This window comes from Lactobacillus acidophilus, assembly GCF_034298135.1.
Taxonomy (GTDB): domain Bacteria; phylum Bacillota; class Bacilli; order Lactobacillales; family Lactobacillaceae; genus Lactobacillus; species Lactobacillus acidophilus.
The window spans coordinates 1498572-1729257 of the sequence record NZ_CP139575.1 but is presented as its reverse complement, the minus strand read 5'-3'; the positions used below and the strand labels follow the sequence as shown (position 1 = coordinate 1729257).

General features: G+C 35.4%; 232 protein-coding genes, 6 tRNA genes, 3 pseudogenes and 3 riboswitches (1 of these 244 running past the window's edge). Of the genes and pseudogenes, 187 read left to right on the top strand and 54 right to left on the bottom strand.

All coding sequences use genetic code 11. The annotated features are described in order from the left end of the window. Nucleotides 1-17: 17 nt before the first annotated feature. From SO785_RS08340 to SO785_RS08325, 3 genes and pseudogenes are all read left to right on the top strand, one after another. Nucleotides 18-401, top strand: a pseudogene (locus SO785_RS08340) (hypothetical protein); the annotation flags it as partial. Nucleotides 402-838: 437 nt separating this feature from the next. Next, on the top strand, nucleotides 839-2431 hold the full coding sequence (locus tag SO785_RS08330) for an ATP-binding cassette domain-containing protein (RefSeq protein ID WP_003548575.1): 1593 nt from the start codon (nucleotides 839-841) through the stop codon (nucleotides 2429-2431). Between the two features lies 1 nt (nucleotide 2432). Beyond that, the gene (locus SO785_RS08325) at nucleotides 2433-4025 is read left to right on the top strand and encodes an ATP-binding cassette domain-containing protein (protein ID WP_011254025.1); all 1593 of its coding nucleotides are present in this window, start codon (nucleotides 2433-2435) and stop codon (nucleotides 4023-4025) included. A 91-nt stretch (nucleotides 4026-4116) separates the two neighbouring features. Here the strand turns inward: SO785_RS08325 and SO785_RS08320 are convergent. Beyond that, nucleotides 4117-4189: transfer RNA gene (locus SO785_RS08320), tRNA-Lys, on the bottom strand. A gap of 136 nt (nucleotides 4190-4325) precedes the next feature. Between SO785_RS08320 and yycF the strand changes: the two genes are divergently transcribed. From yycF to SO785_RS08260, 12 genes are all read left to right on the top strand, one after another. Beyond that, entirely contained in the window at nucleotides 4326-5042 is a 717-nt protein-coding gene (yycF, locus tag SO785_RS08315) for a response regulator YycF (RefSeq protein WP_003548578.1), read from the top strand. Between the two features lie 68 nt (nucleotides 5043-5110). Further along, on the top strand, nucleotides 5111-6967 hold the full coding sequence (gene walK / locus SO785_RS08310) for a cell wall metabolism sensor histidine kinase WalK (RefSeq protein ID WP_035654217.1): 1857 nt from the start codon (nucleotides 5111-5113) through the stop codon (nucleotides 6965-6967). After that, complete coding sequence (locus tag SO785_RS08305; RefSeq protein WP_003548582.1) at nucleotides 6957-8306, top strand: YycH family regulatory protein; 1350 nt, start codon at nucleotides 6957-6959, stop codon at nucleotides 8304-8306. The genes walK and SO785_RS08305 overlap by 11 nt, the downstream gene beginning before the upstream one ends. Beyond that, a complete protein-coding gene (locus tag SO785_RS08300) occupies nucleotides 8307-9131 on the top strand; it encodes a two-component system regulatory protein YycI (protein ID WP_003548584.1) in 825 nt (274 codons plus the stop codon). A gap of 8 nt (nucleotides 9132-9139) precedes the next feature. Beyond that, nucleotides 9140-9937 (top strand): MBL fold metallo-hydrolase, encoded by a 798-nt coding sequence (locus SO785_RS08295; protein ID WP_011254029.1) that lies wholly within the window; start codon nucleotides 9140-9142, stop codon nucleotides 9935-9937. Between the two features lie 78 nt (nucleotides 9938-10015). Beyond that, nucleotides 10016-11254, top strand: coding sequence for a S1C family serine protease (locus SO785_RS08290; protein WP_015613276.1), 1239 nt, complete (start codon nucleotides 10016-10018; stop codon nucleotides 11252-11254). Between the two features lie 470 nt (nucleotides 11255-11724). Continuing rightward, nucleotides 11725-12204, top strand: a complete 480-nt coding sequence (gene rlmH, locus SO785_RS08285) for a 23S rRNA (pseudouridine(1915)-N(3))-methyltransferase RlmH (protein ID WP_003548590.1) — start codon at nucleotides 11725-11727, stop codon at nucleotides 12202-12204. 51 nt (nucleotides 12205-12255) lie between these two features. After that, nucleotides 12256-13071 (top strand): helix-turn-helix domain-containing protein, encoded by an 816-nt coding sequence (locus tag SO785_RS08280; protein WP_003548592.1) that lies wholly within the window; start codon nucleotides 12256-12258, stop codon nucleotides 13069-13071. A gap of 181 nt (nucleotides 13072-13252) precedes the next feature. Beyond that, nucleotides 13253-13528, top strand: coding sequence for a hypothetical protein (locus SO785_RS08275; protein ID WP_011254031.1), 276 nt, complete (start codon nucleotides 13253-13255; stop codon nucleotides 13526-13528). Between the two features lie 42 nt (nucleotides 13529-13570). Beyond that, nucleotides 13571-15028 (top strand): CPBP family intramembrane glutamic endopeptidase, encoded by a 1458-nt coding sequence (locus SO785_RS08270; protein ID WP_003548597.1) that lies wholly within the window; start codon nucleotides 13571-13573, stop codon nucleotides 15026-15028. A 414-nt stretch (nucleotides 15029-15442) separates the two neighbouring features. Next, nucleotides 15443-15598, top strand: coding sequence for a hypothetical protein (locus tag SO785_RS08265; protein WP_015613277.1), 156 nt, complete (start codon nucleotides 15443-15445; stop codon nucleotides 15596-15598). Between the two features lie 65 nt (nucleotides 15599-15663). Further along, entirely contained in the window at nucleotides 15664-16353 is a 690-nt protein-coding gene (locus SO785_RS08260; protein WP_003548602.1) for a hypothetical protein, read from the top strand. 46 nt (nucleotides 16354-16399) lie between these two features. Here the strand turns inward: SO785_RS08260 and pepI are convergent, their stop codons facing one another. From pepI to SO785_RS08245, 3 genes are read right to left on the bottom strand one after another with little or no spacing between them, the layout of a single operon-like run. Continuing rightward, nucleotides 16400-17281, bottom strand: coding sequence for a proline iminopeptidase (pepI, locus tag SO785_RS08255; RefSeq protein WP_003548604.1), 882 nt, complete (start codon nucleotides 17279-17281; stop codon nucleotides 16400-16402). Between the two features lie 8 nt (nucleotides 17282-17289). Beyond that, nucleotides 17290-17943, bottom strand: coding sequence for an energy-coupling factor transporter transmembrane component T family protein (locus tag SO785_RS08250; RefSeq protein WP_003548607.1), 654 nt, complete (start codon nucleotides 17941-17943; stop codon nucleotides 17290-17292). Between the two features lie 2 nt (nucleotides 17944-17945). Then, nucleotides 17946-19295, bottom strand: coding sequence for an ATP-binding cassette domain-containing protein (locus tag SO785_RS08245; protein WP_003548609.1), 1350 nt, complete (start codon nucleotides 19293-19295; stop codon nucleotides 17946-17948). 145 nt (nucleotides 19296-19440) lie between these two features. Between SO785_RS08245 and SO785_RS08240 the strand changes: the two genes are divergently transcribed. Further along, nucleotides 19441-20382, top strand: a complete 942-nt coding sequence (locus SO785_RS08240; protein WP_003548611.1) for a helix-turn-helix domain-containing protein — start codon at nucleotides 19441-19443, stop codon at nucleotides 20380-20382. Between the two features lie 37 nt (nucleotides 20383-20419). Here the strand turns inward: SO785_RS08240 and htpX are convergent, their stop codons facing one another. The 3 genes from htpX to SO785_RS08225 form a co-directional block, all read right to left on the bottom strand. After that, nucleotides 20420-21316, bottom strand: coding sequence for a zinc metalloprotease HtpX (gene htpX / locus SO785_RS08235; RefSeq protein ID WP_011254032.1), 897 nt, complete (start codon nucleotides 21314-21316; stop codon nucleotides 20420-20422). Between the two features lie 16 nt (nucleotides 21317-21332). Continuing rightward, nucleotides 21333-21893 carry a LemA family protein gene (locus SO785_RS08230; RefSeq protein WP_011254033.1) on the bottom strand — a complete coding sequence of 187 codons (561 nt, stop codon included), beginning with the start codon at nucleotides 21891-21893 and terminating at the stop codon, nucleotides 21333-21335. A gap of 98 nt (nucleotides 21894-21991) precedes the next feature. Next, nucleotides 21992-23098, bottom strand: coding sequence for an SLC13 family permease (locus SO785_RS08225; RefSeq protein ID WP_011254034.1), 1107 nt, complete (start codon nucleotides 23096-23098; stop codon nucleotides 21992-21994). 189 nt (nucleotides 23099-23287) lie between these two features. Here SO785_RS08225 and SO785_RS08220 point away from each other — a divergent pair, with 189 nt between their 5' ends. The 10 genes from SO785_RS08220 (at nucleotide 23288) to SO785_RS08175 (ending at nucleotide 30838) form a co-directional block, all read left to right on the top strand. Beyond that, a complete protein-coding gene (locus tag SO785_RS08220; protein ID WP_003548621.1) occupies nucleotides 23288-23689 on the top strand; it encodes an iron-sulfur cluster biosynthesis family protein in 402 nt (133 codons plus the stop codon). A gap of 9 nt (nucleotides 23690-23698) precedes the next feature. Then, nucleotides 23699-25456 (top strand): glycerophosphoryl diester phosphodiesterase membrane domain-containing protein, encoded by a 1758-nt coding sequence (locus SO785_RS08215; RefSeq protein ID WP_003548622.1) that lies wholly within the window; start codon nucleotides 23699-23701, stop codon nucleotides 25454-25456. Between the two features lie 60 nt (nucleotides 25457-25516). Further along, entirely contained in the window at nucleotides 25517-25657 is a 141-nt protein-coding gene (locus SO785_RS08210) for a hypothetical protein (protein WP_003548644.1), read from the top strand. Between the two features lie 101 nt (nucleotides 25658-25758). Then, on the top strand, nucleotides 25759-26352 hold the full coding sequence (locus tag SO785_RS08205; RefSeq protein ID WP_021874002.1) for a hypothetical protein: 594 nt from the start codon (nucleotides 25759-25761) through the stop codon (nucleotides 26350-26352). Between the two features lie 25 nt (nucleotides 26353-26377). Beyond that, nucleotides 26378-26620, top strand: coding sequence for a hypothetical protein (locus SO785_RS08200; RefSeq protein WP_021874003.1), 243 nt, complete (start codon nucleotides 26378-26380; stop codon nucleotides 26618-26620). Then, nucleotides 26613-26762: a hypothetical protein gene (locus tag SO785_RS08195; RefSeq protein ID WP_015613278.1), complete on the top strand. Its 150-nt coding sequence runs from the start codon at nucleotides 26613-26615 to the stop codon at nucleotides 26760-26762. Before SO785_RS08200 ends, SO785_RS08195 begins: the two co-directional genes overlap by 8 nt. Beyond that, nucleotides 26759-28066: a glycosyltransferase family 2 protein gene (locus tag SO785_RS08190; protein ID WP_003548663.1), complete on the top strand. Its 1308-nt coding sequence runs from the start codon at nucleotides 26759-26761 to the stop codon at nucleotides 28064-28066. Before SO785_RS08195 ends, SO785_RS08190 begins: the two co-directional genes overlap by 4 nt. Before the next feature lie 14 nt (nucleotides 28067-28080). After that, entirely contained in the window at nucleotides 28081-29205 is a 1125-nt protein-coding gene (locus tag SO785_RS08185; RefSeq protein ID WP_003548666.1) for a glycosyl hydrolase family 8, read from the top strand. 67 nt (nucleotides 29206-29272) lie between these two features. After that, entirely contained in the window at nucleotides 29273-29920 is a 648-nt protein-coding gene (locus SO785_RS08180; protein WP_011254040.1) for a YfbR-like 5'-deoxynucleotidase, read from the top strand. Continuing rightward, nucleotides 29921-30838: an HNH endonuclease signature motif containing protein gene (locus SO785_RS08175; RefSeq protein WP_011254041.1), complete on the top strand. Its 918-nt coding sequence runs from the start codon at nucleotides 29921-29923 to the stop codon at nucleotides 30836-30838. It abuts the gene before it with no gap. A gap of 93 nt (nucleotides 30839-30931) precedes the next feature. Here the strand turns inward: SO785_RS08175 and SO785_RS08170 are convergent, their stop codons facing one another. From SO785_RS08170 to SO785_RS08155, 4 genes are all read right to left on the bottom strand, one after another. Further along, complete coding sequence (locus SO785_RS08170) at nucleotides 30932-31861, bottom strand: DUF805 domain-containing protein (protein WP_003548672.1); 930 nt, start codon at nucleotides 31859-31861, stop codon at nucleotides 30932-30934. A 76-nt stretch (nucleotides 31862-31937) separates the two neighbouring features. Continuing rightward, entirely contained in the window at nucleotides 31938-32693 is a 756-nt protein-coding gene (locus SO785_RS08165) for an amino acid ABC transporter ATP-binding protein (protein WP_003548674.1), read from the bottom strand. Next, the gene (locus tag SO785_RS08160) at nucleotides 32693-34306 is read right to left on the bottom strand and encodes an ABC transporter substrate-binding protein/permease (RefSeq protein ID WP_011254042.1); all 1614 of its coding nucleotides are present in this window, start codon (nucleotides 34304-34306) and stop codon (nucleotides 32693-32695) included. Before SO785_RS08160 ends, SO785_RS08165 begins: the two co-directional genes overlap by 1 nt. A 110-nt stretch (nucleotides 34307-34416) precedes the next feature. Beyond that, nucleotides 34417-34590, bottom strand: a riboswitch (Lysine riboswitch). Between the two features lie 47 nt (nucleotides 34591-34637). Beyond that, nucleotides 34638-35270, bottom strand: a complete 633-nt coding sequence (locus SO785_RS08155; RefSeq protein WP_011254043.1) for a DNA-3-methyladenine glycosylase — start codon at nucleotides 35268-35270, stop codon at nucleotides 34638-34640. Between the two features lie 67 nt (nucleotides 35271-35337). Here SO785_RS08155 and SO785_RS08150 point away from each other — a divergent pair, with 67 nt between their 5' ends. Beyond that, nucleotides 35338-35697: a DUF488 domain-containing protein gene (locus SO785_RS08150; RefSeq protein ID WP_003548679.1), complete on the top strand. Its 360-nt coding sequence runs from the start codon at nucleotides 35338-35340 to the stop codon at nucleotides 35695-35697. A gap of 46 nt (nucleotides 35698-35743) precedes the next feature. Here the strand turns inward: SO785_RS08150 and SO785_RS08145 are convergent, their stop codons facing one another. The 3 genes from SO785_RS08145 to SO785_RS08135 form a co-directional block, all read right to left on the bottom strand. Beyond that, the gene (locus SO785_RS08145; RefSeq protein ID WP_003548681.1) at nucleotides 35744-36532 is read right to left on the bottom strand and encodes a TerC family protein; all 789 of its coding nucleotides are present in this window, start codon (nucleotides 36530-36532) and stop codon (nucleotides 35744-35746) included. Further along, nucleotides 36519-37004: a methylated-DNA--[protein]-cysteine S-methyltransferase gene (locus tag SO785_RS08140; RefSeq protein WP_035654222.1), complete on the bottom strand. Its 486-nt coding sequence runs from the start codon at nucleotides 37002-37004 to the stop codon at nucleotides 36519-36521. The genes SO785_RS08145 and SO785_RS08140 overlap by 14 nt, the downstream gene beginning before the upstream one ends. A 92-nt stretch (nucleotides 37005-37096) precedes the next feature. Next, the gene (locus SO785_RS08135) at nucleotides 37097-37801 is read right to left on the bottom strand and encodes an NAD-dependent protein deacylase (protein WP_015613281.1); all 705 of its coding nucleotides are present in this window, start codon (nucleotides 37799-37801) and stop codon (nucleotides 37097-37099) included. Between the two features lie 89 nt (nucleotides 37802-37890). Between SO785_RS08135 and SO785_RS08130 the strand changes: the two genes are divergently transcribed. Then, on the top strand, nucleotides 37891-38370 hold the full coding sequence (locus SO785_RS08130) for a hypothetical protein (protein WP_011254045.1): 480 nt from the start codon (nucleotides 37891-37893) through the stop codon (nucleotides 38368-38370). Between the two features lie 3 nt (nucleotides 38371-38373). Here SO785_RS08130 and cls read toward each other — a convergent pair whose 3' ends face one another. After that, nucleotides 38374-39831 (bottom strand): cardiolipin synthase, encoded by a 1458-nt coding sequence (gene cls, locus SO785_RS08125; protein WP_003548687.1) that lies wholly within the window; start codon nucleotides 39829-39831, stop codon nucleotides 38374-38376. 21 nt (nucleotides 39832-39852) lie between these two features. Beyond that, a complete protein-coding gene (locus SO785_RS08120; protein ID WP_003548688.1) occupies nucleotides 39853-40779 on the bottom strand; it encodes an alpha/beta hydrolase in 927 nt (308 codons plus the stop codon). Between the two features lie 93 nt (nucleotides 40780-40872). On the opposite strand from SO785_RS08120, the gene SO785_RS08115 reads away from it, so the two are divergent. Next, a complete protein-coding gene (locus SO785_RS08115) occupies nucleotides 40873-41619 on the top strand; it encodes a ribonuclease H family protein (RefSeq protein ID WP_021874005.1) in 747 nt (248 codons plus the stop codon). Nucleotides 41620-41662: 43 nt separating this feature from the next. Here SO785_RS08115 and SO785_RS08110 read toward each other — a convergent pair whose 3' ends face one another. Next, the gene (locus SO785_RS08110) at nucleotides 41663-42604 is read right to left on the bottom strand and encodes a DUF1002 domain-containing protein (RefSeq protein WP_003548693.1); all 942 of its coding nucleotides are present in this window, start codon (nucleotides 42602-42604) and stop codon (nucleotides 41663-41665) included. A gap of 189 nt (nucleotides 42605-42793) precedes the next feature. Here SO785_RS08110 and SO785_RS08105 point away from each other — a divergent pair, with 189 nt between their 5' ends. The 4 genes from SO785_RS08105 to SO785_RS08090 all read left to right on the top strand — a co-directional run bounded on the left by SO785_RS08105 (nucleotide 42794) and on the right by SO785_RS08090 (nucleotide 45721). Continuing rightward, nucleotides 42794-43609, top strand: a complete 816-nt coding sequence (locus SO785_RS08105) for a glycosyltransferase family 2 protein (protein WP_011254046.1) — start codon at nucleotides 42794-42796, stop codon at nucleotides 43607-43609. A gap of 12 nt (nucleotides 43610-43621) precedes the next feature. After that, nucleotides 43622-44278, top strand: coding sequence for an alpha/beta fold hydrolase (locus SO785_RS08100; protein ID WP_015613282.1), 657 nt, complete (start codon nucleotides 43622-43624; stop codon nucleotides 44276-44278). 117 nt (nucleotides 44279-44395) lie between these two features. Further along, nucleotides 44396-45205 carry a helix-turn-helix domain-containing protein gene (locus tag SO785_RS08095; RefSeq protein WP_003548701.1) on the top strand — a complete coding sequence of 270 codons (810 nt, stop codon included), beginning with the start codon at nucleotides 44396-44398 and terminating at the stop codon, nucleotides 45203-45205. A 99-nt stretch (nucleotides 45206-45304) separates the two neighbouring features. Next, a complete protein-coding gene (locus SO785_RS08090; RefSeq protein ID WP_003548704.1) occupies nucleotides 45305-45721 on the top strand; it encodes a hypothetical protein in 417 nt (138 codons plus the stop codon). Between the two features lie 88 nt (nucleotides 45722-45809). On the opposite strand, the gene SO785_RS08085 is transcribed toward SO785_RS08090, so the two are convergent. Further along, a complete protein-coding gene (locus SO785_RS08085; RefSeq protein WP_003550148.1) occupies nucleotides 45810-47192 on the bottom strand; it encodes an IS3 family transposase in 1383 nt (460 codons plus the stop codon). A gap of 144 nt (nucleotides 47193-47336) precedes the next feature. Here SO785_RS08085 and SO785_RS08080 point away from each other — a divergent pair, with 144 nt between their 5' ends. The 8 genes from SO785_RS08080 (at nucleotide 47337) to SO785_RS08045 (ending at nucleotide 53627) form a co-directional block, all read left to right on the top strand. Further along, nucleotides 47337-47615, top strand: a complete 279-nt coding sequence (locus tag SO785_RS08080) for an AlbA family DNA-binding domain-containing protein (RefSeq protein ID WP_003548706.1) — start codon at nucleotides 47337-47339, stop codon at nucleotides 47613-47615. 142 nt (nucleotides 47616-47757) lie between these two features. After that, complete coding sequence (locus SO785_RS08075; RefSeq protein WP_021874006.1) at nucleotides 47758-47949, top strand: hypothetical protein; 192 nt, start codon at nucleotides 47758-47760, stop codon at nucleotides 47947-47949. 141 nt (nucleotides 47950-48090) lie between these two features. After that, nucleotides 48091-48543 carry an ATP-binding protein gene (locus tag SO785_RS08070; protein ID WP_003548709.1) on the top strand — a complete coding sequence of 151 codons (453 nt, stop codon included), beginning with the start codon at nucleotides 48091-48093 and terminating at the stop codon, nucleotides 48541-48543. Between the two features lie 86 nt (nucleotides 48544-48629). After that, nucleotides 48630-49616 (top strand): ribose-phosphate diphosphokinase, encoded by a 987-nt coding sequence (locus SO785_RS08065; protein WP_003548712.1) that lies wholly within the window; start codon nucleotides 48630-48632, stop codon nucleotides 49614-49616. 158 nt (nucleotides 49617-49774) lie between these two features. After that, the gene (locus SO785_RS08060) at nucleotides 49775-50458 is read left to right on the top strand and encodes a TetR/AcrR family transcriptional regulator (protein WP_021874007.1); all 684 of its coding nucleotides are present in this window, start codon (nucleotides 49775-49777) and stop codon (nucleotides 50456-50458) included. A 12-nt stretch (nucleotides 50459-50470) separates the two neighbouring features. Beyond that, nucleotides 50471-51295 carry a hypothetical protein gene (locus SO785_RS08055; RefSeq protein WP_003548717.1) on the top strand — a complete coding sequence of 275 codons (825 nt, stop codon included), beginning with the start codon at nucleotides 50471-50473 and terminating at the stop codon, nucleotides 51293-51295. A gap of 126 nt (nucleotides 51296-51421) precedes the next feature. After that, on the top strand, nucleotides 51422-52897 hold the full coding sequence (locus SO785_RS08050; RefSeq protein ID WP_003548719.1) for an ABC transporter substrate-binding protein/permease: 1476 nt from the start codon (nucleotides 51422-51424) through the stop codon (nucleotides 52895-52897). Continuing rightward, complete coding sequence (locus SO785_RS08045; protein ID WP_011254050.1) at nucleotides 52890-53627, top strand: amino acid ABC transporter ATP-binding protein; 738 nt, start codon at nucleotides 52890-52892, stop codon at nucleotides 53625-53627. The genes SO785_RS08050 and SO785_RS08045 overlap by 8 nt, the downstream gene beginning before the upstream one ends. Before the next feature lie 45 nt (nucleotides 53628-53672). On the opposite strand, the gene SO785_RS08040 is transcribed toward SO785_RS08045, so the two are convergent. Further along, nucleotides 53673-54911 (bottom strand): CAP domain-containing protein, encoded by a 1239-nt coding sequence (locus SO785_RS08040; protein WP_011254051.1) that lies wholly within the window; start codon nucleotides 54909-54911, stop codon nucleotides 53673-53675. Between the two features lie 152 nt (nucleotides 54912-55063). On the opposite strand from SO785_RS08040, the gene SO785_RS08035 reads away from it, so the two are divergent. The 5 genes from SO785_RS08035 (at nucleotide 55064) to SO785_RS08015 (ending at nucleotide 59715) form a co-directional block, all read left to right on the top strand. Further along, the gene (locus SO785_RS08035; protein ID WP_003548727.1) at nucleotides 55064-56146 is read left to right on the top strand and encodes a D-alanine--D-alanine ligase family protein; all 1083 of its coding nucleotides are present in this window, start codon (nucleotides 55064-55066) and stop codon (nucleotides 56144-56146) included. A gap of 29 nt (nucleotides 56147-56175) precedes the next feature. Then, nucleotides 56176-56916 carry a MerR family transcriptional regulator gene (locus SO785_RS08030; protein WP_003548728.1) on the top strand — a complete coding sequence of 247 codons (741 nt, stop codon included), beginning with the start codon at nucleotides 56176-56178 and terminating at the stop codon, nucleotides 56914-56916. Nucleotides 56917-57006: 90 nt separating this feature from the next. Beyond that, nucleotides 57007-58140 (top strand): YibE/F family protein, encoded by a 1134-nt coding sequence (locus tag SO785_RS08025; protein WP_021874008.1) that lies wholly within the window; start codon nucleotides 57007-57009, stop codon nucleotides 58138-58140. Next, a complete protein-coding gene (locus tag SO785_RS08020; protein WP_003548732.1) occupies nucleotides 58137-58922 on the top strand; it encodes a YibE/F family protein in 786 nt (261 codons plus the stop codon). The genes SO785_RS08025 and SO785_RS08020 overlap by 4 nt, the downstream gene beginning before the upstream one ends. Continuing rightward, nucleotides 58894-59715, top strand: coding sequence for an alpha/beta hydrolase (locus tag SO785_RS08015; protein ID WP_011254053.1), 822 nt, complete (start codon nucleotides 58894-58896; stop codon nucleotides 59713-59715). The genes SO785_RS08020 and SO785_RS08015 overlap by 29 nt, the downstream gene beginning before the upstream one ends. A 424-nt stretch (nucleotides 59716-60139) precedes the next feature. On the opposite strand, the gene SO785_RS08010 is transcribed toward SO785_RS08015, so the two are convergent. After that, entirely contained in the window at nucleotides 60140-63154 is a 3015-nt protein-coding gene (locus SO785_RS08010; RefSeq protein WP_003548741.1) for a TIM-barrel domain-containing protein, read from the bottom strand. A gap of 155 nt (nucleotides 63155-63309) precedes the next feature. Between SO785_RS08010 and nagA the strand changes: the two genes are divergently transcribed. Continuing rightward, nucleotides 63310-64464, top strand: coding sequence for an N-acetylglucosamine-6-phosphate deacetylase (gene nagA, locus SO785_RS08005; protein WP_011254054.1), 1155 nt, complete (start codon nucleotides 63310-63312; stop codon nucleotides 64462-64464). 369 nt (nucleotides 64465-64833) lie between these two features. Here the strand turns inward: nagA and SO785_RS08000 are convergent, their stop codons facing one another. Further along, a complete protein-coding gene (locus SO785_RS08000) occupies nucleotides 64834-65310 on the bottom strand; it encodes a nucleoside 2-deoxyribosyltransferase (RefSeq protein WP_015613286.1) in 477 nt (158 codons plus the stop codon). Between the two features lie 115 nt (nucleotides 65311-65425). Here SO785_RS08000 and SO785_RS07995 point away from each other — a divergent pair, with 115 nt between their 5' ends. Next, the gene (locus SO785_RS07995; RefSeq protein ID WP_003548750.1) at nucleotides 65426-65914 is read left to right on the top strand and encodes a PTS sugar transporter subunit IIA; all 489 of its coding nucleotides are present in this window, start codon (nucleotides 65426-65428) and stop codon (nucleotides 65912-65914) included. Nucleotides 65915-65934: 20 nt separating this feature from the next. Here the strand turns inward: SO785_RS07995 and SO785_RS07990 are convergent, their stop codons facing one another. Continuing rightward, the gene (locus tag SO785_RS07990; RefSeq protein WP_003548752.1) at nucleotides 65935-66738 is read right to left on the bottom strand and encodes a tyrosine-protein phosphatase; all 804 of its coding nucleotides are present in this window, start codon (nucleotides 66736-66738) and stop codon (nucleotides 65935-65937) included. Between the two features lie 149 nt (nucleotides 66739-66887). On the opposite strand from SO785_RS07990, the gene SO785_RS07985 reads away from it, so the two are divergent. The 5 genes from SO785_RS07985 to phnE (SO785_RS07965) all read left to right on the top strand — a co-directional run bounded on the left by SO785_RS07985 (nucleotide 66888) and on the right by phnE (SO785_RS07965) (nucleotide 71055). Then, nucleotides 66888-67373 carry a universal stress protein gene (locus SO785_RS07985; protein WP_021874009.1) on the top strand — a complete coding sequence of 162 codons (486 nt, stop codon included), beginning with the start codon at nucleotides 66888-66890 and terminating at the stop codon, nucleotides 67371-67373. Between the two features lie 344 nt (nucleotides 67374-67717). Then, entirely contained in the window at nucleotides 67718-68647 is a 930-nt protein-coding gene (locus tag SO785_RS07980; RefSeq protein ID WP_011254057.1) for a phosphate/phosphite/phosphonate ABC transporter substrate-binding protein, read from the top strand. A 25-nt stretch (nucleotides 68648-68672) separates the two neighbouring features. Next, nucleotides 68673-69446 carry a phosphonate ABC transporter ATP-binding protein gene (phnC, locus tag SO785_RS07975; RefSeq protein WP_003548759.1) on the top strand — a complete coding sequence of 258 codons (774 nt, stop codon included), beginning with the start codon at nucleotides 68673-68675 and terminating at the stop codon, nucleotides 69444-69446. Further along, the gene (gene phnE / locus SO785_RS07970; protein WP_011254058.1) at nucleotides 69446-70243 is read left to right on the top strand and encodes a phosphonate ABC transporter, permease protein PhnE; all 798 of its coding nucleotides are present in this window, start codon (nucleotides 69446-69448) and stop codon (nucleotides 70241-70243) included. The genes phnC and phnE (SO785_RS07970) overlap by 1 nt, the downstream gene beginning before the upstream one ends. Next, nucleotides 70243-71055: a phosphonate ABC transporter, permease protein PhnE gene (gene phnE / locus SO785_RS07965; RefSeq protein ID WP_003548762.1), complete on the top strand. Its 813-nt coding sequence runs from the start codon at nucleotides 70243-70245 to the stop codon at nucleotides 71053-71055. The genes phnE (SO785_RS07970) and phnE (SO785_RS07965) overlap by 1 nt, the downstream gene beginning before the upstream one ends. Nucleotides 71056-71102: 47 nt before the next feature. Here phnE (SO785_RS07965) and SO785_RS07960 read toward each other — a convergent pair whose 3' ends face one another. Next, complete coding sequence (locus SO785_RS07960; RefSeq protein WP_011254059.1) at nucleotides 71103-71675, bottom strand: DNA-3-methyladenine glycosylase I; 573 nt, start codon at nucleotides 71673-71675, stop codon at nucleotides 71103-71105. A gap of 150 nt (nucleotides 71676-71825) precedes the next feature. Between SO785_RS07960 and SO785_RS07955 the strand changes: the two genes are divergently transcribed. From SO785_RS07955 to SO785_RS07910, 10 genes are all read left to right on the top strand, one after another. Then, nucleotides 71826-72311 carry a hypothetical protein gene (locus SO785_RS07955; RefSeq protein WP_003548767.1) on the top strand — a complete coding sequence of 162 codons (486 nt, stop codon included), beginning with the start codon at nucleotides 71826-71828 and terminating at the stop codon, nucleotides 72309-72311. A 55-nt stretch (nucleotides 72312-72366) separates the two neighbouring features. Next, a complete protein-coding gene (locus SO785_RS07950) occupies nucleotides 72367-73764 on the top strand; it encodes a metallophosphoesterase family protein (protein ID WP_011254060.1) in 1398 nt (465 codons plus the stop codon). 115 nt (nucleotides 73765-73879) lie between these two features. Continuing rightward, on the top strand, nucleotides 73880-75829 hold the full coding sequence (gene asnB / locus SO785_RS07945) for an asparagine synthase (glutamine-hydrolyzing) (protein ID WP_003548773.1): 1950 nt from the start codon (nucleotides 73880-73882) through the stop codon (nucleotides 75827-75829). A 21-nt stretch (nucleotides 75830-75850) separates the two neighbouring features. Further along, complete coding sequence (locus tag SO785_RS07940) at nucleotides 75851-77119, top strand: carboxylate--amine ligase (protein WP_003548775.1); 1269 nt, start codon at nucleotides 75851-75853, stop codon at nucleotides 77117-77119. 178 nt (nucleotides 77120-77297) lie between these two features. Then, complete coding sequence (gene nrdD / locus SO785_RS07935) at nucleotides 77298-79493, top strand: anaerobic ribonucleoside-triphosphate reductase (RefSeq protein WP_011254061.1); 2196 nt, start codon at nucleotides 77298-77300, stop codon at nucleotides 79491-79493. Continuing rightward, complete coding sequence (gene nrdG / locus SO785_RS07930; protein ID WP_003548777.1) at nucleotides 79477-80190, top strand: anaerobic ribonucleoside-triphosphate reductase activating protein; 714 nt, start codon at nucleotides 79477-79479, stop codon at nucleotides 80188-80190. Before nrdD ends, nrdG begins: the two co-directional genes overlap by 17 nt. 56 nt (nucleotides 80191-80246) lie before the next feature. Further along, nucleotides 80247-80810, top strand: a complete 564-nt coding sequence (locus SO785_RS07925; RefSeq protein ID WP_011254062.1) for an iron-sulfur cluster assembly protein — start codon at nucleotides 80247-80249, stop codon at nucleotides 80808-80810. Further along, nucleotides 80810-82021: a DUF438 domain-containing protein gene (locus SO785_RS07920; protein ID WP_003548779.1), complete on the top strand. Its 1212-nt coding sequence runs from the start codon at nucleotides 80810-80812 to the stop codon at nucleotides 82019-82021. The genes SO785_RS07925 and SO785_RS07920 overlap by 1 nt, the downstream gene beginning before the upstream one ends. A gap of 106 nt (nucleotides 82022-82127) precedes the next feature. Beyond that, complete coding sequence (locus SO785_RS07915) at nucleotides 82128-83345, top strand: MDR family MFS transporter (protein ID WP_003548780.1); 1218 nt, start codon at nucleotides 82128-82130, stop codon at nucleotides 83343-83345. Nucleotides 83346-83418: 73 nt separating this feature from the next. Next, nucleotides 83419-85371: a M13 family metallopeptidase gene (locus tag SO785_RS07910; protein ID WP_021874010.1), complete on the top strand. Its 1953-nt coding sequence runs from the start codon at nucleotides 83419-83421 to the stop codon at nucleotides 85369-85371. A 178-nt stretch (nucleotides 85372-85549) separates the two neighbouring features. On the opposite strand, the pseudogene SO785_RS07905 reads toward SO785_RS07910, so the two are convergent. From SO785_RS07905 to SO785_RS07895, 3 genes and pseudogenes are all read right to left on the bottom strand, one after another. After that, nucleotides 85550-87567 (bottom strand): annotated as a pseudogene (locus tag SO785_RS07905) (KUP/HAK/KT family potassium transporter). 487 nt (nucleotides 87568-88054) lie between these two features. Further along, complete coding sequence (locus tag SO785_RS07900; RefSeq protein ID WP_003548785.1) at nucleotides 88055-88489, bottom strand: hypothetical protein; 435 nt, start codon at nucleotides 88487-88489, stop codon at nucleotides 88055-88057. A 102-nt stretch (nucleotides 88490-88591) separates the two neighbouring features. Then, nucleotides 88592-89041: a hypothetical protein gene (locus SO785_RS07895; protein ID WP_003548787.1), complete on the bottom strand. Its 450-nt coding sequence runs from the start codon at nucleotides 89039-89041 to the stop codon at nucleotides 88592-88594. Nucleotides 89042-89684: 643 nt separating this feature from the next. Here SO785_RS07895 and slpA point away from each other — a divergent pair. Then, on the top strand, nucleotides 89685-91019 hold the full coding sequence (gene slpA, locus SO785_RS07890) for a pore-forming S-layer protein SlpA (RefSeq protein ID WP_011254065.1): 1335 nt from the start codon (nucleotides 89685-89687) through the stop codon (nucleotides 91017-91019). Nucleotides 91020-91093: 74 nt separating this feature from the next. Here the strand turns inward: slpA and SO785_RS07885 are convergent, their stop codons facing one another. From SO785_RS07885 to SO785_RS07870, 4 genes are all read right to left on the bottom strand, one after another. Continuing rightward, nucleotides 91094-91459: a 6-carboxytetrahydropterin synthase gene (locus SO785_RS07885; RefSeq protein ID WP_003548789.1), complete on the bottom strand. Its 366-nt coding sequence runs from the start codon at nucleotides 91457-91459 to the stop codon at nucleotides 91094-91096. After that, on the bottom strand, nucleotides 91425-92786 hold the full coding sequence (locus SO785_RS07880) for a TIGR03111 family XrtG-associated glycosyltransferase (RefSeq protein ID WP_003548791.1): 1362 nt from the start codon (nucleotides 92784-92786) through the stop codon (nucleotides 91425-91427). Before SO785_RS07880 ends, SO785_RS07885 begins: the two co-directional genes overlap by 35 nt. After that, a complete protein-coding gene (gene xrtG / locus SO785_RS07875; protein ID WP_021721263.1) occupies nucleotides 92786-93823 on the bottom strand; it encodes an exosortase family protein XrtG in 1038 nt (345 codons plus the stop codon). The genes SO785_RS07880 and xrtG overlap by 1 nt, the downstream gene beginning before the upstream one ends. A gap of 167 nt (nucleotides 93824-93990) precedes the next feature. Continuing rightward, nucleotides 93991-95361 (bottom strand): SLAP domain-containing protein, encoded by a 1371-nt coding sequence (locus SO785_RS07870; protein ID WP_025079780.1) that lies wholly within the window; start codon nucleotides 95359-95361, stop codon nucleotides 93991-93993. Nucleotides 95362-95723: 362 nt separating this feature from the next. Between SO785_RS07870 and acmB the strand changes: the two genes are divergently transcribed. From acmB to SO785_RS07855, 3 genes are all read left to right on the top strand, one after another. Further along, nucleotides 95724-96953, top strand: coding sequence for a beta-N-acetylglucosaminidase AcmB (gene acmB, locus SO785_RS07865; RefSeq protein WP_003548795.1), 1230 nt, complete (start codon nucleotides 95724-95726; stop codon nucleotides 96951-96953). Nucleotides 96954-96971: 18 nt separating this feature from the next. Then, nucleotides 96972-98066 (top strand): SLAP domain-containing protein, encoded by a 1095-nt coding sequence (locus tag SO785_RS07860; RefSeq protein ID WP_003548796.1) that lies wholly within the window; start codon nucleotides 96972-96974, stop codon nucleotides 98064-98066. A 123-nt stretch (nucleotides 98067-98189) separates the two neighbouring features. Beyond that, nucleotides 98190-100025, top strand: coding sequence for a monovalent cation:proton antiporter family protein (locus tag SO785_RS07855; protein WP_011254067.1), 1836 nt, complete (start codon nucleotides 98190-98192; stop codon nucleotides 100023-100025). Nucleotides 100026-100114: 89 nt separating this feature from the next. On the opposite strand, the gene SO785_RS07850 is transcribed toward SO785_RS07855, so the two are convergent. From SO785_RS07850 to SO785_RS07840, 3 genes are all read right to left on the bottom strand, one after another. Next, complete coding sequence (locus tag SO785_RS07850) at nucleotides 100115-101080, bottom strand: Gfo/Idh/MocA family protein (protein ID WP_003548798.1); 966 nt, start codon at nucleotides 101078-101080, stop codon at nucleotides 100115-100117. Nucleotides 101081-101091: 11 nt separating this feature from the next. Then, nucleotides 101092-101886, bottom strand: coding sequence for a hypothetical protein (locus tag SO785_RS07845; protein ID WP_003548799.1), 795 nt, complete (start codon nucleotides 101884-101886; stop codon nucleotides 101092-101094). A 74-nt stretch (nucleotides 101887-101960) separates the two neighbouring features. Then, nucleotides 101961-102722, bottom strand: coding sequence for a DUF6612 family protein (locus SO785_RS07840; protein ID WP_003548800.1), 762 nt, complete (start codon nucleotides 102720-102722; stop codon nucleotides 101961-101963). A 165-nt stretch (nucleotides 102723-102887) separates the two neighbouring features. On the opposite strand from SO785_RS07840, the gene SO785_RS07835 reads away from it, so the two are divergent. The 19 genes from SO785_RS07835 to SO785_RS07745 all read left to right on the top strand — a co-directional run bounded on the left by SO785_RS07835 (nucleotide 102888) and on the right by SO785_RS07745 (nucleotide 124478). After that, the gene (locus SO785_RS07835; protein ID WP_003548802.1) at nucleotides 102888-103580 is read left to right on the top strand and encodes a 2,3-diphosphoglycerate-dependent phosphoglycerate mutase; all 693 of its coding nucleotides are present in this window, start codon (nucleotides 102888-102890) and stop codon (nucleotides 103578-103580) included. Between the two features lie 214 nt (nucleotides 103581-103794). Continuing rightward, on the top strand, nucleotides 103795-104397 hold the full coding sequence (gene pcp, locus SO785_RS07830; RefSeq protein ID WP_003548812.1) for a pyroglutamyl-peptidase I: 603 nt from the start codon (nucleotides 103795-103797) through the stop codon (nucleotides 104395-104397). 63 nt (nucleotides 104398-104460) lie between these two features. After that, nucleotides 104461-105021 carry an aldose epimerase family protein gene (locus SO785_RS07825; RefSeq protein ID WP_003548814.1) on the top strand — a complete coding sequence of 187 codons (561 nt, stop codon included), beginning with the start codon at nucleotides 104461-104463 and terminating at the stop codon, nucleotides 105019-105021. A 100-nt stretch (nucleotides 105022-105121) separates the two neighbouring features. Next, entirely contained in the window at nucleotides 105122-106225 is a 1104-nt protein-coding gene (locus SO785_RS07820; RefSeq protein ID WP_003548816.1) for an LCP family glycopolymer transferase, read from the top strand. After that, nucleotides 106225-106842: a glycerol-3-phosphate acyltransferase gene (locus tag SO785_RS07815; RefSeq protein ID WP_003548818.1), complete on the top strand. Its 618-nt coding sequence runs from the start codon at nucleotides 106225-106227 to the stop codon at nucleotides 106840-106842. Before SO785_RS07820 ends, SO785_RS07815 begins: the two co-directional genes overlap by 1 nt. Nucleotides 106843-106884: 42 nt before the next feature. Continuing rightward, nucleotides 106885-109875 carry an LTA synthase family protein gene (locus SO785_RS07810; RefSeq protein ID WP_003548819.1) on the top strand — a complete coding sequence of 997 codons (2991 nt, stop codon included), beginning with the start codon at nucleotides 106885-106887 and terminating at the stop codon, nucleotides 109873-109875. A 100-nt stretch (nucleotides 109876-109975) separates the two neighbouring features. Beyond that, the gene (locus SO785_RS07805; protein ID WP_011254068.1) at nucleotides 109976-111367 is read left to right on the top strand and encodes a fibronectin type III domain-containing protein; all 1392 of its coding nucleotides are present in this window, start codon (nucleotides 109976-109978) and stop codon (nucleotides 111365-111367) included. 253 nt (nucleotides 111368-111620) lie between these two features. Continuing rightward, nucleotides 111621-112883, top strand: coding sequence for a tyrosine--tRNA ligase (gene tyrS / locus SO785_RS07800; protein ID WP_003548823.1), 1263 nt, complete (start codon nucleotides 111621-111623; stop codon nucleotides 112881-112883). 107 nt (nucleotides 112884-112990) lie between these two features. Beyond that, nucleotides 112991-113347, top strand: coding sequence for a hypothetical protein (locus tag SO785_RS07795; protein WP_021874011.1), 357 nt, complete (start codon nucleotides 112991-112993; stop codon nucleotides 113345-113347). Between the two features lie 57 nt (nucleotides 113348-113404). Further along, nucleotides 113405-113477, top strand: a tRNA-Thr gene (locus SO785_RS07790). A gap of 73 nt (nucleotides 113478-113550) precedes the next feature. Beyond that, on the top strand, nucleotides 113551-114864 hold the full coding sequence (locus SO785_RS07785) for a C1 family peptidase (protein WP_011254069.1): 1314 nt from the start codon (nucleotides 113551-113553) through the stop codon (nucleotides 114862-114864). Beyond that, nucleotides 114864-115517: a hydrolase gene (locus SO785_RS07780; RefSeq protein ID WP_011254070.1), complete on the top strand. Its 654-nt coding sequence runs from the start codon at nucleotides 114864-114866 to the stop codon at nucleotides 115515-115517. Before SO785_RS07785 ends, SO785_RS07780 begins: the two co-directional genes overlap by 1 nt. Before the next feature lie 168 nt (nucleotides 115518-115685). Further along, a complete protein-coding gene (locus SO785_RS07775; RefSeq protein ID WP_003548835.1) occupies nucleotides 115686-117311 on the top strand; it encodes a peptide ABC transporter substrate-binding protein in 1626 nt (541 codons plus the stop codon). A gap of 79 nt (nucleotides 117312-117390) precedes the next feature. Then, nucleotides 117391-119019, top strand: a complete 1629-nt coding sequence (locus SO785_RS07770) for a peptide ABC transporter substrate-binding protein (RefSeq protein WP_011254071.1) — start codon at nucleotides 117391-117393, stop codon at nucleotides 119017-119019. Nucleotides 119020-119166: 147 nt separating this feature from the next. Then, nucleotides 119167-120309 (top strand): IMP dehydrogenase, encoded by a 1143-nt coding sequence (gene guaB / locus SO785_RS07765; RefSeq protein ID WP_011254072.1) that lies wholly within the window; start codon nucleotides 119167-119169, stop codon nucleotides 120307-120309. A gap of 161 nt (nucleotides 120310-120470) precedes the next feature. Continuing rightward, the gene (gene opp3b, locus SO785_RS07760; protein ID WP_011254073.1) at nucleotides 120471-121400 is read left to right on the top strand and encodes an oligopeptide ABC transporter permease; all 930 of its coding nucleotides are present in this window, start codon (nucleotides 120471-120473) and stop codon (nucleotides 121398-121400) included. A 7-nt stretch (nucleotides 121401-121407) separates the two neighbouring features. Beyond that, entirely contained in the window at nucleotides 121408-122439 is a 1032-nt protein-coding gene (locus tag SO785_RS07755) for an ABC transporter permease (protein WP_011254074.1), read from the top strand. 15 nt (nucleotides 122440-122454) lie between these two features. Next, the gene (locus SO785_RS07750; RefSeq protein WP_003548860.1) at nucleotides 122455-123513 is read left to right on the top strand and encodes an ABC transporter ATP-binding protein; all 1059 of its coding nucleotides are present in this window, start codon (nucleotides 122455-122457) and stop codon (nucleotides 123511-123513) included. A 20-nt stretch (nucleotides 123514-123533) separates the two neighbouring features. Then, a complete protein-coding gene (locus tag SO785_RS07745; RefSeq protein ID WP_021874012.1) occupies nucleotides 123534-124478 on the top strand; it encodes an ABC transporter ATP-binding protein in 945 nt (314 codons plus the stop codon). Nucleotides 124479-124530: 52 nt separating this feature from the next. On the opposite strand, the gene SO785_RS07740 is transcribed toward SO785_RS07745, so the two are convergent. Together SO785_RS07740 and SO785_RS07735 are read right to left on the bottom strand one after the other, a co-directional pair. After that, the gene (locus SO785_RS07740) at nucleotides 124531-125847 is read right to left on the bottom strand and encodes a C1 family peptidase (protein ID WP_011254075.1); all 1317 of its coding nucleotides are present in this window, start codon (nucleotides 125845-125847) and stop codon (nucleotides 124531-124533) included. Nucleotides 125848-125990: 143 nt separating this feature from the next. After that, nucleotides 125991-126416 (bottom strand): Hsp20/alpha crystallin family protein, encoded by a 426-nt coding sequence (locus SO785_RS07735; RefSeq protein ID WP_011254076.1) that lies wholly within the window; start codon nucleotides 126414-126416, stop codon nucleotides 125991-125993. A 214-nt stretch (nucleotides 126417-126630) separates the two neighbouring features. On the opposite strand from SO785_RS07735, the gene greA reads away from it, so the two are divergent. Continuing rightward, complete coding sequence (gene greA / locus SO785_RS07730; protein WP_003548866.1) at nucleotides 126631-127092, top strand: transcription elongation factor GreA; 462 nt, start codon at nucleotides 126631-126633, stop codon at nucleotides 127090-127092. 77 nt (nucleotides 127093-127169) lie between these two features. After that, a complete protein-coding gene (locus SO785_RS07725; protein ID WP_011254077.1) occupies nucleotides 127170-127832 on the top strand; it encodes a CPBP family intramembrane glutamic endopeptidase in 663 nt (220 codons plus the stop codon). A 54-nt stretch (nucleotides 127833-127886) separates the two neighbouring features. Here SO785_RS07725 and SO785_RS07720 read toward each other — a convergent pair. Continuing rightward, nucleotides 127887-127957: transfer RNA gene (locus tag SO785_RS07720), tRNA-Gly, on the bottom strand. Between the two features lie 41 nt (nucleotides 127958-127998). Then, nucleotides 127999-128598, bottom strand: a complete 600-nt coding sequence (locus tag SO785_RS07715; protein ID WP_003548869.1) for an SOS response-associated peptidase family protein — start codon at nucleotides 128596-128598, stop codon at nucleotides 127999-128001. Nucleotides 128599-128703: 105 nt separating this feature from the next. Between SO785_RS07715 and trpS the strand changes: the two genes are divergently transcribed. The 16 genes from trpS to SO785_RS07635 all read left to right on the top strand — a co-directional run bounded on the left by trpS (nucleotide 128704) and on the right by SO785_RS07635 (nucleotide 146079). Further along, nucleotides 128704-129726 carry a tryptophan--tRNA ligase gene (gene trpS, locus SO785_RS07710; RefSeq protein ID WP_003548870.1) on the top strand — a complete coding sequence of 341 codons (1023 nt, stop codon included), beginning with the start codon at nucleotides 128704-128706 and terminating at the stop codon, nucleotides 129724-129726. 23 nt (nucleotides 129727-129749) lie between these two features. After that, nucleotides 129750-130229, top strand: coding sequence for a ComE operon protein 2 (locus SO785_RS07705; RefSeq protein WP_003548871.1), 480 nt, complete (start codon nucleotides 129750-129752; stop codon nucleotides 130227-130229). Between the two features lie 13 nt (nucleotides 130230-130242). Next, nucleotides 130243-130827, top strand: coding sequence for a TPM domain-containing protein (locus tag SO785_RS07700; protein ID WP_225852594.1), 585 nt, complete (start codon nucleotides 130243-130245; stop codon nucleotides 130825-130827). A 43-nt stretch (nucleotides 130828-130870) separates the two neighbouring features. Further along, nucleotides 130871-131034, top strand: a riboswitch (M-box (ykoK) riboswitch). An 82-nt stretch (nucleotides 131035-131116) separates the two neighbouring features. Beyond that, nucleotides 131117-133780, top strand: a complete 2664-nt coding sequence (gene mgtA / locus SO785_RS07695; protein ID WP_003548873.1) for a magnesium-translocating P-type ATPase — start codon at nucleotides 131117-131119, stop codon at nucleotides 133778-133780. A 96-nt stretch (nucleotides 133781-133876) separates the two neighbouring features. Then, entirely contained in the window at nucleotides 133877-135853 is a 1977-nt protein-coding gene (metG, locus tag SO785_RS07690) for a methionine--tRNA ligase (protein ID WP_011254078.1), read from the top strand. Then, nucleotides 135853-136620: a TatD family hydrolase gene (locus SO785_RS07685; RefSeq protein ID WP_003548876.1), complete on the top strand. Its 768-nt coding sequence runs from the start codon at nucleotides 135853-135855 to the stop codon at nucleotides 136618-136620. Before metG ends, SO785_RS07685 begins: the two co-directional genes overlap by 1 nt. Then, entirely contained in the window at nucleotides 136607-137194 is a 588-nt protein-coding gene (gene rnmV / locus SO785_RS07680) for a ribonuclease M5 (protein WP_003548877.1), read from the top strand. Before SO785_RS07685 ends, rnmV begins: the two co-directional genes overlap by 14 nt. Next, complete coding sequence (gene rsmA, locus SO785_RS07675; RefSeq protein WP_003548878.1) at nucleotides 137184-138068, top strand: 16S rRNA (adenine(1518)-N(6)/adenine(1519)-N(6))-dimethyltransferase RsmA; 885 nt, start codon at nucleotides 137184-137186, stop codon at nucleotides 138066-138068. Before rnmV ends, rsmA begins: the two co-directional genes overlap by 11 nt. Before the next feature lie 61 nt (nucleotides 138069-138129). Further along, nucleotides 138130-138387 (top strand): Veg family protein, encoded by a 258-nt coding sequence (locus SO785_RS07670; protein WP_003548879.1) that lies wholly within the window; start codon nucleotides 138130-138132, stop codon nucleotides 138385-138387. 103 nt (nucleotides 138388-138490) lie between these two features. After that, complete coding sequence (purR, locus tag SO785_RS07665) at nucleotides 138491-139321, top strand: pur operon repressor (RefSeq protein ID WP_003548880.1); 831 nt, start codon at nucleotides 138491-138493, stop codon at nucleotides 139319-139321. A 47-nt stretch (nucleotides 139322-139368) separates the two neighbouring features. Continuing rightward, nucleotides 139369-140748 (top strand): bifunctional UDP-N-acetylglucosamine diphosphorylase/glucosamine-1-phosphate N-acetyltransferase GlmU, encoded by a 1380-nt coding sequence (gene glmU, locus SO785_RS07660; RefSeq protein ID WP_003548882.1) that lies wholly within the window; start codon nucleotides 139369-139371, stop codon nucleotides 140746-140748. Nucleotides 140749-140967: 219 nt separating this feature from the next. After that, nucleotides 140968-141486 (top strand): SLAP domain-containing protein, encoded by a 519-nt coding sequence (locus tag SO785_RS07655; protein WP_003548883.1) that lies wholly within the window; start codon nucleotides 140968-140970, stop codon nucleotides 141484-141486. Further along, nucleotides 141487-142053, top strand: a complete 567-nt coding sequence (locus tag SO785_RS07650) for an SLAP domain-containing protein (protein ID WP_172636171.1) — start codon at nucleotides 141487-141489, stop codon at nucleotides 142051-142053. It abuts the gene before it with no gap. A 110-nt stretch (nucleotides 142054-142163) separates the two neighbouring features. Continuing rightward, nucleotides 142164-143012: an SLAP domain-containing protein gene (locus SO785_RS07645; protein ID WP_003548885.1), complete on the top strand. Its 849-nt coding sequence runs from the start codon at nucleotides 142164-142166 to the stop codon at nucleotides 143010-143012. Nucleotides 143013-143139: 127 nt separating this feature from the next. Continuing rightward, nucleotides 143140-144825 carry an SLAP domain-containing protein gene (locus tag SO785_RS07640; RefSeq protein WP_003548886.1) on the top strand — a complete coding sequence of 562 codons (1686 nt, stop codon included), beginning with the start codon at nucleotides 143140-143142 and terminating at the stop codon, nucleotides 144823-144825. A gap of 279 nt (nucleotides 144826-145104) precedes the next feature. Continuing rightward, nucleotides 145105-146079 carry a ribose-phosphate diphosphokinase gene (locus tag SO785_RS07635; protein WP_003548887.1) on the top strand — a complete coding sequence of 325 codons (975 nt, stop codon included), beginning with the start codon at nucleotides 145105-145107 and terminating at the stop codon, nucleotides 146077-146079. A gap of 51 nt (nucleotides 146080-146130) precedes the next feature. Here the strand turns inward: SO785_RS07635 and SO785_RS07630 are convergent, their stop codons facing one another. Beyond that, on the bottom strand, nucleotides 146131-147558 hold the full coding sequence (locus tag SO785_RS07630) for a 6-phospho-beta-glucosidase (RefSeq protein ID WP_011254081.1): 1428 nt from the start codon (nucleotides 147556-147558) through the stop codon (nucleotides 146131-146133). A gap of 129 nt (nucleotides 147559-147687) precedes the next feature. Beyond that, on the bottom strand, nucleotides 147688-148404 hold the full coding sequence (locus SO785_RS07625) for a MurR/RpiR family transcriptional regulator (protein ID WP_011254082.1): 717 nt from the start codon (nucleotides 148402-148404) through the stop codon (nucleotides 147688-147690). Nucleotides 148405-148591: 187 nt separating this feature from the next. Between SO785_RS07625 and SO785_RS07620 the strand changes: the two genes are divergently transcribed. Then, nucleotides 148592-149917, top strand: coding sequence for a PTS sugar transporter subunit IIC (locus SO785_RS07620; protein WP_011254083.1), 1326 nt, complete (start codon nucleotides 148592-148594; stop codon nucleotides 149915-149917). Between the two features lie 69 nt (nucleotides 149918-149986). Further along, nucleotides 149987-150895 carry an ROK family protein gene (locus SO785_RS07615; RefSeq protein ID WP_011254084.1) on the top strand — a complete coding sequence of 303 codons (909 nt, stop codon included), beginning with the start codon at nucleotides 149987-149989 and terminating at the stop codon, nucleotides 150893-150895. 49 nt (nucleotides 150896-150944) lie between these two features. On the opposite strand, the gene SO785_RS07610 is transcribed toward SO785_RS07615, so the two are convergent. Then, nucleotides 150945-151226, bottom strand: coding sequence for a hypothetical protein (locus SO785_RS07610; protein WP_003548898.1), 282 nt, complete (start codon nucleotides 151224-151226; stop codon nucleotides 150945-150947). A 29-nt stretch (nucleotides 151227-151255) separates the two neighbouring features. Next, entirely contained in the window at nucleotides 151256-152620 is a 1365-nt protein-coding gene (locus SO785_RS07605) for an HD domain-containing protein (protein WP_003548899.1), read from the bottom strand. Between the two features lie 115 nt (nucleotides 152621-152735). Here SO785_RS07605 and SO785_RS07600 point away from each other — a divergent pair, with 115 nt between their 5' ends. The 4 genes from SO785_RS07600 (at nucleotide 152736) to SO785_RS07585 (ending at nucleotide 156903) form a co-directional block, all read left to right on the top strand. Continuing rightward, the gene (locus SO785_RS07600; RefSeq protein WP_003548902.1) at nucleotides 152736-153140 is read left to right on the top strand and encodes a DUF1934 domain-containing protein; all 405 of its coding nucleotides are present in this window, start codon (nucleotides 152736-152738) and stop codon (nucleotides 153138-153140) included. A 46-nt stretch (nucleotides 153141-153186) separates the two neighbouring features. Then, nucleotides 153187-153741 (top strand): DNA-directed RNA polymerase subunit delta, encoded by a 555-nt coding sequence (gene rpoE, locus SO785_RS07595; RefSeq protein ID WP_003548904.1) that lies wholly within the window; start codon nucleotides 153187-153189, stop codon nucleotides 153739-153741. Nucleotides 153742-153858: 117 nt separating this feature from the next. Further along, the gene (locus SO785_RS07590) at nucleotides 153859-155478 is read left to right on the top strand and encodes a CTP synthase (RefSeq protein ID WP_011254085.1); all 1620 of its coding nucleotides are present in this window, start codon (nucleotides 153859-153861) and stop codon (nucleotides 155476-155478) included. A 129-nt stretch (nucleotides 155479-155607) separates the two neighbouring features. Next, a complete protein-coding gene (locus SO785_RS07585) occupies nucleotides 155608-156903 on the top strand; it encodes a UDP-N-acetylglucosamine 1-carboxyvinyltransferase (protein ID WP_011254086.1) in 1296 nt (431 codons plus the stop codon). Nucleotides 156904-156985: 82 nt separating this feature from the next. Here the strand turns inward: SO785_RS07585 and SO785_RS07580 are convergent, their stop codons facing one another. Further along, nucleotides 156986-158410 carry a C69 family dipeptidase gene (locus SO785_RS07580; RefSeq protein ID WP_003548910.1) on the bottom strand — a complete coding sequence of 475 codons (1425 nt, stop codon included), beginning with the start codon at nucleotides 158408-158410 and terminating at the stop codon, nucleotides 156986-156988. Nucleotides 158411-158485: 75 nt separating this feature from the next. Continuing rightward, nucleotides 158486-159307, bottom strand: a complete 822-nt coding sequence (locus SO785_RS07575; RefSeq protein WP_003548912.1) for an AraC family transcriptional regulator — start codon at nucleotides 159305-159307, stop codon at nucleotides 158486-158488. A gap of 74 nt (nucleotides 159308-159381) precedes the next feature. Here SO785_RS07575 and SO785_RS07570 point away from each other — a divergent pair, with 74 nt between their 5' ends. Next, complete coding sequence (locus tag SO785_RS07570; protein WP_021721265.1) at nucleotides 159382-159987, top strand: TMEM175 family protein; 606 nt, start codon at nucleotides 159382-159384, stop codon at nucleotides 159985-159987. Nucleotides 159988-160080: 93 nt separating this feature from the next. Here the strand turns inward: SO785_RS07570 and SO785_RS07565 are convergent, their stop codons facing one another. From SO785_RS07565 to SO785_RS07550, 4 genes are all read right to left on the bottom strand, one after another. After that, on the bottom strand, nucleotides 160081-161361 hold the full coding sequence (locus SO785_RS07565; RefSeq protein ID WP_003548915.1) for a nucleobase:cation symporter-2 family protein: 1281 nt from the start codon (nucleotides 161359-161361) through the stop codon (nucleotides 160081-160083). A gap of 7 nt (nucleotides 161362-161368) precedes the next feature. Continuing rightward, nucleotides 161369-161947, bottom strand: coding sequence for a xanthine phosphoribosyltransferase (locus tag SO785_RS07560; protein WP_003548917.1), 579 nt, complete (start codon nucleotides 161945-161947; stop codon nucleotides 161369-161371). Nucleotides 161948-162022: 75 nt separating this feature from the next. Continuing rightward, a riboswitch (purine riboswitch) is annotated at nucleotides 162023-162120 on the bottom strand. A 58-nt stretch (nucleotides 162121-162178) separates the two neighbouring features. Further along, on the bottom strand, nucleotides 162179-162949 hold the full coding sequence (locus SO785_RS07555; protein WP_011254091.1) for a hypothetical protein: 771 nt from the start codon (nucleotides 162947-162949) through the stop codon (nucleotides 162179-162181). A gap of 83 nt (nucleotides 162950-163032) precedes the next feature. Further along, a complete protein-coding gene (locus SO785_RS07550; RefSeq protein ID WP_003548923.1) occupies nucleotides 163033-163998 on the bottom strand; it encodes a helix-turn-helix domain-containing protein in 966 nt (321 codons plus the stop codon). 224 nt (nucleotides 163999-164222) lie between these two features. On the opposite strand from SO785_RS07550, the gene guaA reads away from it, so the two are divergent. Then, nucleotides 164223-165773 carry a glutamine-hydrolyzing GMP synthase gene (gene guaA / locus SO785_RS07545; RefSeq protein ID WP_003548925.1) on the top strand — a complete coding sequence of 517 codons (1551 nt, stop codon included), beginning with the start codon at nucleotides 164223-164225 and terminating at the stop codon, nucleotides 165771-165773. Nucleotides 165774-165955: 182 nt separating this feature from the next. Here guaA and SO785_RS07540 read toward each other — a convergent pair whose 3' ends face one another. After that, nucleotides 165956-166021 (bottom strand): putative holin-like toxin, encoded by a 66-nt coding sequence (locus tag SO785_RS07540; RefSeq protein WP_241234209.1) that lies wholly within the window; start codon nucleotides 166019-166021, stop codon nucleotides 165956-165958. A gap of 305 nt (nucleotides 166022-166326) precedes the next feature. On the opposite strand from SO785_RS07540, the gene SO785_RS07535 reads away from it, so the two are divergent. The 14 genes from SO785_RS07535 to SO785_RS07470 all read left to right on the top strand — a co-directional run bounded on the left by SO785_RS07535 (nucleotide 166327) and on the right by SO785_RS07470 (nucleotide 173128). Then, complete coding sequence (locus tag SO785_RS07535; RefSeq protein WP_003548928.1) at nucleotides 166327-167181, top strand: ABC transporter ATP-binding protein; 855 nt, start codon at nucleotides 166327-166329, stop codon at nucleotides 167179-167181. After that, nucleotides 167181-168047 (top strand): multidrug ABC transporter permease, encoded by an 867-nt coding sequence (locus SO785_RS07530; RefSeq protein ID WP_003548929.1) that lies wholly within the window; start codon nucleotides 167181-167183, stop codon nucleotides 168045-168047. The genes SO785_RS07535 and SO785_RS07530 overlap by 1 nt, the downstream gene beginning before the upstream one ends. Continuing rightward, nucleotides 168037-168489, top strand: a complete 453-nt coding sequence (locus tag SO785_RS07525; RefSeq protein ID WP_021874013.1) for a LytTR family DNA-binding domain-containing protein — start codon at nucleotides 168037-168039, stop codon at nucleotides 168487-168489. Before SO785_RS07530 ends, SO785_RS07525 begins: the two co-directional genes overlap by 11 nt. Before the next feature lies 1 nt (nucleotide 168490). Then, complete coding sequence (locus SO785_RS07520) at nucleotides 168491-168886, top strand: DUF3021 domain-containing protein (RefSeq protein ID WP_003548933.1); 396 nt, start codon at nucleotides 168491-168493, stop codon at nucleotides 168884-168886. A gap of 21 nt (nucleotides 168887-168907) precedes the next feature. After that, a complete protein-coding gene (locus SO785_RS07515) occupies nucleotides 168908-169411 on the top strand; it encodes a GNAT family N-acetyltransferase (protein ID WP_003548936.1) in 504 nt (167 codons plus the stop codon). Between the two features lie 56 nt (nucleotides 169412-169467). Next, on the top strand, nucleotides 169468-169608 hold the full coding sequence (locus tag SO785_RS07510; protein ID WP_003548937.1) for a hypothetical protein: 141 nt from the start codon (nucleotides 169468-169470) through the stop codon (nucleotides 169606-169608). Between the two features lie 136 nt (nucleotides 169609-169744). Next, nucleotides 169745-170449 carry a B3/B4 domain-containing protein gene (locus tag SO785_RS07505; RefSeq protein ID WP_003548940.1) on the top strand — a complete coding sequence of 235 codons (705 nt, stop codon included), beginning with the start codon at nucleotides 169745-169747 and terminating at the stop codon, nucleotides 170447-170449. A 2-nt stretch (nucleotides 170450-170451) separates the two neighbouring features. Then, nucleotides 170452-171000: an MFS transporter gene (locus SO785_RS07500; RefSeq protein WP_015613289.1), complete on the top strand. Its 549-nt coding sequence runs from the start codon at nucleotides 170452-170454 to the stop codon at nucleotides 170998-171000. A gap of 159 nt (nucleotides 171001-171159) precedes the next feature. Next, nucleotides 171160-171513: an MFS transporter gene (locus SO785_RS07495; protein WP_003548946.1), complete on the top strand. Its 354-nt coding sequence runs from the start codon at nucleotides 171160-171162 to the stop codon at nucleotides 171511-171513. Nucleotides 171514-171561: 48 nt separating this feature from the next. Next, nucleotides 171562-171822, top strand: a complete 261-nt coding sequence (locus tag SO785_RS07490) for a multidrug resistance protein (protein WP_003548949.1) — start codon at nucleotides 171562-171564, stop codon at nucleotides 171820-171822. Between the two features lie 84 nt (nucleotides 171823-171906). Then, the gene (locus tag SO785_RS07485) at nucleotides 171907-172125 is read left to right on the top strand and encodes a hypothetical protein (RefSeq protein WP_003548950.1); all 219 of its coding nucleotides are present in this window, start codon (nucleotides 171907-171909) and stop codon (nucleotides 172123-172125) included. After that, nucleotides 172125-172586, top strand: coding sequence for a methylated-DNA--[protein]-cysteine S-methyltransferase (locus SO785_RS07480; protein WP_003548951.1), 462 nt, complete (start codon nucleotides 172125-172127; stop codon nucleotides 172584-172586). Before SO785_RS07485 ends, SO785_RS07480 begins: the two co-directional genes overlap by 1 nt. A 77-nt stretch (nucleotides 172587-172663) precedes the next feature. Continuing rightward, nucleotides 172664-172864: a hypothetical protein gene (locus SO785_RS07475; RefSeq protein ID WP_003548960.1), complete on the top strand. Its 201-nt coding sequence runs from the start codon at nucleotides 172664-172666 to the stop codon at nucleotides 172862-172864. Nucleotides 172865-172933: 69 nt separating this feature from the next. After that, complete coding sequence (locus tag SO785_RS07470) at nucleotides 172934-173128, top strand: hypothetical protein (protein WP_011254093.1); 195 nt, start codon at nucleotides 172934-172936, stop codon at nucleotides 173126-173128. A 55-nt stretch (nucleotides 173129-173183) separates the two neighbouring features. Here the strand turns inward: SO785_RS07470 and SO785_RS07465 are convergent, their stop codons facing one another. Together SO785_RS07465 and SO785_RS07460 are read right to left on the bottom strand one after the other, a co-directional pair. Further along, a complete protein-coding gene (locus SO785_RS07465; protein ID WP_015613291.1) occupies nucleotides 173184-173699 on the bottom strand; it encodes a hypothetical protein in 516 nt (171 codons plus the stop codon). Between the two features lie 126 nt (nucleotides 173700-173825). Beyond that, nucleotides 173826-174143 carry a hypothetical protein gene (locus SO785_RS07460; RefSeq protein WP_003548967.1) on the bottom strand — a complete coding sequence of 106 codons (318 nt, stop codon included), beginning with the start codon at nucleotides 174141-174143 and terminating at the stop codon, nucleotides 173826-173828. A gap of 326 nt (nucleotides 174144-174469) precedes the next feature. Here SO785_RS07460 and SO785_RS07455 point away from each other — a divergent pair, with 326 nt between their 5' ends. From SO785_RS07455 to SO785_RS07445, 3 genes are all read left to right on the top strand, one after another. After that, complete coding sequence (locus tag SO785_RS07455; RefSeq protein ID WP_011254095.1) at nucleotides 174470-174751, top strand: hypothetical protein; 282 nt, start codon at nucleotides 174470-174472, stop codon at nucleotides 174749-174751. Between the two features lie 56 nt (nucleotides 174752-174807). Further along, the gene (gene glyA / locus SO785_RS07450; RefSeq protein WP_003548972.1) at nucleotides 174808-176043 is read left to right on the top strand and encodes a serine hydroxymethyltransferase; all 1236 of its coding nucleotides are present in this window, start codon (nucleotides 174808-174810) and stop codon (nucleotides 176041-176043) included. Nucleotides 176044-176134: 91 nt separating this feature from the next. Further along, the gene (locus SO785_RS07445) at nucleotides 176135-177727 is read left to right on the top strand and encodes an APC family permease (RefSeq protein WP_011254096.1); all 1593 of its coding nucleotides are present in this window, start codon (nucleotides 176135-176137) and stop codon (nucleotides 177725-177727) included. Between the two features lie 40 nt (nucleotides 177728-177767). Here the strand turns inward: SO785_RS07445 and SO785_RS07440 are convergent, their stop codons facing one another. Beyond that, a complete protein-coding gene (locus SO785_RS07440; protein WP_003548975.1) occupies nucleotides 177768-178598 on the bottom strand; it encodes a Cof-type HAD-IIB family hydrolase in 831 nt (276 codons plus the stop codon). 117 nt (nucleotides 178599-178715) lie between these two features. On the opposite strand from SO785_RS07440, the gene SO785_RS07435 reads away from it, so the two are divergent. The 6 genes from SO785_RS07435 to alr all read left to right on the top strand — a co-directional run bounded on the left by SO785_RS07435 (nucleotide 178716) and on the right by alr (nucleotide 185252). After that, the gene (locus SO785_RS07435) at nucleotides 178716-180335 is read left to right on the top strand and encodes a glycoside hydrolase family 13 protein (protein ID WP_011254098.1); all 1620 of its coding nucleotides are present in this window, start codon (nucleotides 178716-178718) and stop codon (nucleotides 180333-180335) included. 109 nt (nucleotides 180336-180444) lie between these two features. Continuing rightward, nucleotides 180445-180690 carry a type B 50S ribosomal protein L31 gene (locus SO785_RS07430; protein WP_003548978.1) on the top strand — a complete coding sequence of 82 codons (246 nt, stop codon included), beginning with the start codon at nucleotides 180445-180447 and terminating at the stop codon, nucleotides 180688-180690. Nucleotides 180691-180816: 126 nt separating this feature from the next. After that, nucleotides 180817-182184 (top strand): UDP-N-acetylmuramoyl-tripeptide--D-alanyl-D-alanine ligase, encoded by a 1368-nt coding sequence (locus SO785_RS07425; RefSeq protein ID WP_003548990.1) that lies wholly within the window; start codon nucleotides 180817-180819, stop codon nucleotides 182182-182184. A gap of 13 nt (nucleotides 182185-182197) precedes the next feature. Next, on the top strand, nucleotides 182198-183685 hold the full coding sequence (locus tag SO785_RS07420) for a DEAD/DEAH box helicase (RefSeq protein ID WP_003548992.1): 1488 nt from the start codon (nucleotides 182198-182200) through the stop codon (nucleotides 183683-183685). 80 nt (nucleotides 183686-183765) lie between these two features. Continuing rightward, nucleotides 183766-184122, top strand: coding sequence for a holo-ACP synthase (gene acpS, locus SO785_RS07415; protein WP_011254099.1), 357 nt, complete (start codon nucleotides 183766-183768; stop codon nucleotides 184120-184122). Continuing rightward, nucleotides 184122-185252 carry an alanine racemase gene (gene alr / locus SO785_RS07410; protein WP_021874015.1) on the top strand — a complete coding sequence of 377 codons (1131 nt, stop codon included), beginning with the start codon at nucleotides 184122-184124 and terminating at the stop codon, nucleotides 185250-185252. Before acpS ends, alr begins: the two co-directional genes overlap by 1 nt. Before the next feature lie 60 nt (nucleotides 185253-185312). Here alr and cbpA read toward each other — a convergent pair whose 3' ends face one another. Continuing rightward, nucleotides 185313-186020: a cyclic di-AMP binding protein CbpA gene (cbpA, locus tag SO785_RS07405; protein WP_003548998.1), complete on the bottom strand. Its 708-nt coding sequence runs from the start codon at nucleotides 186018-186020 to the stop codon at nucleotides 185313-185315. 175 nt (nucleotides 186021-186195) lie between these two features. Further along, nucleotides 186196-187167, bottom strand: a complete 972-nt coding sequence (locus SO785_RS07400) for an L-lactate dehydrogenase (RefSeq protein ID WP_003549000.1) — start codon at nucleotides 187165-187167, stop codon at nucleotides 186196-186198. A gap of 134 nt (nucleotides 187168-187301) precedes the next feature. Here SO785_RS07400 and pth point away from each other — a divergent pair, with 134 nt between their 5' ends. From pth to rpoC, 17 genes and pseudogenes are all read left to right on the top strand, one after another. After that, nucleotides 187302-187859, top strand: coding sequence for an aminoacyl-tRNA hydrolase (gene pth / locus SO785_RS07395; RefSeq protein ID WP_003549001.1), 558 nt, complete (start codon nucleotides 187302-187304; stop codon nucleotides 187857-187859). Between the two features lies 1 nt (nucleotide 187860). Continuing rightward, a pseudogene (gene mfd, locus SO785_RS07390) lies at nucleotides 187861-191357 on the top strand (transcription-repair coupling factor). A gap of 16 nt (nucleotides 191358-191373) precedes the next feature. Then, nucleotides 191374-191616 (top strand): RNA-binding S4 domain-containing protein, encoded by a 243-nt coding sequence (locus SO785_RS07385; protein ID WP_011254102.1) that lies wholly within the window; start codon nucleotides 191374-191376, stop codon nucleotides 191614-191616. Nucleotides 191617-191700: 84 nt separating this feature from the next. Continuing rightward, the gene (locus SO785_RS07380; RefSeq protein ID WP_011254103.1) at nucleotides 191701-192078 is read left to right on the top strand and encodes a septum formation initiator family protein; all 378 of its coding nucleotides are present in this window, start codon (nucleotides 191701-191703) and stop codon (nucleotides 192076-192078) included. Next, entirely contained in the window at nucleotides 192078-192440 is a 363-nt protein-coding gene (locus tag SO785_RS07375) for a S1 RNA-binding domain-containing protein (RefSeq protein WP_003549009.1), read from the top strand. Before SO785_RS07380 ends, SO785_RS07375 begins: the two co-directional genes overlap by 1 nt. 42 nt (nucleotides 192441-192482) lie before the next feature. Beyond that, complete coding sequence (tilS, locus tag SO785_RS07370; protein ID WP_003549010.1) at nucleotides 192483-193739, top strand: tRNA lysidine(34) synthetase TilS; 1257 nt, start codon at nucleotides 192483-192485, stop codon at nucleotides 193737-193739. A 95-nt stretch (nucleotides 193740-193834) separates the two neighbouring features. Beyond that, the gene (ftsH, locus tag SO785_RS07365) at nucleotides 193835-195991 is read left to right on the top strand and encodes an ATP-dependent zinc metalloprotease FtsH (RefSeq protein ID WP_011254105.1); all 2157 of its coding nucleotides are present in this window, start codon (nucleotides 193835-193837) and stop codon (nucleotides 195989-195991) included. Between the two features lie 57 nt (nucleotides 195992-196048). Then, nucleotides 196049-196939, top strand: coding sequence for an Hsp33 family molecular chaperone HslO (hslO, locus tag SO785_RS07360; RefSeq protein ID WP_003549012.1), 891 nt, complete (start codon nucleotides 196049-196051; stop codon nucleotides 196937-196939). A 79-nt stretch (nucleotides 196940-197018) separates the two neighbouring features. Next, on the top strand, nucleotides 197019-198044 hold the full coding sequence (gene dusB, locus SO785_RS07355) for a tRNA dihydrouridine synthase DusB (protein WP_003549013.1): 1026 nt from the start codon (nucleotides 197019-197021) through the stop codon (nucleotides 198042-198044). Between the two features lie 15 nt (nucleotides 198045-198059). Beyond that, nucleotides 198060-199610 carry a lysine--tRNA ligase gene (lysS, locus tag SO785_RS07350; RefSeq protein WP_011254107.1) on the top strand — a complete coding sequence of 517 codons (1551 nt, stop codon included), beginning with the start codon at nucleotides 198060-198062 and terminating at the stop codon, nucleotides 199608-199610. Nucleotides 199611-199750: 140 nt separating this feature from the next. Further along, nucleotides 199751-199825: transfer RNA gene (locus SO785_RS07345), tRNA-Gly, on the top strand. A 122-nt stretch (nucleotides 199826-199947) separates the two neighbouring features. Further along, nucleotides 199948-200022 (top strand) — tRNA-Gly (locus SO785_RS07340). Nucleotides 200023-200056: 34 nt separating this feature from the next. Next, a tRNA-Pro gene (locus SO785_RS07335) sits at nucleotides 200057-200130 on the top strand. A 73-nt stretch (nucleotides 200131-200203) separates the two neighbouring features. Further along, nucleotides 200204-200659, top strand: a complete 456-nt coding sequence (locus tag SO785_RS07330) for a GAF domain-containing protein (RefSeq protein ID WP_003549015.1) — start codon at nucleotides 200204-200206, stop codon at nucleotides 200657-200659. Between the two features lie 105 nt (nucleotides 200660-200764). Then, nucleotides 200765-203242, top strand: coding sequence for an ATP-dependent Clp protease ATP-binding subunit (locus SO785_RS07325; protein WP_021874019.1), 2478 nt, complete (start codon nucleotides 200765-200767; stop codon nucleotides 203240-203242). A gap of 220 nt (nucleotides 203243-203462) precedes the next feature. Continuing rightward, a complete protein-coding gene (gene rpoB, locus SO785_RS07320) occupies nucleotides 203463-207104 on the top strand; it encodes a DNA-directed RNA polymerase subunit beta (protein ID WP_011254108.1) in 3642 nt (1213 codons plus the stop codon). 15 nt (nucleotides 207105-207119) lie between these two features. Next, nucleotides 207120-210773, top strand: a complete 3654-nt coding sequence (rpoC, locus tag SO785_RS07315; RefSeq protein WP_021874020.1) for a DNA-directed RNA polymerase subunit beta' — start codon at nucleotides 207120-207122, stop codon at nucleotides 210771-210773. Between the two features lie 50 nt (nucleotides 210774-210823). On the opposite strand, the gene SO785_RS07310 is transcribed toward rpoC, so the two are convergent. Then, entirely contained in the window at nucleotides 210824-211513 is a 690-nt protein-coding gene (locus SO785_RS07310) for a prepilin peptidase (RefSeq protein ID WP_011254110.1), read from the bottom strand. A 172-nt stretch (nucleotides 211514-211685) separates the two neighbouring features. Between SO785_RS07310 and rpsL the strand changes: the two genes are divergently transcribed. The 35 genes from rpsL to SO785_RS07135 form a co-directional block, all read left to right on the top strand. Further along, nucleotides 211686-212093 (top strand): 30S ribosomal protein S12, encoded by a 408-nt coding sequence (gene rpsL / locus SO785_RS07305; protein ID WP_003549020.1) that lies wholly within the window; start codon nucleotides 211686-211688, stop codon nucleotides 212091-212093. 15 nt (nucleotides 212094-212108) lie between these two features. Continuing rightward, nucleotides 212109-212579 (top strand): 30S ribosomal protein S7, encoded by a 471-nt coding sequence (rpsG, locus tag SO785_RS07300; protein WP_003549021.1) that lies wholly within the window; start codon nucleotides 212109-212111, stop codon nucleotides 212577-212579. A 33-nt stretch (nucleotides 212580-212612) separates the two neighbouring features. Continuing rightward, nucleotides 212613-214706 (top strand): elongation factor G, encoded by a 2094-nt coding sequence (gene fusA / locus SO785_RS07295; RefSeq protein WP_003549022.1) that lies wholly within the window; start codon nucleotides 212613-212615, stop codon nucleotides 214704-214706. 319 nt (nucleotides 214707-215025) lie between these two features. Continuing rightward, entirely contained in the window at nucleotides 215026-215334 is a 309-nt protein-coding gene (gene rpsJ, locus SO785_RS07290) for a 30S ribosomal protein S10 (protein ID WP_003549023.1), read from the top strand. A gap of 23 nt (nucleotides 215335-215357) precedes the next feature. Then, nucleotides 215358-215996 carry a 50S ribosomal protein L3 gene (rplC, locus tag SO785_RS07285; protein ID WP_003549024.1) on the top strand — a complete coding sequence of 213 codons (639 nt, stop codon included), beginning with the start codon at nucleotides 215358-215360 and terminating at the stop codon, nucleotides 215994-215996. A gap of 14 nt (nucleotides 215997-216010) precedes the next feature. Beyond that, nucleotides 216011-216628, top strand: a complete 618-nt coding sequence (gene rplD, locus SO785_RS07280; protein ID WP_003549025.1) for a 50S ribosomal protein L4 — start codon at nucleotides 216011-216013, stop codon at nucleotides 216626-216628. Further along, the gene (rplW, locus tag SO785_RS07275) at nucleotides 216628-216930 is read left to right on the top strand and encodes a 50S ribosomal protein L23 (RefSeq protein WP_021874021.1); all 303 of its coding nucleotides are present in this window, start codon (nucleotides 216628-216630) and stop codon (nucleotides 216928-216930) included. Before rplD ends, rplW begins: the two co-directional genes overlap by 1 nt. A 15-nt stretch (nucleotides 216931-216945) precedes the next feature. Beyond that, nucleotides 216946-217782: a 50S ribosomal protein L2 gene (rplB, locus tag SO785_RS07270; protein WP_011254111.1), complete on the top strand. Its 837-nt coding sequence runs from the start codon at nucleotides 216946-216948 to the stop codon at nucleotides 217780-217782. Between the two features lie 18 nt (nucleotides 217783-217800). Then, nucleotides 217801-218085 (top strand): 30S ribosomal protein S19, encoded by a 285-nt coding sequence (rpsS, locus tag SO785_RS07265; protein ID WP_003549028.1) that lies wholly within the window; start codon nucleotides 217801-217803, stop codon nucleotides 218083-218085. Nucleotides 218086-218103: 18 nt separating this feature from the next. Continuing rightward, nucleotides 218104-218457 carry a 50S ribosomal protein L22 gene (gene rplV / locus SO785_RS07260; protein ID WP_003549029.1) on the top strand — a complete coding sequence of 118 codons (354 nt, stop codon included), beginning with the start codon at nucleotides 218104-218106 and terminating at the stop codon, nucleotides 218455-218457. Nucleotides 218458-218470: 13 nt separating this feature from the next. Further along, nucleotides 218471-219145, top strand: coding sequence for a 30S ribosomal protein S3 (gene rpsC / locus SO785_RS07255; protein WP_003549030.1), 675 nt, complete (start codon nucleotides 218471-218473; stop codon nucleotides 219143-219145). Beyond that, nucleotides 219145-219585: a 50S ribosomal protein L16 gene (gene rplP, locus SO785_RS07250; RefSeq protein WP_003549031.1), complete on the top strand. Its 441-nt coding sequence runs from the start codon at nucleotides 219145-219147 to the stop codon at nucleotides 219583-219585. Before rpsC ends, rplP begins: the two co-directional genes overlap by 1 nt. Next, complete coding sequence (rpmC, locus tag SO785_RS07245; RefSeq protein ID WP_003549032.1) at nucleotides 219575-219772, top strand: 50S ribosomal protein L29; 198 nt, start codon at nucleotides 219575-219577, stop codon at nucleotides 219770-219772. Before rplP ends, rpmC begins: the two co-directional genes overlap by 11 nt. Before the next feature lie 18 nt (nucleotides 219773-219790). Continuing rightward, complete coding sequence (rpsQ, locus tag SO785_RS07240) at nucleotides 219791-220057, top strand: 30S ribosomal protein S17 (RefSeq protein WP_011254114.1); 267 nt, start codon at nucleotides 219791-219793, stop codon at nucleotides 220055-220057. 31 nt (nucleotides 220058-220088) lie between these two features. After that, on the top strand, nucleotides 220089-220457 hold the full coding sequence (rplN, locus tag SO785_RS07235) for a 50S ribosomal protein L14 (RefSeq protein ID WP_003549034.1): 369 nt from the start codon (nucleotides 220089-220091) through the stop codon (nucleotides 220455-220457). Nucleotides 220458-220476: 19 nt separating this feature from the next. Next, a complete protein-coding gene (gene rplX / locus SO785_RS07230; RefSeq protein ID WP_003549035.1) occupies nucleotides 220477-220710 on the top strand; it encodes a 50S ribosomal protein L24 in 234 nt (77 codons plus the stop codon). Between the two features lie 14 nt (nucleotides 220711-220724). After that, on the top strand, nucleotides 220725-221267 hold the full coding sequence (gene rplE / locus SO785_RS07225) for a 50S ribosomal protein L5 (RefSeq protein WP_003549036.1): 543 nt from the start codon (nucleotides 220725-220727) through the stop codon (nucleotides 221265-221267). 12 nt (nucleotides 221268-221279) lie between these two features. Beyond that, nucleotides 221280-221465 (top strand): type Z 30S ribosomal protein S14, encoded by a 186-nt coding sequence (locus SO785_RS07220; RefSeq protein ID WP_003549037.1) that lies wholly within the window; start codon nucleotides 221280-221282, stop codon nucleotides 221463-221465. A gap of 25 nt (nucleotides 221466-221490) precedes the next feature. After that, nucleotides 221491-221889 carry a 30S ribosomal protein S8 gene (gene rpsH, locus SO785_RS07215; protein WP_003549038.1) on the top strand — a complete coding sequence of 133 codons (399 nt, stop codon included), beginning with the start codon at nucleotides 221491-221493 and terminating at the stop codon, nucleotides 221887-221889. A gap of 24 nt (nucleotides 221890-221913) precedes the next feature. After that, nucleotides 221914-222444: a 50S ribosomal protein L6 gene (rplF, locus tag SO785_RS07210; protein ID WP_003549039.1), complete on the top strand. Its 531-nt coding sequence runs from the start codon at nucleotides 221914-221916 to the stop codon at nucleotides 222442-222444. 26 nt (nucleotides 222445-222470) lie between these two features. Next, the gene (gene rplR / locus SO785_RS07205) at nucleotides 222471-222827 is read left to right on the top strand and encodes a 50S ribosomal protein L18 (RefSeq protein WP_003549040.1); all 357 of its coding nucleotides are present in this window, start codon (nucleotides 222471-222473) and stop codon (nucleotides 222825-222827) included. Nucleotides 222828-222844: 17 nt separating this feature from the next. Beyond that, a complete protein-coding gene (rpsE, locus tag SO785_RS07200; protein ID WP_003549041.1) occupies nucleotides 222845-223351 on the top strand; it encodes a 30S ribosomal protein S5 in 507 nt (168 codons plus the stop codon). 17 nt (nucleotides 223352-223368) lie between these two features. Continuing rightward, entirely contained in the window at nucleotides 223369-223554 is a 186-nt protein-coding gene (gene rpmD / locus SO785_RS07195; RefSeq protein ID WP_003549042.1) for a 50S ribosomal protein L30, read from the top strand. 23 nt (nucleotides 223555-223577) lie between these two features. Then, nucleotides 223578-224018 carry a 50S ribosomal protein L15 gene (gene rplO, locus SO785_RS07190; RefSeq protein WP_003549043.1) on the top strand — a complete coding sequence of 147 codons (441 nt, stop codon included), beginning with the start codon at nucleotides 223578-223580 and terminating at the stop codon, nucleotides 224016-224018. Continuing rightward, nucleotides 224018-225313, top strand: coding sequence for a preprotein translocase subunit SecY (gene secY, locus SO785_RS07185; RefSeq protein WP_003549044.1), 1296 nt, complete (start codon nucleotides 224018-224020; stop codon nucleotides 225311-225313). Before rplO ends, secY begins: the two co-directional genes overlap by 1 nt. 11 nt (nucleotides 225314-225324) lie before the next feature. Then, complete coding sequence (locus SO785_RS07180) at nucleotides 225325-225981, top strand: adenylate kinase (RefSeq protein WP_003549045.1); 657 nt, start codon at nucleotides 225325-225327, stop codon at nucleotides 225979-225981. Between the two features lie 71 nt (nucleotides 225982-226052). Continuing rightward, the gene (infA, locus tag SO785_RS07175) at nucleotides 226053-226274 is read left to right on the top strand and encodes a translation initiation factor IF-1 (protein ID WP_002878178.1); all 222 of its coding nucleotides are present in this window, start codon (nucleotides 226053-226055) and stop codon (nucleotides 226272-226274) included. A gap of 16 nt (nucleotides 226275-226290) precedes the next feature. Further along, nucleotides 226291-226407 carry a 50S ribosomal protein L36 gene (gene rpmJ, locus SO785_RS07170; RefSeq protein ID WP_002878160.1) on the top strand — a complete coding sequence of 39 codons (117 nt, stop codon included), beginning with the start codon at nucleotides 226291-226293 and terminating at the stop codon, nucleotides 226405-226407. 24 nt (nucleotides 226408-226431) lie between these two features. After that, the gene (rpsM, locus tag SO785_RS07165; RefSeq protein ID WP_003549046.1) at nucleotides 226432-226782 is read left to right on the top strand and encodes a 30S ribosomal protein S13; all 351 of its coding nucleotides are present in this window, start codon (nucleotides 226432-226434) and stop codon (nucleotides 226780-226782) included. A 24-nt stretch (nucleotides 226783-226806) separates the two neighbouring features. Continuing rightward, on the top strand, nucleotides 226807-227196 hold the full coding sequence (rpsK, locus tag SO785_RS07160; protein WP_015613292.1) for a 30S ribosomal protein S11: 390 nt from the start codon (nucleotides 226807-226809) through the stop codon (nucleotides 227194-227196). A gap of 48 nt (nucleotides 227197-227244) precedes the next feature. Continuing rightward, entirely contained in the window at nucleotides 227245-228183 is a 939-nt protein-coding gene (locus SO785_RS07155) for a DNA-directed RNA polymerase subunit alpha (RefSeq protein ID WP_021874022.1), read from the top strand. 24 nt (nucleotides 228184-228207) lie between these two features. Then, a complete protein-coding gene (gene rplQ, locus SO785_RS07150; protein ID WP_003549049.1) occupies nucleotides 228208-228591 on the top strand; it encodes a 50S ribosomal protein L17 in 384 nt (127 codons plus the stop codon). 190 nt (nucleotides 228592-228781) lie between these two features. Then, nucleotides 228782-229633 carry an energy-coupling factor transporter ATPase gene (locus SO785_RS07145; RefSeq protein ID WP_003549050.1) on the top strand — a complete coding sequence of 284 codons (852 nt, stop codon included), beginning with the start codon at nucleotides 228782-228784 and terminating at the stop codon, nucleotides 229631-229633. Further along, nucleotides 229609-230466 (top strand): energy-coupling factor transporter ATPase, encoded by an 858-nt coding sequence (locus SO785_RS07140; RefSeq protein ID WP_003549051.1) that lies wholly within the window; start codon nucleotides 229609-229611, stop codon nucleotides 230464-230466. Before SO785_RS07145 ends, SO785_RS07140 begins: the two co-directional genes overlap by 25 nt. Then, nucleotides 230459-230686, top strand: the 5' end (the start) of a protein-coding gene (locus SO785_RS07135; RefSeq protein ID WP_003549052.1) for an energy-coupling factor transporter transmembrane component T family protein. It continues 570 nt past the right edge of the window; 228 of the gene's 798 nt are visible here — the first part of the coding sequence; it begins with the start codon at nucleotides 230459-230461; the stop codon falls past the right edge of the window. Before SO785_RS07140 ends, SO785_RS07135 begins: the two co-directional genes overlap by 8 nt.

Here is a 230686-nt window from a genome sequence, read left to right as displayed (position 1 = left end):
GCGTTGCACCTGCTACTGTTCAAGCTGCAAAACAATTGCCAGTACATGACTATAATAGGATCACTTCTGCGTACATCACTTTCCCTAAGGATACAGATGTTTACAATGCAGATGGAACCATTCAAGATCATAATGGTCAAAAGATAAGCAGACAAAAAGGCTGGTTAAAGGTAGACAAGTTGGTTTATATTTGGGTACCAAGTGAAAATAAGGCTGAATTATTCTATCACTTGGTAGGTACGAGTTTTTACGCAAGCACAACACCAACTGCTCGTAAGAGCAGGATTGAGGTGGGTCATAATGCTTATGTAAAAGCTAACGATGTCAAAGCCATTGACGTAGGTTTGAAATTAACCCCATCAAATACAGCCGCTGAAGCAGAAGCTGCTGCGAAAAAGTAAAACTTATAAATAATAAAATCCTGTCCGTTGTGATACGTTTCCTGTCAAGTAGACAGTAGAATGCATAAAGCTTTTATTCCTCAGTTGATTAATAATCAGCTGAGGATTTTTACTTAGTTTTTTAGTTAGTAAGTAGAACCCCCTTTAAAAAAAATCATGGATATTCATGATTACGTTGAACTAATAGCTCTAGCGTTTTGGGTTATTAGTGTTGTAAGTCTTGAGTCATGTTCACTTTAAGAATAAACGGCTAGAAAGATTGCGTATCGTTACAAGCAATCTAATGAAAAGCTGCATCAAGTTGCAATTAGCTGAATTAACTTCTTGTTTAATTTATTTCCAGCACAATGATATTAAGTAGACAGTTTTATTTTTAGTTTTACTATGATACTATTAATAAAAAATTAAATGATATTTAAAATCAAGTGAGCAATTAAATGAACTTAAAAGATCTATTTAAAACTAACAAGCTTAGATTTATCGCTATTTGCCTTTTAGTAGCAATTGAAATTTTATGTGCTACCAGTGTAACTTATTTTATGACGCCAGCTTTTAATTATATTAAGCAGAATAAATTAAATATATTTTTAATTTTTATTATTTTCTCAGCTGCTTTGCAATTACTAGATACAATTTTGCAATCTATTAATATGGTTCTCTATAATCAACAAGTTCAGGACTATATTCACAATATTAGAAATAATATTAGTAGATATTTTTTTCATAAGAGCGAAGAAAAAGTCGCAGAAATTCAAAATGATTTAGATACAAATATGCAGGAGCTGACTTCTAAGTACACTACTCCTTTATTAGTTCTAGGCAGGAGAATATTAACAATCCTATTCTCTATTGGAGTATTATTTACATTCAATTGGAGTTTAGTAGTTTTAACATTATTGTTATCTTTTATTGGTTTATATCTACCCAAAATATTTGAAAAAGTTACTTCCTCAGCTACCTTTGAAGTTACTAAGAAGAATGAACAATTACTTAATACAATTGGAAAATGGGCTCAAGGTTTAAGTGAATTAAGGCGATACGCGAGTTTAAAAAGCTATAAAAAAGCTATTCAAAATTCTACTTCTGAATTAAAAAATGCTACTATCAAAGATTGTTATTGGGGTAATTGGGCAACAGCTGCAACTTCATTTGTTTCTCTTTTAGGAATAGCATTATTGCTTTTTCTTTCAATATACTTGTATGCAACAGGTCAAATCGTCTTTGGTGCGGTAATTACTTCTGGAATCTTTGCTAATCAGATCATGAATTCAGTTACTTATTTGGCAGATAGTATTAACCAGATTAAATCTTCCAAAAAGCTAAGACAAGAAATTAGTAAATTGCAACAACCAGTAGAATTTACAGTTCCAGACAATTCTGCTCAAAATATTGCTCATATTGAAGTATCAGATCTACAAGTTTCATTTAAGAATGGAGAAAATATTTCTTATCCTCATATTCAAATTAATAAAGGCGAAAAAGTACTGCTTAGTGGTGATAGTGGTGTAGGCAAAACAACGCTATTTAAAGTTTTATTAGGTCAAATTAAACCCAAAAGAGGTCAGATTATTTATAAGAATGAGCAGGGCCAATCTTTTATGCCAGATTTAGAGCGCATTGGCTATATTGCACAAGATAATACATTATTTCCTGATACTATTGAAAATAATATTACGATGTTTGATACAAAATTAACTGGAAAAGTTACAGAAGCAATTAAAAAGGTTAAATTAGATAAAGATATCAAAAAGTTTCCAGCTGGAGTAAAAACAATGGTTGATTTAGATCATGGAAACATATCGGGTGGGCAAAAGCAAAAGATAGTTTTAGCTAGAGCTGATATTCATAACAGTGATTTATTATTAATCGATGAAGGTACTAGTGCGATCGACAGTAAGGCTACTAAAGAAATATTAAAGGAAATTCTTAAATCAGATCGAACGATTATTATGATTGCACATAATCTTTCTCAAGAGATGATTGCAATGTTTGATTACAAAATTGATTTGAGAAAGATGGAGGTAAACTAGTATGTCTTTTAAGGGTTTCGTTACGACAAATAGATTGCGTTTCTTCTTCATCACTTTTTTATCTATTTTGTCTGGAGTAAGTGGGATTTTGGCTGGTTATATTCAAATGTATTGGTTAACGTACATTAAGAATAAGGCATGGCTAGAAGTGGGAATTACTACCGGTTTAATGATACTTTGTTGGTTCTTTGCCCAATCTATGATTTATTTTGTGCAATATTTGAATAATGTGCAAGAAGAAGAATATTTTAAACAGCTTCGTGATCAAATAGCTGATCATTATTTTAAAGATGGCAAATTTCATAAAGTTTCTGCGTTTCAAAATAGGTTAACCAATGATTTTTTGATTGTAAAAAATAATTTTTTTGAATGGTATGTGATTGTGCCTTTCTATGGGTCAATGCTAATAGCTTCTTTAATTGCTTTGCTAACAATTCATTGGTTAATTTTTATTTTGAGCTTAATAATTGATGCTATTTCATATTTCTTGCCTAAATTAATTGATAAAAAGCTGGAACAGGCAACAATTAATGTTTCAGATAGAAATAAGGATTATCTGAATGTAATAAGCCAATGGTTCTCTGGTTTAAGTGAACTAAAAAGATATCTAGCTGGTAATAAATTGTTGAAGGTCCAAAGTAATGCTTCACATGAATTGGAAAAAGCAAATGTGAAGCAAATTACTATGCAGCAAATATTAAGTATTTTAAACGGAATTGGTGCATTGCTTTCGACAATTATTTTATTAGGCGTAACAGGTCTTCTAGTAGAGCAAAAACTAGTTATTTTTGGTGCTATTTTGTCAGTTCAAAATTTTGCTAATAATGTCGCATTTGGGATGCAAGAAACTATTGAAGGACTAACGATGATGCGATCAGCTAAACCTTTAATGATGGATATTAGTCGAGATGCTGCTGAGATTGCAATGTTGGATAACTCAAATACAGAAGTTCCGTTTTTAATTCAAACTAAAAACTTGGCTTTAGCTTTCCCTAATGGCGAAACTTTGCAATATCCAGATATTACCGTTAAACAAGGCGAAAAAATACTAGTAACTGGTGATTCCGGCTCAGGTAAAACTACGTTGTTTAAATTACTATTGGGGATAATTAGGCCAAGTCAAGGTAAAGTCGAGTTTAAGGATAAAAATAATCATAGTATTAAACCAGATATGTCAAAGATTGGTTATATTCCGCAGGATCCAAATCTGTTTCCAGGTACTATAAAGCAAAATATTACGATGTTTAATGATAAATTGAACAATAATATAACTGCTATTTTAAAGGATGTTGATTTGGATAGTGATATCAAAAAATTTAAAAGTGGTATCGATACAGAATTGAATTTGGATAAACTAAATATTTCAGGTGGACAACGACAAAAGATAGTACTTGCTAGGGTAAAAATTCATGATTGTAAGATAATCCTAATTGATGAAGGGACAAGTGCTGTCGATAAAAAAGGGACTTTAGATATCTTACAAAATCTTGTGCAAAGTAAAGATACAATCATATTTATTGCTCACAACTTTAATGAAAAGATGTGTAGCCTGTTTGATCGAAAAATTGAACTATATAACACAAGAGGTAAATAGAAAAAGCTACTTCTCAATGAAGTAGCTTTTTGCATATCAAATTTTAAGCACAAAAAAAGCACCGACTCCTCGCAGTGCCATTTTCATATTATGGGTGGCCAGGGGATCGAACCCTGGACCCACGGATTAAGAGTCCGTTGCTCTGCCAGCTGAGCTAGCCACCCATGTATTGAATCAATCAACAGATATTATTATGCAATTAATCAAATAAAAATGCAAGACTTTTTTAAAATTTTCTTTGATTTTTTTGGCTAATGTTACAAAATTCAGTATAATGTAAGAGCAAAGGAGGCATTCTCGATGCCAAAAAAAATTCTCGTCGTCGACGATGAAAAGCCTATTTCCGATATTATCAAATTTAATTTAACTAAGGAAGGCTTTGACGTCGACACTGCCTATGATGGCGAAGAAGCTGTTAAAAAAGTTGACGAATACGACCCAGATCTAATGATCTTGGATTTAATGTTGCCAAAAAAGGATGGACTAGAGGTTGCTCGTGAAGTCCGTCAAACGCATGATATGCCAATTATTATGGTAACTGCAAAAGATACTGAAATCGATAAAGTTTTAGGACTCGAAATGGGTGCGGATGATTACGTAACTAAACCATTTTCTAACCGTGAATTAGTTGCTCGGGTTAAGGCTAACTTACGTCGCCGCGATATTGTTAAAAAAGCAGAAGCTGCAAATCAAGAAGAACCCGATAAGAATATTAAGATCGGTAATTTGGTTATCATGCCTGATGCCTATATTGTAGAAAAGAATGGTAAGAAGATTGAACTTACACATCGTGAATTTGAACTTCTTTACTATTTAGCTCAACATATGGGCCAAGTTATGACACGTGAACATTTATTACAAACTGTTTGGGGTTATGACTACTTTGGTGATGTACGTACTGTTGATGTAACTGTTCACCGTTTGAGAGAAAAGATTGAGGATAACCCAATTCAACCTCAAATTTTGGTTACTCGTCGTGGTGTCGGCTACTATGTAAAACAGCCAAGTGAAGGATAATAAAGAAAGCCACAAAACTGGAAAAGTAAGTGGCTTTCTTTTTGTATTTTTTAGATGTTGAATAAATAATGAAAAAACTCAGAATAAAACTAAACACTACATTTAATTCAATTAATACTAAATTAGCAATTGTATTTATGCTGATGTTGCTTGCAACTATTGAAGTTATTGGTGCTTATTTTACTAGACAGCTCGAACAAACTAGCATTGAAAACTTTCAATCATCTATTCAAATTCAAACTATTGTAAGTAATCAGTTAGCCAATCAATTAGCTAGTGATAATAAAAATGCTAATGATCGCTTAAACCAGATTGTTAATGATTATAACAACGATGCAATTAGTGAAATTATTGTAGTTGATAATAAGGACACGATCCGTGCTGTATCTAACTTAAATGATAAAAGTAAGATTGGGCAAAGAATTAATAATACGGATGTCAAACAAGTAATTTCAACGGGGCATCAGATCAATAAAGTGATTGATGATCATGGAAATTATATGATTCAGATTTCTCCACTAACGAGTGGAAATGGTTCTAATAATAATGTAGGGGCGATCTATGTCAAAGCAAGCATGCAGGATGTCTTTAATAACTTACGACAAATTTCTCTTACTTTCTTAATTGCTTCTTTAATTGCAGCTTTACTTGGAGCATTTTTGGCACTAGTTATTTCCCGTGCAATTACGCAACCAATTGAAGAAATGCAAAAACAAGCGTTACATATTGCTGACGGAGATTATTCAAGCCAGGTAAAAATTTACTCTAACGATGAATTAGGACAGTTAGGAAAAGCATTCAATACACTTTCAGTTCGTATTGAACGGTCGCAAGAAGAATCAGACAGTGAACGCCGTAGATTAGACAGCGTACTTTCCCATATGAGCGACGGAGTGCTAGCAACCGATCGTCATGGTAATGTTAGTGTAGTAAATCATATGGCTCTTACCTTTTTGAATGCTAAAGAAGAAGATGTAATCAATAAGCCAATTGCGGAAGTATTAGGATTAAAAGATACTTCGTCTCAGGATCTTATTTCAAGTCAGAAAGAGATTGTGATTACTCTTGATGAAGGTACGCGTGATGAAATGATTTTGCATGCTAGCTTTTCTTTAATAAAACGTGTAACAGGATTTGTTTCTGGTAGCGTATGTGTTCTGCATGATGTAACGGAACAACAAAAGAATGAAAATTCACAACGCCAATTCGTTTCTAATGTATCTCATGAACTTAGAACTCCATTAACGAGTCTGCAGGCATATATTGAAGCGTTAAATGAAGGGGCATGGAAGGATCCAGAAATTGCACCAAAATTCTTGGAAGTAACGCAACAAGAAACAGGTCGAATGATTCGCATGATTAACGATTTACTTAGTCTTTCAAGAATGGATCGTGGTGTTTCAAAGATGGATTTAGAATTTGTTAATTTAAACGATTTCGTTAACCACATTCTTAATCGTTTTGATATGATCGTTAAAACGGATAAAAATAAAGATCATAAAAAGAAATATACTATTAAACGCGAATTAGGAAATCAAGCTCTTTGGGTAGAAATTGATACTGATAAGATGATGCAGGTAATCGATAATATTATGAATAATGCGATTAAGTATTCGCCAGACGGTGGTGTAATCACTGTTAGATTAACGCAAAATCAGAATCATGTTATCTTGAGTATTTCTGACCAAGGATTGGGTATTCCAAGAAAAGACTTAGCTAAGATCTTTGATCGATTCTATCGTGTAGATAAGGCTCGTTCACGTGCACAAGGTGGTACAGGATTAGGGTTGGCAATTGCCAAAGAAATTGTAGAAGCTCACCACGGCCGTATTTGGGCTGATAGTAGCGAAGGTAAAGGTTCGACATTTTATATTTCCTTACCTTATGAACCAATGACAGAGGAGGATGACTGGGATGAGATTTAAATTCAAATTTGGTGAATTTTTCTTAGGTTTAGGAACTTTTCTTGTCATAGCTCTTTCGATAGTTCTATGGATTTTCATTATGACAAGCGATCAGCGTTTTAGTAATATTGGACAGAATCAAAACAACACATCTAAGCAAGAAGCGAGAAATCATAGTGCCAAGTCTCTTTATGATTTGTTTATTCCTACTACAGCGTATGGTTTTTCTGATGGTAAACTTTGCCAATTATATGATTCTAACAATAATTTAACTCTTGAGTTTACTAAGGAGATAAAAAAGGCAAAGGCAGATAATAAAATTAAAAAAATTGTTAACTCAAGGGATGCATATGAAAATTATTTAAATAGTCCAGAATATGTTCAACTTGTTTATCCTGATGAAATCACATTTTCTTTGTTTAATCATTTGAATAATAAAACTGGTGATAATCGTGAATTTAATCGATTTTTTGTTTCTAAATCTAATCATTGGATTTATTTAGGTAATGATCAAACCAGTGAAATTTATCGTATAAAAATTCGAGGTGCTAATTTTAATAAGCTGCGTAAATATGCCAAAGATGCTAAAAGTAAGAATCCTGTTCGTTTCGTTCGATTAAAAGAAGGATACTCACCTTTTTACAGTAGAGAAACTGAGGGGAGAGTTTATAGTTACTTAGTTAACCATCAATCATATTCATATTTTGTTTCACGGCTACTTGGTACGTCTGGCGTAACTAGTAAAACAAATAAGAATGGTCAAACGATATACTCACTTAACTATTACACTAGATTAAGAGTGCCAGACCAAAAATCAGGTGAACATAATTACTTATATACTCATTTTGAGAAAAATAAGATTCCAAATGCGACGAATCGTTTGCTTGATAGTGTTTATTATGTTCATCAACTAGGATTAACTGAGCAAGATTTGCGTTTCTTTGATGCTGATGGTACTAATGTTAGCTATTTGAACTATATTGAAGGAATTCCTGTATTTTTAAACCAGCATGACTTACAAATAAGAACTACTTTTTCAACAGATTCAATCAATGTAGCATTTAATAGTATTAACTTTCAAATTCCTATCCCATTCGATGGGCAAACTCAAGCACTTAAGCCGACTGATGATGTGGTTGAGGAATTGTCTGCTCATGGATTAAGCGAAGGTGATATTCAAAGAATCGTTGTTGGGTTCAGAATGGAAAAAGATACTAGTCATCATAGTTTAATTAACTTAATTCCAACTTATTATGTAAAAGCCTATGATGAGTGGAAGAGTGTCAGTGAATGGAAAAAGCAAGACTTAGCTACTTATCGTAAATTTAATAAATCTAATAGTAGTGAAGGGGTGAGATAATTGGATTATAAACGAATTGAATGGTTGTTTTTTATTGTTTTCTTATTAATCGATATATATTTAGGAATAGAGATTCTACGTTCACCCGTTAACCTAAGTAATGCAGATACTTCTTCAAGAAGCGTAACTAGTATTCGTTCAGAAATGAAATCTGATAATATTGATCTACCAAATAAAATTTCGAGCACACCATCTTCTGGTTATTATTTAGCTACTAAAAATAAAGATTTTATTTCAGGTAAAGTAAGCACGTTAACTAACGTAGATGCTCGTTATTCTAAGGCAGATAATGCATTATACGCTACACCTAAAGTGACTACTTTGATCAGTAAAAAGCCTGATGAGGCGTTGAAACAATTGAATAAATTTAAAAATGATCCCAAAAACGTCCCATATGGTAAAGAGTTTAAATATGAGCCAGATATGTCTAGTGATGATAATTATGTTTTCGTACAGACTTCAGATTTTGGTGAAATTTATGCTAATTCTGCTCAGCTGACCATTGCAGTTAAAGATAATCAAATCATCAACTATACTGAAACTTATATGGGAAAAGCTAGCCCAGTAAGAGAGTTACAATCAACGATTAGTGCATGGCGTGCAATTCGAGCTATGTATACTGATCGTGAATTAACTAATAATTCCAGAGTAACGCGAATCAAATTGGGATATTCAAAATTAACTGAGGTTCGAGGCAGTACTATTTTGCTTCCAACTTGGTTAGTTTGGGTAGAAAATAAGACTACTAAGAATATTACGCTAAAGAGAGTTAATGCATACACAGCACAAATGCTGCAGTCGAGTACTTATAACGTAGAAAAGTAGGGAAAACTTTGAAAATTTCTGTTTTAGCAAGTGGCTCAACTGGTAATACAAGTTTAATTATGACAGGCCAGCATAAGATCCTAATGGATGCTGGCCTTTCTGGTAAAAAGACTAAGCAATTACTAGATGAAGTTGGTATAGATATTAATGAGATTGATATGGCCTTTTTGAGTCATGATCATACAGATCATAGTGGAGGCTTAGGCGTTTTAATGCGGCGATATCCTAAAATCGATGCATTTGCTAACAGTGGAACGTGGCAATATTTACTTGATACCCATAAGATCGGAAAATTACCTGCAGAACAAATGAATGTGATTGAGCCTGGGCAAACTAAAACTTTTGGAGATTTAGATGTTACTGCATTTGCTACTAGCCATGATGCAGCTGAACCTCAGTATTATGTGTTTACTAGTGGGGGCAAAAGAGCAGCATTTTTAACTGATACTGGCTATGTTTCTGAGACAGTTGAGGGTACAATTGAGGATGCAGACGCCTATATGATGGAATTCAATTACGATACGATGATGCTTAGAGATGGCCCTTATTCTTGGTCATTAAAGCAGCGAATTTTGTCAGATGTGGGGCATTTGTCTAATGAGGATGCAGCTCAGGCATTGGTTGATGTTGTTACACCAAAAACAAAACATATTTTTTTGGCACATCGCAGTCAACATAATAATACAGAATATTTGGCTCGTGAAACGGCAAAAGAGATGCTGATTGATGGGGAGGCAAATATTAACAGTGATTTAAAAATCATTGATACAGAGCCGAATCACCCAACAAAATTAATTGAAATTTAGCAGTTTTAGCACCTTTTGTTCATATAATTTTCAAATTTTATCTGTATGATATTAGGTAATATGAGGGGAGAGTTAAGTATGGTAGAAAATCAAAATAATAATCAACGACCAAGAAAAAATAGTAATGCAAAGATCATCACTACTGCAGCTATTGTAGGTGTAGTTGGTGGTCTGATCGGCGGTGGCGTTTCATATTATGCAGCTGATCAAATGAATAACGCTACTGATACTACTACGGCACAAACTAGTGTATCTTCAAATAGTAGTAAGGTATCCGAAAAAAGTGCTAAAACCAGTGGTACGATGACTACTGCTTATAATGATGTAAAAGGGGCTGTAGTGTCCGTTATTAACTTAAAGAGACAATCATCCTCAAGTAGCGCTAACTCTCTTTACAGCAGCTTATTTGGGGATGATAGCGATAGTTCTTCAGGTAAGAGCGGCAAGCTTGAGACTTACAGTGAAGGTTCCGGTGTAGTTTATATGAAGTCAAATGGTAAAGGCTATATTGTAACTAATAATCACGTTATTTCAGGCAGTGATGCAGTTCAAGTGCAACTTGCTAATGGCAAGACTGTTAGTGCAAAGGTTGTTGGGAAAGATAGTACTACTGACTTAGCTGTTTTATCAATTGACGCTAAGTACGTAACACAAACAGCCGAATTTGGCGATTCTAAGAGTCTTCAAGCTGGTCAAACTGTAATTGCTGTAGGTTCACCACTTGGTAGTGAATATGCTTCTACGGTAACGCAAGGTATTATATCAGCACCGGCTAGAACTATCTCAACTTCATCTGGTAATCAGCAAACAGTTATTCAAACAGATGCAGCCATTAACCCAGGTAACTCAGGTGGTGCATTGGTTAACTCAGCTGGTCAAGTTATCGGTATTAATTCTATGAAGCTTGCTCAATCAAGTGATGGTACTTCTGTAGAAGGTATGGGATTTGCTATTCCTTCGAATGAAGTTGTAACTATCGTAAATGAATTGGTTAAGAAGGGTAAGATTACTCGTCCACAACTTGGTGTAAGAGTAGTTGCTCTTGAAGGTATTCCTGAAGCATACAGAAGTCGCTTAAAGATTAAGTCAAACCTTAAGAGTGGTATCTATGTTGCTTCAATTAATAAGAATAGTTCAGCTGCAAATGCAGGCATGAAGAGCGGTGATGTCATTACTAAGGTAGATGGCAAGAAGGTTGATGATGTAGCATCATTACACAGTATCCTTTACAGTCACAAGGTTGGTGACACTGTGAACATAACTATTAATAGAAATGGTAGAGATGTCAACTTAAAGGTAAAACTTGAAGGTAATTAATAAGTTTATTAGATAAAGAAAAAGGCTAGGTTACGAAATATAAACGTAATTTAGCCTTTTTTACTAACAATTGCTGTGTGTAACAAAAGATTATTCGTATTTTGAAAATGTCAAATAAGATTAAGGTTACATTTATCCTGTGGATAACTCTGTGGATTGTGTATAACTTAAGGATTATAGATATATTCTATTAAATGATATTATTGTAAAAAATCACCGGTATTTTGTGAAAATTGTTTGCTAAAACAAATGTTCAAGCAGGTATATCAAGGATGAATAGTGAAAGTTTGTGAAAAATCGCTTTCACAAATAGTCAAAATATAAAAGAAATACAAAAAAATTTTCAAAAAAGTATAAATACAATTTGTGGTAGGGAATAAATATAAATACCACAAAATATAGATTGACTCTTGAGAGATTGTGGAAAAACAATATAGAATTTTTGGGAAACAATGTTAAAATAGACCATTATGAATATAAAAATTGTTTGTGTTGGAAAATTAAAAGAAAAATATTTTAAAGATGCGATTGCGGAATATCAAAAGCGTTTAAGCCGTTTTGCTAAAGTTACAATCGTTCAAGTACCTGATGAAAAAGCACCTGAGAAGTTTAGTGAAGCTGAAGATGAAAAGGTAAAAGAGATTGAGGGACAACGAATCCTGAGTAAGATTAAAGATAAAGAATATGTCTACGTAACTGCGATTAAAGGAAAGCAAAGAAGTAGCGAAGAATTTGCAAAAGAAATTCAAGATTTGGGTACTTATGGACATTCCGACATTACTTTTGTCATCGGAGGAAGTCTGGGAACAAGCGATGCAGTTAATAAACGTGCAGATGACTTGATCAGCTTTGGTAAATTGACTATGCCACACCAATTGATGCGTGTAGTGTTGATTGAGCAGATCTATCGGGCGTTCATGATTAATTCGGGTAGTCCATATCATAAGTAGTAAAAAAGCGTCTCTGAGAAATCAGAGGCGTTTTTGTGAATAGGAGAAAAAATGAAAATTGGCGAAGCATTAAAAGAAGAGCGACTTAAATTAGGGTTATCAATTAGAAAGATGGCGGAAGGAATAATTGATCCTACCTTTTATTCACGAGTAGAACAAGAAAATCGCAACATTGGATCTGAGGCGCTGGTAAGAATCTTATTTGCCCGTGAAATCAATATTGATGAGTTTTTCGATAAAATAAAAGATACATATGCTCCAAGCGAAACAACTAAAAAAGCGTACTTGGAAGAAGAAATTCGAATTGCTTTTAATAATCATGATATTGCGACAATGCGAGATTGTTTAAAGCAAGTATCTAAGTTAGATGATCCTATTCTCAAACTACGTGTAATTGTTGGAATAGCGTACTTAGAAGATAAAATTGAAGAATTACCACATGAAATTGTGGATAAAATTTACGATGAATTGGATAAAAATGACGAACTTAGTAGCAATGTAAATGCGATTAGATTGTTCACAAATGCAATGCCTGTCTTTTCTGATGAGCAACTAACGTATTTTATGCATATGTTGTTAGTGAGGGCGAAGAATGTAGAAAATAAGTCGGAAAAATATGATGAAAGGGTAGCGATTACTTGTAACAACTATCTGTACAGCTGCTGGCAGAGAAAGATGAATTCGCCAACTGTTGAGGAAGCTTACTCTTTTATGATGGGATTAAAAGAGCCACATTTATTGATTTATAAACTTTTAGGAAAAATGGGTAAGAATTTAATTGATGGAAATAAAAAACAAGCTAAAGTAATGAAACAAGAAATAATTACCTATGGATATGAAGTAATGATAAAAAATTGGAAAATGTAGTTTATAGACTACAATTAATTTATTATTAAAAAATTGTGCTTTAATGTGAGTAATTCGAATAGAAAGAAGGGGCAAGATAATGTTATGGGAATTGCCAGTGATCTTAGGTGAATAAGTTGTAAGATTCAATAAAAAATGACAATAATTTTTGTAATATTGAAAAATATGAGGAGAAATACTTATGAAAAAATTTTTATTATTTAGTGCAGCAGTTTTAACTCTCGGTATTAGTGTAGCAGGCACTACTTCTGTTGCTTCAGCAGCCACTAATAGCGACTCAAAAGAGACTGTATCTTTTAATGTTCAAAACGTAACTAATAATGAACAGTTAGCAAATTCTATTTTTTCTATGAAAAATGCTTTACCACATACAGCAGCTCCTGGAGGTGTACCAGGTGGTTGGAGTAGAGTACCTGGTCATAGTGATACTGGTTGGAAGGTTTGGCATAGATGGTAATTTTTATTTAACCAAATTTAATCTAAAAAGGTAGGATCAGATATGGTAGAAAATAAATGGCTGCATGCTAGAAAAATGGAAGTAAGAATGCTGATTATTGAAGCAATCTATGTTTTTAGCATGTTTCTTTCCTTAGTTTTTTACTTTCCACTTTTTGTCATTGAATTTAAAATTGCAATTGCCTTTACTTTCCTGGTAATGATTGGAGAATTATTTGAAATTAAGTTCAAAAACGAAGAAAGCAAAGACAGAATAGATATTAAGGAACATGGTTTGATGAAACCATGTTTTTTTCATAAGGAGGAAAAGCGTGTGAAAGCAAAAAGTTGGAATTGGAATATGATACTGAATATTCAGTTAATCATAAATATTTTGATAGCAGGATATTTACTGGTAAGAGAAAACAAGAACTTAGATATTCAAATTATCTTTGGCATTATTCTGTTGTATATAATTATTGCTAGATTATTCATTAAAAATCAGTACATAGAAAAGTTTAATTTGGTACTAGAAATAATCTGCTTGCCGATTTTGTTAACATATTATTTGAATTGGCTAGTCATTTCATTGGTACACTTTTTACCAGCAATAAAATTAGAGATTATTACCATTTATCTAGTGGTGATTTTGCTATATTTGCTTCCGACATCTGTGGTTGCTTTTGGCAAAATTCATAATGGATATTTACGCATTGCGGCAAGTATCTATTTGTTCCTAGTTTTTTTGTCTAGTATCAACTCAAGCTTGTCCGTAAATGTTGATTTTATTGATAATTTACTGAAGGTGAATGTTGTTTCTGGCATGGCTTTTCTAATTTTGACTCCATTTTTGTTAAGACAGTGGGGATTCAAGTTTCGGATGAATGTATTTCCCAGAAAGCAGGAAAATTTTCAATTACTAGTTTTAATTTTACTGGTGCTTTTTGCTGCATGGCTTACATTTTTTAATACTTACGTATATATCGCGACTGTGCCAGAGCAATTATTCTTTAATTGGGATTTGAGTATTTTAGCTCCAACTCAATGGACGGTACTCAGAAGTGCTGGTGCTGCGATTTTTGAAGAAACTGAACGCTATTTAATTTTGATTTTACTCTTGTATATTGCACGTAATTCCAGGTTTCAAATTCAGATAGCTATTTTCTTCAGCGCTGTACAATTTGGTCTGCTTCATATGACCCACTTTCTTGATGCAGATGCGAATGTATCTAGCATTTTCTATGAAGTACTATACACTTTCGGCTATGGTTGTTTTTTAGCTGTTTTGTACTTGTATAGTGGGCAAATCTGGCTATCAATGTTGTCCCACTTTACATTGGATTTGGTCTCGTACTCGGTAGGTAATGGAGGCGTCGGATTTTTATCGCTTTATGGCAACGTTGAAGGAATCGGTGCAGCGTTAGTTTTGGCAGTTAACTTATTAGTTGTCTTTCTGATGTTGTGGGGAAAACGAAAAATAGTTATGCAAAATAATGCGAGAATATTAATTGAAAGAATCTAAAAAACGTCTCTGAAAAATCAGAGACGTTTTTGTGAATAGGAGAAAAAATGAAAATTGGCGAAGCATTAAAAGAATAGCGATTACTTGTAACAACTATTTGTACAACTGCTGGCAGAGAAAGATGAATCAGTCGACTGTTGAGGAAGCTTACTCTTTTGAAAGATGGGTAAGAATTTAATTGATGGAAATAAAAAACAAGCTAAAGTAATGAAACAAGAAATAATTACCTATGGATATGAAGTAATGATAAAAAAATGGGGAGTGTAGTTTATAGACTGCAGTTGGATTAATTCGAGAAATATGGTGCTTTAATTGTTGTAATCTCAAATAAATAGGAAAGAGGCAAAAAATGCTATGGGAGTTACCTGTAATAATTAATTGGAAGTAGACAATTATAAGAAGGAGATCTTAATTATGAAAAAAGTCATTCTTAGTTTGGTTTTGGTGTTGTCACTAGGATTAGCAAGTAATCTTACGGTTTCAAAAGCTTCTGCGACTACTTACTCTACCAATCGTTATATTCATCGCCTTCCAGGTGCTGGTGTTGGACAACATGAAATTCAAGATTAATTTATAAAAATGCTGATATTAATAAATTATCAGCATTTTTATTATTTTAATAAAGAGGCAATATAATGGAAAAATATGTTTCTCAGACTGAGTCTTCAGAAGACACTAAAACAAAAAAATTCATTCGATCTCGTAGAATTGGTGCAATTCTCCCTTGGTTTGGAATTTTAGGAATGTTAGTACTTGTTTTTTCATTGATAATGTGTGGCCTTCTTTTATTTCTAACTGAACTAGGCTTTATTGCCAATTTTTATTATTTCATTGATAGTTATAATTGGCTAGCTGATCGATTATTATACGATCCTCAGAAGAAAGTTTTTACTCATCGAAAAGATAACCTTGTTAAATTAATAATGTGGGTTGCTATTATTTTGGTATTAGTGTCAACCATTCTACTTGCTTGGATGAGAGTAAAAAGTTTTTTATGTTTTGTCGCTTGCCTTTGCTTTATCAGTATTTGTTATTTTGGTAGCAGAGTAATTGAAAATTGTTTAGTAATTTTTCATATTCAACTAAATAATTGGAAAAGATTCTACCAAATAGTAACTGCAGGAATTATTTTGCTAATTATGGTTGCGGTGGTTTTGTTGAACTGTAATGTATTAGCTTATTACATTTATTTTGGTGTAATAGGAGTAGTTTATTGTCTTACTTATTATTTTTTGATTGAGCTTTATCGCCGAGTTGAGAATGATTTAGGTGGTCACAAATATTTCATTGATTTACCCGATAATCGCTTTGCACATAAATATTAATCAAAAGAATTTAAAAACGTCTCTGAGAAATCAGAGGCGTTTTTCATTAGTCATTGGCATCAAGCCATTTCTTAAGCATAGCAATATATTCGTCAGTTTTTTGCACGAAGGACATATGACTACAATTTTCGAATAGTTTCCATTGACTGCCCGCAATATGATCATGCATTGTCTTAGCAACATATGGAGTACACAAATCATCGGTTCCACTCGTAATCAGAGTTGGAACTTTTATTTTACTCAATTGATCAGTGTATTCATAATCATGTAAATTACCTTCAGGCGTATATTCGTTAGGCCCCCAGGCAGTTTCGTAAGCAACTGTGCCACCTTTTTTCTCACGCATGACGCATTCTGGCCATTTCTTCTTCATATCAATTGCATGTTGATTCATAAAGTGTTCGTTAGCCTTCAAATAGTCAGGCTCCGTAAATGTGTCCGTTAATTCAGCACGATGAATTGCAGCTTGTTCTTCAATTGGTAAGTACTTGATCATGCGGTGCAATTCTTTTGACCATAGTGAAGCTGATGAAAGGGTACTTGATAAAATCAAACTTTGAATGCCCTCTGGGTGATAATCACACATATAAATGATAGCGAGCATCCCGCCCCAGCTTTGACCTAACAAATGAATTTTACGCAAAGCTAGATGTTCACGTAGTGTTTTTAATTCTTTCACCCAAGTTTCTTTTGTGTAAAGTTCAGGATGATCGTCGGGGATGCTACTATTGCCGCAACCTAATTGGTCATACATAATAATGCGGCGATCATCGATTTTGGCTAATTTGTCCAACACTTCAAAATAATTATGAGTTGAGCCAGGGCCACCATGAAGCAAAACTAGTGGCGATTTTTCGCTTCTTCTACCAACAATACGATAGTGAGTTTCATAGCCCATAAAAGGCATTTTTCCTTCAATGATTTCCATTTTTTTACCTACTTAAAACAAAATAATGAGATATTTACTAAAATTAATAATGTAAAAAAGACAATCCAATCTTTTGTCGTCAATGGAATTTTAACTATTGTAGATCTTTTTTGATTTTCAATATAGCCGTGTGATTCCATACCTTGAGCTAAGTTATCGGCAGAATTTAGCGCAACCAGAATTGCCTTGAAATAAAGTACCGGTGACCAAAAACTAAGGTACATCCCGCGCATCATCGCCGATGTGCGAATTTGTTTAACTGCCATCTTCATTTTAGGAATAATATTGATCGCTGCTAAAACGCCATAAGCAAATTTACTGGGTAAGTGCAGGTTTTGCTCAAGTGAGCGGGCGAATTCTGTCGCAGTGGTATTGCGTGCTACGCTGGCGATAGTAAATATATAGACATAAACACGCGTTGATAAATTCCACGCATAATATGGATCAGGTTCGGGTGAAAACCAATACAGAGTCGCAAAAATTGTAAAGGCAGCAATGAAAGGCAAGATTATCAGTAAAATTAGCTCTTTAATTTTTATTCTAGTAATCAATAAATAAGTTAAAGAGAAAGCAATAACAATTAAATTGGTAACTAAACTTGCCTTTAAAGATATTTCCAAGGAAATAATAAACGCTAGAATAAATTTTAAACTTGGATTCATATTTACCTCTCTACATATTTAAGCTGCTGTTGGTCAAAAACAAGGCGATAAGGACAAAATTTTGCTAATGTGTCTATCTGATGGCTAATGATCAAAAACGTCTGATTAAGCTGTTTTTGGCTTTCTCGCATTAATGTTAGCACTAGGTAGATTGATTGTTGATCAAGACCACTGAGTGGTTCATCGATTAAAAGAACGTTGTGCTTAGTCATTAGCATAAGTAAGATTTGTAACTTTTTTTGCTGTCCGCCTGATAGAGTGTAAACGACTTGATCTAAATGGTCGGCTAGTCCTAGTTTAGTTAACCATCCATCAATTTTTTCATCGGTAAAAAAGCTATTACGATCTTTTTTACTGAGCTCGATTTCATCTTTTACGCTAACCATTAAAAATTGATCACTGGCTTTTTGAAAAATCTGAGCAACATGCATCAGATATTTTCTAGGTCGCAGTTTGGCGATTTCTTGATCATAATATGTGAAGCTGCCACTATAAGGAATCATTTGCGTCATTGCCTTGAACAAAGAGGTTTTCCCCACGCCGTTTGGTCCAGTAATTAGAGTGGCTTTTGGATAAATAAAAAGTTCTGTTTGATTAAGTAAACGTCTATTTTGAAAAATTTGTGTATTTTTCAATTTAAAAACAGGCTCGCCCTGAGGTAATGAAAAAGAATAGTGCTGATCGTGTACTTTTTTATTTTCTGTAAATAATTTTTCTTTTTCACTAACAGATAATTCTTTGATTATTTTATTTTCAAATTTAAAGACATAGTCACAGACACTATCATACCCTTTCAATACGTGATCACTCAAAATAATTGTTTTACCAGATTTAGCAAGTAGTGCTAGTTTATCAATTAAAAAACTGCGCGTTTCAGGATCGCAGCTGGCAAAAGGCTCATCTAATAAAAGAACATCGACATCCATTGCAAGTAGTACTGCTAAGGCAACTCGTTGCTGCTGTCCGCCAGACATTGTATTGATCTTTTGATCTAATAAGTCAGCAATTTGAGTGAACTCTACTGCCTTATTTAACTTAACTTGAAACTGATCAGGAGTAGTTTGCAAATTCTCCAGGGCAAAGATAATTTCTTCACGTGGGGTAGCCATGGTGAACTGTTCTGCTGCGTTTTGAAACATCATTGCAGCCTTTTGCTGGTGTAAGTTTATGGATCCTGTCATTTTTCCTGCATATTTGGGATAGAGGCCAGCAATGATTTTTAACAGAGTAGACTTGCCGCATCCTGTTGGTCCGATTAAAAGTGAAAATCCAGCTGGAATTTCAGTATTAAGCTGATAAATAATGGGATCTTTTTCATAAGAAAAAGTAAGTGTATTAATTGTTATTGTCATAAGTTGATTTTATAAACTCCTGATAATGCTGTCTATAAGTTTTTTCAATACGAATAAGCCGTTTTATACAATAATAGTTATTGTTTTGTTTTATAATATACTTATAAAACTATTATAATTGATTTAATTTTAGGAAGGTGGACATATGGCAGCTGTTGCTTTGGATCAATATCTGGCTAGCGTATTGAAATCTAGTGCATCAGATAAGAATGAAATCAAGCTAGAAGCCGGAAATCCAGATTTTGATCTATTTACTATCTACCTTGAAAATCATAATACAGGAATTCATCGTTATCGGATGGATGTTTCTACAATACTGTATGTTGCAAAAGGTACTGTGACAATTAAGAGCGCTGAAAAAGTTATCAATATGAGAACTGGAAATGTTCTCTTACTTACCGAAGGATGTAAGTATGAAGTATCCGGACAAAATGATGATACGGTACTAGCTAAGTTGAAATTTGCTCCTGGTTTTGAATATCGTAAATATTTTAATGATTTTAGCTATAAAGGAAATCGTGAAAATAAGATAATTGAACAAATTTCGGATAGTCTTGAAAATGAACATGTTTTGTGGTTAAAAAATAATCAAATTACTAGTGCTTCTCAGGTAATGCAACACATTATTGGAGGCTATTTAGACGACGAATTATTTGCGAAGGCGTTGATTCAAGCTGAATTAACTGCAATGTTAATTATTTCAATTAGAACACAGAGAATGGCAACGCCAACTAATCTAGATAAGACTAAATTTGAAAAGAAGTCTTTGGATAATTATATTGATAATCACTTCGCGGATATCTCACTGGCTGATGCTGCAAAATATTTTGGTTTTAATCCAAATTATTTCTCTAATATGGTGAAGGCAAAGACTGGTAAAAGCTTTGTAGATCATGTTGGTGAAAGAAGAATGCAAGAAGCACGCGAATTATTAGCACAACCTGATATTTCATTAAAAGAAATTATTAGCCGAGTAGGTTATTCGAGTAAGTCGTTCTTTTATAAAAAGTTTAACCAATATTACAATATGACTCCTGCAGCAATGCGCAAAGAATTATTCAGACAAGCAAATATCAATTTGAGATAAAAAAATAAGAATCTGGAACAATCCAGATTCTTATTTTTTACATGTGTTCTAATCGTTTGATTCTATCTTCTGTCGGTGGATGTGTGTCAAATAAGTGAGATAGACCGTGATTGTGAAATGGGTTCTCAATATATAACCCGGCACTACTACGATCTGCTTGACGCATAGGCTGACTGCCTTCAATCTTTCTTAATGCGGAGATTAAGCCTTGTGGATTACGGGTTAATTCAACAGAAGAAGCATCAGCTAAATATTCTCGATTACGTGATAGGGCCATTTGTGCGAGGGATGCAGAAATAGGACCTAAAATTAATACAAAGACAATAGCGATGACTTTAAAAATTATTTCAAATGCATTGGTGTCTCGATCTTCATCGTCTCGACGATTACCACCGAAAAACCAAATATAGCGAGAAGCTATTCCAGAAATAAAGGAAATAACACCCACCAAAACTACACCGATTGTTGATAATAAAATATCGTAATTACGTACGTGTGATAATTCATGACCCAGAACGCCTTCAAGCTCTTCTCGATTCATTAATTCAAGAATTCCTTGCGTTACGGCAACAGCGCTGTGTTCAGGATCACGCCCCGTTGCAAAAGCATTCGGGCTAGGATCAGGAATAATAAAAACGCGTGGCATTGGTACACGAGCTACCATTGCCATATCTTCTACAATATGCCACAACTCAGGGTTATCAGCTTCTTGAATTTCCTGAGCATGATTGAGACTCATAATCATGTTAGCTGGGTTTTGCCACATAATTAATAGATAGATTAAGCTACCAGCTAATGCAATGATTATTCCCGTCCATGGACTATTGCTAAAAAGATAGCCCAGTCCAGCACCAACTAAGGTCAAGATTACCACAAAAAGAACCATAATTAGCGCAGTTTTACGCTTGTTACGGGCAATTTGTTGGTACAACATATCTAGCCCCTCCTAATTAAAATTTAACTTTAGGTACATTCTTTTCTTCTGCAGGAGTTTCCAAGTAGTTAACCTTAGTAAAGCCGTGAATTTTAGCAATTAAGTTTGAGGGGAAAGTTAATAATTTTTGATCGTATGTAGCAACTGATGAGTTATAAAGCTGACGAGAATAAGCAATTTTATTTTCAGTATTAGTCAATTCCTCTTGAAGTTTTAAGAAGTTTTGATTTGCTTTAAGGTCAGGGTATGCCTCTGCTAAAGCAAAGATGGACTTCAAGGAATCGGTAAGCTGATTAGATAGCTTCATTGCTTCTTCATGGTTACCTTGTGGAACTTGAGTTAATTCATCTCTAAGTTTAACTATACTCTCAAAAGTAGATTTTTCGTGTTGTGCATAACCTTTGGTAGTTTCAACTAAGTTAGGAATTAAGTCATTACGTCGTTTTAATTGAACGTCAATTTGGCTCCATGCTTCGTCTACATATACACGAGATCTTTGTAAACCGTTATAAGTAGTGATATAGATAGCTACTATTAAAACAATGATAATTAAAATTATCCAAAGTAATGGTGACATGATAGAATCCTCCATAAAAAGTATTTATATAATTTTATAATTTTTATAGGCTTTAGAGCAATAAAAAAGAATGCTATAAAAGCATTCTTGAACAAAATTTAAAGTCTAAACATTAGTAGTCCTAAACCAACTAAGGTCAAAATGATTAACCCAGCGAATTGCATGATAGTCCATTGAATAAAGAACTTTTTGCGACTTACGCTACCATGTTGATTAAATGTTTTAAGCACTAACATGTTGGCCATTGAACCAATGGCAGAACCAAATCCACCAATATTTGAACCCAAAAACAACGCTTGAGCATAATTAGTAAACTTACCAACCAAAATAGTTGATGGCACGTTGCTCATTACCTGACTTGAGATAATTGAAGCAAAGTAAGTTGATATTTCTGAGTGTACAGTCATATGAATTAAGTTGACTATGGCAGGAATTTGTTGGATATCACTGATAAAAATGAAGAATCCAGTGAAAGTTAATAAAAGTGCGTAGTCAATTTTAAGCATAATTCGTGGATTAATTGCAAGAGCTAATACAACAGATGCAAGCATTGGCCAGATAATATCAATCGCTCTGAAAACACCAAAGAAGAAGAAAACAAATACTGCAGTTGTAATAATAGTTGGACGCCAGCTGATTCTAATTGGTTCAGTTTTTTGAGTAGGAATTTCCTTTTTAGGAATAAGTAGGAAAACCATCCCCATAATAATTAATGATGTTACCAAGTAAGGTACAGACCAACGGAAAAAGACCAGTGGACTAACATCAAAACGGCTAACTAAGAAAATATTGTGCGGATTTCCCCATGGTGTAAATGCGGCACCAATATTTGCTCCCATACCAATCAACGTGACTGGTAATATTTGTGGTAACTTATAACGTTTAGCAATATTTAAATAAAGTGGAATTAAAGTTAATACAGTAATGTCATTACCCAAGAACATTCCGGCAATAACTGCAAGAAGCGAGAATAGCATATTCAGCTTACGAGTATTATCTGCAATACTTGTAAGTTTGTACGCTAAAACATCCAGAACGTGCAAATAAGCATAAATCTGGATAAGTGTTAGCATCGCAGCAACAGACCATAATGTATGAAAGTTAATGTCCGCTAACCGCGGTCTAGCAAAAAAAAGACTAACTACTGTAATTAAAACTGTAATCTGTAAAATTCTATCTTTAGCAATATTCTTTAAGACGGTCATAAAAGGTCCCCCTTACGTATTACAATCGCCTAAAAACCCTATGTACCATTTTGAGCCTTTTTAATGTTGCTTGCAATGATTAATTTTAAAAAATTAAAGATAGACAATGTTTTTGAGCATATTTTTAGTGAAAAGCAGGTTATGATGCTATATTAAAGTAAATGTATAGATCGAAATGAGGGATTGAATATGACAGAAAAAACAATTTCAATCAATATTAAACCAGACGCAAAAGAAGTTATTGAAAAAAATAATCCGGATAATAAAATTTTATTGCTTGCCTTGAATGATGGATCAAATAAGTATTCAAAGCTAGGCGGAACATGTACAATTGGTGCGAATTTTCAATTTGTCGTTCTTGATGAAAAAGATCCAAAATATGATATTAAAGTAGATAATAATGTTGGTTTTGACTTATGGACATCATCTGATGAATTAAGCTTTTTTGAAGATGGATTAGTAGTTAATGCTAGAAATTCCACATTGAGTTTATCTGACAATAGTGGCACCCTTGATGGTGCGGTATCGGTTGAACAGTATGTACCGCAAAAATTGACCAAAAAGGAAATGCAAGAAGGCAAGACTTGCTAATCGGTATTAATGAACATATTTAAAAAAATAAAAAATCTTTCAGCGGAATTTAAACAAAATTGGTTTCAATATTTAATCTTGTTTACGAGTATTAGTATTTTAAACCAATTTGTCTTTATTCCGCTGTTTCGCTATATTACTACGTTTGTATTGCAAGCAGGTGCGATTCCATTTATATCGTATTCTAATTTAGTGATTATATTGTCTGAGCATCCATTTGTAGTTTTCTTTTTACTAATAGAATTGGCGTTGCTTTTATTCGTTATTTATAGTCAATTTGCTTTAATTATTTTATTTATAAAAAATAATTTTGCGTTGAAAGCTAGTATTAGTGAGTTTGGGCAATGTTTACGACATTTTAGACTAGGATCACTACTGCTGCTGGCAATATATTTCTTATTGGTGATTCCTTTTGCTAATGTTGTTTTTAGAACGCCACTTTTAGCTAAAATAAAAATTCCCCAATTTATTATTGACTACATGACTAGGAGTGGGATTTTATTAGCTATCTTAATTATTTTTTATCTTGTAATTTTTGTGCTTGCATTTCGCTTTTTATTGACTTTACCGATTATGGTGATTTATAAAACTACAACTAGAGAAGCGATGAAGAAAAGTGCTTTTTTGATGAAAAAGAATTGGCGTAAAGTAATAGGATTTTTTGTTCCTTTAGGCATACTGGCAATAGTTATTATGGCAATTAATGTTGGTGGAGCGTACCTATTGCAACTAATTTGGGATACATTCCCTGGGAAATTTGCCTTAATAATGGCTACTATTAATCTGACACTTTTTCAGATAATTAGTGAGGTTTTCTTAATTTGGGTTAGTGCAGTTTCTTTATACTTTTTGGTTAAGTTAGTGACTAAAAATAATAATGAAATAAAAGAGAAAGTCACGAATAATAAAATAATCTTGATTACAATTATTTCTATATGGAGTTTGGCAATAACTGGAAATATTATTGAGAATGTCTTTTATTTAGCTGGCTTGGATGATCATGTGCCTGTCACTATTTCTCATAGAGGTGTAAATGATAAAAATGGTGTACAAAATACGATAGAATCATTGAAAAAAACTGCCAAATTAAAACCGGATTATGTAGAAATTGATGTTCATGAAACTAAAGATAATCAGTTTGTAATCATGCATGATGAGAATTTAAAAAAATTAACTGGGAAGGATAAAAGACCTAAAGAATTAACTTTGAACCAGTTAACTAAATTAATTGCAAAAGAAGATGGGTACAAAGGAAAAGTAGTAAGTCTAGATCAATACATGCAAGCTGCACAAAAACTAAAGCAAAAATTGTTAATTGAAATAAAGACCACACCCAATGATTCGAATGAATTTTTGGTAAAGTTTAATAAAAAATATGGTCATGAAATTTTGAAAAATCATTATCAATTACAGTCGCTTGATTATCGAGTAGTTACTAAAATGCAGCAACTTAATCCTAAAATTGAGACTTTGTATATCCAACCATATAATTTGATTTATCCGCAGAGTGTGGCTGATGGTTATTCAATGGAGTATTCAACTTTAAGTTCTGATTTTATTTGGCAAGCGCATCTGCAAAACCATGTTGTTTATGCATGGACCGTCAACAATAAATCAGAAATGAAAAAGATGATGTATGAACACGTTGATGGGATTATTACGGATAATATTTCTATGCTTAATACGGCAATTAAGGAGTTTCAGTCTCGTCAAAGTTATGCTAATCGTATCTTAAATTATATGATGGCTTTTCCTATACTTGATTAAAAAAATTGATCATGGTAAACTATACTAGATTTTCGAAAATCTGAAAGGAAGTATAGTACTATGCGTAAAGGTGAAAATTACAACACTGGTTGTGAACCAAACCAAAGACCTAAAAACAAGAGAAATGCTAAGAAGCGTGTTGCTCACGTAGCAGCAGTTGTTGCATTTCTTAACAAGGCCGCAAAAGACGAAAACAAGTAAAATTGTTTTTCAAAAATAGAAACAGAGAGACTACTAAGAGATCAGTAAAGTTTTCTTAGTAGTCTTTTTTCATGCATAGGGATTTGAGAGGACTGAAAACAATGACTAAAAAATATATTCGACTAGTATATTTTGCATTACTATTGGCATTGATTTTTCCAGTAATTGTATTGGGGATAGCAGATGATTTTTCATCCAATGTAGTTAATGGCATATCTATGATTTTCATACTGGCAATAGTTGTAGGATTATTTTCAGCTAGATATACAGTTAGCTGGTTAATAATTATTCTTACTACAATTGCTATTGGATTTCTTTTATTAGGATATGTAGTAATGCCTATAGATGAAAAAATATTACTGATAATAATTTTTCCAATTGAAGCTAGTTTATTAGGAATAGTAAGGCATCATATTCTGCATTGGAGTATCGCTAAAAAACGAGAAAATGATATTCAAAGATATATATCGCACTACAATCTAAATGTAAAATTACAGACCTACTATAATGCTAATAAGTTTTATAAACGCGAATTGCATCAAATTGAAGCATATACAGATCTAGATTTGTGGACTAATGTTGAATTAATTAGTTGGGATAGACATCAACAGATTGAAGAATATCATCCAGAATATCATGCTGAAGTTTTACGAAGTATTTCTATGATTTTGAAAAAAAACACGTTTAAAGAGTGAATTTATTTATTATGTAGGCGATGGTATGTTTATGATTATTTCCCCACAAATAAGTTTACAAACATATAAAGAAATAAATAAAAAAACAAAGGAAAACTTGCGGCGTATGGATATAGATATACCATTAGAACTTAAGATGGCATCTGAAAAAATCGATATAAATAATTGTAAAAAGTTTTCTGATCTGAACAAAATAAAAAAATATCTCCAACGAGGGTTAGAAACGGATATTATCGTTGAATATTTAAAGGATGATCAAAATGATTAATTGGTTTTATTCATTAGCAATTATTATTACCGCCATTTTTTTAATTAGTTTTGTAATTATTTTCTTCTGTGCATTAAAAATTTACGGCAATGTTGAAGAAGCACTAATTAAAGCAAAAAGGAAAAAGGAAAAAGAAAAATGAATGATGTAATGCAAATAATCACTCTTATTTCAATTTGGCTGTCGTTACTGATGTCTATTATTACTTTAAGTGGAGCAATTGCATTTTGGCTTAAACATAGTAAGGTTTTGGTTAAAATAGTGCCACTAAAGCGGTATCCCAAAGTAACGATTGTTGTTCCAGCTCATAATGAAGAATTGGTAATTGAGAAAACAGCTACAGCGATTTTAAATTTAAATTATCCTAAGGATAAATTGGAAGTATTATTTTATGCTGATAATTGTGAAGATAAAACAGCTGATGTTTTAGATGAAGTTTTAAAAAATAAGCAGTATTACAAATGTAACGCACGAGTTATTAGACGAACTGGTTCTGGTGGTAAAGCTGGTGTGTTGAATGATGCTTTGAAGATTGCTCATGGTGAATATTTAGGTGTTTATGATGCAGATGCGATGCCAGAAGAGAATGCATTATACTTTCTAGTTAAAAAAGTACAAGAAAATCCGCAACGTTATATGGCAGCCTTTGGACGTAATAAAACGCGTAATGCTAAACAGAATTTTTTAACTAGATGTATTAACCAAGAAATCGTTGTAACACAGAGAATTCAACATTGTGGCATTTGGCAATTATTTAAAATAGGTCGTATTCCAGGAACAAATTTTATTATTAATAAAAAATACGTTGAATCAATTGGTGGTTGGCGTAACGGCGCTTTAACAGAAGATACTGATATCTCTTTTAAAATTATGGGATCTGGCAAATTGATTGCTTTAGCTTATAATTCTGAAGCTTTTCAGCAGGAACCAGAGCGTTTAAAAGATTATTACTTCCAACGATTACGCTGGGCTAAAGGAAATTATGAAGTAGTTATTAATAATTTTAAGCATATCTTTGATAAGAGTAACTGGCGTGTGAAGCTCGAAACTTTTTATTATTCTTGTACTTTCTTTTGGTTCAATGCGGCGATCGTTTTATCCGATTTCATTTTTTTAGCGAATTTATTTACAATGATTGCACATGTTTGGAATCCAAATATTCAACTGCCATTTACGATTACTTCTAATAATATATTGTTAGCTCAAATTCTTTTGTTAAATTGGTTATTAATGATTTTATTATATGTTTTGCAAATCAATGTTGCTATGTGTACACAATATGGCCAAGCAACTACCGAACAAATTTGGCTTGCTATAGCATCATATTTTACTTATTCTCAGTTATTCATTATTGTTTCAATTCATGCCGTATGTTCAGTATTTTGTGACAGAATTTTTCATCGTGATGGTACTAAGTGGGTTAAAACTAAGAGATTTGCTGATTAATTTAGGAAGAGAAAATGAAGAGACTAAAATTAGTGCCCCTAACATTTATATTGATAATTGTAATTTTTACAGCGATTATGGCTTATGTACGACTGGATAATAGTCATCAATTAAAACAGGATTTTTATAGACAATGGCAAAAATATTACGTTGTTAAAATTAATGAAAAAGAAAGTTATATTAATACTACGCCTAATTCAAATAAGTATACTGCTTTGTCTGAAGGGCAAGGATATGGGATGTATATTTCTGCTTTAGCAGCTCAGAATGGTTTTGGTGATAAAGCCACGTTTGAACGTCTAAATAATTTTTATTTAAAACACCGTGAAACAATTAATAAAAGAAAAACTGCTTTAATGTCTTGGCGTGAAGTTGAAGAAAATGGTAAGTGGCAGGTAGATAAAAATAGTGCAACTGACGGTGATTTATTTATTGCCGAGGCGTTGTTGCTAGCAAGTAAGGTATATAAAGATATTTATTATCAAGATGAAGCTGTTAAGATATTGCAAGACATTTTACGTTATGAATATAATGCTAAAACTAGAACGCTAACGGTAGGAAATTGGGCTAATAAGAATTCTAAATATTATGATTTAATGCGTACATCAGATGTAATGCCGGAATTCTTTGATAGTTTTTATAAAGCTACGGGTGATGATCGCTGGTTGACGATAAAACGAACTATGCTTGAGCGTCTTTATCAGCTTAGTCGCCAGCATAAAACAGGCTTAGTACCAGATTTTGCGTGGGTTAGTGCAACAAATGCTCAGCCAGTCAAAGCTAATACAGTTGCTACCAAAGATGATGGTAATTTTTCCGCAAATGCTTGTCGTGTTCCAATGATGTTAGCTAATAGTAATAATAAAGTGGCTAAAAAAATTGAAAATCGAATGCTTAAATTCTTCAGTAAGCAGAATGTAGTAACAGCTGGCTATACTTTAAGTGGCAAAGCAATTAATAATTATGTGTCTGCAAGCTTTAGTGCACCGATTTTTTGTGCTGTGAGTTTTAATAGAAAAGAAGGCTATGATAATTTATTTATGTCACAGCAATATATTTTTGCTAAACGTTTACCACAAAATAATTATTATGATGCAGCTCTAACTACTATTGCAGCTTTAGATGCTGCTAAAATGTAGTTGAAGTATTATTTATTTTTTGGTAACATAGTAAAAATTTTTAACTTATTTATTGAGGAGGATAAAAATGGGATTAAATGCATACATTCAAGGTTTTAACAGTTTAGAGTCGATTGATCGTGCACCAGGATATTTTAAGTATCATCATCATTCAGTTGCTGATCACTGCTTTAGAACAGCAGAACTTGCACAAATGATGGGTGATATTGAAGAAGTGCATGGTAATAAAAAAATTAATTGGAAGGCTCTTTATGAAAAGAGTTTAAATCATGATTATACTGAACGATTTATCGGTGACATTAAAACACCAGTTAAATATGCTACTCCTCAACTTAGAAAGATGATTGGTGATGTTGAAGAGACAATGACTACCAAATTCATCAAAGAAGAGATACCAAAAGAATTTCAAGAAATTTATACTAGACGTCTTTCAGAAGGAAAAGATGACACCTTAGAAGGAAAGATTTTGTCAGTTTGTGACAAGTTAGATCTGTTGTATGAAGCTTATGGGGAAATTGAATTAGGTAATCCTAATCCAGTTTATATGCAAATGTTTAAAGAAAGTCTTGAAACAATCAAGAAGTTTGATGATTTAGTTTGTGTACAATATTTTATTAAGAAGATTTTGCCAGATCTTTTTAAAGGTGATTTTGCAGGAAAAGATAAGATGCAACGGATAGCTTTTAGCATTTTATTGTTAGGGGATGATGAATAGGTGAAATTTCAATGTAGTTCATGCGGGCTCCGCATGGACTCCTTGCATTTTAAGCAAGAAGGATTAATGAATCCTAAATTAACCAGTATTTGTGATATTTGCAGAACGCGTAATTTAAATCCAGAAGAGTATTCCAATAATGCAGTATCTACATTTGCTCAAAGTTTGCTATATACATTTGTTGGTGCAGATAAAAAGCAAGATCAATTAAATTTTATTGTAAAAAATAAAAAAGCTCGTAAAAAATACGAAGCTTTTTTGCAAGATTATGATGGTAATGAAATTGCACGCCAACAGATTAAACGGTCTGATTTTAATCTAGCGGTAATCAAAAGTGAAGATGGACAAAATGATTATGTACCTAACCAAGATATAACCTTTGAGCAGAATCTGAAAAAAATGGGTTTGGAAATCAATTTTCAATTAAATGAAGTGGATTTTATTGACCGTGAACGCATTAGAGCTAAATATAAGTATCGCTGCCAGTATTGTGGTAGACGCGGTCATAGTGTAGATCATAAAGACCCCGTTTCATTAAGTCATAATAATAGTTTGGATAATTTGACTTTAGCTTGTGCAGAATGTAATCGAATTAAGTCGGATATGCCATATAAGCTATTTATTCAACTAAATGATCAAATTTCTGATATTAATAAAAAACTTGTTAAGTATGAAAATGCATTAGGCACTTTAAGAGAAGAATTTGAGCATCGTCGTCGTTATTTAGCTGCGCAAGTGCATCTTAAGGGTATAATTAATGATCCTGAGTTGAATGAAATCAGAAAGCAAAATAAAAGTTTACAGGATGCAATTGATAGTTTGCAGAGTGATTATGACGATTTACGTCAAATTCGTAAGACATACTTTGATACAGGTTGGAAACTAGCACGAATTAAAGAAAATAATGATATTATTTAAGCCGCTGGATAGCTATTTTAGAATTAATTCTAAAATAGTTGAACGAAAATAATAAAAAGATCATTCCCAATAATTGAGAATGATCTTTTTTGCTTATCTAATTCGATCTTCAGGATCAAATAAATATTTGTTCCACTTAACTTCATTTTTAACGGTAGGGTGGAATAGCAAGAATGCTAAAAGTAATTGTCCAACGTAAGGAATTACGCTTAACCACCACCAGCCACCATTAAAACCAGCATCGTGCAAACGACGAACAGTGTGACCTAATTGTGCTAAGAATGCCCAAATGGTTACAGCAGCGAAGAAAATAAGGAAAATGATGAAGAATACAGCAATGACTTTTGAATCGTCAGAGTTTAAGCCAGTGACCCTGAATGGAAGAAAAAGCAAGAAAGCAATCAAGTAGCATGCAAGCACACCGATTACCATAACCACTTGATTAATAGCAGTACCTACCCAAAATGATGTTCTAGTAGATCTGGCATCCCAATTAAAGCAGTCAAAGAAATGTTCCTTCAAAATTTGTCCGATTGTTGGCACGGGAACTTTTTCTTTTTTTCCTTCGGGATAATCTTGATCGCTAAATAAGTATTTACCCCACTTTACTTTGCGCTGAGCTGAAGGCTGCAGTGCTAAATAAAATAGAAACATTGTGCCGTAGCCAGTAAATGTAGACCAATACCAGTAGCCGCTATAGCCAACATCGTGCAAACGACGGACCATTTGACCAAGACCTGCTAGAAATACCCAGAGATAGACTACAATGGCGACAACGGCATCAATTACTCTAATACCGGGATTGATGTTTTTATTAAAAGCATAGAAACCAAGCACAATACATAAAATGGAAAGAATGAAGTTGATTAAAACACTCCACCAGTAGGATTTACGTGTTGTTCTAGCACTCCAATCAAAGGGATGTAAGTAAGTTTCATTTAGAATTTGACCAAAACTTTCTGCGGGTGGCATGGGTAAACTATCATCATAAGACTTGATGAAGTAATATACTTTTTCATTCATATTTTTCCTCCAAATAATTTTTCTTAATTATAAACTAAACAAACGAGAAGTTTGCTTACTTCTCGTTTGTTAATATCTAAAAATCCATTTTTCTAAAGTTACTTAAGAACTTTTGAGTCTTTTCATTTTGCGGATTATCAAAGATTTGAGCGGGTGAACCTTGTTCAGTAATTACACCGTCACTAATAAATAATACACGGTCTGAGATACTCTTAGCAAAGCCCATTTCGTGAGTAACGATTGCCATTGTTAAACCGGTTGTAGCTAGTTTTTGCATAACATCTAGCACTTCACCAACCATTTCAGGGTCAAGGGCACTAGTTGGTTCATCAAAGAGTAAAACTTCTGGATTCATTGAAATCGCACGAGCAATAGCTACACGTTGCTGTTGTCCACCTGATAATTGTTGTGGCTTGGCCTTGATAAATGGCCCCATACCAACTTTTTCTAAGTTTTCCATAGCAATCTTACGTGCCTCGTCTTTGGAACGCTTAAGAACTAATTCTTGACCGATCATGCAGTTTTCTAACACATTCTTATTTTCAAATAAATCGAATTGTTGGAAAACCATACCCACCTTTGATCTGAAAGCATTGCGATTATAACCAGGTTTTAAAATATTTTCGCCGTGGAAATCAATTTCTCCGCCGGTAGGTTCTTCAAGTAAGTTGATGCAACGAAGAGTAGTTGACTTACCACCACCGGAAGGACCAATAATAGTTACAATCTCGCCTTTTTTGATATCAACAGAGATATCTTTTAAGACTTGGTGACTGCCATAGGCCTTTTGCATATGTTTTAAAGAAATAATTGTTTCGTTTGATTCAGTCATTAGTTATTTGCCTCCGCATCTTTTGGAGTACCAACTTGAACTTGGTTGGCCATCAAGTTGTAATTCTTATTACCTTCAAGTCGCTTTTCAATAAAGTTAAAGATTCTAGTAATAGTAAATGTCAAAATTAAGTAGATTGCTGAAATCATCAAATAAGTTGGGAAGAACTTGAATGATTGACTGGCAATTGTTGTACCAACGAAGAATAATTCTGAAACTGAGATAATACTCAATACTGAAGTATCCTTAATATTAACGATAAATTCGTTAGTAATTGAAGGTAAACAATTCTTAATAGCTTGAGGTAAGATAATATGCCACATTCTTTGGTTGTGAGTCATACCGAGAGCACTAGCTGCTTCGAATTGTCCTTCTGGAGTTGAAATAATACCACCACGAATAACTTCGGCAAGGTAAGCACCAGTGTTAATAGAAACGATAATTAAAGCGGCAACAGTTCTGTTCAAGTTTAAGTGCCAGAATTGAGCAATACCATAATAAATTACTGCAGCTTGAACCATCATTGGAGTACCACGGAAGATTTCAACATAAACTGACAATAACCATTTAACAAAGTTTAAAGCCCAGCGCTTACCACGAGTAGTTGGAGTAGGGATAGTACGAACAATACCTACAAGTAAGCCGATGAAGAAACCGACGATGGTACCAACTAGAGCCAAAAGTAATGTCATGCCAATACCTGACATAATCATGCCACCGTATTGCTTCCAAGTAGTAACAAGCCAATTTTCATTCTTGGTTTCGTTACCAGCCTTAGGTTGTTCTCTAATAGCTTGTGACATCAATTGATCACGCTTTTTGTTAGAAATGGTTCTTAAAGTGGCGTTAACTTCGTTTAAAAGTTTAGTGTTGCCTTTCTTTACACCAATACTTGTAACAGAGTCATCATGATCAACCTTAAAACCAGCCATCTTATTTAAGTTAATGGCAATAATATTAGGGTTAACATTGTGGTAACTTTCAAATTCAATATCTTCAGCAACGTAGCCATCAATTGTACCTGATGAAAGACTTTGACGCATGGCTGAAAAATCACGCATAGCTGGTTCTCTCTTAGAACCCTTTAACTGCTTGATCAAGTCGTAGTGCAAAGTACCTTGTTGTGCAGTTAATTTAGCACCTTTGAAGTCAGATAGCTTCTTGGCGTTTGAATATTTACTTGCCTTGTTAGTAATTACAACAAATGTGCTCTTACGGTAAGGTTCTGAGAAGTTAATTGCTTTACGTCTTTCAGCAGTAGGTGACATACCGGCAATGATCAAATCGATCTTACCTGAAGTTAAAGCAGGAAGAAGACCATCCCATTGAGTCTTTTCAACTACAACTTTTTTATGAAGTCTTTTACCAATAATTTTGGCAATTTGAACATCATAACCATTTGCATATGAATTAGAGCCATCAATTGGAACTGCACCATTTGTTTTAGTTGGTTGAGTCCAGTTGTAAGGTGGGTAATTGGCTTCCATACCAATCTTTAATGTACCAGAATCTTTTTTAGCAGCTTGAGTTGAATGGCTGTTAAAGTTGAATCCGATAAAAATACTAAGGAGTACTGTCATTAATGCAGCAATCCATCTAAATCTTGACTTCAATTGTAAAAACCTCCAAAAATAGTTTTTAATCCAAAGCCAATACAATAAAGCGTAAATAAAAACCTCGCTTGCCAAAACAAACGAGGATAATAATCATTAGTGTTCAAACCAAATCTTATAGCGCTCCTCGGGGACTAACCGAGACAGTCTGCAGGATATGCTCCTGTAGCCCAACAGATTAATACGCGAATATTGAATCCATTTCGGCGGCAACCCTGAGATATTCTTCTTCATCTTCGCGGACTCCAAAATACCTTGTGATTGTCGCAACCTCTATTGCATTGGAAAATTATTTAACTGACAAACAGATTAAAGGAAAAATATATATTTGTCAAGTCCAACCATTATTGGAAGCGTAATCTCTTTTCTTCATATCTGAAACGTAAGGATTTCCAGCAACATAATAACGCAGTTTTTTGTTTGCCCAAATAGGATCAGATTGGTTGATACCGACGCGTTTATCTGCAATTATTTCCTGGGCAATGCGCTTATGATTGTCGGCTAAATCAATGGTAAACGGAGAATCAGAAAGAAAATGTAGATTCCAATTTTTATCATGAATCCCAAAAGCCTGCATCATTTTAGCAGGACCATTAGTAATAAGTACACCGCTTTTTCCATTTCTATTTTTGATCATAGAATCAATACCCCAAGCAGGATCGATGGCACGAACCAACACACCTTGTGGTTCATTTTCTTCTTGGCAAGCAACATCGAAGAAAAAATACTGGCGTTGGGCATAAATATAAATAGTACCACCGGTGCGGTAAAGACCTTCATTGGCCGGGCTGCGATGGCCGCCATATGAATGAGCAGCACGATCAAGTTTGCCCATGTAAGCTTCTGCTTCTACGATATAGCCGCCGAGTTTTTCTTGTCCATCATTAAAAGTAAGTGGCCGTCCGATTAAGTCACGAGTAATTTCATCGGTAGATCGATTAGTAAAATATTCTGCGTAATTCATAAAGTGCCTCGTTGTTTCTAAATTCATCTTTTAGTAATACACTAAAAGAAGAAACGAGGAATTTCAAATGACGGAAATTAAATTAGTACGAATTTATGATCATGAACAACCAGGAGGCTACCGAATTTTGGTTGATCGGATGTGGCCACGTGGAATAAGTAAAGTCAAAGCAAACTTGGATGAATGGGCTAAGCAAATTGGTCCAACAAATGAATTAAGAAAATGGTTTAATCATGAAGACGAAAAATTCCCTGAGTTCAAAGCAAAATATATTAATGAACTAGATGATAATAATTTCACAACTGAATTTATTAAAATAGTGCGGAATAAGTTGAAATCTGACGATGTGTTGTTTCTCTACGGTGCGAAAAATAGAGAACATAATCAAGCTGTGGTGCTGAAAAAATATGTAGAAAATCACCTATAAGCAAATAAGCAAAAACCTAATCTCATTATCAAGATTAGGTTTTTGCTTATAAATGTTTATGTCCATGTTTTTTAACACGCCAGAAGTGGAAAATAATAGTTAAACCCAATATTGCAAATACGATAATTGCAAATGCCGTATTTGGCATTTCCCATTTAAGTGGTGGCAGAGCTAATAATAATTTTAATGCAATAATTCCAATTAAAACGTAAGCCATAGGTTCTAATTCTGGAATTATATCCATTAATTTAATTATAATTTCGGCTACACCTCTCATGCAGAGGATACCGATCATTCCACCAATCAAAACAACTACGGGATTATCCGAAATAGCTAATGCTGCAAGAACAGAGTCAATTGAGAAAACAATATCCATTGATTCAATCGAAATAACCGTTCGCCAAAAAAGTGAAAGAACGTGTTTTTTCTTCTTTTTATTTTTATAGTGTGCTTTTTCACGGGCTTCTTTTTCTTTTTCGTGTTCAACAACTTCTTTAGGGTGGCGTTGATCATAGAAGAATTTAATTGATAAATAGAATAGATATATACTACCGGCTAATTTGATTTCCCAGAAGTTAATTAAATAAGTACCTATTCCAATTACAATGAATCTAAAAAGATATGCTCCCCAAAGTCCGTATAATAAGGATTTTTCTTTCTCACTTTTTGTGGGTAGTACCTGTGTTTGAGCTGCTAAAACTACAGCATTATCAACTGAAAGAAGACATTCCATAATAATTAAAGTCAGAATGATCATCCAGTCCTTGCCGCTTGTTAAAACATGCAACCAATTGTTACCATCAAAAAATGGAGCATACATTTTAAGAATTGCCATGTAAATGACTCTTTTCTAATTCTATTAACTTAAGTTTTTCTTTTTGACCTAGACGGTATGTTCCTACCTTGTTATTAGATAAAATAACTCGATGGTCTGGAATAAAAATTAATACAGGATTTAGAGCTACTGCATGGGCTACCGATCGTGAAGAAGTAGCATCTGGTAATCCAGCTGCTACTGTGCCGTAACTTACAGTAAGACCATAAGGAATTTTTTTGACAACTTCTAGTACTTTTCTTTGAAATTCGGTTCCGAATTTAGAAATATCGATTGGAACATCAAATTCTTTTCTAGTGCCTGCGAAGTATTCCTTTAATTGTGTAGTATAAGGTTCTAATCGCTTAGGATCGTGAATTAGCATTCTATGAGGATAAAAGCTAAAAATAGGAGAGACAGTTTCGTCTCCTTTAAGGCCAACATAAGTTAAGCCGAACTCAGATGCAGTTAAGAAATACGTCCAAGAATCAATCGTAACATAATCATAATAAAAAAATCTGTCATGTTTTCACCACCCATATACATGAAAAAAGCTGGTATTCTTAGAATAACAAACCAGTCATTTTAATTCAATTGCTTAAATACATCAAGAGCATCCCCGATAATTTGTGTAACTTGTGGAGCAGGGATGGCAGTTTTATTAATAGAGTAGATTTTGGCAGATCCTTTTTTATATGCTAATAATTGGGCAAAAGGATAGACGACAAAACTTGTTCCGCTAATAATGATTAAATCAGATTTTTGCATATTGTTAATCGAAACGTTTAATACTTCAGGATTAATTGCTTCTCCATAAAGTACTATACCAGGACGAATAATTCCGCCGCAATTTTTATGAAGATAGCCATTGGCATACTCTGAGTATGAAACTTGTTGGTGGCACTTAGTACAATAAATATTATATAAATTGCCATGAAATTCTGTGACGTGAGTATTTCCTGCTTTTGTATCTAAACCATCAATATTTTGCGTAATTAAATCTCCTTTTTGACTACACAATTGGGCAATTTTTTTATGGATTAAATTGGGCTGAGCACTTGGAAAATACATGTTTTCCATCACAAAATTGTAGAAAAGTTCTGGACGATGAAAAAGTGTGGCTTCACTTAAAATAGTTTCAGGACTTTCTTTAATACCATTATAGATACCATTTTTAGAACGATAATCTGGGATGCCCGAATGGGTAGATACTCCAGCACCAGTTAAAAATGTAATATGTTTTGCTTGATCAATATCTTTTTGTAATTCAGTTATATCATTTGGCTTCATAATATTTACTCTCATAGGTCTGTTTAATTTAATTATAAATCAGTGCTTTGTTATAATGGAAAGAAATATAACAATTGAGGAGAAGTTTTATGACATACATGTCTTATTTTTACATTATAGTTAATATATTAATGTTGGCTTATGCTTGCTATAGCTGGTATTGGCAAGCAAAGATAGAATTTAGCGGGCGTTACCGTATCTCCTCAATTATTTGGGCAATTATTTTTATTTGGCTAGGATTTACATGGAATTACATTGAAAAAGGTGATCCAGGCTTGAACGTATTTTTAGCCTTATTCTTATTAATTAGTATTGTAGATGGATTTTCTGGTTTTAGTACAAAAAGAATGGTTGTCTCAGGCTATTTTAAAAGAACAGTTAAATATGAGGAAATCGCTAATATCACGATAATTAATGTTCCTAATCAAAATAAGCCCTTAGTAATGGCACTTTTCAGAACCAATAACAATAGGGCTTATATGATGCGTTTTCGTGTTCAAATTAATGAAGTATTGCCAGCACTTCAAAAATATATTGACAAAAATATTCCAGTTGAAATTCAAGCTTAATTGCTACAGAATTGGTGAAAGCATACGAGAGAAACTTTGTAAGGTTCGCAGCCAGCGACCTTGCTTTTTTATTTCTTCAGGAGTAAGCAGGTGACTTTTTTTCATGTCTTCTTCAAAAGCCTCAGCCATTTTTTTATTGAAATTTTTATCATAAAAAATAGCATTATCCTCAAAATTAAGACTGTATGATCGATAGTCCTGGTTCATTGAACCCACTGAGGAGAAGTTATCATCAATAATAGTAGTTTTAGCGTGTAAAAATCCATCTTCATAAATATAAATTTTTACGCCGAAACGTGTTAATTCATTGGCATACCATTGAGTTGCACGATAGATGAATGGATGGTCTGGCTTGCATGGAATCATAATTCTGACGTCAACTCCAGACATGGCGATAGTTTGCCAAGTTGCAAAAACTGCATCATCAGGAATTAAGTAAGGCGTTTGTACCCACAAGCGGTTCCTAGCAAGTAGCATTAGACGCATCATGCCGTTACGCATATAAGATGTATAACGATCCGGTCCATCTGAAATAATCTGTGTGGCAACGTCATCTTGATGAATATTCTTTTCGTCAAGATCAGGAAATAAAGTGGAATTAAAGCGAATAATCTCATCATCATTATTTATAGAAGCGTTCCAATCCATGACAAATCGTTCTTGTAATAAAAGTGAGGCGGAACCAACAATACGTACCTGACTATCACGCCAATGACCAAATTTCTTTTTTCTTCCTAAGTATTGATCCCCGATGTTGAAACCACCAGTCCAAGAAATCTTACCATCGATAACAACAATTTTTCGGTGTAGGTGGTAATTGATCCGATATCTCGTAATCATATTTCTTGATGTGATAAAGGGGAGAACTTTACCACCGGCTTTGCGTAATTGGTCAAACCAAGCTTTAGTAGCTCCCATTGATCCCCATGCATCATAGACAACGCGAACTTTAACACCTTGTTGTGCTTTTTTTATCAATAGCTGCAGGACACGATTACCGATGTCATCATTATAAAAAGTATAAAATTCAATATTGATAGTTTCTTTTGCCCTAACAATATCTTTTAACATATCATGAAAAAAAGTATTGCCTTCTGTATATAGTTTTACATTATTATTTTTGGTTACAGGAGCTTCATCATCTTGATTAAAAAAGTTGATGGCAATTTGTCCTATATTTGATGTATCTGAAGGACTTGTTTTTTTAGGAGCTTTTGCAATGGATTTTTGTACATTACGTAAGCCAATGTGGTGCTGTTTGTTAATTGCAAAAATGTTTTCCTGGGAAATACCACGACCAAAAAATGCGTAAAGTGTAATTCCAACGATAGGGAAAATGAGCAAAATAATTAACCAAGCCCAGGTTGTTGATACTGAACGTCTACGATGGAAAACAATGTAAAAAGCTAAGATCGTGTTAGTAATAAAGATAATTCTGATAAAGTCGTGCCACCAGACCATAGTTCTCCTCCAAAATAAAAATTACTTTTTTAAATTAAGAAATTTATCAACAATATCAATTACAAACGGATTATCATGCATCCAACTATGCTCAGCGTCGTTTTTACCACGAACTTCAACTTCTTGATAAAAGTGAGCTTTAGGAGCCAAAATATAGCGAATACTTTTGGCAGAAACAACTGAAATAAATTTGTCAGTATTTGTATTATCCAATACATTACCATAGATATTTAAAACTGAGATATTAGGATTGAATTTTCTTCTATTAAATAAGAGATATAGATAATGTGGGTTCATCATATTAGGGCGTCCATTTTCGTTTAAAAGATTAACATTAGGAACATCGCCCAAATAAGTAACTCCATTGAAGGGCCCCGCAATTAAAGCACATTTTGTTAAATGCGGAAACGATTTACTTAAGTAGTGCTTCATTTCTGTTCTAATAATGCAAGGACAGGCTAATGAGTGAGCAACGGCAATATAGTTTTTAAATCCATATCTTTTAGATAAAAATGGTAAAACAAAGCTTAAATAGTAATCAATACCATAAATTCCGACAATTCTTTGTCTAAAGGCTACTTGAACGATGGGGTGCTTATCGCCAGTCCAAGTACCTTCTAGTTTGAAATTGCCTAGTAAATCTACAGTTACTTTTAGAAATTTTTTGTTTCCCTTGTCTGAAGTGGCATGTTGAATCATGACATTGGTGGTATAGTCACCGCCACGAAAACCGTGAAAATAGATAATTGGAACTTGTTTTTCCGTACTTTTTTCAATTATGGCCTTATTTTCAATATGACGTTTATGTAATTTTAAGAATATTCTTGTAGGTGCAAAGGTGGCAATTAACCCTAAAGAAATCATGTTAAACATGCTGGGTTCTTGCTCGAGATCGTGTCGATTATTTTTTTCGGCTTCTTCTGCATATTTTTTTGTATTAAAGAACATCTTTTGCCACCTTCTTGTCAAAATCTTTTATAATTAATTAGAATAAATACATTTTACCATTGTGGTGTAATTTTTTTCTTGGGGTAGATATCGATGAAATTTTTTGCAGTAAAAAAAGGACGTAAACCAGGTATGTATCGCACTTGGGATGAAGCAAAAGCACAAGTTGATGGCTTTTCCGGTGCAGAATATAAATCTTTTAAAAATATTACTGATGCAATTGAATTTGCAGATGTCCATGAAGATTTAATTGAACCTGATAATGATACATTAGAAAATGCAGTAGAGAAAATAAAGCAAAAAAGTAAAGCGGTTGATGCAACTAATCCAATAAATACTAAAGCTAAAAGTAGTTCTACTAAATATTTTGCGACAATTTATACAGATGGTGGTACGCGTAATACTGGTGTATTTAAAGGTGGTCATGTTAAAAAGACTGACAAGGCTGCTTGGGCATATTTAATTGAATGGGATAGCCAATCCGTTCACGATGCTGGTGGGGAATATGGAGCAACTAATAATCAAATGGAACAAACTGCTTTGATCAATGCATTGAAGAAGTTGATAGAGTTAGGTTTTAACGAAAAACATTTATTATTTGTGCTTGATTCTCAGTATGTTTTAAATGCTATTAATAATCACTGGTTAGAAGGTTGGAAGAAGCGCGGTTGGAAACGATCATCTGGCCCACTTAAGAATGTATCTGAATGGAAAGAATTAGATGAATTATTAAAACATTTCCCAGATAGCACGTTTAAATGGACTAAGGGGCATGCGAATAATCGTGGTAATGAATTTGTAGATCATGAGTTAAATCGCTATATGGATAAGAAAATGTAAAAGCAAAGGCATGACTATCATTTTGATAATCATGCCTTAATTATTAACCGAAAATATGACTGAAGAAGTTTACAACATTGTCCCACAATTGTTGTAACCAACTACGATTTTCTTGTGTATTAAATTTGTTAAAGATGTTCTTAGCACCATTTTGAATTTGACTTGAAAGTTTAGAAGCTTGTGATTTAAAGCTACCATTTTTTAAAGCGCCGGAATCACGAATTTCAATTAACAAATTAACTATTTGATTTTTTTGATTATTGTTAATCGTATTACCTAGGTGGTTAATGTTAATTTGGTTATTCACGATATCGCGAATTTGACTGTCAGAAATATTTTGTCCTTGTTTAGCCATTTCTGATTTTGCACCGGCAACCGCATTATTTAATTGAGCATCGGAGTAGCCTTCTTTATTTTTGTTATCTTGTGTAATACCACTCAAAGTGTTCATTTCATCTTGAGCTGCATTAACTTGTTTTTGATTCAATGCGTTACCGTTTTTGGCATAGGCAGCATAAACACCGGCTAAGGCTCCAGAACCATCGATTGGTACAGCACTTGTAACGTAAATATTGGCATCAGTAATACCGGCGGTTAAAGCTGCATTTTTATATTGGTTGGCAGTAATCGTAGTGATATTATTTTTGCCATTGTAGTCTAAAATTTTTACGTTAATACCTGAACCACTGCTTGTTTTTTGAATCATTGCGCTGGACCACACTCCAGAAGAAGTGGTGAAGTTGTCGCCTGATGGATTTAAGTATTTAACTAAATCAGAACCAGTAACGGTGATTGTTTGGTAATTGCCACCGTTTAAAGGAGCAGTTAAAGTTTTTAAAGTACCATTTCTTTGAGAATCAGTTAATGAAGTACCTAGTGTAACCACTGGTGTGTCATCATCTGCTAAAACTGTATGGTGTGTAAAGGTAAATGCCGCGACCATACTTAGTAAAATTGCCGTTAGAAATGTAAATATTTTTTTCATTGATATACTTCTTTCTTTGTTGTTTATATTTTTTGATTCAGTAGAGCTATTATACTAAAAAATGAATAAAAGGTAATAAAGCATAATCTAAAAATTCCTAAAATATTAGAAAATGAAAATGTCCCTCTTCCATAATTTCGATCTAATTCTTTAAGATGGTATAATAAATAACAATAAAAGGGGGACATTATGTTACAAGTGCCTAAGTTAACTATCATTATGCCGGTTTACAACACGGCACAATATCTGCCACGCGCTTTTGATGCTTTACTTAAGCAAATCGACAAAAGCTTTAAGTTGATCGTGGTTGATGATGGCTCAACTGATAATTCAGTTGAGGTAGCCCAAAACTATGCCTATCGCTTTCCATATTTTAAATTAATTAAAAAGAAAAATGGCGGCCCATCTGATGCACGTAATGTTGGTATGCAGTATATTGACACGCCATATGTCACCTTTCATGATGGTGATGACTGGGTGGATCCAGGCTATACGTCTTTTTTTATTCGCGCTTTTGAAGAACATCCTGATGTAAATCTTGTTTCTTGTGGATATTGGATGGACTATCCAGATAAAAAGTCACGTGTTGTTGGACGACCTGAAGGCGGTTTTTTAACGCGGGGTGAAACTTATCTAAAATTAACCAATGTTTTTGGTTCGCCAATGAAAGGCTATAGTTGGAATAAAGCTTATAAGACAGCAATTATTAAAAAATTCCATTTACAATTTGATCGCGATATTTCACTACTTGAGGATCAAATTTTTAATGTGAAATATATTTCTGTAGCTAAAGGAGTTTATTATACTCAGCGTCCTTACTACCATTATTGGCAAAGAAAAGGAAGTATTATTCATCAACCTAATGTTAAAAAGGTAGCCGATAATTTCCGTGGTAATTATCGAGTATGGCGCAGAATTATTAAGACGATGCTTAAAGATCATGAAGATGAGAAGATGCGTAAAAAATTAGATCGTTCACCTCTTCGTGATAGCGATGTTCAATAAAGAGGAAGTTGTATGAAAGAAAAAGTTAATGGTGTCGAATTTTATTATCATAAATTAGGTAAGGGAGCACCTTTACTACTGCTTCATGGACACCATTTAGACGGCGGAATGTTTGATAAAATTGTGGCTCCACTTTCTCTTTACTACACGGTATACGTTTTAGATATGCGTGGTCACGGCCTTAGTGAAGGTGACATTGCGGAACACTACAAGACTGAAGTGGAAGATGTTTATTCTTTTATTAAGCAAGTAGGAATTGAGGGATGCTACTGTTTCGGCTTTGATGCTGGCGGTTTAGTTGCAATGATGCTGGCTAGAAAGCATCCTGATATTTTTAAGAAAATGATTGTGGCAGGCGTTTTTGTAAATGGTGCAGGTATTCGTCCATACCACTATTTGACTGAGGGCTTTCACCGCTTTTTAAAGCTTGACCGCGATAGCCGAGTAGAATTAACTGAATCATTTATTTCAGAAGATGATTTAAGAAAAATTACGACACCAACTTTGTGTGTGGTTGGTGAAAAAGATTGGGTTAAGGTTGAACATGTACGTTGGTACAGTCAATTGATGCCTAATGCGCGTTTGGTAATTATGCCGCGTCAAACGCATGATAGTTATGCGGTTAGAAGTTTAAAATTGCTTGATTTGATTAAGGGCTTTTGCAAATGAAATGATTTGTTTATTGATTTAGAGTAAAAAAAGTAATATTAAAATCAAATTTTGGATGCATTAACTAGTTTTTTAGTAGTTAATGCTTTTTTAGTAATGTTATATAGGAAAATATGAATGACAATAGGTGAAGCACTAAAAGAAGAACGAGAAAAATTGGGTATGTCCAAATATCAATTTTCTAAAGGTATTATTGATAGAAAATTTTATGGTGAAGTTGAAAATAAAGGAAGAAATATTGGATCAGAAGCATTAGTAAAAATACTATTTAAGCATGATATTGATATTGAAGATTTTTTTAACAGAATAGAAAATACATATGTTTCTGCTTTTAATGAGTTAAAAAGAAAGCTAAATTTTAGGATAGATGACGCAGTTAAAAAACATGATATTTTAACGATTGAAGAATGTGCGAACGAGATTTATAAAAGCGAAGGAAAAAGTATCACCTGGTTAAGACTAAAAGTATTAATAGCGTATTTAAAAGGAGAATTGGACAAAATAGATTCAGAAATTATGAAAAGTATAGATTACGAGCTCGATAAACATGAAAATCTTTCGAGTGATGTCGAGGCTATACGTCTTTTTAGTAATATAATGGTGGCAATGGATATTAATCGCGTGGACTACTTTATGGGAACTATTTTGAACAAGATTGAAAAAAATAGCATTGCTTTTTTGCAGGAAGAGCAAATGGCAAGATTATGTGATAATTATTTGCATATGTGCTATGAAGAAAATTTTAATTCAAGTAATGTTAAAAGAACAATGAATTACTTAATTAATATGCAAGATATACATTTAATGATTTATAAAATCATTGGGCAGATGGACTATGAATTGATTAATCAGAATAAGGATGTAGCAAATAAATTAAAAGAGGTATTGAACAATTTAGGGTATGCAGATTTAATAAAAAATAAATAGCAGTTTATAGACCGCAGATGATAAGAGCTTTAAGTTTAGTAATTATAATATTGGATATAAATCATAAAGAGGAGGAAAATCTTGTTTAGATAAACAGAAATGTGGACAGTATTAATAATAAATTTACTGATTGCAATTGTTCTTACTTATTTTGGGCTTAAAGAAAGAAATGAAAATTTTAGTTGGTTTACTGCTAGCGGTGCTTTTATAGTATTTGGATTAATATTATTAATAAGCACGATTCCTGTGTTTAACGATTTCAATGAATCATCGCTATTAATGTTTATTGGCGGAATTTTAAGTATTTTAGGTATTATTACACTGATTATTGGGTTAGTAACTAGAGCAGTCAAAATTGTTAGTTTGCGAGATGTAGCAATTGCAATGGAAATTGCGGCAGTTTGTGTAATTTATTTAATTCATAATTTGGATCTAAGTTTCATAAATTTATTTGTACCAGAACTTTCAGTTATTATTGGCTTTTTATTGTTTGTATTTTCAAGAAAGAAAAATTAACTAAATTTACGTTTTATTTTAAACATAAAAAGGGACGCAAAAAATTGCGTCCTTGTACTGAGACGTAAAAATTAGACAAATATTTGTTCTAGCTGACTAAGGCTTGATCTCGATATTCAATCGGGGTTAAGCCTTTTAGTCTGCTCTTTATCCTTTCGTTGTTATAGTATTTGATATATTCTTCGATTGCTTGTGTTAATTCTTCAAGATTGTGATACTTGTACTCCTGATCATAGAACATTTCTGTTTTGAGCAGGCCAAAGAAGTTTTCCATTAGACCATCATCCATGGAATTACCTTTACGAGACATGCTTTGCGTGATGCCATGAAGCTTTAAGGCTCGCTGATAAACTCTGCTCTGATATTGACAGCCCTGATCTGTGTGAAAAATACAGGCATTAAGTGCCTTATGCTTGGCAAAAGCCTTATTGAGCATGGACATAACTAAATTCATATCCGGATGACGTGAGATTGAATAAGAAACTATATCACCACCACAGCCGTCAAGAATTGGCGATAAGTAAAGTTTCTGACCATTTAAGTGAAATTCAGTGATGTCTGTATACCACTTCATATTTGGTCGTATGGCAAAGAAGCCTCGATGAATCAGATTTGGAGCTATCTTACCAATCGTACCTTTATAACTGGAATACTTACGCTTGTTGCGTCTTCGACCTTTGAGCTTAAGTTTGTGCATCCAGTATCGAACTGCTCGATCTGTAACGGCATAGCCTTCTTTTCGCAATTGCATAGCTACACGACGATAGCCATAACGTCTTTGATGATAATCGAAGATTTCTTTCATTCTGGATAAGAAACCTGGTTTCTTTCTCTTAGGCTTATCTTTAGGCTTGATAATGTTGTAGTAAGTACTGCGAGCTATTAAAGGCAGATCTTTATTTTGAGCCAAGACTGTAAATATATAGTCCAAGCTAACCTTGAATTCTTGCCTTAGTTCAGTGACTGCCTGAGCTATTTCTTGTGATGTTTCTGATCCAAGGCGTTTAGTTTTTTTACGTAGGCATTGACGATACGCAATTTCAAGTTTTCTTCTTTGAGTTGCTGGATCTGCTTCTCTAAATCTTTGCGCGATGTTTGGGATTGCTTCTTCTGACTCATGAACGGAATGCCGTCCTTTCTTCTTGATAACGACATTATACCCATTTTTCTTATATTCGCGAATCCAATTATACAAGATACCGTTGCTTCTTAGTCCCAGATCTAAAGACAACTGATTAATTGAATTATTACCAGTTAATGATCTAACAATGGCTTTTTCCTTAAATTCTTTGGTAAACAATTCCTTAGATTTATCATAGATTTCGATCCCATGACGATCTATTAAATTAACCATATATTGTAGGGTAGAACGATTTAATTTTATTTCAGAAGCGATTACAGATAAGGATTTATTTCCATTTCTCCAATCATTATAAATTTTAAGTCTTTGTTTTTTGTTTAATTTGGACATAGTAAAAGCCGTAAAAGTGTCTAACTTTTACGGCCCACTTCACCTTTTTACGTCCTTTTTGAAACGTAAAATTGTAAATTTGCGTCCTTTTTTGGACGCAAATGCTATAATTTAGAATTTAAAGAAACGATAACTAATACTTTTTTGAAAACAGTCAGTACATTTGCAAATTATGGTGATGGAGAAATTAAATTCGGTATTAAAGATGACGGAACAGTAGTTGGAGTGAAAGATCCAGTTCAAACATGCTTAAATATTCAAAATAAGATTAATGATGCAATTAGACCGCAAGTCGATTATCGTTTACATATTGATGAACAGACTAATGTAATTACGTTAAAAGTTTATCAGGGACTATATCCCCCCCATATTTTTACAAAGAAAAAGCTTATAAAAGGAATGATAGTGCGTCTGTACCAGTAGATTTTTTAGAATTATCTCGTCTCATCTTAGAGGCACAGAATCGTTCATACGATAGTTTGCTATCTCATGCAACCGATCTGCACTTTTCTATTCTAGAAAAAGCCTTGCAAAAAAGATTGGTATCAAAAAACTTACATCGGATTTGTTAATTACATTAGGTTTGCGAGAAAAAGACGGTGGATATACCAATGCTGGTGCACTTTTTGCAGACGAGAATGATTACCGAGGCATCGATTTAGTTAAATTTGACGATAATATTAATGTCATGCTTGATCGCACTCAGGTGGAAAATGTTTCTATACTAAAGCTTTATCAGGATGCACTACAAAAATAGCGTCAATATTATCAAAATAAAGTAATCGATGGTGCATATCGTAGAAAAATTGAGCAGATACCTGAAGAGGCATTCAGAGAAGCAATTGCTAATACGATCGTTCATCGAACCTGGGATGTAAATGCACAGATTAAAGTAGCAATGTTTGATGATCGAGTTGAAGTGACATCCCCAGGTGGATTGCCTAAAGGTTTAAGTAAAGAAGAATATTTAGCTGGCCAGCTTTCTATTTTGCGTAATCTAATTATTGCTAATATTTTCTTTAGATTAGGATTAATTGAGCAATTTGGTACAGGAATTCAAAGGATACTCGCTGCTTACGCTGATAGTAAAAGTCAACCTCAATTTTTAATTTACGAAAATTCCATTAAGATCATTTTGCCGGTAGTTAAGACAGAACTTCAAGGTGTCTCAAAAGATGGCAATGAGGTGTATACAATTTTACAAAATATGCCACTATCAAGCTCTAACATCAGTCAAGAGACTTCTTTTAGTAAAAATCAGGTTTTAAAACTTTTGGATGAATTAATTCAAAAAGGTTATGTAGTAAAGATAGGAAATGGTCGTGGCACAAGATATCGTCGATCAAAATAGAAAGAAACGTCTCTTTTATTTATAAGAGGCGCTTTTTCGTATATAATGGACCTGTATATGATTTTTAAAATTCAGAAGAGGTAGCTATGAACAAGGAAGAACTCCATCAATTATTGCACCCAATGAAGGTGATCGGGTTAGGTGGTAATCCCGCATTAAATGAAAAGATTGCTTCAATTTTGCATCAACCACTTATTGAAACTGCAGTTCATCACTTTAGCGATGGTGAAATTCAAGTTAATATTGGCGAAACTGTCAGAGGTTGCGATGTTTTCGTTATCCAATCTATCCAAGATCCAGTTAACGAAAACTTCATGGAACTTGAAATTGTTTTGGACGCACTTCACCGTGCTTCAGCTCACAGAATTAACGTAGTAGTTCCATACTTGGCATATTCACGTTCAGATACAAAGACTCGTTCACGTGAACCAATTACTGCTAAGCTTATTGCTAACTTGCTTCAATTAACTGGTATGGATCGTTTGATCACTGTTGATTTGCACGCTTCACAAATTCAAGGCTTCTACAATACTCCAGTAGATCACTTACACGCTATTCCACTTCTTGCACAATACTTCTTAGACAATGGTATTGCTACTAAGGAAGACGATGATATTGTTGTTGTTTCACCTGATCACTCAGGTGCTAAGCTTGCACGTAACTTCGGTCAATACTTCAATGCTCCTATTGCTATTGTTGACCAACGTGGTGCACGCTATGATACAGAAGTTCACGATATTATTGGGGATGTAAAGGATAAGAAGTGTATTATAGTTGATGATTTAATCGACACAGGTTCTCGTATTTCATCTTCAACTAAGTCAGTTTTAGCATCAGGTGCCAAGAAGGTTTATGTTGCTGCAACTCATGCACTTCTTTCTAAGAACGCAACTGAAGTAATTAACGAATTGCCAATTGAACAAATTGTTGTAACTGATACTATCAAGCATAATCGTTATCCAGATAGAATGGTTCGTATTTCTGTTGATCAACTTCTTGCACGCGGTATCGACTATGTTTACAACGATCGTTCAATTCACCAAATTTTTGATGAGCAAAATCGTTTAAAATAAAATATAATAATTAAGTTGATAAAAATAATCCTCATTGTTATAGTGAGGGTTATTTTTTGTTAATCAACCACAAAACATATAACTATTTATAAATAGCAATGATTGATATAATTGATTTGTGTTGTATAGATAGAACAGAGAAAGTTTGAGGAATAGAAATGGCACGACGGAAAAACATGAAGAGACGAAGAGTAATTCTTGGAAATACTTTTCATCTGATCAGAGAAAATGGAATGGATAATGTTTCTTTGCAAATGATTGCGGGAAAATCAGGCATTTCCAAATCCCTGTTGCAATCATATTATCCGCATAAAGCCAAATTAACTAATGATATTATTCGTAATTTATTTAATACATCAGGGGAACAAGTAAATAATTACGATATGGCTAATAGCAATGCACCATATGCTAGAACCAAGGCTTTTATTTATACAATTGCCATTTTGGGAATGCATGATGAAGGTTTGGATCGAATTATTTCTGAAGCCTTCATCAGTAATGCTTCCTTAGATAATTGGGGCATCATGCTTAATGATTGGATCAAGGAAAATCATTTGTTTGATGATATTGATGTTGATGAAGCTGAACTAGAAACAGGAATTGCATTTGTAACAAATGGGATTGGCCGCTTGTATCATGATCGCAAAAAGCATCATTTATCAGCAGAAGAACTTGCTGATTATGCGACTAGTGCGTTAATGTATAGTTTCTTACGTTGTTCTTCTAGTGAAATTGAACAAGCACTAAAAGATGGACACGATATTATTGAAACAGCTGATATGGAAGCAGTTCACCGAGCAATTGATACAATGTTTGATGAAGGTAAAGAAATTTTCAGCTAAAGGGGAATCGTCATGGTTGAAGGCAAAAGAGCTGATTTGCGACGAATAGGACAGGAGCAAAACACGCAATATAAGAGAACGTTAGCATTTGTAATCTTTTTAATTGCTTCACTGTCTCTAATAACAGCTACTTTTCTAAATCCATTTTTTATGAAAAAGCAAATTAGAACTAGTTATAATGAAGCGGTAGTTGTAAGACAGGTGAATAAAGGCTTTAATTCATTAGCTGATCTTGTTGGTGCAAGCAGTGTAGATAACTCAAATTTGCTTGCTAGTGCGCAAACCCAACCCATTGCTGACCATGTAATTGATTATTCTCTAGGAATTCACTGGATTAAGGTTAATAATTCTAAACTCGCTAATCAAATCTTAACGGATATTGATAAAGGAATAGATAAAGGCTCTTCAAGTGGTGCACAAGAAGTTAACAGTAAGTTGAAAAAGCAAAAATCGAATGCACTATATGTGATTATTAGAGCATTTAATCTGAATATAGTTACCTTAGGAGCCAATATTGCAGGATTATTGTTTATAGTGAACATTATTATTATCATTGTGACGATAATTTCGATGATTTCATTATTAAATGATATGAAAACTAAATCTACTGTTCGTATGCTTATCCATGATATCGCCGCAGCAGGAATGTGGGCCGGTTTTTGGTTAATTCTTATTTTTGGATTAATGGCCATAGTGCCCGTTATTTTTGATGTTGACAATATTGAATTTGGCTTTTTATTGGAGATAGGCAGCAGCGTATTTTTAGATTATGTAATTACTGGTGTAATCATTTATGTTATTTGTGCTATTCCATGGCAAGCAACAGCAGCTAAATAAAATTTCAGAAAACGTAATCATTCAAGGATGGTTACGTTTTCTCTTGCAAAAAAATTAATTTTTACGTACAATTAAAAAATAATTAATAAATTTTTATATATTTAACGAAAGAGCTAGGCGAGTTACATGAAAAAAGCAAAGATTATTTTTCTTGCTTTCATAACACTGATTTCAACTCTTTTTTTGTTTAATCAGTCAGTTTCTGCAGCCAAAAAAGTAGAAGATGGCACAGTAATGAAGAAGATTAAACAATCTAAAGAATTAGTGGTGGGTACTTCAGCTGATTATCCCCCACTTGAATTTACAACCAGTGTGGGTGGCAATACAAAATACGTAGGGGTCGATATAGAATTGGCTAAGGATATTGCAAAAGATCTACATGCAAAGCTAGTCATTAAGAATATGAGTTTTGATTCTCTACTTGTAGCACTTGAAACAGGAAAGGTAGACATGGTTATTTCAGCTATGACACCTAATCCTGAAAGAAAAAAGAGTGTGGATTTCTCAAAGATTTACTACAAGCCGAGTGGTGAATATTTCTTAATCAATAAACGTGATCAAGCTAAATATAAGAAAATTAAAGACTTTGCTGGTCAAACCGTTGGTGCACAGACGGGTAGTATTCAATATCAATTAATTCAATCACAAATGAAAAAGTCCAAGGCAAAAGGACTGGGTAAAATTAATAACTTAGTTTTGGCATTAAAATCAGGCAAGATGTCTGGTGTTGTTATGGAAGAGTTGACTGCTAAAGCTTATGCCAAAAATGATAATAGTTTGATGGCAGTTAGAAGTGATTTGCGTGAAGAACAAGCAGGTAACGCCGTGGCTGTTGCTAAAGGTCAACCTGGCTTAATTAGAGCAGTTAACAAGACTATAAATCGGGTTGAAAAGAAAAACTTAATTAATAAAGAATATTTACCTGAAGCTGCTAAGTATATGAAAACTGCGCAAAAGAGTAACACAATGGCCAAATATGCCCCATACTTTGTTAAAGGTATTGGCTACACAATTGTAATTACTATCTTTTCAGTTTTAATCGGTATTATCTTAGGGATGCTTCTTGCACTTATGCGTTTATCTAAGAATAAATTATTACATGGTATAGCAGTTTGCTACATTGAATTTATTCGTGGTACTCCGCAAATGGTTCAAATTTTATTCGTTTACTTCGGTGTTGGGACTCTTATTTCTAATTTATCCGCACTTGTTGCTGGTATTATTGCTATTGGACTTAATTCAGGTGCGTATGTTGCTGAAGATATTAGATCAGGTATTGCATCTGTTGCTAAAGGTCAAACAGAAGCTGCTAGATCATTAGGTTTGAGTCAAGCTAAGGCATATCGCTATGTTGTTATTCCCCAAGCATTGAAGAATATTTGGCCGGCCCTTGGTAACGAGTTTATTACTTTATTAAAGGACAGTTCCTTGGTTTCAGTAATCGGAGTAACGGAGTTAATGTACCAAACTGAATTGATCCAAACTTCAACTTACCGTGGTGTTTTACCATTATTCATTGCGATGATTATTTACTTCATCATGACGTTTACTTTAACTAGATTACTTAATTATTTCGAAAGACGGATGAAACATAATGACTAAAATGCTAGATATTCAACATCTGAAGAAGAATTTTGGAAAAAACGAAGTTTTAAAGGATATTTCAGCTTCAGTAGACAAAGGACAGGTAATTTGTATTATTGGTCCATCAGGATCAGGGAAGAGTACATTGTTGCGTTGTCTTAACGTGCTTGAACATCCAAAGGCTGGAAAAATTGTTTTTGATGGCACTGATTTAGCTAGTTTAAAGGATGGTAAGGAGCTTGATCAATTACGAGAAAAGATGGGAATGGTTTTCCAAAACTTTAATCTTTTCCCTAATATGAATGTGATCGAGAACATTAAACTTGCACCTATGAAAGTAAAGGGTGTAGATGAAGCGTCTGCTGAAGAAAAAGGAATGGCATTACTTGAAAAGGTAGGATTAGTTGATCGAGCTAAACAATTTCCAAGTAGTTTGTCAGGGGGGCAACAACAACGTGTAGCTATTGCTAGAGCTTTAGCAATGGATCCAGAAGTAATGCTTTTTGATGAACCAACGAGTGCTCTTGATCCTGAAATGGTAGGCGAAGTTTTGAAAACTATGCAAGATTTGGCTAATTCTGGAATGACAATGGTTATTGTGACCCATGAAATGGGGTTTGCTAGAGAAGTAGCCGATGAAGTTTGGTTTATGGCAGATGGCTATTTACAAGAAAAAGGCACACCTGAACAAATTTTTGAACATCCAAAAAGTGATAGAGCAAAAGACTTTTTATCCAAAGTTTTATAAAAGTAAAAGCAACTATTGTGAATTTGACAATAGTTGCTTTTTATTTCAATTTATTGTGGCGATGTTTTGCAATGCGTACTGTTTTATAAAAAAATTTTGATTCCATCCCTTTTTAGTGAGGGTATTAATTATGATGTTAGTGTTAGAAGCAGTAGTGGATTTTGGAATAATTACAGCACGCAAAATTTTATTTTGTAGTAAGAGCGGTGATTGGACATTCGTCATATTACTCAAAGATGCAGTTGGTTTATTGGCAATATTTTTAGTAGCAGTTGCATAATTAGTTGTATCATTGGTGGCATCTTGTTTGAATAATTTAAATGTATATTTATACACTCCTTGAATATTTATTTCATATTCATGACCTGGAATAATTTGAGTTTTACCGGGTGAGTAAGTAAGGAGTGTCTTAAAATTACCATAACCACTTGAACTATAATTTTTTACGTTTACACCAGAAGTAACTGTATTAGTATCTAAATCAGTAATTGTAATTGAAGGAATAGACTTAATGGTTTTATCTGATAAGTAAATTGACCAGACAATGTTTTTTCCTTTAGCAAGCTCAAAAGGAAAAAGACGGATACTTGGGTAAGTTACGATTGGTTGACTGGCTACATGAAACATGTCATTAGCGTTTAAAACTTTTTGAACAGAATATCGATATCCATTATTACCATAAGCAGCGCCAATTCCAGTGTTAGTTAATCTAGTTGAAAGAATCCATGCGCGGTGTCCAGTATCTGAGCCAGTTAAATTATAATGATCTGTGATTAAATCAGTAATTACATCACCTGCAGATTGCGGAGATACGTTAAAATTTAAATTGGAAGTTTCAGAAGTATCTTTAGCCAATTTCCAGATAGATTTTGAAATATAATTTGGTTTTTTTTCGCTAGGCAGACCATGTTGATTTATAAAAGGATTTGCATTAACAGCTGCCATGACCGCTGCAGTTTTTTGTGCATTACTATTTAAAACTTTAGTAGTGGCAACTGCGGGCAAGTTAAAAATAGAGCGGTAATAATTGATATAATCAATCTGCGTTTGAATGTATTTAGAATTCAAACTACCAGCATTAAATTTTTTACTTAAATGTGGTTTTTTAGCGTAAATATTTGAATTGTCATAATTAGTTTTGTCTAGAGCTGCATATTCTTTTTGAAAATTGTGTATTTCGTTAATTTCTTGTGTAGTAAAAGTTGCTGCAGAAGTAGTTTGACTGGCAAAAGATGTAAGAAATATTGCAATGGCAGTCGCAATGGAGAATTTTTTGGTAAACATATTTAACTCCCTTCTAGTGCTACATTAATCCATTTAATTAATTATAAAACATAATGAAAAGGCTTTAGTTAAAAATATTCTACTATTTTGAGTTTTTCTGGTATTCTTTGCGTATAATTAAGGATTGGAACATTTAAAAGAGGTATAAAACAATGACTAAAAAAATACAAGTCGGATTAATTTTTGGTGGTAACTCATCAGAATATGAAGTATCAATCGTTTCAGGTCATAATATTTATAAGGCAATTGATAAAGATAAATTTGATGTACATCCAATTTGGATTACTAATGAAGGATACTTTGCAAGTGAAGAAGAAAGCTTCAAAGTCTTAGAAGATCCTTCGTATCAAGTGGAAAATCCACATAAGGTAAATAATATTTCAAATATTATTGAATTGAAGAATTTACCAGAGATTGATGTATTCTTCCCAATTGTTCACGGTAATTTAGGTGAAGATGGGGTCTTACAGGGATTGTTTCGCTTGATGAACAAGCCATTTGTAGGTGACGATGTCTTAGCTGCAGCTGCAACTATGGATAAGGAATTTACCAAGATTTTAGCTCAAAGAGTTGGTGTTCCAGTAGCTGATTGGATTTCAATCAAGCGTTTTGAATACGATGATAAGAATAATGATAAACTTAATTATGAAAAAGTAGCTGAAAAGCTTGGTCATGATATGTTTGTAAAACCATCTAACCAAGGTTCATCAGTTGGCGTTAACCATGTAACTAATGCTGAAGAATATGCTGCAGCATTAGAAGAAGCATTCAAGTACGATGATAAGGTTTTAGTTGAAGAAACTGTTCCTGGCACCGAAGTTGAAACTGCTGTCCTTGGCAACGATAAGCCAATTGTAGCAGGTGTTGGACAAATCACCAATGCAAAAGGCTCATTCTATACTTACGAAAATAAGTATGATGATAATTCAACTTCTAAGTTGCAAATTCCTGCAGATTTACCACAAGATATTGTTGATACTGTCAGAGAAAATGCTCGGAAGGTTTACGAAATTACTGAATGTAGTGGTATGGCAAGAATTGATTCTATGCTTACTCCAGATGGTAAAGTAGTATTAACTGAAGTGAATGCACTTCCTGGTTTTACTAATATCAGTATGTATCCTAAGTTATTCGAAGAAGCTGGTATTCCTTACACTGAATTGATTACTCGCTTAATCCAAGCAGGTATGGATCGTTTTGACCACAAGAAGACATTGCTTCACAAGCATGATTAAACGCCGAATTTTTGTAGAGGTAGATTTTAATGACAACTAACAAGCATGATTTTGAAGAATTAGCTGCACCTAAGGCAGCTGCACAAGAATTAGGTATTAGTGTTGCCACATTGAGAAAGTATTCTCTAATCGTGGAAAAAGTAACAGGCAATGCGGATTACTTTGCCCGTACTAAGCAAAAGGCACGTTTATATCATCAAAAGGATATTGATGACTTAAAGGCATTTCACCGATTATCTAAAAATAGTGGTTTAACTTTGCAAGAAGCAGCTCGTCAAATTTATGCAGTTAGTGAGAAAAAAGTAGATAATACTGAAGAAAATAAAAATAAAACCACGTACACGAGTACTGATATGATGGATACTCAAGAAGTGGTTAAACTTCTCAATACTTTGCAACAAACTATCTCAAAACAAAATGACGCAATTAGTTCTTTGCAAAAACAATTAAATGTAATTCAAAAACAAAATCAAGATTTAATTGAAGCACAAAAGCAATTATCTGCTCCAGATAATACTGATAAGATAGCTGCTTTACCTGATATTTCAGGTATCGTTAGTGCAGATGAAAAAGAGAAGAATGTTGAAGAAAAACGTGAAGAAGTAAAAAAGGACATGCATAAGAGTCAAGATGAAATGCGTGACGAAATTATTTCTAAAGCAAAAGAAAATGCTAAAAAGCGTGCAACTGCAAACGTTCATCGCACTTTGGAAGATATGCAGCTTTCAACTCCAAAAGAGCATTGGTGGCAAAGAATTTTTAAATTTTAAACAAAAAAGTTAAGAATTGAAAGGTGACCTAACATTGGGTCACCTTTTGTTTTACAGTAAAGCTATATATAAATTTAGGAAGTTGTTGTAATGAATTTTAAATGGAAAAAGAAATACACTGCAGCAATTATCGTTGCGATAGTTGGCGCCGTGTTAACAGTATTAACGTATTTTGCAACAGACATTTATCAAAAGGACGAGGTTGCACTAATTACCGATGATAAGATCAAAGATACGTTAATTGAGAAGAATGAAGATGTCTATAAAAATCAAGATCAAACTAGACAGCAGATATTACATTTGAAGATTTTATCTGGTAAACATAAGGGGGAGACGTATACTACTAAAAATGTATATTATCCTTCACAATTAACTACGCAGAAGTACCATGTTCACCAGAGAATTTTTGTTAATATCAAAAAGGGAGATCCAGCAATTGTTAATCCTAAACGTGATTGGGTATTAGTGTTAGTGGTTACGATCACATTAGCTTTAATGGTGACAATTTCTGGTAAACATTCGATTGCGTTAGTAATTTCGATGGCAATTAGTTGGGTGCTTTTTTACTTGATAATAGTTTGGGACGTTCATTTAAATGAGTCACACATTATTTTGTTATTCGGTCTTGCAGATATTATTTTTTCATTCTTTAGTCTATTAATTGTGCAAGGATTTAATAAAAAGATGCTAGTAACTTGGCTAGCAACCCTTTTAGGAGTATTTGTTTCATTTGCGCTTTGCTATGTAATTATGAAGTTAACTGGTGAGTCTGAAATGAAATATGAAACCGGTGATTATGCAACGCAAGATCCACGTGGTTTATTTTTGGCGCAAACCCTAATTGGAATTTTAGGTGCTGTAATGGATGAAGCTACAGATATTGTTTCTAGTTTGTATGAATTGATCCAAACTAAGAAAGATATCACGATGAAGCAGTTAGTCCAAAGTGGTCGTACAATGGGACAAGAAATTATGGGACCACTTATTAATGTATTAGTCTTAATCTTTATTGCGGGTGCTTTACCAGAAACAATTTTATATTTACGCGATAATAATACTCTAGCTTCAACGTTTGGTTTCACATTATCACTTGGAGCTACTCAAAGTGTAATTTCGGCCATCGGAATAGTTCTAACGGTAATTTTTGCAACGGGATGTAGCTTATTCTTTATAAAGGATAGAGATTGGAAGAGCTTATTTAAAAAAGAAGGTGAGAATAAATGAGTACCTTAATGGCCTTAATTATTGTTTTGGCAATATTAATGACAATCGTAGGTGGTGAGACTGGAATTCGAAGTTTCTTTAGTGTTTTGATTAATACTTTGCTATTAATTTTGGTAGCGATGTTAATTTCATGGGGCATAAATATTGCTGTCTTAACTTTAATTTTTATTCCATTGAAATTAGTGACGATCATTTTCTTGGGAACGCATGATTATACGGTAGCTAAGAACTCATTTTATTCTAGTTTTTTGGTGTGTTTGATAGTTAGTTTATTTATTTGGGGATGCCAATATTTAGCACAAGCTGCAGGCCTGGGACCAGAAGCTGGAGAATTGTTAGTTGGTTTATCACAAATGCCCGGATTAAGTTATCCGATGATTGCAGTAACAGTAGCCATCTTTTCAACTTTAGGTGCAATTGCAGAAGCAGCGGTTGCGATGAGTTCAGGTTTGCTTGAAATAAAAAAGCATAATCCTAATATTAGTGAAGAAGAATTAATGGCTAGTGGAACGACAATTGGTAATGATGTTTTGGGTACTGCAATGAACACTATCTTATTTGGGATGTTTGGCAGCTTTTTGTCATTATTTCTATGGTATTTCCGTTTGGGATATACTCCAGGTGAAGTAGTTAATGAAAAACTTTTTGTTAATGAAGCATTAATTATCATGTATTCGTTAATTGGCGTTATATTAACAGTACCGTTATCTTCATTTATGTTATCTAGAGGAATGAGCAAGAAGGGAGTAAAAAATGAAAATAGAAAATCTGACACTAACTAACTTTAATGATCGCCAATATAAGGTACATACTTATATTTTGGAGCAAAATCCAGAGTTGGTAGAACAAAAAAGGCCTTTGGCTATCGTAGTTCCTGGTGGCAGTTTTGAGCATTTATCTAAAAGAGAAGGCGAACCAGTTGCATTAGCTTTTAATAATCAAGGATTTAACAGTGTTGTCATGGAATATAACTTAGTACATGATGAAGGAAAAATTTATCCAGATGCGGGTCTTGATGTTTTAACTACAGTAAAATATTTTAGAGATCGTGCAGATGAGTATCATTTGGATCCTGAACGCATTTTAACGATTGGCTTCTCGGCTGGTGGACATGTAGTTAGTGTGGCTAACAATATGGCGATTGATCCAGAATATCAAGAAAAGTATGGCTTAAAAAAAGATGAAGTATTACCTAATAAATCAATTTTGGGCTATCCACTGATTAATATTGAGAAGATTGGATTTCCTATTCCAAAAGATCAAATGGATAAGATGCCTAGTGAGAAGAAAATTCTTGATAGTGCATTAGGAGTTACACGTGAAACACCAGACACATTTGTTTTTCAAGCTTGGGATGACCCTGTTGTCCTGATTGGCAATTCAATTGAATATCTGGCAGCGTTAAATAAGAATAAGGTGTCAGCTGAGGCACACTTATTTAATCACGGTTATCATGGCTTTTCTTTAGCACGCCACAATGTACAAACTAAGGAACGCGAATGGCAAGAAAATCCGCATGTAGCTCATTGGTTTAATTTAGCAATGGAATGGTTGAAGAGTGAATGGGGCGAATAATAAAAAGGGTCCGTTCCTTTCAAAGGGTTTATTCCCAAGCCAAATGGATTTTGAAGCTAACTATAATCAAGTTAATCTTAAGAGTAAGCTTGATCGTAGCTGGCTTTTTTATTTTCCAAAGGCTCATGGAGGTCCACCTTCCTCCTTCTTGGTATAGCAATATGATATCCAAAAAAAGTTCTCACGTATGAGAACTTTTTTCGCCTATACTATTAAATTTTATTATCATGCGTATATTCTTTTAACTTGAGCATAATTGTGCGTCTACGTCGTACAGCCACAGAATGTGAGGTTGTTTTATTAAAATAAACAATTCCATTTATATGCTGTATCAAAGCTAGAACTGTTTCAACTCTCTTCCATTGTATCTGAAACAAAAACCAGGCTAATTTTAAGCCTGGTTTCATCATTGTATAGCTTTTATCTAATCTTTCTTCTCTCTAAAGAAGATAACTTCCTTAGCTGCCACAAATGGGCCAGATGACTTATAAACCTTTAATCTGATTGCCTTAGCTTCTACATCCCTCAAGCCGACAACTTTATTCTTGCTGTCAGACTTCCAAGTAAGTCGTTCGTCGTATGGCTTAAAGTTAGTACCATCCATTGAGGTTTCAACGCTGACCTCAACTGGATCGCCTTGATGATCAATCTTTCTAGGTACCAAAACCATTCTACTTAAGTGTTCCAAATGGTCGAACTTGAAGTTTAATTCAAGTGGTTTGTCTTCACTTACGCCGTTAATAGTTTCCCATTCGCTGGCAAGCTTTAGATCAGTCAAATATTCAATTGGATGATCTTTTTGACTGGTTAAACTACTGGTGACATGGATATTACTGATAGCGTAATTCATTGGATCCGGTTTGGTAATTGCACCAAATGGTTCTGACCATTCAGAAACTTTATTACCAGCAACATATCTCAAGCGTAAAGTGTAGCGAGTATTTGGCACTAATTCGTGGAAGGTAAATGAGCTACCATCAATGCCATCATGCAAAATGCCGTTAACTTCAATTTGGACCTTATCGGTTAATTGTGGCCAAACAACAGTCAATGAATGTGAACTAATTTTATCAGGATCGACCATTGGCTGCTTTGGTGAGTGAAGCAATGAATCAGTAATTGCGTGAACCAAAGTTTCATTACCATATCTGAAGTTACGGATAGTGATTTCAATCTTTGAATCAGTAATATCCCGTTTAGCCAATTTAATTTGTAAAGCTGTTTGCTTCTTTTCTTGATATTGATCAAATTCAGGCATCCAGCTGTAGTTGGTATTAAAGAAGAAACCTTCTTTTGCATGTGCGAATGTATCAACAGTGCCATATTCTTGCATATTGACAACTTGATCATTAATCTTAACGGTTAAACCGTCTGGATAACCATCACACATAATATTTAGATTAGTGGTGTTTTCCGTTTGGAAAGTACTGAAATCACCTTGAGTTGGATCAATGGTAATAGTTAACTTGCTTGCTTCAAGATCACTAGTAATCTGCGTTGCTACATGATTTCTAGAATAATCATTGTAGCCATTATCATCGTAAGTAACCATTTTGCTACGTCCTTGTGGGTAAAGAACGTAATTACGATCACCCAAGTCAAAGATTGATCCGCCACGTACAAAGACAGGTAAATGCCAAGATGGATAAGACTGTTTGTTATAAACGCGGCCACCTAAGAACTTTTTACCATCGAATAAATCGATCCACATGGTACGGTGATTTGGTAAGTAAAGATTGTCTTTTCTTGAATTCCCATTACCATCTTCTCGGCCGTTTACAATTGGTGAAATAAGCAAGTTAGGACCAAGCATGAATTCGTGACCAACTTGTGATGTGTAATTGATTTGCTCATGAGGAAATTCTAAAAATAATGGTCTCATGATAGGTTCACCAACTTGCGCACGATAGATGAGCGTATACATGTAAGTTTGAAGTTGTTCACGGAGCTTTAGATATGCGCGGTTAATCTTGGTCATCTTGCTGTTATAAGCAAATGGCGTTTTACTAAAATTGCCTTGATCGTCAAGATTGAAAAGAATAGGCGTGAATGCCTTCCATTCAAAATCACGGATACTGATTTGAGCATTACCTCCACCAACAGTTCCGTCAACTGCACTACCAACTAATGGTTGACCAGATAAACTTGCACCTAAAAAGCCGGCAACTTGAGTTGGAATATTTTCCCAATTACCGCCAATATCGCCAAAGGCCAACATTATTCTGTTTTGACTACCGGCAATACCTGTATTTGAAAAAATAAGTGGACGTTTACGCTTTAAATTATCACGTAAGATCAGTGAGTCATTTTTAAGTGTTTTAGGATCACTAGTATCAGTTTGAATAAAAGTAGTGTCGGGAGCAGTCTTTGGTGTTTCGTCACCGCTCCAAACGCCAGCATTAACTTCTCTTGACGCAGCATAATCGCTAAAACTGGTCATTTGCTCGGCATCAACATCTTGGATATTGTAGTTGGGTACAATCCAGCTTAGTTTGAAATGTTGCTTTTGATAACGATCAATCATTGCACGAGCGGAGAATTGATATTCTTCCTCACCATTTAATGATGCCTTACCATTAGCATTTTCCGGATTAGTAGTTCTGGTGTAATAGTTACCATCTTCAAACATAGTGGCGTTGCGTTCTTTAGCTTCACCAGGTTGCCATAGGGTAGTCAAAAAGTTGCCGACATGTCCCAAGCCCAATGCATATTTAGGTGGCATTAATGGCTTACCGGTTAGAACATAATATTTTTCCAAAATATCTGTAGGAGAGTTACCCAAAAGATAGAATGTATCAAATATTTGAGAGTCATGACGTAAGATTACGGCATCTTCATCTTTTTTGCCAAAATCATATTGACCAGGGGCAGTAGTATTTCTTAATTCACCAAAGCCGGAATTTGCCCAGAAAAATGGAACCTGTGTTAATACGCCACCTTTACCAGTAATTTTGTCACGTTTAATATCAATGATTTGACCCTTGTGGCTGAAGTAGCCATTTTGCATCCCACCACCGAAATAAAATTCATTTTTATGTTGCTTTAAAATTTCGGTAGTTTGATTTTGATCTAGTTCAAGCGGACTAAGCTGAACAACGCGGTTACGGTGTAAAGTCTCATCAAAAATATTCATTACTGCTGGTTTTTGCCAAAAGATTAATTGGTAATTACCAGATTGAATAATCAAAGAATCGCTTGTAGCTTTAGGCTTGGATTTTTCAAAATAACTATTATCAAATTGTGTTAGGTCAACAAAAGAGGAGTGATTTTCGTCGAATTCCTTAGCCGGATCAAGAAAATAACGGAATATTCCTTCAGCTAAAATATAAAGACGAGCAACTTCTCCGGTGGAATAGTGGAGTTCATAATAATGATCGCGTTTATTGGCACCGATAAGCTGACCTAATTGGTGTCTTTCTATTTGCGTATTTTGTGTCATATTGCTTTCTTCCTAATTAAACTTGTTAACATCTATTATAGCGAAAAAATGAAAACTTTTTGAGCAAATATATTTAAACTGGTATTGACCAATTTTATTAGCTATAATGATAATATTGAAAGTGAATTTTTATTAAAAAAGAGAGAAGAAAAATTATGACTTATTACATTCATGCAGATAAATTTTTCCTAGAAAATAGAACTGAAAATGGGGGCTATCTTGAAGTTCAAGATGATGGTAAATTTGGCTTTTTCTATCCTGAAACTAAAAAGCCAGAAGGAAAAATCCTCGACTACAAAGGTAAGTGGGTTGCACCAGGCTTAGTTGATACGCATATTCATGGCTCTCTTCGTGAAGATGTAATGAAGAGTGACTGGGAAGGAATCGATAAAATTTCTCAAGGTTTGCTTAGTGCAGGTGTAACTTCATGGCTTCCAACTACAATTACGGCTGATAGTGATACTTTAACTAGAATTTGTAAGATGTTTGCAGATCACCAAGGTCAAGAAACTGGGGCAAAAATTCAAGGAATTCACTTTGAAGGCCCATTCTTTACTGAAGAGCATGCCGGTGCTGAAAATCCTAAATATATGATGGATCCGGATATTAATGTCTTTAACAAATGGCGTGATGTTTCGAATGGCATGCTTTGCAAGATTTCTATGGCACCTGAAAGAAAAGGTTCTAAAGAATTTATTCGTGAAGCTGTAAAAGAAGGCGTAGTTATTGCATTGGGTCACTCAAGTGCCACTTTTGAAGAAGCTGTCGAAGGTGTTGAAGCAGGTGCAACGATGTTTACGCATACTTTTAACGGGATGCCAGATCCAAGTCATCATACGCCATCAATTTCAAATGCTGCAATGGCCTTGAATAATGTAACTGATGAATTAATTTGTGACGGCCACCACGTTCAACCATCAATGGCTAAAGCATTAATTAATGCAGTTGGTCCAGAGCACATTGCTTTGATTACTGACTGTATGGAAGCCGGGATGATGCCAGACGGCGACTACATGTTAGGGGAACTTCCAGTTTATGTAAAAGATGGTATGGCTCGCCTTAAGGATGGCGATAATTTAGCAGGTTCAATTTTGCAATTAAAACAAGCAATTAAGAATGTTGTTGATTGGAATATTGTAACTCCAGAAAAAGCTGTGCTGATGGCTAGTTACGTTCCTGCTAAGAGTGCTCATATTTTGAATAAGTGCGGTACTATTGCACCTGACAAGGATGCTGATTTCTTAATCTTGAATCCAGATATGACGCTTAGTGAGACTTACATGAATGGTGAATCAAGATACAAAGCTTAATGATGATAAAAAATACCGTTAAAAAAGTAACGGTATTTTTTATTATAATTTTATGTAAGCGCTTTTACTTTTAGCAAAATTGTGGTATATTATTTGTGTAAAGAAAAATATTACTAGATGAAAGGTTTGTGATACCAATGGGCATCGTAAATTGAACCAGTAATATGGTTTCACCAAATGACTAAATATTTAATATAAGTGGCCCGGACCTTGTGAAGTGGGTATGAAATAAGAATACATGATAGTCATTTGAAGAAAATATTATCAATAGTATGTATATAGAAAGATATTTATACATGATAAATTCTATTAAAAAATGACCCTTCGCAATTTATATACTGCGAAGGGTCATTTTTTTGGTTCTATTTTTTAATATACAGCGCCATCATAGAAGTTAAAGCGTGGCTTATTGAAGTCGAAGTCCTTCAATTCGCTGATCTTAATAGCGTTATCACATACACCCCAACTCATCAAGTTGATAGGCTTACCGTAATCTTCATCAGGAATAACGAGTAAGATATATTTGCCTTGTGATAATGCGTAGCCAAGTTCCATACCAAGACCAACATCTTCTTCTTCAGGTAAGTAAACCCCTAACATAATATCTGAAGATTTGATACCAATTAAGTCGTTGTGATAAGTAGCAGATGCCCATTCAATATCGTGTAAGTATTCAGGATGTTCATCAACACGAATATCTTTATATTGATTTTCAAGTGGAACATAACTATTTTCCAAATCAACAGTAGGGTTTTGTTTTAAAGCTTCCATAGCTGCTTTATAAGCCTTATTTTGCTTTTCATTAAACCAACCAGCGCCAAAATATAAAGTTTTTGTTTTTGCCATCATTTTTCTCCCTTTAAAAAATCATTTAGTTTAACTTTAACATCTTTTGGGTTGAAAAAAACGTCTTGTTAACTTATGGTGAAAATGTTAATTCCACATTAGAGAGGAAAATCCAATGACTAATTCAAAAAAATTTTTTGTGCCTGATGCTGTGTTTGTAGTAGATCAATTTGACCAAGATCAAGTTCTTAAAGTGATTTATGATAAATTGCTTGAACTAGGATATGTAAAAGGTGATTTCTTATCCCACATTATTGAAAGAGAGCATAACTTTCCAACAGGATTAGATACTGATACCTTAGGTAAAGATATCCCTAATATTGCGATTCCTCATACAGAAGGTGAATTTGTGAATACTCGTCTTATTGTTCCGGTTGCATTAAAAAATCCGGTTATTTTTCATAATATGATCAAACCAGATGAAATACTAGAAGTGAAATTTTTATTTATGCTTTTGGGCAATAATCCAGATGGGCAGGCTAGTTTATTGGCTAGTGTAATGCGCTTTTTAGCTAACACGCCAGCAAATGAATTACGAGAAGTATTTAACTTTACGAATTCCGAAGCAATATATGAATTTTTAGAACAAAAATTTGTTAAATAAAATAAAAAAGAAGACTATTATTAGTCTTCAAGGTAAATATTACGTAATTTCATGATATCGGCACTTGAAAGCTTCATCATATCACGTAAATAATTATGGATACTGCCGTAATCATCATTGATAATCTTTACTGCGTGGTCAATGTATTCAGCGCGAACGCTTTGAATATCACGGATTGATTGAAGCACATTTTCGTTACGGCCATTTTGACGTGCATGTTCAACCATGCTTTCGACAAATTCTTTAGTAGTAATATTAGTTAAAAGATAATCTTTTTTAATTGTGTTAAATGGAACACCCAATGCGCTAAGGATGAGAAGTGCACCGAATCCGGTTCTGTCTTTACCAGCGGTGCAGTGGAAAATTACGCTTTCACCTTCGACATCATTTTTAAGCAATACATCGAAGAACTTGCGGTATGCTTTTTGTGCAGATTCACTTTCGATCATGTCTTCGTAAGCGTAATGCATATGGTTAAAGCCGAAGTCCGCATCATCGCTAGCTTGTGTATTTAAATCATTGATACTTTTTGATGAATTAGTTAAGTCTTCACTGAAGACAGGATCATAAATATATTCAACGCCATCTGGAACACGATCAGGTTGTCTTTCGACTTCTTCTTTACTTCTGAAGTCAACGTCGTATTTTACACCGTAATCAGTTAAAAATTGTTTATCAAAAGGTGAAAGATCAGCTAAATTACCGGTTCTAAGTAATTTGTGCATTTTGATCTTTTTGCCAGAGTTGGTTTCATATCCTCCAAGTTCGCGGAAGTTACGTCCACTAGTTACGTCAATTAATTGGTTGGTTAATTTTTTAGTCAAAAAATTCTCCCCTTTCTTTATTTATTACTATCAAAAATATTCTAACAACAAAAACCAAAGCAAACAATTATTTAAGGAAGTAACGGCTTACAAAATTATGTTAAAATAAGAATTAAGTATTAGTGCAATTTAATAGGAGATGATAAAACGTGGTAAAAGAAAGTATTTTAGTTCCAGTAGATGGTTCAGAATCAGCTGAAAGAGCTTTTGATAAAGCTGTTCGTGTAGGTTTAAGAGATGGCGCACATGTTGATGTATTGAATGTTGTTGATACTCGTCAATTTATGGGTGAAATGCAAGATACATTAATTTCTGGTGATACCATTTATCAAATGACTCAAGACTCTGAGGAATATTTGAAGAGCTTAAAGAAATGGGCACACGATAATTTTAACTTTGATGATATTGATTATCACATTCGTTACGGTAGCCCTAAGCGAATTATTTCTTATGACTTCATCAAAGATCACCATAACAACTTAATCGTTATGGGAGCAACAGGTCTTAATGCCGTTGAAAGAATGCTTATGGGTTCAGTTACTGAATATGTAAATCAACATGCTTTAGCTGATGTTTTAATTGTTAAAACAGATATGGATAATAGCCCTGTTAAGCCAAGTGTGAAAAAAGGTTAATCATATGTTAATCACCAAGTGATTTTGCTTCACTTGGTGATTTTTTATGAAAAAATTACAAAATCCCTTGATAGAATACGAATGCTTTTGGTATTATTTTATAAAATGAACGTAAAGCGTGAAGGGAAGTGGGAGAAGTGCTTAAGCAATTTAAAGGTTTTAATGAAAAATTTATTGTTTTGGGCAAGTCTTCCACTCGTGAGGACGTTTTTTCTGTTCGTTTGATTAATAATATCGTTAACAAGCAGGCTTAATTACTGATCGTTTTTGACGACCCGTAATTAAGCCTTTTTTGTGGGCGAATAGTTTGTTTTATCACTATTTTATGTTTTATGGAGGACATAATGAAAAGATTTAGAAAAATCTTGGTAGCAGTAGTTGCACTTCTTGTAGCAGTAGTTGCAACAGCTTGTTCAAATAAGAGTAGTAGTTCAAAGGAAAACTACACTCCAAAGTCATTGAATATTCAATTTGTACCAAGTCAGGCTGCAACTAAGTTGCAAGCCCGTGCTAAGCCTCTTGAAAAGATGCTTTCAAAGAGACTGGGTATCCCAGTTCACGTATCTATGTCAACTGACTACAACACTGTTGTAGAAGCTATGAAGTCAAAGAAAGTTGATGTAGGTTTCCTTCCACCAGATGGTTACGTTTTAGCTCACAAGCAAGGTGCAGCTGATTTGCTTTTACAAGCTGAACGTTACGGTGTTAAGCAACCAGGTGGTAAAGCAACTAATCAATTAGTTAAGAACTATCGTGCAGAAATCCTTGTTAAGAAGGGTTCAAAGATCAAGAACTGGAAAGATTTAAAGGGTAAGTCAATTTCAGTTCAAAACCCAACTTCAACTGCTGGATACGTATTCCCAGTTGCTGAACTTAAGGAAAAAGGTTTGGACGTAACTAAGGATTGTAAGTTGGTTACTGTAACTGGTCACGATCAAGCTGTATTGAATGTTTTAAATGGTGATACTGATGCTGCATTTGTATTTGAAGATGCTCGTAACACTGTTTTAAAGGACAACCCAAAGATCATGAGTCAAGTTGTTCCTATTTACTTTACTAAGCCAATTCCTAACGATACTATCTCAGTAATTCCAAGCATGTCTAAGTCATTCCGTAAGAAGCTTGCTAAGGCATTCATTTCTGTAGGTAAGTCAAAGGAAGGTAAGAAGATTATCGAAAGCGTATATAGTCACGAAGGTTATGACTACGCAAAGGATAGTGACTTCAACATTATCCGTAAGTATGACAAGATTGTTGAATCAAACAAAAAATAATTTTATCAAGGGAGTTAACGATTAAATGGCAGATAAGCCAATGATCCAATTAAAAGATGTTTCTAAGATTTATGACAATGGAACTGTCGGCTTAAAAGACATCAACTTAAAAATTAATAAAGGCGAATTCGTAGTAGTAGTTGGTTTGTCTGGTGCGGGGAAGTCAACTTTACTTCGTTCAATTAATCGTCTACATGATATTTCTTCAGGCGATATTTTAATTGATGGTAAGTCAATTACAAACGCTAAGGGTAAAAATTTGCGCGAATTACGTCGTGATATTGGAATGATTTTCCAAAACTTTAACTTAGTTAAGCGCTCTAGCGTATTACGTAACGTTTTAGTAGGTAGAGTTGCTTATTACCCAACTTGGAAGACTACTTTTAACTTGTTTACCAAAGAAGATAAGCAAAAAGCTTATGAAGCACTTCAAAAAGTTGATTTGGCAGATAAGGTATACGCACGTGCAGATGAATTATCAGGAGGTCAACAACAACGTGTGGCCATTGCTCGTGTGTTAATGCAAAATCCTAAGATCATTTTGGCTGATGAACCAACAGCTTCACTTGATCCTCAGACTTCAGTTAGAGTTATGAATGACTTGAAGATGCTTAATGAAAAATATGGCATGACTGTAGTTGCTAACTTGCACAGTATCGAACTTGCTCAACAATTTGGTAAGCGAGTAATCGGTATTCGTGCAGGACAAGTAGTTTACGATGGTAAGATGGAAGACACTCCTAAGTCAGTATTTACCGATATTTATAACGGTGGCGACGGTAATGAGGGGGCAGAATAATGCCTGAAAATCAAGATTTAATGCATTTGCCTAAGCGTAAATTCAAAGTTATGAACTTAGTTTGGACAATCATTATGGTTGCAGGATTATTCATTTCAATTAATGTCACTAATACTCATATCAGTGTTTTATTTGAAAACTGGGATCAGTTTGCGGACATCTTTGTTCAAATGTCACATCCAGACTGGAGCTACATGAGTGTTATCTGGCCCAAATTAATTGAAACGATTAAGATGGCTGTATTAGGTACAGTAATCGGTTCTGCAGTTGCCTTTGTTTATTCATTATTGATTGCTCGTAATATTGTTAAGAATAAGGCTGTAACTGGTGTGCTCAGATTTATAATGAACATCATCAGAACAATTCCTGACCTTTTACTTGGTGCTATCTTTGTTGCCATTGTGGGTATTGGTCCTGTTGCCGGTATTATGGTCTTGGCTGTATTTACTTTTGGTGTGGTTGTAAAGCTTTTCTATGAAGCAATTGAAACTATTGATCCAGGTCCAATTGAAGCATTAACTGCTGTAGGTGCAAATAAATTCCAAATTATTCACTATGCAGTTATGCCTCAGATTATGACTTACTTCATTTCCTATGTTTTATATGCATTTGAAATCAATGTAAGAGCATCAACAGTTCTTGGTTATATCGGTGCCGGTGGTATTGGTCTTAACTTGCAACAAACTTTGCAAGTCTTCAATTACGCCCAAACCGGTACAATTATCATCGTTATCATCGTAGTCGTTGTATTGATTGACTATGTATCATCTAAGTCACGGGAGGCATTAATGAAATAATGAATACAACTATGAAAAAATTACCTGCTAAACCCGTTGACCGTAAGAAGCAAGTCACTCATTGGTTAGTTGCAATTTGTACCATCGTTATTATTATTTGGTCATTTACCGGTATTAATTTTGGTGGTATTAAGGCAACTGCTGGTCAAATTGCTGGAGCAATTTTCGCTGGTATTTTCCATCCAGATTGGAGTTATATTTATAACGGCTCTGGTGAAGATCTTATTTCACAGTTGTGGCAAACTATTTGTATCGCATTCTTAGGTACATTTATTTCTGCAATTATTTCATTGCCATTTGCTTTCTGGGCAGCTCATACTAAGCATAAGCATTGGTATACTTCTAGAATCGGTAAAATTGTTTTGGCAATTATTAGATCATTCCCAGAAATTGTTTTAGCTTTGATGTTTATTAAAGCTGTAGGACCTGGTTCTGCTGCCGGTGTATTGGCATTAGGTTTCCACTCAGTGGGGATGCTTGCTAAGCTATTCTCAGAAGCAATTGAAAACTTGGAAGAAGGACCAAATGAAGCAGTTGTTGCTGCAGGTGGCTCTAAGTTCCACGTAATTATGTTTTCAACTATGCCTAACTTAATGCCAGCACTTATTTCAAATACTTTGTATCGTTTTGATGTTTCAATCCGTTCTGCATCTATCCTTGGTTTGGTAGGTGCCGGTGGTATTGGTTACCCATTGATCATTGCACTTCAATATCGTCAATGGGATCGAGTAGGTATTATCTTACTTGGTATCATCATTATGGTAGTAATTATTGACTGGATTTCTGGTTGGATCCGTAAGAAGTTAGTTTAATTTTTAAATTCCCAATAAATAAGCAAGGACATTGTCCTTGCTTATTTTTATGCTCTGTATTTGAAATCGCAGTCTTCTAAATGATCATTAATTAAGCCAATAGCTTGCAAATAAGAATAGATTATCACTGGTCCTACAAAGAAAAAGCCATCTTTCTTCATTTGTTTAGATATTTTTTGAGAAAGCTCATTTGAAACAGGAACGTCACTAACGGTTTCTGGATGGTGCATGATCGGTGAGGGAATAAAGTTTTGTAAATATTTAGCAAAACTGCCGTATTCTTCTTTCATTTTTAAAATAGCTCGTGCGTTTTTTATTGCGGCATTTATTTTCAATTTATTTCGAATAATTCCCTTATCGAGTAATAATTCATCAATATTATGTTCGTCCATCTGTGCAACTTTTTCTATCTCAAAGTTTTTAAGTGCATGTCTAAAATTCTCTCGTTTGTGTAAAATTGTACTCCAGCTGAGTCCAGATTGGAAAAGTTCGAGGACTAACATTTCGTATAAGTATTGATCGTCTAAATTGAGCTTCCCCCATTCGTGGTCATGGTAGTTTTGCATCTCTGTGTCTTCGACACTGCCCCATGGGCAGCGGTGCGCTGTTTGATTAGTCATTTTGTACTTCCTTTTATTTTCTTATCTTTTCTAATTATTATTACGTCAAAAATTACAATTTTTTTCAAAATAAATACATTTTTATGCGTGAAATAAGAGCTTTACTGCCTTTTTTTGCTATAATTAGGGGTGAATTTCGAGGAGGCCTTTATGGAAAAGTTAGATACCATGATGTTGGCTGATGATTTAGCCTTATCACAAGACAAAATTTTAAATGGTGAACAAGACTTTGATGCAGAAGCTGTTTACAAAGTAATTGATAACTTGGGAGTTTTAAATAACCCTATTAAAGATTACTTCAATATGACCGAAGAACAATACTACGAAGCAGAAAGCGACCACAAGTTAACTTTGATTAAGTTGTCAGACAAATTAACTAGTTTGCATGATCGTATTTTGACTAATCACGTTGATGGTTATGTTGATAAAGATGAAATCAATTTAACTTATAACCATGAAGATCCATATGAAGATGATATGTACGATCCTGCTACTGACTATCGAGTAATTGTCTACAGTTTGAAAGTTATTGGAGCAGTTCAAGCTATTGCTGCTAGAGACTTACAAGAAGTATTGTCTAAGGATGCTGTATTATCAATTGGTCTTGCTGCTTACGCTTTAGCACACAACGCATAAATTATTTTAGTCGGTTCGTGTTGGGCCGGCTTTTTTTGTCTTTGAGGCGAAAAGAATGAATCTTTTTAAGCAAACAAAAGGAATAGTCGATAAAATTGTGGGAGTAAGAAAACGTTCATCAATGGATAAAAATGGTGAAATGTTTGATCCCATGCAAAAATATACCACAATTGGTGAATATCATGTTGGTGCAGAAGATGGTACACCGGATGGAAAGAATTTTGTCTTAACAGTTTATCAAGACAAAGACGGTGTATTACATCAAGCTTTAAGTTCAGAAAACACTACTGAACTAGCACCAGAATATGTGCGTAAATATAATGAAAAATTAGGTCGTTTTCGTGCTTTTCATAGTAAAAAAACGGGGCGTCGCTATCAAGTTGAGACTTATTTAGATAGTTATGTTGATGAAGTTAAAAAGCATATTCGTGAAGGAAAAAATTCTGTTAATATCGGAGTAATCACTGACACACATTTTAAGGATAAAGATAGTGTCGATTTTTATGGTTGGAATGGGTTACAACATGTACAAGAATTTTCCTATCTTGATCAATTAAACATATTAAATTTAAAGGCACATTTAGGTGATTGGATTGACGGTTCAGATGCTGGTTTGGTTAGTGAAAGTGAACTCATAAAGTTAGAAAGATCATTTAAATCAAATACAGTGCCATATCTAAGCATCAAAGGTAATCATGATGAAAATGACAAGTTCGACGAACATCATGACCTAAAGGCCTCTTTTCCTCAAAATGAATTTGAGAATATTATGTGGCCTGACATGTATCACCAGAAGAATATTAAGTACATTTCACGCCAGCACGGTGTTGCTTACTTTGATTTTGATGATGTGCGTGTGATTTCGGTTAATACTTCTGATTTGCCATATGTCTTGAATAATAGAGGACAAAAAAAGTATGATGCTAAAATTACGTTAGCCGTTCGTGAAGATCAAATTGAAGAAATTATTGAAATTTTGGCTAGATCTTCGAATAAGCGTATCGTTTTCATGAGCCATGCCAACCCGATAAATCGTAAGGGTAGTAATGCCCTTAAATATAATGGTAGATCTTTACACGAATTGCTGGTGGCGTTCAATCAACGTGAAAAGGGAAGAATGCACGCCAGCAATGGTGAACCAGCAGAATTTCGTTTATCTAACGATTTCGATTTTACTGGTATTAAAAATGCGCGAATTGTGGCATATTTATGCGGTCACCGTCATCGTGAAGATCAATACCGTATTAATGGCATCCAATATATTTTATTTAATTGTTCAGCGTTAATGGGCCCTAATCATTCATTAACTACTAAATATAATAAGAATTTGAATCGGCAAATCGATCATAATAATGAATTTGCCGGCTATATTGTTAATATCGATTTAAAGCGTCATCGAATCCAAGCATTTGGTTATGGAGCAGCTTCGAGACGCCGAGTTTATTTCATTTAATTAAATAAAAGTAAAGCCGTTTGGCTATTACAAGTCTTTAGCTTATAATAAAAAAGTTAAAGTGAAAAATTGTATATTTTTAATTTAGAGAGTTTAACTTAGGGGAAGTTTAATTATGTGCGGAATTGTCGCATTTTATGATCCAAAAATAAATGACAAACAAGCCGTTATTGGTAAAATGATGGCTACGATCAAGCACCGTGGACCTAGTTCCGACGGTTACTACACTAATGATGAGGTTGCCCTTGGTTTCAGAAGATTGTCAATTATTGACCTTCGCGGGGGAAGCCAACCGATTTATAACGAAGATAAAACTAGAGCGATTATCTTTAATGGGGAAATTTATAATTTTAAGCCATTAAGAGAAGAATTGATTAAAGCAGGTCACACATTCACTACAAAGGCTGATACTGAAGTATTGCTCCATGGTTATGAGGAATGGGGAATGGATGGCCTTCTTAAGCGTGTACGTGGAATGTTCGCCTTCCTTATTTGGGATGACAACAACAAGACTCTTTATGGTGCTCGCGACTTCTTTGGTATTAAACCAATGTATTATAGCAATCAAGATGGTCACCTTCTTGTAGGTTCAGAACTTAAGAGTTTCTTGGAATATCCTAAATTTAAGCGTGAATTGAACGTAGAAGCAGTTAAGCCATATTTAATGAATCAATATAATGATCTTGAAGAAACTTTCTTTAAGGGTGTTTATCGATTCCCAGCAGGCCACTGGTTTGAATATAAAGATGGCGAAATGAAGACCCATCAATACTGGGATGCTGAATATAAGGAAAACAGTTTAAGCTTTGAGGAAACTTTAAAGCGTATCAATGATGATTTAAAGGAAACTGTTGATTTATATAGAAATGCTGATGTTAAGGTTGGTGCATTCTTGTCAGAAGGTATCGATTCATCATACTTAACCAGTTTGCTTAACCCAGATGACGTATTCTCAGTAAGTTTTGATGATTCAACTTATGATGAAGCATCAAAGGCAAAGGCTTTAGCTGACATCAATCACTGGAAATTCTTCTCAGAAAAGGTTGACGCTGATGAAGCAATGAGAGATTTCCCAGAAATGCAATATCACATGGATGAGCCTGATGCTAACCCATCAATTATTCCATTATGGTACTTGTGTAAGTTAGCACGTAAGCACGTTACTGTTGCGCTTTCTGGTGAAGGTGCGGACGAATTGTTTGCTGGCTATGTTAACTATGGTATGCATACTCATAACGACGTTATTAAGGTCTTCACTAGCGAACTTAAGAAATTGCCTAAGAACAAGCAAGTTAAGTTGGCTCACAAGATTAAGAAAATGCCTAATTTCCCAGGTAAAGTTCATATGTATACTAACTTGGCTGAACCAAGTGAATTCTACGTTGGTCAATCAGTAATTTATGATATGGATTATCCAACTATTTTCACTTCCAAGGATGCTAACAGCATCTTACAACCAACTTACCGTAATAAGTTGACTGTTAATGGTATTTACCAAAAGGACTTTAAGAAGGTTAAGGGTATTGATAATGTTAAGCAAATGCAATATATCGATTTGCACCACTTTATGCTTAACGATATTGAACAAAAAGCTGACAAGATTTCAATGGCTCATTCACTTGAAGTACGTGTTCCATACCTTGATAAGAAGATTGCAGAACTTGCTAACTCAATTCCAACTAAGTACTTAGTTAACCGTCATGATACCAAGTATGCACTTCGTAAGGCTTCAGAAAAGGTTTTACCAGATGAATGGGCAAAGCGTCCAAAACTTGGTTTCCCAACTCCAATTAAGCAATGGCTTAAAGAACCACGCTTTTACAAGCAAGTACGTAGTTTGTTTGAAGAAGAATTTGTTAATGATATCTTCGATCAAAAGAAGATCATCAAGCTTCTTGATGATAACTACGAAGGTGACGGCTCACACAGAAGACAAATCTGGGCTATCTACACCTTCCTTGTTTGGTACAAGTTGTTCTTCGTTGATTACGAAAATACTGTTAAGAAGTACCAACATGTTCAACCTGAAGTTGCTAATTTAATTAGCCAGGGAAAGTTACTTTAAGTTAGGGGATTATTGAGGATAATGACTAAAGAATTTACGCCAATTTTACTTGGTAGTGATATTAATGTTTATGGTATGGCTCGTTCATTTAATGAAGCCTATGGTATTCGTGTTAAGGCGCTTGCTGATGTACAGCTTGCTGCAACTCGTTATTCCAAAATTGTTGATGTAGAACTTCATCATGGTTTTAGCGCAGATCCAACATTTATGGACGTTATGCGCAAGAAGATGGAAATCTACAAGGATCACAAGGAACCAGTCATTTTGATTGCTTGTGGTGATGGTTATGCAGAGCTTCTTTCCAAGCATAAGGATGAATTGAGCAAGGTATTTATCGTACCTTACATTGAATATGACTTGCTTGAAAAATTGATCTCTAAGGAAGGCTTCTATGAAGTAGCTGAAGAATATGGTTTGCCATATCCTAAGACTAAGATCATTACTATGGATGATTACAAGTCAGGAAAATATAAGGATGTACCTTTCCAATTCCCAGTAGAACTTAAACCAGAAGACCCAGTTTCATGGCTTAACTGCCAATTTGAAGGCCGTAAGAAGACTTTTACTCTTCATGATGAAAACGAATTTGAGGACATTGTAACTAAAATTTATACTCACGGTTATACTGAAGATCTTATTTTACAAGACTTTATCCCTGGCGATGATTCAAACATGAGAACTTTGAATGCTTATGTTGATAAGAATCACCAAGTTAAAATGATGTGCTTGGGTCACCCACTTTTGGAAGATCCAACTCCACAATCAATCGGTAACTACATGACTATCTTGCCAGCATACGATGAAAAATTGTATGAACAAGTTCAATCATTCCTTGAAAAGTTAAACTACACTGGTATGGCTAACTTTGATATCAAGTACGATGAACGTGATGGCCAATACAAGTTCTTCGAAATCAATTTACGTCAAGGTCGTTCAAGTTTTTACGTAACTTTGAATGGTTACAACTTAGCTAAGTGGTACATTGATGATTATGTTGAAGATAACTTGAGTGACAAAAAGACAGTTTACGGTAATAAATTGAAGTCTAAGCATGTTTTATGGATGGGTGTTCCAGTTAAAATCTTCAAGGAATATGCATTCGAAAATGAAGCAAAAGACACTGCAGAAGAATTAATTCATGAAGGCCGCTATGGTACAACTGTTTTTTATGATAAAGATCGCAGCCTTAAACGTTGGCTTTTGATGAAGTATATGTTCCATAATTACTTCGCAAGATACAAGAAGTACTATGAAGTAAATAAGGGTCAATACTTTAAGAAGAACAAATAATAGTAAAAATATTTCAAAAAGTTTGGGAAAAATTTCTTTCCAAACTTTTTTTGTGCTTCAAAAGCTTTTAATACCGGTCATTTGCTTTATACAAGGTATAGATGCCTCTATATGTATAGAATACAAGATGTTGTGCTTTATGGTAATATTGAAGCATAAGTTTTGAGGAGTGGTCTTTATGTTAAAGCAAGAAGTCGATCAAGAATTAGATACACCGGTTAAATTCGTTAAACGTGATGGAGCCAAGTATCCTTTTGAATTATTTAAATTAGAAATGGTTATTCACGCACTTGGCTTAGATGATGTTAAGGCTGTAATTCTAAGTAAAATTGTCAATAAACTTGATGAAAAAATTGTCTCAGCACAAGATGTTGCGGATGCATTTAGAGTAAGTTTAAACGAATTAGGCTATATTGAAGCTGCTAAGAAATATGTTTCTTATCGTAAAGCAGATGAAAAAAAGTGGTTGAGTCAAACTGATACCAAGAATCGTTTGGAAAGATTAGTTCACAAAGATCCAACGATTGTTAATGAAAATGCTAATAAAGATAGTGATGTCTTCAGCACACAGCGTGATTTAACTGCTGGTACAGTTGGTAAAACCGTAGGTTTAACTATGATGCCGGAACATATTGCTAAAGCCCATCTTCGCGGCGATATTCACTGGCATGACTTAGACTACACACCTCTTTCACCTATGTCTAATTGCTGTTTAATCGACTTTAAAGAAATGCTTACTAATGGCTTTAAGATTGGTAATGCCTACATGGAAAGTCCTAATTCTATTGGTGTAGCCACTAGTCAAGTAGCTCAAATTATTACTAACGTAGCTTCTAGTCAATATGGAGGTTGTTCATTTGACCGTGCCGACCAAGTTTTAGCTCCTTTTGCTCAAAAGAATTATGAGAAGCATTTAAAGGATGCTAGAGACTTAATCGATGATGAAGAAAAGGCAGAGGCTTTTGCTAAGAAGCGTACTAAAAAAGATATTTATGATGCAATGCAAAGTCTTGAATACGAGATTAACACTATGTTTTCAAGCCAAGGTCAAACTCCATTTACTAGTTTAGGTTTCGGTCTTGGTACATCATGGATTGAAAAAGAAATTCAGAAAGATATTTTAAGAATTAGAATTGCTGGATTAGGTAAGGAACACAGAACCGCTATTTTCCCTAAGTTATTATTTACTATTAAAAAAGGCTTGAATTTGCACCCTGGCGATCCTAATTATGATGTTAAGCAGCTGGCTATTGAATGTTCAACTAAGAGAATGTACCCAGATGTATTAAACTACGATATGATCAAGAAGATCACTGGTTCATTTAAATGTCCAATGGGTTGCCGTTCATTTTTACAAGGCTGGAAAGATGAAAACGGTCAAGAAGTAAATTCAGGGAGAATGAACTTAGGTGTAGTTACCGTGAACTTACCGAGAATTGCTATGGAAAGTCATGGCGATATGGATCTTTTCTGGAAGATCTTCAATGTTAGAATGCAAACTTGTCATGAAGCATTAAAATTTAAGGCACATCGTGTAACTGAAGCTAAACCAGTTAATGCACCAATTCTTTACCAATACGGTGCTTTTGGTAAACGTTTGGCAGAAGATGGTAATGTTAATGATCTATTTAAGAACGGTCGTGCAACTATTTCTCTTGGCTATATAGGTCTTTATGAAGTAGGAACTGTCTTTTATGGTTCTAACTGGGAACACAACAGGGAAGCTCATGATTTTACTGTAGAGATTGTTAAGAAGATGCATGATTTATGTGCTAAATGGGAAAAAGATGATCCTAACCACTATCACTACAGCTTGTACTCAACTCCAAGTGAAAGTTTGACTGATCGCTTCTGCCGTCTTGATACTGCAAAATTTGGTAAAGTAAAGGATATTACGGATAAGGAATACTATACTAATTCATTCCACTATGATGTTCGTAAGCACCCAACTCCATTTGAAAAATTAAACTTTGAAAAAGATTATCCAAAATACGCTGCCGGTGGTTTTATCCACTATTGTGAATACCCAAACTTGAAACAAAATCCTGCTGCTCTTGAGGCTGTATGGGACTGGTCATATGATAAGGTTGGTTATCTTGGCACTAACACACCAATTGATAAGTGTTATAAGTGTGGTTTTGCTGGTGAATTTAAAGCAACTGCTAAGGGATTTCAATGTCCGGTTTGTGGGAATCATGATCCTAAGACTTGTGATTGTGTAAAACGTACGTGTGGTTATCTTGGTAATCCATTGAAGAGACCAATGGTTCATGGTCGTCACGAAGAAATTGCTCACCGTGAAAAACACATGGGTATGGGATTAGTTCGCGAAGAAGCGGAAAAGGAAATCGAAGAAAATGCCAAAGAAAGATAAAAATGATCAAGAAGGCCCTGATATTCGAAGTAGTTTGATCAAGGTTAATATTGATGGTGATACGGTATTTGTGGATTCGAATCAATATAAGCCGCAAGTGGATCATGCTAAGAAACTACTTAAGCAAAAGGCAATGCCCAAAAATCCTAAGCCACAAGAATGGAAAACTGAAGATTATAGTTTGCACAAGATAGCGGATTATAAGCCATTTAACTTTGTTGATGGTGAAGGAGTAAGATGTAGTCTTTATGTTTCAGGATGTTTGTTTGACTGCCCGGGATGCTACAACTTAGTAGCGCAGAATTTTAACTATGGTCGACCATATACTCAGGAGCTTGAAGACAGAATCATTGAAGATATGTCTCAGTCTTACGTTCAAGGTTTAACTTTGCTTGGCGGCGAACCATTTTTAAATACTTGGGTTTGTCTAAAATTGATTAACCGGGTTAGAAAAGAATTTGGGCATAGTAAGGATATTTGGTCTTGGTCTGGTTATACTTGGGATGAACTACAAAAAGAAACACCAGATAAAAAAGAAATGTTGTCAAAGATTGATATCTTAGTTGATGGGCGTTTTCTTGAAGCCGAAAAAGATTTAACTTTGCAATTTAGAGGTTCAAGCAATCAACGAATTATTGATGTGCCTAAATCACTAAAAGCTAATAAAGTAGTTATTTGGGATAAATTAGAAAGATAAAAATTGAGGGTAATTGTAAAATAAAACTACAATTACCCTTTTTTATGGGGAAAATTATGAAAGAGGAAAAGATTAAATTAGTTGATCAGATCATGACGGCATTGCAAAAGGTGATTGATCCGGAATTACAAGTAGATATTGTGAATTTGGGCTTGATTTATGGAATTGATATTGATGGAGATAAGGCAACTATTCAAATGACTTTGACTATCAGCGGTTGTCCTTTATCTGATTATTTACAAAAAGAAATTCAAAAAGCAGTTCTATCAGTTCCAGAAATTAAAACTTGTATAGTACAATTGGTCTGGTATCCTGTGTGGTCGCCAGATCGGATGACGCAAGCAGCTAAAGCACAATTGGGGATGCAAGAAAGAATAGAGGATAAAGAAGAGAATGAAAAGGTAATTGATTTTTCAGTTCCGATTAAAAAGCTTGCTGAAAAATATCCTGATTTTGTGCAAATTATGTATGATTGTGGCTTTACTAGAATTAAGATTCCCGGCTTACTCCAAACAGTAGGGCGTGTAATGACGATTCCGCTTGGTGCACAAGCAATGAAGATAGACCTAAATAAGGTCAAAATGGCTTTTGAAGAAAAAGGTTATAAGGTGGTTGAATAATGGCAAATTTAAGTAAAGAAAGACAACAAGCACTTCTCAAAATTTTACATTATATTCAAGATGGTGGCGATTTTACTGAAGCAAAGAAAATGTTTCAAGAAAGCTTTGATAAAGTAGATGTATCTGAAATCACCGCAGCTGAACGTGAATTAATTGCCCAGGGTCTTGATCCGCGTAAGATTCAATATTTATGTAACGTGCATGCCGATGTTTTTAAGGGAAATATTAAAGAAAATGCAGCTAATCCGGATTTTGCTACGCCTGGCCATCCAGTTAACACACTCAAGCAAGAAAATGTGGTTATTAAGTCTTTAGTGAATGACTATCTTTTGCCTAATTTGAAAAAATGGGAAAAGGATCATTCTGAACAAACTTTGTCTAAAATCAAGCAGGCCTTATCAGATTTGGCTACGATTGGTAAACACTATGCTAGAAAAGAAACATCATTTTTCCCATTGATGACAAAATATGGAATTACTGCACCACCGCAAGTTATGTGGGGCGTAGATGACAAGATTAGACGACTGATTAAGGAAGCTAATAATGTCGTAAATGAAAATGATGTTGATCCTGCAAAATTGCGTAAAATAATTGATGAAGTTAGTCATGAGGTGCTTGAAATGATCTTCAAAGAAGAAGAGATTATGGTGCCAATGATTGACGAGGTGGCTTCTCCTGCTGATTGGGGAAACGTTAAAGATGAAGAGAAACAAATTGGTTATACTTTAATCAATCCACCAATGAATTGGAAGCCAAAAGAAGAACCTAAAACTGCTGGTCCGCTGTCAGTTGATCATCTTTCCAGTCTATTCATCAACTTTAAAGAAGGAGCACTTAACCTAGAACAATTGTCAGCAATTTTAGACTTATTGCCATTTGCTTTAACTTTTGTTGATGAAAATGATAAGGTGGCTTATTTTGGGGGAGGAGCAGCGATCTTTCCTCATTCTAAAAATGCAATTGGTAATTCAGTCTTTTCCTGTCATACACCTGAGAGTAAGCCAATTGTTGAAAAAATCTTTCAAGATCTTCATTCTGGTGAAAAGAAGGTTGTTACATATTGGTTCAAGCCTAAGATGCTGGGAAGAATGCTCTATTTGCGTTATTATGCAGTGCATAATAAGGATGGTAAGTATCTGGGATGCCTTGAAGTAGCAGAAGACATTACTGACATTCAAAAATTATCTGGTCAAAAGAAGACGGAAGAATAAGAAATAACAGTGCGTTTAATGGCACTGTTATTTTTGTTTACTTCTTGATAAGCTATGGATAGTAGAAAAAATAAGGAAATTACTAGAGATAATACAGGAAGGTAATATGAAAAAAGCACATGGAGAAATTCAAAATGATGAAATTAAGTTAATCTGGCTAGTTGTAGGAGAATTAGCTACTTGGATTGGTGCTAGTTTTATTTGGCCATTAACTTCAGTTTATTTAAATAAGCAATTGCACATTAGCTTGTCGCTTATCGGTGTAGTTCTATTCTGCAATTGTGCCGGTAATATTCTCGGCTCAATTATTGCAGGTCGTCTTTATGATAAGCATGACCCGTATCCTTTAATGCTCTGGGGCCTTGGCCTTGATGCGGGCGTTTTATTTCTAATGGCTGCTTTTCATGGCTGGCCAGAATACTGGATTTGGTTAACTTTGACAGGTTTTCTTGGCGGCTGGAATGGTACTTTGATTAATTCTGTTGCCACTAGTTTAAAAAAGCATCCGGGCAGATACGTCTTTAATGTTTTATACTTTTCACAAAATTTGGGTGTGGTAACTGGTACTTTGATTGTGGGTTACCTTTATGACTATTCCATCACACTCTTATTTGTAATTGCGGCACTTTTATTCGTGATTGCCTTTATCAATGCGGTCTTTAATTACCGCCCAATTATTATGTTTCATAAGGAAAGAATTGCTAAAGGTCAAAGCGGTAAGAGTCAAAAGATCGAACCAATGCCCAAGCGCAACTTTATTATGACAATGGTCTTCTTTGCCATACTTGGTGTTACCTGGCTTATGTATATGAACTGGGAATCAAACCTATCAGTTTACATGGTTTCATTAGGCATTCCGTTCCACTTATACAGTCTTCTTTGGACTTTGAATGCTGGAATTATTGTAGTTATGCAGGGAATTTTAGCGAAATTTCCCAATATCTTTAAAAATTTATTCCATCAGATTATCTTCGGGATTTGCATGTTTTCACTATCATTTATTACTTTAGTATTTGCAAAAGATTTTGCTCATTTTGCCTTATCAATGATAATTTTGACTCTCGGTGAATCAACTGCATTTCCTGCTATTCCTGCTTATGTTAATGACTTGTCACCACTAACTAGTAAAGGTAAATATCAAGGATCAATCATGGTGGCTTCTGGGATTGGACGTGCTTTTGGACCATTATTTGGTGGTTTAATTATTGATCAAGCTGGTTATATTTCGTTCTTTTGGGTAGCTGCAATTATTATTGCTATGATGATTATTGTGATGATCCCAACTTATCTAAAATTATATAAGGATTTAAAAATCTACAAATAAAGCGAAAATTAAAATAAAATGATATAATTGACATGATTTAATTTTATTTTTGAATAAAGGGGGATTTTCCTTAATGAGTAATAAAGTGACTGTTCGTGGTGGTGCTGGTAATATCCTCGAACCTAAAGTTGGTACTCGTCCACAAGATAATTTATATTTAGCTGTTAACTCAGACTGGCTTGAGAAGGCTAAGATTCCTTCAGATCGTTCAAGAATTGCTAGTTTTGATAGTATTGATCTTAACGTAGAAAAGAGCTTAATGAAGGATTTCGCAGATTTTGCGGATGGCAAAAAAGAAGTAGCCGATGTACCGAACTTGAAGAAGGCAGTTGAACTATATAAGCTTGCTCGTGACTTTAAGCGTCGTGATGAAGATGGCGCTAAGCCTATTCAAGCTGATTTGTTCTTACTTGAAAGTATCAGTGACTTTGCTGATTTCAACTTGAAGGCTGCTGATTTATTTAAGGCTTCATTTTCATTGCCATTTGGTTTAGATATTGATGCTGATATGAAGAATACTAAGATTAATGTTCTTCAATTTATTGGACCATCAACATTCTTGCCAGATACTACTACTTACAAGACAGAAGCTGCTGGAAAGCTTTTGGAAGTTTTGAAGAAGCAATCAATTAACTTGCTTAAGATGGCTGGCGTTTCTGAAGGTCAAGCTAAGGAATACGTGGAAGATGCCTTAAAATTTGATAAAAAGCTTTCTGAAGTAGTTAAATCATCAGAAGAATGGGCAGATTATCCAGCAATGTATAATCCAACTTCAATGGAAGATTTTGAAGGCAAGATTAAGAACTTCAAGATTGATTACTTCTTGAAGGAAGCTTTAGGTGAAGTTCCTGATAGAATTATTGTTACTGAACCACGTTTCTTGAAACACTTTGATGAATTAATGAATGAAGAAAACTTTGATGAAATTAAGGGTTGGATGATCGTTAAGTTTATTAATAATGTTGCAAGTTACTTGTCACAAGATTTCCGTGAAGCATCATTCCAATTTAGTCAAGCATTGACAGGCCAACCGGAATTACAAAGCCAAGAAAAGCAAGCATATCATTTAGCTAATGGTCTATTCAGCGAAGTAGTCGGTGTTTACTATGGTCAAACATACTTTGGTGAAGAAGCTAAAAAAGATGTTTTAACTATGATTCGCCAAATGATTGATGTTTACGAAAAGCGTATTAAGGAAAATTCATGGCTTTCTGAAGAAACTAAGGAAAAGGCTATTGTTAAGCTTCGTGCATTGATCTTAAAGATTGGTTACCCTGATAAGATTGAAGAAATCTATAATCGCTACAATATAACTCCTGCTAGTGAAGGCGGTAGTCTTTACTCAAACGTAAGAGCAGCTGATATTGAACAAGTTAAATATAACGTTGAAAAGTTACATAAACCAGTTGATCGTAGCGTATGGCTCATGCCAGCCAACTTGGTAAATGCTTGCTATGATCCACAAAGAAATGACTTAACTTTCCCAGCAGCAATTTTGCAAGCACCATTTTATGACTTAAAGCAAGATCGTGCTGAAAACTTTGGTGGAATTGGTACTGTTATTGCTCATGAAATTTCTCATGCCTTTGATAACAATGGTGCACAATTCGATGAATTCGGTAATATGAAGAATTGGTGGACTGAAGAAGACTTCGCTGAATTTAAGAAGCGTACTCAAGCAGAAATCGACTTGTTCGATGGTATTAAATACGGCCCTGTTACTTTGAACGGTAAGCAAATCGTTTCAGAAAATATTGCCGACCAAGGTGGTCTTACTGCAGCTATTAAGGCAGCTAAGGACGAAGGCGATGATTTGAAGAAATTGTTTGAAAACTTTGCTCGTATTTGGGCTAACAAGCAACTTACTGAATCTATTAAGACACAAGTTTCTTTTAATGTTCACGCACCAGGTCCAGAACGTGCAAATGTTCAATCACAATGTCAAGAAGACTTCTATGAAGTATTTGATGTTAAGGAAACTGATGGTATGTGGTTAGATCCAGAAAAACGTGTAGTTATTTGGTAATTTATACACTTTATTAGTGCTTTTATATACAAATAGTAGCTTTTTTACATTTCTATATTTATAATAAACAGGTGACAACGATGCTGCTACTACACCGCTGTCTGAATAATAAGTTTGTTGTACTAAAAAAGATCGAAATTTTCAATTAAGAAAGTTTCGATCTTTTTTCAATGTGTAATTATTTTTTAGTTTTGACATATTTCTTAGGTTTAACCCGTTTAATATATGATGGATTTGGTTTACCTAAGATAAGTGGTACACGTTCGATAACCGTATCTGCGTATTCCAAACCGAACCATGAGGCAGGGTTAGATGATAGGTTTTGCAAACGAACACGTGCTTCAACTAACCATTTTTCATAACCAATTAGTTGTGTTTGTGGACTGATTACATCGTTGACGATAACGAATGAAAAGTCCCCAACGTCACGACCTGGTGTGGTGGTATATTCTTGTGGTTGAGGCTCAATTGTACCGTCAGCAATCAAGTCATGCACAATTTGACGAATATAGACATTCACACTAGTTTGCTTCTTGAAACCTAAGTAAAGCTGAATGTTGATTACGTTCTTAGTACCGTAAGTGTTAACAGCATATTCAGCGGTGAATGGTTCGTTAGTGACGTTAACGGTTACAAACCAATAAGCCTTAGCTCTTTTTGGACGTTTATCCAAAATGGAGTATAAGATTTCACGTTTGATAAACTTATTGTATTTAACGTTAGCCATGTAGACTAAGTTAGTAGCATAAGTTGGATAATTCTCATCGTGACTCAAGTTAGTCAACATATCAGTATATTCATCTAAACGAACATAGGCATTTCTAGCTTCGCGCTTGTCACGAATCTTGTTACCGTAGTACCAAACATACATGATAAATCCGATTGCGCCAGCGATAAATAATGATACGTAACCACCGTGGGTGAACTTGGTCAAACTTGAAATCATGAACATGATGTCAAGAACACCGAAGAAGATAAGGAAGATCCAGTTCCAAACTGGGTTAACCTTCTTCATTGCTAACCATTCATAAAGAAGAATGGTGGTCATCAACATTGAAATGGTAATTGACAAACCATAGGCTGCTTCCATGTGAGCTGAAGTTTGGAAGTACAAAACAATAGCGATGGTAGCAACACAGATACCTTTGTTGATAGAAGGGATGTAGATTTGTCCCTTTTCAGTTGATGGGTAGTCGATCTTCATTCTTGGTAAGAACTTCAAACCACTTGCTTCAGCAACTAAAGTAAATGATCCGGTAATCAATGCTTGTGAAGCAATAACTGCAGCGATAGTAGCTAAGATAATAGCTGCTAATCTGAAATCAGATGGGATCATTTCGTAGAATGGGTTAAGTACACCACCATCAGCTGGACGGTAGGTAGGATTGTTTAAAATCCAAACCCCTTGACCAAAGTAGTTAAGTGACAAGCAGACGAATACGAATGGCCAAGAACCAATAATGTTCTTCTTACCAACGTGTCCTACGTCTGAATACAAGGCTTCGGCACCAGTAGTTGCCAGGAAGATTGATCCTAAGATGAAAATTCCTGCTTTGTTATATGGACTAAACAGCAACTTGATTGCATAAACTGGGTTAATAGCTTGTAAAATTGACCAGTCGCCTGACATATTAATTAGGCCAATAACACCTAAGAAAGTGAACCAGACGAACATAATTGGACCAAAGGCTTTACCGATAATGCTGGTACCCATCTTTTGGATGGAGAATAAAACCAGCAGGATCAGCACAGTAATTGCAATAACCATGCTTTGTGACGAAACTGGGACGCCGCCGCCTAATTGCAATCCTTTTAACCCTTCAATGGCTGTCGTAACAGTAACAGCTGGAGTCAATGTACCATCGGCTAGGATAGCGGCCCACCAATTAAAGCCGGCAGAACCAGCCACTTGGCACGCTTTCTTACCAGTGTGTATAGGGCAAAAATACCACCTTCGCCGTGGTTAGTTGCCTTCAAAGCAATAATCACGGTCTGAAGGGTGGTAAGCAGTGTCACGGTCCAAAGAACCAGAGAAATAGAACCGATGATGAATTCACGGTTCACATTTCCGATACCGCCATTGCCTTCGACAATTGACTTCATAACATAAAGTGGACTAGTACCAATATCACCATAAACAATACCGATGGCGATAAGAAGGCCAGCCGCACTCATACGTTTGGACTTATTATTCATTATCAAAAATCTCCCACAAAATAAATTGTAGCTAGTATAAAAAATATAAAAAAAGAAAATGCCATGTTGACATTTTCTTGATACACCCATTTTCTTCCATTTGCGGATACAATGCAAGCAAAATAATTATGTTTTAATGTTAGTGAACGTTTTTGAAAAAAAGTGGGTAGAAAAAGTAGGGTGTTCGATGTATCTGACAGAAAGTAGGGTAAAGTGTTCAGTATATCGAACACCTTAGAGTCTGATTGGAACTCTCTAGGCTATGTTGCTAGCGCGTATATTTATTTTGCCATTTTTCAAAAGATGCTATAATATAATAGCAACTAAAGTATGTTGAGCGGGCGCGCAACAAAGGTGAGCTGATTACTTACCGAAAGACGTATTGTGGGTGGTCATTGAACCACCTTTTTTTGTGCAAAATAGTGAAAAAAGAAGTAACAAAAAAGCTCGAATCACATCGATTCGAGCCTCTTTTAAAAAGAAAATATTATGAAAGTGATGAAGGAATGTTACTACGTTGTTCTTCATCCCACTTTTCCCATGCTTCGTAAGTGAGCATTTCTTCTGGCTTAGCACCAGTCTTTTCAGCAATTACGTTAAGAATGTTCTTAAAGTTGTAGTCGTGGTATTGCAATACGTGATCTACAAGCTTCTTACGTGGGAAGTGAATATTGTTCAAAAGATAACCGTTAATATCAACCATGTTGTGATTGTCATCGTAAAGGTTGATTACTTCAAGGTTGTCTCCATCAAATTCTGAAATGTAGAAGTTAGCAAAAACTTTTAAGTAGTCAGGTTGGTCCTTGACTTCTTCAGCTGGCATAGTAACCTTGTTAGCTTCTGGAACAACGACTTTAAGTTCATCGTTTTCTTCGTTTTCTTTATCTGCTTGCGCTTGAGCGTTCTTTTCTTCTTCAGTCAAAGTTGTTACCCCTTTATTTAGAAATAAATAGATACAAAGTCAATAATAATTCTACAGACTTCTTCAAATAAAAGCAAATTAAACTACCCTTCATATAGGTAATTATTCATTTGAAGTTGAGGCTGCAGAACTAGATTGTTCTTGTTCAGTAGAAGATTGAGTTGATTGCTCGTGGCTGGTAGAAGTGCTACTTGATTGATCTTCACTTGATTGATCATCTTGAGACTTGTCTGATGAAGATTGATCGTCGGAAGAATTCTTATCCTTGTCGTCACTGCTTGAGCTAGCGTTTTTAGCATCTTTGTCTGATGAGCTGGAACTTGATGACTTGTCCGAGCTGGAATTATCAGATTGATTATCTTCCTTATTACTACTACTGTTTTTGTCATCAGATTGGCCAGACTTAACTGGCTTACCATTATTATTGTTTGACTTATTATAGGTAGAATTATTGTGAGAAACTGCGTTGGTGTGGCTAATATAAGCGCCAGCGCCACCTCCACCTAGAATAAACATAGCTGCAATTACACCCCAAAAGACTAATTTCTTCATATAAAGTACTCACCCTCTAATTTGGAAATATTTAGACGAATAAAACTCTAATGAGTTTTGAATTGTCAGTACATAGTTTAAGGCATCTGAGGATAAAGTTGTTTGATAAATGCTCAACTTTAAGTAATTTTAAGGAGCTAACTAACTGTGGGGGATGAAATAAAGCCAATAGAAAAAGCGAACCTAATAAGATTAATCTTTAGGAAAATCGAATAAAAATATTACTTTTTTGATATGTTTTGTCATAGTTTCGTAAAATTTAGTAAAGATTACGAGCGATAAATAGAGAACTTAATCTTGTCTTTTTCTTGCTATAGCTAGGTTTAGCACATTTTACAATTTTAAAGTGCTTGTAATGCTTGTGGGGGTAAGCGGTAGGTGAAATATTACAAATAGTATTTTTCGGTCATTTTAACTTGCTATTTCTTGAAGAGGTTAGTACAATATGAATCGTGGTAAGTAATAGGACGTGCTTCAGGCGTGTTGCCTGTACGCATGCTGATTCTTCAGCAAGACTACTACCTCATGAGAGTTATAGACTCATGGATCTTGCTTTGAAGGGTTTTGTACATTATAGGCTCCTATCACATGCTGAACCTATGGCCTATTACATTTTTTTATATTTCAAGGAGGAAAAGACCACATGAAGAAAAATTTAAGAATCGTTAGCGCTGCTGCTGCTGCTTTACTTGCTGTTGCTCCAGTTGCTGCTTCTGCTGTATCTACTGTTAGCGCTGCTACTACTATTAACGCAAGTTCATCAGCAATCAATACCAACACTAATGCTAAGTACGATGTTGATGTAACTCCTAGTGTTTCTGCAGTTGCTGCAAATACTGCTAACAACACTCCAGCTATTGCCGGTAACCTTACTGGTACTATTTCAGCAAGTTACAATGGTAAGACTTATACTGCTAACTTAAAGGCAGATACTGAAAATGCCACTATTACTGCTGCTGGTAGCACTACTGCCGTTAAACCTGCTGAATTAGCTGCAGGTGTGGCTTACACTGTAACTGTTAACGATGTTTCATTTAACTTCGGTTCAGAAAATGCAGGTAAGACTGTTACCCTTGGTTCAGCTAACTCAAATGTAAAATTCACCGGTACAAACAGTGATAATCAAACTGAAACTAATGTTTCTACTTTGAAAGTTAAGTTAGACCAAAACGGTGTTGCTTCACTTACTAATGTTTCAATTGCAAACGTATACGCAATTAACACTACTGATAACAGTAACGTAAACTTCTACGACGTAACTAGTGGTGCTACTGTAACTAACGGTGCCGTTTCAGTTAATGCTGATAACCAAGGTCAAGTTAATGTTGCAAACGTAGTTGCAGCAATTAATTCAAAATACTTTGCAGCACAATACGCAGATAAGAAGTTAAATACTCGTACTGCTAATACTGAAGATGCTATTAAGGCAGCCTTAAAGGACCAAAAGATTGATGTAAACTCAGTAGGTTACTTCAAAGCACCTCATACTTTCACTGTTAACGTTAAAGCAACTTCAAATACTAATGGTAAGTCAGCTACTTTGCCAGTAGTTGTTACTGTTCCTAATGTTGCTGAGCCAACTGTAGCCAGCGTAAGCAAGAGAATTATGCACAACGCATACTACTACGACAAGGACGCTAAGCGTGTTGGTACTGACAGCGTTAAGCGTTACAACTCAGTAAGCGTATTGCCAAACACTACTACTATCAACGGTAAGACTTACTACCAAGTAGTTGAAAACGGTAAGGCTGTTGACAAGTACATCAACGCTGCAAACATCGATGGTACTAAGCGTACTTTGAAGCACAACGCTTACGTTTACGCATCATCAAAGAAGCGTGCTAACAAGGTTGTATTGAAGAAGGGTGAAGTTGTAACTACTTACGGTGCTTCATACACATTCAAGAACGGCCAAAAGTACTACAAGATCGGTGACAACACTGACAAGACTTACGTTAAGGTTGCAAACTTTAGATAATAAGTCGTAGCACTAACGCTAACAAAATGAAAAAGGCAGAGCGAAAGCTCTGTCTTTTTTTGTGTTTTAAATTTTTATTTCACTTCTAAACATACAGTTCTAATAGGATCTTCTGATACTTCGATTCTATGCAATTTACTCTTAATTATCTTCAATTCTTTACTGATTTCAGTAGCTAAATATTCTGATAACATCTCCGTTGAAAAGAATTTAGACTCAAACTGTGGTAAATCATTTAAATACTTATTACTCAGTGGTTTGATTACTTTCTCAATCGCATTTTCAAAATCACTAAAAGGAATAAATTTCTCATTCGTAGAAATAAAGCATACTATTTCAAATGTATTCGCCCGTTTATGGTCAGTTTCTCGTTTGTAATTTATAGTAAATGAAGCGTTTAAAAAACTAGTGATCTTGTAATTCTTCTTTATTTTTACCATAGTGAAAAATCCTCGTGAAATCTCGTTTTACTATATTATTGAAAGCCTTAACTTCGCCAGTCATATTTCTGGTAGTCCATTCAGCCGGTGTAGTCATTGCATTGATAATCCCAATTACTTGAATAAAACTGCATACAAAGTAATAAATTGGGAGTGAAAAAATAATGTAAAACTTCGATAAATAGTACCGTCGGTCTGACTTAAAGTTCTTTAAGAATGACTGAATATTAATAAAATTTAATGCAGAGATCAGAATATATAAGAAATACAGTAATACAAATGACAAGCCTATAACCTTAACTGAATATCCTAAAGGGATAAGGAATAAATATGCAAACATCCAAATTACTCTCAATAATAGTATTGTATGATCCATGATTAATCGTCTAACAATAAAATTACTGAAAATATTAGATATTCCAATTGATCTACTTTCGAAGAACATGTGAAGAGTCTCTAACTCCCCGCGCTGCCAGCGTTGACGTTGAGTATATAGCTTATTCAAATTATCCAAGGGATAAACATAGAAAATTGCTTGGGGGCAAAGAATTACTTTACCATGTAATTGATATCTAATTTGGAAAGTCATATCAATGTCCTCACCCACGGTTTCAATGTTGTACAAATTGGTATGCAATAACTTATCACGTCTAAACGCTGAAAAAGCCCCTGACATCGTGAATAAATGATTATCTTGTGATTCTACTGCTCGACCTGCTAAAAAAGACTGACTATATTCTAGATATTCATTTTCTCTAACAAACTTTAAAAATCGATTCTTTGTTTTTTTGATCAAATCTTTTCTAGTAAGAATGGTTCCAGTCAACGCATCAATTGAAGGATCGTTTTCAAAGTCTGTAACCATATTTTTCAAAGCATCATGTTGCAAAATACCATCACTATCAATATGAATTACATATTTTCCAATTGATTTATAAATTGCTGCATTCAGAGCTTTAGCTTTTCCTTGATCAGTATTAATCCAGTTCATATAAAGATCAGGGAAAATATTTCTTGCATGTAAATATACTTGATAACTTTCATCCGTACTTTGATTATCTGCAATAATAATTTTAATCAAGTGTTCTGGATAGCTTGAATCTTTAATAGACTTAATACAATTAAATAAAGTATCAGCAGAATTATACACTGGAATAATCAGAGTAATATAAGGATACTCTTTTAAAGGTTTAATATTCTTCAAGTGTCGTTTAGCCATTAGTAGACTAAAAAATCCTACGACAGCTGGAATAAATTCGTAAATAATAGGCACTAAAAGCCAAGATATCCAGAAACCAAGTTGAATAATCAAGTTAGCAATATACATTATCTATTCCTCCAACCTCTGATAATCTGACTTTTAGTAAACACGTTGTAATACAAAATGATAGTCAGCATATAAAAGATAATACGACTAACAACTAAGTTAGTAACAGAAATACTATCCGTACTAATATATTTCACGCTTAAAACAACTAACATAATTCGCAGAATATTAGCTCCCGTTATCCATAAAAAACCTTCAATTGTGCGTAAGATTTTTTCTAACGGTGAAAAAATAGGATAAAAGATTAACAAGCATTCAAATACCAGGAATTCTAACATTCCTGAACATTCATAATCGATACTAATCTGAACCAGATTATGTTGACTGGATAAATACATTAAATTTTGATCCACAAGTGTTGTAAATAAATGTGTAGTATTGCCGATAACAGACATAACCCAGGAAATACATACAGACATCCAATAAGACAACTGTTGATGGAATAAAAAAGTCAATATTACGAACGTACTGATACTAGCCACCCAGAAGTAAAGACCAAATATTTTTGCTCTTTTTAAAACAGATAATACATAAATCCAAGCCATTATTAATAAGCAAATTAGTACAGGTATGATAGGAAAGGTGCTCAATCCTATATTAGTTATACTTGCTTTCCTAGATTGTGAAATAATTGGTTCTATTTGCATAATTGCAGATTGTGATAAATTAGAATCTAAGCTTTTAAGGGGAACACTTAACAAAAAAATATACACATATTTTTTATTTTTGGATTTAGTTTTGAAAAATTCACCTTTGTACAAAGTGGATTTTCTTTTGAACTCAGTTGATGTAATTTTTACATCTACCTGATGTTTAGTTTTTTTCTTAAAACTATATTTATCAAGCTGAGCGTTTACTATATATTTACGTGAGCCTGCAGTCAACTGAAATTTAAGATTTTCTTTTTTCTTCGTTCTAACAATGATGTTTAGATCTTTAGGTGTAGTTTTAAATACTAAATTTAAATTTTTATATTGTTTTGAAGGTATAGTTTCGCTTGTTTCGCTTATTGCTGAAACTGTTTGCGTTGATTTCAAGGAGAATAATGTTAAAAAACATAGAAAAAATGCTATAAATAATTGAATTGTTTTTTCATTAATATTTGTAAATGTAATTTCATGAACTATACTTATAAATATTTTTACCCAAAAGAAAAGCGAGACCGAAGTCTCGCCTTTTTTGTTAGCGTTAGTGCTACGACTTATTATCTAAAGTTTGCAACCTTAACGTAAGTCTTGTCAGTGTTGTCACCGATCTTGTAGTACTTTTGGCCGTTCTTGAATGTGTATGAAGCACCGTAAGTAGTTACAACTTCACCCTTCTTCAATACAACCTTGTTAGCACGTTTCTTTGATGATGCGTAAACGTAAGCGTTGTGCTTCAAAGTACGCTTAGTACCATCGATGTTTGCAGCGTTGATGTACTTGTCAACTGCCTTGCCGTTTTCAACTACTTGGTAGTAAGCCTTACCGTTGATAGTAGTAGTGTTTGGCAATACGCTTACTGAGTTGTAACGCTTAACGCTGTCAGTACCAACACGCTTAGCGTCCTTGTCGTAGTAGTATGCATTGTGCATAATTCTCTTGCTTACGCTGTCTACAGTTGAAGGAGTAACTTCCTTACCGTTAGTTACTGAAACAGTTACTGGTAATTGTGCAGTTTCATTGTTTTGAGTTGATTCTGCGTGGAAAGTTAAGCTCAATGAAGCTGGTGCAGTGAAGTAACCTTGTGCATCAACATCAATGTTTTGAGCTCTTAACATAGTAGCAACAGCTTGAGCGTTGTTGTCAGTCAAACGAACGTTAGCATTGCTGTTAGCGTTGTTCAATTGAGAAGCTTGGTACTTAGCGTTAAATGCGTTAACGATTTCTTGTACGTTAGCACGTGCGTTAGAACCAGCAACGATTGAAAGAGTACCGTTTTCTACAGTCTTACCAGTTTGGATGTCGTAGAATGAAACAGCTCTAACGTCGCTAGTTTCAACAACCTTAACGTTAAGAACTTGTGCTGAACCGAAGCTTACAACACCGTTCTTGTCAGTCTTAACTTGGATAGTCTTGCCTGCATCAACTGAAGTTTCTGAAGTAGCTGAAACCTTGTTAGCATCAGCTAAACCAGCAGCTGATACGTTCTTTGGAAATGCTAAAGTAATAGTCTTGTTAGCATTAGTTGAACCAAAGTTAAATGAAACACCATCTCTTAAAGTAACAGTTACAGCACTACCTGGTTCAAGACCGTTAATTTGTTCACCACTAAGTTCAGTATGGCCTGGAGTTGAAACAACAACACCTGCATTTGATGAACTAAAGTTTGCTGAATAGCTTGTACCGTTGTAAGAAGCGTTGATAGAACCAGAAATTCTACCGTTAGTGTAGCTTGAGCCATTCTTAGTAGTTACACCAGCAACTGATGAACTAATTTGTACATCTGAGTTGTTTGGTAATGGGGTAGCTGAACCGCCAACAGCAATAGCATTAACAGCGGCAGCGTTAACAGTAGATACAGCAGAAGCAGCAACTGGAGCAACAGCAAGTAAAGCAGCAGCAGCGCTAACGATTCTTAAATTTTTCTTCATGTGGTCTTTTCCTCCTTGAAATATAAAAAATGTAATAGGCCATAGGTTCAGCATGTGATAGGAGCCTATAATGTACAAAACCCTTCAAAGCAAGATCCATGAGTCTATAACTCTCATGAGGTAGTAGTCTTGCTGAAGAATCAGCATGCGTACAGGCAACACGCCTGAAGCGCGTCCTATTAATTGTCTTGGGTGGGAGGTGGGGGGTTATATTGTGCAAATTTTCAAAATTTAAAATAAACGTGGTTAGATGTAAAAATTGTAACTTATATTACTTTTTCTCTACAAATGGTATGAATGGCTTGTTTGACGAATGCTTGATGGATAAAATAAAGGTGTCGTTATAATTAGGAGGACATTATATGAAGAAGAGACTTTTGACCAGCATTGCTAGTGCAGCTATGCTGACAACAGTAGCTACCCCAGTAGTGAATAATGTAATGATGACTACCGCTCATAGCCAAAAGGTTTCTGCTGCCACCACTGATGAACAAGCTGCTTTTTTGAACAAGGCTGCCAAGCAAGCAGTTAAAGCCGCTAAGAAATACGGAACTTATCCATCAGTTATGATTGCACAAGCCATCTTAGAATCTGGCTGGGGACAATCAGCCCTTGCAACTGAAGCTAACAACCTTTTTGGTATGAAGGCTGATGATAGCTGGCCAGGTGAGACTTATTCTGCTAAGACTAGAGAAGAAGGCACCAACGGTAAGAGTTACTATATTGTAGCTAAATTTAGAAAATATAACTCATTTGAAGAATCATTTGAAGATAATGGCAAGAAACTTCGTGAAGGTGTGTCTTGGCAACCGCTTCGCTATAAGGGAACTTGGCTTGAAAATGCCAATACTTATGCTGATGCAACGAAGTCTTTAACTGGTACTTACGCCACTGATAGTAAGTATGACAGTTCACTTAACTCAAGAATTACCGATCATAATTTGAACCAATATGATCCAATTGTTTCGAAAACTGCTAAGGTTTACACCGTATCTAAGTCAGGCTCAGTTTATAATTGGCCAACTGACCACTCAGTAGCTAGCCCTGTTGGAACTGTTAAGAAGGGCGAGAGGGTTGTTGCAACTAAGACTATTACCTATAATGACGGTTCAACTCGTATGTACCTTGAAGGTAAAGGCTGGATTAACGGTACTTCACTTGGTAAGGGTAATTCTAAGAGTAGCGAACCAATCACTCAAGCACCTAAGGGCGCAACTAAGGTAGACAAGACCTTAATGCACAATGCCTACGTTTACGATAACAAGGGTACAAAGATTAAGGGTAAGATGTTCAAGCTTAACGAAGAAGAAGATGTTAAGATGATCAGTACCTATGGCACAAAGACTATTAAGGGTAAGACTTACTACCGTGTAGGCGAGAATGAATACATTGCAGCCGGCAACATTGACGGTACGCTTAAATTCTTAAAGCGTAATTCTTACGTCTATAACCAATACGGCAATCGCGATAACAGTTTGAAGCGCAAGAAGAACGAACAAGTTGCTACCTACGGTGCAGCAGTTACTATTAACGGTAAGAAGTATTACAGAATCGGTATTCGCCAATACATTAAAAAAGCTAACTTCATGTAGCTAGAACGGGGGCCGGATGTGAAGTTAAGGAAGAAGTTAATAACCTTAATTGCGGCAATAAGTTTAACAGGTGTTGCGACAAATACAGGCGTTAACATTGTTCAAGCCGACTCAATTAATGTACAAGCTAAAAAATATCAATATAGCGGTGTTACCTATTTATATAAGATGCTCAAGCTTGAAGGGATTAAGTATAATAAATTCCCAGGTGTTGAATATAAAACTGGTAAACCGGAAGGAATTGTAATTCACGAAACTGATGATCCTGGTGCAACAGCCCACGATGAAGCAATTTATTTTAATCGTGAATGGCCTAAAGTAAAGGCTTATGTTCATGCCTTTGTTGATGATGACCATGTCATCCAGATGAGATCACCTGAGATGGGTACTTGGGGCGCTGGACCTAATGCTAACGATCGTTTCATTCAGATTGAGCTTTGTGAAGAGAACACTCGTGATGCTTTTATTAAATCAATTAACAATGATGCGATTTATGTAGCTAAGTTGCTTCATCGCTATGATCTCAAGCCTGATAATGCTTGTGATGATGGTGAAGGAACGATTTGGTCACACCATGCCGTAAGTACTTATCTTGGAGGAACCGATCACGTTGATCCTGATGGTTACTTCGAAAAGTGGGGCTACAGTATGGATCAATTCTTTGACTTGATTCAGTATTACTATGATTTGCAAGCTAAGGATACTGATGCTAAGGAAAAGGATCCAGCTAAGAGTAAGAAAGATGTCGAAGCAATTCAAGGTGCAGTAACTTTAGGTCATGATGCTTATATTTATGATGCTAAAGGCAAGAACACCAAGAAACTTAAGAAGGCTGGTGGTCCTGTTGTTGTCATGGGTTACAAGGCTATGAATAATAAGAAGTACTACCAAATTGGTAAGAATCAATATGTAGTTGCCTCTAACATTGACGCTACAGATAGAGTAGTTAAGAAAAATACTTACTTACGAACTAATACTGGGCGAATCGAACCGGAAAACAAAGTCAAGAAGGGGAGCCGAGTATTAACTTATGGTAGTCGTGTCACAATTAAAGGCCAAAAGTACTATGCACTTAACGCCACACAATTTATTTTGGCAAGTGATATAGAATAATAGATAAACGTTACTTCAGAATTGAAGTAACGTTTTTTGTTTCGGAAGTAATTCATCTAAAGTAGGCATTATACCTATTTTTTTGTATAATTTTTATGTTGAATGAAAGAAAAGGGGAAAATAATGGCACAATTATCGCTATTTCTTGTCGTCTTATTGGCATTAGTAATACCAATATTCATGGCGCGTTTTCAGATTAGCACTGTTCCAACCGCAGTTGCCGAAATCATTGTCGGCATTATCATGGGCTCAAGTGGATTTAATTTAATTATTTCAACACATGATCTAACTTTTTTATCCAACCTTGGTGTAACTTTACTTATGTTTTTGTCAGGGATGGAAATTGACTTTGATATTTTACAACGAAAAGATAGTTCAAAAAGTAAATCTCATGCAGGTAAAACTGTAAATCCAATAAAGATTGCAGTTACTGCTTTCGGTGGAATTATGGTGATGGCTGTAGTTTTGGCCTTTGCTCTGAGAGCAATGGGATTATTCAGTGAAGTAATGCTTGCTGCAATTATTTTAATGACCGTTGCCTTAGGTGTAGTAATTGCCACTTTAAAGGAAAAGGATATTTTGAATCGTCCAATTGGTCAGACTGTTTTATTGACGGCTGTACTTGGGGAAGTTATTCCACTTCTTCTTTTAACGATTTATGCATCAATCAATGGTGGTAACGCTGAACAATTATGGTTGATTATCCTGCTGTTTTTGGCTGCGATTTTCTTATTACGCCGTTTCAAGCAGCCGTATGTCTGGTTTGCAAACGTAACTAAGGCGACGACACAGCTAGATATTCGTTTAGCATTTTTCTTAATTTTCGCATTAGTTACTGTTGCTCAAACTGTTGGTGCAGAAAACATTTTGGGTGCCTTCTTAGCCGGAATGGTTATGAAGCTACTAGAACCAAGTGAGGCAACTAAGGATAAGTTGACTTCAATCGGTTATGGATTTTTTATTCCAATCTTTTTCATTATGACTGGTGTGGGGCTTAACTTACGCTCACTCTTTGGAAAACCTTCATCATTAATGTTATTACCGGTATTGGTGATTTTCTTATTAATTGCCAAATTGCCAGTTGTATTGACCTATATGCGTTATTTCCAAAAGCGTAATGCATTTGCCGGTGGATTCTTAACAGCAACTACGATTACGATTGTTTTACCAACCTTGCAAGTTGCTAGAAAATTGCATGCGATTACTTCAACACAATCAGATGCATTTATTTTGGCAGCAGTAATCGTATGTATCTTGAGTCCGATTGTCTTTAATTCTAATTTTGTTTTATTACCAGAAGATAAGATTAAGAAGACTGTTTCGATTGTGGGTGCCAATGCAATGACTGTACCAGTTGCTCATGACTTGCATGATAATTGGTACTCGGTAAAGATGTTCACTGGCGATCAGGATCGCTATGAGACTTATGATAGTCGAGTAGAGAATTTGACATTTTTATCAGATCTTAACCAGAAGACGCTGGAAAAAGATGGCGTATTCGACTGTGACATCTTCGTAGCCTCGACTCATATCGATGAGGTTAATATTAAGTTAGCTAGAATGGCGCAAGAAGTTGGCGTAGAGCGGGTGATTGCGCGGTTAGGGCAAGTTAATAGTAACACGGTTGATGAATTTAGACAGAAGAATATTGAAATCTTCAACTTTACCAATGTCCGTGCTGCGTTGATGCGTGCACTTATTGAGACACCAACAGTTTACAAAATTATCACTGATACTAAGAATGTATTGTACTCAGTTAAAGTTGAGAATACTCATTATACTGGTAAACCTTTGGCAGATCTTGATTTCATTGATAAGATTACTGTCAGCCGAATTCGTCGTGGAGATGAGTGGTTAATTCCACATGGTTGGACTGTAATTGAGCCAGGAGATATTTTGGTCTTCTCAGGTGAATTTAAAGTAGCTGATCACGTACGTGATTTGCTTAGTCATGAATAAGTTAAAGACGGTTATTAACCGTCTTTTTTGATATAAAAAAGGCACGATGTCAATAATCACTGACATTGTGCCTTTTCAATTTAGATAAATTATTCTTCGGAATTCTTAGCTGTAGTTAAAATTTGCATGGATTCTAAAGTATTCACGAATGCTTCATCAGCCTTAACCTTATCGTGATTATCAATCATTTCAACAAAAGCGTTGAACTCACTGGCCATGCGATGTGAGTATTTATTCAAGTTATAACGCTTAGGTTTTTGATCACGCATTTCAATAGTGAAATTATTAAGCTCACCAGTTGAGCCATCGATATAAATACTACCTTTTTCACCTTCAATAAATGATCTAGGAGTTACATAACTATCTTTAGCGGCGATAAGCGCAGCTTGTTTATCAGGGTAAGACAAGTGCAAAATACCTGAAGTATCAACGCCTTTTTGCATATTAGCATAGTATTTAACTTTATCTGGCAAGCCGAATAATGCGCTAACTAAGTGAATATTATAAATATTCAAGTCCATTAATGTACCACCATCTTTGGCAGGATCAAATACTGGTGCGATTTTTCCTTTAAGGAAGTCATCATAGCGACTTGAATATTGAGTGTAGTTTAAGCTAACAATATGAATTGGAGCAATATTTTCAATTTCTCTTTGAATTCTCTTGAAGTTTTCTAAGTATATGTTGGTAATTGCTTCAACGATGATCAAATTCTTTTCATCAGCTAATTGCTTCAATTTTTTGGCTTCGTTAGTACTATCAACGAATGGCTTTTCACAGATTACATTTTTGCCATGTTCTAGTGCAGCTTTAGCCACCTGGTAATGAAGAAAATTAGGTACAGCTACATAAACAGTATCTACGTCAGGATCTGACATCAATTCGTCGTTGTCAGTGTAAGTCTTGTTAATCGAATATTTCTTAGCTAATTCCTGGGCAATATTTTCACTACGTTTAGTTGAGGAGATTGCCACTACATCCAAATTATTAATTTGATCAATTGCTGTTAAAAAATCGTGGACAATTTTACCACTACCGATAATTCCTAATTTCATAATATGCCTCGTTATTTCTTCTTATTATTTGTAGCAGGTAAAGGCTTAGCATTAGTTGCTGAAGTTGGTACCTTTAAGAAGTCGTGGCTACCAAAGTTGCCATAACTTTGACCAACTTTAACGGTCATTAACTTACCTAACTTCATATTAACAAAAATATTGAAGGTTGAAAGGCGATTATTTTTAACTACTGCCTTCACGGTCATATCTTTGTATTTACCGTATTTCTGAATTTGCTTAAAAGTCTTAGCTTGGTTTGCACTTTGAGCAACTGTATTGAAAATAGGGGATGCAGCTTTTTTCATTAAAGCTTTGTCGGTTATTTTAGCGTTTAAAGTGTAGGTTTGTTTATTACGCTTCATCTTGTATGCCTTAACTAATTTGTCACTTGGATTAAGAATGAAGTGATTATTCATAATTGCATCAGTTAATTCTGCATAAGAGTGACCGGTTAATTTTTCTAGATCAGCCTTATACCAAGTGTCGCGACCATTGATATATACATTATTTAAGTTGACCCATTCTTCACTAGAGGAGGTCTTACCCTTACTAGTAGTCTGGTTAGTAATGTGGTAAACAGTTGATTCACCGCCAAAAGTGGTATTGGCAATTGCTGATTGACTAGAAGTATCAGTGGCTAAGGTAACAGATTGAATTACTTGTCCACTCTTAAAACTTTTTCTTGCTTTTTGAACAACTTGATCTTTATTTAAAACAGGATCTGCCTTTTTTTGTTGGCTGCTGCATCCGCTCAGTAAAAATACTGCCGCAAATGAAATACCGATAATTGCTTTTTTAAGTTTCATATTTTTTCTCCTATACTCTTTAGCTTCTATTATAACGAAAAGCCCGAATCTGGTTCTAGATTCGGGTTTGTTTATTAATTATTTTTATTAATAGTTCCCAAATCAACAGCTGATTTCTTTACACTAGCAGGAACTGTTAAATTTTTAATTTGATCAATTTGGTCTACTTTCATAGTGAAAGTTTTTTGTTTGCCATCATCTTTATAGGTTGAAGCGATTTTTACATCATTAACGCTATAGTTTTTATCAACATCAATTTGGATATTATTGTTAATTGGCTTAACGTCATCTAGATCGATCCCAATTAGTGAGGTAACAGCAGAATCAGAAATAATTGCATTCCAAATTTGCTTACTATTGCCATTGTATTTTAGAGCATAACTATTACCGGTTTGCTGCACTTTGAATAATTTGCTAGTACCGATAAATGGAGTAAGGATAGTACCAAGGCTATCTGTTAAAGTTGAATATGAACTTGCTTTAGATAATTTAGTTTTGAACCAATGGTTAGAATTAGTTCCTTTCATTTGAATGTAATTATTTTTTCCTTCAATCCACATTTGATAATGGTTAGAATTAGTTGAAACATTGGCAAAAATAACTGTAGGATCTTTTACATATTGCGCTTCCGCTTTTTGCACTACTTCGTTTTTACTATTTTCACTCCATGTAGCATGCATTGACTGAAACTTGGTCTTTTGTGCATTGGTTAGGATTGTTTTAGCAGAAGGGAGGGTATTTTCCTTTTTACTATTAGAATTAGAAGAACAGCCGGTTAATGCGACAAGTAATAAACTAAACAAAACAACTACAAAATATTTCTTTTTGTTTTTCATGATTTTTACACTTCTCTTAGTATGCTTTTGTTATAAGTTAGCACAAAAAAGCAGAAAATAAAAAGTAGAAATAAAAAAAGATGTTTTTTTGCCCATATCTCTATGAAAAAAACTGTGAAATGTGTAAAATATGGATGAAACATTGAATTTAAAAGGAGATATTTCATGTCAAAATTAGTTTTAATCCGTCACGGTCAAAGTGAATGGAACCTTTCAAACCAATTTACTGGTTGGGTTGACGTTAACCTTTCAGAAAAAGGTGTTGAAGAAGCTAAGAAGGCTGGTCGTTTAATCAAGGAACACGGTCTTGAATTTGATCAAGCTTACACTTCATTATTAACTCGTGCTATCAAGACTTTGCACTACGCATTGGAAGAAAGTGACCAACTTTGGATTCCAGAAACTAAGACTTGGAGACTTAACGAACGTCACTACGGTGCTCTTCAAGGCTTGAACAAGAAGGCTACTGCTGAAAAGTACGGTGATGAACAAGTTCACATTTGGCGTCGTTCATACGATGTTTTGCCACCAGCTATTGACGATGACAACGAATTTAGTCAAGCACATGACCGTCGTTACGCAAACTTGGATCCACACATCGTTCCTAAGGCAGAAAACTTACACGTAACTTTGGATCGTGTAATGCCATTCTGGGAAGATAACATTGCTCCAGACTTACTTGACGGTAAGAACGTAATTATTGCTGCACACGGTAACTCACTTCGTGCTTTGACTAAGTACATTGAAAACATTTCTGACGATGACATCATGGACCTCGAAATGAAGACTGGTGAACCAGTTGTTTACACTTTCGACGAAAACTTGGATGTTGTTAACAAGGAAAAGTTGGACGACTAATTTAATATAGTAGTTATTCACACAAAAAGAACTTCGATTTATTCGAAGTTCTTTTATTTTTAGTCAAAAAAAGACACCCCGAAAGGGATGTCCTTTTTATCAACTTGCTCCAAAAACTATAATTTCATAATTTAATTTCATAATTTTCTGGAACAAGTATATTATATTATAAATAAAGAAAAACTGCCATTTTTTTTAAGAAAAGAGGCCTATTATGAAAATCTTAATAACTGGATTTGATCCTTTTGGTGGGGAAAAAATTAATCCTGCAATTGAAGCTGTAAAAAAGTTACCTGACGAAATAGATGGTCATCAAATTATTAAATTAGAGGTGCCGACTATTTTTTATGAAAGTGCCAGAGTAGTCAAAAATGCAATAGAAAAATATCAGCCAGATATGGTTATTAACGTGGGGCAAGCGGGAGGCCGTGCAGCAATTACTCCAGAACGAATCGCTATTAATTTTCAATCTGGTTCAACTCCTGATAATTCGGGTAAAGGACCAAAAGAAGGCAAAATTGAAGCAGATGGTGCTGATGGTTATTTCACTCAGTTGCCAATCAAAAAAATGGTGACAGCCACAAGAAAAGCGGGGGTTCCTAGTGAAATTTCCAATTCTGCAGGTAATTATGTGTGCAATCATCTTTTTTATGAATTACAATACATGCGAGTTCATGAATTTCCTAATTTGAAAACGGGATTTATTCATATTCCATTTTTGCCAAGCCAGGTTAAAAATGGACGGCATCCTTCGATGAGTTTATCCTATATGGTTAAAGGGTTAACCGCTTCCATTAAGGCGGCAGTAGACGCCTAAAAATTGACAGTTGCCCCTTGTAAGTGCTATTTTGGTCAGTGGAAATAAAGTTGGGAGATATATATGCAAACAATTGATAATTCTCTCTTTCAAGTCTCTGTAGATGAGAATGGGGCCAGGATGGCCCATCTAGTATCTGAAGCTGATAATTATGATTATCTTGGCGAAAAAGAGACTGAAGAGGGTATGGCAATTGCTTTTCCAGTGATTGATCAAGACAACAACTGGGCCAGCAAGCTGCCTTGGACTGTCGTTGATAAAGGCGATACTCGAGTGAGTTTAACTTTGATTGATACCCCTGAAAGCTATAAAAGTTTTCCATATCATTTTGAGGTCATGACTACTTATGCTTTGGAGGGTAACCAAGTTAAGGTATCCTTTTATTTAAAGAATTCTTCACATAAAGAACTGCCATTTTCATTAGGGTTTGTTTTGCCAACTCCTTGGCAAGGCGAAAGCAGTATTAATAAAATTAGTTTAAATGGCGAAGATCACGGTATTGATGTTGCTTCAACTGATTTTAAATTAAGTGAAGAAAATGGAAAGGTTACTGCTTTTACTGATGAGCTCAATTTAGAAGCGGGACAAAGTCGCAATTTTGAATTGACCTTGACTTTGAAGTAAAAATAAGTAACGATTTTAATAAGATGTAAAAAGCAAGTCAGCGATGATTTGCTTTTTTGTTATAATACACTCAATGTGAATTAATGCATAGGTATGGTTTATGAAGGATAACAGAGAAAGAGAAAATCACCCGAGCGGTACTCGAGTGCAAAGTCATAAATATAAAAATCGACATATTTGGGCGTGGGCTACAGGGATAATTTTATTAGTTGCAGTCATTGCGGCAGTAACATACTTTGCATCTGTTTATTTTAAGGCGAAGAATGCAGTTGATAAAACCTATGATCCAGCTACAGCAGTGAAAACTACAGGTGAATTTAATGGCAAAAAGCGTTTTGCGGTTCTATTAATGGGAACAGACACAGGGGCTTTAAATAGAACTGAGAAACGCGGTAGAACTGATACCATGATTTTAGCTGTAGTTAACCCTGCTAAAAAGCGTTATACGTTGGTATCTATTCCGCGTGATACAATGGCGCAGATGGTTGGCTCCAGTAGTTTTACTACTGAAAAGATCAATGCTGCTTATGAAATTGGCGGAGCTCGAATGTCAATGGACAGCGTTTCTGCTTTGATTAATGTGCCGATTAAGTATTATGCCGTTGTCAACATGGGTGGAATTATGAAGATGATTCGCTATGTTGGCGGGATCAATATTCGACCAACGCTTAGCTTTGAGTATGGCGGCTATGTCTTTAAAAAGGGTAAGTTAACCCATATGGGTGGTGCCGGTGCACTGGCTTACTCAAGAATGCGTTATGATGATCCGCGCGGTGACTATGGTAGACAAGAGCGGCAAAGACAAGTTATTACAACGCTAATTAAAAAAGCTGTTTCAGTAAGTTCTTTAACTAATTTAGATTCAATTCTGACTTCAGTATCAAGTAACGTTAGAACTAATTTGCCATTTAGTGCTTTGCAACAAATTGCGCTTAATTACCGTGGTTGTGCTAATAGTTCATCAAGCGATTATCTTCATGGCTATAATGCGATGATCGATGATGCCGCTTATCAAGTTCAACCAACAGAAGAATTGCAGCGGATTTCTGATTTAGTACGTACTGAGTTAGGCTTAGAGAAAGAAACCATTAATAACAATGAAACTTATCAAAATAAGCGAAATGAAGAAAATGGTTTTAGTTTTAAGAGTACTAAGAATCAAACCTACCATATTTATGATTACACCGAAGAAGGTGATAATTAATGGCGCGAATTTATGCTACGCTAATTGGATATGTTTTTGGTAATTTTTTAACTGCGATGATTGTTGGTAAGTTATTTTTAAAAATAAATCCTACTGAATATGGTTCACATAATCCAGGAACAGCCAATATGGGTGCTGTTTTTGGTAAAAAATGGGGTATTTTAACCTGTTTAGGCGATTTGCTTAAAAGTTTGATTGCTCTATTTATTGTCTATTTTGTCTTTCCAGGGCATATTAATATTGCATATGCCGGGCTAGGATTAATTTTGGGACACTGTTTTCCAATCTGGAATCACTTTAAAGGTGGTAAAGGCGTCGCAGTTTCTGCACAGGTGGCAGTTTTTTATGATTGGAGAGCTGGTTTAGCTACTTTGCTAATTGCTTTAATATTAACTGCAATTATGCAAAATTTGACGATTCCTCCCTTAGTGTTTATGCTTTTATTCAGTGTTTATGAATTTTGGCAAAACCAAGAAGCAGGAATTGTTTTTATGGTGATTACTTTGATTATGGTCTATAAATTCTGGCAAGATATCATTGATTTCTTTACCGGACACGGAAAGAGAGTCGATATTTTGTATTCAATTAAGAAGAAGTTAGGGATTAAATCTGAGTAATTGCAAAAAATGAAATTTTTAGTAAGGACATAGACTAGGAAAATGAGTGAGATTAAGAAGAAAAAATCACTAAATGTTGCTCAAATTATTTGTTTAGTTTTAGCAGCATTCTTCATGCTAGTGCAAATGTTCTCATGGGGTAAAACTTTTGGTAGATTACCATTAAGTACTCTGATGAGATACATTCCAGGATTGTTGGGTCGAAGCACGATGGTGCTTGTTCCAATGGTTTTTGGTGCCGTATACAGCAAGAAGAAGGTTCATCCAACTGAAGCCTTCCGCTTCTGGATTATGGCGGTAGTTACGCTAGTGCTTTTATACTTGGCTTACTTCTTTAAGGTGCCAGGTGGCTTTAATATGTGGAAGCTCTGGGGAGTATTTTTCCCAGTATTAACTAGTACATCAGTATTACTAGCTGGTTTAATTTTCAGTATGCTGGCTCAGCCATACTTGTATGAGTTACAATACCGCATAACGACCAAGCAGAACTTGTTATTGCTTAGTGCATTAACTTTAATTGGATTTGCTACAAACGCTGGTACGATGATCTTCAACTACTCCATTTATGGGGTATACCTTATTTTGTATTTTGCATGGGGTATGTTTTTAGCCAATGTTAAAATTCCTAAAAAGGTCTTTAGTTGGTCAATTGCAGCTGGGATTGTATCATTCTTTGTAATGTTTATCGGGGTTCCTGGTTTTAACGGGGTATATTGGTACCAACGTTTATCAGGTAGAAGTGGCGTTTATTCTTGGAATCCAAGATTTTTAAGCAACGTTACATCACCATTTTTATTCTTAATGGTTCTCGCTGCATTTTTAATTTTTAGAAAAGTCATTGTTAGCTTTAGTGCTAAAGAAATGCGCTTCTTCATCCCAGTAGTTATATTTATGGAGGCACCGGTTATTGGCGGTTTTGTAAAGTCATTCCGCTTTACCAATAGTGCTGGTTTGAATAAGTTTTTGATGATCATCATTATGATGGTTGTTGCCTTTATCTTGAATTATTTATATGAACGGTATTTGTTTAAGATAAAGCCAATTAAAAGGACAATTGCTTTCTTTGATAAGCATAATAACCTTGCAGAGATTGTGGAAGATAGCTGGGCTAAGTTCACTGCCTGGGTTGTTGAAAACAGAGTAAGACTTCTTACTTGGGGCTGGTTCTACATTTTGAGTTTTGCCTCATTCTTGATTGAATCAGACAATTTACGTATTCAAATTACTACAGCAACTGATATTAATGCAGTTATCTTCTTGCTTGGGACTAGATTCTTTGCCATTATTTTGACAGCGATCTTCCTTGATGCAATGTTTGCAATTTTCTATTTCATTACAACACGCTACTGGACTTCAACAATTCTGGTCAGTGTAATTGCAATTGGTTGGGCTATTGCCAACAAGATCAAACTTGATCTTCGTGGTGAACCAATTTACCCAACTGAAATTGATGAAATTGTTAACTGGAAGACTTTGCTTCCAATGGTTGGACAACAAAAGATCATTATGATTGCCATTGCATTAGTAATTGTTATTGCTTTGACAGTCTTTCTTGAAATTAAGTTTCCAATTAAGAAGAAAGGTTCATGGAAGCGTCGTGGAATTTGGGCATTACTCAGTTTGCTCTTATTCATGACTCCGATTCGCTTTAACCATGATGGTGGTATGATTTACCACATTAACCGTGGTTTTGATAATAAGCAATCATTTAGAAACCCTGAACGTGATATTCAGATCAATGGTCCGCTTTTGAATTTCTTGAACTACTTTGATTTACAGATTATGAATAAGCCATCTAACTATTCAGAATCTACAATCAAGCATCTAGATCAAAAGTATAGTAAGCTTGCTGATCAAATTAACAAGACTAGAAAGAATACTTTAAAGGATCAAACCATTGTTTATAACTTGAGTGAAAGTTTTGTTGATCCATATACTTTCCCAACAGTTAAGATTGATCCAAAGGCACCAAACCCAGTTAAGTTTATCCAATCAATGCAAAAACGTGCCACATACGGCAGCATGCTTAGTGCTGGTTATGGTGGTGGTACTGCCAACATGGAATGGGAAACTTTAACCGGATTTAATATGGGTATGTTCAAGTCTACTTTGACACCATATGTTCAAATCGTGCCAAATTACGACTTCTACCCAACTATTGGTATGGACTTCAGCTACAAATCAGCTGTTCACCCATTCATCGGTACTTACTACTCAAGAGTAGAAGACTACAAGAGATTTAAGTTTAATAAATTTGTTTACCTTGGTTCTAAATACAAGATCATTGATCAAAAGAAGTTAGGTAAGAGTACTTATAACTCTGATTTCACTACTTATGCTAATGGTTTGAAGCAAATTAATAGCATGAAGGGTGGTCAATTCATTAACTTGATCTCAATTCAAAACCACATGCCATATAACAACTGGTATCCAAATAATGAATACATGGGTAAGATCTCTGGTGAACTCTTTAACACTGCTGCTGTTCGTGAACAAATGGCAACTTACGTAAAGGGTACCCAATATACTGACAAGGCTGTTAAGAAGTTTATCGGTCAAATCGATAAGATTAAGAAACCTATTACAGTAGTATTTTATGGTGATCACTATCCAAGTATTTTGTCACAAAACTATACTGCTAAGTATCCTGTTCAAATGCACTCAACTCGTTACTTCATTTACTCAAACAAGTATGCAAGAGAACATGGTGCTAAGAGTAAGTTGACTGACAACACTAACTACGTCAACACAAGTGACTTCACTGCTATGATGCTTGAACAAACTAATAGTAAGGTAACTCCTTACCAAGCACTTTTGACTGAAGTACACAAGAAGCTTCCTGCAATTACTATTAACTTTAATGGTGATAAAGGCTTCCAATTAGTTGACCAAAAGGGTCACTTTGTAGATCCTAAGAAGTTGACTTCAGAACAACAAGCACTTTTGAACGATTACGAAATGGTTCAATACGATATGACCGCTGGTCAAGCTTATGGTTTGAAGGCTAAAGGCTTCTATAAGTTAAACAACTAAAATTAAAAGGGATTAAAGCAATTTTGCTTTAGTCCCTTTTTGTTTGAGTAAATGATAAAATAAGCATAAGTAAAAAATGATTTTAATGTAGGTGAACAAAATGAAAAAAATAATGACAATGGCACTTGCTGGTGCTGCAATGTTGGGCATTTCTGCCACAACTGTGCAAGCTGGGACGTACAATCCAAAAAATACAACTAGTTTTAATATCAATAAAAGCAACTATGTAGCTAAAGGCAGAATTTATAAATTACGTTTGCCTGCAGCTGGTAGAGTGGTTACTAATAGTGATATTACATTAAAAAATAGTATGGAATGGACATGTATTCCTTATGGTAAAGATAAAAATACATATTACTTGCGTAAGGGTACATACTATTTGACTAGTTCAAAGAATACTAATGTGAAAACTGCTTATACTCGTTTGACTAAGATACGTAAGAACTTAGAAACTTATGTTGAAACTAAGAAGAATAACGACAACAGTAGTCTTAGAGCAAGAGAGATTAAAGTGGGTCAAAAGATTAAAGCGATGGGTGCAATGTATGATTACGACGGCATTGACTACTATCGCTTTACTATTGACTCACCACAAATGGTGACAATGAAGATGACTAATGCCCCGATTTATCAACTAGGAAATGGTAATATTTTCAGTAAGATGGGCATAACCATGTTTAGTGATAATAATCCTGTTGGTGATAATACTATACTTTATCCAGAGACTTTCAGTAGTAAAGGCAATAAATCTGCTAGTCAAAGCTGGTATTTAGCTAAAGGTACTTATTACTTTAGTGTAAGCACACGTGGGCTTTATAACTTCCAATTAACTGCAGTTCCTGATACTCGCATGGTGCCAGCAGATACTGAAATTGAATCTTTGAAAGATACTAAAGATGGAGTAGTTGCTAGCTTGAGGGATGCACTTCACGCTAAAACTTACGAACTTGCATGGCGCGAAAAAGGATCAAAATTTGCACCATTCAGCTCAAGTAGTAATACTACAAAAGTAAGTACGGCTTCTGCTACGCGTTATCTGAAAGTGAATGGTCATGAAATTCCAGTCCAAATTGGTAGAAAATTGGTTAATGGTCAAACTTATGAATTTGTTGCACGTGGTGTAAGTAATCCAAACTACATCAGATATGGTAATCCAGAAACAGATAATTACTTTGGTGCATGGACTAAGATTGTAGAACACACTTATTATGCTCCTGCTAATGGAGTTCCAGGCGCAGTTGAATTAAATGCTCAAGCTGATAATACTTATCACAATATTCACGTTTCTTGGACTAAGATTGATACTGCTCAAAGTTATCGTGTAGCATATCGTCAAAAAGGAACGAACAAGTGGTATTATGAAGTTACTGATCAAGATTCTAACGCAGTTACTGGCATTACTAGAAATAAAACTTATGAATTAAAGTTGCAAGCCTTAAACGGTAAAGAAGAAGGTCCATGGTCAACTGTAAAGGAAGTTTTCTTGAAATAGCAGTTGACTAAATACGTTTTTCTAGTTAAGATCATTATTAACACAAGTAGTAAATCGATTCAGTGTTCAGAGAACTAGCGGTTAGGTGTGAGCTAGGCAGGTCGATTTTGACGAAATACTGATAGGGTAGTTTCTTTATCAACTATTTTGAGATGCCAAATAGGCATGAACGTGGGTGGTACCACGGCTAAAGAAGATAATTAGTCGTCCCTTGAGATTTTTTCTCAAGGGACGTTTTTTATTGGGGGAAAATATGGCAAAATTTGATATTTTAGAAGACTTAAAATGGCGCGGCGCTATTAATCAAGAAACTGATGAAGAAGGTTTGAGAAAGTACTTAGCTGAACATGATGATTTAGCTCTTTACTGTGGTACTGACCCAACTGGTGATTCACTTCATATCGGTCACCTTATTCCATTCATGATTTTGAAGAGATTCCAAATGGCTGGTTACCATCCAGTAATCTTGATCGGTGGTGGTACTGGTGCTATTGGTGACCCATCAGGTCGTACAACTGAACGTGTTCTTCAAACTGCTGAACAAGTTAAGCATAACGAAGAAAGTTTAACTAACCAAATGAAGAAGTTATTTGGTACTGAAAACTTCGAAATTAGAAACAACGCAGAGTGGCTTGGTAAGATCAATTTGATCGACTTCTTACGTGATTACGGTAAGTACTTCCAAGTTAACAACATGATTAATAAGGATGTTGTTGCTAGTCGTCTTGAAAATGGTATTTCATTTACAGAATTTACTTACCAAATTTTACAAGCTATCGACTTCTACCATTTGAACAAGGATGATGGTGTTCAATTACAAATCGGTGGTGGTGACCAATGGGGTAACATTACTGCGGGTATCGACTTGATCCACAAGCTTGAAGGTTCAGATCGTCCTGCATTTGGATTAACTATCCCATTGATGCTTAAGGCAGATGGTACTAAGTTTGGTAAATCAGCTGGTGGTGCCGTATGGCTTGATCCAGAAAAGACTAGTCCTTACGAATTCTACCAATTCTGGATTAATCAAGATGACCGTGATGTTGTTAAGTATCTTAAGTACTTCACTTTCCTTAGTCACGAAGAAATTGAAGATTTGGCTGAAAAGACTGAAAAGGAACCTTGGAAGCGTGCAGCACAAAAGAAGCTTGCTGAAGAAGTTACTAAGTTTGTTCACGGCGAAGAAGGCTTGAAGGAAGCTCAAATGATTACTGATGCTTTATTCTCAGGTGATATTAAGAATTTGTCAGTAACACAGATCGAACAAGGTTTGAAGAATGCTCCAAGTGCTGAAGCAGGTAGTGAAAAGAAAAATATCGTTGATTTCTTGGTTGATACTAAGATCGAACCATCTAAGCGTCAAGCTCGTGAAGATGTAAAGAATGGTGCCATTTACGTTAATGGGGATCGTGAACAAAGCGTAGACTTTGAAGTTGATCCATCAAGTGCATTTGACGGTAAGTATGTAATTATCCGTAAGGGTAAGAGAAAGTACACACTTGTTACAATTAAATAATTGACTTAATGATTAAGAGACTGAAGTAATTCAGTCTCTTTTTATATTAAGTTAAACATGCTATAGTTGAATTGAGAAGGGAATGAGCATAGGAAGAGGTTAGTAAAATGCAGAATTCTAAAACCCCATTAAAGGTCATTTCGCTTTTAATAATTAGCTTAAGTGCAGTGTGTATTAATGTAGGCATAGTCCATGCTACCTCAGGTCGTGCACCTAATTTAGGTATGTCTCAAACTGCTCCAACTAATCCCGTCATTAAAAAAGGCGACAAAATTTTTGTAGTCATAAAAGATACTCAAAAGCAAACGGTACCTGTTTATAATCAATATGCTAAAAAAACAAAGCATAAGGTTAAAATGGGCTCAACGTTTATCGTTAAAGCTGTTAAAAAAATTAATAAGAAGAAAATAATCCTTATTAGTAAAAATAGATGGCTTAACGCAAAGGATATTGTTAAAAACTAATAGTAAGGCAAAGATTTTCGTAATGAATGTCTTCGCCTTTTTTGATACAATATATTCGCCGCTTTAGCTCAATAGGTAGAGCACCGCCGTGGTAAGGAGGAGGTTCCCAGTTCAAACCTGGGAAGCGGCTTTTTTTCATGCTTAAAATAGGCTAAAATGATGACAATTAGTACAGAATGATTTTTGACGAGAAAGGAAAATCAATGAAACACAAGCTGACAATGGCAGAAATTGCCAAATTTCAACAAGAATATGAGAAGCAACCTAGAAATCGTGTTGCTGAACTTGCAGTAGTGAATAATGGTGTACAAAAGGCCAGCTTTAATAATGAGGGGGTTAGAAAGCTAAATCGTACATTTTCTATTGAAATTCCCACAGATAATGTAACTGATCAAAAACAATCGGGTCGCTGCTGGTTATTTGCAGCATTGAATACGCTTCGCCATGGCTTTGCTAAAAAGCAAAATGCTAAGAATTTTACTTTTTCACAAAATTATCTATTCTTCTGGGATAGAGTAGAAAGAGCCAATATCTTCTTTGATAATATTTTAAATACTGCGGATAAGCCACTGGATGACAGAACGGTTCATACCTATATGCAAGGTCCTGATACTGATGGTGGTCAATGGGCTATGGCTGTTTCTTTAATTAGAAAGTATGGTTTAGTTCCAACATATGCACAAGATGAAAGCTTTACTGCTAACAATACAGCTGCGTTTAATAGCGCCTTAAATATGAAACTGCGTGAAGATGGTTTAGTATTGCGTAAACTTTATCAAGAAAAGAAAATGGATGAAATCGAAACTAAACGTCAAGAATTTTTGAGTGAAGTTTATAGAATGGCTGTTATTGCATTTGGTGAACCAGTTCAAAAATTTGATCTTGAATTTAAAGATGATAATGGCAATTATCATTTTGATGGGAATTTAACTCCATTAGACTTCTTCCACAATTATTTCACTGATGATCTAGATGATTACATTGTTTTGTTTAATGCACCTGATCATGAATTTGATAAGCTTTATGCTCTTCCATTTGAAGATAATGTTGAAGGCGGCACACCAGTACAATTTTTGAATACAGAAATTGATAATTTAAAAGAAGCGGCTATTAAGCAGCTTGAAGCTGGTGAAACTATTTGGTTTGGTTGTGATGTTGGTAAAGAGAGTGATCGTCAAAAAGGTATCTTGTCTAAGGGTCTTTACCAAACAGATTTAATTTTTGATATTGAAACTAAGTTAAATAAAAAAGAAAGATTACAAACTGGTGCTTCAGGCTCAACGCATGCCATGACTTTAGTGGGAGTTGACGTTGTAGACGGACAGCCTCAACAATGGAAGGTTGAAAATTCATGGGGCAGTAAGGTCGGTGAAAAGGGCTACTTTGTCATGAATGATGAGTGGTTTAATGAATACTTATTCAAGGTGGTTGTAAAAAAGCAATATGTACCAGAAAAATTAATTAAGATCTGGGAAGGCGAAGCAACACCAGTAGAAGCATGGGACTCAATGGCATAATGAATATTGATGCAGTTGTTGAATTTACCAAAAAACATTTAAAAGATGAAAAAACTGGTCATGACTTTTATCATGGTCAGCGTGTCGCAAATCTGGCTAGCAAGATGTATCTCGAAGATCATCCAGATGCACATGCAGATAGTCGGATGGTTGCAATTATTAAAAGTGGTGGATATTTACACGACACAATTGATGAAAAAGTCTGTGACAATCCAGATAAAGTAATTGCTGAAATAAAGGAATTACTTCCTGAAGTTGGATTTACTGATTTAGAAGTTTGGGATATTTTGTTTACTATTCAGCACATGTCTTTTTCGGCTAATATTGAGCATCATTATCATTTGCCTCTTTCAGGACAATATGTGCAAGATGCCGATCGGTTAGAAAGCTTAGGTGCTATGGGAATTGCCCGTGCGTTTACTTATGGCGGCAAGCATGGCAATAAGATTTATGATCCAGAAATTAAACCGGAGAAGTTGGTTAGTCATGATCAATATCGTAATCATGTTGAGACAACGATTAATCACTTTTATGAGAAGCTTTTTCATTTAGCTGATACAATGAATACGCCTGCAATGAAAAAAGAAGCTAATCGTCGAACAGAATATATGCATAATTTCGTTCAAGAGTTCATGAATGAATGGAATGTATGAAAAAAGTTTAATAAGTATAAGCCTTGATATAACTGTATCAAGGCTTATTTTTTACTAATATATTTACCCAAATATTAGAAAAACTTGCAAATTAAAAAATCGTAATATATACTTATAAACAACTTAAGAAATTTTATTAATTTTCTCATAAATGAGAGGGGCAATAATATGAAGCTTAAAAAAGTATTTGCTGCAGGAGCAACAATTCTTGTTGCTGGTTCAGCCTTAGCAGCATGTAGTAGTAATAATTCATCAAGTTCATCAGGTTCAGCTAAGAAGTCAATTAGCTGGATGGACGCTGCTGAAATTCCAACAATGGATATTTCTAAGGCTACTGATGCTACTAGTTTTAATCAATTAAACAACGTAGAAGAAGGACTTTACCGTTTGGGTAAGAACTCTAAAGTTGAAAATGCCTTAGCTACAAATACCAAGGTATCTAAAGATGGTAAGACTTGGACTTTTACCTTACGTGATTCTAAGTGGTCAAATGGTGATAAATTAACCGCTAAAGACTTTGTCTATTCTTGGCGTAGAACCGTTGATCCAAAGACAGCTTCACAATATGCCTACTTATTTGAAGGAATTCATAATGCAACTCAAATTTCAGCTGGTAAAGCCCCAGTTAACAGCTTAGGTATTAAAGCCGAAGGCGACAACAAATTGGTTGTTACTTTAGACAAGCGTATTCCATATTTCAAGCTTTTGATGGGATTCCCACTATTCTTCCCACAAAATCAAAAGGTAGTTGAAGCAAATGGTTCCAAGTATGGTACTTCATCTAAGACTACTGCCTTCAATGGCCCATTCGTTCAAAAAGGTTGGACAGGTTCTAATCTTTCATGGAAACTTCAAAAGAACAAGAACTATTGGGATAAGAAGAACGTTAAGCTTGATACTATTAACTACAGTGTTCAAAAGACACCTTCAACTGCATACAACTTGTACCAATCAAACAAGCTTGATGCAACTATCTTAGATGCACAACAAACTAAGAACTTAAAACACAATGCTGGTTACACATTACGTGATTCTGCTGCAACCTTCTACATGCAATTTAACCAAAAGCAAAAGATTTTCAAGAATGAAAACTTGCGTAAAGCTATCTCAATGTCAATTAACAGAAAAGCTTTGGCAAATGCTTTAGGTGGTTCAAACACTCCAGCTACTAGTTTGACTGCAAAGGGTGTAGTAAATCACGATGGTAAAGACTGGTCTAGCGTTGTTGGTGATAAGAAGGATACTTCATACAACCCAACTGAAGCTAAGAAGCTTTATAAGCAAGCTTTGAAAGAATTGGGTGTAAAGAGCGTATCATTCTCAATTCTCTCAGATGATACTGATTCAGGTCAAAAGACAACTGAAACTCTTCAAAGTCAATTAGAAGAAAACTTGAAGGGAATTAAGGTATCAGTATCAAACGTACCATTCAAGACTCGTTTGAGTCGTTCAACTAGTGGTAACTTTGATACAGTTGTTTCAGCTTGGTCAGCAGACTTTGCAGATCCAATTTCATTTGTTGACTTGTTCACTAGCAAGAATGCAAACAACAATGGTAAGTGGAGTAACTCACAATACGATAAGTTAATCGCAGATTCTAAGACTACTCCAGATACTACTAAGCGTTGGGATGACCTTGAAAAGGCAGAAAAGATCTTGCTTAACGAACAAGGTATTTCACCACTTTACTACAGAACTGAAGCTTGGCTTGTACGTCCAGACATCAAGGGTATTGTTTACAACGGTGCTGGCGTAAACTACAACTTCAAGAATGCCTACGTATCAGGTAACTAAAATTTAAATTGTCCTTTGAAAAGAAGAGTAGCTACTAAAAAATTAGCTGCTCTTTTTTGCACTTTAGGGGGTAAGAAAAATGAATAAATTTCGAAAAATGATGGCTGCAGGCGTTGTAACTTTGGCTGCTGGTACATTAGCAGCTTGTAGTAATAGCAGCAATTCATCAAGCGGTAATAAAAAAACTTTGAATTGGATGGATAAAACTGAAATTGAAGGCATGGACTTATCCAAAGTTACGGATGCGACTAGTTTTACTCAACTTAATAACACAATGGAAGGACTTTATCGTTTAGGTAAAAATTCCAAAATTGAACCGGGCTTGGCTACTAAAACAAGTACTAGTAAAGATGGTAAAACTTGGACATTTACTTTACGTAAAAATGATAAATGGTCAAATGGTGACCCTGTAACGGCTAAAGACTTCGTATATTCTTGGCGTCGTACTGTAGATCCAAGTACTGGTTCTCAATATTCATATCTATTTTCTGGTGTGAAAAATGCTGATGATATTGTTGCTGGTAAGAAGAAACCAACTGCTTTAGGTATTAAAGCGGTTGGTGATGATAAGTTGGTAGTTACCTTAGATAAACGTATTCCATATTTCAAGTTGTTAATGGGTTTCCCATTGTTTTTCCCACAAAACCAAAAAACTGTTGAAAAATATGGTAAAAGTTATGGAACTTCATCCAAGACTACAGTTTATAATGGCCCATTTGTTCAAAAAGGCTGGACAGGTTCAAATCTTTCTTGGAAGCTAGAAAAGAACAAAAACTATTGGGATAAGAAAAATGTTAAATTAGACACTATTAACTACAGTGTTCAAAAAACTCCTTCAACAGATTACAATTTATATCAATCTGGAAAACTTGATGCAGCTTTGCTTGGACCACAGGCTTCAAAAGAATTGAAGAATCAAAAAGGTTACACTTTGAGAAAAACTGCTTCAACAATTTACTTAGAAATGAATCAAAAGAAGAAGCCATTTAGTAATGAAAACTTCAGAAAAGCTGTTTCTTTATCAGTTAATAGAAAAGAGTTAGCTAACTCGGTTGGTGGTGCTGCAGAACCTGCAGATACTCTTTCTCCAGAAAACATGACTGAAGTGAATGGTAAAGACTATACGGACCTAGTACGAGGTGATGCTACTAAGAAATTCAATACTTACAATCGAAAAGAAGCACAAGCATACTGGAAGAAAGCACAAAAAGAATTAGGCAAATCTAGTGTAAGCTTAACTATTTTGACTTATGACGACGATGCATCTAAGAAGGGTGGCGAATACTTACAAAGTGCTATTGAATCAGCACTTAAAGGCGTAAATGCTAGAGTACAAAGTATTCCTAAGAAGACTGCCTTAGATCATGCAGGAAATGGTGATTATGATGTCTTCTTGATGGGCTGGACTGCTGACTTCTCAGATCCAATTTCCTTCTTAGATTTGAACACGACTAACAATTCCCAAAACTGGGAAAAATACTCAGATTCTACTTATGATAAACTTATTGCAGAATCTAAAGTAACTCCTAGCGAAACTACACGTTGGAATTCATTGGTTAAAGCTGAACAAAGAATTATTGATACACAAGGTGTAACTCCTTTGTATCACCCAGAAGAAGCCTGGATGGTTCGCCCAACTGTTAAAGGTGTAATCTATAATGGTGCGGGTGCTCCTTACAACTTTAAGAATGCTTACGTAGAAAATTAATTTTGATAATCATAACAATAAAGTCTCTCTCTTAAGTTAAAAGCAAACTGATAATTTCAGTTTGCTTTTATTTTTTGCTTGAAAAATGATAGATCAGCTAGTAAAGTAAAGCTAATAATTTTTTTGAATGAGAAAAGGAGAGCATCTATGTCAAATTGGGATACAAAATTCGCTAAAAAAGGTTTAACTTTCGATGATGTTTTATTAATTCCGGCAGAAAGTCATGTTTTACCAAACGAAGTTAATTTAAGTACTAAACTTGCTGATAACATTAAATTAAATATTCCATTGATCAGTGCAGGTATGGATACCGTTACTGAAGGAGCAATGGCAATTGCAATGGCTCTCCAAGGTGGGCTCGGTGTTGTACATAAGAATATGTCTATTCAGGCACAAGCTGGCGAAGTAGCTAACGTTAAGAGTGTAATTGTACCAAGCGGCGCATCTAAAGCAGCAGTAGACGATCAACATAGATTGCTTTGTGCTGCAGCAGTTGGTGTAACTAGCGATACATTTGAAAGAGCAGAAGCACTTCTTGAAGCAGGTGCAGATGCAATTATAATTGATACTGCTCATGGTCATTCCGCAGGAGTATTACGTAAAATTAAAGAAATTCGTGAACATTTTCCAAAGCAAACTTTAATTGCAGGAAATGTGGCAACTGGGGATGCAACTCGTGCATTATTTGATGCTGGTGTTGATGTAGTTAAAGTCGGTATCGGACCTGGTTCAATTTGTACTACCAGAATTGTGGCTGGTGTTGGTGTTCCTCAAATTACTGCAATTTATGACGCTGCAACGGCAGCACGCGAATACAACAAGCCAATTATTGCCGATGGTGGTATTAAATATTCTGGTGATGTAGTTAAAGCATTAGCAGCTGGTGGTAACGCTGTAATGCTTGGTAGTATGCTTAGTGGAACTACTGAAGCACCTGGTGACATTTTTGAAGACAATGGTAAGAAGTTCAAGCGTTACCGTGGTATGGGGTCTGTTGGTGCGATGGCTCAAGCACATGGTTCAAGTGATCGTTATTTCCAAGGTGGAGTTAATGAAGCAAATAAGCTTGTTCCAGAAGGTGTTGAAGCTCGTGTTGAATACAAAGGCGATGTTTCTGATGTAGTTTTCCAAATTGATGGTGGACTTCGTTCAGGTATGGGATATTGTGGTGCAGCTAATATTCCAGAGTTGATTGAAAAGGCCCAATTTGTTCAAATTACTAATGCTGGTCTTCGTGAATCTCATCCGCATGATGTTCAAATGACTAAAGAAGCACCTAATTATAAATAAAGTAATTACTAAGTATACAAATAATAGATAAAAATAAGAGGAAACCACCGTTTTCTCTTATTTTTTTAATTTTATTAATCTTTTTTATAGATATTTTAAGATGTTTTGGTATAATTAAAACAACATTAAAATAATAACACGAAAATGAGGGAGCAAATAATATGGCTAGATACCTATTGAAACGTATTTTTTATATGGTCCTCACTTTGTTTATCGTAGCCACGGTAACCTTCTTCTTAATGAAGTTAATGCCTGGTTCACCTTATGCTAACGAGGCAAAGATGACATTGACTCAACGTCAAATTATGGACCAACAATATGGTTTGAATAAGCCTGTATGGCAACAATATTTAATTTATATTGGTGGAATGCTACATGGCGATTTTGGAACTTCTTTCCAATACAGTAATCAACCTGTCTCTGCATTGATCGGCGCTCGTTTAGGCGCATCAATGCAATTAGGACTTCAGGCTTTAGTTCTTGGCGTTATTCTCGGGGTAATTGTTGGCGCAATTGCTGCTGTTAACCAAGGTACTTGGGTTGACTCAACTGCAACTGTAATCTCTATTATTGGTAAATCAGTTCCTAACTTCGTTTTGGCTGTGCTTCTTCAATACTACATTGGGTTAAAATTGGGCTGGTTCCCAATAGCCGGCTGGGGGCAATTCTCGCAAACAATCATGCCAACGATTGCTTTAGCAGTAGGGCCTTTTGCCGAGACCGCCAGGTTTATTAGAACAAGTATGGTTGATACTTTAAGTAGTGACTACATCGAATTAGGTAAAGCTAAAGGTTTAAGCAGAATGGAAGTTATTAGAAAGCACGCAATGCGTAACTCAATGATTCCGCTTGTTACTTTAATTGGGCCTTATGCAGTTGCCTTAATGACTGGTTCAATGGTTATTGAAAACATCTTCAATATTCCAGGAATTGGTGAACAATTTGTTAAGTCTATTTTGACTAACGACTATCCAACTATTATGGGAATTACAATGGTCTACTGTATTGGCCTTGTAGTAATCTTGTTAATCACTGATATTATCTATGGATTGATTGATCCGAGAATTAGATTAGATGAAAGCGAGGCTTAAAAGACAAATGGCTGAAGAAAAATTAAACCTTCCTGCAGATGCCTTTGAACCTTTATCAAAAGATGAGGCACAAGATAATGAAAATATAGCTGGTCCATCACTTTCATTTGCACAAAACGTTTGGATCCGTTTTAAGCAAAGAAAGGCAGCTGTGATTTCAGCAATTATCGTTATTGTTATGATTGTCGTTTCTTTTGGTTCAACGCCATTTATTAACAAATCTACTTTGGTTAAATCACATCCGCAATATGCTAACTTACCTGCAAAAGTTCCAGGAATGGATGCAATTAATGGCTTAAACGGTAAGATTAAGCAAAATGGTAAATGGGTTGATGCCTATGCTCAAAATGGAGTACCCAAGAATAAGTACTTTATTGCTGGTACCGACTACTTAGGCCGTTCTTTAGGTCAAAGAATTATCTATGGTACAAAAATTTCATTGATTGTTGCATTGGTTGCAGCCTTCTTTGACTTAACAATTGGTGTTGCGTACGGAATAGTGTCCGGATGGAAAGGCGGGGGAGTCGATAACGTGATGCAGCGGATAATCGAAATTATCTCCTCCGTACCTAACTTAATTATTGTTGTTTTGATGTTGGTTGTGTTAAAGCCAGGTATTACTTCAATTATCTTGGCTATTGCCATTTCGAGTTGGACAACGATGGCTCGACAGGTCCGAGCCGAGACGCTGAGTTTAAAGAATGAAGAATATGTTTTAGCAGCTCGTTCACTTGGTGAATCACCTTGGAAGATTGCTTGGAAACACTTAGTTCCTAACCTTTCAAGTATCATTATTATTCAAACAATGTACACCATTCCAACTGCTATTTTCTTCGAAGCATTCTTGAGTTTCATCGGTATTGGGATTTCAGCACCAGAAACTTCACTTGGTGTACTTCTAAATGAAGGTCAAAAGAACTTCCAATTCTTACCATACCAAATGTGGTACCCAGCAATTATTTTGTGTATCTTGATGATTGCATTTAACTTACTTGGTGATGGTTTGCGTGATGCATTTGATCCAAGAGGACAAAGATAGAAAGGATTAACCTAAATGCCAGAAGAAAGAGTTTTAGATGTTAAAAATTTAAAAATTGATTTCCACACTTATGCTGGTGAGGTTAAGGCTATTCGTGATGTTTCTTTTCACTTAAATAAGGGTGAGACTTTAGCAATCGTAGGTGAATCAGGTTCAGGAAAATCTGTTACTACACGTAGTATTATCGGCTTGTTAGCACGTAATGCTAAAATTCAGGGCGGTGAAATTAATTTCCACGGTAAGAATCTTTTAGAATTACCAGAAAAAGAAATGCAAAAGATTCGTGGTAATGAAATTTCAATGATTTTCCAGGATCCAATGACTTCACTTGATCCAACAATGAAGATTGGTCAACAAATTGCAGAGCCTTTGATTAAGCATAAGGGTGCATCTAAAAAAGAAGCTTGGGCTAAAGCACTTGAAATGATGAGGGCAGTTGGTATTCCTAATGCGGAAGAAAGAATTAATGAATACCCACACCAATTTTCAGGTGGTATGAGACAAAGAATTGTTATCGCAATTGCCCTTATTTGTGAGCCGGAAATTTTGCTTGCGGATGAACCAACTACTGCGCTTGATGTAACGGTACAAGCTGAAATTTTGGATTTGATGAAGGATTTACAAAAGAGAGTAAAAACTTCGATTATTTTCATTACTCACGACTTGGGTGTAGTAGCTGGAATGGCAGATCGTGTAGCTGTAATGTATGCTGGTGAATTCTTAGAATTCGGTGGTGTAGATGAAATTTTCTATGATCCACAACATCCATACACTTGGGGTTTGATTAATTCAATGCCTACGCTTGATAGTGATACACTTGAATCTATCCCAGGTACGCCACCTAACTTACTTGATCCTCCTAAGGGTGATCCATTTGCCCCAAGAAATAAGTATGCAATGAAAATTGATATTGAGCGTAAACCGCCATTTTTTAAGGTGACCGATACTCACTATGCTGCAACTTGGTTACTTGCACCAGGTGCACCTAAAGTTGATCCACCAGCAGAAATTCAAAGGCGCTGGAAGAAATATGATTTTATGAAACAAGAAGATAAATTACCAAAGGTTAAGTAATAACAGCAAAGGAGAATTTTATGCCAGAAAAAAAGAAAATTTTGGAAGTAAAACATCTAAAACAATACTTTAAAAATGGCCGTAATGTAACCAAAGCTGTTGATGACGTAAGTTTTGATATTTATGAAGGTGAAACCTTTGGTTTAGTTGGTGAATCTGGTTCAGGTAAGACAACTACTGGTCGTTCAATTTTACAATTGTATAATCCAACTAGTGGTGAGGTCATTTTTGAAGGTAAAAATGTGGCTGGTGTTAAGTCACGCGCTGACAAGTTAGCTTTTACTAGGGATGCACAAATGATTTTCCAAGATCCGTATGCTTCTCTTAACCCAAGAATGACTGTTGAAGATATTATTGCAGAAGGTCTTGATATTCACCATTTAGTTAAGAGCAAAGAGGAGAGAATTAAAAGAGTAGAAGAACTTCTTGAAACTGTTGGATTGAATGAAAGTCACGCCAGCCGTTTTCCTCACGAATTCTCAGGTGGTCAGCGTCAAAGAATTGGGATAGCCCGTGCATTAGCAGTAGAACCTAAATTTATTGTCGCTGATGAACCGATTTCCGCTTTGGATGTGTCAATTCAAGCTCAGGTTGTTAATTTGATGATTGAATTGCAGAAAAAGCGCGGCTTAACGTACTTATTTATTGCACACGATTTATCAATGGTTAAATTTATTTCAGATCGTATTGGAGTTATGCACTATGGTAAGTTGCTTGAAGTTGGTCCAGCTGATGATGTTTATGATCGTCCGCTTCATGACTATACTAAGAGTTTGATTTCTGCTGTGCCAATTCCAGATCCAGATGTAGAACGCAGTCGTAAACGTATCCCTTATGACGCACAAAAAGAAGAAATGGATGGTAAAGAACGCAGTATGCACGAAATTCGTCCAGGTCATTTTGTACGTTGTACAGATGATGAAGTTAAGCATTATCAACAAGTTGCGGCAAGTTACGAAGATTAAAATAAGCAATAAAAAAAGCCTCATTACAATTTGAGGCTTTTTTTATTGCTTATTAAGCTAATGAATCCCATGCAGGCAAGTCGGTAATAGGACCTTCTGCAAGTTCTTTTTGCTTATCGGTTAAATACTTCTTGTGAACAACAACTTCATATACATAGTCGTTGAACCAGTCATTACTCATAACAAAGAATCCTTTAGAACCAGATTTTTCGCCCCATGAGTTTTCGACCTTCCATTGACGGATTTCGCCATTATCTTCATCAACACCAACCAAGGTCATTGCGTGTGAAACTTCACCAACACCAGTCCTTAATCTGTCAGCTTTAGACATCTTAAGATCAACGCCGAATAAATCGTCAAGTTTGTAAAGGTTAGTATCAAGATAACCAGTCTTGCGGTCCATTTGACGAAGAACATCGTTACCAAACCATACTGCTTCACCATCTTTTAATTGAGCAATAGCAGCTGATGATAAGTATTCCATAGGTACATTTAAAAGCTTGATTCTAAGTGAGCCTTCAATGTTATCTTCTGCTGGAAGACCGTATAACTTGTTGTATTCATGATCAGGTGCATTAGTTAAAACAACATAGTCATCAAAATCAACCTCACCCATATACTTATGTAAGAATTCAAGTGGTGTAAGATTCTTGTCTAAATGATATTTCTTATCATCATCACGATATTCAAGATCAAACGTCTTAGGTGGTTCACCGACAGCGATAGCAGTCATTTGGTAAACTTCACTCAAGAATTTTTCACGAGTCTTAGCGATTTCGTCATCTTTACCATATTGCTTTAATTCACGAAGAACTAATGCGTCTTTTTTAAGCTTGTCACCAAGAGCTGTCGCAAAGCTAGTTGTATTATTAGTGTTGAAAGTTTCAGGCATTGCGTATGAAGGAACAACGCCATATTTTTCTACTAATGCGGCAGCCATTTGGAATTGTCCACCGTCTGCACCAGCAAAGTCGAGATCAGCTTTCACTTGACGAGAATCAAGAGGCATGTCAGCACTATCTAAGATACGATTGTAGAACATATTAGCACGTTCAATCTTATCCCAGAAGAAGTTGTAGGCTTGTGAGAAGGTAAAGTTCTTTGCTTTGTACTTCTTGCCAAATGCATGACGCAAAACATTTAAGGTTGAAAACTCCCAGCAACGACCTGAGTGAAGTTGGTTAGTAACGTTGTCAGTATCTAATTCCGTTGAAAAAACGCGAGTTAATTCACCTTCTACGCGATCGTTGTAAGATGCTTCGAGCACACCGCTACGTTGAGCCGCACGAGCAATAATTTTATTCTTTGGATTCTTGTTAAAATCAGCAGAGAACTTTTCTAGTTCTTGCACAGTGAGTTCATGAGCCATTAAAAAATCTCCTTTTCTCATTTTTAATCTTTTCTTAAATTAACTACTATTTTAAGCCAAAACAAAAACGGGTTCAATCATTGAACCCGTTTTAGAGAATTATCCATTTAAATTAATCAGACTTCTTGCAATAATCTAATAATTTAATCAATCTGGATAGAATTATCATCATCCCCAGCAGTTTGCTTTGGTAGGGTGATGGTTAATACACCATTATCATACTTTGCATGAATCTCATTTGCAACTACATTTGGCAATCTATAGCTTCTTGAGATACTACCTTCGCTTCTTTCTTTGTGGATGATATTTCTTTCCTTATCGTTAGTATCTTTAAAGGCTTTTCTAGTACCGGCCACGCTTAAAACGCCATCTTTGTAATTAAGTTTGATGTCGTCTTTATTCATGCCGGGCATATCAATCTTAACTACATAGTCCTTATCAGTTTCTGCAACATCTGATTGCATGATATTTTCAATTTCGCTGTCATCAAAGAAGTTTCTTGGAAAACCAAACCAATCGTTCATTGCATCCATCATATCATTGCGACGATTCATCATATCGTTTGCCATAATAAAACTTCCTTTCATTTTGTTTAGTTTCTAATTTGTAAGGATTCATTTTTTTCTTACACTGATTATTTTAGTCGTTTATTAAAAAAATTAAACTATTTAGCACTCTTTAATATTTAGTGCTAATTTCGCTTAAAAAGATGATTAAATCAATGATTAACACTTGTGGATAACTTTTGTATAATTAAAAGACAAAGGAGCAAGCATTTTATTTATGGTATATTTTCAAAAAATGACGCCAGAAGGCTATAAACAAATTGAAGATGAAATTGCACGTTTAAAGAAAGATCGTCCACGTAGAATTAAGATTTTACAGGACGCTCGTGCATTGGGAGACTTATCAGAAAATACTGAATATACTGAAGCTAAGCGCGATTTAGGACATTTACAAAGTCGGCTACGTTATTTAGATAAACAATTAAAATATGCGGAAATCGTTGAAACTAAAGATGACGGTAAAGTAGATCTAGGTAAGACTGTTGTATTAAAGTTTGACGATGACGATGAAACCGAAGAATATAAGATTGTCGGCCGGATGGAAGCAAATTTAGAGGATGGTAAAATCTCTTTTGACTCACCACTTGGGCAAGCAATTATGAAAAAAGAAGCAGGGGTAACTTCAATTGTTGAAGCACCTGCTGGAGAATATAAAGTAACAATTGTAGAAGTAAAATAACAATTATTCAATAAACTGTACTTTTTTGGTATAATATTGGATTTGTAGGACACTATCCAGATTAGGAGTGAGACGCTTTGAATACGCCAGAGTCAAGAGAAGGCAATATTATTCGCTATGCGGTATATTTAATAGGTTATGTGCTGGTTTTTGCTGTAATAAAGCTAGTTACTAGAAAGTCGCCGTTGCATATTTGGGACTTGATTTTGTTCGGTCTAATTGCAGCAATGGTTTTACTATTTTATATTTATCGCTTTAATCGAGAGCAGCGCTTTTTTGCCCGTGATTTTAAATTACCTTGGCTCGGAAATTTTTCAGTAGTTGTCTTATTAACTTTGATAATTACGGCAACAAGAATTACTATTTCGTATTTACAAGCGTATGGCAAAATTAATTATTATGATTTTCAGGCGATCTACTTAAAGAATCAGTCTAATGATATGTTTTGGTTCTTGATTGTAGTAGAAGGAATTATATTACCGATTTTGCAGGAATTTTTGGCAACAGGTTTTTTATTTAATTATGCGTTTCGTAATAATGCTAAAAGAGCGGCAGTAACGGGAATTATTATTTCAGGCTTGATTTTTAGCTTATTGAATTATCAAAGTTCAATCGAAACTTTCGCAATTGAAGCAGCCTATGGAATGTTGTTTGCCTGGAGTTACTTATATTCTCAAACGCTTTTTCTTCCAATGTATCTGGCAATAGTAAGTGGCGTTTTAACTGTGATTATGGTTTAAGAGCAAAAAATAAAGGATGAGACAAAGTCTAATGTCTCATCCTTTATTCTTTTAAGCGGATAGCGTGAATCGAACCCGCATCTACAGCTTGGGAAGCTGTCGTTCTACCATTTAACTATACCCGCAATCTGCTTTTATTTTATCATTCTTTTTCTGAATAAAGCAATTATTTTTTTCTGGGTATTTTTTCTACTTGAAGAGTAATATTTTCCCGATTTATTAAACTGGTAAAATTTTGAAAAAGCCAACGCCGAAGTTCTTGAGGTTCAATTACTAAAGGCATTCGATTATGAATCGGCTGCATTGTTGAATTGGGTTTGGTCGTGACCATTGCAAAATTATTTTGATCATAAATTCCAGCAATCATTGTAATTGGCTGCTTACTTTTGAAACTATAACGTTCATAATAACTTTTGCCGTTTGATGCGTGATAAGTATTTTTGGAATATTCGAAAAATTCATTAGTTAAAATTAAACAACGTTGTTTAGCAAATGATTCGTCCCACATTGAAGGCTTCGTTTCATAAAAGCGCTCAATTCTAGCATTGAATAAAGGTTTACTATCTACTGGACTGGGGTAGCCCCAATTTTTATTGATGAGTTGTAGTTTTTGGTCTTGATAAAGCAAAACTGGCGCAATTTGATTAGGAAAAATGTCTTTTTCTTCGAAAATATCTATTTGAGGTTCGACTAAAGGTAAGTTTAAATCTGCATTTAAGTATTTTTTTATTTGGGCCAATTTGGGTAGACGAAATTGATTACACATGCTTATATCCTTTCACTAGTGATAGTTTAATCATAGCTTAATTTTTGTTAAAATTAGGTAATTAAGCAATAAATACAAAAAATAAATTTAGAAAAGAGCAAGATTATGGCAAAAGAGATTTTATTAACCGGTGACCGTCCAACTGGTAAGCTTCATATCGGTCACTATATTGGTTCATTAAAAAACAGAGTAAAATTACAAAATTCTGGTAAATATGATCCATATATTATGATTGCAGATACTCAAGCTTTAACTGATAATGCTCGTAATCCTGAAAAAATTCGTAATAGCTTGATTCAGGTGGCATTAGACTATTTAGCTGTAGGTATTGATCCTACTAAGTCAACTATCTACGTTCAATCTCAAATCCCAGCACTATTTGAATTGACTTCATATTACATGGATCTTGTATCAGTAGCGCGTCTTGAAAGAAACCCTACTGTAAAAACTGAAATTAAGCAAAAAGACTTTAAGGATTCTATTCCTGTCGGATTTTTAAATTATCCGGTTTCTCAAGCTGCAGATATTACTGCATTTAAGGCGACTTTGATCCCTGTTGGTGATGATCAAGAACCAATGCTTGAACAAACACGTGAAATTGTAAGAACTTTTAACCGTGTTTACAATACTGATATTTTAGTTGAACCAAAGGGGTACTTCCCACCTAAGGGCCAAGGTCGTCTTCCAGGTCTTGATGGTAATGCTAAAATGTCTAAGTCTCTTGGCAATGCTATTTATCTTGCAGATGATGCTAAGACTGTTCAAAAGAAAGTTATGTCAATGTACACTGATCCAAACCACATTCATGTTGAAGATCCAGGTAAAGTTGAAGGTAACACTGTATTTACTTATCTTGATGTATTTGATCCAGATAAGGATAAGGTAGCAGAACTTAAAGCAGAATACCAAAAGGGTGGCTTGGGTGACGTCAAGATTAAGCGTTACTTAAACAAAGTGCTTGAAAATGAACTTGCACCAATTCGTGAACGCCGTGAAAAATTTGCACAAGATGAAGATGCAGTTTATGAAATGCTTTTGGAAGGGTCAAAGAAAGCTAACAAAGTTGCTAACGAGACTTTGGAAGAAGTTCGTGATGCCATTGGTTTAAACTATTTTAAAAATAGATAATTTTGAAAAATAAGAGGTAAATCATGCACGATCGAATCCCTTGGAAACAATATTTTATGATGCAGGCACTGGTTATTGCCCAACGGTCAACTTGTAATCGGGCGTTAGTAGGTAGCGTTTTAGTTAAGGATAATCGCATCATTGGGACAGGTTATAATGGCTCTGTTTCAGGTCAACCTCACTGTGATGAAGTAGGCCATCAGATGGTTGATGGGCACTGCGTTAGAACTATTCATTCAGAGATGAATGCAATTATTCAATGTGCAAAATTTGGTGTTTCAACAGATGGTACTGAAATTTATGTAACGCATTTTCCTTGCTATAATTGCTGTAAATCTTTACTTCAAGCAGGTATTAAAAAGATAAACTATTATTTTGACTATCGCGATAATCCATTAGCAATGAAACTGCTTCATGATTGCGGGGTACCATATGAACAAATTAAGATCGATCGAAAATACGTGGAAGGCTTGGCCCATAAACTTGAAGAAGACGAGAATTAATTTTATTTGGTTAATTGGTTTACTAGCTGTATTTTTAACGACTACAGGATTTGTACAATCAAATATTGAAGATAATGCACATATTTTAAATAAAGAGACGAAGACTCTAATTAATGAAAAAAATAATCGCTATCTTCAAACTAAAGAACAGCCACAAATTGTGGTAATTACGGTTAAAAAATTAAATAAGTTAACTCCTAAGACATTAGATCATTCTAAGCGCACCGTTTTTATTGTGGTAGGGCAAAAGGGAAGCAAAAGAAATGTTCAAATCTTTTCAACTAAAGATTTACATGGTGCTTTTACTGCTGATGCTAGAGCTAATATTTTACGGGCTGAAGTTGATCAATTACGTAGTCAAAATAATGCTAAATTCAACCAGGGACTACGTTTTGTTTTTAGAGCCTGTGCGACTAAAGTTGATCAGCAGTATCAATATGCTTTAGATAAATATGATTTAACTAGTAGTGAACAAAATAAGATATCTCATCCACATAGTGTAGCGCTACCTATTGCTTTAGCACTTGCATTTTTGATCATGGGAATTGTTTATGTATTAAAAAAATTTGGTCATCGAAATTCCGAACCACACAATTAGTCAACTTGACTTATTTTGGATAAGTCCTTACACTTTTTGTAGATATAAAAACTGTTAGGTGAGACTCCTACATGAACACACGCTATCGCCCAGAAACATCCAGAGATGCCAACGGGTTAAATAGGTGTCGTCGACTTAAGGCGAGATCCAGATAGCTAGCATGTGCTTACGTCACGTAGTGTTAAAACTGAACGACGAGTATAACGGAAGCTTTATTTGGCGCGAAAGTCACCTGCAGAATTTGCAGGGGGCTTTTTTGTTTGCTTGTCAATGATGAAGGGAGTTAGGAATGTTAAAACCAGCTAAAAAACGATCAAATGTTGACATTCAAAGAATTCAGCGTATTGCTCGTGAATCGCGAAGTGAGACGCTGGCTAGATTACAAGCGAGTGCCGAAGGGCTTTCAACAAAGAAAGCTGAAGAAAACAGAAGAGAATACGGCAAAAATGAGATTAGAACAAATACTAATGCTTCAAAGTGGCGTTTATTGTGGGAATCTATTGCGACGCCATTTACTGTGGTGTTACTTGTTTTAACCTTATTAACGATTTTTACTAGCTATATTTTGGTGCCGCAAGGCAATAATGATATCGATACTATTTTGGTAATGGTCATTATGTTGATCATTTCTGTAGGTGTCAATTTTGCACAGAAAATTAGAATTGCTAAAGTAACGGAAAAGATACTGGAGATGGTTTCTGTTACAACCAATATTCGACGTGATGGTAAAAATGTAGAATTACCAACAGATGAAGTGGTTGTGGGAGACGTGATTAATTTATCTGCTGGTGACATGATTCCTGCAGATATGAAGCTTCTTACAAGTAAGGACTTGTTTTGTTCATCAAGTTATTTAGATGGTGATTCTGAACCAGTAGAAAAGGTGGCTAATGTTTCGCTTAAGCCGAGTATGTTGGCGGATTATTTGAATTATCCTAATATTCTTTATGAGGGAATGACGGTAGTATCAGGTTCAGGTAGTGCAATTGTCTTTGCCGTAGGAAATAACACAGTCTTCGGTAAAAAGGTACAACATATTTTCCGTAAGAAAGTTAAAGTAACATTATTTGATCGTGAAATTAAACAATTAGCTAAGATCTTAATTGTGGCAGCCGCAATTTTAGTACCCGTTTTATTTTTGATTAACGGAGTGACTAAAGGAAACTGGGGCGAAAGTTTGATTTTTGCTTTAGCAGCAGCAGTCGGCTTAACACCAGAAGTTTTGCCAATCATTGTGAATAGTAACTTAACTAAAGGTGCAATAGAGATGGCTAAACAAGGTGCCGTTGTCAAACAGATGAATGCAATTCAGAATATTGGCTCGACAGATGTTTTTTGTATCGACAAAACTGGAACTTTAACGCAGAATAAAGTGGTTTTAGAGCGTCACTATGACTTGAATATGCAAGAAAAGCCGCGTATTCTGAAATTTTCATATTTGAATGCATATTATCAAACGGGTATGGAAGATTTGATTGATAAAGCTGTTATTGATGCAGCTGGAGATGAATTAAACGTTAATGAAATTCAACGTGACTATAACAAGATTGATGAAATTCCTTTTGATTACATTAGAAAAAGAATGAGTGTTGTAGTCGTTGATAATGACGATCATCATGGTCAACATATTTTGGTGACTAAAGGCGCTGCAGAAGGGATGCTTAATATTTCAAGTAAGGTTGAGGTAGATGGTCGAATTGAAAAATTAACCTCGGCTTGGCGTGAAAAGATTTTAAATCAAATTAATGAATTAAATGATGATGGTTTAAGGGTCTTGCTTATTGGCTATAAAGTTAATCCAGCGCCTGTGGGTGAGTTTTCTGCGAAAGATGAAAATGATTTAACTATTATTGGTTATTTGGCATATCTTGATCCACCTAAAGAAAGTACTAAAGAAGCCTTACAAAGCCTGAAAGATGATAACGTTAATGTCAAAATTTTTACAGGTGATAATGAAGCCGTTACTCGAGCAATTGCTCTTCAAGTAGGACTAAATGTGGATACCGTCTATGATGGTGAACAAATTGAGGCGGCCACATCAGAAGAAATGGCTAAGATTGTTGAAAAGTGTGATATTTTTGTTCATCTAACCCCAGAATTAAGAACGAAAATTATCAATGCTTTGCAAAAAAATGGTCATATTGTTGGTTACATGGGTGATGGCAATAAAGATACTTTGGCAATGAAAGTGGCTGATGTCACTGTTACTTCAAATAATGCAGTTGATATTACCAAGGAATCGGCAGATATAATCCTTGAACAAAAAGATTTGCAACTATTGGAAGAAATGATTATTACTGGACGTAAGGTCTTTTCAAATACGATGAAGTATATCAAGACTTTTTTGGTAACCAATTTTGGCAGTGTTATCACAATGGTTGTAGCATCAATTATTTTGCCATTTTTGCCACTTCTTCCATTACAATTATTAATTTTAGATTTACTTTATAGTATCAGCTGTCTAGTTATTCCATTTGACAGTGTTTCAAGAAGTTATGTGAAAAAGCCACAGCAATGGTCAATTAGAAAATGGCCTAAATTTATGTTTTCGTTTGGTCCTATTCCTGCAATTGTTGATTTCATTATGATGGCTCTAATGTTCTATGTGATTTGTCCACGATTGGTAGGACCGAATTATCATCATTGGGTCTTTATTTCACTGTTTTATTCAGGAATGTTTATTGAATCACTGTGGACTAGAGAAATGGTAATTCATACTTTACGTGATGAGCGATTCCCATTCTTTGGCCAACATGCTACACCGATTGTATTTTTAGTTACATTTGGTATAGCTATTTGGGGGACAGCTCTTCCTTCATCAAGCATTGCAGCCAGCTTGGGAATGACAGATTTACCATTTGATTTTTTGTTAGTTATTTTCATTATTGAAGTAATTTATGTTTTATTGACGACAATCGTAAAAAAGATTTATTTGAAAAACGGAAAATTTTAGAAAAAAAGGGATTGGATTATTTGCCAATCTCTTTTTAATATTGTTTTCGTGGTAAGATAGAATAGATATTTTAGACAATAAAGGAGCATGAAATTAATGGCTGATAAAGATACTTTTTATATTACAACTCCAATTTACTATCCATCTGGTAGATTGACTATCGGTAACGCTTATACCACAATTGCAGCTGATACTATGGCTCGTTACAAACGTAGCCAAGGTTTTGATACATTTTTCTTAACTGGTACCGATGAACACGGTTTAAAAATTGAACAAAAGGCTGAAGCTCAAGGAATTAAACCTAAGGAATTTGTAGATAAGATGGCAGATTCTTACAAGAAATTGTGGAAGAGCTTGAATATTTCTTATGACAAGTTTATTAGAACTACTGATGAAGAACACGTTAAGGCTGTTCAAAAGATTTTTGAAAAGCTTTTAAAGAAAGGCGACATCTACTTAGGTGAATACACCGGTTGGTACTCAGTTGAAGATGAAGAATACTTTACTGAATCACAACTTGCTGAAGTATATAAAGACGATAATGGCAATGTTATCGGTGGTAAAGCTCCTAGTGGTCACGAAGTTCGTTTAGTTAAAGAACCATCATACTTTTTCAAGATGAGTAAATATGCTGATAGATTGGTTGAATACTACAAGGAACATCCTGATTTCATTTTGCCTCACTCACGTGAAAAAGAAATGCTTAATAACTTCATTAAGCCAGGACTGGAAGATCTTTCAGTAACTCGTACTACGGTTAACTGGGGTATTCCTGTTCCAAGTGATCCAAAACATGTAGTTTATGTATGGATTGATGCTCTTTCAAACTATATTACTGCATTAGGCTATGGCTCAGATAATGATGCTTTATTTAAGAAATACTGGCCTGCAGATGTTCACTTAGTAGGTAAGGAAATTGTCCGCTTCCACACTATTTATTGGCCAATCATGCTGATGGCTCTTGATTTGCCACTTCCAAAGCATATTATTGGTCACGGTTGGGTATTGATGAAGAATGGTAAGATGTCTAAATCTAAAGGCAACGCAGTTTACCCAGAGTCACTTACTAGTCGTTACGGCGTTGACCCACTTCGTTACTATTTAATGCGTGCACTTCCATTTGGTGCAGATGGTATCTTTACTCCAGAAGACTTTGTTGAAAGAATTAACTATGATCTAGCAAATGACTTAGGGAACTTATTAAACCGTACTGTATCAATGATTAATCAATATCAAAACGGTCAAGTAGCCCCAGTTCCAGTAGCACAAGATAAATTCGGCAAAGAATTGCAAGATACTGCTGCTAGTGTAATTGCTGACTATAGAGAATACATGGACTCACTCCACTTCTCACAAGCATTAGATAGCATCTGGAAACTTGTTGCACGTGCTAATAAATACATCGATGAAACTACTCCTTGGGTACTTAATAAGGAAGGCAAGATTGAAGAACTTTCACATGTAATGTCTAATTTGGCAGAAAGTCTTCGCTTGATTGCAGTTATGATTGAACCAGTTATGACTGAAACAGCACCTAAGATGTTTGAGCAACTTGGCTTGAACTGGAATGATGAAGATGAAAGAAAATTAGCATTTAATGACTTTGGCTGGAATACTAAGGTGGTTGAAAAGCCAACTCCAATCTTCCCACGTCTTAAAGCTGAAGAAGAAATTAAGTACATCAAAGATGAAATGGCTAAAGCTAAGCCAAAGAAGACCACTAGAAGTGAACAAAAGAAGACCGACGAAATTACTATTGATGACTTTGATAAGGTAAAGATTCAAGTAGGCCAAATTTTATCAGTAGAACCCGTTAAGGGATCAAGTAAGCTTTTGATGTTTAAGCTCGACTTTGGTGATGGTAAAGAACGTCAAATTTTAAGTGGTATCCGTAAGTTTTATCCAGATGCTAGTGAACTTTTAGATAAAAAGGTATTAGCTGTTACTAACTTGAAGCCACGTAAGATGCTAGGTCATTTAAGTGAAGGCATGCTTTTATCTAGTGAAAAAGATGGCGAGATTAAGTTAGCTTTAGTTGAAGATGAACATGCAAATGGAGCTGAATTAGGTTAATGGAGCTTATTGATAACCATACCCATTTAAACGATGAGCCTTTTCGTGGAAAAGAACAGTATTATCTTGATCGTGCTAAAGGCTTGGGCGTTACAAAGGTAATTTGTGTTGGTCAAGATCCTGAATTTAATAAGCGAGCTGTAGAATTAGCCCAAAAATTTGATAATGTTTATGCAATGGTAGGATACTGTCCTGATATTGCTAAAGATTATGATCAAAAAGCAGAAGATGAATTAATCAAGCAATTAAAAATGCCTAAGGTAGTTGCACTTGGTGAAATTGGCTTGGATTATTACTGGGATGAATCTCCACGTGATAAGCAGCGTGAAGTTTTTAAAAGACAGATTGAAGTTGCTCATGATTTGAAGATGCCAGTTAATATTCATAGTAGGGATGCGTTTGAAGACTGCTACGATATTTTAAAAAATAGCAATCTTGAATATGGAGCCGTTTTACATAACTTTAATGGTGGCGTAGATTGGTTGAATAAGTTTTTAGACTTAAATATCTATTTCTCATATTCTGGTGTTGTCTCTTTTACCAAAGCAACAGAAGTACATGAGAGTGCCAAAGTTGTTCCACTTGATCGCCTTTTGATTGAAACTGATGCGCCATATTTAACACCTAAGCCCTATCGAGGTAAACAAAATGAAACTGGATATGTGCGTTATGTTGCTGAAGCAATTGCTAAACTAAGAGATATTCCGCTTAAGGAAGTAGCTGATGTTACTTATAAAAATGCAGTGAGAGTTTATGGTCTTAAATAGAAAGAATTTTGATGCGGTAATCGTCGTTGAGGGAAAAGACGATACTATTCGCTTAAAACAATTTTTCCCAGGTATTGAAACCGTAGAAACTAATGGATCTGCTGTTTCTGATGCTGTTTTAAATCAATTGAAGAAATTAAGCAAGACAAGACAAATTATTGTCTTCACTGATCCAGATTTTAACGGTGAAAGAATTCGCCGGATTGTGACTAATGCTGTTCCTAGTGCTAAACAGGCTTTTATTACACGTAAAGAAGGCGAACCTCATAAAAAAGGTAGCTTAGGTGTAGAACATGCTTCAAAAGAAGCTATTGAAAGAGCTTTGAAAGATTTACATGAAGTTGATCCTCAAAAAAGTGATCTAACCATGGAAGAATATAATAAGTTAGGTTTAGCAGGAGGTAGCGGCTCACGTAAGCTGCGTGAACAAGTTGGGATAAGGCTTAGTGTTGGCTATGGCAATTCCAAGCAATTTTATAATCGCTTGCATACTTTTGGAATTTCACTTGATGAATTAAAAACGGCTGTTGATGAATTAAAAACGGCTGTTGAGGAGGTAAAAAATGGCAAATAATATTCCAATTGGTTCACCCGTTAGAACTAAGGCAATTATTAATCGCTATTTTGTAAAAGCTAAGAAAAATTTGGGTCAAAACTTTTTAGTTGATCAAGATGCAATCTTAGGGATTGTTGAGGCAGCTGATATTCAACCAGGAGATCAAGTAATTGAAATTGGTCCAGGGATTGGCTCTTTAACGGAACAGCTTCTTTTGGCTGGTGCTAAGGTTTTTGCATATGAAGTTGATGATAGCTTACCTGAAATTTTGCATAATGAATTGCCTAAAAAGATTGGCGAACAGTCATTAAATGATCGTTTTAAACTTTTGTTAAAAGATGTTCTTAAGGCAGATTTTCAAAATGACTTAGCGGGATTTTTCGATATGAAACAGCCAATTAAGGTAGTAGCTAATTTACCATATTACATTACTACTCCCATTATCTTCGCTTTATCTGAATCTGATTTGCATTTTTCTAGTTTGACATTAATGATGCAAAAAGAAGTGGCAGAAAGATTAGAAGCCAAACCAGGTAATAAAGAATATGGTCCTTTAACAATTTCTGTTCAAACAGAAATGAATGTCAAAATTGCGCTTGAAGTTAAGAGTACATCATTTATGCCTCGTCCTAAGGTGGATTCCAGTGTTGTGGTTTTAACACCACTTCAAGAAAGACCCAAGATTGAAAACCGTAAACACTTTATTTGGGTAGTTAAGATGTGCTTCTCTCAGAGAAGAAAAACATTAAATAACAACTTAAAGGCTTTGATTCCAAATGCTAAAGAGCGTGAAGCTTTAATTAGTAAATTGGGAGTTGATCCAAGAGTTAGACCAGAAGATTTAACAATTGATCAATTTATTGAAATAGCTAGAAATATACCAGCCAAGTAGTGTATAATATTGATTTTATTGTATTTTTATGATAAAATTTCACAGAAGGAGTTGTTGCTTAGTGCCAACATCAATTATTACAATAAAGCAGAAGTTGGATTCTCACTTAGGTGATACCATAACAGTAGTAGCTCAAGCGGGTCGTAAGAAAGTTACAAAAAGACGTGGAATTTTAAGAGAAACATTCCCTGCAGTCTTTGTGGTTGATTTAGATCAACATCAAAATAATTTTAAACATGTTTCTTACAGTTATACAGATTTATTAACTAAGAATATTGCATTAGAGTTTGATGATGAGGCTGAAGAGGCCGAAGCTTAATAAGTGTAAAAAAGGCACTAGCATTTTTTAAAATGTTAGTGCTTTTTTTGCCCTCTAGAGTATATTAATTAAGTATAAAACCAAACATTAGAAAGGAAATATAATGAAACGTTCAGAAAGACTAGTGGACATGACCAAATATTTGATGGAACGTCCTCATACATTAATTGCACTACCTTTCTTTGCTAAACGCTATGGCGCTGCTAAATCATCAATTTCAGAAGATTTGGCAATTTTAAAGCATACACTTGCTAGCAATCAAGATGGGATTCTAGAAACTGTTGCAGGAGCAGCAGGTGGTGTACGTTATATCCCATTTTTGGGTAAAAGTCATGCAGAAGATTATTTGTCAGATTTAACAGCAAGAATTGAAGATCCAAGTCGTATTTTGGCCGGTGGCTTTGTTTATTTATCAGATATTTTAGGTAATACACAAGATTTACGTAGAATTGGTGAATTAGTTGCTACTCATTATGCTTATGAAGAAATAGATGCTGTCATGACCGTTGAGACTAAAGGTATTGCCTTAGCACAAGCTATTGCACGTTATTTGGATGTGCCTTTTGTTACCGCAAGAAAACGTTCAAAGGTTACTGAAGGTGCGACTGTCTCAGTTAACTATATTTCATCCTCATTATCACGAGTTTCTAAGATGGAATTGCCAACACGTGCATTGAAAAAAGGCTCAAAAGTTTTAATCGTTGACGACTTTATGAAAGGCGGCGGCACTTTGACAGGTATGGAAGAGCTTGTTAAAGAATTTGAAGGAACTATTGCTGGCGTTTGTGTACTTTGTGAAGCTGATTTTGACAATGAAAAATTGATTAATAATTATCTTTCATTAGTGAAAATTAGTGAAATTGATACTACACAGAAGATTATTTCCGCTGAACCGGGAAACTTCTTGGATGAAACTGATTTTGACCGTTTTTAAAATGGTATACTAGACTCAAGTTTTGATTATTAAGAGGTTATTTATCAATGGAAAAATACGTAGTTGTTCTTGCTGCAGGCAAGGGTACACGAATGAAGTCTAAATTGTATAAGGTTTTGCATAAAGTTTGCGGTAAGACTATGGTTGAACATGTCGTAGATGCTGCAAGTGGTGTTGAGCCTACTGAAATTGTTACTGTTGTAGGTACTGGTGCTGGCGATGTGGAAAAAGTTTTGGCTGACAAGTCAAAATTCGTTTTCCAAGAAAAGCAACTCGGTACCGGTGATGCCGTGATGACTGCTAAAGAAGTCTTAGGTGACAAAGATGGTGCAACATTAGTAGTTACTGGTGATACTCCATTATTTACTACTGATACTTTCAATGAATTGTTTAAGTATCATACAGAAAAAGGCAATGCAGCTACTGTTTTAACTGCTGAAGCTCCAAATCCATTTGGTTATGGTCGAATTATTCGTGATGAGCAAGGCAATGTTTTAAGAATTGTTGAACAAAAAGACGGTAATCCAGAAGAATTAAAGGTTAAGGAAATTAACACTGGTGTATTTTGCTTTGATAATAAAAAGTTATTTGAAGCATTAAAACATGTTGATAATAATAACGCTCAAGGTGAGTACTACTTGACTGATGTTCTTGAAATTTTGCGTAATAGTGGTGAAAATGTCGGTGCATATAAGATGCCTGATTTTAGTGAAAGCTTAGGTGTTAATGATCGTATCGCTTTAGCCCAAGCTACTAAGATTATGCAAAGAAGAATTAATGAAGAACATATGCGTAATGGTGTTTCATTCATTGATCCAGATACTGCCTATATTGATGCTGACGTAAAAATTGGTAATGATACAGTAATTGAAGGTAATGTTGTTATTAAGGGTAACACTGAAATTGGCAGTGAATGTTACATTACAAGCGGCTCAAGAATTATTGATTCAAAGATCGGTAACAATGTTACTGTAACTTCTTCAACCATTGAAAAATCAGAAATGGAAGATAATACTGATATCGGTCCTAATTCACACCTTCGTCCAAAGGCTCTTATTAAGAAGGGAGCACATATTGGTAACTTCGTTGAAGTTAAGAAGGCTGAAATTGGTGAAAATACTAAGGTTGGACACTTAACTTATGTTGGGGATGCAACTTTGGGTAAGGATATTAATATCGGTTGTGGTACTATTTTCTCTAACTATGATGGTGTTAAGAAGTTCCATACTAATGTTGGTGATCATGCATTTATCGGTGCTGGTTCAACTTTGATTGCCCCAATTAATGTAGCTGATCATGCATTTATCGCAGCTGACTCTACTATTACTAAGGATGTAGACAAATACGACATGGCAATTGCTCGTGGACGTCAAGTTAATAAGCCTGATTACTGGCATAAATTACCACTTTCAAAAAATGAAGATTAATGATTGTTATTAATCATAAAATAGCCTTAACTTTTTTAGTTAAGGCTATTTTTTTGTTTACAAAACTATATTAATATATTCAATGGTGATTTGGGATATGGTTACTATCTATTAATTTGGGTATATTGTTCTGCTAAATAAAATAACGAAGCATCTAATATTTTGTGCTAATAGAATTGAATAACAGAACAAAATTGAATAAAGAAGAGGTAGAGATTGATGCAGATGAATCGTAAGATTATTATGGCTTCAGTTGCCGCAATAATAGGGATTGGGAGCATTATTGGTATAAATACAGCAACATCTGGTGAAAATGTGGTTTATGCTAGTGTTTATAAAACTACAGGTAACAATAAAGTAAAAGTTGTTAAGAGTACTAGTTTTGTGAATAATCGAGGTGTAAAGCAGGCTATAAGTGCCGAGAAGGGTGGTAGCTATACTGTTTATGCAGTTAACTATATTGATGGTGTTGCCTACGTAAGTGTTCATAAAAGTAATCGATATTGGTTACCGGTTTCTGCGGTAAAAGGCAAGATCTTTTATCAACGTGGTAGGGATAATGCTACTTATATGATTAGTGCAGGAAATAACTCTGATACTGTATCTTTACAAACAAATAATAAAGGAAACGTAACTTTAAAATCTAACGCTTATGTATATAATTTAAAAGGCAAACGGGTTAATAATGATTTGGGTAAATACTTCATTACTAAAGGAGCATCGATTCCATATTATTGAATTAAAACCATAGCAGGTAAGAAATATTATTATTTGGGCAACGGTCAGTATATTAAGGCTAAAAATGTGGATGGAACTGGTTCGATTAAAGCTCATGTAGAAGTAACTCCTAGATCCTCTGGCGCTACACCCACAGATTATAGTAAGCCAACTTTAACTTTGAAAAGTAATGCATATCCATATAATTTAAATGGTGAACGAATTAATAATTATTTAGGCTTTACCTATATCAAAAAAGGTGCCACACTTAACTATCAGGGCTCTGAGAGAATCAATGGTCAGAATTATTATTATATTGGCGATGGTGCTTATATTAAAAACACAACGGTTGGATCAACTAATAATACAAATGCAGCACACAATAATACTATTACCTTAAATAAAAAGACCTATGCCTATACTGCATCTGGTAAAAAGATGTCTAAATACTTGGGATATACTTATATAAATAAAGGTACCACATTAAATTATTACGGCACTAAAAAGATTAAGGGAAAAACATTTTATTATATTGGCGACCATGCATACGTGAACGCCGCAAATGTTGGTAAAGTTACTAATGAATAAGAAATTGTTAAGGTAATGAGATTTGTAGACTATTTATTTACAAAATAATGTGTGAGCCCTACAATAGGAAGTGCTAAATAAAATTTTTAGACATGAGGTAGGTATTATTTATGAAATTAAATCATAAGTTAGTCATGGTATCAGCAGCTGTATTAATGAGTGTTAGTCCAGTTTTAGGTATGTCAGCAAATAGTGCATCTGTTCAAGCTGCACCAGTTGCACATGCTAAGGGTGTTAACAATACTTACGGTAAGAATAGTCGTGTTAAGTTAACTAAGACTATGAAGTTTGTTGACAGATATGGTAAGAAGACTTCTAAGACTGCACCTAAGGGTGGTACTTACACTATTTGGAATGTAAAGACTATTGATGGTCAAGTATATTACAGTATTCAAACTGATTTGAAGTACTGGATTCCAGCATCAGCAACTGAGGGTACTGTAACTTACAAGTCAGGTAACAAGACTTATACACTTAAGTCAAATGGCAGCAAAGTTACAACTACTGTTTCATCAAATAAAAAGACCACTTCAAGTAAGAATAGTAAGACTACTAAGTCATCAAAGACTAGTGAAAGTACTTCAAAGAAGTCAACTAAGTCTGACACTAAGAGTAAGTCAACTTCAACTACTAAGAAGGAAACTGCAACTAAGTCAGATACTTCAAAATCAGACTCAAAGAAGAGTACTTCAACTAAGAAAGCTACTTCATCAAAGTCAACTAACAAGACTACTTCAAAGAAGTCAGTAACCATTAAGCCTGTAAAGATTACTATGAAGAATAGAGCTTACGTTTACGACAAGAATGGTAAAAGAGTAAAAGATTACTTAGGTACAAGTTACGTTGGCAAGGGTGTTACTGTAAAGGGCTTAGGCACTAAGACTATTAATGGTGTTAAGTACTATGCTTTACAACCTAATCACTATTACGTAAAAGCTTCAGATGTAACTGTTAAGTAATAGATATATTGAAAGATGTCTTTTCGATTAAGAAAAGATGTCTTTTTTTGTCCTAAAATTGGCAAATTTCCAATTTGGATTTACAATAAGTAGATGAGTTTAAATATAGATGCGAGGTATATTATCGATGAAATTAAATCATAAGTTGATTATGGTATCAGCAGCTGCATTAATGAGCGTAAGTCCATTTGTAGGTACTGTGCAAAATGTTCAAGCTGCTACTACTAAATCATCAAGCAAAACTACTGCTAAGAAGACTACTTCAGCTTCAAAGACTAAGACTAAGTCTTCATCAAAGAAGGCTACTAGTCAATCTACTTCAACTAAGAAGACAAGTTCAACAAAATCAAGCTCTAAGACTACTTCTTCAACTAGTGCAAAGAGTACTTCAACTAAGAAGGCAGCTTCAAACACTATTAAGTTAGTTCACAATGCTTATGTTTATGACAAGAATGGTAAGCGTCTTACTAAGTACATGGGCAGTGCAAAGTACACTACTATTGCTAAAGGTGTAACTCTTAAGTCTAATGGTACAGTGAAGATCGATGGTGTTCTTTACTACAGCCTCGGTAATAATGCCTATATTAAGGCTGTTAACGTAGATGGCCCATCTGCTTCAGCTTCATCAACTACTAAGAAGCCATCTTCAAGTACTTCTTCAACAGTAACTGCTGTAAGCATTAAGATTGCTCGTAATTCATACGTTTATGATGAAAATGGTAAGCGTATTAAAAAGTATGAAGGTAAAGATAAACTTACTAAGGGTACTACTGTTGATTCATACGGTACAGAAACTATTGATGGTAAGTTATACTACCAACTTAATAAAAAGGGTACAGCTTTTGTAAAGGCAAGTAATGTAGATACAAATGAAACAGCTACTATTACTTTAAAGAAGAATGCCTACATTTATGATGGCAATGGCGATACTAAGAAAAAGAAAATTAAGAAGGGCAAGAGTGTAAAGGCTACTGAAGCAAGATACATTGGTACTAAGCTTTACTACAAGATTGGTGATGATCAATTTGTAAAGGCTGCTAATGTGGGTAAAGTTTCAGGTGCTAAGCTTGATCCTATCAATGAACCAGATGGAGAAGCAACTGTTGATGATCCATCGACTGATAATGTTAACCCAGATGTAACTAAGGTAACTACCATTGGTGTAACTCCACTTTACAATATTAAGGGTCAAAAAGACGACACCAGATTATTTGGTGCTGGTCAAAGTCAACAAGTTTCAGAATTAAGATATATTGCAACTTCAGCAAACGGTACCCCAGACTTGTTCTACAAATTAGCTAGTGGTAGAGGTTACTTGAAGGCTAGTGATGTAATTGTTAGTGGTAAGACTTTGTCACCTGTTAATACTCCAGAACAAGCTAAGGCTGATGTAACTGTTGCAACTGCAGCAGATAAGACTAAGTTGTCAGAAAGTATTAATAATTCTAAGAACGTTAAAAATTCTACTACTTACAAGCTTTCATCATCAGACTTAAGAAATAACTATGATAAGGCTGTTTCTGATGCAACTGCTGTTAATAACAATGCTTCAGCAACTATTGCTCAAGTTAATGAAGCAGTAGCTAACATTAATGAAGCTTACGCTAAGCTTAACGGTCAAAAAATAGTTGTAGCTAACTTAAGTAATCTTACTTTAGATGAAGCCAACCAAATTGTTAAGTTAGTTGCTAGTGTAAGAAACGTTCCAGAAAGTAATGTTCAATTCTCAAATAACAACACTACTTTAGCAATCGTTTCATCAAATGGCTACAATGAACCTTTGAATATTAGCGACTTTGCTCAACAAAGATAATTTGTTAACAAAATAAGACGTACACCTAGGGGTAGATGTACGTCTTATTTTTTAGGATATTTTCGTTGTACTAGAAAGTACACATATATTCTAACTTTTTTAGTGGCTAATAGTTAGTGATTTTGCTTGTTTTTTATTAATGAGAGCACACAATTAGTTTAGTAGCATTAATCCTGCGACATTTTAACGAAAATCTTGTTATAATTAGAAGTATAGTAGTTCTTTTTAGAATGACTTTTGCTAAAATAGAGCTGGTTAATTATTTTTACGGAGGAAATTATGTCCTATAAAGACGATATGATGATTTTTGCCCTCAACTCTAATGTACCGTTGGCACAAAAGATTGCTGATCGTGTAGGTATTCCACTTTCAAAATCAAGTGTTGAGCGTTTTAGTGATGGCGAAATTCAAATTAATATTGATGAAACTGTACGTGGTAAAGATGTATACCTTGTTCAATCAACTAGTGATCCAGTTAATGATAATTTGATGGAACTCTTGATCATGATTGATGCTGTACGTCGTGCTAGTGCACGTACAATTAATATTGTGATCCCTTACTATGGTTATGCCCGTCAAGACCGTAAGACTCGTGCTCGTGAACCAATTACTGCTAAGCTTGTTGCTGATATGCTTCAAACTGCTGGTGCAGACCGTATTCTTTCACTTGACTTGCATGCACCACAAATTCAAGGTTTCTTCGATATTCCAGTTGATAACTTAATGGGTGCACCACTCCTTGCTGATTACTTCTTGCGTAACCACTTGGAAGAAGATGCAGTTGTTGTTTCACCTGATCATGGTGGTGTTACTCGTGCTAGAAAACTTGCTGAATTCTTAGGTTGTCATATTGCTATTGTTGATAAGCGTCGTCCTAAGGCTAACGTCGCCGAAGTTATGAACATTATTGGTGATGTTAAGGGTAAGCGTGCAATTATTATCGACGATATGATTGATACTGCCGGTACTATTACTCTAGCTGCACAAGCATTAATTGATGCTGGTGCAACTGAAGTTTATGCAAGTGCAACTCATGCTGTTCTTTCAGGTCCTGCAATTAAGAGATTGAATGATTCACCAATTAAGAACTTGGTTCTTACTGATTCAATTAATCAACCAGCTGAAAAGAAGTTGGATAAGATGCTTTTAGTATCAGTTGGCCCACTTATGGGTGATGCTATTAAGTGTATCCAAGAACATAAAGCACTTAGTCCTTTGTTCAATACTAGATACGAAGAAGACAAGCACAAGTAAAAGTTGAATATTAAATAAAATGACTAACCAAATCGGTTAGTCATTTTTCGTTTATAATTCTTGGCCATTTGTTTTAATCACATTTTGGTACCAATAGAATGAATCTTTTTTGTAGCGTTTCATTGAACCATTTCCATGATCATCTTCATCAACATAGATAAAGCCATAGCGCTTTTTCATTTCTCCAGTAGATGCACTCACTAAGTCAATGCATCCCCATGGTAAGTAACCAATTACATCGATTCCATCTTCAGTGATGGCTTTTTTAATTTCTAGAATATGATCATGTAGGTAATTAATTCTGTATTGATCATGTACTTCATGATCCTCAGTTAATTTATCATAAGCGCCAAGTCCATTTTCTACAATAAATAATGGTTTGTGCCAACGGGTGGACATCCAATTTAATGCGTAGCGAAGACCAACTGGATCGATAGGCCAGCCCCAATCATTAGCCTTGATAAATGGATTTTCTACTAAGTCTTGGTATTCACGATAGTCTAAGTGATCTGTATATTTGGTAGTAAATGACATGTAATAAGAGAAGCCGATGTAATCAACGGTTCCTTGTTTTAAAATTTGTAGATCATTATCGGTAATATCTAAATTGTAGTTATTATTTTTAAAGTATTGCTTCAACCAGCTAGGGTATTCTCCATTAACTTGAACATCGCCAAAGTATAAGCGTGAATCCATTGCTCTTTGTGCAAATAAAATATCTTCTGGCTTAGGGGATGCGGGATAAATTGGACAAAAGGCTAACATACAACCGATTCGAAGCGAAGGATCTATTGCATGACCAATTTGAACGGCCTCAGCACTTGCTACCATTTCATAGTGAGCAGCTTGATACATAATTTTCTGTTTATCATCATCTTCGTTAAATTTAATTCCAGAATTTTCGTAAACAGAAATGTCACTTTCATAATTGGCTTGGTTATTAATTTCGTTGAAAGTCATCCAATATTTAACTTTAGTATGATACTTTTCAAAACATACATGGGCAAGGCGGGTAAAAAAATCAATTAATTTTCTGTTACTCCAGCCACCATATTTTGTAACTAAATGATAGGGCATTTCGAAATGAGAGAGTGTAACAACGGGCTCAATGTTGTATTTTAAGCATTCATCGAAAACTTTATCATAGAAAGCCAATCCCTCCTCGTTGGGCTGAGTTTCATCACCATTTGGAAAGATTCTTGTCCACGCAATAGAGGTACGGAATGCTTTAAATCCCATTTCAGCCATTAATTTAATATCTTCTTGATAGTGATGATAGAAATCAATGGCCTTGTGGTTAGGGTAATATTTACCTTCTTCGATGGTAGCAGTTAATTCACGGGGATACTCATGGCTACCCAGAGTCATGAGATCAGCGATTGAAATACCTTTTCCATCTTCGTTATAACCACCTTCAAGTTGATGAGCGGCAACAGCACCGCCCCATAAAAATTTTTTAGGGAAAATTGATTCAGTCATAATAAAAAACTCCTTCGTATATCTTATATCTGCATTATATGAAATCGGTTGCAATTATGATATATAAATGGAATTTTTTGGTATAGTTCGATGATTCAGTCAAATTTTCCTAAGATGGAACATAGTGTTCTATTCTTTTTCACTTAAGATCTTAATGATTCCTTCAATTATGTACATTACTGGTACCTGTGAAGATAGATCATAACCGTTTGGTCTTACAAATTGTTCATGATAAGTAAGAGTATAGCGACTCATTTTGGCTATAGGACTTGTTTCATCTGCAGTAACACTAACGATTAATACATCTTCGTTGTTAACGAATCTGTTGATCATTTCTACCATCTCGGTAGTTCTTCCAGAAACTGAAAAACATATAATGATGTTATTGGTAGTATTAGCTAATTTAGGAACAAGTGGATAAAATGGATCAGTTACTGGCCCTGCATTAAAGCCCAAAGCTGCTAGTTTTCTTGCTGCATATCCAGCTAAAAATGCAGAGTCGCCCATCCCCATAGTGATGATATTGTCAGCTTGATATATTTTATCAGCGACAATATTTAATTTACTAGTTAAATCATTAGGAAAATTTGATTTATTAATAAATTCAACTTCCACTTGATATGAACTATGGTTGTTGTTTTTTAGATAAGCTTTAAATTCAGGAAAGCTATTAAAGCCTATTTTATGAATAAAGCGCATTACCGATGAATTTGAAACATGTGCGTTTTGAGCAATGTCTCTTACTCGCATGTAAATAACTTTATCACTATTTTGTTCAATATAGCGGTAGATAGACATATCAACGGTAGATAATGACGATAAATTTTTAAATCCAAAAAAAGCCATAAGTTCAACTCCCATAATAATACTAATCTTATTTTAGCATAATCGAACACAGTGTTCCGTATGCGGAATAAAATGCTTAATCATAGTACTGTACCTAATAAGCATTAAAGCATTGTTTTTATGTAATCGTTTACATAGAATGATAATTGTTAAGAGAAAAGAACAATTAAAGATTGGGAGAGAACTTATGAAAAACTTTATTAACACGCGCGTCTTACCGCCGATAATGAAATTTGTTAACACAAGACCAATCGTTGCATTAAAAGATGGTATGGTTATATCTTTGCCATTTATTATGATCGGTTCAGTATTTTTACTTCTTGCTTCATTTCCAGTTCCAGCAGTTGCTAACTGGATGGATGCAATGGGGTTAACTAGATTCTGGACGCAAGCTTATAATGCTTCATTTGGAATTGTTTCAGTATTTGCAGTAATTGGTATTGCATATCAATGGGCAAAAAGTGAAAAAGTAGATCCACTTCCATCAGGATTAACCGCATTTGTTGGCTTTTTAATTATTATGAATCCGACTAGCGCTGTAATGAATGGTTCAAAAACTATTGTTTCAGCTAATCAAGCACCTAATTTATTAAGTGGCTATATTGATCGCGTTTGGCTTGGTGGTCAAGGTATGATTGCCGCAATTATTATTGGTTTGATTACTGGATGGATTTATTCATGGTTTATTAAGAAAAAGATTACCATTAAGTTACCAGATCAAGTTCCACCAGCAGTAGCAGGTTCATTTGTTGCTTTGATTCCAGCGGCAGTTATTTCCACATTATGGCTATGTGTATACATTTTCTTTGAAAAAGTTGCTAACACTACATTGACTCAATGGATCTATGCTACTATCCAAACACCACTTCAAGGTATTTCAGATTCATTCGGTGGTATCTTGATTATGACTATTTTAGTACCATTCTTTTGGTTCTTTGGTGTTCATGGTTCAACACTTGTTGGTGGTATTGTTGGTCCAATTTTACAAGCTAATGCATTGGAAAATGCTGCTATTTTTAAGAAATTTGGCTATGTAGATGCAGAACACGGTGGTCACATTGTTATTCAGGGGTTATTTGATCAATTTTCTACTGTAACTGGTGCAGGAATGACTATTGGACTTGTTGTATTCATGGTCTTCTTTGCTAGATCACAACAACTTAAGAGTATTGGTAAATTAACCTTGGTGCCAGGTATCTTTAATATTAATGAGCCGGTTTTGTTCGGTGTTCCTATTGTTATGAACCCAATGTTGGCTATTCCATTCTTCATCATGCCACCTTTATCAGCAGGTTCAACTTACTTATTAATTAAAGCTGGTATTCTACCATACCTTAACGGTGTACAAGTACCATGGACCACTCCACCAGTTATTTCAGGATTCTTAATTGGTGGATGGAAGATAGCTCTTTGGCAGGCAATAATTTTAGTAATTTCCTTCTTTGTTTATTGGCCATTTGCTCGAAGCTATGACAAGATGCTCTACAAGCAGGAACAACAAGCTAAAAAATAATGTATTAACAAAAATGAGCTTTTCCGGTTATTATTAAGGTAAGAGCTCGTTTTTAATTAGGTGGAAACAATGAAAAAATATTTAACTTTTGATATAGGTGGAACAAACTTAAAATATGCCTTGGTTGATGAAAATGGCCAGATTCTTGAAAAGGATCGTATAAAAACAAATGCAGAAGATCTTGATGCATTTATGGAATCAATGTATCAAGTAGCTGATAAATATCAAGATGCATTTAGTGGGATTGCAGTTTGTGCGCCAGGTAAAATTGATACTGAAAATAAGATTATTTACTTTGGTGGGGCATTACCATTTCTTGATGGTTTGAATCTTCAAGAAACCTTAGGTCAAAAGTATGGTGTACCAATTAGCGTCGAAAATGATGGTAAGACTGCGGCCCTTTCTGAGCAATGGCTTGGTGAATTGCGTGGAGTAGACACTGGCGTGGCCATTACGCTTGGTACAGGTGTTGGCGGCGGGATTATTGTTAACAATCGCATTTTACATGGTTGGACTTTTCAAGCTGGTGAATTAAGTTGGATGATTACTAATTCTGGTATTGGTGTGAAAAACATGGCAGCATATACAGGGGTTAGTTGTTCTGCAGTCAATATGATTAAAAAAGTGAATTTAGCTACCGGAAATAAGGATTTGGATGATGGATTAAGTGCTTTTGAAGCAATTAATAATGGCGACTTACGCGCAATGGCAATTTTTAAACGATATTGTCGTAATGTAGCAATTATGATTATTAATATTCAAACTGTAATTAACGCATCAAAATTTGTAATTGGCGGTGGTATTAGTAATCAGAAGATTTTGATTGATGAAATTGACAATCAGTTACATAAAATATTGGATAATAATCCGATGATAGGTAAACAGATGATTGTACCCGTAGTCGTTTCTGCTAAACATGGTAATGACTCAAACTTATATGGAGCGCTATATTCATTACTGCGTAAATTAAATAAATAAAAAAATAAGCTGATCGATTGAGATCAGCTTATTTTGCTACAATGTTTAATTATTTCTTCTTACTATCTGAAATACATTTAGCAACACTTGCTACTGCAGAACAAGCAGCTATGGCAATGACGGTTTTACAACTGACTTCTACTACATCTTTGATTAAGTCTTTATTTTCATGAATAAATTTGAAAGATGCATTAGTGTAATCCATGCAATAACCATGAACTGTATTCATTAAGTCTTTTATTTGAGTATAGCCATTTCTTTCGGTACGTTTTGGTTCATCTTTTGGATTAATTTGCGTTCTTACATTTTGATTTAATTCGTTCTTTTCCATGATATGTACCTCGATTCTATAAGAATATTTTACTTCTTTTTAGGCTTTCTCAAGTATCTTAATGAACCGTTTTTAACATATTTTTGAAATTCTTCATACAACGGAGCAAAAATTTGTGGTTCGTCTTCATCGTGAGACAACATGGTCTTAGGAAAGAAGAACCGTTCATCCCCTTGGAAGGTACCATTTAATGCGCGAACTAGCGGACTGAGCTGTGATAATTCAATTAAGCTACCGTCATCTTGCATAATCTCGATTTGGCTATTAGCATTTTTCCCAGATGGTTTGTATGCATCATACGGCTCATCAAAAGCAGAATTAGTTGCAGTGTAATAATCTGGGTTAAAACCAGCTTCCTTGATCAAACTCTTTAATTTGGGAAGTAAATTCTTGGTTTCTTTGTCAATTCTTACACTAGCAAGAGGCTTTCTGTATAAGTAACGTTTTGCCAGGTCAGAAAGAATAGGATCCTTTGATGAAGTCCACATAGAGAAATTGGTTTCCATGATACCATCGTCAAGCTTAAGATAGTCATTTAGTGTCCAATTGCCGTCCAAGAATTTTGCTAAACTAGGTGTAACTTGTAAATGATCATTTTGATAAATATATTGTGCACGTTCAAGTAAATGATGCAAAATTACTTCCATTGAACGACCAACACGGTGGAAGTAAACTTGTTGATACATTTGATAACGGGAAACAATGTAATCTTCGACTGCATGCATCCCGTTATTAGTAAAGCAAATTCCATCTTGATAGGGACGAATTACACGCAATATTCTTGATAAATCAAATCGACCATAATTAACACCGGTAAAGTATGCATCCCGTTGTAAATAATCCATTCTGTCTGCATCAGCTTGGCTAGAAATCATTTTAACTACTTGTGGGTTAGGGTAAGTCTTGGCAATTACGCTAGCTACTAATTCGGGAAAATGGGGATCAACTTGCTTAAGTGCCTGATTAATTTCTGTATTTGGATCTGTAATTATTTTTTGACCAATTTTTTCATGATTGGTATTGAATAAATGTTCAAAAGTATGCGAGTAAGGACCATGTCCAATATCATGTAATAATCCGGCACATTCTACTAAAAGACGATTGTCATCATCCCAAAGCCCGTCTCCTGGTGTAACAGAAGGATATTTTTTAACAAAAATATCGCATATTCTACGAGTTAATTCATAAACACCTAAATTATGTTCAAACCTAGTATGAGTTGCTCCAGGAAAAACGTAGCTGACAGGCCCCAATTGTTTAATCCTGCGCATTCGTTGAAATTCTTTTGATTTAACAATATCTAAAATAACTTTATCTTCAATATGAATATAGCCATGAACTGGATCACGAAGCACGACTTCATTTTTTAATTTTTCACTTTTAAATCTTGCCATAAAAATTCACCAAGCCTGTTAATTTGATTTTTTTAAAAATGTTATAAAATAGACTTTAACCACATTAAATTATAACAAATTCTGGCATAGTGCTTATATAAGAAAGGGTGAGAACTTGACAGCAATAACAATTAATTTAACTAGTAAAATTACTCAGGAAAATGAATCAGAGACTTTTACTAAGCAAATTCCAGGAAAAATGACGGAAGAAAATGGTATTACGCGAATTTCTTACGATGAAGAAGAAGCTATTTCCGTAAAGATGTTACTAAAAGAAGATGAGCTTATAATAAGACGGGGAGCAGACAAAAATAATTATTCTTTTATGAAGTTTGTTCCGGGTGAAAAAGAAAGTTGCCGTTATGTTGTTGAAGGCAGACAAATGGACATGGTCAGCGTGACTAATTTACTTGAATATGTGACTCAAGAAGATGGTTCACGTAAACTTCGGGTTGAATATGACCTCTTTAATGGACTATACTTAATAGGTAACTATACAGTCACGTTGATTTTTACTTAAGCGCCTAGTAGAATAGTAAAGATTGTAAAAGAGAGGACGTACAGCTGTGGGATTAGACAAATTTAAAGACAAAAACCGCGATGAATTGTCAATGATCGAAGTTGCTCGCGCAATTTTGGAAGACAATGGCAAGAGAATGGCATTTGCTGACATTGTTAATGCCGTACAAAAATACTTAAATAAGAGTGACGAAGAAATTCGTGAACGTTTGCCACAATTCTATACTGATATGAACACTGATGGTGAATTTATTTCTATGGGTGAAAATGTTTGGGCTCTTCGCTCATGGTTCCCATATGAATCAGTTGATGAAGAAGTTAACCACCCAGAAGATGAAGAAGAAGACGATTCACGTAAGCACCACAAGAAGGTTAATGCCTTCTTGGCAAGTGCTACCGGTGACGATGATATCATCGACTACGACAATGATGATCCAGAAGACGATGACTTAGACGCAGCCACTGATGATAGTGATGATGACTACAGTGATGACGATTCTGATTATGATGAAGATAATGATGATGCTGATGACGTATTGCCAGACGGTATCGAAGGTCAATTGTCACAATTAAACGATGAAGATGACGACGAAGATGATTAATTTGCTTGACTTAAGAAGAAAAAGCAGATAATATTTTTGTTGGGCACCCTATGTGCGTTTAGCTCCCTGAATGGGAGCTTTTTTGTTTAAAAGGATAGTAAAAAGGAGCAGCATACAATGACAAAATATATTTTCGTAACTGGCGGTGTCGTATCTTCACTTGGTAAAGGTATTACTGCATCAAGTCTAGGTCGACTTCTTAAAAATCGTGGTTTAAAGGTAACCATGCAAAAGTTTGACCCATATATTAATATTGATCCGGGTACAATGAATCCTTACCAACACGGTGAAGTTTATGTTACTGATGATGGTACAGAAGCTGACCTTGACTTAGGTCACTATGAAAGAATTGTAGACGTTAGAACTAGCAAGTACTCTAACGTTACTACTGGTAAAATTTATCAAGAAGTTTTGGAAAAAGAACGTCGCGGTGATTACCACGGTGCTACAGTTCAAGTAATTCCACACATTACTAATATGATCAAGAAGAAGATCATGCGTGCAGCTCTTACTACTGATTCAGATGTAATTATTTCTGAAATTGGTGGTACTGTTGGTGATATTGAATCAACTCCATTCATGGAAGCTATTCGTCAAATGCGTCGTGAAGTTGGTGAAGATAACGTAATGTACATCCACTGTACTTTAGTACCACTTCTTCATGCAGCTCACGAAATGAAAACTAAGCCAACTCAACATTCAGTTGCTGAACTTCGCAGTATTGGTATTCAGCCTAACATGCTTGTTCTTCGTGCAGAACAACCAATTGATCAAGAACATAAAGACAAGATTTCAGACTTTACAGATGTTCCTGTAGATCGAATCATTGAATCAATTGATGCTCCTTCATTATTCGATGTTCCTTTGGAATTCCAAAAGCAAGGTATGGATCAAAAAGTTTGTGATTTCTTGCATCTTGAAAGTCCAAAGCCTGAGGCTGATATGGAAGCTTGGAAGAAGCTTGACGAACGTGCTAAGAACTTGGAACACAAGACTAAGATTACTTTAGTTGGTAAATATGTAGAGCTTGAAGATGCATATATTTCAGTTACTGATGCGTTACAACATGCAGGCTACCTTTACAACACTAAGATTGAGGTAGATAAGGTACAAGCTGAAGATATTACTGAAGATAATATTGCAGAAATTATGAAGGATTCAGATGGTTTGATCGTACCTGGTGGTTTTGGTACTCGTGGACTTGAAGGTATGATCACTGCTATCAAGTATGCTCGTGAAAATGATATTCCATTCTTGGGTATTTGTTTAGGGATGCAAATGGCCAGTGTTGAATTTGCACGTAACGTATTGAATCTTGAAGATGCCAACAGTGCAGAAGCTGAACCAAACTGCAAGAACAACATTATTGATATCATGGCTGATAAGCGTGATGAAGAAAATATTGGTGGTACTTTACGTTTGGGTCTTTATCCAGCAACACTTAAGGAAGGTACTAAGACTCGCGAAGCTTACGATAATCAAGATGTTATCCAAGAACGTCACCGTCACCGTTTCGAATTTAACAATAAATATCGTGAAGCTTTTGAAAAGGCTGGTATGGTCTTCTCAGGTGTATCTCCAGATAATCGCTTAGTTGAAATTATCGAATTACCAAAGAAGAAGTTCTTTATTGCAGCTCAATACCACCCAGAATTCTTGAGCCGTCCACAACGTCCAGAAGGCTTATTCAAGTCATTCATCGGTGCAGCTAGTGGTCTTCCAGCACAAAAATTCTAAAATACTGAATTTATGTTATACAAAATATTAAGAAAACAAGAGTAGGGGGGCTCTACTCTTGTTTTTTTTGTCAATATCCTTTAACATTATAATGATTAATTGAAAGTAGAAAAGGATTTGTTTTCGCCAATGAAGCAGATGATTATTCATGGTGGAAAGCCCTTGCAGGGTGATGTTTGGATCGGTGGAGCTAAAAATTCAACAGTTGCATTAATCCCAGCATCAATTTTGTCGAGAACACCAGTAGTCTTGGAAGGCGTCCCAAGAATTGCTGATGTGATCAACTTGATGGACTTATTAGATGAAATGGATGTACGTTGTGAGTTTAAAGAAACAACTTTACGCATTGATCCAACAGATATTAAGATGAGTCCATTGCCAGCTGGTAAGATTAAGAGTTTACGTGCATCATATTACTTTATGGGTGCACTTCTTGGTCGATTTGGCAAAGCAGTTGTGGGCTTCCCTGGTGGTGACGATATCGGACCACGTCCTATAGACCAACATATTAAAGGCTTTGAAGCCTTAGGCGCCAGCGTTAAAAATGAAAATGATCAAATTATAATTACTGCTCCAGAAGATGGCTTGCATGGTGCGAAGATTCATCTTAAGATGCCATCTGTTGGGGCAACAATGAATATTATTATGGCTAGTGTAACTGCACAAGGCCAAACTATTATTGAAAATGCCGCGAAAGAACCGGAAATTATCGATTTAGCAACCTTCTTAAATAACATGGGGGCAGTTATTCGTGGTGCCGGTACTGATGTGATTCGTATTGAAGGTGTGGAAATGCTTAAAGCGCAAATTCCGCATACAATTATTCCAGATAGAATTGAAGCTGGTACTTATGTATCTCTTGCTGCGTGCATTGGTAATGGTATTCGTATTCATAATATTATTGAGGAACACCTTGATTCATACCTTGCTAAGGTGGAAGAGATGGGCGTTGTAATTGATGCCGATGAAGATTCTCTTTATGTGTATCCTGCTGGTGATTTGAAGATGGTGCAAGTAAAGACTGATGTTTATCCAGGTTTTGCCACAGATTTACAACAGCCGATTACTCCACTGCTTCTTACTGCTAAGTCTGGTGAAGGTGTTGTAATCGATAATATTTATCCGCAACGAATTGGTCATATTGCTCAATTACAAAAGATGGGTGCCAATATTAAAGTTGCAGATAACATCATCTTGGCTCACCCAACTGAACAACTTCACGGTGCAGAAGTAATTGCAGGTGAGATTCGTGCAGGTGCATGTTTGATGATTGCTGGATTGATGGCACACGGTACGACGGTTATCGATAAAGCCGGTAATATTTTACGTGGTTATGATCGAATTCAAGAAAAGTTACGTCAACTTGGTGCTGATGTAACGATTAAAGATAACCCTGATGTACCAGGCATTTTAGATAATATATAGAAATTAAAAATAGGATAGCTGAATGGCTATCCTATTTATTTTGCTCAAGAAATATATTATTTATACATCGTTAATGATAAAACTAATCAAGCAAGTCGTACTTCAAAGTCATCAAACCGTGACCTTCGTCAACCATTTGACCAAGAAGTTCAACGGTATTGTTGTAAACAGTGTCGGCCATCAACTGGTTAGCTGCGTTTAACTTATCTTGTAATTCCTTACCTGAAAGACCCTTAACTTCTTTGTCAGTGTCGTGTTGGATCTTGTGGCATTGTGCCAAACTCTTTTGTTCAAAAGCATCTTCAAGTTCTCCGTATACGCGGTAATTGGTGTCACCAAGTTGGGCAGTTAACTTATTAAGCCAGAAGATCTTGTTCAAGTTGAACTTAGGAGTAGTTTGGAAGCTTTCTGGTGTAGTAGTTACATTAGTATAGAATGGCACCATTGAGTTGAAGGTATTAGGGCCAAATGCCAACCATTGAACACCAGCGATTTCTGCAGGGACGTCGTTTCTAATTTGTAAAATGTGAGTTTCGAAGTTACGGTTAATACCAATTGGACGGAAGGTCTTCTTTTGTTCCGGAGTACCTTGGTCGCCATAAGCATCGTATGGAGTGTCTTGGTAGTGTGAACTTTCGGCCCACTTAATATCTTCGATTGAGATCAAACGATTTGCGTGGCAAATGAATGGTTGATCTTGATCAGCGGGAGTGCCGCCGAAGTCTGGATCGAAGTAGTTGTGAATGTACCAAGCACGTGGATTGTTGTAGTGAGCGTCCTTGATAGTTGATGAACCAAAGATGTGGCGCATGTTGTAGCCTTCACGGTCTGGGTTCAAGTGATATTCACTGATTAAGTCTTTCAAGTCACTAGCTGCAGCAAAATTGTCGGTATCATCGAAGTCGAATTCATCGATGTTCAAACGGTTTGGAGCAATAACATATGCATCGTCAGGGATGCGACGTGCAATCCAGTGGTGACCACCGATAGTTTCAAGGTACCAAATAGTATCTTTATCTGAAAAAGCCATGCCGTTCATTTCGTAAGTACCGTATTTTTCAACTAGGTAACCTACGCGCTTAACACCATCAAAAGCTGAGTGAATGTATGGAAGCGTTAGTGTAACGAAATCTTCTTCACCAAGACCACCTTCAGCTGGGTCAAGGAGTGGGTCAACACCTTGAATACGTGAATTAGTAGTAATAGTTTCAGTAGCAGTCATGGCGATATTTTCAGAATTAATACCAGCTGCTCCCCAAATACCATTTTCACCAGATACATCAGGTGCTGAGGTGTAACGAAGTGGAGTTTCAGCTAAGTCTGTATCATCAATCTTTTGCTTACTGATAGCGCTAGTGTAGTGCTTAGGTTGTTCTTCAGGGTTAACTACTTTGAACCCTTCAGGGATAATTACACGACCACCGTCTTCACTACGTGCGATCATGGTTGAACCGTCGATAGTTGCTTTTTTACCTACTAAGATAGTAGTACATTCTGTTTGTTTCATTAAATTCTTCCTTTGCTAAATAATCTTACAGTTAATATTGTATGCAAAAATGTATAGCATAAGCAAAGAATATAATTATTTTCCCCGAAATACATTAGGACTGACACCACTATAGCGTTTAAAAGCCTTGGAAAACGTAAATTCATCGCCATAGCCCACTTTTCTAGCAATTTCCTTTAAATTATGCGTAGTATTAAGTAACTCTTTCTTAGCTGCCTCCATACGCAATTGCATGAGGTACTTTTGTGGTGAAATTTTGGTATTTTTTCTAAATAAAGAATACAAGAAACTACGTGACACACCGAGTCGATTACAGAGTTCCACAATATTGCAAGTAGGATCGGTGTAATTTTTATTTAGATAATCAATGGCAATTTGGTATTGATCAATTTTAGGAGTTTTACGTATTGATGGATGATTAGGAAATTCATCTATTAAATGGTAAAAAAGCTGATAGGTAAGAGAAGCAATTTTAACGTTGTTTAATAAGGAACTATCTTCATTTAAAGTAGAATAGAGTTCTTTTAATGTTTCAAAAAATTCAGTCTTTTGAATTTGACGTAAAAAATTTTTATTAGGTAGGTTTGATGCTTTAATCATTTCGTTGGTTCCTGCACCAGACAGGCCAATCCAAAAATATTCCCAGGGATTATCGTGATCGGCTTCAAAATAGCAAGTTCTACTTCGGGGAACTAAAAATAGATCTCCTTTGGCTAACTTGGCTACATGATGGCCGCTGGAGTTAAATGTTCCTTTTCCATCAAGAACATAGTATAAAATGTCGTTTTTACGCAAATTAGTACCATCAAAATATTCATCTGGTTTACATTTTTGATGTCCATAAAAAAGAATGTGGCTTTCGATTTGACTATTGAAGTTATGATATTGATTAGACATATTTTCCTCACTATTGAAAAAAATTCTCTTTTCTCTATTATAGAGAAAGATTGGAATTTAGGGGAATAATGAAAATGACAAATGACAGGCAAGATAAATTTATTGAACGATATCAAAGATCTCTTCGTGACCATTTAGTTACTTTTAACGATGGTGTGATAGCAATCATTATCACTATTATGGTCTTATCGCTTCCTGCACCAAAAACAGATGCAGATCTTAAAAAATTTTTGTTTGATGCAATAAATTATAGTGTTAGTTTCTTTATTGTAGCTGATTTTTGGTATGATGCACATCGTACCTTCTCTACATTTAAGAAAGCCACTAAAAGAGTAGTCATTGCAGATTTTTTCTTCTTATTAACATTATCTTTTATCCCTATAATGACTAAGTGGATTATCAAGGATCCATCGCCACTCGCATTATCAGTTTATGGTGGCATATATTTAGTTGTTCAAATGTGTATTTTTTGGACTTTTATTGCTGGTAATTATGATCAAATTCATAAAAAAGCAGTTTGGCAAACAACTTTGGTTAGAACATTGACTTTAGGTATTCCTTTAGCTGTGATTTTAATTTTAGTACCTAAAATCACGTTAATTGTTTATTTAGTTTTACCGCTTGTTTCATTTTTTACTCCTGATCGAGTGAGAAAACAGCATCGTCATTATCGTAAGTAAAAAGCACTTGAATGAGGGATTCAAGCGCTTTTTAGGTTAAGGATATTTATAGAAAATTACGAGATAATATATTATGAAGAATAAATATTTTTACTAGGCATCCCTTCTTCCGTTAAATAAAAGATTAAGCAATGTTGCAGAGATACTTGCAACTACGATACCGTTCCCTAAGAATAATTGAATTGTTTGAGGTAAAGTTTGAAAAAGCTGTGGGTAAACGGTAACGCCTAAGCCTAATCCGATTGAAATAGCAACCACGAGGATGTTCCGGTTATTATCAAAATCAACTTTGGTTAACATTCTGATTCCTTGAACGGCAATCATAGTGAACATGACTAACATTGCGCCGCCCAAAACGGAATCTGGAATAATGGTAACAAGAGCACCGATTTTAGGAAGAAGGCCCATGGCCATTAATAATCCAGCTGCCCAATAAATAGGACGTTTAGTTTTGATGCCGGATAATTGAAGAAGACCTACATTTTGAGAAAAAGTAGTGTATGGGAAGGTGTTGAAAAGCCCACCGAAAATTTGTGCAATCCCTTCTGCACGATAACCTTTTTTAAGGTCATCTTCGGTAATATCTTTATGAAGTAAGTCGCCGATTGCAAAGAATACACCGGTTGATTCAACCATTGAAACTAATGCAATGATAATCATTGTTAAACAAGACGACCATTCAAATTCGGGAACGCCGAAGTAGAAAAGCTGTGGCAAGTGGAACCATGAAGCTTCTGCAACTGGTTTTAGTGAAACAAGTCCCATAAAGCCTGCAATAACTGTTCCGGCAATTAACCCAATTAAAACTGAGATTGAACGAAGGAATCCTTTAGTCCAGACTTCGATGGCGACGATGATGATGATGGTTAAAAAGGCTGCGATAAGATTTTTTGCATCACCGAAGTCTTTGGCTTGAGCATTTCCGCCGCCCATATTTTGGACAGCAACGGGAATTAAAGTTAGTCCGATAACTGTAATTAGAGTTCCTGTAACTACTGGTGGAAATAATTTTTTTATTTTTGAAAACCAACCAGCGATTAGAAACACGAAAATTCCAGCTACGATAATTGCTCCATACATCGTATTAATGGAGAATTTTTGTCCAATCATTTCAAGTGGAGCTACTGCTTGAATAGCACAACCTAAAACTACAGGTAAACCAATTCCAAAATATTTATTTCGGAATAATTGAATAAGAGTGGCAAAACCACACATAAAAATATCAATGGAAACAAGGTAAGTCATCTGCTGGCTATTGAACTTGAGTGCTGTACCGATCAAAAGAGGAACGGCAACGGCACCGGAGTACATGGCAAGCAGGTGTTGTAAGCCTAAGACAGCAGCTTTTTTGTGACTAACTTCTTTTTGTGCCATTTTTTATTTATTCTTCCCCTTCAAAGTGTACTTGGCCATCTTTGAAACTAGCAATACTTGCCAAAGATTCAAAACGAAGGCCTTCATCTTTAACCCAATCACTTCCGCCTTGGAAGGTTTTAGCGACAACAGCACCGACACCGACGATGTTGCAGTGGGCTTGTTTAGCAATATTGACCATACCCTTAACGGCCTCGCCATGGGCTACAAAGTCATCAATGATTAAAATGTTTTCGCCTTCGTGTAAGAATTTTTCTTCAACACAGATCTTGTTATTTACTTTTTTAGTATATGAGAAGACATCTGCCCAATAAACAGCGTCATTTAAAGTTGATGGTTTCTTCTTTCTGGCGAAAACCATAGGTACCCCAAGTTGATAAGCGGTCATTACGCCTGGTGCGATGCCTGAAGCTTCACAGGTTAAGACTTTATCGATCTGTTCACCAGCAAAAAGTCGTTTAAATTCTTTGCCAACTTCCATCATTAATTTAGGGTCAACTTGGTGGTTTAAGAATGAATTAATCTTAAGAACATTTCCATCTAAAACTTCACCGTCTCGTTTAATTCTCTCTTCTAGTAGCTTCAACTTAATCCTCCTGAAAAAAATAAGGGCTCCTTCTACCTAGATTTTTAGGTAAAAGAAGTCCTTAAGAGTTTATATTTCTTAATTTCGTTTACCTATAGTCCACCATTTACGGTAGTGGGTAGAAACTGTCGACCTTATTTCGACGATATATAGATATTTGTATTGGCTTAATCTTAACAAAATATATTACCGAACACAAGTGGAAAATTAAGGAATAATGTTCGATTATTTTTATTCAGAGGAGAGGTTATTGCCTTTTAAACTGAATAATTTTTCTATAATGCCGTAAGTAATTCCGGCAATCGGCCAGACTATCCAGCTGTGTTCCCAATTTTCGGTTACGAAGCTGTAGCCTAGATAAAGTGCGGTAGCAATTAGCCAATAGATTGTGGCATACTTACGCATCTTTTTACGTCCTATTTTGTTTTTAGGGGAGTAATCTTTGACCTGAAGCAAGATATCATAGCCATCTTCAATGGTGTTGTTTTTAACAAAGAAGAAGACGCCTATAGAGATTAAAACTAAGGTAATTGCGACTAACCCAGTCATTAGGGAATCAATTTGATTACCTGAAAGATATGGCGTGAAGAATGCACCGCAGAGAATTGGAATAGCAGAGATAATACATAAAACGGTAGCGATAATTGTCATTGTCGTGTAAGTTGAAGCGTAGTGCTCTTTTTGGGCTTGGACTTGTTTAGTCGTTTCCTCATCTAATTTACAGTCTTCGTATTCTAACTTTTCATAAATTTTAATATGGCGGTTAGCAGCAATAAAGAATGCAACTCCAGTAGCTACGATGATTAGCAAAATAATGACACCTAGTGAGATCATTATTTCAAGTGGTGGTGTAGATGGGCTAAATCTAGCAAAGCTAATAAGTGCAAGAAGAGGAGCAGAGCTTAGAATACAAAGCAAGACTCCAGTGGCGGTTAAAGTAGCCGCCTTTTTGCGTGCAGTTAAGAATTGATTGACTTGTTCTTTAGTTAAAATGTTGGTCATGATTTTCACCTCTTTTGTATATAATTTTGAAAATAGCATATGTATATTTTATCGAATAATAAAAAGAGGGGCTAGTTTTTTGATTATTCAGCGTTCTTTTTAAAAAATAGTAAAGTAAAAATAAGATAAGCAACTACTGCCAAGTTGAAAATAAAACCTGAAATATTGTCGGCAATGTTAGGATCTTGTACGTAATGACGAATGAGGTAGTAGACAAGAAATAAAACACTCCAAAAGATCACGCTACCGTTGACTAATAAACTTTTTTCTTCTTTAGGCAAATGTTTTCTACGTCCAGCAATTGTTTTAAAGGCAAGTTGTCTTAAGAAGTAGAAAGTAAATTGATAACTGACAATGCTGAGTAAAACAAAAGTAATCATTAATACTGCCCATGTCCAACTTAAAGTCCAAATCGTTATAAGTGGAATGAGGGCAAGAATGCAGAGAACTACACCAATAACAATGCGTTGGTTGTTCTTTTTTCTAAATTCATGAAAAGACGAATTGATAAAATCATCTTGGGCAGATGTTAAAGTAAATTTATTTTGAGTAATTGATTCGAATTCATGTATTATCAATTTCGCATGAATAAAATAACCTACTGCAATAGCGATGATGATAATCGGTATTGTGTATTGTATTGTTCCAGTGAAATTAGGGGAAAAGAATGTAAAAGAAGTAAATAGACAAAATACTCCAATTGCTAAAAAGAATAAAGCAATAGATAAACTTTCAAAATGAGCTGTCTTTTTTGCAACTTCTAAGTATTGAGTGATCTGTTGATCATCGATCGATGGTAATTTCTTTATTTGTTTTTCTTCCGTTGTTTTCCCGGGCAATTCAAATGATGGTGTGCCGTTTTTTAATAGATAATCTGTGGTAACACCGAATAGTTCGGATAAATCGACAATCTTTTCAATATCAGGAATCGATTGATTGCTTTCCCATTTAGAAACAGCTTGTCGGCTGACATTCATTTTTTCAGCTAGTGCTTCTTGCGAGAGGTGAGATTTTTTGCGTAATTGTGTAATTTTTTGACCTAATTTCATAATTGATTGTCCTTTCTGTTTTGTTGATGTTTTTAATTTATAAAAAAGTATGGTTGCTCACAAGAACTTTTTGTTTGCATTCTAGGCAACCAGTGGTTGCAACTGTTAGTTGACAGATTCTAAAGCTGAACGTTTATACTTAGTTTCATAAATATTGATTGACCTTTTTTAATTTTGCTAGTAAAGTTGATTAAAAATGTGTAGTTGAAAAGAGGGAGAATTTAGTGGCTAAGAATCTAGAGGATTTTGATAAGATTATTGTTCTTGACTTCGGTAGTCAATATAATCAATTAATCACCAGACGTATTCGTGACTTTGGCATTTATTCAGAACTTTTGCCTCATGATCTTTCTATTGAAAAGATCAAGGAAATGAATCCAAAGGGAATCATTTTCTCAGGTGGTCCTAATAGTGTTTACGACGATGGTGCGTTAAAGGTAGATCCTGAAATCTTTAAGTTAGGTATTCCTATTTTGGGTATTTGTTACGGGATGCAACTGATGAGCTACGACTTAGGTGGCAAGGTTGAACGAGCTGAAAATAAGGAATATGGTAGAGCAAATATTACTGTTGAAGATCCAGATAGTGCTTTGTTTAAAGGGTTACCAACTAAGCAATATGTTTGGATGAGTCATGGAGACCTAGTAACTCAAGCTCCTGAGGGTTTTGAAGTAACTGCATCAAGCAAGAACTGTCCTATTGCGGCAATTGCTAACCCAGACAAGAAGTTCTACGGTATCCAATTCCACGCTGAAGTTCGTAACTCGGAATATGGTTTAGATATTTTGAAGCACTTTGCTTTTGATGTTTGTGGTGCTGTAGCTAACTGGACCATGGCTGACTTCATTGATATGCAAGTTGATGAAATTCGCAAGGAAGTTGGTGACAAGAAAGTCATTTTAGGCCTTTCTGGTGGTGTAGATTCAAGTGTTACTGCAACTCTTCTTCACAAGGCAATTGGTGATCAATTAACTGCCATTTTTGTGGATCACGGGATGCTTCGTAAAGACGAAGGCGACCAAGTAATGAAGGCTTTGAACAAGGATCTTGGTGTAAACATTATCCGTGTTAATGCTCAAGAAAGATTCTTGAACAAGCTTAAGGGCGTAACTGATCCTGAACAAAAGCGTAAGATTATCGGTAAGGAATTTATTGAAGTCTTCAACGAAGAAGCTAAGAAGCTTAAGGACGTTGACTTCTTAGCACAAGGTACTTTGTATACTGACGTCATCGAATCAGGTACTAACACTGCCCAAACTATCAAGTCTCACCACAACGTTGGTGGACTTCCTGAAGATATGAATTTCAAATTAATTGAACCACTACGTAAGCTTTTCAAGGATGAAGTTCGTGAACTTGGTGAAAAGCTTGGTATTCCACACGACTTAGTATGGCGTCAACCATTTCCAGGTCCTGGTCTTGGTATTCGTGTTCTTGGTGAAGTTACTGAAGACAAGCTTAAGATCGTGCGTGAATCTGATGCAATTTTGCGTGAAGAAATTAAGAAGGCTGGCCTTCAAGAAAAGATTTGGCAATACTTCACAGTTCTTCCAGGTATTCGTTCAGTTGGTGTAATGGGTGATGGCCGTACTTACGACTACACTATTGGTATTCGTGCCGTAACTTCAATTGACGGAATGACTGCAGACTTTGCCCAAATTCCATGGGATGTGCTTGGTCATATTTCAGATAGAATTGTAAACGAAGTAGATAATGTTAACCGCATCGTTTACGACGTAACCAGTAAGCCACCTTCCACTATTGAATGGGAATAAAAATGAAAAACTCGTAATTAATTTTGCGGGTCTTTTTTCGTATTCATGGTATAATTTAAGTATAAAAAAAGGAGATCTTTCGATCTCCCATGCGGCCCGCTTTAAGAGCGGTGGTTTTGATTATAAAGACAGCGAAGATGTCGCTCTATAACTCGCCAAAGTTATAGGTAGAGCGGCGTTTTTTATTTGTGATTGTGGCGATCTATATATGTCAGCAGAGCTAACACAAAAGTCCCAAACAAAAGCATCAACGAAATAGATTCGAATACGCTCATTGAGCTGAACCCTTTCTATCAGATTTTGATCCATAGGACCTCACCTCCAGAGGTAAAACAGCCGCCGCTCATAAAACTTTCTGCATAAATAATTTTATCTGAATAAAAGTAACTTGAGAAGGCAAACAAGCCAAAAGCCCGCAATTAATTTTGCGCGCTTTTTTAATGCTCTAAATTTTGCCGTTTATGTTTAGATATTAACCACTCATTTGATATTGCGATACAGTAAGCATTTTATCAGTTATTCTTTAGCTAAATCGAAGAAAGGAAATCTGCTAATGCTTATTGAAACTTATAGTTTAACTAAAAGATATGGTAAAAAACTAGCTTTAAATAATATAGATATCAAAATCGATAAGGGACAACTCGTAGCTTATCTTGAAACTAATGGTGCCGGAAAGTCCACTACCATTAATATTTTGACAGGATTATTAAAGCAAACTTCCGGAACAATTACTTATGCTCCAAATTTAAAAATTGGTGTGGTTTTTCAAGATAGCGTTTTGGATGACAATCTTACCGTAAAAGATAATCTTTATCTACGAGCTGGAATGTATAAAAAGTACTCTAAAGAGTGGTTAAATCAATTAATTGAATTAATTAGAATTAAGAATTTCTTGAATCAAAAATATGGCACTTTATCAGGTGGTCAAAGACGCAGAGTAGATATTGCTAGAGCTTTGATAGATCGTCCAAATTTATTATTTTTGGACGAACCAACAACTGGCTTAGATTTACAAACTAGATTAGTAATTTGGCATTTATTACAAAAGTTGCAAAAAGAGCAGGGCCTAACGATATTTTTAACAACACATTATCTTGAAGAAGCAGAAAATGCGGATCAAATGTATATCCTAGAAAACGGAAATATTCTAGCAAGCGGATCTGCTAAACAAATAAAAGAAAAATATGTGCCAACTAGATTATTAGTGACTATGAAGAATAATGAAGTACCTAATCTTTCTAACAATATAACTCGGCTTAGAGATAATAAATTTAGGATTGAATCTATGAGTTCAAAACAAGTAATCGATTTTTTAAGTAAAAATGAAGATAAAATTGCAGATTTTGAATATCAAAAAGGATCAATTGATGATGCATTTATCAAGATTACAGGAAAGGAACTTCAATAATGTTTGCTTTAATTCAAAGAAATATAAAAATATATTTTTCTAATATTCCTGGCGTGATTATGTCATGTTTCGGTGCCTTAATTTCATTCTTTATTTATATTGGATTTTTACAAAAGAATTTGGAAAATTCTTGGCCAAATTTTTCAAGTGCAAAACAAATGTTAGATTTATGGATGATTGCTGGTATTGTGTCAATTGCTAGCATTACCACCTCTTTTCAAGCTTTGGGACAATTGGTAAAAGATCGAGAAACTCGAACAGCTGATGATATGAGATTGACAGATATTTCGTTCTCAAGACAAAATTTAGCCTATGTTTTGTCTAGTTCAGTTGTAAGTTTTTTGATGCAAGTTATCACTTTTGCAGTAATGAATATCTATTTTAGTGCTGTTAATAAAATTAATATTTCTATCGAATCATGTCTTTTGGCTTTGATTTTTATGGCATTGGGTGCACTAGGAGCAACTTTGTTAAATGAAATTATCGTTCTCTTCATACATTCATCTACTACATTTAGTAGACTTTCTGCAGTTGTAGGTGCGATCGCTGGCTTTGCCGTTGCAACGTATCTTCCTTATGGAACGTTATCCTCTACGGCTCAAACTTTGGTAAAATTAGTGCCAAGTAGTTATGAAGCATCTGCTTTAAGAAGCTTATTTTTAAATGAATTGAGTAAAAGTCAAATGCCAGCTAGTGTAAGAAGTCAAATGATTAACTATTTAGGTATTCATTTCAAAATTAATGACTACCAATTAACGCGTTGGGATACTGCTTATGTAATGGTAGGAATGATTGCAATATTAATAGTAATAATTACATTTTCTTCTCTGGCTGCTGGAAAGAGAAAAATGCAAATTGAAGGTTAAATTTCAGGAAGATTCGTCTCTAAAGAGTGGAGAACTTCAAATTGAAGTAAAAGCTCTTCAAGAGGATAGTACGGTTAAAAAATTAATTAGTTACTTAAATAAATTCGGTAAAAGAGATCGAAATCTTTTACCGATTAAAACCAGTGATCGGATTGCAACAATAAAGCGTGAGGAATTAATAAAAATTGAAGTACAATCAACTACTTTAACTTATTACACGACCAATGAAGTTATTAAAACTACAGGAAGACTTTATCAGGTCTTAGATGATTTGAATAAAGATTTTGTGCAAGTTTCACGCCACTCTGTAATTAATCTAAATTATTTAGAATCACTTGAAAGTGGATTTGCTGGAAATATGATTGCTATATTGGCTAATAAATTAAAAACTGATGTATCACGTCGGTATTTGCCAGATTTAGAGAAAGAGCTGGGATTATAAGATGAAATGGTTCGGAAAATGTTTAAATTATTTCTTTACAGGCATGGGATTTGGAGCAATTTGTTATGTATGTGTGTTGACCTTTTTTAATCCGGGCGTAGCTCCAACTATTAAGAGTACAGTTTCGGTTCTAGGTATTTCGGGTGTTATTGGCTTTCTCGCTATGATCTTTAAAACAGATTTGCCTATAGGTGGAGCAATTGCAATTCACTTTATTGGAACGTTTATTTTGTTCTGGGTAATGTGTGGAATTAATCAGTGGCAAATTAATGTAAGTAGTATATTATTATTTCTTTTTATTTATATTGTGATTTGGATTATTTGCCTCTTAGAACAGAAAAAGACAATCGATAGAATTAATGTTAGGATTAAAAAAAGAAATATCAACAAGAACTAAAAACATAATTGTGAGGACAAAATGACATTAATTATTCGTACTGTAAAAATGGCTGACCTTGATCGAATTGTGGATATCGAATCAACCGCTTTTCAAATGTCTGAAGAAATGACTAGAAAAGATATGATTGGTAGAATCGAGAACTATCCTGATACTTTTTTAGTTGCGGAAGTTGATGGCGAAGTTGTGGGTCACGTGTTTGGCCCAGCATCTACGGATCGCTACATCAAGGATGGGCTATATTTCAAGAATCATCCAAATAATCCACAGGCTAAGTATCAAACAATTTTGAGTTTGGCTGTTGATGAAAAATACCGTAAACAAGGAATTGCAACTAAATTATTAGACAAGATGGCTGAAGTAGCTAAATCACAAAATCACCAAGCAATTTCATTAACTTGCTTACCTAAGTTGTTCTCTTTTTATGAAAAAAGAGGATACGAAAACGAAGGCAAAACTGCAGAGGATATCCCCGATCCAGATGGCGTAAGCAGTTATAACATGGTAAAAAATTTAGTAGAGTAATTTTTTAGAAAAATAGAGTACTTGGATCTATAATTGTGGTAAAGGGGGAATTGATCATGAATAACGAATTTTGTCATAATGGAATGAAATGTCAAAAAGGTTGCCCTTGCGCAGGTAAAGATGGTGTTTGTCACTGCCGAATGGTCGATGATAAGAAGTGTGCCTGCAAGAGTCACTGTAAAGAAAAAGAAGAGTAAAATCCTCTTACATTGATACAATGATTAAAAATTAAATACCTTTTAAGTTCAGAGGATTTGTAAACATTACAAGCTGGATAAGAGCGTCGTACTGCGGCGGGTTTCTTATCCAGTTTTTTTATTTCAGGAGGTTTATATGAAATTTATAGTTACACCAGATATTTTTGAAAAATTACCAGATATGTACGTTGGCGTTGTTGTTGCCAAAGGAATTGATAATAGCAAGAACTATCCTGAAATTGATAGATTACTTAACAGATATATGAAATACTCACAACAAAAATTCGATGGTATAAATGTTAAGCAAAATGATGAAATCATTCCATATCGTGAAGCGTTTAGAAAAATCGGTATCAATCCTAATAGATATCCTTGTTCTGCAGAAGCTTTGTTTAAACGTTTATCCAAAGGAAAGAATTTGCCACACATTAATCCGTTAGTTAATCTCAATAACGCCATTTCACTTAAATACACTGTGCTTATGGGGACACATAGTTTGGATGGCGTACAAGATGACATTATAATGCGTTTAACTAAATCTGGAGATAATTTTGTCCCATTAGGTAAAGATGAAGTGGAAGAACCAGATGAGGGTGAAGTTGTTTATGCGGTAGGTAGCGATGTATGTATCCGTCGTTGGACTTGGCGTCAAAGTGAGCATAGTAAAATTACTGATCAAACGCATGATGTTTTCTTTCCAATTGATGGCTTTGTGGATGTGAATAGGGATGCAGTGGACAAAGCCAGAGAAGATTTAGTAGGGAAAAGTAAAGAAATCTTCGGTGTTGAAACTCAAGTGGGTTATGTTGATAAGAATCATCCAGAATTTGAATGGGAGTAAAAATGGCAGAAAAAAGAAATAAAAAAATCATTCTAATGATGGCGACACTTCTGCTGGGGAGTTTTATTACGACTTTAGCAGAAACGTTAATGAACAATGGCTTGCCGATGATCATGGAAGAAACGCATATTAGTCAGATGAATGCGCAATGGCTTAATACCGGGTATATGCTGGTGGCAGGGATGGTTATGCCACTGGCCACATTCTTTATGCACCGTTTTCCTTTGCGCCATTTGTTTACTGCAACGATGAGTATCTTTTTATTGGGATCATTGGTTGCTACCTTTGCACCTAATTTTTTGTTTTTGTTGATTGGACGATTGGTGCAAGCAATGGTCGTCGGAATTAACATGCCACTTGTAACCAATGTTTTAACGATTATTATTCCGGCTAAAAATAGAGGTTTGGCAATCGGAATCGCTGGGATCATCATCAATTTAGGACCGGCGATTGGGCCAACTTTATCAGGAGTAATTCTTGAATTTTATAGTTGGCGAATGTTGTTTATCATTTTGTTGCCATTTACGGTTTTGACCTTGATTTGTACGTAATTCTTTGTAGAAAGTGTACTGGAACCTGAAAACATAGCGGTAGATTTTCCTTCAGTTGTTTTTACAATCGTAGGTCTAGGAAGTTTACTTTATAGTCTAGGACGCTTAGGTGAAAGTGGTAGCAATATTCTGTTAACTATTTTATTTGCAATTATTGATGTGGTTTTTATCGCAATTTTTATCAAGCGACAATTCAAGATTGAAAATCCATTACTTGATCTGCACGTCTTTGCTCGTAAACAATATCGATTAGGTATTTTGATCACGTTGCTGATATCTGGAGCAATCATGGCACCAGAATTGATGTTGCCACTATTTAGCCAGAATATCTTGAAAGTTAGTCCAATAGTTTCGGGTGAGGTAATGATTCCAAGTGCTTTAACTATGGCTTTTTTATCACCTTTTGCTGGAAGATTATATGATAAATTTGGCATTAAAAAGATGGCAGTTATTGGTAGTTTAGCAGGATTAATCACTGCACTTCCAATGTTTTTCTATGATGCACAAACTTAAATTATTTGGATTACTGTTCTTTACGCCTTTAGATGTGCTGGTTTAATTTTGTGTTATACACTAGCGCCAGTTTATGCATTGAATGCTTTGCCGCAAAGGAGTGTTGTTTCAGGTAATACAATTATTGTGACAATGGTACAGGTAGCTAACTCATTCTGTACGGCACTAGCTGTGACAACCAAGAATGTGGTACAAAATCAGACATCATCGGTTGTTAGTGGCTATCAATGGTCATTTGGCACTACGATTTTGGTAACATTTATCGCGTGTCTATTGATTTTAGGTATTAAAAATCAGGCTAAACAATAATAGATATATGGAAGGCTACTCTTCAATGAGTAGCTTTTTTGCGTTTTATTAACTAAAATAAATAGAAAAATTGGAGGATATGAAATGAAAATAGCACAAAGAATTACAGGAATAGCAGCGATTATTCTATGGATTGCATCAATTGCAATATTGGTTATTGCAGGGATGCAACATAAGTTATTAGGATTATTACCAATCATTGCGTACAACAGGCCACAAAATTTTGTAGGTTGGATGGTTGTGCTTGCTGTGATTTTTACGGGTGTAAGAATTTTTCTTAATTTGTTCAAAGGAAAAGAATAATGAGTGAACTTAGTAAATTAACGATTAAAGTACCGATTGGATTGCTTGAAATCACTGCTACTGATGAAGCGATTGTTGGCGTGAAGCCTGCTAATCATGGAGAAAATGTGGAAGCCAATGATTTAGCTCAAAAATGTAAGACTGAACTTGAAGAATATTTTGCTGGCAAAAGAAAGAATTTTGATCTTCCTTTGGCTGATGAAGGCACAGATTTTCAAAAACAGGTCTGGGAGCAACTCCAACTCATTCCTTACGGCCAAACCAGAACCTATGGCGAGATTGCAAAAATGATGGGCAAGCCTAAAGCTTCAAGGGCGATCGGGATGGCTAACCATAATAATCCGATTTTGATTTTGGTTCCATGCCATCGCGTGATCGGTGCTGATGGTAGTTTAACCGGTTATGCGGCAGGGATTGAGGCTAAGAAGTATTTGCTTGAATTTGAAAAGAAAAATAAATGATTGATAAATGTTGTTTAATTTCAATTTTGTATCTACAAAATGGATAATTGTAATTACAAAATAAGAAAGTTTTGTATTTGGAACTTGGTGTAGGGATGAATACGCCGGTAATTATTAAATATCCGTTCTGGAAATGGACACTAGATAATTCTGATGCAAAATTTGTAACTATTGATGCTAATCAAATTATGTATCCTGATCAAATTAAAACTCGGACGTTGGCAATTAAAGGTGATATTGATTTGGTTTTAGGGAATTTGCAAAAGCTTGATTGTTAATTCAAAAAGTTATTTGATAAAATTAGCATATTCATAAGGGGATGATACTAATTTTGCAAGGAACGAGTTATGCAGTATATGCGATTATCTGGAGCTCCTAGAATTGCGATTGCTATCGCATTAACAACAAGTTTAATGATGATTTTAAGAAATGCACCGCTTGTCATAATTTTGTTGTTACTATTAATTTCAATTCAATTGGCACCAATGGTAATAGCTGTTTCATTGGTTATTGGTTGGATACAGAAGAAACAGAAAAATTAAGAAAAAAATACTAGAAGATTTTTATTTCCTCTAGTATTTTTTATCTATATTACTTTTACTTCGTTAACTTATGTACTTTATGAGCAATAACCATTTCTTTATTACGATCTTCATAAATGGCATCTTTTACATAGTTCCATGGTGCCATTAGTCGACCTTTATTATTTCTACGGAAAAGGAAATCTGCATGGTGATTATCTAGATGTCGCAGGTATCTCTTAGCATTTTGAATATGTGTATGATGTTTCAATGCTAGTCTAGGTTCGAAGTCGATAATTTTGTGATCAGCATTAAAGACCGGTTTTACTCTATGGTGCCAGTTTTTACTATCAGCTATATGATGGCTGACTTTTTTTCCGGCTTCTACAATATTTTCTTTAGTGGCCAAACTATTCTGATCTTTTAATTCTGCATGTGGATCTAGATAATAGTTTCCTAACCCGTCTTGCCGATAAAGTCTTAATTTCTTAAAAGATTTATTATTTTTATCCATTTTGACTTCAATGACATCACCATTAAGATGATTCATTAAGTACATATGGTGTTTTTTAGTATAATTAACTTTTTTCATGATCAGAATTTCACCCCTATTCAACCTAAAAATTATAAACATATTTTTAGTAGATGTATAGCAGAATAACATAAAATTTTGTGTAAATCATATTATTTAGGCTTACATTAGCAAAATTAATCATAATTATTTGTTTAACGTTTTTTCAAGTTCCTTACTGAATTCACTTTTTTGTAAAGTGGTAGTCAAGTAGTAGACAGTCGTTTGATTATCATGAACAGTAAAAGCTATTCTGACGGATCCTATATTACGTAGATTAAGTCGCATCTCATAGCAGGGAAGGTTATTAATCTTTTTTCGTGTAGCGAGTTTAACCTTACTCATACCAGTTTGTACTTCTTTTTTAATGGCAGAGTTGATTTTAGCTTGGACGATCTTTTTATTTTGGGGATGTTTCTTAAAAAATGTTTTACAGCCAGTTTTATCAAAGTTAATTTCAAGCATTAGCTCCTCTTCTCTCTATAAGTAAATTTTACTAAATAATTGTTTTAAGGTAGCTATATTATTGTAGAAAAAAGGTAGCTTTTTTACTGTTTAGTATTACTAAACAGCTATCTTATTATAAAAACGGCATTTTATTATCATGAAAACGGTGTTACGCTAAATGCGGACGTTATTTATAGGATAATTACTTTTTAGTAATTTGTTGTATAAAAAACATGCTTAGCTAGTTGCAAAGCTAAGCATGATGTCCCATAATACAGCCGTTCGTAATTATGCGGACGGTTTTATTTTAGAAAAAATTTTCAGTTTTGTGAAGGGATATTATTATGCGCTTAATTCCTGTTAAGCAGGCAACAACTTTACTTAAGAAGATGTGTGATTCGAAAAGTCAATATCAAGAAATAAAATTATTGACGGCTAAAAAGGACCGCTCAATTACTGTGAAAAATGATGGGGAAAAACTGACTGTAATTGAAGATGGCTATTTACATATAAATAAAAAATACTTGTTAACTGAAACAGCAGAATGTCGTCACGCAGTATTAGCTGCTTTTAAAAAAGAATTTCCACGTAGCAATCGTGCTTATTTGAATGCGATTATAAATTAATCCATGTATAATTTTAGATACATGCAAAATGATTTATTAAAAAAGGGGGTATTTTTTTGAAATACGCAGAAAAATCACCAGCATTGTGGGATGCAATTCGTCAAGAAGAAAAACGTCAACAGAATACAATTGAATTAATTGCATCAGAAAATATTGTTTCAGATGCTGTTAGAGAAGCTCAAGGTTCAGTTTTAACTAATAAATATGCTGAAGGGTATCCTGGTCGTCGTTACTACGGTGGGTGTCAATATATTGATCAAGTAGAACAATTGGCAATTGATTATGCTAAAAAACTTTTTAATGCCAAGTTTGCTAATGTTCAACCTCACTCAGGCTCTCAAGCTAATATGGCAGTTTACCAAGCGCTTTTGAAGCCAGGTGATGTGATTTTGGGTATGGGAATGGATGCCGGTGGGCACCTTACTCATGGCGCTAAGGTTAACTTTAGTGGTAAAGAATATAAGTCTTATGAATATGGCTTAAATGTGGAAACAGAAGAACTTGATTTTGATCAAATTCGTAAAGTTGCTTTAGAAGTTAAGCCAAAATTAATTGTGGCCGGGGCTTCCGCATATAGTCGTATTATTGACTGGCAAAAATTCCGCGATATTGCTGATGAAGTGGGCGCATACTTAATGGTAGATATGGCACATATTGCAGGACTTGTTGCAACAGATCAACATCCGAGTCCAATTCCGGTAGCTGACATTGTAACAACGACTACTCATAAGACTTTACGTGGACCTCGCGGTGGAATGATCCTGTCTAATAATCTGGAAATCGGTAAGAAGATTAATTCTGCATTATTCCCAGGTATTCAAGGTGGTCCACTGGAACATGTAATTGCTGGTAAAGCACAGGCTTTTTATGAAGATTTACAGCCACAGTTTACTGATTACATTAAGCAAGTAGTAAAAAATGCTAAGGCAATGGCCGAAGTATTTGATGAATCAGAAAATATTCGTGTAGTATCTGGTGGCACTGATAATCACTTAATGATTATTGATATTACTGATACTGGCTTAACTGGAAAAGATGCACAAAATCTGCTTGACTTCGTCAATATCACCACCAACAAAGAGTCTATTCCTGGCGATAAGCGTAGTCCATTTATCACCAGTGGCTTAAGAATCGGCACCCCTGCGATTACTAGCCGTGGTTTTAATGAAGAAGATGCAAGAAAGACTGCTTCATTGATTATTGAAATTTTATCCGATCCGGATAATGAAGCTACAATTGAACATGTAAAAAAAGAAGTACATGAGTTAACTAAAAAGCATCCGGTTGAATAAAAATGAACAGCCCCGGTTTTCGACCGAGGCTGTTTTTGTTATAATCTAAAGCTACATACAATAACGGGGTAAGGATAGGATAAGTGATGATTTGGAAAAAATAAAACGACATAAAATAGGGCTGTTTTCAGCTGTTATGCTGGCACTTAATTCACTAATCGGTTCAGGCTGGTTATTTGGATCAGGTTCAGCTGCTAAGATTGCTGGTCCGGCCGCAATTATTTCATGGATTTTAGGCGCAGTAATTATTATCGCAATTGCATTAACATATGTAGAACTTGGCTCAATGTTCCCAGAAAGCGGAGGTATGAGTAGATATGCTCAATACAGTCATGGGCCGCTATTAGGATTTATTGCAGCATGGGCTAATTGGATTTCTTTAGTTACATTAGTTCCAATGGAAGCCGTAGCTGCCGTGCAATACATGAGTTCATGGCCGTGGTCATGGGCTAATTGGACCAAGCAATTTATAAAAAATGGCGATATCACTTTTGAAGGAATCGGTGTCGTATTTATCTTTATGATTATTTTTACCATGATCAATTTTTGGTCAGTAAAAATTATGACGCATTTTACTAATTTGATTTCAATTTTTAAAATTTTGTTGCCTACTTTAACAATTGTAGTTTTAATTTGTAGTGGTTTTCATGCACAAAATTTTGGCTCCAATATTCATGAATTTATGCCATATGGAACGCGCTCAATTTTTGAAGCAACTTCAGTTTCTGGTATTATCATGTCCTATGATGCCTTTCAAACAGTAATTAATATGGGTGGGGAATTGAAAAATCCACGTAAGAATATTGTACGTGGAGTGCTGATTTCTATGTTAATTACTGCAGCAATTTATATTATGTTGCAAGTTACTTTTATTGGTGCAATTGAGCCTAGCATATTAGCTAAAGTGGGATGGCACGGAATTAATTTTACTTCACCATTTGCTGATATTGCGATTATTTTAGGAATTAATTGGTTAGTAATTTTGCTTTACCTTGATGCATTTGTTTCTCCATTTGGAACAGGTGTAGCATTTGTTGCTACTGCATCAAGAGCTTTAGCGGCTATGACGCACACACGCCATTTACCAAAATGGTTAGGTAGACTTAATCAAAAATATTTAATTCCGCGTTATGCAATGGTAGTAGACCTAATTTTAGCAGCAATTTTAGTTAGTTTATTTAGAAATTGGAATTTATTAGCAACTGTAATTACGGCCGCTACATTAATTGCTTATTTAACTGGTCCTGTTACAGTAATGACTTTAAGAAAGATCAGCCCAAACATTGACCGTCCCTTTAAGCCGCGCTATATGCCATGGTTGGCACCAATTGCTTTCGTGTTAACTAGTTTAGCAATTTATTGGTCAATGTGGCCAACAACTATTCAAGTTATTTTAGTAATTGCAGTTGGGTTACCTGTTTATATTTATTATGAAATTCATTACCAACATTCTAATTTGAAAGAACAGTTAAAGCATTGTTGGTGGATGATTGGTTACCTGATTTTTATCTCAATTATGTCTTATATCGGTAGTACTGGTTTTGGTGGTCAGGACTGGATTAAGTATCCATTTGATTTTGGAATAATTATTATTGCTTCACTTGTTTTTTACTATTGGGGAATCAAGACTGGTATGCAAAGACTTGATCCATATGCAGAAAAAATTGCTCGAAATAAAAAATAGTCTAAAAAAGTTGTTGAGAAATTTTGCTCAACAACTTTTTTTATTTATTTACTTCATTTAGGTAGTGATTCAATACTTTAAATACACCATTATCGTTGTTACTTGGGGCAATAAAGTTGGCAATCTTTTTAACGCTATTTTGGCCATTTTCCATTGCATAACTAAGCCCAGCTAATTTAAGCATTTCGATATCATTTTCACCATCACCAAAAGCAATTAATTCACTTCTAGGAACATCTAGATAAGCTAAAAATTCTTTTAAGCCAGTAGCTTTGTTAACCCCCTGTGGGATGATATCCATATAATTCCATCCACTAGTTGTAACATGAATCTTTTCCATACTACGACTATTAAAGCCATATTCTAGCTCATGTCTAACCTTGCTAGGATAATCAACTGTAATTTTTGTATATTGGTCGTCTGCAGGAATTTGAGAAAAATCATCAATTTCAATGCTATTAGGATAAAAATAATGATGTGATCTTTTAAATTCAGGAGGCGTACTCTTTAAAAAATATGAATGTTTAACACCACTAATTAATAATGTGGTAACGGAACCGGGATAACGCTGATGCATGTAGTCAATTAAGTGAAGGATGCCCTTTTTGGAAAAACAAGTAGTACGAATAATCTTACCATCGCGAACAAGCACAGCACCATTATCAGCTACAAAATCTACAGAATCGATGAAATCACCAAAATCATCGCTAAGTCTGCCTGCCGGACGACCACTTGCAATAATGAAATGTGCTCCATGCTTATGCAGGCGATACAGGATTTCTCCGAACATTTCATGATCATATTCTTTTTTGTCGTTTTCAAAAGTGCCGTCAACATCCACTGCGACAGCCTTAAAAGGAAGTTGTTTCATATAAATACCCCAATCCAAATTTTGATACCGTTAACAGTTTACCATTTATTGCAAGTGCTTACATAAATTATTTATAGTTATACCATAGAATAAATTTTTTAAGTGAGGGTAAAAATTATGGCTTCATGGTGGAAAAATGCTGTTGTTTATCAGGTTTATCCTAAGTCTTTCCAAGACAGTAACGGTGATGGAATAGGAGATTTGCAAGGGATTATTTCAAGATTAGACTATCTAGAAAAATTAGGAATTGATGCTATTTGGCTTTCACCAGTTTATCAATCTCCTGGTGTTGATAATGGATATGATATTTCTGATTATGAAGCGATTGATCCACAGTATGGCACAATGGCAGATATGGACGAGTTAATTAGCAAGGCTAAAGAACATCATATCAAGATAGTGATGGACTTAGTGGTTAATCATACTTCTGATCAACATAAGTGGTTTGTAGAGGCCAAAAAAGGAAAGGATAATCAATATCGTGATTATTATATTTGGCGTGATCCAGTTGATGAACATGAGCCTAATGACTTAAAATCTGCTTTTTCAGGTTCTGCTTGGAAATATGATGAAAGAAGTGGACAATATTATCTACATTTCTTTGCTGATCAACAGCCTGATTTGAATTGGCAAAATACCGAGTTACGTCAGAAAATCTACAACATGATGAACTTTTGGCTTGATAAGGGAATTGGCGGTTTTCGTATGGATGTAATTGAATTAATCGGGAAGGATCCAGACAAGAACATTCGTGAAAATGGGCCAATGCTACATCCATATTTACAAGAAATGAATAAAGCTACTTTTGGTAAACGTGATGTGATGACAGTAGGTGAAACTTGGAATGCAACACCAAAGATTGCGGAAGAATATTCTGATCCTGATCGTCATGAATTGTCAATGGTCTTTCAATTTGAAAATCAATCTTTAGATCAACAACCTGGTAAAGAAAAGTGGGATTTAAAACCTCTTGATTTAGGAGAATTGAAAAAAGTATTGGTTAAGTGGCAAACAAAAATCGATTTTGATCATGCTTGGAATAGTTTGTTTTGGGAGAATCACGACATTCCGCGAGTTATTTCGCGCTGGGGTAATGATCAAGAATACCGTGTCCAATGCGCCAAAATGTTTGCAATTATTTTACATATGATGCACGGTACACCTTATATTTTTAATGGTGAAGAAATTGGGATGACTAATTGTCCTGTTAAAAATATTGATGAGGTTGAAGATATTGAAAGTATTAATATGTATAACGAACGTTTAGCGGAAGGTTATGATGAAGAAGAGTTGATTCATGCAATCAATGTAAAAGGTCGTGATAATGCACGTCGACCAATGCAATGGAATGATGAAAAAAATGCTGGCTTTTCTGAAGTTGATCCATGGCTAAGTGTAAATCCTAATTATAAGGACATTAATGTTGAAAATGCGTTAGCAGATCCAAATTCGATTTTTTATACTTATCAAAAATTGATTAAATTACGTCATGAAAATCCGATCGTAGTTGATGGTGATTTTTCATTAGTGTCTAATACACAAGATGCAGTGCTTGCTTATTATCGCATTTTGAATGATAAAAAATGGTTGGTAGTAGCTAACTTATCTAATGAGGAGCAGAATTTTGTATCTAATGATCAAATTGAAACGATCCTCAGCAACTATCCAGAAAGAAATAATGTACAAAATATCACCCTTAAACCATATGAGGCTTTCATAAGCAAAGTAATTGAATAGTGGCAATGTAAAAATATCTTGAATTATTAACTTGAAGATGGTATTCTAGTCTACGTTAATCGATTAATCTATGATCTGTAATATGGTCATGGCAAAGGAGTAATAAATTATGAAACAAGGTATTCATCCAGATTTTCAAAAGGTAGTTTTCATGGACTCAGCAACTGGTGCTAAGTTCGTAGCTGGTTCAACTATGAAGCCAGAAGAAACTATCGAATACGAAGGCGAAACTTACCCATTAGTACGTGTTGAAGTTTCATCAGATTCACACCCATTCTACACAGGCAAGCAAAAGTTTGCTCAAGCAGATGGTCGAATCGAAAAGTTCAACAAGAAGTACGGCTTGAAGAAGTAAACCTTTGTCTGGTGGAAGCAGTCCCATTGGGGGCTGCTTTTTTCGTTAGAGATCATTTGGCAGAATGCTTGAAAGAAAGTATAATGATTTCTGTATAAAAATTGTTTTTATGGGAGTAAAGATACAATGAAAATGCAAATGGCTGAAATTGCCAAAGCTTTAGATAAGACTTGTGAAGGTGACGATAAAACAGTTATTACTTCTGTTGCCTTTGACTCCAGAAAGATCACAAATGGTGGATTATTTGTACCACTTGAAGGTGAACGTGATGGACATGATTTTGTGGCTGGTGCTATTAGTAATGGTGCTTCTGCTACTTTGTGGAAAAAGGGGCATCCAAATAAACCTGAAGGTATTGCAGTAATTGAAGTTGATGATCCACTTGCCGCTATGCAGACACTTGCTCGTTATTATTTGCGTAAAGTTAATCCAACTGTAGTGGGAATTACTGGTTCAAATGGTAAGACCACTACTAAGGATATGATCGCTGCAGTTTTATCAAAGCGTTTCAACGTACATAAGACTCAAGCTAATTTTAATAATGAAATCGGCGTGCCAATGACCGTTCTTGAAATGAAGCCAAATACTGAAATTTTGGTTCTTGAAATGGGAATGGATAGACCAGGACAATTACATCACTTAAGTGAATTGACTCGTCCTGATGTAGCTGTAATTACCATGATTGGTGAAGCTCATATTGAGTTCTTCGGTAGTCGTGATAAGATTGCTGACGCTAAGATGGAGATCACTGATTTTCTCCGTGAAGATGGAGAATTTATTTATAATGGTGATGAACCATTACTTCAAGAAAGAGCTAAGAAGCTTGATCAAGCTAAAGCAACTTTTGGTTTTGAAGATGATGACACGGTTCATGCTACTGGTTTTAAGAGTTACATGCATCATGCGACTTTTACAATTAATGATTCAGAGCAGAAATTCTCTATTCCAATGATCGGTAAGCATAATGTTTCTAATGCTATGGCTGCTATTAGTGTTGGACGTCATTTTGGTGAAAGTGATGAGGAAATTGCGTCATCGTTGTCTAACTTTAAGCCAACCGCTAATCGTATGGAATGGGAAAAAGGCGATGTTGGCGAAGCAATTATGAGTGATATCTATAACTCAAACCCAACTGCGGTAAGAGCTGTTATTACTAGCTTTGGCCAAGTTGAGGTAAAAGATGGCGGTCGTAGAATTGCTGTTTTGGGTGATATGCTTGAATTAGGTGAGAATTCTCCGAAGCTTCATGCCGAATTAAGCGATACTTTGGATCCACAAATTATTAATGAAGTATATTTATACGGCCCTGAAATGAAAAATCTGTATGATGCATTACAAGGCAAGTATGAGTCAGAGCATTTGCATTACTATACTAAAGATCAAATGGATCGTATGATTGATGATCTTAAAAATGATATTAAGTCGGACGACATTGTTGTGTTGAAAGGTTCACACGGGATGCACCTAGAAAATGTCTTAGCCCGACTAAGATAGGAGAAAATATTTTTTGAAATTTTCAGAATTAGGATTAAACGAAGCGCTTCTTAAAGCGATTAAACGCTCAGGATTTGAAGAAGCAACTCCAATCCAGGAACAAACTATTCCCCTTGCTCTAGAGGGTAAGGATGTAATTGGCCAAGCACAAACTGGTACTGGTAAGACTGCTGCATTTGGGTTACCAATTTTACAAATAATTGATAAAAAAGAAAAGGCAATTCAAGCAATTATTATTGAACCAACTCGTGAACTTGCTATTCAGACTCAAGAAGAGCTCTTTCGTTTAGGTCGCGATGAACGTGCACATGTACAAGTAGTATATGGTGGTGCTGATATTGGCCGTCAAATTCGTTCATTAAAGCATCATGTACCATCAATTTTAGTGGGGACACCAGGCCGTTTACTTGATCATTTAAAGCGTGGCACAATTGACTTAGATAAAGTTAAGACTGTAGTTTTAGATGAAGCAGATGAAATGCTTGATATGGGATTTATTCAAGATATTGAAAGTATTTTGAAATATGCTAAGAATCGTAATCAAACATTGCTTTTCAGTGCAACAATGCCAAAGCCAATTTTGCGAATTGGTGAAAAGTTCATGAACAATCCTGAAATTGTTCAAATTAAAGCTAAAGAACTTACTGCAGATTTAATTGATCAATACTTTGTTCGTGCAAAGGAATCAGAAAAATTTGATATTATGTGTCGTTTAATTGATGTACAAGGACCAGATTTAGCTGTGGTCTTTGGTCGAACTAAGCGACGCGTAGATGAACTTACACGCGGTTTACAAGCTCGTGGCTACAATGCTGCAGGAATTCACGGTGACTTATCACAAGCACGTAGAATGGCCGTATTGAAGCGATTCCGTGAAGGTAAGCTTGATATTTTGGTCGCAACGGACGTTGCTGCTCGTGGACTTGATATTTCAGGTGTAACTCACGTTTATAATTACGATATTCCACAGGATCCTGACTCTTATGTTCACCGTATCGGCAGAACTGGACGTGCAGGTCAAAACGGAATTTCTGTTACTTTCGTAACACCTAATGAAATTGGCTATATGCGTACAATTGAACAACTTACCAAGAAGAAGATGTCACCACTTCGTCCACCAACAGACGATCAAGCACTTCGTGGTCAATTGAAACAAGCTAAGGCACAAATTGAAGACTTAATAAATAGTGATCTTGGTAAATATACCCAAGATGCTAGTGAACTTTTGGATAATTATTCTGCAGTTGATTTAGTTGCTGCATTTTTAAAGAATTTATCTAAGGATTCAACTGATATTAAGGTTAAGATTACACCAGAAAAACCATTACCATACAAGGGCGATGGTCGCCGTAATCGTAGAGGACACGGTCGTGGCCGCAACAATAATCGCAATCATGGCAATTATCGTCGCCGTAATAATAATTATCGCCATAATGGTAATCGCGGCAAACGTGGTCGTGGCAATGGACACGAATTTGTTATTAAAAGCAAAGAAAAGTAAGTTTTAATACAAAAAAGAAGTTGTAAGATCTACAACTTCTTTTTTGTATTATAATCATGTTATTGTGTGAGGTGAAAAAAATGATTAAAGGTGTAGGGATTGACTCAATTGAAGTCGAGCGTGTTAAAAAAATTATCGATAAAGGTGATCTTTTTGCCAAAAAAGTATTAACTCCAAATGAGTTTGCCCAATATCAAAAATTAGAAGGAAAAAGAAAAGTCGAATACCTCGGAGGTCGTTTTTCATTAAAGGAATCTTTTTCTAAAGCCATGGGTACCGGATTAGGTAAATCTGTTGGTTTTCAAGATATAGAAACTTTGTGGGATGATTTAGGTCATCCTGTAATGACTTCAACAAAATTTGATGGAAATATTTTTCCAAGTATCACGCATGATAATCACGAAATTATTACATTTGTAGTTTTGGAGGAAAAATAATGGTCCCAGGCTATCATCGTCCAGCCGCAGTAAAAGTTAATTTGGGCGCAATTAGAAGAAATTTAGAAAATGAAATGAAGCATCTTGATCCAGGTCAAAAAATGTTAGCGGTTGTCAAGGCTAATGCATATAGACATGGTGCAGTTGAAGTGGCTAAAGTAGCTGAAGAAGTTGGAGCAGCAGGTTTTTGTGTAGCTGTTTTAGATGAAGGATTACAATTGCGTCATGCGGATATTGTTAAACCAATTTTGGTGTTAGGGGTTGTTTCTCCTAAGTATGCACCAATTGCTGCGGTGAACAATATTTCGTTAACTGTTCCTAATTTTGAATGGCTTAAAGAAGCTGAAAAATACTTAGCGAAAGAAAACCTGCAATTAAAGATTCATTTGGGCATTGATTCAGGTATGGGAAGAATCGGTTTTAATGAAGATGATGAATTTATTGAAGCAAATAAATTCTTAGAAAATAATGATCAGTTCTTTGTTGAAGGAATGTTTGCTCATTTTGCTTCTGCTGATAGTGCTGATGAATCTTACTTTGAACATCAGCTTGAAAAGTTTAATCACATGAAGAGCTTGTTAACAGTTAAGCCTAAATGGATCCATGTATCTAATACTGCAGCTAGCATTTTTCATAAGAATATTAAAAGCGACTTAGTTAGATTTGGAATTGGCATTTATGGCTTGAACCCCTCTTCAAACCCTGCTTCTGCTGATTTGAATCCAGATATTAAACTTGAGCCTGCATTGTCATTTGAAAGTGAATTAACTCATGTCAAGACAATTCATAAAGGTGATGGTGTTAGTTATGGTTCAACTTTTGTAGCAGATAAAGACACCATTATCGGCACTGTTCCAGTTGGATATGCAGATGGTTGGATTAGAAAATTCCAAGGCTTTAAAGTTAAAGTAGGAGACAAGTACTGTCCAATCGTTGGTCGTATTTGTATGGATCAATTTATGGTGGAATTGCCAGAAAAGATGCCTGTTGGCACTAAAGTGGTAATTATTTCAAATAATCCAGATGATCCAAATAATATTAAAGCTGCTGCAGATTATGTCAATACTATTCATTATGAAGTAGCTTGCTTATTAAATGATCGTTTACCAAGAATTTATTATGAAAAATAATAATTAGGTAAAACAAAAAAGCTTTTAGATTCGATATCTAAAAGCTTTTTGTGTTTTTATTTAGTCATGTTCTGGTCGTTCGATGAATACACCAGGATTTTCATCGCTCATAATTGTCATCCCAGCTTGTAAGTCTTCAATTTCAGAAACTACGAAGCCTTTCTTTTGCAATTTATTAACGATCGTCTTCATGGTAATATCAGAAACGCCTGCAGGTAAAGTGAATAAAGTTCTTCTAACAAAGTCACCTTCAAGCTCACCAGCTGCAGCATCAAGTGTCATAACACTAGACATGTTAGTGTGCTTTGAAACGATTTTGGACATTTTAATTAAATTACCCCGGGTATTATCTGACAAGACAGTTAAAACATATGAACCATTTTTAATATCCCAAGCATCAGATAACATGTCAAGCAATCTTGAGTGGGTCAAAATGCCATAAAAATGATTTTCTTCATCAAGAACAGCAATGTATGGCAAGTCTTTAATGTTGAAGAAAACTTTGAAAAATGGTGAGTTAACCTTAATTGTTTTAGTAGCATTCTTGAGTAAGTAAGTTACAGGTAAATTCATATCGCCACCTTGTGACTTATGACGGTAGATGTGCATTTTATAAATGTTACCACGGAAGATGGTACCAGTATCATCAACAATTGGCACACATCTATAACCTGAGTCTTCTAAGATTTTTAGTGCTTCTGCTAATGTGGCTCTTTCATTAACTGTTGTTAAGTAATCTTTCTTAATAACCAAAGATTTAATAAGCATGAGTTCGCCTCCAAAGGAAAAATATTACAAGTAATTATAGCATAAACCAGCAAATTAATTAAATAATGATTAAAGAGTAGTCCGAATAATCATATATATTTTAACAATAATTTGAGAAAGTAAAAAGCATCTCTTTTAATATAGAGATGCTTTTTTATAAACAAAATTTATGAAATTATTGACGAACCTTAACGCCAGTTTCTTCAAAGGCTTTGTCCATAACTTCCTTTAATTGCTTAGCAGAAGCTTCCATCTTAGCTTGTTCATCAGCGGTTAAAGGCATTTCAATAATTTGTTCAAGACCGTTACGGCCAACAACTGCAGGAGTACCAATGTGAAGGTCGTGTAAACCGTATTGACCATCCATTGCAACTGAGAGTGGAAGTACACGGTGTTCATCGTTCAAGATAGCCTTAGCGATCATTGCTGAAGCTGTACCGATACCGTAGAAAGTAGCACCCTTCTTGTTGATAATGTCGTAAGCCATGTCAGCAACTTCCTTGTGGATTTCTTCAAGCTTAGATTCATCCATACCGTGAGCCTTAACCCAGTCGCTAACCTTTACGCCACCAACATTGTTGTAGCTCCATACTGGGAATTCAGTATCACCGTGTTCACCAAGCATGTATGCATTAACTGAACGTGGGTCAACGTGTTCCATCTTACCGATAACCTTTTGAAGACGACCAGTATCAAGTGAAGTACCTGAACCAATAACGCGATCCTTAGGGAAGCCTGAAATCTTCCAAGTTGCGTGAGTCAAGATGTCAACTGGGTTAGCAACTACTAAGAAGATACCTTCAAAGCCTGATTCAACAACTGGTTCAACGATTGATGATAAAATCTTCAAGTTCTTGTTAACAAGGTCAAGACGAGTTTCACCTGGCTTTTGTGGAGCACCAGCAGTAATAACTACTAAGTCTGCGTCCTTGCAGTCAGCGTAGTCAGCTGCGTAAATGTTCTTTGGGAAAGTCCATGGAGTAGCATCTGCTAAGTCGATTGCGTCACCTTCAACGTGTTCCTTAGCAATATCAATGATACCTAATTCTTCAGCAATACCTTGTTGCACCATTGAAAATGCAAAGGTAGAACCTACAGCACCGTCACCAACTAAAATAACTTTACGAGGTTTTTCAACTCTTGCCATAACAATAAGTCTCCTTTTTTATTAGTGATAATTTTAACAAAGAAAATTATACCATGTTGAAGAGCATTAATAAAATTATTATTTTGTGTTTGTGCTATTATAGTTGAGATTATTATTAATGAGGGGTAAATAAGATGAAGATAATTGCAGGTTTGGGTAATCCGGGTCAAAAATATGATAAGACCAAACATAATACTGGTTTCATGACAATGGATCACTACCTTGATAAAAAAGGTTTGACTTTAAATAAAGATAAATTTGAAGGGCATTGGACTAAAGAAAAAATAAATGGTGAAGATGTGATTTTTCTTGAGCCACAGACCTATATGAATGAATCTGGTCGTTCAGTAAGTCAAATTGCCAACTTCTTTAAGGTTGCGCCTGAAGATGTGTTGATTATTCAAGATGATATGGATATGCCAATTGGAAAAATCAGAATTAGAGCCAATGGTAAATCTGGTGGTCATAATGGAATTAAAAGTATTATCCGTGATTTAGGAACCGAAAAATTCAATCGATTAAAGATTGGTATACGTCATCCTAAAAATGCAACAGTTGTTTCGTGGGTTCTTACTCCATTTAATGATGAACAACAAAAATTAATGGATGATGCATTTGATACAAGCGTAGATATTATTGACGACTTTATTGCTGGTCGTGATAGCCAATATTTGATGAATAAGTATAATTGATATGCGTTTAACAGAAATATTAAATAAAGATCAAGATTTAAATAATTTTATTCTTAAAACCAAACAAGTAAAAAATTCACTAATCACTGGCGCTAATGCCGGTGCTTTTAGTCTGCTTTTAAAACAAATTATTTCTAAACTAAATGAACCACTTATTTTAGTTGAAGAAAATGAAAATAAAGCACAAAACTTATACGGTGAATTAAGTGCAATTTTGGATAGTGAGCAAGTGCAAATATTCTCACTTGATGCTACGATTGCTACTCAAACTGCTGTCAGTTCTCCTGATGAACTAAGTAGTAGAATTCAAGCACTTAGTTTTTTATTGAGTAAAAAAGCGGGGATTGTTATAACTACGCCACAAGGCTTGCAATATAAACTATCTAATCCAACAGATTTTGCTCAAGCTAAGAGAGTATTTATACCGGAGAAAGAATATGAACTAACAGAATTAAATAATTGGTTAGTTCATTCTGGTTATCAAAAGGAAGCTTTGGTGGCTAAGCCTGGTGAGTTTGCAATTCGTGGAGATATTTTAGATATTTATCCTCTAGATAGAGAAAATCCAGTTAGAATTGAATTCTTTGGTGATGAAATTGATACAGTTAAGGAATTTAATTTAGCAACACAGCGTAGTACGCAAGAAATTGATCTAGTTGAAATTACTGCTGCACAGGACAGAGTATTTTCAAGTGATGCTATTAAAAAAGCAGCTGAAAAAATCAGAAAAGATATGGCAGATGCTCCGGCACCGGAGAAGGCGGTAAAAGATCATTTTACTGTAGCGCTAGATAATTTAGATACTGGTGGTTTGCCTCAAAATTATTCATTTCTAGTTGATTACTTAATTGAAAAACCAAGTAGTTTATTAGATTATTTGGCCCCCAATGGACAAATTTTAATAGATGACTTCCCTTTAATTAAGCAATCTGTAGAAACTGTCGATGAGCAAAATGCTGCATTTATTAGCGATGAACTTAAAACCGGTGCGATGCTACCTGGACAAAAATTACGTGCTGATTTTGATAAGGTATTATCACAAGATAAACATCATCGAATTTATTTTTCATTATTTCAAAGAAGTATGGGGCGTTTGCGCTTAGGACAGATGCTTAATTGGCAAACGCGTGAACCAGAACAATTCTTTAGCCAAATGCCATTAATTAAATCGGAGCTTGAATCTTATAAAAAGTCTGGCCAAACCGTTATTTTACAGGCAGACAATAATAAAAGAGCACGACAGATTGACCAAACAATGGTTGATTTTGGCTTGAGTTTACCAATCGTTGGCGAAGATGAAATTATTGAAGGACAATGTCAAATTGTTGTGGCAGGTTATACAAGCGGATTTACTTTGCCTACAGTTAAGTTGGTCTATTTAACTGAGCGTGAACTTTTTAATAAACGTCCTCAACGCAAAAAGCGGATTAAGACTTTAGAAAATGCTCAAAGATTACGTAACTATACTGAGTTAAAGCCTGGAGATTATGTTGTACATATTAATCACGGTATAGGACGCTTTGAAGGAATTAAAACTTTAGAAAATAATGGCGTAAAACGTGACTATATCACAATTACTTATCAGCGCGGTGACCAGCTTTTTGTACCTGCAGATCAATTAAGTTTGGTGCAAAAATATGTTGGCTCGGAAGGTAAAACGCCACATATTAATAAACTTGGCGGCAGTGAATGGGCCAAAACTAAACGTAAAGTTCAATCAAAGGTTGAAGATATTGCAGATGATTTGATTGAACTTTATGCTAAACGTGAATCAGAGAAAGGCTTTGCATTTTCACCAGATGATGATCTGCAAAGAAAATTTGATGATGCCTTTCCATATCCTGAAACTGCGGATCAGCTTCGTTCAATTAAAGAAATTAAAGAAGATATGGAAAAGCCCAAGCCAATGGATCGTTTGGTTGTTGGTGACGTTGGTTTTGGTAAAACAGAAGTTGCCCTTCGTGCGGCCTTTAAGGCAGTTCAAGATAATAAGCAAGTTGCTTTTTAGTTCCTACAACCATTTTGGCCCAACAACACTATGAAACTATTCAAGATCGTTTTAAAGATTTTCCAGTGAATATAGCAATGTTATCTCGTTTTCAGACACCCGCTGAATCAAAGGAAATTATTGAAGGCTTAAAAGATGGAAAAATAGATCTTGTGGTTGGCACTCATAGAATTCTATCAAAAGATGTAGAATTCAAAAATTTAGGATTATTAATTGTTGACGAAGAGCAAAGATTCGGTGTTAAACATAAAGAGCGACTAAAGCAGTTAAAAGCCAATATTGATGTTTTAACTTTAACTGCTACACCAATTCCTCGTACGCTTCATATGTCGATGGTAGGTGTGCGTGATTTATCAGTTATGGAAACGCCGCCTCAAAACAGATATCCAATTCAAACTTATGTAATGGAACAAATTCCAAGTGTAGTAAAAGATGCTTGTTTAAGAGAAATGCAACGTGATGGTCAAGTCTTTTATTTACATAATAGAATTAGTGACATTGATGAGACCGTAGAAAAATTACAACAACTTATACCCAATGCCAGAATTGCAAGTGCACATGGACGGATGAGTCAAAATCAACTAGAAGATATTTTATATCGTTTTTTAAATAGAGAATTTGATATTCTAGTTACAACAACAATTATTGAAACTGGTATTGATATGCCGAATGTTAATACGATGATTATTGAAGATGCAGATCACTACGGTTTGAGTCAGCTTTATCAATTGCGTGGAAGAATTGGGAGAAGTGCAAGATTAGCTTATGCATATTTTCTTTACCAACCTAATAAGGTATTAACTGAAGTAGGAGAGAAGCGTTTAGATGCTATTCGCGATTTTACAGAATTAGGATCTGGCTTTAAAATTGCTATGCGTGATTTATCAATCAGAGGTGCTGGAAATATGCTTGGCGCTCAGCAACATGGTTTTATTGATAGCGTTGGATATGATTTATATTCACAAATGTTAAGTGATGCGATTAAAGAGCGTAAAGGTAAAAAGACAGTGAAGAAATCTAATGCGGAAATTGATCTAAAACTTGAAGCGTATATTCCTGATTCATATATTGGTGATCAAGAAGAAAAGATTGAATTTTATAAAAAGATCAAGGCTGTTAATAACCAAGAAGAATTAGATAAAATTGAAGATGAATTAATTGATCGTTTTGGTGACTATCCAGTATCCGTTGAAAATTTACTTGCTGTTGCGGGACTTAAAGTAAATGCAGATTTAGCTCAAGTATTAAACGTGCTAAAGATTAGTGATGATAAGATCAAAGTTGAATTTAATAATAATGCTTCACATGAATTAGAAGGGCCTAATATTTTTAAGGCTCTAGAACATGTGGACTTAAAAGCACGAATTAGTATGAATCAAGAAAAGCGAATGGTAGTCTTATTACAATTACCAGATGAAATGAAGAATCGAGTATTGTTTAATGAACTAACAACGTTTTTACAAGCTGCAAGTGATATTGTACAGAGATAAAAAATGGAGGATAATTATGAGAATTGATAAATTTTTAAAAGTTTCTAGATTAGTTAAAAGAAGAACTGTTGCTAAAGAAATGGCGGATCAAGGTCGAATTAAGGTAAATGGTCGAGTAGTTAAATCAAGTTATGATGTTAAAATTGATGACATTATTGAAATTGGTTATGGGGCAAGAGTAATTAAAGCTAAGGTTTTGAATATACGCGAAACAACCAAAAAGGCTGAAGCTAGTGAACTATATGAGTTAGTTGATTAATGACTTTTGACTAAATCGTTGCTATACTTAACTTAATTATTTGTGTTTGCTAGCAACGTTTAAATAGTAATAGGGGATTAAAAAATGAATCGTGGTCCACGTATCTATAATTCAATGAGTCCAGAAGAACAAAGGGCGCGTCTAGAACGTAAACAGGCGAAAATAGAAAAAGAAGTACACCGTGTTAGGTTAAATAGAATTATTGCAATTTTTGCAATAGTTTTTGTCGTGCTCGGAATTCAAATTGCAGTTAAAATTTCACAAACTGGTAGAATTAATAAGCAAGTTCAGGCAGAAAAACAAACTCTATCTAAAGTACAAAAACAGAGGCGTGAATTAGCGACTAAAAAGAAAGATCTTAAAGATCCCAATTACGTGGCAAAACTCATTCGTTATAAATTTTACTATTCTAAATCTAATGAAAAAATTTATAACGTACATGAAAGAAATGATAATAACTAATGAAAAAATATCAAGCTGGCAATCGTGTGACTGGGGTAATTAATAATATTACGGATTTAGGAATATTTGTTACATTACCTAATAGACATTCAGGATTGATTCATCACAGTGATTTTGGTAATAATTGGCCAAGAGAAAGAAGACAATATCAAGTAGGACAAGAAATTCGTGTGGTGGTTGTTCATATTCACAAAGGAAGGTTTAACTTATCAATTTCGCACTTAAATGATCCTGATTTGGTTGACCCAGATAATCAATTTTCTGATACTCAACCTGCTGATTTTGATCAGGTTTTGAATAAGACGGCTAGAGATGCAAAAAGAGAAATTGAAAAGTTAAAACAAACTTTGACTGAAAATTAAAGAAATGGCCTAGTAATAGGTCATTTTTTGTTAGGAAAATTTATGAAAATTATTGATTTTTTTAATGAAAAACAAATAGATTTAGAGAATAAAAAATTACTTGTTGCAGCAAGCGGTGGTCCTGATTCTATGGCATTACTTGACATGCTGAAGGATTTGCAGAAAAAGCAGAAATTTGAACTGATTGCGGCTCATTTTAACCATCAATTGAGAAGCGACAGTGAAGAAGAAACCAGGATTTTAAAAGATTATTGCCAAAAAAATGAAATTCCTTTATTTGTTGCTAAATGGGCTAAAAATGAGCAGCCTAAAAGTGGGATTGAAGCCGCTGCCCGTGAAGTACGCTATAATTTTTTAACTAAAATTGCCAAAAATGAAACTGCTGATTATTTGTTAACTGCTCATCATGGGGATGACTTAATAGAAAATATTTTGCTCAAGTTTATTCGCTCAGGTAATCCAGAAGAGATGAACAGTCTTCAAGCAGTGGGAGTAATGCATGGCGTAACTTTACTGCGGCCACTTTTATCTAGTAGTAAGCAAGAAATTCTGGCATACGATAAAGAGCGAGGGATTTCGTTTATTGTAGATTCTACAAATAAAGAAGATGATACAATGAGGAATCGGATGCGGCATCATGTAGTACCAATATTAAAAAAAGAAAATCCAGCACTTATTCAAAATGCATTACGTTTTAGTCATAAAATGAGTGATTTAACAAATGTAGTTGATGAAAAGATTAATGAAATTGGTACAATTGAAAATTTTTTAGGACAAGCATATCGCATTAAAAGTAGTGAGATAAAAAGGCTAACTAAAGATCAGCAAATTGTATTTTGGCAAAAAATAATTTGGCAAAAGTTTCATCGTCGTGTAAATAAAAATCTGGGTAATTTTTCGGTGATTGAATACCAAGGCTTTGTTTATTTGTATAAAAATAATCTGGAAATTAGTAAAAAAATATTCACGATTAAAATTAACGAACCATTTATTTTTAATAATAGAAAATTACTCTTGACTACCAAAGACAATATGTCTAAGAAAAAATTAGGCGATTTTTGGTTTGATTGTAAAACTGAATTTAAGGCAGGTGTTTTGATTACTGGAAGTAAATTTTTATTGCAAGATGGAACTAGAGTGAAAGCTAAGAAAAAATTTGCAGAACACGCGATACCATTTGCTTTACGACCTTTATGTTTAGCAATTTATGCTGATCGAGAACCAATTTTCGTTGAAAATACGTATCAAAATCAAAATTGGATAAAAAATGGCAAACATTATTTTCTATATGCTAATTAATTTATCAGTAAATATAGTTGAAAATATTAGTGGTCGGAACTTGTTTTGTGATAAAATTTTAAACGTATAACTTAAAGACTTTGCGGAGGTTTTTTATGAAGAATAACCGGAATCGGCTGCTTTCAAACGGCCTTTTCTATATAGTTGTGTTCCTTCTGCTCCTATGGGGAATCAACTGGGCACTAGGCGGCTCTAACAATAGCGGTAGTTCAGAAAATATTAGCTACTCACAATTTGTTAAAGATTTGCGTCAAGGCAAAGTTAAAAACTTTAGTGTTCAACCTGCTAATGGTGTTTACACTGTTTCAGGTAGTTACAAGACTGCACAAACAGCAAAGAATCAATCAAATAGTAGTTTTGATTTCTTTAGTAATAATTCAAGTAGAAAAGTATCCAGCTTCTCTACAACCATGTTACAAAATGATTCTACCGTTTCGAATGTGCAAAACTTGGCACAAAAGAGTAACGCTCGGATGACAACTCAAGGAGAATCACAATCTGGCAATTGGATTTCAACTATTGTCATGCTTGTACCAACTGTTTTGTTTATTGTCATGCTTTGGATGATGATGAATCAAAGCGGTGCTGGACGTGGTGGTAGCGGCGGAATAATGAATTTTGGTCGTTCACATGTCAAACCAGAAGATCCTTCTAAAAATAAGGTTCGTTTCTCTGACGTAGCCGGTGAAGAAGAAGAAAAGCAAGAATTAGTCGAAGTTGTTGAATTTTTGAAAGATCCATCAAAATACACTAAGTTGGGTGCGAGAATCCCATCTGGTGTTTTACTTGAGGGCCCTCCTGGTACTGGTAAGACCTTACTTGCTCGTGCTGTAGCGGGTGAAGCCAACGTACCATTTTACTCAATTTCAGGTTCAGACTTCGTTGAAATGTTTGTCGGTGTTGGTGCAAGTCGTGTACGTGATTTATTTAGCAATGCTAAGAAGAATGCACCAAGTATCATCTTTATCGATGAAATTGATGCTATTGGTCGTCGTCGTGGAAATGGTACCGGTGGTGGAAACGATGAACGTGAACAAACGTTAAATCAATTATTGGTTGAAATGGATGGTTTTGAAGGCGATGAAGGTGTAATCGTTATTGCCGCAACTAATCGTTCAGATGTCTTGGATCCAGCTTTACTTCGTCCAGGTCGTTTTGACCGTAAGGTATTAGTTGGTCGTCCTGATGTTCGCGGTCGTGAAGCTATCTTAAAAGTTCATGCTAAGAATAAGCCACTTGCTCCTGATGTTGACTTAAAAGAAGTAGCTCGTCAAACTCCAGGTTTTGTAGGTGCGGATTTAGCTAATGTTTTAAATGAAGCTGCATTGGTAGCTGCTCGTAGAAACGGTACTGAAATTACCGCGTCAGATATTGATGAAGCTGAGGATCGTGTAATTGCTGGGCCAGCTAAGAAGGATCGTCTAATTGCAGAACCAGAAAGACGTCGAGTTGCTTTTCACGAAGCAGGTCACTCAATCTGTGGTTTGGTATTGAGCGATTCAAGAACTGTACGTAAGGTAACTATTGTGCCTCGTGGTCGTGCTGGTGGATATAACATCATGCTTCCAAAGGATGATCAATTCATCTTAACTAAGAATCAATTATTTGAACAAATTGTTGGTTTAATGGGTGGTCGTGCTGGTGAAGAAGCAACTATTGGTGATAAATCAACTGGTGCTTCAAACGACTTTGAACAAGCTACACAAATTGCTCATAGTATGGTTGTTAACTATGGTATGACTGAATCTCTGGGTATGGTTGAGCTTGAAAAAGAAGGCGAAAGTAATCCTTATGGATTCAAACCTTACAGTGAGGCAACTGCTGCTAAGATTGATGAAGCGGTTAAGAAAATCTTGGATGAAGCTCATGCTAAAGCCCTTGAAATCGTAAAAGAAAACAAGGAAAAGCACAGAATTATTGCTGAAGCTTTACTTAAATATGAAACTTTAGATGAAAAGCAAATCATGTCCTTATATAAGACTGGTAAGATGCCTGAAAAGGATGAAACTGAATATCCAAGTGAATCAAAAGCTTCAACTTACGAAGAAGCTAAGGCTGCTGCAGAAAAACGTGAAGTTGAAAAAGCAGAAAAGAAAGACTCAGATCAAGCTTTAGCTGATCAAGAAAAAGATGCTTTGGAAACTCCATTAGAAAAGAATCATGAAGTCGAAGAACATAATCCCGAAAATCCTGAAAAGGACGAAAAGACTAATTCAAATAATGATTCATCTGCAGACGATGAGCAAAGATAATTAAATAAAAGTAGGGCCTGTTAAAGGCTCTATTTTTTTAGGAAGAAGGATTAAAGAATGAATGATTATTTAGTAAAATCAATCGATAAGACTAAGAATTTACGCTTGCTAACTATAACTGCTAAGGGAGTAGTTAGTGAAGCACAAAAGCGTCATGATTTATGGTCAGCTTCTTCAGCTGTACTCGGTCGTACATTAGTGGGTTCGCTTTTACTTGCTGGGGCAGAGCTTACTGATAAAGAAGAATTGACTGTTAGATTGTTAGGTAATGGTCCAGTAGGTCCAGCTATTGTAACTGCAACAGCAGATTTGAAAGTCAAAGGCTATGTTAAGAACCCTCATATTGCATTACCACCTAAAGAAAATGGTCATATTGATGTAAAAAAAGCTGTTGGTCAAGGATGGTTTGAAGTGACTAAAGATTTGGGTCTGAAAGAACCCTATACTGGCCAAGTTCCAATTGTTTCTGGTGAAATTGCAGAAGACTTTGCGTATTACTTAACTAAGTCTGAACAAATTCCATCAGCTGTAGGTTTATCAGTTTTCGTAAATCCAAATAATTCAATTGGTGAAGCTGGCGGATTTATGCTTCAAGCATTACCTGGTGCCAGTGATGCTTTAATTGATAAGACAATTAAACGAATTAATGAATTGCCTGCTCTTTCTACTTCATTTTTAGATGGTATGACACCGGAAGATTTGGCACGTAAAATTTTAGGTACTGATTGTAAGATTCTGGAAAAAGATGATGTTGCATTCAGCTGTGATTGTTCTAAAGAAAAATATGCGGGAATTCTTGAAACTTTAAAGTCTTCCCAATTAAAAGATATGATCAATGAAGATCATGGAGCAGAACTTATTTGCAACTTCTGTGGTAACAAATACCATTACACTGAAGATGAATTGAAAGAGATTTTAGCTAAGAAAAAAGACGATAAAGATTATTAATTAAATTTAAAGAGGCCTAAGGTTTTAACCTTTAGGGCTTTTTTGATATTATAATAAAGTATTTTGAAAGGATGATTTGGTGGATAACAGCTGGAAAATTCGCGATATCACCATTCCAAACCGAGTTGTTGTTGCGCCGATGGCGGGAGTTTCAAATTCAGCATTCCGCGTTGTATGTAAGGAATTCGGAGCTGGGCTGGTTGTCTGCGAGATGATTTCTGATCATGGAATTATTTATCGAAACAAAAAGACCTTAAGCATGATGGATGTGGATCCTAGAGAACACCCAATGAGTATCCAGATCTTTGGGGGAACTGAAGAGACATTGTTGCAAGCGGCTCAATATATTGATCAGAATACTGATGCCGATATTATTGATATCAATATGGGGTGTCCTGTGCCTAAAGTTACTAAAACTGATGCAGGATCTAAGTGGCTTCTTGATTCAAATAAAATTTATCAAATGGTTCATGCTGTAGTGCAAAATGTGCAAAAACCGGTCTCTGTAAAAATGAGAATAGGTTGGGATCGTAAACATGTTTTTGCCGTAGAAAATGCATTGGCTGCTCAAGAAGCTGGTGCTAGCATGATTGCAATGCACGGAAGAACTCGTAAGCAAATGTATCAAGGTGAAGCTGATTGGGAAGTTTTGCATGATGTTGCTCAAGTTTTAGATGTACCATTTGTGGCTAATGGCGATATTGCAACGCCAGAGCTTGCTAAAAAAGCTTTAGATGATATTGGCTGTACAGCAGTAATGGTAGGACGTGCTGCTCTTGGCAATCCATGGATCTTGAAGGATATGGTGCATTATTTAGAAACAGGGGAAACTTTACCACCACAAACTGTGCGTGAGAAGGTTGAAACTGCCAAGCATCAGCTTCAAGGGTTAATTGAAATTCATGGGGAAAAGCGTGCAGTACCAGAATTTCGTCAACAAGCTGCATACTATTTAAAGGGAATTCCCCGTTCGGCTCGTACTCGTGCTAAAATAAATGAGGTCTGGACGCGTCAGGAAGTATATGACTTGCTCGATAATTTTGTTGATGAGTATGAAAAAAGAGAAGAAGCTCGTGCTGCACGACGCGAGACAATGAACAAATAATGGAGGAAAGATAAATTGGCAAAGAATGAAATGAACGACCAATTACGAGTTCGTCGTCAAAAGATGGACGAAATGCGTGAAAATGGAATTGAACCATTTGGTCAAAGAAAATTTGATCGTCAAGATTTAGCAGCTACTTTGGATGAAAAGTACGGCAATGAGGATAAAGACGAATTAAACAATGATATGCCTAAGACCAAGGTGGCAGGTCGTATGCTTGCAAAACGTGGTAAGGGTAAGGTTGGTTTTGCCGACATTTATGACCGTACTGGCAAGATTCAAATTTACGTACGTAAGGATATCGTTGGTGAAGAAAACTACAAGATTTTTAAGAAATCTGATATTGGTGACTTCTTAGGTATCGAAGGTGAAGTAATGAAAACCGATACTGGTGAACTTACTATTAGAGCACTTCACGTAACATTCTTATCAAAGGCACTTCGTCCATTGCCAGACAAGTATCATGGCTTGAAAGATGTTGAAGCAATTTATCGTCAACGTTATCTTGATTTGATTACTAACCGTGATAGCTATATGCGCTTTGTTCACCGTACTCAGATTATTCAAGCGATTCGTGATTACTTGAATAAGCAAGACTTTATGGAAGTTGAAACTCCAGTACTTCACAATATTCCTGGTGGTGCTGAAGCTCGTCCATTTATCACTCACCACAATGCTTTGGATATCGATCTTTACATGAGAATTGCTTTGGAATTGCCTCTTAAGCGTTTGATTGTTGGTGACATGGAACGTGTTTATGAAATCGGCCGTGTGTTCAGAAATGAAGGCTTGGATACTCACCATAACCCTGAATTTACTGAACTTGAAACTTATGCTGCATATTGGGATTTCCATGATGTTATGGATGAAGCAGAAGGTATTATTCGTGCTGCAGCTAAGGTTGTTTCACCAGATGGCAAGATCACTTACCAAGGTACTGATATTGACTTAGGCAAGCCATTCCGTCGTGTTCACATGGTTGACTTAATTAAAGAGAAGACCGGTGTTGACTTCTGGAAGCCAATGACTGATGAAGAAGCAAAGAAGATTGCTGAAGAACATGATATTCACTGTGAAAGTTACTGGAAGGTAGGTCATGTAATTAACGCTTTCTTTGAAAAATACTGTGAAGAAACTATTGTTGATCCAACCTTCGTATATGGTCACCCAGTAGAAATTTCACCACTTGCTAAGAAGAATGCTGATGATCCAAGATTTACTGATCGTTTTGAAATTTACATTATGGGTGAAGAATACGGTAACGCGTTTTCAGAATTAAACGATCCAGATGATCAACGTGCACGTTTTGAGGCCCAAATGGCTGAACGTGATGCTGGTAACGATGAAGCTGATATGATCGATGAAGATTACCTTCGTGCTATGGAATATGGTATGCCACCTACAGGTGGTTTGGGTATCGGTATTGACCGTTTGGTAATGCTTTTGACTGATGCACCAGCTATTCGTGATGTTTTACTCTTCCCAACAATGCGTCCAGAACGTGTTGAAAGTATTGAAGCTGAAGTTAAGGCTGATATGGAAAAGAAGAATAAAGAAAACAAGTAATTTGAATTTTAAAATAAAAAAGCCATTATCTGCGTTTTAAGCGTAGGTAATGGCTTTTTATGTTTGTGGAATAAAAAAATAATTTTTTATCAAAAAGTATTGCAAAGAAAATAAGTTTTGCTATAATAATATTTGTTGTTGCGGAAGTAGTTCAGTGGTAGAACACGACCTTGCCATGGTCGGGGTCGCGGGTTCGAATCCCGTCTTCCGCTCCAGGATGAAAGCTCACTTAAGTGAGCTTTTTTTGTATCATCTTTTATACCATAAAAATTATTTCGTTTTTTTTGTAAAAAGTGTTGCAAAGAAAATAAGTTTTGCTATAATAATATTTGTTGTCGCGGAAGTAGTTCAGTGGTAGAACACGACCTTGCCATGGTCGGGGTCGCGGGTTCGAATCCCGTCTTCCGCTCCAAGATATAAGCTCACCTTAAGGTGAGCTTTTTTTGCGGGAAATAGCTCAGTTTGGTAGAGCGCTACGTTCGGGACGTAGAGGTCGCGCGTTCGAATCGCGTTTTCCCGATAGAAAATAGGCTGTCTGTTAGGACAGCCTATTTATTTTTGTTATAATAGCGTCTAAAACTGGAGGGGATAATATGGCAGCAACTACTAAAGAGAATTATGAATTGTTAGTACAGCAAGCTCAGGCATTAATTGCAAATGAATCAGATTGGATTGCTAATACTGCTAATTTATCAGCTTTATTATTTAATTCATTATCTGATGTGAATTTCGCTGGAGTTTATCGCTTAGAAAATGGTGAATTAATTTTAGGACCATTTCAAGGGATGCCAGCTTGCGTGCATATACCAGTTGGAAAAGGCGTTTGTGGTGTAGCGGCTAAGACGCAAATAACACAAATTGTTCCAAATGTGCATGAATTTGCTGGTCACATTGCTTGTGATAGTGCTTCAAATTCAGAAATAGTTATCCCCATTTTTAAGAATCGAAAATTATGGGGCGTTTTTGATTTTGATTCGACTAAGTTAGATGATTTTGATGATATGGATAAAAAGTATTTAACTAGAATTACTAAGATGGTTTTTGCTTAATCATTATTTTTTTCTTCATAATGATACTAGCATGAGTTAAATTATTTTACTTACTGACAAAATAAAAGTAAAATACCATAGCGTATTTTAAAGGGTGGTGTTTGTATGGAAAACTCATACAGTAAAAGTGTAAATCAAGTGTTGGAAATTGCGCGTGAACAAGCACAGAATTTCCATCATCATTTAATCGGAACAGAACATATTTTATTAGCCTTAGTAATTGAAACTGATGGCGAAGCTGGAAAAATTTTACGTTCATGGGGGCTGACGCCTACCGCTATACGTGAAGAAATTGAAAGATATACAGGATATGGCTCAGCTCCCAAGGCTAGCTATATGGAAATGTCACCTCGATTGAGCTTGGCTTTAGATTATGCTAAAAGACAAGCAGAACAAGGTGGATATAAAGAAATTAAAACCAATCATGTGTTATTAGGTATAACTGCTAGTGAGCAAGTTTTATCTGCAATGATTTTGAAAAACTTAAGCGTAGATATCAGTCGATTACGTCAAGATGCTATCGACAGCTTGGAACAGGATCAAGATTTTAATGATTCTGCTAATTGGTTAGGTAATAGTGATTCTAACCAAAAGAAACGTAAGAATAGCACTACGCCAACCTTGGATAAAGTAGCAATTAACTTGAATCAACGTACACGTGAAGGAAATATTGATCCTGTTATTGGACGTGATAAGGAAATTGAACGTGTAATTCAAATTTTGTCACGTAGAACTAAGAATAATCCGGTTTTAGTAGGTGAGCCAGGTGTAGGTAAGACGGCTGTTGCTGAAGCAATTGCTACTGAAATTGTTAAAAAGAGAGTGCCAGAAGATCTGTTAGATAAGCGAGTTATGGCATTAAATATGGGTAACTTGGTTGCTGGTACTAAATATCGTGGTGAATTCGAAGATCGAATGAAGAAGATCTTGGATGAAATTGCTAAAGATGGCAAAGTTATCTTATTTGTTGATGAAATGCATACTTTAATTGGTGCCGGTGGTGCTGAAGGCGCAATTGATGCTTCTAATATTTTAAAGCCATCACTTGCTCGTGGTGATGTTCAAATGATTGGTGCTACTACATTTGATGAATACCAAAAATACATTGAAAAAGATCAAGCTTTGGCAAGACGTTTCCAACAAGTGCGCTTAAATGAACCTTCAAAGAAAGATACATTAGCAATTTTGGAAGGTTTAAAACCCAAGTATGAAAAATTCCATCATGTTACTATTACTGAAGAAAGTCTAGAAGACGCAGTTGATTTATCTAGTCGATATATTTCTGATCGCTTTTTACCAGATAAAGCCATTGACTTGGTAGACGAAGCTAGTGCTGCTGTAAAAATCAAAAATAATGTTAATTCTGATGACGAATTAGTACAGATTAATAACAAGATTAAAAATTTAATTGATCAAAAAAATGAAGCAGCAGCAAGTCAAAACTTCGTAAAAGCTGCTCAATTACAAGATGAGCAAAATAATTTGCAAGCTCGTCGTGAAAAATTAGTAAATACTTTACATGAAAAAATTAGTGCTAATGCGACTGTTGAGCCCGAAGATATTGCCAAAGTAGTATCTGATTGGACTGGCGTTCCTGTTACCCAAATGAAACGTAATGAAACTCGTCAATTAGCTAATTTAGAAGGTATTTTACATAAGCGAGTTATTGGTCAAGATAAGGCTGTTTCTGCAGTTGCTCGTGCAATCCGTAGAAGTAGAAGCGGAATTAAGGATGAACGTTGTCCAATTGGCTCATTCTTGTTCTTAGGCCCAACTGGTGTGGGTAAAACAGAATTGGCTAAATCTGTTGCTGCAGCAATGTTTGGCTCAGAGGATAACCTGATACGGCTTGATATGTCTGAATACATGGATCAAATCGCTTCAAGTAAATTGATCGGTTCAGCACCAGGCTATGTAGGTTATGAAGAAGGCGGTCAACTTTCAGAACAAGTTCGTCGCCATCCATATTCAGTTGTGTTGCTCGATGAAGTAGAAAAAGCTCATCCTGATGTATTTAATCTCTTACTTCAGGTCTTGGATGAAGGATTTATGACTGATTCTAAGGGAAGGAAAGTTGATTTTAGAAATACAATCATTATTATGACTTCTAACCTTGGTTCACGTTCATTATTTGATGGCAATGCGGTTGGATTCAATGCGGATAAAATTGATCAAGCAAAAGTAAGACAAGCGAAAGTTCAACAAGCTATTAAACAGTTCTTCCGCCCTGAATTTTTAAACAGAATTGATGAAACTATTGTCTTTGATGAATTAACTAAGAAACAACTTCGTAACATTGTAAGTTTACTTACTAATAAATTGGTAGTTCGTTTACAAAGAAAAGGTATTACTTTGAAACTTTCACGTGCTGCTTTAGATAAGATCGTACAAGATGGTTATGATCCAGAAAATGGTGCTCGTCCACTTAAGAGAGCTATTCAAAATGATGTGGAAGATAAAGTTGCCGAAATGTTAATTAATGGGGAAGTTAAGAGTGGTGATACTCTTAAAATTGGTAGTCAACATGGTAATTTGAAATTCGAAGTTGTTGCACCTAAAAAAGAAGTAGAAAAAGTCAAGTAGCTTAAGTACTTGATCTTGACAAAAATAAAAAAATATTATACAATTTTTGCTGATTTAAAAAGACTGAGATTCAGGATTTTGCTGATCTATTGTCCAGCAAAATGATAAGGACAAAAACGACACTTGTTGTTTTTGTCTTTTTTATGCCTAAAATTGCGGTTTTTTGAATTTGTAACAGAAATGTAATATTTGCTTTCTTAGACAGAAAGGATGTTTTTCCTTGTTAAATGGACACGTAGTGAACTACGGTAAACATCGAACTAGACGTAGCTTCTCCCGAATTAAGGAAGTATTGAAGTTACCTAACTTAACTGATGTTCAAACCGAATCATATAAGTGGTTTCTTGATAAAGGCATTAAAGAAGTCTTTGATGACATTATGCCTATTAGTGACTTCTCAGGTAAGCTTTCATTAGAGTATGTAGGCTACAAACTTCAAAAGCCTAAGTATACAGTTGATGAAGCTCGTGATCATGATGCAACTTATGCTGCACCAATGCATGTAACTTTGAAGCTTACTAACCAAGAAACTGGTGAAATTAAGACTCAAGATGTATTCTTTGGCGATTTACCATTAATGACTGAATCAGGTTCATTCATAGTTAATGGTGCTGAAAGAGTTATTGTTTCTCAATTAGTTAGATCTCCAGGTGTTTACTACACTGGTGATTATGATAAGAATGGTCGTCAAATTTTTGGTACTACTGTTATTCCTAACCGTGGTGCTTGGCTTGAATATGAAACTGATGCTAAAAATGTTTCTTATGTTCGAGTAGACCGTACTCGTAAGTTGCCTCTTACTGTATTGATTAGAGCAATGGGTATTGGCTCAGACAGTGAAATTATTGAAATGTTTGGTCAAAGTGATACTTTGCAATTTACTTTGGACAAGGATGTTCATAAAAATCCAGCTGACTCACGCGTAGCTGAAGCTTTGAAGGATATTTACGAAAGACTTCGTCCAGGTGAACCAAAGACTACTGATTCATCACGTTCACTTTTGTATGCTCGTTTCTTTGACCCACGTCGTTATGACTTGGCACCAGTTGGACGTTACAAGATTAACAAGAAGCTTTCTCTTAAGAATCGTTTGTATGGTCAAACTTTAGCTGAAACTTTAGCTGATCCTGATACTGGTGAAATTATTGTTAAGAAGGATACTGTAGTTACTCACGAAATTATGGACAAGTTAGCTCCATACCTTGATCGCGATGACTTCAAGATGGTCACTTACCAACCTTCAAAAGAAGGTGTATTACCAGATCCTATTACAGTTCAAGAAATTAAGGTTTACTCAAAGGTAGATCCTGAACGTGAAGTTAAATTAATGTCAAATGGTCACATTGATGCAGATGTTAAGCATTTGACTCCAGCTGATGTTTTAGCTTCAATTAATTACTTCTTTGCTTTACAAGATAAGATCGGTACTACTGATGATATCGACCACTTGGGTAACCGTCGTATTCGTCGTGTTGGTGAACTTCTTCAAAATCAATTTAGAATTGGTTTGGCAAGAATGGAACGTGTTGTTCGCGAAAGAATGTCAATCCAAGACCCATCAACTGTTACCCCACAACAATTGATTAACATTCGTCCAATTGTTGCAAGTATCAAGGAATTCTTCGGTTCATCACAGCTTTCACAGTTTATGGACCAACACAACCCATTGGGTGAATTGACACATAAACGTCGTATGTCAGCCTTAGGGCCTGGTGGTTTAACTCGTGACCGTGCCGGATATGAAGTTCGTGACGTTCACTATACTCACTATGGTCGTTTGTGTCCTATTGAAACTCCAGAAGGACCTAACATTGGTTTGATTAACTCACTTGCTTCATACGCAATCATTAATAAGTATGGTTTCATTGAAACACCATATCGTCGTGTTTCTTGGGATACCCACAAGGTAACCGATAAAATCGATTATTTGACTGCTGATGAAGAAGATAACTACATTATTGCCGGTGCTAACACTCCTTTGAATGATGATGGTTCATTTAAAGAAGACATAATTTTGGCTCGTCAAAAGGAAGATAACGTCGAAGTTACTCCAGATAAGATTGACTACATGGACGTTATCCCTAAGCAAGTTGTTTCAGTAGCTTCAGCATGTATCCCATTCCTAGAAAACGATGACTCTAACCGTGCTTTGATGGGTGCCAACCAGCAACGTCAGGCTGCTCCTTTGATTAACCCACACAGTTCCCTTGTTGGTACTGGTATGGAATATCGTGCAGCTCACGACTCAGGTGCTGCATTAATTGCTAAGGCAGCTGGTACTGTTGAATACGTTGATGCTGATGAAATTCGTATTAGACGTGAAGATGGTACTTTAGACAAGTACACTCTTGAAAAATACCGTCGTTCAAACAACTCTAAGTCATACAACCAAACTCCTAATGTTAAATTGGGTGATCACGTTGATGAAAGTGATGTAATTGCTAATGGTCCAACTATGGATCATGGTGAACTTGCATTAGGTCAAAACCCACTCATTGCTTTCATGACTTGGAACATGTACAACTATGAAGATGCCATCATGCTTTCAGAACGTTTGGTTAAGGATGATGTATATACTTCAATTAGTATCGAAGATTATGAATCAGAAGCTCGCGATACTAAGCTTGGACCAGAAGAAATTACAAGAGAACTTCCTAACATCGGTGAAGATGCTTTGAAGGATCTTGATGCTGATGGTATCGTTCGTGTCGGTGCTGAAGTTCATGATGGTGATATTTTGGTGGGTAAGGTAACTCCTAAGGGTGTAACTGAATTATCTGCTGAAGAAAGATTACTTCACGCTATCTTTGGTGAAAAGGCTCGTGAAGTTCGTGATACTTCACTTCGTGTACCACATGGTGGTGGCGGTATCGTTCAAGACGTTAAGGTTTATACTCGCGAAGCCGGCGATGAACTTTCACCAGGTGTAAATACTATGGTTCGTGTTTACATTGCACAAAAGAGAAAGATTCAAGTTGGGGACAAGATGTCTGGTCGTCACGGTAACAAGGGTACTGTTGCTGCAGTTATGCCAGAAGAAGATATGCCATACCTTCCAGATGGTACTCCAGTAGATATTTGTTTGAACCCAATGGGTGTTCCATCACGTATGAACATTGGACAGCTTCTTGAATTGCACTTGGGTGCTGCTGCTCGTCAATTAGGTATTCACGTAGCAACTCCAGTATTTGATGGTGCTAATGAAAATGATGTTTGGGATACTGTACGTCAAGCGGGTATGGATAAAGATGGTAAGACAGTTATTTATGATGGTCGTACCGGTGAACCATTCCACAACCGTGTGTCAGTAGGTGTCATGCACTACTTGAAACTTACTCACATGGTTGACGACAAGATCCACGCTCGTTCAATTGGGCCATACTCATTGGTTACTCAACAACCTTTGGGTGGTAAAGCTCAATTCGGTGGACAGCGTTTTGGTGAAATGGAAGTTTGGGCTCTTGAAGCTTATGGTGCAGCTTACACATTACAAGAAATTTTGACTTATAAGTCAGATGATGTTGTTGGTCGTGTAAAGGCATATGAAGCTATTGTTAAGGGCGAAAGAATTCCTAAGCCAGGTGTACCAGAATCATTCCGTGTTCTTGTTAAGGAACTCCAATCATTAGGTTTGGATATTCGTGTCCTTGATATGGATCATAATGAAATTGAACTTCGTGATATGGATGAGGATTCAAGTGAACACTTGAATATCGATACTTTGTCACGTATGGCAGAAGAACAAGAAAAGAAGAAGTTAGCCGAAGAAACTGGAAAATCAGAGAATAAAGAAGATAGTAATGAAACTGCAGATAAGCCAGTAGCTCCTGCAGATGAATCTGACGGTAAAGTTTCTAAATAGTAGGAGGTTAAACTTTTGATCGACGTAAATAAGTTTGAAAGTATGCAAATTGGTCTTGCATCACCTAACAAGATCAGAAGCTGGTCGTATGGTGAAGTTAAGAAGCCAGAAACCATCAACTACCGTACTTTAAAGCCAGAAAAAGATGGCTTGTTTGATGAAAGAATTTTTGGACCAACTAAAGATTGGTCATGTGCTTGTGGTAAGTACAAGGGTGTTAGATACCGTGGTATCGTTTGTGACCGTTGTGGTGTAGAAGTTACTTCTTCAAAGGTAAGAAGAGAACGTATGGGTCACATTGAATTAGCTGCTCCTGTAACTCACATTTGGTACTTCAAAGGTATCCCATCAAGAATGGGATTGGTATTGGATATTTCTCCAAGATTGCTTGAAGAAGTTATCTACTTTGCTGCGTATATCGTAATTGATCCAGGTGATACTGACCTTGAACCTAAGCAATTGTTAACTGAAGCTGAATATCGTGAACAAAAAGCAAAATACGGTAATCGCTTTGAAGCTAAGATGGGTGCTGAAGCTATTCGTGAATTGCTTAAGAAGGTTGACCTTGATAAAGAAGTTAAGAATTTGAAGAAAGAACTTCAAACTGCAACTGGTCAAAAGCGTACTCGTGCAATTAGACGTTTAGATATTTTGGATGCATTTAAGAATTCTGGTAACAAACCTGAATGGATGGTTATGGATGCTGTTCCAGTTATCCCACCAGATCTTCGTCCAATGGTTCAACTTGAAGGTGGACGTTTTGCAACTTCAGATTTGAACGATTTATATAGACGTGTCATTAACCGTAATAATCGTTTGAAGAGATTACTTGACTTGAATGCTCCAAATATTATCGTTCAAAATGAAAAGCGTATGCTTCAAGAAGCTGTAGATGCTTTGATCGATAATGGACGTCGTGGTCGTCCTGTTGTTGGACCAGGTAACCGTCCACTTAAGTCACTTTCACACATGCTTAAAGGTAAGCAAGGTCGTTTCCGTCAAAACTTGCTTGGTAAGCGTGTAGACTATTCTGGTCGTTCAGTTATTGATGTTTCACCAAAATTGAAGTTCTATCAATGTGGTGTTCCTCGTCCAATGGCTTTGGAATTGTTTAAGCCATTTGTAATGCACGAATTGGTTAAGCGTGGTATTGCTTCTAACATTAAGAATGCTAAGCGTAAGATTGATCGTGAAGATGATGATATCTGGGACGTACTTGAAGACGTTATTAAGGAACGTCCAGTTCTTTTAAACCGTGCACCTACTCTTCACCGTTTGAGTATTCAAGCATTTGAACCTGTTTTGGTACCAGGTAAATCAATTAGACTTCACCCATTAGCTTGTGAAGCTTACAATGCCGACTTCGATGGTGACCAGATGGCCATCCACGTACCACTTTCAGATGAAGCTGTTGCTGAATCACGTTTGCTTATGCTTGCAGCTCACCATATCTTAGCTCCTAAGGATGGTAAGCCAATTGTTACTCCATCACAGGATGTTGTTTTGGGTAACTACTGGTTAACTCAAGCTGAACGTGGCCGTGAAGGCGAAGGCATGATCTTTAGTTCACCAGCAGAAGCAACTGTAGCTTACGAAAATGGTGATATTCACTATCATACTATTATTGGTATGTCAGCTGATGCTATGCCTAAGAAGCCATGGCCTAAGGGACACGAACATGGTATTTTCATTACTACTTACGGTAAGCTTGTCTTTAATCAATTGTTCCCAGACGATTACTTTTATGTCAATGAACCAACTGAGAAGAACTTGAATGATCCATTGGATGCTAAGTACTTCTTAAATGAAGGTGAAGATATTAATAGTAAAATCAATGAAGTGGCTGATGATTTGATCGCTAGTCCATTCAAGAGTAGCTTCTTATCAGATTCAATTGCTACTATTTACAAGTATTACAAGGTTCAAAGAACTTCAGAATACTTGGATGACTTGAAGGAATTAGGTTACACTAGTTCAACTACTTCAGGTATTACTATTGGTATGAATGACGTTCCTGAAATTGGTGATAAAGATGAAAAGGTAGCTAAAGCACGTAAGCAAGTTGATGTTGTTTCTAAACAATTTAGACGTGGTTTAATTACTGAACAAGAACGTCACGATCGAGTAATTAGTATTTGGAATGCATGTAAGGATGAAATCCAAAACGAAATTGCTCAAATCCACTCACCACGTAACCCAATTTCAATCATGGCCGACTCAGGTGCCCGTGGTAACATTTCTAACTTTACTCAGTTAGCTGGTATGCGTGGATTGATGGCCACTCCTAACGGTGGTTTGTTCGAAATTCCTGTTACTTCAAACTTTAAAGAAGGTTTGTCAGTATTGGAATTGTTCATGTCCACTCACGGTGCTCGTAAGGGTATGACTGATACAGCTTTGAAGACTGCTCAGTCAGGTTACTTAACTCGTCGTTTGGTTGATGTTGCACAGGATGTTATTATTCGTGATGATGATTGTGGTACTGATAGAGGTATTACAGTTAGTGCAATTATGGAAGGCGACGAAATGATTGAACCATTATTCGATCGTTTAGTTGGTCGTTTCACTGCTGAAACTGTTAAGGATCCTGAGACTGGTGAAGCAATCGTTGGTAGAGACGTAATGATGGACGAAAACATGGCTCATAAGATCTGTGATGCAGGTGTAACTCATGTTAAGATTCGTTCAATCCTTACTTGTGATACCCCACACGGTGTATGTCGTAAGTGTTACGGTATGAACCTTGCTACTGGTGAAGAAGTTGAAGTTGGTGAAGTAGTTGGTACTGTTGCAGCACAATCAATTGGTGAACCAGGTACTCAGCTTACTTTGAGAACTTTCCACAACGGTGGGGTTGCCGGTGCTGAAGATATTACTCAAGGTTTGCCTCGTGTTCAAGAATTGTTTGAAGCACGTAACCCTAAGGGTCGTGCAACCATTTCTGAAGTAGATGGTGTAATTGATTCAATTCAAGAAAATCCAGCAGAACATACTCGTGAAATTACTGTTAAGGGTAAAATTGATACTAGAAGTTACAGTGTTCCTTATACTGCTTCAGTTGCTGTATCTGAGGGTGATTATGTTCACCGTGGTGATAAGTTAACTCTTGGTTCTGTTGACCCTAAGGAATTAATCCAAGTTACTGATACTTTAACTACTGAGAAGTATATTTTGGCTGAAGTTCAAAAGGCCTACAGAATGCAGGGTGTAGATATCGCTGACAAGCACGTCGAAGTATTGACTCGTCAAATGCTTCAAAAGGTTCGTGTTCTTGATCCGGGTGAAACTGACATCTTACCAGGTGAAGTTATGGATATCGGTCAATTTAGAGACCGTAATAAGGAAGTAATTATCTCTGGTGGTATTCCTGCAACTGCTCAAAGTATTATCTTAAGTATTACTAAGGCTGCTTTGGAAACTAACAGTTTCTTGTCAGCTGCTTCATTCCAAGAAACTACTCGTGTTCTTACTGATGCTTCAATCAGAGGTAAGAATGATCCGCTTCTTGGTCTTAAGGAAAATGTTATCATCGGTAAAATTATTCCAGCTGGTACTGGTATGCCAATTTACCGTAGCATGGAACCTGAAGCTGATGTTAAGAAACCAGATTCAGTATACTCAATTGCTGATATTGAAAAGCAAATGAAAGAAAAAGATAAGACTAAGTAAAATTAGTTTTAAGTAAAAAGCGTTTCTATTTTTAAAGTAGAAACGCTTTTTTATTGTTCAAAAATAAATTTTGAAATAATTAGTCCAATAAAAATGAATGGAATAAATGGATAATTATATGAAGCTAAATTATTTTCTGTAAAATGAATGATTATTAAAATTAAAGCAGCAAAAAGTAAAGTTAAGTTTGCAAAAGTGGGAGTAAAATAAGTGGAGATTAGGACATAGATTAATAAATCACCTAATCCCATTTTTTGTTTAAATGAATAAATACTAAGGACTATCAAAACTGGTAGAAAAGATAGCCATTCAATCCAGTTAAATAAGTAAATGCGATTAAATAAAATAGAAGTAATAATTGCTGGAAAAATAAAAATTAAATCAAATTCATTTTGATAATAATCAGAGATTGCAATTAAAAGAAGAGAAAAAATAAAGATAGAAGTGATAATTTGACTTTTATCACTAAAATTTATTGTACAAAAAGCAAAGCCACCAACTAGTTCAAAAAAGAATAATTCACGCGGAATATTTTTTTGGCAATACTTACATTTGCCTTTCAAAAGTAAATAAGAGAATAGAGGAATTTCGTCCAATAGTGAAAGAGTACTTTTACAATTATCACAATAAGACCGAGAAAAGATAAAGTTACGAGTATCCCATCGTTCGTATATAACGTTTGCATGTGAAGCTAAGCATGCTCCTATGAAAAAATTAAGTAAAAAATATATTGAGTTCAAAAAATCACCTCATTGTTTATTACGCAAAATTCAAAAAATTCTTTTTAAAAAGTTTGATTTCTATTAAAAACCGAGTACAATAGTCTTTGTATGTTTTGAACAGTCTATTCGCGAGTATAAAAAGAAACTCCCGGATGTGTGAACAAAATAGTATTTTTAGGAGGAAAAATTAATGCCAACCATTAATCAATTGGTAAGAAAAGGCCGTCATTCAAAGGTTACTAAATCAAAATCACCTGCTTTGAATTACAGCTACAACAGTATGAAGAAGGAATCAGTATTCAACCCAGCTCCACAAATGCGTGGTGTTGCAACTCGTGTTGGTACCATGACTCCAAAGAAGCCTAACTCAGCTTTACGTAAGTACGCTCGTGTACGTCTTTCAAACTTGATCGAAGTTACTGCTTACATTCCAGGGGAAGGCCACAACTTGCAAGAACACTCAGTTGTTTTAATCCGTGGTGGTCGTGTAAAGGACCTTCCTGGTGTACGTTACCATATCGTTCGTGGTGCCCTTGATACTGCTGGTGTTGAAGGCAGAAAGCAAAGCCGTTCTAAGTACGGTACTAAGAAAGATTAAAGGAGGAGTTAAATAATGCCTAGAAAAGGTCACGTAACTAAGAGAGACGTTTTAGCAGATCCAGTTTACAACTCAAAGCTTGTTACTAAGTTGATCAACCACTTAATGATCGATGGTAAGAGAGCTAAGGCATCTTCAATCCTTTACGATGCTTTCAACATTGTTCAAGACAAGACTGGTAAGGAACCACTTGATGTATTTGAAGAAGCTATGAACAACGTTATGCCAGTTTTGGAAGTTAGAGCTCGCCGTATCGGTGGTTCAAACTACCAAATCCCAGTAGAAGTACGTCCTGAAAGAAGAACTACTTTAGGCTTAAGATGGCTTGTTTCATACGCTCGTTTACGTAACGAACATACTATGGATGAACGTTTAGCTAACGAAATCATTGATGCTTCAAACAACACTGGTTCAGCAGTTAAGAAGCGTGAAGACGTTCACCGTATGGCTGAAGCTAACCGTGCATTTGCACACTACCGCTTCTAATTTGTTCGTTTTAATTTAAGGAGAGACTAATTTATGGCTAACAAGCGTGAATTTCCATTAGCAAAGACACGTAATATTGGTATTATGGCCCACATCGATGCGGGTAAGACCACTACTACTGAACGTATCCTTTACTACACTGGTAAGATCCACAAAATTGGTGAAACTCACGAAGGTGATTCACAAATGGACTGGATGGATGAAGAAAAGGAACGTGGTATCACTATTACTTCCGCAGCTACTACTGCACAATGGAAGGATTACAGAATTAACATTATTGATACCCCAGGACACGTTGACTTCACTATCGAAGTAGAACGTTCACTTCGTGTTCTTGATGGTGCCGTAACTGTTCTTGATGCTCAAGCTGGTGTTGAACCACAAACTGAAAACGTATGGCGTCAAGCTGAAACTTACGGTGTTCCTCGTATTGTTTTTGTTAACAAGATGGACAAGATCGGTGCTGACTTTGACAAGTCAGTTAAGTCATTACATGAACGTTTGAACGCTAATGCTCAAGCTGTTCAAATGCCAATTGGTTCAGCAGACACTTTTGAAGGTGTTATTGACTTGATCAACATGGTTGCTGATATTTATGACGAAGACAAGCTTGGTTCTAAGTGGGATACTGTTCCAGTTCCTGACGAATACAAAGAAGAAGCTGAAAAGCGTCGTGCTGCATTGATTGAAGCTGTTGCTGATGTTGATGACAACATTATGGAAAAGTATCTTGGCGGTGAAGAAATTTCTAATGATGAATTGAAGGCTGCTATCCGTAAAGCTACTTTGAACTTGGAATTCTTCCCAGTATACGCAGGTTCAGCATTTAAGAACAAGGGTGTTCAAATGATGCTTGATGGTGTTATTGATTACTTGCCATCACCACTTGATGTTAAGCCTTATGTTGCTCATGATCCTAAGACTGGTGACGAAGTTGAACTTATGGCTGACGATAAGAAGCCATTTGCAGCTCTTGCATTTAAGATTGCTACTGACCCATTTGTAGGTCGTTTGACTTTCATCCGTGTTTACACTGGTTCTCTTGAATCAGGTTCATACGTATTGAACGCTTCAAAGAACTCACGTGAACGTGTAGGTCGTTTGCTTCAAATGCACGCTAACTCAAGAACTGAAATCCCAGAAGTATTCTCAGGTGATATTGCAGGTGCTATTGGTTTGAAGAACACCACTACTGGTGACTCATTAACTGATCCAGATCATCCACTTATTTTGGAAAGTTTGCAAGTTCCAGATCCAGTTATCCAAGTATCAGTTGAACCTAAATCAAAGGCTGACCGTGATAAGATGGACGTTGCTTTACAAAAGCTTACTGAAGAAGACCCAACTTTCCGTGCAGAAACTAATCCTGAAACTGGTCAAACTTTGATTTCAGGTATGGGTGAACTTCACCTTGATATCATGGTTGAACGTATGAGACGTGAATTTAACGTTGAAGCTAAGATTGGTGAACCACAAGTTGCTTACCGTGAAACCTTTACTAAGGAAGCTAAAGCACAAGGTAAGTTCGTTCGTCAATCAGGTGGTAAGGGTCAATACGGTGATGTATGGATTGACTTTACTCCTAATGAAGAAGGTAAGGGCTACGAATTCGAAGACGCTATCGTTGGTGGTGTTGTTCCTCGTGAATTTATCCCTTCAGTTGACCAAGGTTTACAAGAAGCTATGAAGAATGGTGTTCTTGCTGGTTACCCATTGATCGATGTTAAGGCTAAACTTTACGATGGTAGTTACCACGAAGTTGACTCATCAGAAGCTGCATTTAAGGTTGCTGCTTCACTTGCATTGAGAAATGCTGCTTCAAAGGCTGGCGCAGTTATCTTGGAACCAATTATGAAGGTTCAAGTAACTACTCCAGAAGAATACTTAGGTGATGTTATGGGTTCAATCACTGCTCGTCGTGGTACCATGGAAGGTATGGAAGACAGAGCTGGTGCTAAGATTATTAACTCATTTGTTCCACTTTCAGAAATGTTTGGTTACGCAACTACTTTGCGTTCATCAACTCAAGGTCGTGGTACATTTACTATGGTATTTGATCACTACTCACCAACTCCTAAGTCAATTCAAGCTGATATTATTAAGAAACGCGGCGGCGACGCTGAATAATTCTCAATAAAAATATTTTTACAATATTTTCAGCTTAGTTGAAAACAATTACATATAAAAAAAGAGTTATTGAAAATTTTTCAATAACTCTTTTTTATAAATTTTTTAGCAAAAAAGTATTGTAACCCTTGATATTTAAGGACATACCAAGTACAATAGTCTTTGTGCTTAAGGGGCGATTGCGCCCTAAGCGAGTAATATTGTTGTAGAGCGTTGACGCAAAAGGTTGCGGCACGCCAGGCTGCATTGCCACAGTGGCGTGCGGGGAATTTTTGCCGAGCGAGTCATCTTTTAAAGAAGACGTTAAGGAGGTAATTTAATGGCAAGTCAAACAATTCGTATTAGACTTAAGTCTTACGAACATGGTATTCTCGATGAATCAGCTGCTAAGATCGTAGCTACTGCAAAGAGAACTGGTGCTGAAATTTCAGGTCCTGTTCCTCTTCCAACAGAAAGAACTTTATTCACTGTTCTTCGTTCACCACACAAGAACAAGGACTCACGTGAACAATTCGAAATGCGTACTCACAAGCGTTTAATTGATATTTTGAATCCAACACCTAAGACTGTTGATTCATTAATGAAGCTTGATCTTCCAAGTGGCGTAGACATCGAAATTAAATTGTAATTTAAATAGAAAGAGGTGTAATCATGACCAAAGGAATCTTAGGAAGAAAAGTTGGTATGACTCAAATCTTTACTAAAGATGGTATCCTTGTTCCTGTAACTGTTGTTGAAGCAACTCCTAACGTTGTTATGCAAGTTAAGACTGTTGAATCAGACGGTTACGAAGCAGTTCAATTAGGTTACCAAGACAAACGTGAAGTTTTGAGCAACAAACCAGAAAAAGGTCATGCTGATAAAGCAAAGACTTCACCTAAGCGCTTCATTCGGGAAATCCGCGGTGTTGAGCTTAAGGACTATGAAGTCGGCTCAGAAGTTACTGTGGATACATTCAAGGAAGGTGACGTTGTAAACGTTACTGGTACTTCAAGAGGTCATGGATACCAAGGTAACATTAAGCGTTGGGGCCAATCAAGAGGACCAGAAACTCACGGTTCAAGATACCACAGAATTCCTGGTTCAATGGGTTCAATCATTAACCGTGTACCAAAGGGCAAGCGTTTGCCAGGTCACATGGGTGTAAAGAAAGTTACCATTGAAAACTTAGTAATTGAAAAAGTTGTTGCAGATAAGAACGTATTGATGATCAAGGGTAATGTTCCTGGTGCTAAGAACTCATTAATCGTTGTTAAGACTGCTTCTAAAGCTGTTAAGGCTGATAAATAGGAAGGAGGACTAGAATGGCTAATTTAAAAGTTATGGATCAAAACGGTAAAGACTCTGGTGAAGTTACTTTAAACGATAAAGTTTTTGGTATTGAACCTAATGATAATGTTGTTTTTGAAGCAATCATTAGACAAAGAGCCGGCAAGCGTCAAGGTACTTCAAAGGTTAAGAATAGATCTGCTGTTCGCGGCGGTGGTAAGAAGCCTTGGAGACAAAAGGGTACTGGTCGTGCTCGTCAAGGTTCTATCAGAGCTCCACAATGGCGTGGTGGTGGTACAGTATTTGGCCCAACTCCACGTTCATATGCATACACTATGCCAAGAAAGCAACGTCGTTTGGCTATTAAGTCAGTTCTTTCCCAAAAGTTGATTGACAATGATTTAATCGTTTTAGATAAGTTGACTATGTCAGCTCCTAAGACTAAGGAATTAGTATCAATGTTAAACAGCTTGAATGCTGACGGTAAGGTTTTAATTGTTTCAGATGATAACAATGTACAACTTTCCGCAAGAAACTTAGCTAAGGTTAAGGTTGTTCCAGTTAATGGTTTAAATGTTGAAGATGCTGTTAACTACGGCAAGTTAATCTTGACTCAAGATGCTGTTAAGAAGATCGAGGAGGTTTTGGCTTAATGGACGCACGCGATATTATTTTAAGACCTGTCATTACTGAAAAGTCCACGAACTTAATGGATGATAAGAAGTACACATTCGACGTGCTTTTAACTGCAACCAAGACACAAGTTCGCAATGCTGTTGAAGAAATCTTCGATGTTAAAGTAAAGAGCGTTAATATTATGAACGTTCGCGGCAAGGACAAGCGAGTAGGTCGTTACACTGGTAAGACTGCTCGTCGTAGAAAAGCTATTGTTGCTTTAATTGACGATTCAAACGACATCAAGATTTTCCAAGAAAATACAGAAGACAACAAGTAATAGGAGGTCAGTCAATTGGCTATTAAGATTTACAAGCCAACCACGAATGGTCGTCGTCATATGACTTCTTCCGACTTTGCTGAGATTACCAAGACAAAGCCTGAAAAGACTTTACTTGAATCACAATCACATACTGCAGGTCGTAACTCATATGGTCGTATCACTGTAAGACACCGTGGTGGTGGTCACAAACAAAAATACCGTATCATCGACTTTAAGCGTAATAAGGATAATGTAAAAGCAGTTGTAAATGCTATCGAATACGATCCAAACAGAACTGCTAACATTGCTTTGCTTCACTATACTGATGGTATTAAAGCTTATATCTTAGCACCAAAGGGCTTAAAAGTTGGCGATATTGTTGAATCAGGCGATTCAGTTGACATTAAGCCAGGTAACGCTTTAGCATTAAAGAACATCCCAACAGGTACTTCAATTCACAATATTGAATTAAAGCCAGGTAAGGGTGGTCAACTTGTAAGAAGTGCTGGTGCTTCAGCTCAAGTTTTAGGTTTTGATGGTAACTACACTTTAGTAAGATTACAAAGTGGTGAAGTACGTAAGATTTTGTCATCATGCCGTGCTACTATTGGTGTTGTTGGTAATGAACAACATTCATTAATTCAATTAGGTAAAGCTGGTCGTAAGCGTTGGTTAGGCAAGCGTCCACAATCACGTGGTTCTGTAATGAACCCTAACGATCACCCACATGGTGGTGGTGAAGGTAAGGCTCCAGTTGGTCGTCCACAACCTATGACTCCATGGGGTAAGAAGGCTCGTGGTATTAAGACTAGAGATGTCAAGAAGGCTAGCGAGAAGTTAATCATTCGTCACCGTAAGGGTAGCAAGTAATAGAAGGAGGGTTAATTAATGAGCCGTAGTATTAAAAAAGGTCCTTTTGCTGATGCGTCATTGTTAAAGAAGGTTGATGCACAAGCAGATGCAGATAAGAAGCAAGTTATTAAAACTTGGTCACGTCGTTCAACTATTTTCCCTTCCTTTGTTGGTTTGACTATAGCTGTTTACGATGGTAGAAAACATGTTCCAGTATATATTACTGAAGACATGGTTGGTCACAAGTTAGGTGAATTTGTTCCAACAAGAACTTTCCATGGACACAAATCCACTGATGACAAAGCAACATCACAATCTTAGAGGAAGGAGAACATCTAAATGGCAGAACAAATTAGTTCAGCTAAGGCTGAAGCAAGAACTGTTCGCATCGCTCCAAGAAAAGCTCGTTTGGTCATTGACTTAATTCGTGGTAAGAGCGTTGCTGAAGCATTAGCAATCTTAGAATTTACGCCTAGAGCTGCTTCCCCAATCGTTGAAAAGGTTTTACGTTCAGCTATTGCTAACGCAGAACACAACTACGATCTTGAAAGTGCAAATCTTTACGTATCAGAAGCTTACGTAAATGAAGGTGCAACTTTGAAGAGATTCCGTCCACGTGCTAAGGGGATGGCTTCTCCAATTAACAAGAGAACTAGTCACGTAGTTGTAGTAGTTTCAGAAAAGAACGATTAAGGGAGGTATATTAATGGGTCAAAAGATTAACCCAAACGGTTTTCGTCTCGGTGTCATCCGTGACTGGGAATCAAAATGGTATGCTGACAAAGGATACAAGGAAACTTTAAAAGAAGACCTTCAAATTAGAAAATTTATCTCAGAAAAATTGAAGGATGCTTCAGTATCTACTGTTGAAATTGAACGTGCAGCCAACAGAATTAATATCTCAATTCATACTGCTAAGCCAGGTATGGTAATTGGTAAAGGTGGTTCTGAAGTTGAAGCTTTAAGAAAACAATTAAATGCTTTAACTGGTAAGCAAGTTCACATTAATATTGTTGAAATTAAGAAGCCAGATCTTGATGCTGAATTGGTAGCAGATAGTATTGCTCGTCAACTTGAAGCTCGTATTGCTTTCAGACGTGCTATGCGTCAAGCTACTCAAAGAGCTATGCGCGCTGGTGCCAAGGGTATTAAGGTTCAAACTTCAGGTCGTTTGAACGGTGCCGACATGGCAAGAAGAGAATGGCACACTGAAGGACGTGTTCCATTACAAACTTTGAGAGCTGATATTGATTATGCTTGGGTAAATGCTTTCACTACTTATGGTGAAATTGGTGTTCAAGTTTGGATCAACCGTGGTGAAATCTTACCTACTCGTAAGAACAAGCCAGCTTCAAAGCCAGCGAAGGGAGGAAATAGATAATGCCTTTAGTACCAAAACGAGTAAAACACCGTCGTGAATTCCGTGGTAAGATGCGTGGTGCTGCTAAAGGTGGTAAATATATTGCCTTTGGTGAATATGGTCTTGAAGCCCTCGAATCACATTGGATTACTAACCGTCAAATCGAAGCTGCTCGTGTTGCTATGACACGTTACATGAAGCGTGGCGGTAAAGTTTGGATTAGAATTTTCCCTCAAAAGTCATACACTGCTAAAGGTGTAGGTGTACGTATGGGTTCTGGTAAAGGTGCACCTGCAGGTTGGGTAGCTGTAGTTAAGAGAGAAAAGATTTTATTTGAAATTGGTGGCGTTTCTGAAGAAGTTGCTCGTGAAGCTTTAAGACTTGCTTCAACTAAGTTACCAATTAAGACTAAGTTTGTAACTAGAAGTTCGGAAGTAGGTGGCGAATCTAATGAAGGCTAAAGATATCAGAGCATTAACCACTGATGAAATGTTAGAAAAAGAAAAGCAATACAAAGAAGAACTCTTTAATTTGCGTTTCCAACAAGCAACGGGTCAATTAGAAAATACCGCTCGCTTGAGCAAAGTCCGCAAGAATATCGCCAGAATTAAAACTATTCTGAGCGAAAAAGCGTTAGAAAACAATTAATGGAAGGGAGCTATTAACTTGAGCGAAACAAACGAAAGAAATCGTCGTCACGTATACCAAGGTCGTGTAGTTTCTGATAAGATGGACAAGACTATTACAGTTGTTGTTGATACTTACAAGAACCACCCTGTTTACAACAAGCGTTTTAGATATTCAAAGAAATACTACGCACAAGACGAAAATAATGAAGCTAAAGTTGGCGATACTGTACGTATCATGGAAACCCGTCCATTATCTCGTAAGAAGCGCTTCCGTTTAGTAAAGATTGTTAAGAAATCTGTTTAATTTGCGGATTTAGTGAGGGGAGGATTATACAGTGATTCAAAACGAATCCCGTTTAAAGGTTGCTGATAACTCTGGTGCCAGAGAGCTTTTAGTTATTAGAGTCTTAGGTGGATCAAAGCGTAAGACTGGTAACATTGGTGACATCGTAGTATGTACTGTTAAGCAAGCAACACCAGGTGGCGTTGTCAAAAAAGGCGACGTTGTTAAAGCTGTAATTGTTAGAACAAAGTCAGGTGCACGTCGTGAAGATGGTTCATACATTAAATTCGACGAAAATGCTGGCGTAATTATTAACGCAGATAAGAGCCCACGTGGTACTCGTATCTTTGGGCCAGTTGCACGTGAGTTACGTGAGAACGACTTTATGAAGATCGTCTCTCTTGCTCCTGAAGTCTTATAATTGATAGTGAGGTGCACTGATGTTCGTTAAAACTGGTGACAAAGTTAAAGTTATTGCCGGAAAAGACAAAGGTAAGGAAGGTACTGTTCTTTCTGTTAACGTTAAGAAAAACCGCGTAGTTGTTAAGGGCGTTAATAAGATTAAGAAGCACCAAAAGCCTTCACAAACCAATGCCAATGGTGGTGTAGTTGAATCAGAAGGTTCAATTCATGCATCAAATGTTAAAGTAATTAGTAAAAAAGAAGATAAGTAGAAGGGAGGACACAAATGGCAAGTTATTTAGCTGAAGAATACAAAGAAACAGTAGCTCCTGCTTTAAAGGAAAAGTTTAACTACACTTCATCAATGCAAATTCCTAAGATCGATAAGATCGTTTTAAACATGGGTGTTGGTGATGCAGTATCAAATGCCAAGAACTTGGACGAAGCTGTTGAAGAATTAACTTTGATTTCAGGCCAAAAGCCTTTGATTACTAAGGCTAAGAAGTCAATCGCTAACTTCCGTTTACGTGAAGGTATGTCTATCGGTGCTAAGGTTACTCTTAGAGGCGACAGAATGTACGACTTCTTGTACAAGTTAATCAATGTTTCTCTTCCACGTGTTCGTGACTTCCGTGGTGTATCAACTCGTTCATTTGATGGTCGCGGTAATTACACTTTGGGTATTAAGGAACAATTAATTTTCCCAGAAATTGATTTTGATAAGGTTAACCGTACTAGAGGGTTAGACATTGTTATCGTAACTACTGCCGATACTGATGAAGAAGCTCGTGAACTTTTAAGTCAATTCGGTATGCCGTTTGCAAGATAGTGGAGGACATTAATGGCTAAAACATCACAAAAAATTAGAAATCGTCGTCCTGCTAAGTTCTCTTCACGCGAATATACACGTTGCGAGAGATGTGGTCGTCCACATTCCGTATACCGTAAATTTGGTTTATGCCGTATTTGCTTAAAGGAATTAGCACACAAGGGTCAAATTCCTGGTCTTAAAAAGGCTAGTTGGTAGTATACGGTTAGGAGGATAAGCTTAAATGGTCATGACAGATCCAATCGCAGATTACTTGACTAGAATCAGAAATGCCAACATGGCAAAGCATGATTCAGTTGAAATTCCTGCATCAAACATTAAAAAGTCTATTTCAGAAATTTTGAAGCGCGAAGGTTTCATCCGTGATTACGAAGTTGCAGATGATAACAAGCAAGGTGTTATCAAAGTATTCTTGAAATATGGTCCAAATGGAGAACGTGTCATTTCAGGTTTGAAGCGTATTTCTAAGCCTGGTCTTAGAAATTACGTAAGTGCTGAAGACTTACCTAAAGTTCTCAATGGTTTAGGCATTGCCATCGTTTCTACTTCTGCTGGTGTTATTACCGATAAGGAAGCAAGACAAAAGAACGTTGGCGGCGAAGTAGTTGCCTACGTTTGGTAATACTGACAGAAAGGAGAACAATCAATGAGCCGTATTGGTTTAAAGACTATTGAAGTCCCTGACAGTGTCACTGTTACCAAGGAAGGTGACAATATTACTGTTAAGGGCCCTAAGGGTGAATTAACTAGATACTTTGATCCAAAGATCACTTTTGAACAAAATGATGGCGAAATTAACTTTTCACGTTCAAGTGAAAGTGACAAAGCACTTCACGGTACTGAAAGAGCTAACTTAGCTTCAATGATCGAAGGTGTACTTAATGGTTACAAGAAGACTTTGAAGTTAATCGGTGTTGGTTACCGTGCACAAGCACAAGGTAATAAGATTACTTTAAATGTTGGTTACTCACACCCAGTTGTATTGACTGCACCAGAAGGTGTTTCTGTAAAGGCAACTTCAGCAACTGATGTAGAAGTTGAAGGTGTTTCAAAGCAAGATGTAGGTCAATTTGCAGCTGAAATCCGCGCCGTACGTCCACCAGAACCTTATAAGGGTAAGGGTATTCGTTATGTTGATGAATACGTACGTCGTAAGGAAGGTAAGACTGGTAAGTAATAAGTAGTTATTTTTGAGGTGAAATTGTGATTTCTAAACCAGATAAAAACAAGTTACGCTTAAAGCGTCACAGACGTATTCGTGGAAAAATTTCTGGTACTGCTGAGCGCCCACGCTTAAGCATTTTTCGTTCAAATAAAAACATCTACGCTCAATTAATTGATGACGTAGCGGGTGTTACGCTTGCAAGTGCCTCAACTTTGGATGAAAATGTATCAGATGCAACTAAGTTAGAACAAGCTGCTGCTGTTGGTAAGGCAATTGCCGAAGCTGCAAAGGCTAAGAACATTTCTACTGTTGTATTCGACAGAAGTGGTTATTTATACCACGGCCGTATTCAAGCATTAGCTGATGCTGCTCGTGAAAACGGATTAGATTTCTAGGAAAGGAGAATTAACACATGGCAAACCGCAATGATTCTCGTAACAATCGCAGAAACAAAGACGATATCGAAGATCAATTAGTCGCTGTCAACCGTATTACTAAGGTTGTTAAAGGTGGCCGTCGCATGAGATTTGCTGCTCTTGTTGTTGTTGGTGACAAGAAGGGCCGCGTAGGTTTTGGTACTGGTAAAGCTCAAGAAGTCCCAGAAGCAATCCGTAAGGCTGTAGAAGACGGTAAGAAGAAGATGATCAACGTACCTAAGGTTGGTACTACTATTCCTCACGAAGTTATTGGTCACTATGGTTCAGGTAACATTTTATTGAAGCCTGCCGAAGCTGGTTCCGGTGTTGCTGCCGGTGGTGCCGTACGTATCGTTATGGATATGGCTGGTATTTCAGACGTAACTTCAAAGTCACTTGGTTCTAATACTCCAATCAACGTTGTTCGTGCAACTATTGATGGTTTAAAGAAGCTTAGAACTAGCGAAGAAGTAAGTAAACTTCGTCAACCTGAAAGAGCTTAAGATTAGGGAGATCATAGATGACTGATTTAAAGATTACTTTAATTAGAAGTGCTGCTCACCGTCTACCTGAACAAAGAAAGATCGTTAAAGCTCTTGGTTTAGGTAGAGTAGATAGTACTGTTGTTCTTCCAGACAACGCTGCTACTCGTGGTGCATTATTGAAAATTGCTCACTTAATCTCTGTTGAAGAGATTAATAAATAAGATATCGAGGAGGTGCCGAATTAATGAAGCTTCATGAATTACATTCTGCTGAAGGTTCACGTCGTAACAGAAAGCGTGTTGGTCGTGGTACTTCAAGTGGTTACGGTAAGACTTCAGGCCGTGGTCAAAAGGGTCAATTGGCTCGTCAAGGCGGTCACACACGTTTAGGTTTTGAAGGTGGTCAAATGCCATTATTCAGAACTATGCCAAAGCGTGGTTTTAAGAATGTTAACCGTAAGGAATACGCAATCGTAAATTTAGATGACTTAAATAAGTTTGAAGATGGCAGTGAAGTAACTGTTGCAACTCTTAAGGAAAACGGTTTGGTAAAGAAAGAATTATCAGGCGTTAAGTTACTTGGCAACGGTGAATTAAAAGTTAAATTGACTGTAAAGGTTAATAAAGTTTCCGCAGCTGCCAAAGAAGCAGTTGAAGCCGCTGGCGGAACTGTTGAGGTGATCTAATGTTTTCGACCTTGAAGAACGCCTTTAAGGATAAAGAAATTAGAAATAAAATTTATTTCACTCTTTTTATTCTTTTAATATACAGGATTGGTGCTAATATTACCGTTCCTGGTGTTAATGCAAAGGCGATCACACAGGTTGCTCAAACTGGATTAGTTCCAATGCTGGATACTGTATCCGGTGGTGGACTAGATAACTATTCAATATTTTCATTGGGTGTTTCCCCGTATATTACGGCGCAGATCGTAATTCAACTTTTACAAATGGATATTGTTCCGACATTAGTCGAATGGGGGAAGCAAGGGGAAGTTGGTAGACGTAAAACCAATCAAGTAACAAGGTATTTAACTTTAGTTGTTGCTTTTGTTCAAAGTATTGGTATTACGTTAGGATTCAACGCCTTAACTCAAATGGGGTTAGTTAAAAATCAAACACCCCAGACTTATGTAGAAATTGCCATTATTATGACTGCTGGAACGATGTTATTAACATGGTTAGGTGATGAAATCACTGATAAGGGTCTTGGAAATGGTGTATCAGTAATTATTTTTGCTGGTATTATTGCAAGATTACCAAGTGGCTTATGGCAAATTTACAAAGAAGAAATTATTAACAATAGTGCCAGTGATCGTTGGCAAGGTATTTTGTTCTTCATCGCGGTTATAGTTGCAATCCTTATCGTAACTCAATTAGTTACGTGGGTTGAACAGGCTGATCGTCGCATTCCCATTCAATATACAAGAAGAGCGACGATTAGTGGTTCTGAAAGTTTTCTACCATTAAAAGTTAATGTATCTGGGGTTATTCCAGTTATTTTTGCCAGTTCATTTATTATTACGCCGGCAACAATTTTAATGGCCTTTCAAAGAACCCAAGGCGATCAACAATGGTTTAAAGTATTGAATCAAATCTTTAGTTTACAAACTACTCCTGGTGTTATCATCTACACTCTTTTAATTATTTTATTTACTTTCTTCTACGCTTTTGTTCAGGTTAACCCTGAGAAGCTAGCAGAAAACTTACAAAAACAGGGTGCTTATATTCCTAGCGTTTGGCCAGGTAAAGATACACAGAATTATATTTCAAAGATGTTGATCAAGTTATCAACTGTAGGTTCAATATTTTTAGGTTTAGTTGCTCTATTGCCTCAATTGGCTACTAACTTTTGGAATCTCCCAAGTTCCATTGGTTTAGGAGGAACAAGTCTTTTAATTGTGATTGGGGTTGTTCTTGAGTTATCTCGTCAAATTAACGGCTTGTTAATGAAGAGAGAATATGTTGGATTCATCAGATAGGAACGGAAAAAATGATTAACTTAATTCTTTTAGGTTTACCAGGTGCTGGTAAAGGTACAGCATCAGAAAGAATCGTCGATAAATATCACTTAACTCATATCTCAACTGGAGATATGTTTAGGGAAGCAATGGCAAACAAGACTAAAGTTGGTCTTGAAGCTAAGAGCTACATTGATAAAGGTAACTTAGTACCAGATGAAGTTACTGCAAGATTAGTTGAAGAACGTTTAAGTCAACCTGATATTAAAGAAGGTTATATCTTAGATGGTTTTCCAAGAACTACTGTGCAAGCAGAACTTTTAGAAGGTATTACTAAGCGTTTGAAGAAGCCATTAACTAATGTCATTGCGCTTGAAGTTGATGAAGATACTTTGATTAAGCGTTTATCAGCAAGATACATGTGTAAAAATTGTGGTGCTACGTACAACAAGATTTCTAAGCAACCTAAAGTTGAAGGTACTTGTGATCGTTGTGGTAGTCATGAATTTTATCAACGTGAAGATGATAAGCCAGAAGTTGTTAAGAATCGTCTTGAAGTTAATGAAAAGATGAATGCACCTTTGAAGGACTTTTACCAAAAGAAAGGTTTGCTTACTATAATTAATGGTGAACAAACTCCAGAAAAAGTCTTTGAAGACATTGATGCGGTATTGAGCAATAATCAATAAGAAAGATTTGTATAATTTTTTATCCGTGTTATAATTTCAAAGTATGACTGTTTAATTGCGGAGGAACAACTTTGGCAAAAGATGATGTCATTGAAGTAGAAGGTAAGGTAGTTGATACCTTACCTAATGCTATGTTTAAAGTTGAATTGGAAAATGGAGCTACTATTTTAGCACACGTTTCAGGTAAGATTAGAATGCATTACATTCGTATCTTGCCAGGAGACCGTGTAACAGTTGAGTTATCTCCATATGATTTAACTAAAGGTAGAATTACGTATCGATTTATAAAGTAATATAACGGAGGGAAACATGAAGGTTAGACCATCTGTTAAACCAATGTGTGAACATTGTAAAGTTATTAAGAGACATGGCCGTGTTATGGTAATTTGCCCAGCAAATCCAAAACACAAGCAACGTCAAGGTTAATAGAGAATAGAGGAGGTGTAGTTTATGGCTCGTATTGCTGGTGTTGACTTACCAAGAGATAAGCGAATCGTTGTTGCCTTAACATACATTTATGGTATTGGTGATGCAACTGCTAAGAAGATTTGTGCTGACGCTGGTGTGTCTGAAGATATTCGTTCAAAGGATTTGACTCCAGAAGATCAAGAAAAGCTTCGTGCTGAAGTAGATAAGTACCGTGTTGAAGGTGACTTACGTCGTGAAGTAAGCATGAACATTAAGCGCTTAGTTGATATTGGTTCTTATCGTGGTATTCGTCACCGCCGTGGACTTCCAGTTCGTGGCCAAAATACCAAGAATAATGCTCGTACTCGTAAGGGTACTAAGAGAAACCGTTAATTTAATTTATAAGGAGGTTTATTGATGCCTGCAAAGAAAACAGCACGTAAGCGTCGTGTGAAGAAGCATGTTGAAAGCGGTGTGGCACACATTCACTCAACGTTTAATAATACTTTAGTCATGATTACTGACGTTCAAGGTAATGCAGTTGCTTGGTCTTCAGCTGGTGCATTGGGTTTCAAGGGTAGTCGTAAGTCTACTCCATTTGCAGCTCAAATGGCAGCTGAAGCAGCAGCTAAGAGTGCAATGGACCAAGGTATGAAACATGTAGAAGTTTCTGTTAAAGGTCCTGGTGCTGGTCGTGAATCTGCTATTAGATCACTTCAAGCAACTGGTCTTGAAATTACTGCAATTCGTGACGTTACGCCAGTTCCCCACAATGGTTCCAGACCACCAAAACGTCGTCGTGCTTAATTTTGTCCATGATATTATAGGACGTTACGTTTTGAAAGGGGCCCAGTAATGATTGAATTTGAAAAACCAAATATTACCGTTGTTGAACAAGAAGATTCTTACGGTAAGTTTGTTGTTGAACCACTTGAGCGAGGCTTTGGTACTACTTTAGGTAATTCTTTAAGAAGAGTATTACTTACTTCTATTCCGGGTACTGGACTTGTTTATGTGCAAATTGATGGCGTTTTACACGAGTTCTCAACAGTTCCTGGCGTTAGAGAAGATGTAACCAAAATCATTTTGAATTTAAAGAAGCTTGAATTAAAGTCTCTTTCAGATGAACAAAAGGTTATTGAATTAGACGTTGAAGGTCCTGCCACAGTGACTGCTGATGATCTTAAAGTTGATGCAGATGTTCAAGTCTTAAATCCAGATCAATATATTTGTACCATTGCTGAAGGTGGACACTTGCACATGGAACTCGCCGTAAAAAATGGTAGAGGATACGTTGCAGCAAGTGACAATAAGAGTGATGATATGCCAATCGGAGTAATTCCTGTTGATTCTCTATTCTCACCAATTAAAAAGGCTAATTACCAAGTTGAATCAACTCGTGTTGGTAAGAGAGACGATTTTGACAAACTCACTTTTGAGATTTGGACTGACGGTTCAATCAAGCCTAATGACGCCCTTAGTTTTGCTGCTAAAATTTTAGTTGAACATTTCAAGGTGTTTGAATCAGCTGATGCAAATACTAAATTCAGCGAAGTAATGGTGGAAAAGGAAGACGATAAGAAAGAAAAGAAGCTCGAAATGACAATTGAAGAACTTGATCTTTCTGTTCGTTCATATAACTGCCTGAAACGTGCTGGCATTAACACTCTTCAAGAGTTGACTGATAAGACAGAATCAGATATGATGCGTGTACGTAACTTAGGACGTAAATCATTGGAAGAAGTAAAGAATAAATTAACTGACTTAGGTCTTTCACTTCGTCAAGAAGACTAGTTAGTAATAAAAGGAGGCAAACCCATGGCATACCGTAAATTAGGTCGCGATAGTGCTCACAGAAAAGCAATGCTAAGAGAAATGACTACTCAATTAATCATGAACGAACGCATTGTTACTACTGAAACTCGTGCTAAAGAAGTTCGTAAGACTGCCGAAAAGATGATCACTTTAGGTAAGCGCGGCGATTTAGCTTCAAGAAGAAAGGCTGCAGCATTTGTACGTAACGAAGTTGCAGATATCCACGAAGAAAAGGATGCAGTTGTTGTTAAGTCAGCATTGCAAAAGCTTTTTAGTGATGTAGCACCTCGTTACAAGGATCGTAATGGTGGTTACACTAGAATTATGAAGTTAGCTGTTCCTCGTAAAGGTGACGCTGCTCCAATGGTTATTCTTGAATTAGTTTAATCTAGAATAATCACAACTTAATACGTATTAAGAATTATCCATGAAAGTGAGAATAAGCGTAAAGATGATGGCGTAAGCTTAGTCTAGCTTAGATGATTAAGAATCATCCCTCTTCATGGGTGATTTTTTTGCTCTTTTTTCTGTTACAATTACTAATATGTAATTATCTTTATGAAAGGAGAGTGTAATAGTGTCAAAAAACAACGCCGTTGAATTTAGACATGTTTCATTTACTTATCCTGATACTGAAAAGCCTGTCCTCAATGATATTAATTTTAAAATTAGGTCAGGTTCATGGACTGCATTAATAGGACATAATGGAAGTGGTAAATCTACAATTTCAAAATTGACAAATGGTTTGCTTCTACCTGATGCTGATGCAAATAGTAAAATTATTGTTTCGGGTATAACTTTAAATTCTAAAACTGTATGGAATGTTAGAGAAAAAGTAGGTATTGTATTCCAAAATCCAGATAATCAATTTGTTGGTGCTACTGTAGGTGATGATGTAGCTTTTGGATTGGAGAATAGGGGAGTACCTAGAAATGAAATGATTAGAATTGTTAATCGAGTTTTATCTGATGTTGGTATGTTAGATTATATAAATGCAGAGCCAGCTAATCTTTCTGGAGGACAGAAGCAACGGGTGGCAATCGCTGGTATTCTTGCGGTAGAACCAGATATTATTATCTTGGATGAATCGACATCGATGCTTGATCCTAATGGGAGAAACCAAATTCTTAAAATAATTAGACAATTGATGATCGATAAAAATTTAACTATTATATCAATTACTCATGATATTGATGAAGCAAGTTTAGCAGACGATGTAATTGTTTTAAATGATGGGAAAATTCTTGCTCAAAGTGGTCCAATAGATATTTTCAGTAAACCAGAATTATTACAAGAAATAGGTTTAGATATACCATTTGTAGAAAAAGTAATTTTAAAGTTAAAGGAAACTGGAATTAAAGTGCCACAAAGTATAAAAACACAAGATGAATTGGAGCAATATCTATGTCAATTAAATTCAAAAAAGTAGATTATATATATTCTCCAGAAACTCCAATGGAGAAAAAAGGGTTAGATAATGTTTCATTTGAATTAGCTGATAATAGTTTTGTTGCATTGATTGGACATACAGGAAGTGGTAAGTCTACTTTAATGCAGCATTTTAACGCTTTATTGAAGCCTAGTGCCGGGGTAATTAACATTGTGGGATACCATATTACACCTGAGACAAGTAATAAAAATTTAAAACGATTACGCAAAAAAGTAAGTCTCGTTTTTCAGTTCCCTGAAGTTCAATTGTTTGAAAATACGGTTCTAGAAGATATTGAATTTGGACCTAAGAATTTCGGTGCAACTGAAGAAGAAGCTAAAAATAAGGCACTTAAATGGATGAAGAAAGTGGGGATATCTGAAGAACTTGCTTCTAAATCTCCTTTTGAATTATCTGGTGGACAAATGAGAAGAGTAGCTATTGCAGGTGTAATGGCGATTGAGCCTCAGATTTTATGTCTGGATGAACCTGCGGCAGGCTTGGATCCAAAATCTCGGCACGATATGATGCAATTGTTTTTAGATTATCAAAAAGCAGGTCATACTGTAATTTTGGTTACACATAATATGGATGATGTTGCAGAGTATGCAAATGATGTACTCGTAATGGAAAAGGGAAAATTAATTAAGCATGATACTCCTGAAAATATTTTTGCAGATAGAAAATGGCTGAAAAAGCATAATTTATCTGAGCCTGTTACTGGTATATTTGCATCAGAATTAAATAATTATAAATTTTTAAAAAATCCATTAACAATTGATCAATTAATTGATGGGATTAAAAATAACCTAGAGGGTGAATTTTATGAGTAAGATAATTGTTGGTAGATATATTCCGGGGCATTCTCTTATTTATAAAATGGATCCCCGAGGGAAATTATTAATTACTATTTTATTTATTTTTGTAATTTTTTTAGCTAACAATCCGTTAACATATGCAATCATTACTTTATTTTGCTTTTTAGCAGTTTTTGCTACAGGATTAAAAATAAATGTATTTTGGGATGGAGTTAAACCTTTGATTGGGTTAATA

Excerpts from the sequence above, each read along its gene's own strand:
- SO785_RS08330 (WP_003548575.1), top strand. The coding sequence starts at position 839 with ATGAACTTAAAAGATCTATTTAAAACTAACAAGCTTAGATTTATCGCT.
- SO785_RS08325 (WP_011254025.1), top strand. The coding sequence starts at position 2,433 with ATGTCTTTTAAGGGTTTCGTTACGACAAATAGATTGCGTTTCTTCTTC.
- yycF (WP_003548578.1), top strand. The coding sequence starts at position 4,326 with ATGCCAAAAAAAATTCTCGTCGTCGACGATGAAAAGCCTATTTCCGAT.
- walK (WP_035654217.1), top strand. The coding sequence starts at position 5,111 with ATGAAAAAACTCAGAATAAAACTAAACACTACATTTAATTCAATTAAT.
- SO785_RS08305 (WP_003548582.1), top strand. The coding sequence starts at position 6,957 with ATGAGATTTAAATTCAAATTTGGTGAATTTTTCTTAGGTTTAGGAACT.
- SO785_RS08290 (WP_015613276.1), top strand. The coding sequence starts at position 10,016 with ATGGTAGAAAATCAAAATAATAATCAACGACCAAGAAAAAATAGTAAT.
- rlmH (WP_003548590.1), top strand. The coding sequence starts at position 11,725 with ATGAATATAAAAATTGTTTGTGTTGGAAAATTAAAAGAAAAATATTTT.
- SO785_RS08280 (WP_003548592.1), top strand. The coding sequence starts at position 12,256 with ATGAAAATTGGCGAAGCATTAAAAGAAGAGCGACTTAAATTAGGGTTA.
- SO785_RS08275 (WP_011254031.1), top strand. The coding sequence starts at position 13,253 with ATGAAAAAATTTTTATTATTTAGTGCAGCAGTTTTAACTCTCGGTATT.
- SO785_RS08270 (WP_003548597.1), top strand. The coding sequence starts at position 13,571 with ATGGTAGAAAATAAATGGCTGCATGCTAGAAAAATGGAAGTAAGAATG.
- SO785_RS08265 (WP_015613277.1), top strand. The coding sequence starts at position 15,443 with ATGAAAAAAGTCATTCTTAGTTTGGTTTTGGTGTTGTCACTAGGATTA.
- SO785_RS08260 (WP_003548602.1), top strand. The coding sequence starts at position 15,664 with ATGGAAAAATATGTTTCTCAGACTGAGTCTTCAGAAGACACTAAAACA.
- pepI (WP_003548604.1), bottom strand. The coding sequence starts at position 17,281 with ATGGAAATCATTGAAGGAAAAATGCCTTTTATGGGCTATGAAACTCAC.
- SO785_RS08250 (WP_003548607.1), bottom strand. The coding sequence starts at position 17,943 with ATGAATCCAAGTTTAAAATTTATTCTAGCGTTTATTATTTCCTTGGAA.
- SO785_RS08245 (WP_003548609.1), bottom strand. The coding sequence starts at position 19,295 with ATGACAATAACAATTAATACACTTACTTTTTCTTATGAAAAAGATCCC.
- SO785_RS08240 (WP_003548611.1), top strand. The coding sequence starts at position 19,441 with ATGGCAGCTGTTGCTTTGGATCAATATCTGGCTAGCGTATTGAAATCT.
- htpX (WP_011254032.1), bottom strand. The coding sequence starts at position 21,316 with ATGTTGTACCAACAAATTGCCCGTAACAAGCGTAAAACTGCGCTAATT.
- SO785_RS08230 (WP_011254033.1), bottom strand. The coding sequence starts at position 21,893 with ATGTCACCATTACTTTGGATAATTTTAATTATCATTGTTTTAATAGTA.
- SO785_RS08225 (WP_011254034.1), bottom strand. The coding sequence starts at position 23,098 with ATGACCGTCTTAAAGAATATTGCTAAAGATAGAATTTTACAGATTACA.
- SO785_RS08220 (WP_003548621.1), top strand. The coding sequence starts at position 23,288 with ATGACAGAAAAAACAATTTCAATCAATATTAAACCAGACGCAAAAGAA.
- SO785_RS08215 (WP_003548622.1), top strand. The coding sequence starts at position 23,699 with ATGAACATATTTAAAAAAATAAAAAATCTTTCAGCGGAATTTAAACAA.
- SO785_RS08210 (WP_003548644.1), top strand. The coding sequence starts at position 25,517 with ATGCGTAAAGGTGAAAATTACAACACTGGTTGTGAACCAAACCAAAGA.
- SO785_RS08205 (WP_021874002.1), top strand. The coding sequence starts at position 25,759 with ATGACTAAAAAATATATTCGACTAGTATATTTTGCATTACTATTGGCA.
- SO785_RS08200 (WP_021874003.1), top strand. The coding sequence starts at position 26,378 with ATGTTTATGATTATTTCCCCACAAATAAGTTTACAAACATATAAAGAA.
- SO785_RS08195 (WP_015613278.1), top strand. The coding sequence starts at position 26,613 with ATGATTAATTGGTTTTATTCATTAGCAATTATTATTACCGCCATTTTT.
- SO785_RS08190 (WP_003548663.1), top strand. The coding sequence starts at position 26,759 with ATGAATGATGTAATGCAAATAATCACTCTTATTTCAATTTGGCTGTCG.
- SO785_RS08185 (WP_003548666.1), top strand. The coding sequence starts at position 28,081 with ATGAAGAGACTAAAATTAGTGCCCCTAACATTTATATTGATAATTGTA.
- SO785_RS08180 (WP_011254040.1), top strand. The coding sequence starts at position 29,273 with ATGGGATTAAATGCATACATTCAAGGTTTTAACAGTTTAGAGTCGATT.
- SO785_RS08170 (WP_003548672.1), bottom strand. The coding sequence starts at position 31,861 with ATGAATGAAAAAGTATATTACTTCATCAAGTCTTATGATGATAGTTTA.
- SO785_RS08165 (WP_003548674.1), bottom strand. The coding sequence starts at position 32,693 with ATGACTGAATCAAACGAAACAATTATTTCTTTAAAACATATGCAAAAG.
- SO785_RS08155 (WP_011254043.1), bottom strand. The coding sequence starts at position 35,270 with ATGAATTACGCAGAATATTTTACTAATCGATCTACCGATGAAATTACT.
- SO785_RS08150 (WP_003548679.1), top strand. The coding sequence starts at position 35,338 with ATGACGGAAATTAAATTAGTACGAATTTATGATCATGAACAACCAGGA.
- SO785_RS08145 (WP_003548681.1), bottom strand. The coding sequence starts at position 36,532 with ATGGCAATTCTTAAAATGTATGCTCCATTTTTTGATGGTAACAATTGG.
- SO785_RS08135 (WP_015613281.1), bottom strand. The coding sequence starts at position 37,801 with ATGAAGCCAAATGATATAACTGAATTACAAAAAGATATTGATCAAGCA.
- SO785_RS08130 (WP_011254045.1), top strand. The coding sequence starts at position 37,891 with ATGACATACATGTCTTATTTTTACATTATAGTTAATATATTAATGTTG.
- cls (WP_003548687.1), bottom strand. The coding sequence starts at position 39,831 with ATGGTCTGGTGGCACGACTTTATCAGAATTATCTTTATTACTAACACG.
- SO785_RS08120 (WP_003548688.1), bottom strand. The coding sequence starts at position 40,779 with ATGTTCTTTAATACAAAAAAATATGCAGAAGAAGCCGAAAAAAATAAT.
- SO785_RS08115 (WP_021874005.1), top strand. The coding sequence starts at position 40,873 with ATGAAATTTTTTGCAGTAAAAAAAGGACGTAAACCAGGTATGTATCGC.
- SO785_RS08110 (WP_003548693.1), bottom strand. The coding sequence starts at position 42,604 with ATGAAAAAAATATTTACATTTCTAACGGCAATTTTACTAAGTATGGTC.
- SO785_RS08105 (WP_011254046.1), top strand. The coding sequence starts at position 42,794 with ATGTTACAAGTGCCTAAGTTAACTATCATTATGCCGGTTTACAACACG.
- SO785_RS08100 (WP_015613282.1), top strand. The coding sequence starts at position 43,622 with ATGAAAGAAAAAGTTAATGGTGTCGAATTTTATTATCATAAATTAGGT.
- SO785_RS08095 (WP_003548701.1), top strand. The coding sequence starts at position 44,396 with ATGACAATAGGTGAAGCACTAAAAGAAGAACGAGAAAAATTGGGTATG.
- SO785_RS08090 (WP_003548704.1), top strand. The coding sequence starts at position 45,305 with ATGTGGACAGTATTAATAATAAATTTACTGATTGCAATTGTTCTTACT.
- SO785_RS08085 (WP_003550148.1), bottom strand. The coding sequence starts at position 47,192 with ATGTCCAAATTAAACAAAAAACAAAGACTTAAAATTTATAATGATTGG.
- SO785_RS08070 (WP_003548709.1), top strand. The coding sequence starts at position 48,091 with ATGTTTGATGATCGAGTTGAAGTGACATCCCCAGGTGGATTGCCTAAA.
- SO785_RS08065 (WP_003548712.1), top strand. The coding sequence starts at position 48,630 with ATGAACAAGGAAGAACTCCATCAATTATTGCACCCAATGAAGGTGATC.
- SO785_RS08060 (WP_021874007.1), top strand. The coding sequence starts at position 49,775 with ATGGCACGACGGAAAAACATGAAGAGACGAAGAGTAATTCTTGGAAAT.
- SO785_RS08055 (WP_003548717.1), top strand. The coding sequence starts at position 50,471 with ATGGTTGAAGGCAAAAGAGCTGATTTGCGACGAATAGGACAGGAGCAA.
- SO785_RS08050 (WP_003548719.1), top strand. The coding sequence starts at position 51,422 with ATGAAAAAAGCAAAGATTATTTTTCTTGCTTTCATAACACTGATTTCA.
- SO785_RS08045 (WP_011254050.1), top strand. The coding sequence starts at position 52,890 with ATGACTAAAATGCTAGATATTCAACATCTGAAGAAGAATTTTGGAAAA.
- SO785_RS08040 (WP_011254051.1), bottom strand. The coding sequence starts at position 54,911 with ATGTTTACCAAAAAATTCTCCATTGCGACTGCCATTGCAATATTTCTT.
- SO785_RS08035 (WP_003548727.1), top strand. The coding sequence starts at position 55,064 with ATGACTAAAAAAATACAAGTCGGATTAATTTTTGGTGGTAACTCATCA.
- SO785_RS08030 (WP_003548728.1), top strand. The coding sequence starts at position 56,176 with ATGACAACTAACAAGCATGATTTTGAAGAATTAGCTGCACCTAAGGCA.
- SO785_RS08025 (WP_021874008.1), top strand. The coding sequence starts at position 57,007 with ATGAATTTTAAATGGAAAAAGAAATACACTGCAGCAATTATCGTTGCG.
- SO785_RS08020 (WP_003548732.1), top strand. The coding sequence starts at position 58,137 with ATGAGTACCTTAATGGCCTTAATTATTGTTTTGGCAATATTAATGACA.
- SO785_RS08015 (WP_011254053.1), top strand. The coding sequence starts at position 58,894 with ATGAAAATAGAAAATCTGACACTAACTAACTTTAATGATCGCCAATAT.
- SO785_RS08010 (WP_003548741.1), bottom strand. The coding sequence starts at position 63,154 with ATGACACAAAATACGCAAATAGAAAGACACCAATTAGGTCAGCTTATC.
- nagA (WP_011254054.1), top strand. The coding sequence starts at position 63,310 with ATGACTTATTACATTCATGCAGATAAATTTTTCCTAGAAAATAGAACT.
- SO785_RS08000 (WP_015613286.1), bottom strand. The coding sequence starts at position 65,310 with ATGGCAAAAACAAAAACTTTATATTTTGGCGCTGGTTGGTTTAATGAA.
- SO785_RS07995 (WP_003548750.1), top strand. The coding sequence starts at position 65,426 with ATGACTAATTCAAAAAAATTTTTTGTGCCTGATGCTGTGTTTGTAGTA.
- SO785_RS07980 (WP_011254057.1), top strand. The coding sequence starts at position 67,718 with ATGAAAAGATTTAGAAAAATCTTGGTAGCAGTAGTTGCACTTCTTGTA.
- phnC (WP_003548759.1), top strand. The coding sequence starts at position 68,673 with ATGGCAGATAAGCCAATGATCCAATTAAAAGATGTTTCTAAGATTTAT.
- phnE (WP_011254058.1), top strand. The coding sequence starts at position 69,446 with ATGCCTGAAAATCAAGATTTAATGCATTTGCCTAAGCGTAAATTCAAA.
- phnE (WP_003548762.1), top strand. The coding sequence starts at position 70,243 with ATGAATACAACTATGAAAAAATTACCTGCTAAACCCGTTGACCGTAAG.
- SO785_RS07960 (WP_011254059.1), bottom strand. The coding sequence starts at position 71,675 with ATGACTAATCAAACAGCGCACCGCTGCCCATGGGGCAGTGTCGAAGAC.
- SO785_RS07955 (WP_003548767.1), top strand. The coding sequence starts at position 71,826 with ATGGAAAAGTTAGATACCATGATGTTGGCTGATGATTTAGCCTTATCA.
- SO785_RS07950 (WP_011254060.1), top strand. The coding sequence starts at position 72,367 with ATGAATCTTTTTAAGCAAACAAAAGGAATAGTCGATAAAATTGTGGGA.
- asnB (WP_003548773.1), top strand. The coding sequence starts at position 73,880 with ATGTGCGGAATTGTCGCATTTTATGATCCAAAAATAAATGACAAACAA.
- SO785_RS07940 (WP_003548775.1), top strand. The coding sequence starts at position 75,851 with ATGACTAAAGAATTTACGCCAATTTTACTTGGTAGTGATATTAATGTT.
- nrdD (WP_011254061.1), top strand. The coding sequence starts at position 77,298 with ATGTTAAAGCAAGAAGTCGATCAAGAATTAGATACACCGGTTAAATTC.
- nrdG (WP_003548777.1), top strand. The coding sequence starts at position 79,477 with ATGCCAAAGAAAGATAAAAATGATCAAGAAGGCCCTGATATTCGAAGT.
- SO785_RS07925 (WP_011254062.1), top strand. The coding sequence starts at position 80,247 with ATGAAAGAGGAAAAGATTAAATTAGTTGATCAGATCATGACGGCATTG.
- SO785_RS07920 (WP_003548779.1), top strand. The coding sequence starts at position 80,810 with ATGGCAAATTTAAGTAAAGAAAGACAACAAGCACTTCTCAAAATTTTA.
- SO785_RS07915 (WP_003548780.1), top strand. The coding sequence starts at position 82,128 with ATGAAAAAAGCACATGGAGAAATTCAAAATGATGAAATTAAGTTAATC.
- SO785_RS07910 (WP_021874010.1), top strand. The coding sequence starts at position 83,419 with ATGAGTAATAAAGTGACTGTTCGTGGTGGTGCTGGTAATATCCTCGAA.
- SO785_RS07895 (WP_003548787.1), bottom strand. The coding sequence starts at position 89,041 with ATGAAGAAATTAGTCTTTTGGGGTGTAATTGCAGCTATGTTTATTCTA.
- slpA (WP_011254065.1), top strand. The coding sequence starts at position 89,685 with ATGAAGAAAAATTTAAGAATCGTTAGCGCTGCTGCTGCTGCTTTACTT.
- SO785_RS07885 (WP_003548789.1), bottom strand. The coding sequence starts at position 91,459 with ATGGTAAAAATAAAGAAGAATTACAAGATCACTAGTTTTTTAAACGCT.
- SO785_RS07880 (WP_003548791.1), bottom strand. The coding sequence starts at position 92,786 with ATGTATATTGCTAACTTGATTATTCAACTTGGTTTCTGGATATCTTGG.
- SO785_RS07870 (WP_025079780.1), bottom strand. The coding sequence starts at position 95,361 with ATGAAGAAAAATTTAAGAATCGTTAGCGCTGCTGCTGCTTTACTTGCT.
- acmB (WP_003548795.1), top strand. The coding sequence starts at position 95,724 with ATGAAGAAGAGACTTTTGACCAGCATTGCTAGTGCAGCTATGCTGACA.
- SO785_RS07855 (WP_011254067.1), top strand. The coding sequence starts at position 98,190 with ATGGCACAATTATCGCTATTTCTTGTCGTCTTATTGGCATTAGTAATA.
- SO785_RS07850 (WP_003548798.1), bottom strand. The coding sequence starts at position 101,080 with ATGAAATTAGGAATTATCGGTAGTGGTAAAATTGTCCACGATTTTTTA.
- SO785_RS07845 (WP_003548799.1), bottom strand. The coding sequence starts at position 101,886 with ATGAAACTTAAAAAAGCAATTATCGGTATTTCATTTGCGGCAGTATTT.
- SO785_RS07840 (WP_003548800.1), bottom strand. The coding sequence starts at position 102,722 with ATGAAAAACAAAAAGAAATATTTTGTAGTTGTTTTGTTTAGTTTATTA.
- SO785_RS07835 (WP_003548802.1), top strand. The coding sequence starts at position 102,888 with ATGTCAAAATTAGTTTTAATCCGTCACGGTCAAAGTGAATGGAACCTT.
- pcp (WP_003548812.1), top strand. The coding sequence starts at position 103,795 with ATGAAAATCTTAATAACTGGATTTGATCCTTTTGGTGGGGAAAAAATT.
- SO785_RS07825 (WP_003548814.1), top strand. The coding sequence starts at position 104,461 with ATGCAAACAATTGATAATTCTCTCTTTCAAGTCTCTGTAGATGAGAAT.
- SO785_RS07820 (WP_003548816.1), top strand. The coding sequence starts at position 105,122 with ATGAAGGATAACAGAGAAAGAGAAAATCACCCGAGCGGTACTCGAGTG.
- SO785_RS07815 (WP_003548818.1), top strand. The coding sequence starts at position 106,225 with ATGGCGCGAATTTATGCTACGCTAATTGGATATGTTTTTGGTAATTTT.
- SO785_RS07810 (WP_003548819.1), top strand. The coding sequence starts at position 106,885 with ATGAGTGAGATTAAGAAGAAAAAATCACTAAATGTTGCTCAAATTATT.
- SO785_RS07805 (WP_011254068.1), top strand. The coding sequence starts at position 109,976 with ATGAAAAAAATAATGACAATGGCACTTGCTGGTGCTGCAATGTTGGGC.
- tyrS (WP_003548823.1), top strand. The coding sequence starts at position 111,621 with ATGGCAAAATTTGATATTTTAGAAGACTTAAAATGGCGCGGCGCTATT.
- SO785_RS07795 (WP_021874011.1), top strand. The coding sequence starts at position 112,991 with ATGCAGAATTCTAAAACCCCATTAAAGGTCATTTCGCTTTTAATAATT.
- SO785_RS07785 (WP_011254069.1), top strand. The coding sequence starts at position 113,551 with ATGAAACACAAGCTGACAATGGCAGAAATTGCCAAATTTCAACAAGAA.
- SO785_RS07780 (WP_011254070.1), top strand. The coding sequence starts at position 114,864 with ATGAATATTGATGCAGTTGTTGAATTTACCAAAAAACATTTAAAAGAT.
- SO785_RS07775 (WP_003548835.1), top strand. The coding sequence starts at position 115,686 with ATGAAGCTTAAAAAAGTATTTGCTGCAGGAGCAACAATTCTTGTTGCT.
- SO785_RS07770 (WP_011254071.1), top strand. The coding sequence starts at position 117,391 with ATGAATAAATTTCGAAAAATGATGGCTGCAGGCGTTGTAACTTTGGCT.
- guaB (WP_011254072.1), top strand. The coding sequence starts at position 119,167 with ATGTCAAATTGGGATACAAAATTCGCTAAAAAAGGTTTAACTTTCGAT.
- opp3b (WP_011254073.1), top strand. The coding sequence starts at position 120,471 with ATGGCTAGATACCTATTGAAACGTATTTTTTATATGGTCCTCACTTTG.
- SO785_RS07755 (WP_011254074.1), top strand. The coding sequence starts at position 121,408 with ATGGCTGAAGAAAAATTAAACCTTCCTGCAGATGCCTTTGAACCTTTA.
- SO785_RS07750 (WP_003548860.1), top strand. The coding sequence starts at position 122,455 with ATGCCAGAAGAAAGAGTTTTAGATGTTAAAAATTTAAAAATTGATTTC.
- SO785_RS07745 (WP_021874012.1), top strand. The coding sequence starts at position 123,534 with ATGCCAGAAAAAAAGAAAATTTTGGAAGTAAAACATCTAAAACAATAC.
- SO785_RS07740 (WP_011254075.1), bottom strand. The coding sequence starts at position 125,847 with ATGGCTCATGAACTCACTGTGCAAGAACTAGAAAAGTTCTCTGCTGAT.
- SO785_RS07735 (WP_011254076.1), bottom strand. The coding sequence starts at position 126,416 with ATGGCAAACGATATGATGAATCGTCGCAATGATATGATGGATGCAATG.
- greA (WP_003548866.1), top strand. The coding sequence starts at position 126,631 with ATGGTATATTTTCAAAAAATGACGCCAGAAGGCTATAAACAAATTGAA.
- SO785_RS07715 (WP_003548869.1), bottom strand. The coding sequence starts at position 128,598 with ATGTGTAATCAATTTCGTCTACCCAAATTGGCCCAAATAAAAAAATAC.
- trpS (WP_003548870.1), top strand. The coding sequence starts at position 128,704 with ATGGCAAAAGAGATTTTATTAACCGGTGACCGTCCAACTGGTAAGCTT.
- SO785_RS07705 (WP_003548871.1), top strand. The coding sequence starts at position 129,750 with ATGCACGATCGAATCCCTTGGAAACAATATTTTATGATGCAGGCACTG.
- mgtA (WP_003548873.1), top strand. The coding sequence starts at position 131,117 with ATGTTAAAACCAGCTAAAAAACGATCAAATGTTGACATTCAAAGAATT.
- metG (WP_011254078.1), top strand. The coding sequence starts at position 133,877 with ATGGCTGATAAAGATACTTTTTATATTACAACTCCAATTTACTATCCA.
- SO785_RS07685 (WP_003548876.1), top strand. The coding sequence starts at position 135,853 with ATGGAGCTTATTGATAACCATACCCATTTAAACGATGAGCCTTTTCGT.
- rnmV (WP_003548877.1), top strand. The coding sequence starts at position 136,607 with ATGGTCTTAAATAGAAAGAATTTTGATGCGGTAATCGTCGTTGAGGGA.
- rsmA (WP_003548878.1), top strand. The coding sequence starts at position 137,184 with ATGGCAAATAATATTCCAATTGGTTCACCCGTTAGAACTAAGGCAATT.
- purR (WP_003548880.1), top strand. The coding sequence starts at position 138,491 with ATGAAACGTTCAGAAAGACTAGTGGACATGACCAAATATTTGATGGAA.
- glmU (WP_003548882.1), top strand. The coding sequence starts at position 139,369 with ATGGAAAAATACGTAGTTGTTCTTGCTGCAGGCAAGGGTACACGAATG.
- SO785_RS07655 (WP_003548883.1), top strand. The coding sequence starts at position 140,968 with ATGCAGATGAATCGTAAGATTATTATGGCTTCAGTTGCCGCAATAATA.
- SO785_RS07645 (WP_003548885.1), top strand. The coding sequence starts at position 142,164 with ATGAAATTAAATCATAAGTTAGTCATGGTATCAGCAGCTGTATTAATG.
- SO785_RS07640 (WP_003548886.1), top strand. The coding sequence starts at position 143,140 with ATGAAATTAAATCATAAGTTGATTATGGTATCAGCAGCTGCATTAATG.
- SO785_RS07635 (WP_003548887.1), top strand. The coding sequence starts at position 145,105 with ATGTCCTATAAAGACGATATGATGATTTTTGCCCTCAACTCTAATGTA.
- SO785_RS07630 (WP_011254081.1), bottom strand. The coding sequence starts at position 147,558 with ATGACTGAATCAATTTTCCCTAAAAAATTTTTATGGGGCGGTGCTGTT.
- SO785_RS07625 (WP_011254082.1), bottom strand. The coding sequence starts at position 148,404 with ATGGCTTTTTTTGGATTTAAAAATTTATCGTCATTATCTACCGTTGAT.
- SO785_RS07620 (WP_011254083.1), top strand. The coding sequence starts at position 148,592 with ATGAAAAACTTTATTAACACGCGCGTCTTACCGCCGATAATGAAATTT.
- SO785_RS07615 (WP_011254084.1), top strand. The coding sequence starts at position 149,987 with ATGAAAAAATATTTAACTTTTGATATAGGTGGAACAAACTTAAAATAT.
- SO785_RS07610 (WP_003548898.1), bottom strand. The coding sequence starts at position 151,226 with ATGGAAAAGAACGAATTAAATCAAAATGTAAGAACGCAAATTAATCCA.
- SO785_RS07605 (WP_003548899.1), bottom strand. The coding sequence starts at position 152,620 with ATGGCAAGATTTAAAAGTGAAAAATTAAAAAATGAAGTCGTGCTTCGT.
- SO785_RS07590 (WP_011254085.1), top strand. The coding sequence starts at position 153,859 with ATGACAAAATATATTTTCGTAACTGGCGGTGTCGTATCTTCACTTGGT.
- SO785_RS07585 (WP_011254086.1), top strand. The coding sequence starts at position 155,608 with ATGAAGCAGATGATTATTCATGGTGGAAAGCCCTTGCAGGGTGATGTT.
- SO785_RS07580 (WP_003548910.1), bottom strand. The coding sequence starts at position 158,410 with ATGAAACAAACAGAATGTACTACTATCTTAGTAGGTAAAAAAGCAACT.
- SO785_RS07575 (WP_003548912.1), bottom strand. The coding sequence starts at position 159,307 with ATGTCTAATCAATATCATAACTTCAATAGTCAAATCGAAAGCCACATT.
- SO785_RS07570 (WP_021721265.1), top strand. The coding sequence starts at position 159,382 with ATGACAAATGACAGGCAAGATAAATTTATTGAACGATATCAAAGATCT.
- SO785_RS07565 (WP_003548915.1), bottom strand. The coding sequence starts at position 161,361 with ATGGCACAAAAAGAAGTTAGTCACAAAAAAGCTGCTGTCTTAGGCTTA.
- SO785_RS07555 (WP_011254091.1), bottom strand. The coding sequence starts at position 162,949 with ATGACCAACATTTTAACTAAAGAACAAGTCAATCAATTCTTAACTGCA.
- SO785_RS07550 (WP_003548923.1), bottom strand. The coding sequence starts at position 163,998 with ATGAAATTAGGTCAAAAAATTACACAATTACGCAAAAAATCTCACCTC.
- SO785_RS07535 (WP_003548928.1), top strand. The coding sequence starts at position 166,327 with ATGCTTATTGAAACTTATAGTTTAACTAAAAGATATGGTAAAAAACTA.
- SO785_RS07530 (WP_003548929.1), top strand. The coding sequence starts at position 167,181 with ATGTTTGCTTTAATTCAAAGAAATATAAAAATATATTTTTCTAATATT.
- SO785_RS07520 (WP_003548933.1), top strand. The coding sequence starts at position 168,491 with ATGAAATGGTTCGGAAAATGTTTAAATTATTTCTTTACAGGCATGGGA.
- SO785_RS07515 (WP_003548936.1), top strand. The coding sequence starts at position 168,908 with ATGACATTAATTATTCGTACTGTAAAAATGGCTGACCTTGATCGAATT.
- SO785_RS07510 (WP_003548937.1), top strand. The coding sequence starts at position 169,468 with ATGAATAACGAATTTTGTCATAATGGAATGAAATGTCAAAAAGGTTGC.
- SO785_RS07505 (WP_003548940.1), top strand. The coding sequence starts at position 169,745 with ATGAAATTTATAGTTACACCAGATATTTTTGAAAAATTACCAGATATG.
- SO785_RS07500 (WP_015613289.1), top strand. The coding sequence starts at position 170,452 with ATGGCAGAAAAAAGAAATAAAAAAATCATTCTAATGATGGCGACACTT.
- SO785_RS07485 (WP_003548950.1), top strand. The coding sequence starts at position 171,907 with ATGAAAATAGCACAAAGAATTACAGGAATAGCAGCGATTATTCTATGG.
- SO785_RS07480 (WP_003548951.1), top strand. The coding sequence starts at position 172,125 with ATGAGTGAACTTAGTAAATTAACGATTAAAGTACCGATTGGATTGCTT.
- SO785_RS07470 (WP_011254093.1), top strand. The coding sequence starts at position 172,934 with ATGCAGTATATGCGATTATCTGGAGCTCCTAGAATTGCGATTGCTATC.
- SO785_RS07465 (WP_015613291.1), bottom strand. The coding sequence starts at position 173,699 with ATGAAAAAAGTTAATTATACTAAAAAACACCATATGTACTTAATGAAT.
- SO785_RS07460 (WP_003548967.1), bottom strand. The coding sequence starts at position 174,143 with ATGCTTGAAATTAACTTTGATAAAACTGGCTGTAAAACATTTTTTAAG.
- SO785_RS07455 (WP_011254095.1), top strand. The coding sequence starts at position 174,470 with ATGCGCTTAATTCCTGTTAAGCAGGCAACAACTTTACTTAAGAAGATG.
- SO785_RS07440 (WP_003548975.1), bottom strand. The coding sequence starts at position 178,598 with ATGAAACAACTTCCTTTTAAGGCTGTCGCAGTGGATGTTGACGGCACT.
- SO785_RS07435 (WP_011254098.1), top strand. The coding sequence starts at position 178,716 with ATGGCTTCATGGTGGAAAAATGCTGTTGTTTATCAGGTTTATCCTAAG.
- SO785_RS07430 (WP_003548978.1), top strand. The coding sequence starts at position 180,445 with ATGAAACAAGGTATTCATCCAGATTTTCAAAAGGTAGTTTTCATGGAC.
- SO785_RS07425 (WP_003548990.1), top strand. The coding sequence starts at position 180,817 with ATGAAAATGCAAATGGCTGAAATTGCCAAAGCTTTAGATAAGACTTGT.
- acpS (WP_011254099.1), top strand. The coding sequence starts at position 183,766 with ATGATTAAAGGTGTAGGGATTGACTCAATTGAAGTCGAGCGTGTTAAA.
- alr (WP_021874015.1), top strand. The coding sequence starts at position 184,122 with ATGGTCCCAGGCTATCATCGTCCAGCCGCAGTAAAAGTTAATTTGGGC.
- cbpA (WP_003548998.1), bottom strand. The coding sequence starts at position 186,020 with ATGCTTATTAAATCTTTGGTTATTAAGAAAGATTACTTAACAACAGTT.
- SO785_RS07400 (WP_003549000.1), bottom strand. The coding sequence starts at position 187,167 with ATGGCAAGAGTTGAAAAACCTCGTAAAGTTATTTTAGTTGGTGACGGT.
- pth (WP_003549001.1), top strand. The coding sequence starts at position 187,302 with ATGAAGATAATTGCAGGTTTGGGTAATCCGGGTCAAAAATATGATAAG.
- SO785_RS07385 (WP_011254102.1), top strand. The coding sequence starts at position 191,374 with ATGAGAATTGATAAATTTTTAAAAGTTTCTAGATTAGTTAAAAGAAGA.
- SO785_RS07380 (WP_011254103.1), top strand. The coding sequence starts at position 191,701 with ATGAATCGTGGTCCACGTATCTATAATTCAATGAGTCCAGAAGAACAA.
- SO785_RS07375 (WP_003549009.1), top strand. The coding sequence starts at position 192,078 with ATGAAAAAATATCAAGCTGGCAATCGTGTGACTGGGGTAATTAATAAT.
- tilS (WP_003549010.1), top strand. The coding sequence starts at position 192,483 with ATGAAAATTATTGATTTTTTTAATGAAAAACAAATAGATTTAGAGAAT.
- ftsH (WP_011254105.1), top strand. The coding sequence starts at position 193,835 with ATGAAGAATAACCGGAATCGGCTGCTTTCAAACGGCCTTTTCTATATA.
- hslO (WP_003549012.1), top strand. The coding sequence starts at position 196,049 with ATGAATGATTATTTAGTAAAATCAATCGATAAGACTAAGAATTTACGC.
- SO785_RS07330 (WP_003549015.1), top strand. The coding sequence starts at position 200,204 with ATGGCAGCAACTACTAAAGAGAATTATGAATTGTTAGTACAGCAAGCT.
- SO785_RS07325 (WP_021874019.1), top strand. The coding sequence starts at position 200,765 with ATGGAAAACTCATACAGTAAAAGTGTAAATCAAGTGTTGGAAATTGCG.
- rpsL (WP_003549020.1), top strand. The coding sequence starts at position 211,686 with ATGCCAACCATTAATCAATTGGTAAGAAAAGGCCGTCATTCAAAGGTT.
- rpsG (WP_003549021.1), top strand. The coding sequence starts at position 212,109 with ATGCCTAGAAAAGGTCACGTAACTAAGAGAGACGTTTTAGCAGATCCA.
- fusA (WP_003549022.1), top strand. The coding sequence starts at position 212,613 with ATGGCTAACAAGCGTGAATTTCCATTAGCAAAGACACGTAATATTGGT.
- rpsJ (WP_003549023.1), top strand. The coding sequence starts at position 215,026 with ATGGCAAGTCAAACAATTCGTATTAGACTTAAGTCTTACGAACATGGT.
- rplC (WP_003549024.1), top strand. The coding sequence starts at position 215,358 with ATGACCAAAGGAATCTTAGGAAGAAAAGTTGGTATGACTCAAATCTTT.
- rplD (WP_003549025.1), top strand. The coding sequence starts at position 216,011 with ATGGCTAATTTAAAAGTTATGGATCAAAACGGTAAAGACTCTGGTGAA.
- rplW (WP_021874021.1), top strand. The coding sequence starts at position 216,628 with ATGGACGCACGCGATATTATTTTAAGACCTGTCATTACTGAAAAGTCC.
- rpsS (WP_003549028.1), top strand. The coding sequence starts at position 217,801 with ATGAGCCGTAGTATTAAAAAAGGTCCTTTTGCTGATGCGTCATTGTTA.
- rplV (WP_003549029.1), top strand. The coding sequence starts at position 218,104 with ATGGCAGAACAAATTAGTTCAGCTAAGGCTGAAGCAAGAACTGTTCGC.
- rpsC (WP_003549030.1), top strand. The coding sequence starts at position 218,471 with ATGGGTCAAAAGATTAACCCAAACGGTTTTCGTCTCGGTGTCATCCGT.
- rplP (WP_003549031.1), top strand. The coding sequence starts at position 219,145 with ATGCCTTTAGTACCAAAACGAGTAAAACACCGTCGTGAATTCCGTGGT.
- rpmC (WP_003549032.1), top strand. The coding sequence starts at position 219,575 with ATGAAGGCTAAAGATATCAGAGCATTAACCACTGATGAAATGTTAGAA.
- rplX (WP_003549035.1), top strand. The coding sequence starts at position 220,477 with ATGTTCGTTAAAACTGGTGACAAAGTTAAAGTTATTGCCGGAAAAGAC.
- rplE (WP_003549036.1), top strand. The coding sequence starts at position 220,725 with ATGGCAAGTTATTTAGCTGAAGAATACAAAGAAACAGTAGCTCCTGCT.
- SO785_RS07220 (WP_003549037.1), top strand. The coding sequence starts at position 221,280 with ATGGCTAAAACATCACAAAAAATTAGAAATCGTCGTCCTGCTAAGTTC.
- rpsH (WP_003549038.1), top strand. The coding sequence starts at position 221,491 with ATGGTCATGACAGATCCAATCGCAGATTACTTGACTAGAATCAGAAAT.
- rplF (WP_003549039.1), top strand. The coding sequence starts at position 221,914 with ATGAGCCGTATTGGTTTAAAGACTATTGAAGTCCCTGACAGTGTCACT.
- rpsE (WP_003549041.1), top strand. The coding sequence starts at position 222,845 with ATGGCAAACCGCAATGATTCTCGTAACAATCGCAGAAACAAAGACGAT.
- rpmD (WP_003549042.1), top strand. The coding sequence starts at position 223,369 with ATGACTGATTTAAAGATTACTTTAATTAGAAGTGCTGCTCACCGTCTA.
- rplO (WP_003549043.1), top strand. The coding sequence starts at position 223,578 with ATGAAGCTTCATGAATTACATTCTGCTGAAGGTTCACGTCGTAACAGA.
- secY (WP_003549044.1), top strand. The coding sequence starts at position 224,018 with ATGTTTTCGACCTTGAAGAACGCCTTTAAGGATAAAGAAATTAGAAAT.
- SO785_RS07180 (WP_003549045.1), top strand. The coding sequence starts at position 225,325 with ATGATTAACTTAATTCTTTTAGGTTTACCAGGTGCTGGTAAAGGTACA.
- rpmJ (WP_002878160.1), top strand. The coding sequence starts at position 226,291 with ATGAAGGTTAGACCATCTGTTAAACCAATGTGTGAACATTGTAAAGTT.
- rpsM (WP_003549046.1), top strand. The coding sequence starts at position 226,432 with ATGGCTCGTATTGCTGGTGTTGACTTACCAAGAGATAAGCGAATCGTT.
- rpsK (WP_015613292.1), top strand. The coding sequence starts at position 226,807 with ATGCCTGCAAAGAAAACAGCACGTAAGCGTCGTGTGAAGAAGCATGTT.
- SO785_RS07155 (WP_021874022.1), top strand. The coding sequence starts at position 227,245 with ATGATTGAATTTGAAAAACCAAATATTACCGTTGTTGAACAAGAAGAT.
- rplQ (WP_003549049.1), top strand. The coding sequence starts at position 228,208 with ATGGCATACCGTAAATTAGGTCGCGATAGTGCTCACAGAAAAGCAATG.
- SO785_RS07140 (WP_003549051.1), top strand. The coding sequence starts at position 229,609 with ATGTCAATTAAATTCAAAAAAGTAGATTATATATATTCTCCAGAAACT.